The organism is Methanosarcina flavescens, assembly GCF_001304615.2.
GTDB classification, from domain to species: Archaea; Halobacteriota; Methanosarcinia; order Methanosarcinales; family Methanosarcinaceae; genus Methanosarcina; species Methanosarcina flavescens.
Window position 1 is genome coordinate 1,268,774 of record NZ_CP032683.1, and the last position, 230,686, is coordinate 1,499,459.

Annotated in this window: 201 protein-coding genes and 2 tRNA genes (1 of these 203 only partly in view); 120 read left to right on the forward strand and 83 right to left on the reverse strand. The window is 41.1% G+C overall.

Going from position 1 to position 230,686, the window contains the following annotated elements; translation table 11 throughout:
* Nucleotides 1-94, reverse strand: partial view of a type II toxin-antitoxin system HicB family antitoxin gene (locus AOB57_RS05710; RefSeq protein ID WP_082384029.1) — the 5' portion only. The gene continues 44 nt to the left of window position 1, outside the view; only the first 94 of its 138 coding nucleotides appear in the window; the start codon lies at nt 92-94; the stop codon falls past the left edge of the window.
* A 326-nt stretch (nt 95-420) separates the two neighbouring features.
* Here AOB57_RS05710 and AOB57_RS05715 point away from each other — a divergent pair, with 326 nt between their 5' ends.
* The 5 genes from AOB57_RS05715 (at nt 421) to AOB57_RS05735 (ending at nt 4,719) form a co-directional block, all read left to right on the forward strand.
* On the forward strand, nt 421-1,188 hold the full coding sequence (locus tag AOB57_RS05715; protein ID WP_054297629.1) for an SDR family oxidoreductase: 768 nt from the start codon (nt 421-423) through the stop codon (nt 1,186-1,188).
* Nucleotides 1,189-1,516: 328 nt separating this feature from the next.
* On the forward strand, nt 1,517-2,002 hold the full coding sequence (locus AOB57_RS05720) for a hypothetical protein (RefSeq protein WP_054297628.1): 486 nt from the start codon (nt 1,517-1,519) through the stop codon (nt 2,000-2,002).
* 29 nt (nt 2,003-2,031) lie between these two features.
* Nucleotides 2,032-2,703 (forward strand): hypothetical protein, encoded by a 672-nt coding sequence (locus AOB57_RS05725; RefSeq protein WP_054297627.1) that lies wholly within the window; start codon nt 2,032-2,034, stop codon nt 2,701-2,703.
* Nucleotides 2,684-3,328 carry a hypothetical protein gene (locus AOB57_RS05730; RefSeq protein ID WP_273076683.1) on the forward strand — a complete coding sequence of 215 codons (645 nt, stop codon included), beginning with the start codon at nt 2,684-2,686 and terminating at the stop codon, nt 3,326-3,328. The genes AOB57_RS05725 and AOB57_RS05730 overlap by 20 nt, the downstream gene beginning before the upstream one ends.
* Before the next feature lie 89 nt (nt 3,329-3,417).
* Nucleotides 3,418-4,719 (forward strand): hypothetical protein, encoded by a 1,302-nt coding sequence (locus tag AOB57_RS05735; protein WP_054297626.1) that lies wholly within the window; start codon nt 3,418-3,420, stop codon nt 4,717-4,719.
* 59 nt (nt 4,720-4,778) lie between these two features.
* Here the strand turns inward: AOB57_RS05735 and AOB57_RS05740 are convergent, their stop codons facing one another.
* Nucleotides 4,779-5,093, reverse strand: a complete 315-nt coding sequence (locus AOB57_RS05740) for a hypothetical protein (protein WP_054297625.1) — start codon at nt 5,091-5,093, stop codon at nt 4,779-4,781.
* Between the two features lie 483 nt (nt 5,094-5,576).
* Here AOB57_RS05740 and AOB57_RS05745 point away from each other — a divergent pair, with 483 nt between their 5' ends.
* On the forward strand, nt 5,577-6,035 hold the full coding sequence (locus AOB57_RS05745; RefSeq protein ID WP_054297624.1) for a 30S ribosomal protein S15: 459 nt from the start codon (nt 5,577-5,579) through the stop codon (nt 6,033-6,035).
* A 246-nt stretch (nt 6,036-6,281) separates the two neighbouring features.
* Here AOB57_RS05745 and AOB57_RS05750 read toward each other — a convergent pair whose 3' ends face one another.
* The 6 genes from AOB57_RS05750 to nadC form a co-directional block, all read right to left on the reverse strand.
* Nucleotides 6,282-7,064: an ABC transporter ATP-binding protein gene (locus tag AOB57_RS05750; RefSeq protein ID WP_054297623.1), complete on the reverse strand. Its 783-nt coding sequence runs from the start codon at nt 7,062-7,064 to the stop codon at nt 6,282-6,284.
* Nucleotides 7,061-8,143: a FecCD family ABC transporter permease gene (locus AOB57_RS05755; protein WP_054297622.1), complete on the reverse strand. Its 1,083-nt coding sequence runs from the start codon at nt 8,141-8,143 to the stop codon at nt 7,061-7,063. The genes AOB57_RS05750 and AOB57_RS05755 overlap by 4 nt, the downstream gene beginning before the upstream one ends.
* A gap of 20 nt (nt 8,144-8,163) precedes the next feature.
* Complete coding sequence (locus AOB57_RS05760) at nt 8,164-9,375, reverse strand: iron ABC transporter substrate-binding protein (RefSeq protein WP_054297621.1); 1,212 nt, start codon at nt 9,373-9,375, stop codon at nt 8,164-8,166.
* Nucleotides 9,376-9,778: 403 nt separating this feature from the next.
* Nucleotides 9,779-10,894: an FtsZ/tubulin family protein gene (locus AOB57_RS05765; protein WP_054297620.1), complete on the reverse strand. Its 1,116-nt coding sequence runs from the start codon at nt 10,892-10,894 to the stop codon at nt 9,779-9,781.
* Nucleotides 10,895-11,020: 126 nt separating this feature from the next.
* Nucleotides 11,021-12,280, reverse strand: coding sequence for a BatD family protein (locus AOB57_RS05770; RefSeq protein ID WP_054297619.1), 1,260 nt, complete (start codon nt 12,278-12,280; stop codon nt 11,021-11,023).
* Between the two features lie 333 nt (nt 12,281-12,613).
* Nucleotides 12,614-13,438, reverse strand: a complete 825-nt coding sequence (gene nadC, locus AOB57_RS05775) for a carboxylating nicotinate-nucleotide diphosphorylase (RefSeq protein WP_054297618.1) — start codon at nt 13,436-13,438, stop codon at nt 12,614-12,616.
* 256 nt (nt 13,439-13,694) lie between these two features.
* Between nadC and AOB57_RS05780 the strand changes: the two genes are divergently transcribed.
* Nucleotides 13,695-14,510 carry an aspartate dehydrogenase gene (locus AOB57_RS05780; protein ID WP_082384025.1) on the forward strand — a complete coding sequence of 272 codons (816 nt, stop codon included), beginning with the start codon at nt 13,695-13,697 and terminating at the stop codon, nt 14,508-14,510.
* Nucleotides 14,511-14,662: 152 nt separating this feature from the next.
* On the opposite strand, the gene AOB57_RS05785 is transcribed toward AOB57_RS05780, so the two are convergent.
* Nucleotides 14,663-14,821 carry a hypothetical protein gene (locus AOB57_RS05785; protein ID WP_167829557.1) on the reverse strand — a complete coding sequence of 53 codons (159 nt, stop codon included), beginning with the start codon at nt 14,819-14,821 and terminating at the stop codon, nt 14,663-14,665.
* A gap of 223 nt (nt 14,822-15,044) precedes the next feature.
* On the opposite strand from AOB57_RS05785, the gene nadA reads away from it, so the two are divergent.
* Complete coding sequence (gene nadA / locus AOB57_RS05790; RefSeq protein WP_054297617.1) at nt 15,045-15,959, forward strand: quinolinate synthase NadA; 915 nt, start codon at nt 15,045-15,047, stop codon at nt 15,957-15,959.
* Nucleotides 15,960-16,072: 113 nt separating this feature from the next.
* Here the strand turns inward: nadA and AOB57_RS05795 are convergent, their stop codons facing one another.
* Nucleotides 16,073-17,521, reverse strand: coding sequence for a PGF-pre-PGF domain-containing protein (locus AOB57_RS05795; RefSeq protein ID WP_167829558.1), 1,449 nt, complete (start codon nt 17,519-17,521; stop codon nt 16,073-16,075).
* Nucleotides 17,522-18,488: 967 nt separating this feature from the next.
* Between AOB57_RS05795 and AOB57_RS05800 the strand changes: the two genes are divergently transcribed.
* On the forward strand, nt 18,489-19,358 hold the full coding sequence (locus AOB57_RS05800) for a geranylgeranylglycerol-phosphate geranylgeranyltransferase (RefSeq protein WP_054297614.1): 870 nt from the start codon (nt 18,489-18,491) through the stop codon (nt 19,356-19,358).
* Between the two features lie 22 nt (nt 19,359-19,380).
* On the opposite strand, the gene AOB57_RS05805 is transcribed toward AOB57_RS05800, so the two are convergent.
* Together AOB57_RS05805 and AOB57_RS05810 are read right to left on the reverse strand one after the other, a co-directional pair.
* Nucleotides 19,381-20,613 carry a methionine adenosyltransferase gene (locus tag AOB57_RS05805; RefSeq protein WP_054297613.1) on the reverse strand — a complete coding sequence of 411 codons (1,233 nt, stop codon included), beginning with the start codon at nt 20,611-20,613 and terminating at the stop codon, nt 19,381-19,383.
* Between the two features lie 239 nt (nt 20,614-20,852).
* The gene (locus tag AOB57_RS05810; RefSeq protein WP_054297612.1) at nt 20,853-21,602 is read right to left on the reverse strand and encodes an RNA ligase partner protein; all 750 of its coding nucleotides are present in this window, start codon (nt 21,600-21,602) and stop codon (nt 20,853-20,855) included.
* 501 nt (nt 21,603-22,103) lie between these two features.
* Here AOB57_RS05810 and AOB57_RS05815 point away from each other — a divergent pair.
* The 4 genes from AOB57_RS05815 (at nt 22,104) to pyrF (ending at nt 25,291) form a co-directional block, all read left to right on the forward strand.
* Nucleotides 22,104-22,535, forward strand: a complete 432-nt coding sequence (locus tag AOB57_RS05815; protein WP_193726281.1) for a hypothetical protein — start codon at nt 22,104-22,106, stop codon at nt 22,533-22,535.
* A 421-nt stretch (nt 22,536-22,956) separates the two neighbouring features.
* Entirely contained in the window at nt 22,957-23,349 is a 393-nt protein-coding gene (locus tag AOB57_RS05820) for a thioredoxin family protein (protein WP_054297611.1), read from the forward strand.
* A 318-nt stretch (nt 23,350-23,667) separates the two neighbouring features.
* The gene (locus AOB57_RS05825; protein WP_054297610.1) at nt 23,668-24,621 is read left to right on the forward strand and encodes a deoxyhypusine synthase; all 954 of its coding nucleotides are present in this window, start codon (nt 23,668-23,670) and stop codon (nt 24,619-24,621) included.
* A 4-nt stretch (nt 24,622-24,625) separates the two neighbouring features.
* Nucleotides 24,626-25,291, forward strand: a complete 666-nt coding sequence (gene pyrF, locus AOB57_RS05830; RefSeq protein WP_054297609.1) for an orotidine-5'-phosphate decarboxylase — start codon at nt 24,626-24,628, stop codon at nt 25,289-25,291.
* A 284-nt stretch (nt 25,292-25,575) separates the two neighbouring features.
* Here the strand turns inward: pyrF and AOB57_RS05835 are convergent, their stop codons facing one another.
* Both AOB57_RS05835 and AOB57_RS05840 read right to left on the reverse strand, forming a co-directional pair.
* Nucleotides 25,576-26,124: a hypothetical protein gene (locus AOB57_RS05835; protein WP_054297608.1), complete on the reverse strand. Its 549-nt coding sequence runs from the start codon at nt 26,122-26,124 to the stop codon at nt 25,576-25,578.
* Nucleotides 26,125-26,254: 130 nt separating this feature from the next.
* Nucleotides 26,255-26,557: a hypothetical protein gene (locus AOB57_RS05840; protein ID WP_054297607.1), complete on the reverse strand. Its 303-nt coding sequence runs from the start codon at nt 26,555-26,557 to the stop codon at nt 26,255-26,257.
* 466 nt (nt 26,558-27,023) lie between these two features.
* Between AOB57_RS05840 and AOB57_RS05845 the strand changes: the two genes are divergently transcribed.
* Both AOB57_RS05845 and AOB57_RS05850 read left to right on the forward strand, forming a co-directional pair.
* Nucleotides 27,024-27,953: an NADP-dependent oxidoreductase gene (locus AOB57_RS05845; protein ID WP_054297606.1), complete on the forward strand. Its 930-nt coding sequence runs from the start codon at nt 27,024-27,026 to the stop codon at nt 27,951-27,953.
* A gap of 213 nt (nt 27,954-28,166) precedes the next feature.
* A complete protein-coding gene (locus AOB57_RS05850; protein ID WP_054297605.1) occupies nt 28,167-28,553 on the forward strand; it encodes a hypothetical protein in 387 nt (128 codons plus the stop codon).
* Nucleotides 28,554-28,580: 27 nt separating this feature from the next.
* On the opposite strand, the gene AOB57_RS05855 is transcribed toward AOB57_RS05850, so the two are convergent.
* The gene (locus tag AOB57_RS05855) at nt 28,581-29,051 is read right to left on the reverse strand and encodes a GNAT family N-acetyltransferase (RefSeq protein ID WP_054297604.1); all 471 of its coding nucleotides are present in this window, start codon (nt 29,049-29,051) and stop codon (nt 28,581-28,583) included.
* A gap of 275 nt (nt 29,052-29,326) precedes the next feature.
* Between AOB57_RS05855 and AOB57_RS05860 the strand changes: the two genes are divergently transcribed.
* Nucleotides 29,327-29,719, forward strand: a complete 393-nt coding sequence (locus AOB57_RS05860; RefSeq protein ID WP_054297603.1) for a YkvA family protein — start codon at nt 29,327-29,329, stop codon at nt 29,717-29,719.
* A 168-nt stretch (nt 29,720-29,887) separates the two neighbouring features.
* Here AOB57_RS05860 and AOB57_RS05865 read toward each other — a convergent pair whose 3' ends face one another.
* Nucleotides 29,888-30,400, reverse strand: a complete 513-nt coding sequence (locus AOB57_RS05865; protein ID WP_054297602.1) for a hypothetical protein — start codon at nt 30,398-30,400, stop codon at nt 29,888-29,890.
* 277 nt (nt 30,401-30,677) lie between these two features.
* On the opposite strand from AOB57_RS05865, the gene AOB57_RS05870 reads away from it, so the two are divergent.
* Nucleotides 30,678-30,881, forward strand: coding sequence for a hypothetical protein (locus tag AOB57_RS05870; RefSeq protein WP_054297601.1), 204 nt, complete (start codon nt 30,678-30,680; stop codon nt 30,879-30,881).
* Nucleotides 30,882-31,145 carry a type II toxin-antitoxin system RelE family toxin gene (locus AOB57_RS05875; protein ID WP_054297600.1) on the forward strand — a complete coding sequence of 88 codons (264 nt, stop codon included), beginning with the start codon at nt 30,882-30,884 and terminating at the stop codon, nt 31,143-31,145.
* Nucleotides 31,146-31,201: 56 nt separating this feature from the next.
* Here the strand turns inward: AOB57_RS05875 and AOB57_RS05880 are convergent, their stop codons facing one another.
* Both AOB57_RS05880 and AOB57_RS05885 read right to left on the reverse strand, forming a co-directional pair.
* Nucleotides 31,202-31,393, reverse strand: a complete 192-nt coding sequence (locus AOB57_RS05880; RefSeq protein ID WP_226999659.1) for a type II toxin-antitoxin system HicB family antitoxin — start codon at nt 31,391-31,393, stop codon at nt 31,202-31,204.
* Nucleotides 31,394-31,786: 393 nt separating this feature from the next.
* Nucleotides 31,787-35,965, reverse strand: coding sequence for an NACHT domain-containing protein (locus tag AOB57_RS05885; protein WP_054297599.1), 4,179 nt, complete (start codon nt 35,963-35,965; stop codon nt 31,787-31,789).
* 119 nt (nt 35,966-36,084) lie between these two features.
* Here AOB57_RS05885 and AOB57_RS05890 point away from each other — a divergent pair, with 119 nt between their 5' ends.
* Both AOB57_RS05890 and AOB57_RS05895 read left to right on the forward strand, forming a co-directional pair.
* Nucleotides 36,085-36,987 (forward strand): IS5 family transposase, encoded by a 903-nt coding sequence (locus tag AOB57_RS05890; protein WP_167829559.1) that lies wholly within the window; start codon nt 36,085-36,087, stop codon nt 36,985-36,987.
* A 91-nt stretch (nt 36,988-37,078) separates the two neighbouring features.
* Entirely contained in the window at nt 37,079-37,648 is a 570-nt protein-coding gene (locus AOB57_RS05895; protein WP_054298483.1) for a hypothetical protein, read from the forward strand.
* A gap of 750 nt (nt 37,649-38,398) precedes the next feature.
* Here the strand turns inward: AOB57_RS05895 and AOB57_RS05900 are convergent.
* The 3 genes from AOB57_RS05900 to AOB57_RS14475 form a co-directional block, all read right to left on the reverse strand.
* A complete protein-coding gene (locus AOB57_RS05900) occupies nt 38,399-39,304 on the reverse strand; it encodes a hypothetical protein (protein ID WP_054298482.1) in 906 nt (301 codons plus the stop codon).
* Nucleotides 39,305-39,603: 299 nt separating this feature from the next.
* Nucleotides 39,604-40,152 carry a YkgJ family cysteine cluster protein gene (locus tag AOB57_RS05905; protein WP_054298481.1) on the reverse strand — a complete coding sequence of 183 codons (549 nt, stop codon included), beginning with the start codon at nt 40,150-40,152 and terminating at the stop codon, nt 39,604-39,606.
* Nucleotides 40,153-40,960: 808 nt separating this feature from the next.
* Nucleotides 40,961-41,545, reverse strand: a complete 585-nt coding sequence (locus AOB57_RS14475; RefSeq protein ID WP_226999660.1) for a restriction endonuclease — start codon at nt 41,543-41,545, stop codon at nt 40,961-40,963.
* A gap of 840 nt (nt 41,546-42,385) precedes the next feature.
* On the opposite strand from AOB57_RS14475, the gene AOB57_RS05915 reads away from it, so the two are divergent.
* From AOB57_RS05915 to AOB57_RS05930, 4 genes are all read left to right on the forward strand, one after another.
* Entirely contained in the window at nt 42,386-42,847 is a 462-nt protein-coding gene (locus tag AOB57_RS05915) for a hypothetical protein (RefSeq protein ID WP_054298479.1), read from the forward strand.
* 356 nt (nt 42,848-43,203) lie between these two features.
* The gene (locus AOB57_RS05920; protein WP_082384164.1) at nt 43,204-44,457 is read left to right on the forward strand and encodes an acyltransferase family protein; all 1,254 of its coding nucleotides are present in this window, start codon (nt 43,204-43,206) and stop codon (nt 44,455-44,457) included.
* A gap of 109 nt (nt 44,458-44,566) precedes the next feature.
* Complete coding sequence (locus AOB57_RS05925; RefSeq protein WP_054298477.1) at nt 44,567-45,901, forward strand: DNA double-strand break repair nuclease NurA; 1,335 nt, start codon at nt 44,567-44,569, stop codon at nt 45,899-45,901.
* Nucleotides 45,891-48,059, forward strand: coding sequence for an ATP-binding protein (locus tag AOB57_RS05930; protein ID WP_054298476.1), 2,169 nt, complete (start codon nt 45,891-45,893; stop codon nt 48,057-48,059). The genes AOB57_RS05925 and AOB57_RS05930 overlap by 11 nt, the downstream gene beginning before the upstream one ends.
* A 583-nt stretch (nt 48,060-48,642) precedes the next feature.
* Here AOB57_RS05930 and AOB57_RS05935 read toward each other — a convergent pair.
* The 4 genes from AOB57_RS05935 to AOB57_RS05950 all read right to left on the reverse strand — a co-directional run bounded on the left by AOB57_RS05935 (nt 48,643) and on the right by AOB57_RS05950 (nt 51,245).
* A tRNA-Pro gene (locus AOB57_RS05935) sits at nt 48,643-48,717 on the reverse strand.
* Between the two features lie 148 nt (nt 48,718-48,865).
* A complete protein-coding gene (locus tag AOB57_RS05940) occupies nt 48,866-49,417 on the reverse strand; it encodes a UbiX family flavin prenyltransferase (RefSeq protein ID WP_054298485.1) in 552 nt (183 codons plus the stop codon).
* A gap of 84 nt (nt 49,418-49,501) precedes the next feature.
* The gene (lpdD, locus tag AOB57_RS05945; protein ID WP_054298474.1) at nt 49,502-49,885 is read right to left on the reverse strand and encodes a prenylated flavin chaperone LpdD; all 384 of its coding nucleotides are present in this window, start codon (nt 49,883-49,885) and stop codon (nt 49,502-49,504) included.
* A gap of 163 nt (nt 49,886-50,048) precedes the next feature.
* A complete protein-coding gene (locus AOB57_RS05950; RefSeq protein ID WP_054298473.1) occupies nt 50,049-51,245 on the reverse strand; it encodes an HD domain-containing protein in 1,197 nt (398 codons plus the stop codon).
* Nucleotides 51,246-51,358: 113 nt separating this feature from the next.
* Between AOB57_RS05950 and cofD the strand changes: the two genes are divergently transcribed.
* From cofD to pscS, 8 genes are all read left to right on the forward strand, one after another.
* Nucleotides 51,359-52,288: a 2-phospho-L-lactate transferase gene (cofD, locus tag AOB57_RS05955; RefSeq protein WP_054298472.1), complete on the forward strand. Its 930-nt coding sequence runs from the start codon at nt 51,359-51,361 to the stop codon at nt 52,286-52,288.
* A 473-nt stretch (nt 52,289-52,761) separates the two neighbouring features.
* The gene (locus tag AOB57_RS05960; protein ID WP_082384163.1) at nt 52,762-53,868 is read left to right on the forward strand and encodes an FmdE family protein; all 1,107 of its coding nucleotides are present in this window, start codon (nt 52,762-52,764) and stop codon (nt 53,866-53,868) included.
* Nucleotides 53,869-54,372: 504 nt separating this feature from the next.
* The gene (gene hpt / locus AOB57_RS05965; RefSeq protein WP_054298471.1) at nt 54,373-54,945 is read left to right on the forward strand and encodes a hypoxanthine/guanine phosphoribosyltransferase; all 573 of its coding nucleotides are present in this window, start codon (nt 54,373-54,375) and stop codon (nt 54,943-54,945) included.
* Nucleotides 54,926-55,933, forward strand: a complete 1,008-nt coding sequence (gene dph2 / locus AOB57_RS05970) for a diphthamide biosynthesis enzyme Dph2 (protein ID WP_054298470.1) — start codon at nt 54,926-54,928, stop codon at nt 55,931-55,933. The genes hpt and dph2 overlap by 20 nt, the downstream gene beginning before the upstream one ends.
* A gap of 99 nt (nt 55,934-56,032) precedes the next feature.
* A complete protein-coding gene (locus AOB57_RS05975; protein WP_054298469.1) occupies nt 56,033-56,626 on the forward strand; it encodes an METTL5 family protein in 594 nt (197 codons plus the stop codon).
* A gap of 309 nt (nt 56,627-56,935) precedes the next feature.
* On the forward strand, nt 56,936-57,847 hold the full coding sequence (locus AOB57_RS05980; RefSeq protein ID WP_054298468.1) for an exosome complex RNA-binding protein Csl4: 912 nt from the start codon (nt 56,936-56,938) through the stop codon (nt 57,845-57,847).
* A 70-nt stretch (nt 57,848-57,917) separates the two neighbouring features.
* A complete protein-coding gene (locus AOB57_RS05985) occupies nt 57,918-58,196 on the forward strand; it encodes a DNA-directed RNA polymerase subunit L (protein ID WP_054298467.1) in 279 nt (92 codons plus the stop codon).
* 330 nt (nt 58,197-58,526) lie between these two features.
* Nucleotides 58,527-59,687 carry an O-phospho-L-seryl-tRNA:Cys-tRNA synthase gene (pscS, locus tag AOB57_RS05990; RefSeq protein WP_054298466.1) on the forward strand — a complete coding sequence of 387 codons (1,161 nt, stop codon included), beginning with the start codon at nt 58,527-58,529 and terminating at the stop codon, nt 59,685-59,687.
* Nucleotides 59,688-59,758: 71 nt separating this feature from the next.
* Here the strand turns inward: pscS and AOB57_RS05995 are convergent, their stop codons facing one another.
* Nucleotides 59,759-60,097 (reverse strand): winged helix-turn-helix domain-containing protein, encoded by a 339-nt coding sequence (locus AOB57_RS05995; RefSeq protein ID WP_054298465.1) that lies wholly within the window; start codon nt 60,095-60,097, stop codon nt 59,759-59,761.
* Nucleotides 60,098-60,262: 165 nt separating this feature from the next.
* On the opposite strand from AOB57_RS05995, the gene AOB57_RS06000 reads away from it, so the two are divergent.
* Entirely contained in the window at nt 60,263-60,823 is a 561-nt protein-coding gene (locus AOB57_RS06000) for a ferredoxin domain-containing protein (protein ID WP_054298464.1), read from the forward strand.
* Nucleotides 60,824-60,973: 150 nt separating this feature from the next.
* Here the strand turns inward: AOB57_RS06000 and lysA are convergent, their stop codons facing one another.
* The 3 genes from lysA to AOB57_RS06015 form a co-directional block, all read right to left on the reverse strand.
* The gene (gene lysA, locus AOB57_RS06005) at nt 60,974-62,236 is read right to left on the reverse strand and encodes a diaminopimelate decarboxylase (protein WP_054298463.1); all 1,263 of its coding nucleotides are present in this window, start codon (nt 62,234-62,236) and stop codon (nt 60,974-60,976) included.
* Nucleotides 62,237-62,456: 220 nt separating this feature from the next.
* On the reverse strand, nt 62,457-64,211 hold the full coding sequence (polX, locus tag AOB57_RS06010; protein ID WP_054298462.1) for a DNA polymerase/3'-5' exonuclease PolX: 1,755 nt from the start codon (nt 64,209-64,211) through the stop codon (nt 62,457-62,459).
* Between the two features lie 148 nt (nt 64,212-64,359).
* Nucleotides 64,360-65,934, reverse strand: coding sequence for an ATP-dependent DNA ligase (locus AOB57_RS06015; RefSeq protein WP_226999678.1), 1,575 nt, complete (start codon nt 65,932-65,934; stop codon nt 64,360-64,362).
* Nucleotides 65,935-66,242: 308 nt separating this feature from the next.
* Between AOB57_RS06015 and AOB57_RS06020 the strand changes: the two genes are divergently transcribed.
* Nucleotides 66,243-66,314: transfer RNA gene (locus AOB57_RS06020), tRNA-Gly, on the forward strand.
* A 174-nt stretch (nt 66,315-66,488) separates the two neighbouring features.
* Here the strand turns inward: AOB57_RS06020 and AOB57_RS06025 are convergent.
* Nucleotides 66,489-66,899 (reverse strand): PaaI family thioesterase, encoded by a 411-nt coding sequence (locus tag AOB57_RS06025; protein WP_054298461.1) that lies wholly within the window; start codon nt 66,897-66,899, stop codon nt 66,489-66,491.
* A 563-nt stretch (nt 66,900-67,462) separates the two neighbouring features.
* On the opposite strand from AOB57_RS06025, the gene AOB57_RS06030 reads away from it, so the two are divergent.
* The 3 genes from AOB57_RS06030 to AOB57_RS06040 all read left to right on the forward strand — a co-directional run bounded on the left by AOB57_RS06030 (nt 67,463) and on the right by AOB57_RS06040 (nt 71,535).
* Nucleotides 67,463-68,608 carry a hypothetical protein gene (locus AOB57_RS06030; protein ID WP_054298460.1) on the forward strand — a complete coding sequence of 382 codons (1,146 nt, stop codon included), beginning with the start codon at nt 67,463-67,465 and terminating at the stop codon, nt 68,606-68,608.
* 609 nt (nt 68,609-69,217) lie between these two features.
* Nucleotides 69,218-70,498: a cupredoxin domain-containing protein gene (locus AOB57_RS14480; protein ID WP_054298459.1), complete on the forward strand. Its 1,281-nt coding sequence runs from the start codon at nt 69,218-69,220 to the stop codon at nt 70,496-70,498.
* A 272-nt stretch (nt 70,499-70,770) separates the two neighbouring features.
* On the forward strand, nt 70,771-71,535 hold the full coding sequence (locus AOB57_RS06040; RefSeq protein WP_054298458.1) for a potassium channel family protein: 765 nt from the start codon (nt 70,771-70,773) through the stop codon (nt 71,533-71,535).
* Between the two features lie 82 nt (nt 71,536-71,617).
* On the opposite strand, the gene AOB57_RS06045 is transcribed toward AOB57_RS06040, so the two are convergent.
* Entirely contained in the window at nt 71,618-72,268 is a 651-nt protein-coding gene (locus AOB57_RS06045) for a ferric reductase (protein WP_226999661.1), read from the reverse strand.
* Nucleotides 72,269-72,998: 730 nt separating this feature from the next.
* On the opposite strand from AOB57_RS06045, the gene AOB57_RS06050 reads away from it, so the two are divergent.
* The 17 genes from AOB57_RS06050 (at nt 72,999) to AOB57_RS06130 (ending at nt 98,134) form a co-directional block, all read left to right on the forward strand.
* Entirely contained in the window at nt 72,999-73,334 is a 336-nt protein-coding gene (locus AOB57_RS06050) for a hypothetical protein (protein WP_082086798.1), read from the forward strand.
* Between the two features lie 1,190 nt (nt 73,335-74,524).
* A complete protein-coding gene (locus AOB57_RS06055; RefSeq protein WP_149761579.1) occupies nt 74,525-74,710 on the forward strand; it encodes a hypothetical protein in 186 nt (61 codons plus the stop codon).
* 854 nt (nt 74,711-75,564) lie between these two features.
* Nucleotides 75,565-76,008, forward strand: coding sequence for a rhodanese-like domain-containing protein (locus AOB57_RS06060; protein ID WP_226999662.1), 444 nt, complete (start codon nt 75,565-75,567; stop codon nt 76,006-76,008).
* A 621-nt stretch (nt 76,009-76,629) separates the two neighbouring features.
* Complete coding sequence (locus AOB57_RS06065) at nt 76,630-76,899, forward strand: DUF2769 domain-containing protein (protein ID WP_082086797.1); 270 nt, start codon at nt 76,630-76,632, stop codon at nt 76,897-76,899.
* Between the two features lie 257 nt (nt 76,900-77,156).
* Nucleotides 77,157-77,546 carry a DUF2769 domain-containing protein gene (locus AOB57_RS06070; RefSeq protein ID WP_048167208.1) on the forward strand — a complete coding sequence of 130 codons (390 nt, stop codon included), beginning with the start codon at nt 77,157-77,159 and terminating at the stop codon, nt 77,544-77,546.
* A gap of 247 nt (nt 77,547-77,793) precedes the next feature.
* Nucleotides 77,794-78,492 carry a methyltransferase family protein gene (locus tag AOB57_RS06075; RefSeq protein WP_054298457.1) on the forward strand — a complete coding sequence of 233 codons (699 nt, stop codon included), beginning with the start codon at nt 77,794-77,796 and terminating at the stop codon, nt 78,490-78,492.
* 343 nt (nt 78,493-78,835) lie between these two features.
* On the forward strand, nt 78,836-80,854 hold the full coding sequence (locus tag AOB57_RS06080) for a cation:proton antiporter (RefSeq protein ID WP_054298456.1): 2,019 nt from the start codon (nt 78,836-78,838) through the stop codon (nt 80,852-80,854).
* Nucleotides 80,855-81,006: 152 nt separating this feature from the next.
* Complete coding sequence (locus AOB57_RS06085) at nt 81,007-81,600, forward strand: Maf family nucleotide pyrophosphatase (RefSeq protein WP_054298455.1); 594 nt, start codon at nt 81,007-81,009, stop codon at nt 81,598-81,600.
* Between the two features lie 295 nt (nt 81,601-81,895).
* Nucleotides 81,896-83,311, forward strand: coding sequence for a cysteine--tRNA ligase (gene cysS / locus AOB57_RS06090; protein ID WP_054298454.1), 1,416 nt, complete (start codon nt 81,896-81,898; stop codon nt 83,309-83,311).
* A 229-nt stretch (nt 83,312-83,540) separates the two neighbouring features.
* Entirely contained in the window at nt 83,541-83,921 is a 381-nt protein-coding gene (locus tag AOB57_RS06095) for a CU044_2847 family protein (RefSeq protein ID WP_167829560.1), read from the forward strand.
* Nucleotides 83,922-84,122: 201 nt separating this feature from the next.
* The gene (locus AOB57_RS06100; protein ID WP_054298452.1) at nt 84,123-85,049 is read left to right on the forward strand and encodes a S16 family serine protease; all 927 of its coding nucleotides are present in this window, start codon (nt 84,123-84,125) and stop codon (nt 85,047-85,049) included.
* 195 nt (nt 85,050-85,244) lie between these two features.
* The gene (locus AOB57_RS06105; RefSeq protein WP_054298451.1) at nt 85,245-86,102 is read left to right on the forward strand and encodes a metallophosphoesterase; all 858 of its coding nucleotides are present in this window, start codon (nt 85,245-85,247) and stop codon (nt 86,100-86,102) included.
* A 660-nt stretch (nt 86,103-86,762) separates the two neighbouring features.
* The gene (locus AOB57_RS06110; RefSeq protein WP_054298450.1) at nt 86,763-90,269 is read left to right on the forward strand and encodes a PAS domain S-box protein; all 3,507 of its coding nucleotides are present in this window, start codon (nt 86,763-86,765) and stop codon (nt 90,267-90,269) included.
* 321 nt (nt 90,270-90,590) lie between these two features.
* On the forward strand, nt 90,591-92,147 hold the full coding sequence (lysS, locus tag AOB57_RS06115) for a lysine--tRNA ligase (protein ID WP_054298449.1): 1,557 nt from the start codon (nt 90,591-90,593) through the stop codon (nt 92,145-92,147).
* 394 nt (nt 92,148-92,541) lie between these two features.
* Entirely contained in the window at nt 92,542-94,065 is a 1,524-nt protein-coding gene (locus AOB57_RS06120; protein ID WP_054298448.1) for a PAS domain-containing sensor histidine kinase, read from the forward strand.
* A gap of 341 nt (nt 94,066-94,406) precedes the next feature.
* Nucleotides 94,407-97,274 (forward strand): DEAD/DEAH box helicase, encoded by a 2,868-nt coding sequence (locus AOB57_RS06125; protein WP_054298447.1) that lies wholly within the window; start codon nt 94,407-94,409, stop codon nt 97,272-97,274.
* 212 nt (nt 97,275-97,486) lie between these two features.
* Nucleotides 97,487-98,134, forward strand: coding sequence for a dsDNA nuclease domain-containing protein (locus AOB57_RS06130; RefSeq protein ID WP_054298446.1), 648 nt, complete (start codon nt 97,487-97,489; stop codon nt 98,132-98,134).
* Here AOB57_RS06130 and AOB57_RS06135 read toward each other — a convergent pair.
* The 7 genes from AOB57_RS06135 to AOB57_RS06165 all read right to left on the reverse strand — a co-directional run bounded on the left by AOB57_RS06135 (nt 98,102) and on the right by AOB57_RS06165 (nt 105,614).
* A complete protein-coding gene (locus tag AOB57_RS06135; RefSeq protein ID WP_167829561.1) occupies nt 98,102-99,010 on the reverse strand; it encodes an IS5 family transposase in 909 nt (302 codons plus the stop codon). The genes AOB57_RS06130 and AOB57_RS06135 overlap by 33 nt on opposite strands.
* Before the next feature lie 165 nt (nt 99,011-99,175).
* The gene (locus AOB57_RS06140) at nt 99,176-100,042 is read right to left on the reverse strand and encodes a hypothetical protein (protein WP_167829562.1); all 867 of its coding nucleotides are present in this window, start codon (nt 100,040-100,042) and stop codon (nt 99,176-99,178) included.
* Nucleotides 100,043-100,510: 468 nt separating this feature from the next.
* Entirely contained in the window at nt 100,511-101,386 is an 876-nt protein-coding gene (gene frhB / locus AOB57_RS06145; protein ID WP_054299935.1) for a coenzyme F420 hydrogenase subunit beta, read from the reverse strand.
* Between the two features lie 9 nt (nt 101,387-101,395).
* The gene (gene frhG / locus AOB57_RS06150) at nt 101,396-102,229 is read right to left on the reverse strand and encodes a coenzyme F420 hydrogenase subunit gamma (protein ID WP_054299934.1); all 834 of its coding nucleotides are present in this window, start codon (nt 102,227-102,229) and stop codon (nt 101,396-101,398) included.
* Nucleotides 102,230-102,253: 24 nt separating this feature from the next.
* Nucleotides 102,254-102,724, reverse strand: a complete 471-nt coding sequence (gene frhD, locus AOB57_RS06155) for a coenzyme F420-reducing hydrogenase, FrhD protein (protein WP_193726282.1) — start codon at nt 102,722-102,724, stop codon at nt 102,254-102,256.
* Nucleotides 102,725-102,729: 5 nt separating this feature from the next.
* Complete coding sequence (gene frhA, locus AOB57_RS06160; RefSeq protein ID WP_054299932.1) at nt 102,730-104,100, reverse strand: coenzyme F420 hydrogenase subunit alpha; 1,371 nt, start codon at nt 104,098-104,100, stop codon at nt 102,730-102,732.
* A gap of 839 nt (nt 104,101-104,939) precedes the next feature.
* Nucleotides 104,940-105,614: a phosphoribosylanthranilate isomerase gene (locus tag AOB57_RS06165; protein WP_054299931.1), complete on the reverse strand. Its 675-nt coding sequence runs from the start codon at nt 105,612-105,614 to the stop codon at nt 104,940-104,942.
* Nucleotides 105,615-106,300: 686 nt separating this feature from the next.
* On the opposite strand from AOB57_RS06165, the gene AOB57_RS06170 reads away from it, so the two are divergent.
* From AOB57_RS06170 to ftsY, 9 genes are all read left to right on the forward strand, one after another.
* A complete protein-coding gene (locus AOB57_RS06170; RefSeq protein WP_054299929.1) occupies nt 106,301-106,750 on the forward strand; it encodes a 30S ribosomal protein S19e in 450 nt (149 codons plus the stop codon).
* A gap of 95 nt (nt 106,751-106,845) precedes the next feature.
* The gene (locus AOB57_RS06175; RefSeq protein ID WP_054299928.1) at nt 106,846-107,214 is read left to right on the forward strand and encodes a DNA-binding protein; all 369 of its coding nucleotides are present in this window, start codon (nt 106,846-106,848) and stop codon (nt 107,212-107,214) included.
* A gap of 5 nt (nt 107,215-107,219) precedes the next feature.
* Nucleotides 107,220-107,822 carry a DUF7411 family protein gene (locus AOB57_RS06180; protein ID WP_054299927.1) on the forward strand — a complete coding sequence of 201 codons (603 nt, stop codon included), beginning with the start codon at nt 107,220-107,222 and terminating at the stop codon, nt 107,820-107,822.
* 272 nt (nt 107,823-108,094) lie between these two features.
* On the forward strand, nt 108,095-108,250 hold the full coding sequence (locus AOB57_RS06185; RefSeq protein ID WP_082086800.1) for a 50S ribosomal protein L39e: 156 nt from the start codon (nt 108,095-108,097) through the stop codon (nt 108,248-108,250).
* An 18-nt stretch (nt 108,251-108,268) separates the two neighbouring features.
* On the forward strand, nt 108,269-108,538 hold the full coding sequence (locus AOB57_RS06190) for a 50S ribosomal protein L31e (RefSeq protein WP_054299926.1): 270 nt from the start codon (nt 108,269-108,271) through the stop codon (nt 108,536-108,538).
* Nucleotides 108,539-108,570: 32 nt separating this feature from the next.
* Nucleotides 108,571-109,230, forward strand: coding sequence for a translation initiation factor IF-6 (locus AOB57_RS06195; protein WP_054299925.1), 660 nt, complete (start codon nt 108,571-108,573; stop codon nt 109,228-109,230).
* Between the two features lie 52 nt (nt 109,231-109,282).
* On the forward strand, nt 109,283-109,459 hold the full coding sequence (gene rpl18a / locus AOB57_RS06200; RefSeq protein WP_054299924.1) for a 50S ribosomal protein L18Ae: 177 nt from the start codon (nt 109,283-109,285) through the stop codon (nt 109,457-109,459).
* Between the two features lie 5 nt (nt 109,460-109,464).
* Entirely contained in the window at nt 109,465-109,896 is a 432-nt protein-coding gene (gene pfdA, locus AOB57_RS06205) for a prefoldin subunit alpha (RefSeq protein ID WP_054299923.1), read from the forward strand.
* 112 nt (nt 109,897-110,008) lie between these two features.
* On the forward strand, nt 110,009-111,292 hold the full coding sequence (gene ftsY / locus AOB57_RS06210) for a signal recognition particle-docking protein FtsY (protein WP_054299922.1): 1,284 nt from the start codon (nt 110,009-110,011) through the stop codon (nt 111,290-111,292).
* A 154-nt stretch (nt 111,293-111,446) separates the two neighbouring features.
* Here ftsY and AOB57_RS06215 read toward each other — a convergent pair whose 3' ends face one another.
* From AOB57_RS06215 to AOB57_RS06230, 4 genes are all read right to left on the reverse strand, one after another.
* Nucleotides 111,447-111,632 (reverse strand): PspC domain-containing protein, encoded by a 186-nt coding sequence (locus AOB57_RS06215; protein WP_054299921.1) that lies wholly within the window; start codon nt 111,630-111,632, stop codon nt 111,447-111,449.
* Between the two features lie 254 nt (nt 111,633-111,886).
* Entirely contained in the window at nt 111,887-112,108 is a 222-nt protein-coding gene (locus tag AOB57_RS14485; protein WP_226999663.1) for a hypothetical protein, read from the reverse strand.
* Nucleotides 112,109-112,752: 644 nt separating this feature from the next.
* Nucleotides 112,753-113,847, reverse strand: a complete 1,095-nt coding sequence (locus tag AOB57_RS06225) for a hypothetical protein (RefSeq protein ID WP_054299920.1) — start codon at nt 113,845-113,847, stop codon at nt 112,753-112,755.
* A gap of 34 nt (nt 113,848-113,881) precedes the next feature.
* Nucleotides 113,882-114,529 (reverse strand): DUF1722 domain-containing protein, encoded by a 648-nt coding sequence (locus tag AOB57_RS06230; protein WP_054299919.1) that lies wholly within the window; start codon nt 114,527-114,529, stop codon nt 113,882-113,884.
* Nucleotides 114,530-115,069: 540 nt separating this feature from the next.
* Here AOB57_RS06230 and AOB57_RS06235 point away from each other — a divergent pair.
* Together AOB57_RS06235 and AOB57_RS06240 are read left to right on the forward strand one after the other, a co-directional pair.
* Nucleotides 115,070-115,759: a peroxiredoxin gene (locus AOB57_RS06235; RefSeq protein ID WP_082384325.1), complete on the forward strand. Its 690-nt coding sequence runs from the start codon at nt 115,070-115,072 to the stop codon at nt 115,757-115,759.
* A gap of 370 nt (nt 115,760-116,129) precedes the next feature.
* Nucleotides 116,130-116,828 carry a peroxiredoxin gene (locus AOB57_RS06240; protein WP_082384324.1) on the forward strand — a complete coding sequence of 233 codons (699 nt, stop codon included), beginning with the start codon at nt 116,130-116,132 and terminating at the stop codon, nt 116,826-116,828.
* 442 nt (nt 116,829-117,270) lie between these two features.
* Here AOB57_RS06240 and proC read toward each other — a convergent pair whose 3' ends face one another.
* The 3 genes from proC to AOB57_RS06255 form a co-directional block, all read right to left on the reverse strand.
* Complete coding sequence (proC, locus tag AOB57_RS06245) at nt 117,271-118,089, reverse strand: pyrroline-5-carboxylate reductase (RefSeq protein ID WP_054299918.1); 819 nt, start codon at nt 118,087-118,089, stop codon at nt 117,271-117,273.
* 312 nt (nt 118,090-118,401) lie between these two features.
* Nucleotides 118,402-119,559 (reverse strand): glutamate 5-kinase, encoded by a 1,158-nt coding sequence (proB, locus tag AOB57_RS06250; protein WP_054299917.1) that lies wholly within the window; start codon nt 119,557-119,559, stop codon nt 118,402-118,404.
* Nucleotides 119,560-119,696: 137 nt separating this feature from the next.
* Nucleotides 119,697-121,040, reverse strand: a complete 1,344-nt coding sequence (locus tag AOB57_RS06255; protein ID WP_054299916.1) for a glutamate-5-semialdehyde dehydrogenase — start codon at nt 121,038-121,040, stop codon at nt 119,697-119,699.
* A gap of 1,279 nt (nt 121,041-122,319) precedes the next feature.
* On the opposite strand from AOB57_RS06255, the gene AOB57_RS06260 reads away from it, so the two are divergent.
* Nucleotides 122,320-122,736, forward strand: coding sequence for a DUF356 domain-containing protein (locus tag AOB57_RS06260; RefSeq protein ID WP_054299915.1), 417 nt, complete (start codon nt 122,320-122,322; stop codon nt 122,734-122,736).
* Nucleotides 122,737-122,829: 93 nt separating this feature from the next.
* On the opposite strand, the gene AOB57_RS06265 is transcribed toward AOB57_RS06260, so the two are convergent.
* Nucleotides 122,830-123,261 carry a toprim domain-containing protein gene (locus AOB57_RS06265; RefSeq protein ID WP_054299914.1) on the reverse strand — a complete coding sequence of 144 codons (432 nt, stop codon included), beginning with the start codon at nt 123,259-123,261 and terminating at the stop codon, nt 122,830-122,832.
* Nucleotides 123,262-123,431: 170 nt separating this feature from the next.
* Complete coding sequence (locus AOB57_RS06270; RefSeq protein ID WP_054299913.1) at nt 123,432-123,749, reverse strand: DUF167 domain-containing protein; 318 nt, start codon at nt 123,747-123,749, stop codon at nt 123,432-123,434.
* Between the two features lie 604 nt (nt 123,750-124,353).
* Between AOB57_RS06270 and AOB57_RS06275 the strand changes: the two genes are divergently transcribed.
* The 6 genes from AOB57_RS06275 (at nt 124,354) to AOB57_RS06300 (ending at nt 130,596) form a co-directional block, all read left to right on the forward strand.
* A complete protein-coding gene (locus AOB57_RS06275) occupies nt 124,354-125,463 on the forward strand; it encodes an amidohydrolase family protein (protein ID WP_054299912.1) in 1,110 nt (369 codons plus the stop codon).
* A gap of 18 nt (nt 125,464-125,481) precedes the next feature.
* Nucleotides 125,482-125,934: a universal stress protein gene (locus AOB57_RS06280; protein WP_054299911.1), complete on the forward strand. Its 453-nt coding sequence runs from the start codon at nt 125,482-125,484 to the stop codon at nt 125,932-125,934.
* Nucleotides 125,935-126,019: 85 nt separating this feature from the next.
* Nucleotides 126,020-126,874: a CBS domain-containing protein gene (locus AOB57_RS06285; RefSeq protein ID WP_054299910.1), complete on the forward strand. Its 855-nt coding sequence runs from the start codon at nt 126,020-126,022 to the stop codon at nt 126,872-126,874.
* Nucleotides 126,875-127,026: 152 nt separating this feature from the next.
* Nucleotides 127,027-127,710: a 2,5-diamino-6-(ribosylamino)-4(3H)-pyrimidinone 5'-phosphate reductase gene (locus tag AOB57_RS06290; RefSeq protein ID WP_054299909.1), complete on the forward strand. Its 684-nt coding sequence runs from the start codon at nt 127,027-127,029 to the stop codon at nt 127,708-127,710.
* 321 nt (nt 127,711-128,031) lie between these two features.
* Nucleotides 128,032-128,988: an IS5 family transposase gene (locus tag AOB57_RS06295; protein WP_167829564.1), complete on the forward strand. Its 957-nt coding sequence runs from the start codon at nt 128,032-128,034 to the stop codon at nt 128,986-128,988.
* Between the two features lie 360 nt (nt 128,989-129,348).
* Complete coding sequence (locus AOB57_RS06300) at nt 129,349-130,596, forward strand: uracil-xanthine permease family protein (RefSeq protein WP_226999680.1); 1,248 nt, start codon at nt 129,349-129,351, stop codon at nt 130,594-130,596.
* Nucleotides 130,597-130,931: 335 nt separating this feature from the next.
* On the opposite strand, the gene AOB57_RS06305 is transcribed toward AOB57_RS06300, so the two are convergent.
* Complete coding sequence (locus AOB57_RS06305) at nt 130,932-131,582, reverse strand: YkgJ family cysteine cluster protein (protein ID WP_054300061.1); 651 nt, start codon at nt 131,580-131,582, stop codon at nt 130,932-130,934.
* 98 nt (nt 131,583-131,680) lie between these two features.
* Here AOB57_RS06305 and AOB57_RS06310 point away from each other — a divergent pair, with 98 nt between their 5' ends.
* Nucleotides 131,681-132,589 carry an IS5 family transposase gene (locus tag AOB57_RS06310; protein WP_167829565.1) on the forward strand — a complete coding sequence of 303 codons (909 nt, stop codon included), beginning with the start codon at nt 131,681-131,683 and terminating at the stop codon, nt 132,587-132,589.
* A 609-nt stretch (nt 132,590-133,198) separates the two neighbouring features.
* Nucleotides 133,199-133,372, forward strand: a complete 174-nt coding sequence (locus AOB57_RS06315) for a DUF5350 domain-containing protein (RefSeq protein WP_167829667.1) — start codon at nt 133,199-133,201, stop codon at nt 133,370-133,372.
* Between the two features lie 159 nt (nt 133,373-133,531).
* On the opposite strand, the gene AOB57_RS06320 is transcribed toward AOB57_RS06315, so the two are convergent.
* The gene (locus AOB57_RS06320; protein ID WP_054299577.1) at nt 133,532-134,725 is read right to left on the reverse strand and encodes a molybdopterin molybdotransferase MoeA; all 1,194 of its coding nucleotides are present in this window, start codon (nt 134,723-134,725) and stop codon (nt 133,532-133,534) included.
* A gap of 23 nt (nt 134,726-134,748) precedes the next feature.
* Complete coding sequence (locus AOB57_RS06325) at nt 134,749-135,042, reverse strand: ubiquitin-like small modifier protein 1 (RefSeq protein WP_054299576.1); 294 nt, start codon at nt 135,040-135,042, stop codon at nt 134,749-134,751.
* A gap of 78 nt (nt 135,043-135,120) precedes the next feature.
* Between AOB57_RS06325 and AOB57_RS06330 the strand changes: the two genes are divergently transcribed.
* Together AOB57_RS06330 and AOB57_RS06335 are read left to right on the forward strand one after the other, a co-directional pair.
* On the forward strand, nt 135,121-136,758 hold the full coding sequence (locus AOB57_RS06330; protein WP_054299575.1) for a flippase activity-associated protein Agl23: 1,638 nt from the start codon (nt 135,121-135,123) through the stop codon (nt 136,756-136,758).
* On the forward strand, nt 136,748-136,960 hold the full coding sequence (locus AOB57_RS06335) for a hypothetical protein (RefSeq protein WP_054299574.1): 213 nt from the start codon (nt 136,748-136,750) through the stop codon (nt 136,958-136,960). Before AOB57_RS06330 ends, AOB57_RS06335 begins: the two co-directional genes overlap by 11 nt.
* Before the next feature lie 167 nt (nt 136,961-137,127).
* On the opposite strand, the gene AOB57_RS06340 is transcribed toward AOB57_RS06335, so the two are convergent.
* On the reverse strand, nt 137,128-139,872 hold the full coding sequence (locus AOB57_RS06340) for a calcium-translocating P-type ATPase, SERCA-type (RefSeq protein WP_054299573.1): 2,745 nt from the start codon (nt 139,870-139,872) through the stop codon (nt 137,128-137,130).
* 281 nt (nt 139,873-140,153) lie between these two features.
* Here AOB57_RS06340 and AOB57_RS06345 point away from each other — a divergent pair, with 281 nt between their 5' ends.
* The gene (locus tag AOB57_RS06345; protein ID WP_054299572.1) at nt 140,154-141,488 is read left to right on the forward strand and encodes an NAD(P)/FAD-dependent oxidoreductase; all 1,335 of its coding nucleotides are present in this window, start codon (nt 140,154-140,156) and stop codon (nt 141,486-141,488) included.
* 422 nt (nt 141,489-141,910) lie between these two features.
* Nucleotides 141,911-142,186, forward strand: coding sequence for a DUF3303 domain-containing protein (locus tag AOB57_RS06350; protein WP_054299571.1), 276 nt, complete (start codon nt 141,911-141,913; stop codon nt 142,184-142,186).
* Between the two features lie 191 nt (nt 142,187-142,377).
* Here AOB57_RS06350 and AOB57_RS06355 read toward each other — a convergent pair whose 3' ends face one another.
* Nucleotides 142,378-143,808 (reverse strand): aldehyde dehydrogenase family protein, encoded by a 1,431-nt coding sequence (locus AOB57_RS06355; protein WP_193726283.1) that lies wholly within the window; start codon nt 143,806-143,808, stop codon nt 142,378-142,380.
* 255 nt (nt 143,809-144,063) lie between these two features.
* On the reverse strand, nt 144,064-145,266 hold the full coding sequence (locus tag AOB57_RS06360) for an MFS transporter (RefSeq protein WP_054299569.1): 1,203 nt from the start codon (nt 145,264-145,266) through the stop codon (nt 144,064-144,066).
* 773 nt (nt 145,267-146,039) lie between these two features.
* Between AOB57_RS06360 and AOB57_RS06365 the strand changes: the two genes are divergently transcribed.
* The 3 genes from AOB57_RS06365 to AOB57_RS06375 all read left to right on the forward strand — a co-directional run bounded on the left by AOB57_RS06365 (nt 146,040) and on the right by AOB57_RS06375 (nt 150,556).
* Entirely contained in the window at nt 146,040-148,211 is a 2,172-nt protein-coding gene (locus AOB57_RS06365; protein WP_054299568.1) for a DUF2298 domain-containing protein, read from the forward strand.
* A gap of 110 nt (nt 148,212-148,321) precedes the next feature.
* Nucleotides 148,322-150,061: a flippase-like domain-containing protein gene (locus tag AOB57_RS06370; protein WP_082384299.1), complete on the forward strand. Its 1,740-nt coding sequence runs from the start codon at nt 148,322-148,324 to the stop codon at nt 150,059-150,061.
* Between the two features lie 129 nt (nt 150,062-150,190).
* Nucleotides 150,191-150,556 (forward strand): ArsR/SmtB family transcription factor, encoded by a 366-nt coding sequence (locus AOB57_RS06375; protein ID WP_054299567.1) that lies wholly within the window; start codon nt 150,191-150,193, stop codon nt 150,554-150,556.
* A gap of 140 nt (nt 150,557-150,696) precedes the next feature.
* Here the strand turns inward: AOB57_RS06375 and nikR are convergent, their stop codons facing one another.
* Together nikR and ftsA are read right to left on the reverse strand one after the other, a co-directional pair.
* Nucleotides 150,697-151,119, reverse strand: a complete 423-nt coding sequence (gene nikR / locus AOB57_RS06380) for a nickel-responsive transcriptional regulator NikR (protein WP_054299566.1) — start codon at nt 151,117-151,119, stop codon at nt 150,697-150,699.
* Nucleotides 151,120-151,517: 398 nt separating this feature from the next.
* Entirely contained in the window at nt 151,518-152,876 is a 1,359-nt protein-coding gene (gene ftsA / locus AOB57_RS06385; RefSeq protein ID WP_054299565.1) for a coenzyme F390 synthetase, read from the reverse strand.
* Nucleotides 152,877-153,315: 439 nt separating this feature from the next.
* Here ftsA and AOB57_RS06390 point away from each other — a divergent pair, with 439 nt between their 5' ends.
* On the forward strand, nt 153,316-153,690 hold the full coding sequence (locus AOB57_RS06390; protein WP_054299564.1) for a NifB/NifX family molybdenum-iron cluster-binding protein: 375 nt from the start codon (nt 153,316-153,318) through the stop codon (nt 153,688-153,690).
* Nucleotides 153,691-153,723: 33 nt separating this feature from the next.
* Nucleotides 153,724-154,413, forward strand: coding sequence for a DUF169 domain-containing protein (locus AOB57_RS06395; protein ID WP_167829567.1), 690 nt, complete (start codon nt 153,724-153,726; stop codon nt 154,411-154,413).
* 705 nt (nt 154,414-155,118) lie between these two features.
* Here the strand turns inward: AOB57_RS06395 and AOB57_RS06400 are convergent.
* A complete protein-coding gene (locus AOB57_RS06400; RefSeq protein ID WP_054299871.1) occupies nt 155,119-155,448 on the reverse strand; it encodes a pyrimidine dimer DNA glycosylase/endonuclease V in 330 nt (109 codons plus the stop codon).
* 139 nt (nt 155,449-155,587) lie between these two features.
* Here AOB57_RS06400 and AOB57_RS06405 point away from each other — a divergent pair, with 139 nt between their 5' ends.
* Complete coding sequence (locus tag AOB57_RS06405) at nt 155,588-156,685, forward strand: hypothetical protein (protein WP_054299870.1); 1,098 nt, start codon at nt 155,588-155,590, stop codon at nt 156,683-156,685.
* Nucleotides 156,686-156,935: 250 nt separating this feature from the next.
* Here AOB57_RS06405 and AOB57_RS06410 read toward each other — a convergent pair whose 3' ends face one another.
* The 4 genes from AOB57_RS06410 to AOB57_RS06425 all read right to left on the reverse strand — a co-directional run bounded on the left by AOB57_RS06410 (nt 156,936) and on the right by AOB57_RS06425 (nt 160,606).
* Nucleotides 156,936-157,169 carry a DUF378 domain-containing protein gene (locus AOB57_RS06410; RefSeq protein ID WP_054299869.1) on the reverse strand — a complete coding sequence of 78 codons (234 nt, stop codon included), beginning with the start codon at nt 157,167-157,169 and terminating at the stop codon, nt 156,936-156,938.
* Between the two features lie 535 nt (nt 157,170-157,704).
* A complete protein-coding gene (locus AOB57_RS06415) occupies nt 157,705-158,034 on the reverse strand; it encodes a hypothetical protein (RefSeq protein WP_054299868.1) in 330 nt (109 codons plus the stop codon).
* 548 nt (nt 158,035-158,582) lie between these two features.
* Nucleotides 158,583-159,323: an MBL fold metallo-hydrolase gene (locus AOB57_RS06420; protein WP_054299866.1), complete on the reverse strand. Its 741-nt coding sequence runs from the start codon at nt 159,321-159,323 to the stop codon at nt 158,583-158,585.
* Nucleotides 159,324-159,325: 2 nt separating this feature from the next.
* Nucleotides 159,326-160,606, reverse strand: a complete 1,281-nt coding sequence (locus AOB57_RS06425) for an ATP-binding protein (RefSeq protein WP_054299865.1) — start codon at nt 160,604-160,606, stop codon at nt 159,326-159,328.
* A gap of 479 nt (nt 160,607-161,085) precedes the next feature.
* Between AOB57_RS06425 and purC the strand changes: the two genes are divergently transcribed.
* Nucleotides 161,086-161,799, forward strand: a complete 714-nt coding sequence (gene purC / locus AOB57_RS06430) for a phosphoribosylaminoimidazolesuccinocarboxamide synthase (protein WP_054299864.1) — start codon at nt 161,086-161,088, stop codon at nt 161,797-161,799.
* Between the two features lie 146 nt (nt 161,800-161,945).
* Here the strand turns inward: purC and AOB57_RS06435 are convergent, their stop codons facing one another.
* From AOB57_RS06435 to yciH, 3 genes are all read right to left on the reverse strand, one after another.
* Nucleotides 161,946-163,172: an Nre family DNA repair protein gene (locus AOB57_RS06435; RefSeq protein ID WP_054299863.1), complete on the reverse strand. Its 1,227-nt coding sequence runs from the start codon at nt 163,170-163,172 to the stop codon at nt 161,946-161,948.
* Nucleotides 163,169-163,534 (reverse strand): transcriptional regulator, encoded by a 366-nt coding sequence (locus AOB57_RS06440; protein WP_054299862.1) that lies wholly within the window; start codon nt 163,532-163,534, stop codon nt 163,169-163,171. Before AOB57_RS06440 ends, AOB57_RS06435 begins: the two co-directional genes overlap by 4 nt.
* Nucleotides 163,535-163,748: 214 nt before the next feature.
* Nucleotides 163,749-164,057, reverse strand: coding sequence for a stress response translation initiation inhibitor YciH (gene yciH, locus AOB57_RS06445; protein WP_011023951.1), 309 nt, complete (start codon nt 164,055-164,057; stop codon nt 163,749-163,751).
* Nucleotides 164,058-164,596: 539 nt separating this feature from the next.
* Between yciH and AOB57_RS06450 the strand changes: the two genes are divergently transcribed.
* The 6 genes from AOB57_RS06450 (at nt 164,597) to AOB57_RS06475 (ending at nt 173,427) form a co-directional block, all read left to right on the forward strand.
* Nucleotides 164,597-164,845 (forward strand): winged helix-turn-helix domain-containing protein, encoded by a 249-nt coding sequence (locus AOB57_RS06450; protein ID WP_226999664.1) that lies wholly within the window; start codon nt 164,597-164,599, stop codon nt 164,843-164,845.
* A gap of 769 nt (nt 164,846-165,614) precedes the next feature.
* Complete coding sequence (purL, locus tag AOB57_RS06455) at nt 165,615-167,777, forward strand: phosphoribosylformylglycinamidine synthase subunit PurL (RefSeq protein ID WP_226999682.1); 2,163 nt, start codon at nt 165,615-165,617, stop codon at nt 167,775-167,777.
* A 454-nt stretch (nt 167,778-168,231) separates the two neighbouring features.
* Nucleotides 168,232-169,368 (forward strand): glycoside hydrolase family 57 protein, encoded by a 1,137-nt coding sequence (locus AOB57_RS06460; protein WP_054299860.1) that lies wholly within the window; start codon nt 168,232-168,234, stop codon nt 169,366-169,368.
* A complete protein-coding gene (locus AOB57_RS06465) occupies nt 169,365-170,561 on the forward strand; it encodes a glycoside hydrolase family 57 protein (RefSeq protein ID WP_054299859.1) in 1,197 nt (398 codons plus the stop codon). Before AOB57_RS06460 ends, AOB57_RS06465 begins: the two co-directional genes overlap by 4 nt.
* A 38-nt stretch (nt 170,562-170,599) precedes the next feature.
* A complete protein-coding gene (locus AOB57_RS06470) occupies nt 170,600-171,409 on the forward strand; it encodes a V4R domain-containing protein (protein ID WP_054299858.1) in 810 nt (269 codons plus the stop codon).
* Nucleotides 171,406-173,427 carry a glycoside hydrolase family 15 protein gene (locus AOB57_RS06475; protein ID WP_054299857.1) on the forward strand — a complete coding sequence of 674 codons (2,022 nt, stop codon included), beginning with the start codon at nt 171,406-171,408 and terminating at the stop codon, nt 173,425-173,427. The genes AOB57_RS06470 and AOB57_RS06475 overlap by 4 nt, the downstream gene beginning before the upstream one ends.
* Before the next feature lie 127 nt (nt 173,428-173,554).
* On the opposite strand, the gene sppA is transcribed toward AOB57_RS06475, so the two are convergent.
* The gene (sppA, locus tag AOB57_RS06480; RefSeq protein ID WP_054299856.1) at nt 173,555-174,745 is read right to left on the reverse strand and encodes a signal peptide peptidase SppA; all 1,191 of its coding nucleotides are present in this window, start codon (nt 174,743-174,745) and stop codon (nt 173,555-173,557) included.
* 333 nt (nt 174,746-175,078) lie between these two features.
* Here sppA and metG point away from each other — a divergent pair, with 333 nt between their 5' ends.
* Nucleotides 175,079-177,193, forward strand: a complete 2,115-nt coding sequence (metG, locus tag AOB57_RS06485; protein ID WP_054299906.1) for a methionine--tRNA ligase — start codon at nt 175,079-175,081, stop codon at nt 177,191-177,193.
* 580 nt (nt 177,194-177,773) lie between these two features.
* The gene (locus AOB57_RS06490) at nt 177,774-178,217 is read left to right on the forward strand and encodes a PKD domain-containing protein (RefSeq protein ID WP_054299855.1); all 444 of its coding nucleotides are present in this window, start codon (nt 177,774-177,776) and stop codon (nt 178,215-178,217) included.
* 75 nt (nt 178,218-178,292) lie between these two features.
* On the opposite strand, the gene cyaB is transcribed toward AOB57_RS06490, so the two are convergent.
* The 5 genes from cyaB to AOB57_RS06515 all read right to left on the reverse strand — a co-directional run bounded on the left by cyaB (nt 178,293) and on the right by AOB57_RS06515 (nt 182,381).
* Nucleotides 178,293-178,826, reverse strand: a complete 534-nt coding sequence (gene cyaB / locus AOB57_RS06495) for a class IV adenylate cyclase (RefSeq protein WP_054299854.1) — start codon at nt 178,824-178,826, stop codon at nt 178,293-178,295.
* Nucleotides 178,827-178,948: 122 nt separating this feature from the next.
* A complete protein-coding gene (locus AOB57_RS06500; RefSeq protein WP_054299853.1) occupies nt 178,949-179,347 on the reverse strand; it encodes a Zn-ribbon domain-containing OB-fold protein in 399 nt (132 codons plus the stop codon).
* A gap of 5 nt (nt 179,348-179,352) precedes the next feature.
* Nucleotides 179,353-180,525, reverse strand: coding sequence for a thiolase domain-containing protein (locus tag AOB57_RS06505; RefSeq protein ID WP_054299852.1), 1,173 nt, complete (start codon nt 180,523-180,525; stop codon nt 179,353-179,355).
* Between the two features lie 17 nt (nt 180,526-180,542).
* The gene (locus tag AOB57_RS06510) at nt 180,543-181,592 is read right to left on the reverse strand and encodes a hydroxymethylglutaryl-CoA synthase (protein ID WP_054299851.1); all 1,050 of its coding nucleotides are present in this window, start codon (nt 181,590-181,592) and stop codon (nt 180,543-180,545) included.
* 48 nt (nt 181,593-181,640) lie between these two features.
* Nucleotides 181,641-182,381, reverse strand: a complete 741-nt coding sequence (locus AOB57_RS06515) for a helix-turn-helix domain-containing protein (RefSeq protein ID WP_054299850.1) — start codon at nt 182,379-182,381, stop codon at nt 181,641-181,643.
* Between the two features lie 139 nt (nt 182,382-182,520).
* Here AOB57_RS06515 and AOB57_RS06520 point away from each other — a divergent pair, with 139 nt between their 5' ends.
* The gene (locus AOB57_RS06520; protein ID WP_054299849.1) at nt 182,521-183,339 is read left to right on the forward strand and encodes a Dna2/Cas4 domain-containing protein; all 819 of its coding nucleotides are present in this window, start codon (nt 182,521-182,523) and stop codon (nt 183,337-183,339) included.
* 75 nt (nt 183,340-183,414) lie between these two features.
* Here AOB57_RS06520 and AOB57_RS06525 read toward each other — a convergent pair whose 3' ends face one another.
* A complete protein-coding gene (locus AOB57_RS06525; RefSeq protein ID WP_226999665.1) occupies nt 183,415-183,846 on the reverse strand; it encodes a serine O-acetyltransferase in 432 nt (143 codons plus the stop codon).
* A gap of 806 nt (nt 183,847-184,652) precedes the next feature.
* Here AOB57_RS06525 and AOB57_RS06530 point away from each other — a divergent pair.
* Nucleotides 184,653-186,557, forward strand: coding sequence for a phosphoadenosine phosphosulfate reductase domain-containing protein (locus AOB57_RS06530; protein WP_054299848.1), 1,905 nt, complete (start codon nt 184,653-184,655; stop codon nt 186,555-186,557).
* 229 nt (nt 186,558-186,786) lie between these two features.
* Here the strand turns inward: AOB57_RS06530 and AOB57_RS06535 are convergent, their stop codons facing one another.
* Both AOB57_RS06535 and dinB read right to left on the reverse strand, forming a co-directional pair.
* Nucleotides 186,787-187,041 (reverse strand): protease inhibitor I42 family protein, encoded by a 255-nt coding sequence (locus AOB57_RS06535; RefSeq protein WP_054299847.1) that lies wholly within the window; start codon nt 187,039-187,041, stop codon nt 186,787-186,789.
* A gap of 346 nt (nt 187,042-187,387) precedes the next feature.
* A complete protein-coding gene (gene dinB / locus AOB57_RS06540; RefSeq protein WP_054299846.1) occupies nt 187,388-188,485 on the reverse strand; it encodes a DNA polymerase IV in 1,098 nt (365 codons plus the stop codon).
* Between the two features lie 166 nt (nt 188,486-188,651).
* Between dinB and AOB57_RS06545 the strand changes: the two genes are divergently transcribed.
* The 4 genes from AOB57_RS06545 to AOB57_RS06560 all read left to right on the forward strand — a co-directional run bounded on the left by AOB57_RS06545 (nt 188,652) and on the right by AOB57_RS06560 (nt 191,958).
* Nucleotides 188,652-189,635, forward strand: a complete 984-nt coding sequence (locus AOB57_RS06545; protein WP_082384319.1) for an ATP-binding cassette domain-containing protein — start codon at nt 188,652-188,654, stop codon at nt 189,633-189,635.
* Nucleotides 189,636-189,672: 37 nt separating this feature from the next.
* A complete protein-coding gene (gene cbiQ, locus AOB57_RS06550) occupies nt 189,673-190,479 on the forward strand; it encodes a cobalt ECF transporter T component CbiQ (protein WP_054299845.1) in 807 nt (268 codons plus the stop codon).
* A 511-nt stretch (nt 190,480-190,990) separates the two neighbouring features.
* Nucleotides 190,991-191,656: a cobalt transporter CbiM gene (gene cbiM / locus AOB57_RS06555; RefSeq protein WP_054299844.1), complete on the forward strand. Its 666-nt coding sequence runs from the start codon at nt 190,991-190,993 to the stop codon at nt 191,654-191,656.
* On the forward strand, nt 191,653-191,958 hold the full coding sequence (locus AOB57_RS06560) for a PDGLE domain-containing protein (RefSeq protein ID WP_054299843.1): 306 nt from the start codon (nt 191,653-191,655) through the stop codon (nt 191,956-191,958). The genes cbiM and AOB57_RS06560 overlap by 4 nt, the downstream gene beginning before the upstream one ends.
* 236 nt (nt 191,959-192,194) lie before the next feature.
* Here the strand turns inward: AOB57_RS06560 and nth are convergent, their stop codons facing one another.
* Both nth and AOB57_RS06570 read right to left on the reverse strand, forming a co-directional pair.
* Nucleotides 192,195-192,908, reverse strand: coding sequence for an endonuclease III (gene nth / locus AOB57_RS06565; RefSeq protein ID WP_054299842.1), 714 nt, complete (start codon nt 192,906-192,908; stop codon nt 192,195-192,197).
* 130 nt (nt 192,909-193,038) lie between these two features.
* Nucleotides 193,039-194,391 (reverse strand): dihydrolipoyl dehydrogenase family protein, encoded by a 1,353-nt coding sequence (locus AOB57_RS06570; RefSeq protein WP_054299841.1) that lies wholly within the window; start codon nt 194,389-194,391, stop codon nt 193,039-193,041.
* Nucleotides 194,392-194,800: 409 nt separating this feature from the next.
* Here AOB57_RS06570 and purH point away from each other — a divergent pair, with 409 nt between their 5' ends.
* On the forward strand, nt 194,801-196,417 hold the full coding sequence (purH, locus tag AOB57_RS06575) for a bifunctional phosphoribosylaminoimidazolecarboxamide formyltransferase/IMP cyclohydrolase (RefSeq protein ID WP_054299839.1): 1,617 nt from the start codon (nt 194,801-194,803) through the stop codon (nt 196,415-196,417).
* Nucleotides 196,418-197,131: 714 nt separating this feature from the next.
* The gene (locus AOB57_RS06580; protein WP_054299904.1) at nt 197,132-197,917 is read left to right on the forward strand and encodes a helix-turn-helix transcriptional regulator; all 786 of its coding nucleotides are present in this window, start codon (nt 197,132-197,134) and stop codon (nt 197,915-197,917) included.
* Between the two features lie 180 nt (nt 197,918-198,097).
* On the opposite strand, the gene AOB57_RS06585 is transcribed toward AOB57_RS06580, so the two are convergent.
* Nucleotides 198,098-199,021, reverse strand: a complete 924-nt coding sequence (locus tag AOB57_RS06585; protein ID WP_054299838.1) for a UbiA family prenyltransferase — start codon at nt 199,019-199,021, stop codon at nt 198,098-198,100.
* 248 nt (nt 199,022-199,269) lie between these two features.
* Here AOB57_RS06585 and AOB57_RS06590 point away from each other — a divergent pair, with 248 nt between their 5' ends.
* Entirely contained in the window at nt 199,270-200,568 is a 1,299-nt protein-coding gene (locus AOB57_RS06590) for an NCS2 family permease (RefSeq protein ID WP_054299837.1), read from the forward strand.
* A gap of 165 nt (nt 200,569-200,733) precedes the next feature.
* Here AOB57_RS06590 and AOB57_RS06595 read toward each other — a convergent pair whose 3' ends face one another.
* From AOB57_RS06595 to AOB57_RS06605, 3 genes are all read right to left on the reverse strand, one after another.
* The gene (locus AOB57_RS06595) at nt 200,734-201,348 is read right to left on the reverse strand and encodes an acetate uptake transporter (RefSeq protein WP_054299836.1); all 615 of its coding nucleotides are present in this window, start codon (nt 201,346-201,348) and stop codon (nt 200,734-200,736) included.
* Nucleotides 201,349-202,233: 885 nt separating this feature from the next.
* Nucleotides 202,234-202,434 carry a DUF1059 domain-containing protein gene (locus AOB57_RS06600; protein WP_054299835.1) on the reverse strand — a complete coding sequence of 67 codons (201 nt, stop codon included), beginning with the start codon at nt 202,432-202,434 and terminating at the stop codon, nt 202,234-202,236.
* 194 nt (nt 202,435-202,628) lie between these two features.
* On the reverse strand, nt 202,629-203,963 hold the full coding sequence (locus tag AOB57_RS06605) for an L-lactate MFS transporter (RefSeq protein WP_054299834.1): 1,335 nt from the start codon (nt 203,961-203,963) through the stop codon (nt 202,629-202,631).
* A 660-nt stretch (nt 203,964-204,623) separates the two neighbouring features.
* On the opposite strand from AOB57_RS06605, the gene AOB57_RS06610 reads away from it, so the two are divergent.
* The 3 genes from AOB57_RS06610 (at nt 204,624) to AOB57_RS06620 (ending at nt 208,240) form a co-directional block, all read left to right on the forward strand.
* Nucleotides 204,624-205,199, forward strand: a complete 576-nt coding sequence (locus AOB57_RS06610) for a DapH/DapD/GlmU-related protein (protein ID WP_054299833.1) — start codon at nt 204,624-204,626, stop codon at nt 205,197-205,199.
* Nucleotides 205,200-205,491: 292 nt separating this feature from the next.
* A complete protein-coding gene (gene gpmI, locus AOB57_RS06615) occupies nt 205,492-207,039 on the forward strand; it encodes a 2,3-bisphosphoglycerate-independent phosphoglycerate mutase (RefSeq protein WP_054299832.1) in 1,548 nt (515 codons plus the stop codon).
* Between the two features lie 244 nt (nt 207,040-207,283).
* Nucleotides 207,284-208,240, forward strand: coding sequence for a beta-ribofuranosylaminobenzene 5'-phosphate synthase (locus AOB57_RS06620; protein WP_054299831.1), 957 nt, complete (start codon nt 207,284-207,286; stop codon nt 208,238-208,240).
* 11 nt (nt 208,241-208,251) lie between these two features.
* Here the strand turns inward: AOB57_RS06620 and AOB57_RS06625 are convergent, their stop codons facing one another.
* The 4 genes from AOB57_RS06625 to AOB57_RS06640 all read right to left on the reverse strand — a co-directional run bounded on the left by AOB57_RS06625 (nt 208,252) and on the right by AOB57_RS06640 (nt 212,054).
* Entirely contained in the window at nt 208,252-209,190 is a 939-nt protein-coding gene (locus AOB57_RS06625; RefSeq protein WP_319592648.1) for a cation diffusion facilitator family transporter, read from the reverse strand.
* A 147-nt stretch (nt 209,191-209,337) separates the two neighbouring features.
* Nucleotides 209,338-210,354, reverse strand: a complete 1,017-nt coding sequence (fen, locus tag AOB57_RS06630) for a flap endonuclease-1 (RefSeq protein WP_054299829.1) — start codon at nt 210,352-210,354, stop codon at nt 209,338-209,340.
* Nucleotides 210,355-210,926: 572 nt separating this feature from the next.
* Nucleotides 210,927-211,229 (reverse strand): hypothetical protein, encoded by a 303-nt coding sequence (locus AOB57_RS06635; protein WP_054299828.1) that lies wholly within the window; start codon nt 211,227-211,229, stop codon nt 210,927-210,929.
* A gap of 501 nt (nt 211,230-211,730) precedes the next feature.
* Entirely contained in the window at nt 211,731-212,054 is a 324-nt protein-coding gene (locus AOB57_RS06640) for a hypothetical protein (protein ID WP_054299827.1), read from the reverse strand.
* A gap of 435 nt (nt 212,055-212,489) precedes the next feature.
* Between AOB57_RS06640 and AOB57_RS06645 the strand changes: the two genes are divergently transcribed.
* From AOB57_RS06645 to AOB57_RS06695, 11 genes are all read left to right on the forward strand, one after another.
* The gene (locus AOB57_RS06645) at nt 212,490-213,386 is read left to right on the forward strand and encodes a presenilin family intramembrane aspartyl protease PSH (RefSeq protein ID WP_054299826.1); all 897 of its coding nucleotides are present in this window, start codon (nt 212,490-212,492) and stop codon (nt 213,384-213,386) included.
* 92 nt (nt 213,387-213,478) lie between these two features.
* Nucleotides 213,479-214,279 carry an HAD family hydrolase gene (locus tag AOB57_RS06650; RefSeq protein WP_054299825.1) on the forward strand — a complete coding sequence of 267 codons (801 nt, stop codon included), beginning with the start codon at nt 213,479-213,481 and terminating at the stop codon, nt 214,277-214,279.
* Between the two features lie 358 nt (nt 214,280-214,637).
* Nucleotides 214,638-216,251, forward strand: a complete 1,614-nt coding sequence (gene atwA, locus AOB57_RS06655; protein ID WP_054299824.1) for a methyl coenzyme M reductase system, component A2 — start codon at nt 214,638-214,640, stop codon at nt 216,249-216,251.
* 40 nt (nt 216,252-216,291) lie between these two features.
* A complete protein-coding gene (gene mmp3, locus AOB57_RS06660) occupies nt 216,292-217,854 on the forward strand; it encodes a methyl-coenzyme M reductase-associated protein Mmp3 (RefSeq protein ID WP_054299823.1) in 1,563 nt (520 codons plus the stop codon).
* A 311-nt stretch (nt 217,855-218,165) separates the two neighbouring features.
* Nucleotides 218,166-218,612: a methanogenesis marker 6 protein gene (locus AOB57_RS06665; protein WP_054299822.1), complete on the forward strand. Its 447-nt coding sequence runs from the start codon at nt 218,166-218,168 to the stop codon at nt 218,610-218,612.
* A 5-nt stretch (nt 218,613-218,617) separates the two neighbouring features.
* Entirely contained in the window at nt 218,618-219,121 is a 504-nt protein-coding gene (locus AOB57_RS06670) for a methanogenesis marker 5 protein (protein WP_054299903.1), read from the forward strand.
* Nucleotides 219,118-220,365, forward strand: coding sequence for a methanogenesis marker 15 protein (locus AOB57_RS06675; RefSeq protein ID WP_054299821.1), 1,248 nt, complete (start codon nt 219,118-219,120; stop codon nt 220,363-220,365). The genes AOB57_RS06670 and AOB57_RS06675 overlap by 4 nt, the downstream gene beginning before the upstream one ends.
* Nucleotides 220,366-220,372: 7 nt before the next feature.
* Nucleotides 220,373-220,972: a methanogenesis marker 17 protein gene (locus AOB57_RS06680; protein ID WP_054299820.1), complete on the forward strand. Its 600-nt coding sequence runs from the start codon at nt 220,373-220,375 to the stop codon at nt 220,970-220,972.
* A 1-nt stretch (nt 220,973) separates the two neighbouring features.
* Nucleotides 220,974-221,906, forward strand: coding sequence for a methanogenesis marker 7 protein (locus tag AOB57_RS06685; RefSeq protein WP_054299819.1), 933 nt, complete (start codon nt 220,974-220,976; stop codon nt 221,904-221,906).
* Between the two features lie 144 nt (nt 221,907-222,050).
* A complete protein-coding gene (locus AOB57_RS06690; protein WP_054299818.1) occupies nt 222,051-222,530 on the forward strand; it encodes a carboxymuconolactone decarboxylase family protein in 480 nt (159 codons plus the stop codon).
* A gap of 344 nt (nt 222,531-222,874) precedes the next feature.
* On the forward strand, nt 222,875-223,528 hold the full coding sequence (locus tag AOB57_RS06695; protein ID WP_054299817.1) for a matrixin family metalloprotease: 654 nt from the start codon (nt 222,875-222,877) through the stop codon (nt 223,526-223,528).
* 50 nt (nt 223,529-223,578) lie between these two features.
* On the opposite strand, the gene AOB57_RS06700 is transcribed toward AOB57_RS06695, so the two are convergent.
* The gene (locus AOB57_RS06700) at nt 223,579-224,016 is read right to left on the reverse strand and encodes an NUDIX hydrolase (RefSeq protein WP_054299816.1); all 438 of its coding nucleotides are present in this window, start codon (nt 224,014-224,016) and stop codon (nt 223,579-223,581) included.
* Between the two features lie 594 nt (nt 224,017-224,610).
* Here AOB57_RS06700 and AOB57_RS06705 point away from each other — a divergent pair.
* From AOB57_RS06705 to speB, 4 genes are all read left to right on the forward strand, one after another.
* Nucleotides 224,611-226,995 (forward strand): hypothetical protein, encoded by a 2,385-nt coding sequence (locus AOB57_RS06705; RefSeq protein WP_054299815.1) that lies wholly within the window; start codon nt 224,611-224,613, stop codon nt 226,993-226,995.
* Nucleotides 226,996-227,186: 191 nt separating this feature from the next.
* Nucleotides 227,187-228,905: an aldehyde ferredoxin oxidoreductase family protein gene (locus AOB57_RS06710; protein WP_054299814.1), complete on the forward strand. Its 1,719-nt coding sequence runs from the start codon at nt 227,187-227,189 to the stop codon at nt 228,903-228,905.
* Nucleotides 228,906-229,300: 395 nt separating this feature from the next.
* Nucleotides 229,301-229,687, forward strand: a complete 387-nt coding sequence (locus AOB57_RS06715) for a translation initiation factor IF-5A (RefSeq protein ID WP_054299813.1) — start codon at nt 229,301-229,303, stop codon at nt 229,685-229,687.
* 79 nt (nt 229,688-229,766) lie between these two features.
* Nucleotides 229,767-230,642 carry an agmatinase gene (speB, locus tag AOB57_RS06720; protein WP_054299812.1) on the forward strand — a complete coding sequence of 292 codons (876 nt, stop codon included), beginning with the start codon at nt 229,767-229,769 and terminating at the stop codon, nt 230,640-230,642.
* Nucleotides 230,643-230,686 lie beyond the last annotated feature (44 nt).

Genomic DNA, 230,686 nt, shown 5'->3' on the forward strand with positions numbered 1-230,686 from the left:
CTCCTTGGCTTGCTACGTCAAGCTCCGGGCACCAGGAGACATACCATTTATCTTCTTTGTGGATTACGGCTGAAAACTTATAGATCTCTTCCATATGTGAAACTAGGTTATATGCGCTGTTAGATTTTTCTTAAATCATATACATTATTAGAGTAATCGCATAAATGCTCACAGTTCATTGCACATAAATGCTCACAGCTCATTGCACATAAATGCTCACAGCTCATTGCAATTCAAATAAAACAAGAACAAGAAACTGATTTTGAATACAGATGAGCTCCTATAAAAATCTACTCTCAAAGTTTATATAGAGTCGATACTAAATTTTATAAAGACTCTGAATAAAATATAATTTCGGGGATTTATACAGAGCCTACTTTTAGTTATGTACTGAAACAACAATTAAAGGGGAGGATTATAATGAAGAATCTATTTGATTTAACCGGAAGAGTTGCTATTGTAACAGGGGCTTCTTCAGGGCTTGGAGTGGATTTTGCAAAAGCTCTGGCAAATCAGGGTGCAAATCTTGCTTTAGTCGCACGCAGGGAAGAAAAATTAAAGGAAGTACAGAAGGAAATTGAAAAACTCGGCGTAACCTGCCGCTATTACGTGTGTGATGTAACGAAAACCGATCAAATTAAAGATGTTGTAGAGCGGGTGGAAAAAGACTTCGGCAGAATTGATATTCTTGTAAATAATGCCGGGCTTGGGCTTGTTGATGCTGCTGAAAAAACAACAGATGAAATGTGGCGCACAATGGTTGATACCAACCTGAACGGGGTTTATTTCTTCGCCCGCGAGGTCGGAAAAGTAATGCTGAAGCAAAAATACGGAAGAATCATTAACATAGGGTCGATTCACTCAACCGTGTCAATGAAAGGATTACCTGTCACAGCTTATTGTGCAACAAAGGGCGGAGTATTAATGCTTACTAAGGCTTTGGCAACTGAATGGGCAAAAGAAGGCATTACGGTTAATGCAATCGGACCCGGATATTTTGCGCTTGGAATGGCCGAAGGAGTTGTTGCTGATCCGGAATTTGCGAAAATCATTGAATATATGTCTCCGATGGGACGTGCAGGAAGGTCCGGAGAGCTCGATACGACAGTTATTTACTTAGCATCCGATGCGTCGACATTTATCACAGGTCAGATAATTACAGTTGACGGCGGCTGGACTGCACTTTAACGCAAAAAAAATTCTGTTTTACAATATTTATTTCCTTGAGAAATAAAAGCTAAATACTCCCTTCAGATATTAATTTTCATATTTTTATCTATTTTTCAACAAAAACATAGCGAATGCTGATGCACCCATTAGCAAATTGAATAAAGCTGCGATTAAGAATACCTTAACCTCTGGATTTACGTCTTCACTCAGATTATTATTTCGTAGCCAGAAGAGTAGCAAATTTTTTATACTCTGGCAGACTAAATTCATTATTCTCTATTCTCGACACTCAGAATTTCAGGAGTTCTGGATGGGGGGCTAATTTACGGTTAATGAAGGTCCAGTTTTGCCTCGTCGGATTGGAACTGACGAATCTGCTGTTACTTCGCTTCCTTTCAGGCTTACGGTTTCAGGCATCCTTTTTGCTGTAATTTTACTTCTCTCCTCAGTTTACCTTTTTGATTTTCTTGAGGAGGCAAAAGAAAATGCAGCTCTGAACGAGATCTCAAAGCTTACGGCTGCTGCCGAGCAGCTCTCACTACATGGGGAAGGAAGTGAGATTTCCCTGGAACTCAGGCTTCCTGAAGGTGTGAGCGTGGATTTTGGGGCTCTGCCCGGCCGGGAAGACAAATGGCCTGCGGATGCAAATGATTACTGCGTCCGTACAGCAGAAAAGGTCACTTTCTACTATTCTGCCGCTTCATTTTCAAATCCTGAGCTTAATGGGTCCGTATCCCTTGCTTCAGGCAGGCACAGGCTCTTTCTCTCTACAAAGCTCGAACCAAAATCCGGAAGATTATTCGTACTTATTTCCGAAAAAGAAAGCCTTTAAAAAATCTGACACTCAGGAGAAGATTTGCTGTGAGAAATTTCGCTCACGATGACTCGGCATGGGCCGATTTTCTAATCTCAAAGGCAGCACTTATTCTTGCAAGCGTTATTTTGTTTGCAGCAATCTTTCATCTGGCTGCAAGCTTTAAAGAGCTTGAGATTCAGGAACAGCTTGATATTCTTGCCCGGGATTTTAAAACTGCGGTAGATATGGTTGGATCAAGTAACTCAGGATCGGATAGCCTAAGACCAGATAATTCAGGTTCAGATAATTCAGATCCAGGTAATTCAGGTTCAAATAATCTTCAGGCGGATGCTTACTATTGTTTTGAAGATGAGGAAATTTTCAGGAATTCGCCTTTTATGGAAGATATAAAAGTAAAAATTTCAGGAGAATACATCTGTCTTGAAACCGAGTATCGAGAACGGAGTTTCAGGGCTGTCAAACCCTTTACATTCAAAGTTTTACCATTTAATGAATCCGTCCTGCATGAAAAGCTCAGTACAAAATTCGGAGCTCGAGGCGATGAAGAAACTTCCCTTACAGCTGATTATGCCGAAATAGAAGCTTTCCTTCAGGCAATCGGGACAGAAGAAGCAGTTTTAGATCCAAATGAAAAAATTTCATTGAAAAAAAAGCTTATTTATGTAAAAGATGAGGAGGGAGTTTCTGCTTTTGGCTGTGTCCTTGCTTATCAATGATTGGCTCAAGGTTCATCTCAAAAGTCTTCTCAAAAATCCCATCGAGAAACTGCTGCCCAAAGGTCGGTTAGTGACTGTGTATCTACCCTGCACTGCCATAACGCCTGTAAAACAAACGTGCGCTGCAATGTTCACTGACGAACGAGCAATAATTGAACCCCACGCCGATTTGCTTTCCGTAGCCCTTGCTGTCACAGGTTTTATGGTTTTTGCAGCCCTGATTTCGCAGACCTACTTCGGCTATGAGGACCGTTCATTTGCCTTGGAGAATTATGAAAGCGCTTCCCTTCTTGCCGAAACCCTTGCTGACAATCCTATCCTGAAGACAGGAAGTTCAGGTTTGCTGTCGGCAACTGCCCTTGATTCTCTTTCAGGCCCAGATGGATTCAATGAAAGAGAAAGGCTTTTTGCAGCTTTTTCCGAGAACTACCGATTTCTGGTTGAAATCCGCACAGGGGACGCCCAGTGTTGCTGGCGGATTATGCCGGACAATGTTGAGCCTGAAGCTTTTGCCGACGGTAAGGAAAAGGTTGCAGCCTCTGTACCTGTTGTTATTGAGTTGAATCCTGCACAATCGGTGCCTGGGTTCCTTACTGTCGTGATTTATAAGACGGCATGGACGTAAGAAAACCAGTAATAAATGATAGATAAGTAAATTCGAAGCGAGAAATGAGGAACGAAAGTGTAAATATGGGTTGAGATGAGAGAGGTCGCATGAAAAGAAGAAAAACTGAAGAAATTATAAAAGAAAGCCAGAGATCCAAGCTCCGAAGGCAGGGTAAAGTAGCGCATTTAAGATCTTCTGAGACTTCCGGAAAGTACCGAAGGAAAAAAGCCGGGCTGGCTTCAGAGTGCTCAGGTTATTCCACTGTTTTTGATGCTATCTTTTTGCTTGTTCTGATTTCGCTTGCAGGTGTCGTGTTAATGCCCTCCATGAAGGCCGAAAATCAGTATTATGCAGCCGGGTACACTACTTCTTCAGAACTTGATGTTTATCTGCTTGAGTCGCTGCTTTCCTGTAAACTTGAGGATTTCGAATATGTAATTTCTCCTCTTGCAGCTCTTAATATCTCAGTACCTCAAAATTCATTTGTGGAAAATTCCTCTCATGCCCTCTTCGGGAAAGAGCAGAAACACAGGACTTTTGCTGACCTGGTTGCTGAATATCTTGCCCTTTCCCTGGCAGTTTCAAATAATGATTCTTCGGTTTTTCTAAACCCTCTTGCTGCGAACTACTTTTCCAGGGATGCGGAGGTCCTCTTAGCGTATCTGGATCAAAAGGCTGCAGGGAGATTCTCTTACAGGTTTGAAGCCTACTGGCATCCCGTAGAAGCTTTTCCCATTCAAAGCGAACTTATTATAGGGGAGGAACCTCCTGGAAATGCTATCCGGCAAAGTACAGAACTTTCAATGCCCCTCTATGCCAGCGCTATTTCAAAAACTTCTCTGCTTGCCTGTGTCAACGATTCCGTGCTTGAGACTTCTTTTAACTCCTCAGATGAAGAAGCCAGTAAGATACTCTTTGAGGCTTTTAATGCTTCACTTGACACCGCAGCTATTGAAAGAGCCGAAGCAGTTACCGGGTTGCTTTTCCCTTCGGATTATTTCGGGCCGGTTTTCGGAGAGGAAAATGAAGAATCTTTCCAGATCCTGCTCTACGGAGTTTCCGAACAGCCCGCTGGGGAAATATCCGGGGAAGAGGCTTTCACAGCATATTTTTCGAATCTGCTTAAAGCCGGGTTCCCGATAGATTCTGGGACTCTTCCTGAAAATATGTCGGCGGCTGATCTTCCTTTGCTTGAGGAACAGATGACCCAATATTTAAGGGATGAAATTAGAAACGCACTTGAAACTGAATTCTCAGGTGAAATCAATGAAACAGTTTCTTCCATTCTTGAGACTGAAGACCTCACGGAAGCCCGGACGCTTCGGGACAAGCAGGTTGAATCTATTTACAGGCAGATAAACCCGGGCGGAGCGCGTATAGTTTTGAGCTTCTGGAATCCCTCATCCTGAGCATAGAAAATTTACTTATCACTGAATTTTTCTATATATAAGGTTGAGTTTTTTTATTTTTACTCAGGCATATGTATAATAACTGTCAATTCCTTTCCTTCAAGTTCTTGCCCCACAGAAGAAAGTCGTCCATTGCTCCTAAAAGCACCAGTGAATACTCGATCTTCAGGAGTAACCACAAGGTAACTTCGTTCTTTGTGTCCTACAATTATAGTTGCTTCTCTATTGGCATATTCTGTTTTTTTCGGAGCTGGATATCCCTTAGAATCAACGGTGAAGTATTCAACTTCATCATTAAGGTTCGGGATTAATACCATATTACACAAAATTTTCATAGCAGTGGTCCTTGGTGGTTTTTTAGGTTCTCCAGTCATATTCCTTTCTTATAAGACTCAGATTATATATTCTTTAGGACTTTAGAAAAAGACTTAATCCTTCCTTCTATCAGGGATACAACTCAACGCATTCAGCCCTATAGATTCTAGTGCAGGAGTAGAATCCCAATCATTTTACCGCACAATACGAATCTGCCGGCTCATTGAATTATTAAAAGAGTGGCATTTTTAAGCCTTCTGAGCATTATCAAATTTGTTTATCATAGTGGTTTTCCAGCTTCAAAGGGAGCCCAATACCTCCTCTTCCCAACACAAAGTATATATGGTATGGTGCATTCTCTAGTGATGTTTTTACCGAAAAATTTACGCTTTTGCAGGGATTCCTGAAAAGCCACGCAGCAGTTTGCTGTGGCGGATTAAAATCTCCCGATCGATGTGTTGGTCCGTTATAGTCGGTAAAGATATAACTTCAGCCCGAAGAGCTTCTTCAGGCATCGATCAATTGATATCAGGAGAAATATTATGGCAAAAATGCATACCAAAAGAAAAGGCAAGTCCTCTTCCACCAGGCCCATCAGAACTGAGCCGCCTGAGTGGTGCAAGATCAGCGCAGACGAAGTTACTACAATTATTCTCGATCTCTGGAAGCAGGGAGTCTCCACAGCCGAAATTGGAATGACTTTAAGGGACCGCTACGGTGTCCCAGATGCCAAGCTTATCACAGGCAAGAAAATCACAAATATTCTTAAGGAGAACAATGTTGCTCCAAATGTCCCTGAAGACCTTACCAATCTGATTGTAAAGGCTCTCAGACTCAGAAAGCACCTTTCTATTAACAAGAAAGATATCCATAACAAACGTTCCCTTAACCTTACCGAATCCAAGATTAGAAGGCTTGTTAAGTACTACAAGCAGGAAAAGGTACTTCCGAAAGATTGGTTCTACAAGCCTGAAACTGCAGAGATGATGATTACCAGGTAAACACCTGGAAATCTTTTTTTCACTTTTATGTTATTGTTTTTCTCTGTCCTACTTTGTTTTTCCGTTTTTTCTGTTTTTCTCTGTTTTTCTCTGTTTTTCCGTTCTCTTCTATCTTTTCCACTTTTTCGATTTTTCCGACTTTTCCAACCGGCTTTGCTTCGCTGTACCAGTTATTTTCGTCCTTTTCTACTGCTTTTTAAGTTATTGCTGATTATTTCTTGAAGGAATTCCAGAATCCTACATTTTTTACAGGTTATTTACAAGTGCCACTTCAGGATTTCCGGGAACCACGCACCGCATACCTGCAATCTCTCCGATAACTACTGGCAAGCCGTATACCTCCTCGATTACCTGAGGTGTAATCACTTCAGCTCCTCCGTGTGCATGAACCTTTCCACCCTTCAGGAGAATAAACCTGTCTGCGTACCTGAGAGCCTGGTTAAGGTCGTGCATGGTCATAACGGCTGCAATCCCGTGTTCAAGGACAATCTGCCTGATAATGGCAAGGATCTCAACCTGATTTCTCAGATCAAGGCTGCTTGTGGGTTCGTCAAGGAGGAGGACTTTTGGCTCCTGTACGAGGGAACGAGCGATCGCGACTTTCTGGAGTTCCCCCCCGCTCATTTCGTCGATATAAGCCAGGCGCAGTTTTTCCATTGAGAGCAGCCTGAAGACAGAATCGACTATTCGAAGATCTTTTTCGGTTACATCCCATTTGATATGGGGCCGTCTTCCGAGCAGGACTGCATCAAAAGCGGTCAACCTTCCGGTTTCCACCCTCTGGGGAACATATCCTACAAGGCGTGCAATTTCCATTGTTCCAAGGTCAAAAAGGTTATTCCCATCAAGATGAACTGCTCCTCCTTTAGGACGGAGAATCCTATTAAGGCATTTTAAAAGTGTAGTTTTGCCAACTCCATTGGGTCCAAGTATCGCTACAATTTCTCCTTCATCAATAGAAAAAGCAATTTCGTGAAGGACTTTACGGTTTCGATATAGGAATTCAAGTTCTTCTACAGATAGAATCATCGTTTGTACCCCCTGAGAAGTAAGTAAATGAAAGCAGGTGCTCCCATGAAAGCCGTAAGGACAGAGACAGGAAGCACGTATGGTGATATTATAAGCCTGGCTGCGGTATCCGACACCAGAAGCAGGATTCCTCCAAATAGGGTGGAACCGGGTATCAGGTATTTCTGGTCGTCTCCTATTACTCTTCTAACCATATGAGGACAGATAAGCCCTACAAACCCAATAACCCCAAGGAAAGCAACAATCACTGCTGAGACCAGGGCTGCGATTACCATGCCTGTTAACCTTATCCTTTCCACATTGACACCAAGACCTTTTGCGGTCTCATCACCTGCGTCTATGGCATTGTAGTTCCAGCTGTTGACAATGAAGAATAGGATTGCAAGCAGCACAACGCCTGTCATTATCTCAAGTTCCAGCCAGTTCACCCTACCTACATCTCCAAAAGTCCAGAATACGACTGCTGCAAGTTGAGTATCATCAGCAAAGTACTGGAGAAACATCGTGCCTGCGGTGAAGAGAGACGAAAGTGCAACTCCTGCAAGCACCATTACCTCGGGTGAAGTTCCCCGGATTTTCGAGATTAACAGGATCACTCCGGTTGCAAGGAGGCAAAAGAGGAAAGCTACCATTGTCGTCATGTAAGGGTTATTGATTATGATAGCGTCTGCAACTGTGGATTGCACCTTGCCGGTGCCCAGAACTACCACAGACACTGCAGCTCCGAAAGCGCCGGCATTTGAAACGCCAAGCGTAAATGGAGACGCGATCGGATTACGCAGGATGGATTGCATCACAACCCCTGCAACTGAAAGTCCAGCTCCTGCAACTATTGCAGCCAGAGCTTGAGGGAGCCGGATATTCCAGACAATCCTCCATATGTTTTCATCAGATTTGGTTACAGGTTCCTGACCTAATAATGTCTGTATCACTTTATAAAAAGGGATCTCTACCGCTCCTACCGAGATTGAGTAAACAAGCATAAAGAAGAGGAGCAGTAGCCCCCCCATGATCCAGAAGTATTTTCTGCGCACATATGCGAGATAATCTTCCGGAACTGCTCCACTGGCAAAATGCACCTGTTTTTACCCTCCATCCATCATAGTGAAATCTGTTTGAACCCTAGATTGTCGTACTGTTCGTTAAGGTCCGAGAACACGGGTTTGCCAACAAAGAAAGTATATATCTCGTCAGCCTTTGCCTCAGGATCGACATCTTCAAACCTGTCCGGATAGAGCACTTTTCCAATAAAATAAGCGTTTGCCAGCACGGACTCATAGTTGGTGCTATAGAAGTTATAGGGGATTACTCCATACACTTTGCCGTTCTTTACTGCCGAAAGCCCTGTAAGGGACGCATCACTCTTGAGTTCTCCAATTGCGCCTTCATTACCGAGCTGGAGGGTACCGACATCAATAAATATATACTCTGGATCCCAGCCTACGAGAGCTTCTTTAGCAATATCCGCATGTTCTGTGCCCATGCCGGCTGCAACATTATCTGCATTTACCCAGAGGAACGGCGCGTAAGCCGGTTCTGTGGAGACTATTCCGTGAGCTCCTGACATACTTACCCCACCAACATAGACCGTCTTTCTTTCGGATTCTGGAATGTCCGCAGTCCTGCTTTCAAGATCCTGCATGGTAGCCTCGATATAAGCAATTACCTCTTCTGCTCTCTCCTGTTTGCCTACAGCCTCGCCCATAATCCTGAGAGAACTATACATTTCGGCTTTTTGCTCCTCATTGTTCAAAGACCCGTAAGGGAATGAGATAACAGGGATACCGGTTTTACTCTGAAGGGTGTCAGCTTCAGCAGCAGCCTGTGCCGATGCCTGGCCAATTGTGCTGCTTTTCAAGATAATCTGGGGGTTAACCTCAATGAGCTTCTCAGGATCATCCTTGCCTCTGAACTCACCAATAAGCGGATAATCTTTAAGTTGCGGGTTTGCAAGGAAATAGGGGCGGCCTTCAATCTCGTTTACCTTTTTCTCCATGCTATCGACTCCTACTACATAATCCTCAGCCTGGAGGTATACAAGGTAGCGCAGACAGCCGGATCCCGAGCAAACAAGCCTCTCGGCATTCCCGGGTATTGTGACTTTCCTACCGAAACCATCCGTGAGTGTAAGCTCTGCTGATTCAACTCCTTCATCGGCATCTGCAACTCCTGAAGCTTCCGCTGGAGCCGGTACTTCCGAATTATCAGCCGAAGTAGAATCCTCAGCACATCCCGAACTAATAACTAGGGCAGCAATGAGTATTCCAACTAGAATAATTTTATTTAATTTAATACCGTGGCCTACTTTCATATTACTTTCCTCTATAATTAGAGAGTGAAAGTATTACATAAAGCTAACTTAATTCACCTGTTTATTATTTAAACCTTAAAAGATTCCCGAAATTGGTGAGTTATTGTGACTTTTAAAGCCAGATGAAAATAAACTAACAGCACTACCTGAGTTCAGTCTGAGTTCAATCATTGAAATCGATATCCTGTGAATGCTTCTGTTTTTTCGTAGATTTAAGGTTGAAAAAAGGTTAACTTTATGAAAACTGATCGGGTAAACTTTGATTAAAGTTAGGTAAAGTCCTCAAAAGTAGATAAAGGTCTGATGAAAGTTAAAATAAGTGAAAAATAAATGAAAACTAAATAAATATAGGATGAAGTCGAATAATAATACTTACTTTGAGGTTATCCACAAAAAAGTTAATTCAGTATTCAGGTTCCAGTCCTTCGATCATGGAGAAAGTTTTGTCCAGTTCGGCTTCTTTTTCTACCCTCTGCTTTTTCTCCTTTTCCTGTTGAATCGCCTGGATGGCTACACTATACAGTTTTTCCATCTCATGAGCTGACTCCAGAGTGAGTACGGACAGAACCTGGGGAAACTCTCCACTGCGTACGATTATTCCCTTAAAAACATGCCCTATGGCTCTGGATAGTTTTTCGATTTCATCTGAGATATCATCTACGTTCAGGTACTTGCGGTCGCCTTTTATGATGACCATTGCACGGCTTGCTTCCTTATACACATCTGTGGAAAAGAGAAGCCCAGCTGGAGAGAGGGTACTCTGGATTGCAGTTTTTATGGATGTTTCCCTGTCAGATTTGAAAAAACCCATTGTTGCAAGACCTGCCCCCCCACTCATAACAGATTTAAAATCCCCGAGGTCAGTTACCATCATCATTTCACTATCAAGGGCATCGAGCAGGAAAAGAATGCGTTCGGCAATCATGTCGTTAATGCCATTATAGGCTTCCTGAATGCTTCCTCCGATGTTTTTAAGGTACTGGTTATCTGCAAGGATCATTCCATCTGCTCCGCTCTGGCGGATTTCCCGGATTGAAAAAGCGGTGTTCTGCAGATAAAGCGTTCCTTCCTCCCTGAAAGGAAGCACAACAAGGCAATAAACAGGATAGTTATACCGATTTTTCATTTCTTTTACGAGCAGAGGAGTAAAAGAAGAACCTGTCCCCCCCGATGCCGAGGTTATCAAGAAAGCAATATCAAAACTGCCCCTTTCCTCGATCTGCCGCATTATTCTCTCTTTTTTATCCTCAAAAACCTGTTTCCCGATATTCCGGTTTGCACCAACCCCATGCAGGTGCTCGATATGGATTCTATCCCTTGCTTTCGTAAATTTCATTTCCTTGAGATCGTTAACTGCGGTGTTCAATGCAAGAGTTTCAACACGACTCTTAAATCTCTGCCTGGAATAAAACCTGGCAAGCCTGCCGCAGCTTTTCCCCCCTCCCAGAGCATGCCGGTTAATAGAATCAAGAATTCTGTTCCCACACTGCCCATTTCCTATTATCAGTATATTAAGCAAAAAACTCCTCCGTTTCGAGGATAATCCGAAATCTTCCTGCTGGAGTTACTTCTCAGCTTTTATGATCTACGGTTACACTTCCCGGAGTTTTACCTCGAATTGCTTTTCTAATATTCCCACCCAATTCTAATATCGATATTCTTTATGCTTTTTATATATATGGATACTCACAGCTGCCAGAATAATGGTAGAAACTACAATATACAGCGGATTTTTAATGAGAAAATCGAACTTTCCTTCTTTCACATAAATATTCAGCGTGGTTGAATTATTACTCACCTTTTGATTCTGTGTCTCTATGCCGTTATTATATTCATAAGAAAGCTTGGAATTGATGTTATAGGTTCCCACTTCTTTTGCCTTTAAAGTGTATGTGAATTCTTTATCATTATTTGGTTCCAGGGTCTCAATGTATATCCTGGGGGTTCCGCCGACGGACTCGATGCCTTCTTCCCCTTCCACATATTCAAAGTTTTCTGGAAGAAGGATATCAACCCGGACAGCCTGTGCAGGAGCATTGCCTGTGTTTCTCAGGATAACGTTCGAGACTATTTTTTCATTCCTTTCTACGGATAAGCTGTCAACGTTCATTCTGGCTTCCACATTTGCATGCAATTTGTTTCCTTCACTCACGGTTATGGAAGGCATGTTAGAAGACGTCTGGTAGATCTGCCCGGCACTGTTGGTGTAGCTCGCATTAACAGCTTTGAGGTCAAAAGTTCCCGCATCGGTTGCCTTTAATTTATATATATAAACTAGCGTTTCAGGGACTGATTCCCCATATTCCATTTTAGGAATCGTACTTGAGACTTCATATACGGTCTCTTCAAGGACAAAGTGTTCCTGCTTCGGGTCCATAAACGTGACGTTATTTGCAGTATCATTTCCGGTATTCTTTGCCTTTACCGTAACAGTTACAGTTTCCCCGAGTTTGATTTTCGATTTATCTATGCTTTTTGTTATCACGACCTCAGGATCACCTGCAAAAACTGCTTCTGATCGCCCATTTTCAAGAAGTTTGTTTATATAAAGGTCTCCCGGATTGTAGTTTGACAGCATGATCACAACCGTGGCAACTCTCCCACCATGCACCGACTTAAGGCGCATCTCGACTTTGCCTTTTTTCTCAAAACTAAAATCGGCAGACTTGTTTACACCCAGCAAGCCGTCCTTTACTTCTCTATCTTTCTCATACACATAGTATGAGGCTGTATTGGCTTCCGGAAAAATATCAGTAAATTCGATTATGTAATTATTAAGCTGGTATGCCTGCCCTTCCTTAATGTTACCTTCATATACTGCAGTTTTTGCCGATGCTGTGCTGCCAGATTCCAGCAGAATGAAAAACGCAAGTAACAAAGTCATATGGATCTTTTTCAGTTTCACTTCTGCTACCCCAAAGACCTGATAAAAAAGCCTGTCTACAACAGTTACTACTTGAATGTTTTAGATAAGCTGCTTTAACAGTAATTTTACTCCCTTGACCCTAAATATCTTCAACAAAAACAAATATAAAGTTTGTGATCTTTTCTTTTTATTCTTTTCAAAAGAAAAATATGAAAATAAGCCCTTAAACCTGTGAGTTCGGTTTCTAAACGAACTTAAAGCTAACGGATTTTTTCCTGATCTATTAACAACATAAGTTTTATGATTTACCTGTCTCTCTTATCTCCGTTTTTACATTTTATATTCCTTCCTGTTGCTTCCTTAATAAGAGTTTTAACTTATTATTTCCAGGCTGAGATCTATCCATCTTGATTTATGGATAAGAGAACCCATAGATATTACATCCACTCCTGTTTTTGCATAATCTTCAAGGTTTTCCTGGGAAATCCCTCCGGATGCTTCCACAATAACCGAGTCTCTAAGCCCTTTTTCTTTAAGGATTTCCAGTGTTTCCCTGACGGCTTCGGGTTGCATGTTATCCAGCATTATAATATCAGCTCCGAGTTTTGCAGCGAGCACAGCATCTTCTGCAGACTCCACCTCAACTTCTATTTTTCGGATGAAGCTGGTTTTTTTCGCAGCATCAATCGCAGCTTCTATTCCCATCAGTTTGACATGGTTATCCTTAATCATAACCGAATCCGAAAGGTTGAACCTGTGGGTGTCTCCTCCGCCCGCAGCCACAGCCAGTTTTTCGAATTTCCTTATGCCTGGAGTGGTTTTTCTGGTGCATGCCACCCTTGTGGTCTCAGAATGCCTTCTTACTATATCCACACATGCTCGGGTAAGGGTTGCAATCCCGCTGAGGTGACCGAGGAAATTCAGGGCAAGCCTTTCTGCTCTAAGGATGGATACAGCTCCTCCCTTTAGCCTGAAAATCATATCGCTTTCATTGACATGGTCTCCATCTTTAAGCGTCGTCTCAGCCTGAACTCCAAGATAGCAAAGAATTGATTCGGCTTCTTTAATTCCGGCAATAACACAGGCTTCTTTTGTGAAAATAATGGCTTTTACAGGTCTGTCAGGTACAATAGTGCACGAAACATCATCGTATCCCAGATCTTCTTCTATAAATCTTTCAACTTCTTTAATAAGCATAATTTTACCCTGCTATGTTATGATCCCGTAATTAATAAGAGGTACGGTGTCCTTGCTGCCGGATTTTGTAAAAACAATAGAAAACGGTCTGTGCATACAAATAGAGAAAGGTAGGTCTTCTACTAAAGGAGCCCAGCAGAAGATTTAAAGATAGGAAACGGAATACAGTATCCCTGTCCTCAGGCTTATGAAGCCTGCTGCTAAAAGTAATAATAAAACGACGATAAATTTATTGGTTGTTTCTCAGGAGCCTGGAATGCTGAAAATAGGAATTATTGGTTGTGGATTTATTGGCAGACAGATTTGCAGAGCTATTGATAGTGGGGCTTTTAATGCGGAGCTGTATGCTCTTTTTGACTCTTCTCAGAGCAAAGCCCTTGAACTTGCAGCCTCCCTGAAAAGGTGCAGCCCTGCATATATGAGAATTGAGGAGTTACTGCAAAGCGTAGACCTTGTTATAGAAAGCGCCTCTCAAAACGCTGTCAGACTCATAGTACCTCAGGCTCTTGAAGCAGGGTGTGATGTAATGGTACTCAGTGTGGGTGCGCTTGCGGATGAAGAGCTCCGGGAAAAACTCTTCAGGCTTGCAGAACAGAACAATTGCAAGCTGTATTTCCCTTCAGGAGCAATCGTCGGTATAGATGGAATAAATTCCGCCTCAGCTTCCGAAATTTCCTCAGTTACCCTTACTACCCGAAAACCGCCTCTGAATCTTGCAGGAGCCCCACACATTGAAGCCCTTGGAATTGAGCTTGAGAAGATCGAAAAAGAAACCCTGCTTTTCGAAGGGCCTGCTTCAGAAGCGGTCAAAGCCTTCCCTGCAAACGTAAATGTTGCAGCTACGATAAGCCTTGCAGGTATAGGCTTTGACCGGACGAAAGTAAAAGTAATAGCCGACCCTTCCCTTTCCAGAAATGTGCATGAGATAACCGTAGAAGGCAAATTCGGCAAATTTTTCACCAGAGTCGAGAATGTTCCCTCCCCTGAGAACCCGAAAACAAGTTACCTTGCAGCCCTCTCTGCAATCTCAACCCTGAAGAAAATCCTGAACCCGGTCCAGATAGGAACCTGAGCTCGAAAAAAGCAAGAAATCAACTTGCCGCCTAGCTCTTTTTTCACAATCAGCAATCTAATGTTTCTTCTCTAGTTTACCTCAATTGAAGAAATTGTCAAATCATAACGAGACGGAACTTGGGAAGTGAAAAGGGCAGTGTGCTGTTGCGATTATATCGCAACTCCGAGAAAATCTCTGATTTTCTGCGATCCTGAAGCGCAATTCGGGGCGTACTCCTGAGGCGCAATTCGGGCGAGACGGAACTCGGGAAGTGAAATGGGCAGGGCACTCCCGATCGGGACTCGGGAAGCTACTCGGGCGAGACTCATAAATGTTATATAGTGCGGGGGAGTTAAGCACGTAAGTTCCCAGAAGCAAATGGTATATGTACAAAAAGAGCATACTGGATAAGGTTTCCTTTGTTTAACTCTTTTTTACATCCATTTGCCTGTTAAACTTCCGTTAAATTAAAATTGGTTATTTCAAGCTTGACCTTCAATCTCAGATCCGAATCTTACTTTTCGGATCTTGTTCCAAAAACCAGGTGGTCAAATGCAGCAAGCAGAGCTTATTGAAAGGATCAAAGAACTCAAATTAAAACGAAATGCAGTTATTCTTGCTCATTACTATGCCCGTCCTGAGGTTCAGGATATTGCAGATTTTGTTGGAGACTCTCTTGGTCTGAGCCAGGAGGCTGTCCGTCAGACTGCTGATATTATTGTTTTTTGCGGTGTTCATTTCATGGGAGAAAGCGCTGCAATTCTCTGTCCTGACAAAACTGTCCTTTTGCCGGAAATCGATGCCACCTGCCCTATGGCAGACATGGTGGATATTGAAGGTCTCAGGCGAGAAAAGGAAAAGCATCCCAATGCCCTGGTTGTCTGCTATGTTAATAGTTCGGCTGCCATCAAGGCTGAATCTTACATCTGCTGTACATCGGCCAATGCCGTTGAGGTGGTAAATTCACTGGATGTCGATGAAATTGTCTTTGTGCCTGATAAAAACCTGGCTGCCTACGTTGAAGCCAGGACTGACAAAAAAATCATTCCCTGGGAAGGACACTGCCCCACTCACCACCAGATCCTGAGAGAGGATGTCCTGAGAATGAAGGAAAAGCATCCTGAAGCTAAGTTTATTGCACATCCCGAGTGCCGCCCTGAGGTTCTGGAGCTTGCAGACCACATAGCAAGCACGCGGGGGATGATTATGTATGCAAAGAACTCTCCTGCAAAAGAGTTTATTATAGGTACGGAATGTGGACTTCTCCACGGTCTCTATAAAGCAGCCCCGGAAAAGAAATATTATTGCATTTCCGAATTCGCCTGCTGCCCGAGCATGAAAATGATCAATCTTGAGAAAGTCCTGATCTCCCTTGAGAAAATCCAGCATATGGTGACCGTTCCCTATGACATCAGGACCAGGGCAAAAAAAGCACTTGACCGTATGCTTGCAGTAAAAATCCGATAAGTTTCTGGTACTTTAAACCTTGCTGCCTGTAACAATTTATTCAATTGAAATTATAAAAATGATAAGGGACAGGTATAAAAAATCCACCTTCCCCATCTAATATAAATTCATTCTCAGATCTTTTTCTTTAATACGCAGTACCCGGCAATAATCATGAAAAGTGGTAAGGAAATTGCCATAAATATCCTGGCTGCCCCCATCGGATTCTTGATTCTACTATTTCCTCCCGCGTTTCCGCTCATAGCTATTCTTCCTTCGCTTCCAATGCTTCTCAGGGGTATCTTATTTGCGCCTCGGATTTCTCCATTTCCTTCATATTCCGTTATTGCAAAGAAAGAATAGCCAGGAGTTTCCGCTTCAAAATAAACGTAATTCTTGTCTTCTCTGACTTTTTCAGTATAAAGAGGATGCCAATCTTCGTCGTACCTTTGGAGAGTTATCAGAGTCTCATTAATATTCTCATCTTTAATCCACGATTTTTCAACCTTAAACCCTATAAGTCCGTTTCTAATGGAAGTGGGAAGTCCTGCTCCCTTATCTCCTACCCAGACATTTACATGTTTATAAACTGTGCCTTGAGGAGTTGCCGGGACAAGAGTAGATTTGCTTTTAAGTTCTTCTACAACTGTTGTCGTTCTCCTGAAGGTCTTCTTCGGATCAAATTTGATATAGGTAACGCATGTGACATTTTCTACAAAGTCAAATTTGACAGGATAACCACTTATAACGCTTCTGGTGACAAGTTCCTTGGCGGCAATATTGCTCGCATCCTCACTAGAAACAAGGTTCATTCCCCAACCGCTAGAGGACGAACTGCCAAAAGAGGATGAATTGTTAGTAGGGGATGAACTATCGGTAGAAGAATTGGAATTATTATCTTCTTTATTTTCCCTGTTATCTAAAGTTACAGTATTCGGATTTTTGGTGTTTGGATTTTGTTTATTTGGACTCTTTTTATTTGGACTTCTCTCATTTGGACTCTTTTTATTTGGACTTCTCTCATTTGGATTCTCCTCATTTGGGCTTTCCTCATTTGGATCCTCCTCATTTGGATTCTCCTCATTTGGATTCTCCTCATTTGGATTCTCCTCATTTGGATTCTCCTCATTTGGATTCTCCTCATTTGGATTCTCCTCATTTGGATCCTCCTCATTTGGATTCTCCTCATTTGGATTCTCCTCATTTGGATTCTCCTCATTTGGATTCTCCTCATTTGGATTCTCCTCATTTGGATTCTCCTCATTTGGATTCTCCTCATTTGGATTCTCCTCATTTGGATCCTCCTCATTTGGATTCTCCTCATTTGGATTCTCCTCATTTGGATTCTCCTCATTTGGATTCTCCTCATTTGGATTCTCCTCATTTGGATCCTCCTCATTTGGGCTTTCCTCATTCGAAGTTCCATCTCTCGGATTTTCCTCATTCAGATTGGGACCTGCTGTATCACTTCCATCATTTCCGGGATCCTGATCTATAGCAGATGCCATACTGGAGATTGTCCCGGGAATTATTAGTATTATAACTAATATATAAATCAAAGAGCTAAAAAAATCGGCTTTCATCTTATTGGCCTCCACCCATGCGTCAGTAAACAAAAATTTCCGGTTCTTTCCTAATTATTAACGGAATAGTATATAATTAGTATAAATAAAATTTAAGATCTTGATTATAGTAGATTTTTAATAGATCCTAAGTCAACACATTTCTTTGCTCCAGTTCAATATTTGAATCTGTTTAAGATTGAACAAATATTTATTTGAGTTTAGGGCATTTTTTGGGTTTGCCTGTTTCTGAAATTGGTAAACCTTTTATATATCAAAGGGAAGAACGGCAGGACATAAAACCGTCTTACTTAATATTAACTTTTTAATTAGTATGTTACTATAAATTTCCTTTGATTCAATATCCGCATATTTACTATATAGCTTCCTCTTACATCGCATAATTTTAAATAAATCGAAAAATAAAATATTTTAAGAAGCCCATATTATAATTCTTTTTATTCCCTTGTTAGTTGTATTCTTCCTCCCTGAAATCCTGTCCTTCATGTAACCTCTCGTAATAACCAGTAATTTACTCTCTAATGCAAATTTTATACCAGAACCATTGACTCGAAACCGTTGAACTGCGACCCTTTTACGAAAAGGCTTGACCGAAACCGTTGCACCGGTTTATCACCAAGCGTTGTGCCGCTTGACCACGCCGTCACGCCGTTTTCGATAAAACCTTCTCAAAAGGTTTTCGCTCAAGCCTTTTTTGAAAAGGCTTGTGATCAAACTTTTTCTTAAAAAGTTTGTGTTTATCACGCCAGATAGGGTTAGGGGATAAAGTTCTAAAATCCAAGATTATGCCGTTTTTGATCAAACATTATAGAAATTTGCGGAATTGGAGTGGAAATATTATAAATTCTGTCCAATAGATACGCTTCTTGAGCGAACGAGGTGAAAGAAAAAGGAGCCATCCTCCCAAGACGGGATTCGGGCGAGAAAATCCGATACCTTTAATACTTTATAATACTGCTTTGTACTGATGTCTGCAGGCATACGCACATATCTGGAACTTATGAGATACGAAAACTGCCTGATGGCGGGTTTTGCAGCCGTAATTGGAACATTGATCGCTTTTAATATCCTGATCTCTGATGCCTCAGGGTCTTATAGCCCTGAAAATTTTCCTTTGTTTTATTCTGGCCTTGTATTCCTAGTCGTATTATTAATCTCAGGTGCAGGAAATACTATTAATGATTATTTTGATGTAAGGATAGATTCGATAAATCGCCCTGATAGACCTATCCCCTCAGGACGGGCAACGTTAAAAGAAGCTCTCTATTTTTCTTACACTCTGTTTTCCCTTGGCACACTCCTGGCTTTCTGGATTAACTTAATCTGCGGATTTATTGCCCTGTTTAATTCCCTGCTGCTCATCTTCTATGCGAAAACTCTCAAAGGTACTCCTCTTTTAGGAAATCTGAGCATAGGCTATCTCACGGGCTCAACCTTTCTGTTCGGAGCCTCAGTTTTTGGGTTTGAAGGACTGGAAGTGCTTTTCGTACTCTTCCTGCTAGCGGCCCTCGCGATTACTGCCAGGGAAATCGTAAAGGATATTGAGGACATTGAAGGGGACAAGGTCGAAGGGGCAGACACCCTGCCTATCAGGGTCGGGGCAAAAAAGGCAGGTTACCTTGCAGTATTTATAGGACTCCTTGCCGTGCTTTTAAGCCCTCTTCCTTACTTTATGCAGATGCTTGGCGTACGTTATCTTTATCTTGTCCTTCTGGCAGATATGGGATTTTTCGCAGCCATCTACCAGTTACTTGTCAGGAACAATCCTACAAAGTCCTCAAGAATGTTCAAGATCGCTATGTTCTTTGCTCTCATTGCTTTTATTGCCGGGGTATAATCTCTTCCCAGCTAAGTGATTTTTAGCAAACAGGGCATTTTCCTGCGACCAGTTCCATTGAAAAAGCCTGTATATTCTCAAGCTCTTTTTCCATTACTTCGGCTGCCTCCTTTTCTACTTCGCTTGCAGATCCTTTCTCCATTATCAACTGGGCAGTGGCGATCTGGGGCTGATCAATTGGGGTCCCGATTTCACTCAAAAGCCAGACATAAACTTCGGAAACATCAGGCACTTCTCTATAGATCCGGGCTGCAATCCTGTGGGAAAGAAGGTTGTAAATTTTTCCTATATGGCTCACAGGATTTTTGCCTGCCGCGGCTTCACTGCTAACAGGACGGTTCAGGGGAATTACTCCGTTTACGCGGTTTCCGCGTCCAACCTGCCCGCCGTCCGCATCTTCTGCAGAAGTGCCAGTTACAGTGGTATAAATTCCCTGTAGCCCCCTGCCCGGAACATCCAGAGTGTTCAGGGAAGCTGTCGGCTTCAGGCACATACAGGCTTCAAATTCAGCCCTTGCTTCCTCTGCAAACTCGGCAGCAAACTCCTCTATCCGCTCGTGCAGTTCGATTTTTTTCTTAAAATACTCATTTTCGGATTCAACAAACCTGTCCACCAACGGCATTGCAACGGTCAGATGCATGTCTTCCCTGTGCCTGAGTCCCATAACTTTTACATCTTCTCCTGATTCCGGATACTCCTTTTTGAACTTCTTCGAGTTCAGGTATCTCTCACATTCAAAAACAAGCCTTTCAGTAGGGCTCAATGGTGCATATCCGACTGCTGCAGATGTGTCGTTTGCCCCGAGAATTTCCCCTCCTCTGCTAAATATATCCATAAGTTCTGCAGAACCTTTTTTTAACTCTACCTGATAGATAAGATTCTCAGGATCCACAAACCGGAGGTTATCCTGAATCCATTGCTGCGCTGTACTGACCGCAAGCTCGGGAACGTCAATCTCTATTCCCTGCGCTTCAAAAGTCGCCCTGTCCCCGATGATAAGCCTCATAGGGCTTAGTATTCTGCCTCCTCCTAATTTCCCTTCCACTTCTCCTGCAACAAGCATGCCCTTGTCAATGTTATAGTGCAGAATAGTCCCGAAAGTCTCAAGGTATTTCTGGCTCAAATTCACTGATATTTGTTCCATAACTGCATCGCAGATATAATCCGGATGCCCCAGCCCCTTTCTTTCAACAACTTCAACTCTCTGGCGGTAAACCTCAGACGCTTTTAATTCTTCTATGACTATATTTCTCAAACTCTCGTCCCCCAAATTCTAAAAGCACAGTTGCACTAAAGGCAGTTGCATTAAAGGCAATAATTCCCTTAAGGCTTGATAAAGATTAATGATACTACTTTTCACTGAGATTCATGTTTCAATAATATAGCCCGAAACCAACTTTCATAATAAATTTACAGATATTAATCTGTCGAATTCAAATCCTTTATCGATGAATCTCAAGAATCTTGTTGTTATTATTATTCAAGATTAACCTATTAAATGAATTCCAATTCTTCAGATGATCTTTTTTTGCTTTTGTCCCGGCTTCCGGGTTCGGGTTCATTTTCGATTTCCGGAAGATGTTTCAGGTACTCTTTCATCATCATGGGAAAAGTATTTGCAGGCACAAAACGGACTCCAAGCTGCTCGGCCCACTTCTCAATCCCATAATCGCTTGCAATAACTGCGGCGTCAAGCTCCTTGGCAAGGATGAGAACATCAATATCAGGAGCACTATCAAGAATCCCATATCTCAGGGCAGCACGATACTTATTCCGAAATTTGCCAATGATCCCCCCGATTACTTCCCTCTCAACTTCTTCCTTATACTCTTTTTTCTTATTTTGCGGATTTTCCATGAAGAGGCACTCAGTAGCGGCTTCCCATATCGCATCTTCTGCAACTCCCATGCCCCGGTTGATCCTTTCCCGCATATAAGCAACATATTCATGAAAAATCTGAGAAGTTACACTAACCCTATATCGGTCAGGAGATTTCTTCACAAGCCAGGTATCTATTTTTGCCATAACTTCCCTGTCACAGCCATTGTGACTTGCGAATTCATACATCTCTTTATACACTGACGGATAGGGCACATAACAGCTTATACCAAACTGCAGGCGAACATTGGCTATCAGATCAAGGATTGCCTTCATTCCCTCACAAAGGGAAGCATAGCCCATAACCTCACGCGTCTGCAGGTCCGTTAATGCTGTAGTATCCAGCACGAATCTCTGTTTGAGCATTTTTTAAACCTTTAAGAACAGTCTTCTTTACCCATTTTATGTATTGATCAAGGATCAATAAAATTCTTTGTTTTAACCTGATTATTTACTAACTTTTTATCTTTTTTCTGTTTTTATAGTCCTTCTTTATTTTATTATTCGTTTATTTTTTAATTAAAATCAATAACTGTATATAGTTTTAAGACATATATTTCCATAGGGAAGTTAAAACCAGAGGCTAGAAAGCTGTCTAAAACGCATTTTATAAAGTGTCTCCTAATGTTGTTTCGATTCAAATGCGAAAAGCATTTTTGAACCAACATTAGAATAAATATTGCACTGTTAATCCTTATTGTTTGCTTTTCAGCTCTGGACCGATCTTCTCGAGATCGATGTGCAAGTCGGGTAATACCGGCAGGTAGAACACAGCTCAATGTTGTGAAAGATTGAGCCGGATTGGACATCTCAAAATAGTCCGATTCGGTATAGTATGGGTAATAAGCTGAAAATGGGGTATATAATTTGAGTGCAAACACGGAGACATTGAAACCCTGTGGAGGCTCAGCACAGGGCGTGGTGAGAAACCCTCTGAGTAAGGGAGGCGACACAATGAAGGAGTATTGCAATATTTGTGGTCGAGAATTGCTGGAAGACGTACTGGTTGTGGACACTAGCCTGGATATGAAACCAATAAAGTTCAAAGAGGTCCACGGGGATAAGTCCGATCTGATCTGCATTGAGTGTGCAATTGATTCGATTGAAAATCCACCCTTTGTATGTTCAAGATGCGGGCAGCCAATCGAATTTAATGAAAAGTTCTATGTGTTCAAGGAGGCAACCACAAAACCTGGCGGTCCCAAAGTTGACTTTAAAGAGATATGCCTTGACGATAAATATATCTGCAGCACATGTTTTTCTGAGATAATGAATCCCGAGGGTGACGAAGAAGATTAAACGGAAATCCATGCGTAAACTTAATCCCTCTACCTGAATTTTTAATCAATAGACACGAATCGGGTACCAGTTTTTGTCTTTACTTTTTATCTTTCTTTGCTTCTTTTTCTTCTTAAGCTATCTAAGAATTCTTCATTTGAAAATTGATGGTTCATCGTATTTCCTATACAATTATTCGCGGATCCATGAAATTAGATTTTATAAAGCATAAATATTAATCTTATAAAAGTAGAGACTATTGATCTAATAAACAGGTCTGACAAACATAATCCAATAAACGGAGACTGACAAATAGAACCAGATAAATAGAATAAATAAAACAGATAAATAAAATCTTACAAATAGAACGACTGATATCTATAAGCATGGAATTCTGTTTGTTTCGTTCTATTAAACTATATAATCTCGCGGGGGTAATAGATTGAATGGAAGCAGTGTGATTGAAATTGGAGATATGAACTGGGGAGAAATAGTAGAGAGTTCTAAAAAACCGGTTATCGTAATGTTCTACAGCTCTACCTGCCCTTATTGCAAAGCTATGGAACCTTATTTTATAAACTATGCAAGAGAATTCGAGAACTCGGCAGTTTTTGCCCGCCTGAATATTGAAACAAATCCATGGACTGCAGAAAGGTACGGCGTTCTGGGCACGCCTACGTTTAAGTTTTTCTGCCAGGGAAGACCCGTGTGGGAGCAGGTAGGCCAGATCTATCCTTCCATACTGAAAAAGGCAGTTGAAGATATGATTAATTACGGAGAAGAGTGTATAAGGAAAAGCACTCCAATCGGTCAGGACATCACGGGATACGTTTGACCTGCAGGTCAGCACCCAGGTTCTTTTTTTCCTTTTCTTTCTGCCTGTAGATTCCTTTTTCACAAGCCCGAACTTCCCAAATGTAGCCTGAACTGCGGCCAGGATACTGACACGCCTGTCTTTCCTACGATATTCAACTTCAGCTTTTCTAAAATCTTTTACTATATTCTTAGAAAAGAAACTTATCAGAAGAGAAGGTTTATGTATACAGACATGCCCACATAAACTCTCTCAGATCAGTACTCCATTTGAGACATGAACCTGTAATTACTCTTACAATAATTTCTTAATTAATCCTGTAAATTTTGAGGAATAAAAATGGACTTTGAAGACTCTTCTAAGAACCTTACAACTCCGATCAGGGGTGCAAAGATAGTTGCGGATATGACCGTAGACGATCTTGTAAGGGAATATAGTGGCTGTGCCTTTGGAGCAGGCAGGCTGGCTGAAGCCGTGGATATCTATTATGATATGCTGGCTTCCGAGAAAACTACGAAATTCTTCGGGCTTGCAGGAGCTATGACTCCAGCAGGCATGAGAAATATTATCGCTGATTTGATACGCGACGGCCATATCGATGTGCTTGTTACTACTGGAGCGAATATGGTACATGATACTGTTGAGGCTCTGGGTCTTCACCATTATAAGGGTACAGCCTGTGCAAATGATATCCAGCTCAGGCACGACTGCATCGACAGGATATATGACGTCTACCTGCCAGACCACCATTTTACCGAACTTGAAGAATTTCTGCAGAGCACCTATGCCGGGCTTCCTAAGGAAAAGCTTTCTATCCGGCAGGTTCTCACTGAGATAGGGAAAAACCTTGATGACGATTCCTCTATCCTGAAAACCGCAGCAGATATGGGTGTGCCTGTGTACTGCCCTGCCCTTCAGGATTCTGTAATAGGGCTTCAAGCCTGGCTATATAAAGAAGGGAATCCTCTGCATGTGGATGCTTTTGCTGATATGCACGAGTTTATGGAAATCTGTTATGAGACCGAGAGTGCAGGCGCCCTGCTCCTTGGGGGTGGAGTTCCGAAAAACTATATTCTGCAGTCTATGCTTGTGACCCCCAGGTCATTTGATTATGCAATCCAGTTGACCATGGACCGCCCTGAGACCGGTGGTCTAAGCGGGGCAACACTTGACGAAGCCCAGTCCTGGGGAAAGGTCGGAGAAAATGCAAAAGCTGTAACTGTGTACGCTGATGCAACTATTACTCTTCCACTTATAGTTGCAGCTGTGCGGACACGCCTTTTAAAGAGATGAATTTATGGAAAGGAAAACCCGTATGATTCTTGCCCTGGATGTTTCTGACAGGGAAGAAGCACTTAAAATTGCAGAGGATGTTTCAGAATTCGTGGACGCCATAAAAGTAGGCTACCCCCTTGTACTCGCAACCGGGCTTGAGATAATCAGGGAACTTGCTGAATTTGCTCCAATAATCGCAGATTTCAAGGTTGCCGATATTCCCAATACCAACCGCCTTATCTGCAAACAGGTCTTTGAAGCAGGAGCCGATGCCGTGATTGTCCAGGGTTTCACAGGTCGTGACAGCCTTGATGCCTGCATTGAGGTTGCCTCTGAATACAGGAGAGATGTGTTCGTAGTAAGCGAGATGAGCCACCCAGGAGGAGCCGAATTCCTCCAGCCTGTCGGGGAAGCAATTGCGAGAATGGCATCTGAAGCAGGAGCCTTTGGCCTTGTTGCCCCTGCGACCAGGCCGGAAAGAGTAAAGAAAATAAGGAAGATTATCGGAGATAAACTCACTATTATCTCGCCCGGAGTCGGTGCCCAGGGAGGAAGAGCCTCTGATGTTATTGCCGCAGGTGCCGATTGGGTAATAGTAGGAAGGAGCATCTATAAAGCAGAATTACCGAAAGAGGCTGCCAGCGAGATTGCTGCCGAGATTGAGGCTGAACTCAGAGGAGAGGGCTGAAAAATATTTTTAGAATTTATTTCTTTTAAAAATATTTTCCGTTTCTTGAGAGATATTTATTATTTAACTATATATTATCTGATCAATTGAGTGCCTGTGATGAAAAACTTTGCTGATTTATGATGAGCCCTATGAGTTCTGAGGCACGAAAATTGAATATTTAGTATTAAATAAAAAGAAAAACCAGTTCCAGGTTTTACATGAAACAGGGAAGCCATTTATACAAATAGAATATGTTTTTTTGTCGCTGCCGGGTATGACAGGCTTAAGGAGGGTTGTCCAGTTTAAGAAACTACTGTTATCCGGCTATAACCAGGACAGTTTTTTACTACTTTTTTGAAAGAAAGCCTCCTGTCTTCCAGTTGCTTTTTTATCGCCAGGTCTACAGCTTTAATGAGCTCATCCTGGGGCACCAGGGTTACAGCAGAAAGTACCTTTACTCTGGACCGTGCGCTTTTCTCTTTTTTGAGAATTTCTATCTCCGGGATTCTATGGGCTGATGTCACACTTCCCTTTACAAAATTTCCTTTATGAGCAAATGAAAGCTTGATATGCCCTATAAACTCGGAATTAAGTTCTTTTACTTTATTTTTTATATTATTCAAGATCTGTTCCGAAATCGAAACTGCAGTCTCAAGAGAAATTTCCTGCGAAATAATTTCAAACTCGGATGAATAAGCCGAAACTCCGGACATTTGAACTGATTTTTTCCTGCCCTCAGTTATATCTCTCCTGCTGGTATCATTCAGCATCCCGAGAAATTTATCAAAATTTTCTCCTCCGGGTGCTGCCTCATTAATTAGTTGATATTTTGCTCTTCCTGTAATTAACAAACCTGTTAATGTCCATTTACGCTTAGTAATTCCAGCTTCTCATGCTGGTGTTTTTCTTTCTGAAATTCCATTTTGTTTTTCTTTAGCTAATCTCCTGTCATCTATACTTTGACCAAAGATAGCTCTTTTTTCAATATTCTGAAGCTTCCTTGTTTGTTTTTGATAACCTGAGCACATCTGAGATTCTCATCAGTACAATTGCCGGTTTTCTAGGTCTTCCTTTCTTACCTGTTTTAGGAAATTCTACCAATTTACCATATTTTTCTAAAAGAGCTTTAGCATAGAATTTTAATTCATCTGTAACAAAAAGAGATTTTAAATTTGAAAGGTGTCTATCTGTAATCTTTACTAATTCAGTTGCTACATAATGTTTTCTTGGTCCCAATACAAAATCACTTATTAATCTGAATTCAGGTGCAAAGCTTACCCACAACCATGCTCCATCATCTTCAATTTCTATTTTTGGCGTAACAAGCGCTCCTAATACTATGCCTACTATTTTTTCTAATCCTGAGCAGTCTACTTAAAAACTTTTAGTAATCTTGATTTTTAGCAGTCTTGATTAATACCACCTGTATTCTAACTCTTTTCCATATTTATCTGTATTTTGAAGAGCAGGAAGTAGCCAAAAACTTTCGTTTTCCACAAGAATCTCTTCGTCTTAAAATTTCAGAAAAAATCAATAAGAACCAATTTATAGAATTATAACTATATTAAAAAACAGGGTTGTAATCGGTAAAAGGATGCATAAACATGCTTAAGTAGGTTTTTTAAAGGAGTTCTCGAGCGATATACGCTGGCGCAGATGTCATACTGGGGAAAACTGGGGACGTTGAGAGAAAATTTGCTGAACGGAATTATCAGATATAACTTTTTAAAGAAGGATTTGGGGCGAAAATTTGAAAGCGATAAAGATTTATGAGTTTGGGGGACCAGATGTTCTCAGATATGAAGATATCCCGAAGCCTAAGCCAGGACCTGGGGAAATCTTGATTCGAATTATTGTAGCCGGAGTTAACCCTATAGATTGGAAAATTCGCAGCGGATATATACGTGAGTTGCCTCTGCCGACAATTATGGGGCTTGATGTCGCAGGTATCGTGGAAGCTGTAGGGCAGGGAGAAACTTCCTTCCAGCCTGGAGATGAAATTTTTGCTAAAGTTTCTATAGGGCAGGGAGGCTACGCCGAGTATACCGTTACCAGTTCTACGCAGGCGGCGAAAAAACCCAGAAGTATCGGGTTTGTTGAAAGTGCTGCCATTCCTACTGCCGGCCTTGCTGCCTGGCAGTCACTTTTTGATATTGCAGGCCTGGAGAGTGGACAGAGCGTACTCATTCACGGAGCTGCGGGTGGGGTAGGGACTTTTGCAGTCCAGTTCGCCAAATGGAAGGGAGCACATGTTATCGGCACAGCATCGAGTAAAAATGCCGAGTTCCTGAAGAGTATAGGCTCTGACGAAGTGATCGACTACAGGAACCAGCGGTTTGAGGAGATCGTCAATAATCTGGACGTAGTTCTGGATACCATAGGTGGAGATACATTCGAAAGGTCGTGGAAAGTACTGAAACCCGGCGGATTCCTGGTATCGACCGTAGCCAGCATTCCCGAAGGGATGCCGCAAAAGTATGGGGTACGTGCAAAAACTCTTATGACTCAGGCTGACGGAAGAGAACTTGCTCAGATAGCAGCCATAGTAGATGAACAAAAAATCAAGCCAATCGTAACGACTGTGCTTCCTCTAGCTGATGCTAAAAAAGCGCATGAAATGAGTGAAAGCCGTCATATCCGCGGAAAGATCGTACTGCGCGTTGCAGAGGATCCCAGATAAAACCTGAATCCGCCTGCAGGTATTGATAAGGTGCAGGAGACCTGCTCTAACATTGAAATGGAGATGATATCCAATCCTGTAACTTTTACCGGCTTGCCTGTAAAATTATGATTTTTCTGCGGTAAGGGAAAGGAGTCATCGAGAACAAACTTCAATGGGGACGATAAGTGCCAGTTATGTAAATACCCAGATTGCACGAAGGGAGAGAAAAAGGTGTCAGAAAAGCAAAAAAACTCCAGGAGCCTCATCCCGCTTTACATAATGATAGTATTATTTTATATAGTTACCTCATTTCAGGGAGGCGGAGATAATGTCCTTTCAAAATCTGTGTCTAAGGAGTCCGATTTTGAAGTCAACCTCACTCAAGGTGTGAATTACACCCTCTGGCTTGAGAGCCCTGATGGCCCCGAGAAAATGAATGTGACAATAAGCAAAGGTTCCTATGTTGCTTTTGAAAACACATTTGTTATGGCACACTCAGGAAAAGATTACCTCCCTTACCATCCGGAATTTACTGTGAAAGAAAATGGGATTTACCACGTGCATGTCAAACCACTGGATTCTGGAATTGTCAATTTGGAAATCAAGAAAATCAGATAAACGGGAGAACGCATCCTAGATCGATTTTCATTTAACGAGATACTTTTCCATTATAAAATTAATTAAAGTTTGACCTTTACGCTCAACGCTTTGCTGCTTAATTGTTTTGTAACCGCGCTTCTCAAAAAATGGTTTTGCAGTAATTGATGCCTCGGTGGTAATAATAATATCACGCCGCTGTGCGTATTTTTCTAATTCATCTGCGATTATGGTTGCTATTCCCTGCCCCTGGAAGTCTTTATGGACATAAAGCCGGTCAAGATATCCGGTTTTATCCAGATTTCCAAAACCGACAATTGAACCATTAATTTCAATTACAACCGTATAGGTACTGGAAAGTGACTTATTCCACATATCTACATTGTTCTCTTCCGGTGCCCAGGCATCAAGTTGTGCTGAACTGTAGTCCTTCGAATTAATTGTATGGACTGTATCGTAAAACAGCTTAACTATTTCTCTGCAATCCTGTGATCTATATAGTCTGACTATTTTCTTCATTTTAGTGGACCTTCTAGACCATTCATGTAATATGCATGAAAATTGTGAATACAAAGCTGAGAATTGTAAGTTAAAGAAAATAATATCGGCTCTAACCGTATAATGATCAGCCGACGAAGTTTTTATAAAACCTGTTTCAATAAACTTAATATACCTATTAATTCTATTTTTATTTAAATATAATTATTTTTATTACTCCTGCGAACCCTGGCCGATACAAGGCGAGAATTCAATTTAGTTTTGTGGGAAAAATCCGATAAAACTGGAGGGTTATTATGGATAAAACCGATAACATCAGAACGAAACATATTGAAGCAAATCTTGAACATTTCAACCCCATTCCAGACAAGGTTTCCGATACAAGTGTGGGTTTTCCAGAAGAAGTCAGAGACTATCGTTACAGTTCGACAGATTACAGAAATATCTGGGAGTATTTAGAATTATTGTTCTCTATGCTGGTAGATTCCTTTAAAGGAAAATATCCGCTCCCAAAGAGAACCGCAATAGTGTTAACACTCACATTTCTGTATCTTATAAATCCAGTTGACATCGTTCTGGATATTGTTCCTGTAATTGGATTTGTGGATGATGTCGCTGTGCTCGCTTTTGCATCCAGACTTATTAAAGGTGACCTGGAAAATTATAGAGCCTGGAAAATGAGTCACTGATAGCCACTTATTTAACCTGTAACCTCAATTCGCCTGACCATTCTTGCTCCATCATGACCGTAAAAATCAAACTCCTGCCTTATTTTTACCGGAACAGCAATCTTCTCCTGCTTACATTACATTGAAAGTTTTTTTCTATTCTTAAAACTATAAAGAGAGGAGACATATTTAAGTTATTCCTGCTAACTCCGATGCATTCATAAGATGACCTGTACCGGAATTCCTAAATGTTCTGGCTTTTTGAAAATTTTCAATCCCTCCAGTCCCATTTTTCGCTTCATTTGCTCCCTGCAACAAAAACTGACCTGCAGAGTTATAGTCCTGAAGAGCCGCTCTCCATTCTTTCTGTGCATCCTGGAGTTTGAGAGATACTGTATACTGGTCATTCTCCTGAATAGCAATCTGAGTATCATTTACTATATTCTGTGCATATATCGCGAGCATAATATAATCAGAATTGTTTGCAGCATCAGATACGCCTTCCAGATCGGCTTTAAGTATCTTCAAATGCTTCTGGACGTTAGCTCCCCATGTAATATCCTGGTAGGCTGACTTAAGGGGATTCTGCGATGAATCTTGTTGAGCCTGAGAGGCATTTCCATCGTTTTGTGATCCGGCAAAAACTCCGATAACGAGTGCAAATAGTAAAACAAAAAATGTGAAGTAGATGTATTTTTTCATATACACGCCCCTAAACTTCCTTTCTGACTATAGAAATTTAGAGGGGGTGTATTATAAGATTTCCGTGATAGATTCTATATAAATAGGGAAAAATCGTTTAAGAAAGAGTGTATATTGTGAGTTCTAAATCAGAAATAAGCTTTTATTGAACACTTTTTTATTATATCCATCCCAGCCTCCTCGAATAGTCAGACAAAGAAACTAACGTGATAGTACCTGAGAGAAACAGATCTAGAAAAAGAGCATGTATAAATAATATCCACAGCAATTTTCTATTATGGCTCAGGCGGATTTTGAAGAAAGAATATTCAAGGAACTAGATATTATTAAAAAACAACTTATCGAAATAAGAGAGAACATGATAGATATAGACTGTGTACTTACCGATGAAGAAAGAGACCTTGTAGACAAAAGTTATGAGCACAAAAAAGAAGGAAAATTGATACCTATCTCGGAAGTAAAGAAAGAACTGGGACTCTAAATGTTTGAAATTCTCTTTGAGAAAGCTGCGTTCAAGTTTCTTAGCAAGCTCGATACAAGCAACAGGCAACGGATATTCGAAGCTATCGAAAAACTCTCAGAAGATCCGATACCCCATGATGCCAAGAAAATCTACGGAACCCGAGAAAAGCTTTTTAGAATAAGAGTTGGGAATTTTAGAATTCTTTATCGGATCGAATATGAAGAAATTATCATAATCATCGTCAATATCGATTCGAGAAAGCGCATATATCGAGAGTTCTAAAACTAAAACTAACCGATTTTAAATCACTTTTTTATTATATTTCCTCCCAAGTACCATCAAAATCTTCCAATTGCGCCGCCCGTAACATCTTCAAGTTCCTCAGCTTCAAGACAGACCTGTATAGCTTCTCTTACACGTTCCATAGCCTGCTCAACTGTCTTTCCCTGAGTGTAACAACCCGGTATGTCAGGAACTTTTGCAATATATATCCCATCTTCATCTTGCTCGATCAGAACCGTATAGTTCAAGCTCTTGCCTTCCATCTTTACCAGAATAACATTTAATCTGTGAGTATTTAAAGTTGTTACAGCCAAAATTGAAGACTTTTGATTGTTCCTTCTTTTTCAAGGAATGAAGAAATTTTTTCGAACAATTCTTTGTGCCGGGCAGCGTTTTCCATGTCAGTATATTTTGTTTGTGATCATTTAAAGGTATGCTGGAGTAAAGTGACGACAAAAGAGGGAGAAAACAGATTTAGTAAATTAGAAATTTCGGAGCGATATTACCTTTTTATTATATTTCCGCCCTAGCCCCTCAAATCCTTCGATTGAAAATCAAAATGTTGCGCCTCTAATTTAAAATTTAGTTGGATTTTAAGAAAAAATGCATTTTTTAAAAAAATGAAGATACTGAAAAATATGTTATAGAATTACTCTTTTGTTTTCTATTCTTTTTAGAATTATCTCATGCATTAATGGATTCTCCTTTAACTTATCTATTCCTAACCTAGCCCCTTCTATTACAAACTCATTTGGATATTCGAATCTTTGTAGCAATAGATCTATTTTGTCAATGTCTCCACTGTCAGTCCATTTAATAGGTGAAAATTCGAGATCGCCCATTAAAAAATCGACAAAATTAACACTCGCATTAGTTATTTTTTCCATAGTCTTAAGTTCTTCAAAAATGGAAAAAAATTCTATTGAACGAGGAATGGGAACAAAAAAATTTTCTTTTCTTCCTAAAATATTAAAAGATCTCTTTATGCTTTCACTGTAAAATTCCATATATCTTTCAGGATAATACTTTTTTACAAAGTTACATTTTTCAATAAATTTTTCTCTGTCAGTTGTGTAAGTAAACCAATAGTTTTCTGCTTGAGCTAAACAAACATATTCAAAAGCCATACTACTATCGAATTCATATGTTAAAGGGAAGAGAATATCCAATACTCGATACGAGAGATTTTTTAATCCACGTTCACTTATATATTGGACAAGTACTTGGTAGATTTTACTCTTATCATAGTTTTGCTCATCTAACCACAAAGTAACGCAATCTGCTAAAATTGTATCCTTTTCCCAATCAGACTCAAGAGAGTCTAGATATTTAAAAGCCATATTGCTTTCGAATTCATATATTAAAGGGAAAAGAACATCTAAAACTCTATACGAGACACCTTTTATTCCATGCTCATCTATGTATCTGACAAATGTTCTATAAATCTTATTATTATCATACTTTTGCTCATCTAACCAATGTTTAAAACAATTTACTAAAAAATTATCTTTCTCCCAATCAGACTTAAGAGAGTTAACAAGTTCAACAAATGTATCAGGTTCTATCTCCGAGTAATCATGTGCTTGAGATTCCGAATAAATATTTGAAGGTTCATTTTTAGGATACTCTATCTTTCCTATAGAAATTTCAACAATTTCTAACACTCTTTTAACGTCAGTATTCTCTTCTGCCATAGACCTAAGTTCATCTAAAGAGTATTCATCTAAAGCCGTAAAAGCAAGTGCAAGATCTTCATCTTGATCAAAATTTAATGATCGAAGAATATACCTAAAAAGATAAGAGGCTAAAAACCAATTTTCCTTCTCTACAATACAGAAATAATATTTATAAAGTAGTCTAGGATCATGCTCCCACAAAATTTCTGCATAATCTATAGGAAAATAACGTGTATGATCTTGATCTGTATATTCGTTTATATGTTCAATAGCTGGAGATATTCTTTGAATCCAATTTTCTATACTCAGAGATCCAGCTTTTTGACATAGTTTAATCGAATCTAGGACTCTATCGAGATACATATCTTTATGGTAATGGTACCCCAATAAGTTAATTGCAGCTGATTTTAAAAAGTAATCTTGGTTTTCCTTATCCTTATGAATACCTGCAAGTTTTGCCAAATCAGAATAATGATCTGCCCTTTCTGAGAAATTTACTATTGTTTGTTTCCAGCGGTTTTTTTCATCGGAAACAAACTTAGTATATACTTCATTTGAAATTACTGGCTTATTGAAACTCAACAAGAATTGGAGTAAATCACTTTCATTATAGTAATTCCTTTCAAAAATTACATTATTCAGTTCAATATCGTCAAATAGAAAAGAGAAACCTAATTTGCATTTATAGATATAAATAACTTTTAAACAGTTGGACAGAGCTATTCGCAAGCACTCTTGAAGTTCATAAAGATCCCTATTATGAGGATAACTTAGTGAACCGACTTTAGCGATGTTTTCAAATAAACAGATAAAGCTTGGATTTCGATGATCTACGATATTTTTTGAAATTTCTAAAGAAGATGCGAAAATCTGTGACATTATCTCTAAAGGCCATCTTTTTTGAATGTCTTGAGTCCAGTATTTAATGTCCAGATCTTCGTTTAATATTCCATAGATTAATCCTAAAATAAAATTATTAGAAAAGATCTTTGATCTTTCAATTCTCTTTCCAGTCTCTAGCATTGGAACCTTATAAGGAAATTCTTCATAGGTAGGAAGAGGCGGAATATAACTGATTCTTTTACCGTTTAATAACAAGTATAGTAAACATAGGTTATCTAAATCCTCATGTTTAATACTATACACTATTTCTAAAAATTGCTGTCTATTTAGTTCAAGATCATTTTCTACACATTTATCCAAAATCTCCTGTCTATCTGCATTTTCAGTGGCGAGTTCAATTAATTCTTCTATTTTTAAAATTTGATCGGTCTTCAGTAAAGAACTTACATATATTCCAAAAAGTTCTGCTGACCAGCCAGAGTCAGAAAATTGCTTAATATAGGAATAAATTCTTTTCACATCGTGCTTGCGGTCAAGAGAAACAGTTTTGATTGTAGAAACAGCTAGCTGAGGGATTTCAGCATTCATGTTTTCTTTATTTAGAACTTTCAAATTACTATGGAATTCAGCGAGTTTATCTATCGACACAGAAATTAAATCGAAGTTTCCCTGTTTCTCAGACATCTCGGCAATCAATTGAATGTGCTTAGACGGTGAAGAAATGAAATCCATGTCTGTATCTCTATTTTGAGACCTAAACACCCTTTCCCAAGAAAGTTTATTAACATCAATATATGACAAATCTGGATTTCTTCTTTTAAATGACTCTTGCCAAATTTTGGAACTTTGGATTTCACGAAATCTGAAAGAGTCTACATAATATTCCATTAGAGTTCCTAATTCAAAAGCCTTATCAAATAAGTTATTTTCAAAAGCAGCCTTGACGGCTAATGAAAGTTGAGAAATAATTTTTTCACAACATCTTGGATAACATATAGCTTCAATAAGCCACTCCCTGTCAATTCCAAGAAGTTCTTTAGGATCACCGAGTTCATAAGCAAGTTTTTTCAGTTCAGCCCATTTTAAATCTTCATAGTCGGATTCTACTAGCCATTTCCGTATTGCCTTCTTTAAAAATAACTTCTGTTGTTCAAATTCAGGCTGACTTAACACAAAAAGTTCAAAGCTACTGTGATATATAGATAAGATTCTTTTATTTTTAAATAATAAATGTGATATGGAATTGTAATCGCTGGTTATTCCAAAAGGAGAACTCGTGATTGAAGATAGTAACTCAAAAAGTTCCTTTTCGTGAAAACTAAACTCTACACTCGAAATAACTAGAGCTATTGTTTTACTCACTTCTGGGAGTTGCTTCCATAAAGTAGTGTAGTATTTTTCAATATCCTTCTCATAAGGAATGATATTTTCACAATCATAAACTGTAACAAATCCGTTTTCACAATTTGTTTTCAATTGATAAAGGGTATATCTAAGGTGTAGTGGATTTCCTTCAGTTAATTCATAGATTCTTTCTGAAAGTGATTTAATATGAAGTTCGTGGATAGGCAGCTTTAGTTCAATAGTATTTTTGAGAATAATGTTTTTTACTGAGTATTCACTTAATCCCTTTATTTCAATCCATTGATCTTCAGGACATTTATCAAAGATTATTTGAGGAAGATAACTTTTAGAAATTTCTTGTGTCCCAAAAATGAGCCATAATCCTGATTGAGGAAAACAGATTTCTTTCAGAAAACTCGTTAATTCGGAAGAATCTGAATACCTTAAAACATGATCCAGTCCGTCAATAATTATCACGAAAGATTGGCCCTTTTCATAAAAATAATGGGCTAATTGCAAAATAAATTCTCTTAAAGATATATTTGTTGAGTTTTTATTTGCTAAGCATCCAAGCTCTTTTGAATATTCTTTAAATTGAGCTTTTATACCTTCAATAACACGTTGAGATACTAATCTCTCACTTTGGCTTGGGTCTTTAGAAGACAAATAGTAATGATGTCTAAAAACAATTACACCTTTTTCCGTTAAAACCTGATTAAGTTTTGAAAGATAAGTGCTCTTTCCACTTCCGGGCTTCCCACAAAATACTTTAATTCCACCCTCTGGATTTGCAAGGTCAGTTAATACTTTATCTTGAATATTAGCATCAAAAAATTCAAAGTCATCAGGAATCCCAAAGTTCTGTTCCAAAGTTCTAGGGGTATCAAATTCACACCATTTGAGTATACGTTCAATATCTAAAGATGTTGAATACTGTTTTCTGCATTCGTTATGCAAATTATTAGGCTCTGTAGAAATCCTCTAAATTCTGTTTTTACCCAAAAATTATAAAAATAAAATTGTAAAAATGCTCCTTAATTTTTTTGTCCACACAAAAAACAAAGGAGCAATTGCTATTGTCATCAAATAAGTATATTAAATTTATTGATCTCAGTCTTAAAACGGTTCAGTCTTCCAGACTGAACCTTTACTCCTGCAAATATTCCAAACGTGTTTATACTCAACATCAGCTTCTTGTTCTTGTTTTATTGAAGGAGTATATAAGTACAGACTACCGTGACTTTGTAGAACTTGTTGACCTCATGAACAGTATAAAGAAAAAACTTGACCTTGATAAGGTTCCTCATTACACTACTCTTCAAAAGTTTGTGTCCAGAATTCCCTCTTCATTGTTTAACCTAATTTTGTCAAAAACTCTAAAACTATTTTACTCACATGGAGAAAAAGTTCTCATTACGGCAATTGATGCAACAGGATTTACGAGTTCTTATGCAAGTCATTATTATTCTAAGAGAACAGGGAAGCTCCGAAGGAGCTTCCTTAAAACTTCAATATCAGTAGACACTATTAAAAAAGTAATATTAGGATGGAAAATTAGCCAAAAAACAGATCATGATGTCAAGCATGCAAAGACTCTGATAAGACAATCAAACAAGTCAAGAAAGTCTCAATGTTATGTGATGGATAAAGGATATGATTCCGAAGAAATTCATACTCTAATAAGAGAAGAGATAAAAGCAGATTCAATAGTACCTTTGAGAGAAAGAAAAAGAAAGAGAATAAACGGAAAATATAGAAAACAATTAAACAAAGACTTTGATAAGATCAAATACAATAGAAGGAATATAGTAGAGACAATAATATCTGTTGTAAAAAGAAAATTTGGAGAAACATTAAGAGCAAGAAAGGTTAGAAATCAAGTAAAAGAAGTAAAAGTTAAACTAATAGTCTATAATATAAACAAAAAAGTAATACAATTATTATGGATTAAATTAAGGATTTCTACAGAGCCTATATAATCTTATTTTTAAAAGAAAAGAAAGTAAAATTGAAGCTGTTTTCTGTCGTTTATATGCTTATTTTAAAGGCTGTTACTGGCCAAAACGCCGTTTGCTTGAGTATATACTAAGCTTAAAGACTGAAAATTGGAGCACTGTACTTGGAAGTAATTTCCCTAGTAATTTAGTCACTTTACTAGAGGCGTTTATTCATAAGAAAGTAGAAAAACATAGTTACTATTTTAGTGGAAATGAGGGTGAAAAATATTCAGACTCTTTTTACCTTTCTAACAGGGGAATAAAAAAATTATCAGAGATAGGATTAATAACCGAGAAATTTTATGAAAATATAAAGAGTTATCCTTATCCTCATGCAGATAATTTTTCATATAAAAAAGATACATATGAAGTAAAATGTACACCTAAGGGGAAAAAAGTTGCAAAAGAGATAATCGAAGAATTATTCCATAATAATTCAAATTTGAAGTCAATCTTGGCTAACTTGGAGATAGAAGATTTCCCAAAACAAGATTTTCCATATGAAAATCCATCATATTGGGGATTTCCCAGGCTAACTGCAGTTTTTGAAAAGAAAAAATGGGTTATGGAACGTGATTTAGAATTAACAACTGAGGATTGGTGGACTGACAATCTAGGTTATCTTAAAAAGGTAATTGATTGAAGTTTATTTTATTTGAATATCTCACAACTTGGCCTAGTTACAGCATAGCTGTCATGTGCTGAAAAGTCAATATGTTATAATCACATTTCATTAATAATGTTCATCGCATAAGTCATAAGCAGTCGAACGACTATGAATAACTATAATCAGCTTTATACAACGCGTTTACTATTGACACCACAATATAATGATTTAAGTATTCTGCCTCGAATAAGTTTTTGAGAATACTGTAATGCGTAAAATCCTGTTCGTAATACATGACAGCAATGCTGAAACTACTTCCTTCATGAAAATTTATAGTAAAATGAGTGGTTTTTTGCCTAAATCCGAACGTTCTATATGAGCTTGTTTCAAAACTACTTCCAAGTTCACTAAATCAGTATTTATTTTAGAGTCGATAAATAGAGATCGCAATTTCTTAGGATAGGCCTGTTACAGATTGGCTCTTATAGTTACTGTGGACAATAATATATAACATGCTTTTTATGGTGGCTGTATATTCCACTTCCTTTCTTTTTGCCAGTAACCGCCCGATATCTGCTCACTTCGTGAACATGCGGGCGTGGAGGGAAGTTTTCAGATAAATTTAAAAAAGAAATTTGATAACTCCTCCAGAGTTTATTCTTTGAAAGGCGTGTGGTAAACTGCAAAAATAAAACAACTCTTCAAGAGGAAGAGTTGTTTTTACGCCTGGATTCTAACTCCTGACAAAGCGTTTATGATAGAGGATGGTCAAGCTTTGGAATAAAATTAATTATCACCGCGTCCTTCTATGACATCAATGATACGCTGACCGATCAGTGGAGCAACGGAGGCGGCAAATTCTGGATTAGGGTGAGAATCCGAAGCTGATACGGCATTTTCCGGCAAGAGGTATAGTCCGCCTCCGGTTTCCAGTTCATGGAAATCCCAAACATAGATATTATCACCGGGCTCATCCCAGGTTGTCTTGACCCAGTTAGCAAATTCTCTTGCTCTTTCGGCTTCTGCGGGATTGGTTGCGCTTTCGACCAGAGCTGCACCTGTCCAAACGATGAAGCGTTTATTCGGAAATTCATGCATCTTTTCTTTAAGAGCGTTGTACTGCAGCTTATAATTCTCTAGGCTTTTGACACTGGAAGTTATATCCGGAGAACCTGTATCGGCAACTATGTTGCTAACCGGGAAACAGTGCTTCCAAACGATGACGTCATAAGTCTGAGTCAACATCTCTAAGGTCGGTTCTTCCATATAGGCAGAAGGACCTGCATGATTTACCCAGATGTTCCAATAATCATAAGGATAGTTATTCCATCCATAGGGGGATACCTTTGGAAATTCCAGGGGTGTTATACTATAGTCTGTGCCGTGATCAGCGTTATATTTTTCAATCGTATCCTGCACCCCACCGTCCCAGATAACTCCGCCGGTGCTGTGATGAAGATATATAACCTTTGCTGAGCTTGACATCGGTTCGGTACTCTCTAGAGGTATTATATTTTTATCTATGTGGGATATGTTTGTCGTTGTAACTGTGTCATCGGCTAACTGTGCATTTTCACTGGCACTTTGACTCTCCGTATCCGGGGCTGAACTGCAGCCCGATATAGAGATAAATAAAATAATAATTAGCAGCCCTGCTAATTTAATTCCAAAAAATTTACTGACAAGATTCATAATAATCTCCAGGCTTTATTTATTATTCTTTATAAAATATTTTATTTTACGAAAGGGCGAAGTATTTGCAGCTTAATTAAATTAATCGTTATGTTTATTATAATAAAAATATTGCTTTTTGTTCATCTATGCAGGAATAGTGAGAAATTTATCAGTAAAAAAAACAATAATATTTCTAAGAATTAAAAACCAATTTTTATATATGTCACTATTCACTACTTTTTCAGTTTTCCACGGCCTGCATATTGAAATTTCTGTACTTTAACACGAGCAGGCAAGAAAAAGAAAATTAATAATGATTACTTCCTTTCAAGAAATTCTATGAAAGAATCCAAATTACGTTCTTTCATTTCAATGCAAAAATCATTGTTTTTATCTATGTCTTTATAGTGTTCGTATAAGCTATTTAATTGGTTGTACATTGTTGAGTTTACTGATTTATACCACTGCGCATAATCTTGAATTATGTTGACAGACATCGGACACAATAACAACGTTAAACCAAATCCTATATCATCGTCAGGAAAAATTACAAAAGGAAAATTTCTACATGCTTCAGGCCTGTTATCGTATATCCTGCATTTTGTGTCTATCAATAATGGGCAGTGCCCGACGATTGCTTTATAACATCCTTCCAACTCTGACTTTACTGCATTAGATTTTAAGATTCTCGCACTTTCTTTGTCTACATTTTTTAAGATTTTCTCGTATTCTTTTCTACGAAAGTCAATAATGTGAGTTTTGCAGCAGCTTGCATTACATGATTCAGGACAAGTATAGTGTTTAAGTATGCTTTGAGTTTTTGAGACTAACCAATCGTGTTTTTCAGAACGTTGTCTTCTATCCATAGCATTCACCCGGTTGAATGAAAAAAGAGAGTTAAATATAATAGCTATCAATTGCTCTGCTCAACTAGTAATTTAGATATGGGCTACTTCCATCTGTTCTCTTACCAAACAATAAATTCTAATATTTTATTGAGGAAGAAAATCATCTGAATTATAAGGGAAGTAAAATCTGAATTTTTTATTTCAAATTCACTTGGTGGAATTTTGTCTAAATCTTTATCTTTTATGAGTTTGAGGTGCATTTTTAATTATGCACTATCTTGTTTTGCTTTTCAGGACTGTTTATGTTATTGATTTCAAAGTATAATTTGTTAATTTCTTTGTATAAGCCATTTACTCTGAATAAAATATCCTTTCTTACTGATTTGTTAAATTGATCAATTATTAAGATATAGCAAATATTAGTGGAATAGAAAGCTTTATTCGTGTCACCGACTTTAAGAAGATGTTCTAAAGCATAATTTATCCGTGCTACAATTTGCTTTTTGTCTTGCTTTCTCGCCAAATTCCAGTAAAAGTTAAATGATTCCAAGTTTTCAATTGCATCTTTTATAAATTATATTAGAACATCTGATGCGTATATCTTCATTTTCTCGTAGGGAATATACACTTAATAGTAATCGATAGAGATAATACGAGAATAATTACGAATATAATGTATCACGGGGATTCAAGGATGGGTTTGATGGAACTAACACAAAATCTGAAAAAAGAAATATTAATGATCAGTGACCAGATAAGCCGAATGGATTATCGGATAAGCCAGCTTAACGAGGTCACAAAAAAATAAACTGTCTTTATTCAGAGTTTAACTCAGAATAGTATTAATCATCTTCTCAAGTTCGTTTCTATCAACCAGGTCAATAAAGTTCGCTTTAGCTAATTGTCTGGCAGAATCGGTAAAGTAACTGTTTGTAACTACTATGCCCTCGGTGCACTTGTAGAAGCCTTTTGCAGCTACAACTTCCTGTACCGCACTGTTTGAAACCTTACCCGAGTACCTTTTGACCTGAACAGCGATTCTTTTTTTTTCTTTTGAGGTTAGAATAAGATCTGCACCCTGATCACCTGATTTCGGAGTATGATAAACTGAATATCCTAACTGTTCATAAACGTGTTTCATAAATTCTTCAAACTTGTATCCGCTCATCTTATCGATTTCAGCTAATGTAGATAGGGCTGGGTTTGATGGTTTTTTCTTAAATAGTCGTTTTATAAGACTATGCAGTAAACGCATCGAATAATTTGACAGCAACCATATAAACTTCAGTAAGTAAAATGAAAAACTCAATAATAGCTTAATTGGTTTTATCAAAAGATATAGCATCAACTTTAATAAATCATTACCAGAGCGACGCTGTTTTCTGCTCTTTCCTTTTTTCCTCTTTTTCATCAATGTACTTCCTTCTGTTTTTAAAACCTATCAACAAATCCGTATTGAAAAGTCCGTAATGCATATCAAAGACTACAATATTCTATAATTCTAGAGTATTCTTTCCGGCTTATGCCCTTCCAGCGAAAGACAATTCAAATCTGAGAGCAGCTTATCAATTAAAAGAATAATTTAATATAAATATACTGTTGGGTTAAGCGATTATTTTCTAAATTGGACTTAATTGTTCTATAGCAGGTAAGAATTGAATAGATAAAAGAGAAAAATCTACTCTTATTTGAGGAAAAAGCCGGAAAGAGGCTAGATAACTCAGCTAAATGAAATAGCACAAAAGTAAGTCTTTCATATTCAGGGGGTATATCCTGGGGTTAGCACGGAAGCTCAATGAAAATGATCAAGTGAGTTGTTTTTCTATCAGTTTGCTAGCTCTGGAGACAGCTCCGTTAACGAATCTTTACGAGAGACCTGCATAGAAGTTTATGGCCTGTGGAAGGATATATATTATCAGAAATTAGTTTAATGGATTTTCGTCAGAAAAAGTGACCGAACTGAGTTTAATTCTTCAATCAATGATCGAGGTTGCGATAAAGATATTTTTGAGTCGTAATGATACTACCATACTGGTAGACGCTGCTGAAAAAGTTTCTATTTTATAAAAAAATGAGTAACTTAAATATAAGTTAAAGTGACTTAAATATAAGTTAAAATAAACTAAAATAACTTAAATATCAGTTAAAAATAAACTGAAATAACTTAAAAATAAGTTAAATTAACTTAATTTTCATATGTTTTTATCCAATGTTTTATAGACCGGTCTATAAGCCTGCGGGGCTGAAATCTATGACAACTCATATCGAGATCAATGGAATCGTTGTACAGGTATACGAATCAGTATATGAATACGCATCTCGAAACGCAAACTTCTCTAACTATGCAGATGAGAATGTGGATGTGTCACATTTTTCAGATAAAGGCACGGAATCAAAGTTTCCGAAAGTGCTTATTCGACCGGTGTTACTATATAAGGACTTGAATTTTTCAGTCGGGAAACAGCTATTTGACGGCATAGAATTTCCTGAGACGATAGAAATAGAAGGCTCGGAATATACATTGGTAAATTTTGGTGAACATGAAATCAGTTACCTGAAAGCAGATGACATGGATAACCCTGTGTACACTCTTATATATAGAGGTGCGCAGGTTACAGATGGAATGTATCTATATTGTTATCCTGTGGACACCGAGATTTTCGAAACCGAGGAAGCAGCGCAGGCAAAAGCCAACGAGCTTAACAATACATGAGGATATAACGATGCTAATTGTGAATAGTGTTATGAACCTGTCCTACCTCAAACTTAAGTGTTAACTATTCTGCAAACATTGTAAAATTAATCCACTTTCATAGTTATTTCTGTAGTCATAGTTATTTCTGCAGCAGTATTAGTTACTAAGAACAAATGTATTAATATTAAAAATCCTCATTTTACCTTCATTTGGGAGATCCGGGGCCTTATAGCACATTTTTATTTAAAACATGTATGGCGCCACAAGCCAAACTTTTCGAATAACTATTAATACTTCAATCAATAATATTAGGTTACTCGTTATAATATTTTTAGAAAAGAATACTGATTTAAGCAATATAAGTTGAATAAGTTATGTCCCAAAAGATCGAAGCACTTGAAAGTCTGAGAGGAATAGGAGCATTCATGGTCTTGATAGGACATCTGTTCTGTACGTTCTATCCAGCTTTACTTTTCGGAGACGTTATGCTTCATTTTAGTTTTGAGGACACCATCCGAGACGGGCCCTTGCACTTACTATATAACGGTCCGTTTGCTGTTTGCCTGTTTTTCACACTGAGTGGGTATGTGTTGAGCTACAAATACTTTATCAGTAAAAATACTGAAACTTTAAGGAGCAGTGCATATAGACGATATTTCCGTCTTTTAGTACCAGTGTTTGCGACTGTAATGATCTCCTTCGTTGTAGGCTCCCTGGGACTTTATCGTCACATGGAGATAGTACCAATTACGGGTTCAGTTTTATGGCTAAACACTTTATTCCAGTTTCCTCATGGCGATATATTTGAAGCAATATATAATGGCCTATTTGGAGTATTTATCACCGGGGACAATAGATATAATGGTACCTTATGGACAATGGCCACTGAACTACGAGGCAGCTTTCTTGTCTATGGATTCCTATTGTTTTTTGGAGATCGGTGGGACCGCCTATTAGCCTACATTGCTGGATTCCTGTTGTTTAAGGATGGGTACATGATAAACTTCCTTGCAGGTGTGGCATTGTGTGACCTGAGAAACAATATGAATTATAGGTTGCCAGAACCTGTTTGCATCGGCATTACAGCCGTGGGATTATGGATGGCTGCGGTCACTTACAATGTGAACGGGTTACTCTCAATAATCGGATTACATACTGGTGTACAATATCCAGATCTAGCTTTTGGGGCGATATTTGTGTTGGCTGGTGTTGTCTTTAGCACCATTTTACAAAAACTTCTATCCAATAAGTTTTTGGTATGGATGGGCCGTATGTCTTTCAGCGTTTACGTAATCCAAATGATTATAATATGTAGTTATGGTTGCATAGTCTTCAGCCTGCTTAATCAGCTTTTCTCTTATAATATCGCAGCCATTGTCAGTATTGTGTCGACTATTATTCTGGTATACTTAGTTGCTCCATATTTTTATGAGTTGTTTGATCTAGGTGGTCAGCGGCTCTCAAACGCACTGTATAGGACATCTTATAACAAGGCCTCTCTGATGGTACAGAAGACTTATAACTTTTGTAAATCGGGTAAGTTACTTCCTGCTATGTATGAGATTATGAAAAATCCATTCACTGTGCACTCCTCAAGTGTGAAGGGAGAAACGAAAGAAGGAAAATAAGAGTAGAAAATACACACTAAATACTATTCTCATAGCAATATTTATCTTAAAATGCTGCTCCCCCATTCCACTCAATAAATATATAAACTCCTTAAAGTATCTTTTGTTTATGACCCTTGAGCCCGTGCATATGCGTAAGATCTCGGAGCTTGCGAGAAAGATTGACCGGTCGTTTGAGTTTGAGGAGGTGAATACGGCTGCAAATATCTATTCTCTGCTTGAGGAGTTGAGGCTAGATGGGAAGGTTATACTTAAGGCGATAGACAGGCTCTATCGAGGGATTGTAAGGACTGAACTCATGGCACAGGGCGAGGATCCGTATCCGGTTACTTATGCCTGCGACAGCGGGAGTACCAATCCCAGAACTTATGACAGCGGGCTTTTTGTGGATTTCTGTCACTGTGGGCTGGCTGCAACGCCTACTGACCTTGACATTCAGAGATTCAGGACGATCGTATGTGCGGCTTATTCTTCTTCCCAGAGGGTAGCCATACAGGCTACATTGGACTGGGAAACCTTTGATGAAGAATTTGGACGGGCAAAACTTGTCACAATCGCTCCTGATGAGTTAAAAAGAAAGGCTCCTGACATAGTTCACAGCTTTGCCATGTACCTGGCTGAATCCGAACATATTATTTTTATGAAGGATAAGATAGAACCTGAGAGCTTTTTCATAATGGACGGGCCGATTTATCCCAAACAGCTAATGTACTGGATGGTACTGGATGACGAGGACGTAAGAATTCGGCAGAACAGCGATGCCAGGAAGATCCTTCAGAACTATATCGATATTATGGACCATTTCTTGGAAAACCAGATGCCTGTAGTTGGGTTTGTAAAAAACCCTACTGATGTGCAGATTATGGACAGCGTCCGGAAGAAAAAGGAAGCTTTCGACTTGCCCTGGATGCTTGACTCCCAGTTTTTCAGGAATTTGCTCTCCCTTGAAAAAGTTGACATTTCATCAGGTAACAGCGGAAGGAATTCGAAAAATAACGGGAAAAATGGCAGGCACACCGATTTCAGGAATGCCTACATTACTTATACCAACTGGTTCCTGCAGCCCAACAGGTTTTACGAGAAAATGCTTAACGGAACTTCCCCCCTTGCAGCCGCAGATCCGTTCCAGCAGGAACTCAAGCACAATTTCCCGCCTGAGGATTATGCCCTTTGTTTTTTCATGCTTTATATGCCTTCCAAGGATTTTGTCTTTAAGGTAGAAGCCCCATACGGGCTTATTAAAGACGATTATCTCCGTATGCAAATTACCAAAAAAGTGCTCTTTGACCTTTCTTTGCATGGTTTTCCCCTAACTCTCACTAAGGCGGATCATCTTGCAAAAATCCGCAAAGTAGAAAAGGAAGAGATTGATAAATTCTTTGAAAATATGAATCCCGATATTACTTATAATGACATTCGGTGGGGTAAAATGAATGAAATATGAAAATACCGACATTTTTACCTTTAATTCTTACAAACCGAAAAAGGAATCAATCCCTGCAAGCTCAGGAATGGAAGAAAATGCAGGTTTAAAGGAAAGTCATGGCGAAATCAATCCTGAAGACCAGAATATGGGTGAAACCGCAAACTCCATCAAAGACATTTCTGATCTGGCTACTTCTGCGCTCACACCTGACACTGATGAAGAATTGCAGGCTCCCTTATCCGATACTCTCTTAAAAGACTGCCAGGAGGACATATCAGACCTTATTCCGGAAGCTGAATCTGATATTTTCTCAGATTCTACCGAAGCTATCTTTAAATCCACCTCTCTGTCTAAAGCTGCCCCTCTGTCTGAGACTGTTTCTTTACCTTCCCCGGATCTCTCTCTTGAATCCGAAGCTCTCGGGAGTTCTGTAAAGGAAACCCTTCCCTTTGAACCCTTTGTCGGGTACGACAATAATGCCCTTAAAGCTCTTCAGACCTCAGAAGCCTTCGGAATCATAACCACAGGCATAGAGCCCCTCGAATTAACCGCTTCAGGCGCTGTAATCACAGGTTACATTACATCTGCCAGGCGGCACGATATAAGGCTAGGAACATACGTTGTTGTGCCTTATGAAAATGGAGAAAAACTCTTTGCGAAGGTAGGAAAACTCCAGTACAGGCAGGAATTTGTCGTAGACGATGCAACCGAGATTCACTCGAGGCGTATGCTCAGCGCCCGCGGGAATCCAGTAAACGAAGCAGATTATAAGTTTCTTGCCTACTTGGATCCGCTCTGTATTCTGTACCTGAAGAACGGAGGCACACTTACAAGGCGCATGGCAGACCGGATTCCCCACCCTAACACTCCTATCCTGCCTGTTACTGATAGGCTTGAGGTCCAAACAGGACTTAATATTCCTGAAGAAGGAATCTTTCTCGGCCACCTGAGTGTGGGAGGCGAGCTTTTAAAAACCCACTCCGAACCCGAAACAGTTGCATACTATCTCAGAAACGACTATTCCATGGGCGACCCCCTTATTTTCAGACATATGCTTATCTGTGGAAGCACTGGAACAGGGAAAACCTTCCTCTCAAAAAATATCCTGCGCCAGTTCATGGCGGAAAATAACAGGTACAGGCTACGAAGTTCCCCTGATAAGGCACGGAAAAACCCCTGCCTGGTAATTATGGACCCTCAGGATGAGTATTCCCAGCTTTTCGAAGATAACGAAACTCTGAATGAGGATGACAAATTCCGCTTGGAGTCCGAAAACGTGATTTACGGCAGGGTCACCTCTACAAAAGCTTTCGTCGCAAAAGTTGATGGGCAAAGATATCCTGGCGACAAGTCAAGAGCGGAGCAGATTGAGTTTACAATTCCCTTTTCGCTTGTAGGGTATAATTCCTGGCTTATTGCAGCAGCCGGGATGTCCGAACTCCAGTACATAGGACTTGAGGTGCTTCTTGGGGATTTCTTCAGATCAAACGTACCGCACACTTACCTGAACTTTATCAACCATATTGATAATGAGGGTACCCGTTCTTACTATGTTGACAGCGGGAAGCTGCATGAATCCTCATATGACGGGATCGTGAGAAGAGTCAGGAGTCCTTTCTTCTCAAAGGTCTTTGATCGGGATGCTACCTCAATTACCGAGCTTCTGGATAAGATCTTCAAACCAGGGCAGATTTCGGTCTTCCCTACCGAGTATATAAGTGATCCCAGAATCCGCGACCTTATAGTGCTCACAATCATGAGCCTGATCGTGGACAATAAGTTAAATACAACAGGAGAGAAAGCTATTAAAGAGACCCCGATCATTCTGGCTCTGGACGAAGCTCACCGTTACCTCTCAAAGGCAAAAGGGGAACATTCTCGCCTTATAATCTCCCGCTTTGCAGATGCAGCGCGACAGGGCCGAAAAGAAGGACTTGGTCTTTTTTTAATCACCCAGGATCCCCAGGATATCGATGATACAGTTTTCAAGCAGGTAAATACAAAATTGATCCTTAACCTTAACAATGATGCAGCTATCACGTCCCTCAAAGTCCCGAAAGAATACGAGCGCAGAATTCCATATCTTAAAAAAGGACAGATGATAGTCCATTCCCCGGATAACAGCGACATTGTTGAGATAATCGGGCTCTCAAATTGTGTTGTCAGGCACCGATGAGGCCTCTCAGAATGCTTTAATGCTTGAAATTTAAGGCTTATTATAACAGGATTAAGGCTATTATAACAGGAGGAGAAATTCCTGAGCTCTGTATAAGTCATATGCGGGTCAATATAATCCATGTATAGGAAGTCGGGAACAGAAAAATTTCAATTTTTTCTGCCTCCGCTCCTGCACTTTTTTAACTTAAATTGCTCTTTGTTTTTAACTGCTTTTTAACTGTTTTATCTAGATATATTTCTGATATTGCTGCTTTAACATTTTTTACTTTCAGGATAACAGCATATTTTCCTGCCTCGAATATGGTTTACTTCCAGCTTGTGGGAAACAGGAGAATGACAGAAAAAAGGAGAGATGAGCGGAAAAAGACAGAAGGATGAACAGAAAAGAAGGATATTGACAGAATTAACAAGAAAATGAAGAGAAGAAATAAGAAAAAAGAAAATAGACAGAATAAACAAAAAAATAAACAGAAGAAGTAAGAAATAAACAGAAGAGGTATGAGAATAATAAGAAAAATAATCAGAAAAGATAGTAACACAAGATAAGAATGTTTCTAGAAAAATGTGGATAAAATGTGTGATGGGATAGCGCGGATTTGAACCGCAGTCCAAGCGTCCCAAACGCTCGAGGATGGACCAAGCTACCCTACTATCCCAAGGGGTACCTCCTCTCAAAGGAGATTATCCTTTAAATAGCTTTCGTTAGAACATGGGTCAGTCATGCTTTCATTGAAAAAGTCTTTCCTGGAAGCTGAAAATTTTTCTGCCTGTGATGTCAGAATTCCCAGGTTTTTTGAAATTCTTTCACTTCCAGCGGTGATAAAGCTCATTCTCTATCCCGAGCAGGTCGAGTGTCCTTCCTACCATTATATCTATGAGATCTTCGAGAATTCGGGGTCGTGAATAAAAGCCCGGACAGGCTGGCAGGATACTCGCTCCTGCTTTTTTAGCTTTCAGCATATTTTCGATGTGTACAAGGTTAAGCGGGGTTTCCCGGGTCATCAGGATAAGTTTTCTTTCCTCTTTAAGGCAGACATCTGCAGCTCTCGTAAGAAGGGTATCGGATACCCCGTTTGCCACGGCTGCAAGGGTTTTCATGCTGCAGGGAGCGATAACCATTCCTCCTATCCTGTAAGACCCGCTGGCTATCGGTGCTGAAAAATCTTTCTGGGCATAGCTCCAGGTTGCAAGTTTCTTCACTGCTTCAGGGGTATAGTCCGTTTCAATCCCTATTATCTGGCTTGCCGCATCTGTCAAAACCAGATGGGTTTTTATTCCTTTTTCCGCCAGTACTTCAAGAAGGCGAATTCCGTACTGGACCCCTGATGCTCCGCTTATCCCTACCGTTATCTCCATTTTATCCCTACCATTAATGTTCCTGCCGTTATTTCCATACTCATATCTCTGCCATATCCATTTTTTCATGTCTAGCCCGGTACTTCAGGCATTATCCTGCCCAGGCAGTTCGACTTCTTTTTCGCAAAAGGCAATGAAGCTTTCTACCATTTCCTCTGCTGCTGAAACTATATTCCTTATCTCCTCAGGGCTGATATCATCCTGATGTATTCCGACAACAAATACAGAAGTCCTTTTCGTTGCCCTGCTAACCTGTCTTGCTCCATGCAGGGCGAGATATTCTTCCCTGTGGCCGGGCATTGTTACAACCGATGAACTTGCTCTCTGGCTTCTCTCATCGAAAAATCCAGTGGCTACAGCTCCCACATGTTCCTCTCCACCTGTGAGAGTCAGCAGATAATCTTCTCCAATCTTTTTTGCGTCAAGTGCTATCTCGATTTTCCCCACTTTCCGTTTAATATGAAACAAATTCCTTCCTCTGCCCTTCAAACTTTTCAGCTTTTAGTTTCAAAACCTTATCAACTGTGTAATTGGCTTCAAGCCTATTAATGGTCTCAGGACTGTTATATTTAGCCCTTAAATCCCAAAGAGAGTCCTTTTTCCCCTAATTACTCCTTTTCCTTTATCTAATTCAAAGATCACTTAGTTTAAACTGCTTTAAGGATTTTTTTACATCAAAATAGTCTCTTGCGGCTTTTCCCACTGCTCCACAGTGTTCTTTTGGGCTGTATACGCCCATCCTCCAGTTGTCTATATGCGCTTCCTGCAGTATGGATACAAAGTGGGAAGCTTCGTTAAGGGGAATCAGTTCGTGGTCAGTTTTTATCATTGCCCTCATTTCCAGCATTTCAGGCATCTTTGGAATGTCCACAAGCACATACTCAGCTTCAACCCCTGCCATCTCTGCAATTTCTTTTTCCACTCTTCGAATTCGGTCGCGATGCCTGAGTACGGATTTTCCTGTGTCTGCCAGACCCACATATAATGCCCGCTTATAGAGCTTACGGGCATCCAGCAGCCTTGAAAGCTCTCCCGCATATCCTGTTGCGTTTCGCATTGCTGCAATAAGGTCTATATCATCCATCTGCCTGAGCCTGAGCGGGTCAAGCTCGTTATTTTCGATCATATACTCCACTGCCCTGGAACACATAGCTTCCGAAATCCTGGTTACATGATGATAATAAACTGATGTGTTCATCCAGAAACGTGAGACCAGAAGAGATTCGGCAGCTTTCAATCCACCATAGTCCACAACGAGCCTGTCCTCATAAAAATTCATCTGGTTTATCAGGCGGTTGTAATCCACGACCCCGAATGCCACACCTGTGTAATGGGCATCCCGTACAAGATAGTCCATCCGGTCTACATCAATCTCACTGCTAAGGATCTGCCCAAGGGAAGTTTCTCCTTTAATGTGCTTCACAAGGTTTCCGGGAGAAATTCCATGTTTGCCCAGGACTTCTTTTATCTCTCCTTTTCCGAGAATTTCCTTTACATCATCGTGTCTGCGCCGAGTGTATTTGTCAATAATGTTCTCGGTAACATGAGAAAAAGGTCCATGCCCTACATCGTGCAGAAGAGTAGCAGCTTTAACCTCAATTTTCCTGTCTTCCTCAATTGAATCGAGACTTCTTGTTAGCGTGGAGGCAAGGTGCATTGCTCCAAGCGAGTGTTCGAAACGTGTATGATTAGCTCCCGGATAGACGAGGTTTGAAAAACCAAGCTGTCTGACCCTCCTGAGGCGCTGCATCTGTGGTGTTGAAAGAAGGTCCTGAGCCAGATTATCCAGCTCGATGTAACCGTGTACAGGATCAAGGACAACTTTCATTATTCTTTAGACAGATTTCATTATATATTGCTGTTACTATTACTCTGATATTGTAGATTTGCAGAAATACTCTCTACCCGAAAGTTTAAAAGAAAGCTGGAATAGGTATTATCATGATTATTTTTTCAGGCGGCACTGGAACTCCAAAGCTCCTTGACGGACTCAAGGAAATCCTCCCTGCGGAGGAACTGACCGTTATTGTAAACACTGCCGAAGACCTCTGGGTTTCGGGAAACATGATTTGTCCCGACCTGGATACAGTGCTCTATCTGTTTTCAGACCAGATTGACAGAAAAAGGTGGTGGGGCATCAAAGACGACACCTTCCTTACTTATGAGCGTATGCAGGAACTTGGCGTCACAGAGAGTATGAAACTGGGAGACAAGGACCGGGCAACCCATATTATTCGCTCGAATTTTCTCAGACAGGGAATTTCCCTTACAGATGCAACTTTAGAGCTTGCATCAATCTTCGGAATTAACGCAAAAATTTTGCCTATGTCTGACGATCCAATTTTCACCTATATAGAAACTCCAGAAGGCATTATGCATTTTCAGGATTTCTGGATTGGAAAACATGGAGAACCCGACGTGCTGGGGGTTGACATAAAGGGAGTTTCCGAAGCTTCAATTTCTCCAAAGGTACTCGAAGCCCTGGAAAATGATGACAAAGTCCTTATAGGGCCAAGTAACCCGATTACGAGTATCGGTCCTATTATTTCCCTGCCAGGCATGAAAGATATTTTGAAAAAGAAAATGGTCGTGGCAGTCAGCCCGATTATTGGCAATGCCCCTGTAAGTGGGCCTGCCGGCAAACTGATGGAAGCATCAGGGCTTGAGGTCTCTTCAATGGGAGTTGCAGAATATTATCAGGATTTCCTGGATGTCTTTGTTTTCGATGAAAGGGATCAGGCAGATGAATTCGCTTTTGAGAGGGTTGGATGCCGTGCCATCCGCGCCGACACCATAATGACCTCAACGGAAAAGAGCAGGGAACTGGCAGAAATCATACTAGAGCTCTTTGACACTCTTGTCTGTCCTTAACTTCCCTGTTTTAATCCCTTATTCACCTTTTATTAGCTTTTTATTCATCTTTATTAGCTTTTTATTTACCTTTTATTAGCTTTCTATTAACTTTTTATTAACTTTTTATTAAATTTCCAATTTAGTTTTTTGATTAGTTTCGTAACTCTCAATTAACTACTTATTAACCTATTACTTGTCCTTTATTGAACAGTTAATAATTCAATCACTTCTAACTCTTTTTAGATTCATTCTCATTACACTTCTTTGCTCACCTGCCACCGCATATTTTTACGCCTCATTTATATTTCTCTAACTATTCTCAGTGTTAACAAAACTAGAAAGCTTTATGTATTATTTTTGTCATTTTTTGTAACACTAAAAAATACTAAATTAAATTTTTATCTTAAGCATTAAACTTTGCTTTCTGATATGTGTTATCTCTATTGTCAGACTGTAAAGAAATCGGGTCAATGAATAGTAGAGGAAAAAGCATGATAGGAGCAGGCATTATGAATATGAAGAATATCAAAGCAAGGATCATCTTCCTGGTTTTCCTGGCAGCCCTCGTTTTATCCCTCGGGTCTACTATAGGGGCGGCAACCGAAGATGATAATTCTGAGCTTATGGCTGAGGTCTTTAGTGCAACCGAAGCAAATCTTGGAGGTATAGGATCGGAAAAGACTCTTATTATTACGGATATAGGTTCTCCTGCGGAATCTTATGTTTTCTTGGACGATTTTTACTCGGAATTTTATGACAGAGATCTCCTGTATACACAGAATCTTCTTGTAGTCCAGAACGCAAGGAACAGCCCTCTATGGTTTGCGTTCTTCGATAAATGCAGCGGGAACTGTACTTATATCGAGGTCTCTTACGAAAACGAAAGTGAAATAAGCTATCAGGTAACGGAAAACATAGATTTCGATAAGCTTTCGAAAACACCGAAGTCGAAAGCTGCATGGGGCGAGAAGGTAAACTCAAAGATTTTTAACGGGCGCGAGTTTGCAATTCTTACGATTTGCAATGGCTGGGCTACCGGAAAACTCGATTATGAGCTTATGCAGTGCCTGGAGCTTCACAACCATTTCTGTCCAGGGATCTCCAGTGGTTTCGTACTTGCAAACTGGATGGAAGAAAACTACCCGCTTGAGGAAAATGTAAGCTATACGGTTTTTTCCTGCCCCAACTGGTGCAAAGAAGATGTTTTCGTAAAACGCTGGGACACAACTCCCGGAAAAGGAGGAATCTGGGTATCCTCACTGACCGATGATGAAAAAGAAGCTCTTGGAGGCTCTCCTGCAGGAATCTTCGTGGTTACGGATAAGAATGCCGGGACTATGAAGGCTGTGGTTCTTGGATTTAACTTTGATATTGTCAATGCCGAATGCGGGGCAAAAGCCGATGATCCTGCCTGGATTTCAAAGTATTTAGCGGATCTCTGGCTTATGGATAAAGAAAACTGGGATACCGAGGGACTTGTTTCGGTAATTTCAGTAACTGATATTGATGAAGCTACCCTGAACGAAATGAAGCAGGCAGGAAATAATCCTTATGTGGTTCTCGGGCTGCTTGATTCAGAAGAGAATGTCAATCCCTAAAAAAATGAGGTTTATGGATAAGCGACGGGAATAAAACGTGTCTAAGCCTATGTAGAAAGGATGATCTACTATGCCAGAGGTTTCTGTTAATCATTAAATTTTCCTTTTTCGCTTCCTTTTTATTTTTTAGTTTTTCTCTTCCTTTTTAATTTCTGGGCTTTTCACACCTGAGTTCTCTCAAACTGTTTGATTCTCGTTTTGACCCTCCGGACTACCTAAACTTAAATTCTTAAACCTGTCAATGCTGCATAATTACTTATATAAGCCCATATGATTTGTAGGCATACAGAGATTGGAAAATAAAATATAGCATTTTTAACCTTTCCTGATGTCAGTTTACTTTCCCCATGACATATTCAGGTCTTCGCTTTTGGCGAGGGGTGTATGCGTATAAATTAAGGATAAAGATACAGAATTCTTTATTAGTAGAAAATAATTCTTTATTAATACAATACAATTCTTTAATTACAGGAATATCGCAACAGCCAAAAAAGAGTTAAAACTATGCTTGAAAGACTGAAAAGCTCACTTATTAATTCTCCTGTAATCAAGCGGGGGGAATATAATTACTTTATCCATCCGATTTCCGATGGAGTGCCTTCTATAGACCCCCATCTGGTTGAGGAAATCGCGGATTATATCCTTACGATTACCGATATGGAAAAAGTTGATACTATTGTCACTGTGGAGGCTATGGGTATTCCTGTGGCAAACGCTCTTTCCCTCAAAACCGGAGTTCCTCTAACCATTATCCGGAAGCGGCCTTATTACCTTGAAGGAGAGGTGGAACTTTCTCAGAACACAGGATATTCGAAAGGAGTCCTTTACATAAACGGGCTCAAGAAAGGTGACCGGATAATTATCGTAGATGACGTAATCAGTACTGGTGGAACCCTGATAGCACTTGTAAAAGCCCTGAGAAACATGGGTGTAGAGGTTCTGGATGTTATTTCCGTTATCGGACGCGGGACAGGTTATTTACAGATAAAGGAACACGGGATTGAGCCTAAAATCCTGGTAACGATCGAAGTGGGCGAGAAAGGCGTGGAGATCAAGAATGTCTTTGGGGACAAGTGACGCGTTTGACTTAAGGCCTGACTACATTATCAGTGTAATAAAAAAACTGGAAGCAAAAACCGTAGGTTTCCAGTTTCCTGAAGGACTCAAAAGAAAAGGTCCAGAGCTCGCAAAAAAGGTTGAAGATGCCACTGGTGCCGAGATTATTATTTCAGGAGACCCCTGTTTTGGGGCGTGTGACCTGGATAGGACTTTGCTCGGGCAGGTTGACATCCTCTTCCATTTTGGACATGCCGAGCTTGAGGACACAAAACTTTCCGAAAAGGTCTATTTCATAGAAACACGCTCGGCAGTTAATATTCGACCTGTTGTTGAGAAGGCTGTCCCTGAACTTAAGGAGCAGGTTATAGGGCTGATTACTACTGTCCAGCATATCCATAAGCTCCCTGAAGCCTGCACTATCCTTAAGGCGAATGGGAAAACCTGTGTAATCGGGCGTGGGGACTCCAGGCTTGCGTATCCGGGTCAGGTACTGGGCTGCAATTTTTCGGCAGCAAGGGACGAGGTTTGTGATGAATACCTCTATATAGGAAGCGGTGACTTCCATCCTCTGGGTGTAGCCCTTTCCACAAAGAAGCGGGTTCTTGCAGCCGATCCTTTCTCCGGGGAAGTTCGTGAGGTTGATCCCTCAAGAATCCTTCGCCAACGGAGTGCGGTAATTGCAAAGTCTCTGGATGCGGAGGTTTTCGGAATAATCGTCTCAAGCAAAAACGGGCAGGAACGGATGGAACTGGCTCACTCTTTGAAAGCGCTCGCGAAAAATCATGGAAAAGAAGCACACCTTATCCTGATTGATCTTGTAACTCCGGATCAGCTTCTCCAGTTCAAAGTGGATGCTTTCGTAAACACCGCCTGCCCTAGGCTCGCAATCGATGAGGTAGGACGTTTTCCCTCTCCAATGCTTACGCCCCAGGAATTTGAAATTGTGCTTGGAGAACGTGAATGGGAAAACCTTGTGCTCGATGAAATAACCGAGGAACCTGTGTAATCTTACCCTCGATCCTGTAAGATAATTTAAGTGCTAAAATATATAAATAAAGAACTAAATACTGTATTAAAACGTAAATAGAAAATTAAAGTCGATGGAATGAAACAACGAAAGCTTGAGATACTGCTTGAAGAACTGGAAAATTTTTCCGATCCTGAACTTGAATTGGAACAGTACCAGACTCCTCCTCTTCTGGCTGCGGAGATTCTTCACTTTGCTTATATGAAGGGAGATATTGATGACTCGGTGCAAGATCTGGGCTGCGGTACCGGAATCCTTGCAATCGGGGCTAAACTTATGGGAGCAAAGAGGGTTATTGGGTATGATACGGATCAAAAGGCCCTTGAGATCGCAAAGAAGAATGCCGAAAAACTGGGAGTCGAAGTGGAGTTTGTATTATCGGACGTTAACGATATTACAGAACATGTAAAAACCACGGTCATGAACCCTCCTTTCGGGGCAAGAGTTAAAGGTAGGGACAGGCCTTTTCTTTCGTCAGCATTAAGAACAAGTGAAGTGATATACTCAATTCACAACCGTGGAAGCCTTGCTTTTATCCAAAAGTTCATTAAGCCTGCGGTCATTACACATTCTTACGTTGCAAAATTCCCTATAAAACGAACCTTTGACTTCCATAAAAAAGAAAGAGAGGTTATTGAGGTTGAGATCTACAGGATTAGGGTCTCTGGATGATCAAGGCGCAGTATCGTTTAAGGCATCGGATTTTATAGCGTCAGTGTCAGGGCTTTACCTCAAAAGGAGAGCGATAACACTGCTTATAACAGATATGCCTGTTCATTATCGAACTAGACAAGTACATCAATAGGGACAAAAAATGGCAGATATGCGGACGTGGTAATCTGTCCCCTCTCCTGATAGTTGATTATCTGTCGATTGAATGTTGCCGATATTCGATTGGACGGCTGCCAGTATTCTATGTCAATGACAATTACTGCAATTACTAATTATATTGACTATTAACGATAATTCAAATGAGGGATTATGATTAGAATCCGAAAAAGTAAAACTACGAGAAAGAAATTGACTGGCCCGAGCGCAGGAAAGTCAGTTGCTGAAAAAGCATCTCAAGTCGCTCCAGAAAGCAGGGACCAATTCAAAGGCCAGTCCAGAGATCAGTTTAAAAGTCAGCCCAGGGAACAACCCAGAGAGCAGTCCAGAGACCAGTTCAAAGGTCAACCGAGGAGCCAGCCCAGGGAACAGTCTAAAGACCATTTCAGGGGAGACCAGAGTAAAAAGAGAAGGTTCCCCTACCCGAAAAAAGCTCCCAGGGGAAGGACGGAAGCACCTGAGTCTAGAACCCCCTGTGAACCCGCGACCCCTGAAGAGGAGCTTGAAAAAGGAGATTTTGTTCTCCCTGGAGAGCTCATTGGAACCATAGAAGAGTTTAAACCCGGTGAAGGAACAACGGTATCTGTCGGTGATATTTACTCCTTAGCTACCGGAAATGTTGTTATTGACAGGAAAGCGAGAATAGTTTCGGTCAGGCCCAGTACACTTACTCCGAATATCCTTAAAGTGGGGGATGTTATTTATGGAAAGATAATTGACGTGCGTGAGTCCGGAGCAATGGTAGAAATTGCAGGAATTGAAGGCAAAGAGGATCGGGAAATCGTCAATGTGCGGACTGGAGACATTCACGTCTCAAATGTACGTGACTCCTATGTTAAGAGATTTTCAGATGAATTCAGACCCTCTGATATAATCCGCGCCAGGGTCATCGACGCTGAAAGGATGCGCTTGACAACAGCTGAAGATTCTCTCGGAGTTGTAAAAGCCTACTGCTCAAATTGCAGAGGGGAACTTGTGCTTGAAGGGAAAAAGCTTAAATGCCCGGCTTGCAATATGACTGAAACCCGCAAAATCTCAACCGAGTACGGGAAAGGGATCAAGTAATCTCTTTCTCCTTGCAGGTAGGGTTTCTGCACAATAAACCACACTACTCACCATTCACAGGTGATCACCAATGGAACTGAACATTCTTTCCAAAACAGACAATGAGCTTGAAGTCGAGCTCAAAGGCGAGACACATACTCTTCTCAATATGCTTAAGGACCTCCTTATAAGGGACAAAAGGGTTGAGGTTGCCTTTTACGATATGAAATACGTGAGCATTAGTGAGCCTATCCTTTACATCAGAACCGATGGTACGAACCCCATTGAGGTCTTAAAGGACGCTGCTTCAAAAATAATTGCTCAGTGCGACGAGTTTACCGAAGTCTTTAGCAAGGCAGCAAACGCCTGAAATTTCTTAAAAATGACTGCATGACGTCTTTCTAAAGGCGTTCTGCTCTCTTTTTCCGGCAGTCCGGAACCTTACTTGTAGGGGGCTTCCGATAGTATTTAATGAGCCTTTGCTATCTTCAGACCTGAAGAATCCCTGGAATACTTTTTTATGAACTCTATGCATATCCAGAATGAATAAAAAATCCGACAGAAATCCCAGGTTTGGCAATCTTTCCGGAAATATTGAACGGATAGAATATACCGATTCTTTTTAGTTTAAGGATCGCATCCTACATCTGCAGTTTAAAGACAATAATTAACCTGTAATTAATATGAGGTATGAAATAAAATGAAACTTGATGACTCATCCCTTCAGAAGTTCGGTTTTATAAAAAGAGAAACTCTGGGCAGCATAAATATTGACCCTCTTCAGACAGGCGGGCTGTTGACCGGGGCTGCAAAACAGGCGCTTGTAGAATGGGGAGACGGATATTCGGTATGTGATTTCTGTGGAGGGGTTCTGGACCAGATAAAAAAACCTCCAATTCATGATTTCGTACACAAGGCGCTTCCCGAGTTCCTTGGCTGTGACGAGGCAAGAGTTACAAATGGGGCACGGGAGTCCAAGTTTGCTGTCATGCATTCTATCGGGAAGCCGGGTGACTGGATTGTGCTTGACGGGCTTGCCCACTACTCTTCATATGTTGCAGCCGAAAGAGCTGGCCTGAATATCAAAACTGTACCGCACTCAGGCAGTCCTGATTACTACCTCGACCCCGAAGGCTATGCTACAGCAATCGAAGAGGTTACAAAGGAAAATGGAAAACCACCTGTTCTTGCACTTGTTACATATCCGGACGGAAGCTATGGAAACGTGCCAGATGCAGGAAAAATAGCCTCGATCTGCCATGAGTACAATGTCCCCCTCCTTCTGAACGGTGCATACGCCGTCGGAAGAATGCCTGTATCGGCAAAAAAGATCGGTGCCGACTTTATTGTAGGCAGCGGGCATAAATCGATGGCTGCATCAGGACCTGTCGGGGTACTCGGAGTAAGTGAAGAATATGCTCCTGTAGTGTTCAGGAAATCGAAACACAGCAAGGTAAAAGAGGTTGAGTTTCTTGGCTGCACGGCAAGGGGCGCTACGGTTATGACTCTCATTGCCTCCTTCCCGGATGTTGTAAAGCGTGTTAGGAACTGGGACAAGGAGGTCGAAAACGCCCGCTGGTTCTCGGCAAGGCTTGAGGAAATGGGCTTTATCCAGCGCGGTCAGAAACCCCATTCTCATGATCTGATGTTCTTCGAAACCCCACGTTTCTATGAGATCTCCGAGAAAGTCAAGAATGGAAGATACTTCCTCTACCGGGAACTCAAGGAACGCAATATCCACGGCATAAAATCAGGGCTCACTAAATATTTCAAACTCAGCACTTTCGGGCTTGGAAAGGAAAAACTGGAAGTTGTCGTGGACTCCTTTGAAGATATTTTGAAAAAATACGAAGATATTTAATGTCAGGAAATTAACGTCCGTTTAAACCGGACGACATCTGGTGCCAGGAAGATCTATTTCTCCTGACTTCTTTATTTTTTTAGCTCCACATTTTTCATATACCCTTCTCCCCTGGGAGTCAGGATATAATATGTAACTCCTTCGTTCTCCTCTTTTTCAATACAGAGAGTACTTTCCAGCGTATTGAGGTTGTAACTTGCCTGGGAATCCGTGAGTTTGAGCTCTGTCTTAATTTCTTCCAGTGACTTTTTCTGCTCAACCAGGGCTTTAAGAATGTTTCTGCGAACTGGGTTTTGCAGTGCATTAAGGCAGGCTTTATGATCTTCTGTCATATCCTCTTTCATCCTGCCTTCCTTTTTCATCTTTGCAACCCATTCTTCTTTTCTTTTTGCGGCTTCCTCAGGTGTCATATCTGATCATTAATATATCAGCCTGAGTATCTAAATAAGTTTGCAAAAAGCAAGAGTTATAAGCTAGAATTATAGTCGGAAATTACAAGCGAAAATTACAAAAGAAAACTGTAGAATCGCTCCGGCTGGTTCAGATATAAATAGTATTATTTTCAACTTCCTGCCATGAAACATAATCCCGAACTTGAGTCCATTGAACTGCTTGCAAAAATAATTCTTACTGCTGCCCGGACTGCCCCAAAAGGAAAAGGAATTGACGATATTGTAACCTACCTTCTTTCTCAGGAGGAAAAAGACGAGCTTGCTGACCGAATGGAAGAGTTAAGCGAAATCAAGGGACTGAAGTTCCTTCTTCGGGATGCCGGAAATGTCAGGGATGCTGATGCAATTACTCTTATAGGGTTGAAGGCTTCAGGCATTAGCAACCTCGACTGTGGAGCCTGCGGATTTGCAACCTGTAAGGAAATGCTTGAACACGGAAAGGTTCAGAAAGAATTTTCAGGCCCCCACTGTATGATCAAGTACCTTGACCTCGGAATTGCCGTGGGCTCGGCAGCAGCAAAAGCAAAGGATCTCTGTATCGACAACCGCGTTCTTTATTCTGCAGGCGCTGCGGCGTGTTACTTTAAAATTATAGATGCAGATGTGGCTATGGGGCTTCCGCTGAGTGTTAAAGGAAAAAACATCTTTTTTGATCGGGAATCCACAAGAAAAGTCAAAGGGTAATTTTTTTCGTTTTTATATGAAATCCTGTATAAAAAGGATAATTCAGGTACAGCAGTGAGATAAATCAATAAAATTTCTCTCCTGCTTACCTATGTCTAAGCCTTCAATAAATTTTTGAGACATTTCTTCCGTTTTAGCGGAGGCACTTTCTTACTTGAAGTCTTTCAGGGCTTCAAAATCGAGGGTTGCAAAGTAATCCTCAATAGTCTCGGCTCTCCTGATCTGTACAACGCTTCCGTCTTCCCTGAGAAGTAGTTCGGCAGAACGGAGCTTTCCGTTATAATTGAAGCCCATTGCATGCCCGTGAGCTCCTGTATCGTGGATTGCAAGGATATCCCCGATTTCGATTTCAGGAAGCGGGCGGTCGATTGCAAACTTATCATTGTTTTCACAGAGGGAGCCGGTTACGTCGTATTTGCGGGCAGGCGCCTCATTTTCTTTTCCGAGCACAGTTATATGGTGATAGGCTCCGTACATGCCAGGACGCATCAGGTTTGCCATACAGGAGTCCATGCCAACATAGTCCTTGTAGGTATGCTTGAGATGTCTTACCTGGGAAATCAGGTATCCGTAGGGGCCTGTAATCACGCGGCCGCATTCCATGAAGACTTTAAGCGGATGAAGCCCGTTAGCTGTAATAGTAGCCTCGTAAGCCTCTTTTACACCTTTTGCAATGGCTTCGAAAGAGACAGGCTCTTCTTCGGGCCTGTAGGGGATGCCTATGCCTCCGCCCAGGTTTACAAATTCGAAATTTATGTTGAGTTCCTTTGAGATTTCAACTATAAGTTCGAAAAGAATCCTTGCGGTTTCCACAAAGTAATCAGGATTCAATTCATTCGAGGCTACCATAGTGTGCATCCCGAAGCGCTTCAAGCCCTTGTCCCTGAGGATCCTGTACCCTTCAAACATCTGTTCTCGTGTAAATCCATACTTCGCCTCTTCCGGCTTTCCTATGATAGCATTTCCTTCTTTCAGGGATCCGGGATTGTACCTGAAGCAAATGATCTCCGGAAGCCCTGCAGATCTTTCCATGTAATCGATATGGCTGATATCGTCAAGGTTGATAAAGCCGCCAAGTTCCTTTGCTTTTATAAACTCCTCGGACGGCGTATCATTTGAGCTGAACATAATATCATCGCCGGTCATCCCTGCTTTCTCCGCAAGGATAAGTTCTGGAAGAGAACTGCAGTCTGCCCCGAAGCCCTCCTCTTTGAGGATCTTAAGGATAAAAGGGTTAGGAAGGGCTTTTACTGCAAAAAACTCCTTGAAGCCGGGAACATCTTTAAAGGCGGATTTCATCTTTCTGGCGTTTTCCCTAATAGCTTTCTCATCGTAAATATGAAAAGGAGTGGGATATTTTTCCATAATTTTAAGGATATCTTCTTTTGTAAAAGGGAGATTTTTTGAAACCATTATTGTGACCTTTTGCCTGATTTTTGTTTAATGGGTTTTACATCAATTTGAACTTTTACTCCTTTATTACTGTTTCGCAAACTTTTTAGAAAAAAGTTTGATCGCAAGACTTTTGAAAAAACTGCTTGACCGAAACCGTTGCGCCGGTTTATCACGCCAACCACGCCTACCAGTCTTTTTCGCTCAAGCCTTTTTTGAAAAGGCTTGCGGCACAGACTGATTATTCTTTGGATTTTTTTAGAATTTCTTTAAGCCTGGAGTAGGGGTAAGTGTTTACAACATCTTCTTTTTCTATCCAGCCGCGCCGTGCCTGTCCTATTCCGTATCGCATGAAGGAAAGGTCGGTAGCGGAATGGCTGTCAGTGGAGATGCAAAATTTAATGCCAAAGGTTTTTGCCCGAAGGATGAGCTCGTCGTTAAGGTCAAGCCTTGAAGGCTGGCTGTTGATCTCGATCAATTTTCCGTTTGCAGCCGCAGCCTCAAAAACCCTTTCATAATTAACGGCATAAGGCTCCCTTTTCCCAAGCAGCCTGCCTGAAGGGTGGGCAAGGATATCAAGATACCTGTTCTCCAGAGCCATGACAATTCTTTCGGTCATTTCTTTCTCAGGCAAGGCAAAACCGGAATGTATGGACCCTAAGACAACATCGAGTTCTTTGAGGATTTCATCCGGGTAATCAAGGTTCCCATCTTTCAGGATGTCAACCTCGGAGCCTTTAAGAATTTTTATCCGGAAGCGCTTTGAAAGTTTGTCTATCTCTTCCCACTGAGCTTTTAATTTCTCAATTTCCAGGCCCCTGGCAATCTTCTGGGAGCGGGAATGGTCGGTTATTGCGATATATTCATAGCCAAGAGCTTCTGCTCTTTCAATCATGGTTTTAAGGCTATCCTTTCCTTCGCTGTAGTTTGTGTGCACATGGAGATCTCCCCTGAGATCGCTTTGTTCTATCAGTTTTGGGAGGGCATTTTTTGCAGCGGCTTTAATCTCTCCCCTGTTTTCACGAAGTTCGGGCGGGATGTAGGCAAGACCAAGTGTTTTATAAATCTCTTCTTCACTACTGCCTGCAATCTGTTTTCCGGACTCCTTTAAATACAGCCCGTACTCCGAAAGTTTGTAACCTTTCTTTATGGCAATGTTCCTGAGTTCTATGTTGTGTTCCTTTGAGCCCGTGAAATACTGAAGAGCTGCCCCGTAGCTTTCAGGTGGAACTACTCTCAGGTCAATAGCAGTTCCTTCTTTTAGAATCACACTGCTTTTTGTGATACCTTTTAAGATAACTTGATCAACATCAGGAAGGGAGACAAAACAATTCATTACCTTTAAAGCTTCTCCTTTTTTGGCTTCTGCCAGGATGTCAATATCACCGATCGTCTCTTTTAACCTGCGAAGTGAGCCGGTGTAGATTATCTTTGAAAGATCAACTTTAGAGGTCGTATCCTTACACCTGGCTTTTAAAGCGGATATTATCTCGTCTGCGATTGGAAGCGCTTTCCCGAGAGCTATTCGGGCATGACTTTTCTCATACTGCTCAATTGCTTTTGCCAGGTTTTCTTCAGTTTTTTCTCCGAAGCCTTCGAGCCTCCTGAGCCTGTGGGCAGCGATCGCATTTTTAAGATCTGAGAGCGTCCTTATCCCCAGGGCGTCGGCAAGCTTTTTCATTTTTTTTGCGCCAAGCCCGCGGATTTCCATGAGTTCCGCAGCACCTGAAGGGGCTTTCCCTTTGAGTTTCTCGAATTTTTCAACTCTGCCTGTTTTGAGATACTCAGCAATGTGGTCGGCAATGGACCCCCCAACACCTGGAATTCTGGTCAAGCCGGCTTTTCCTTCTCTGGCATAAATAGTTTCTATGTCTTTCCCGAGGTTTTCTATCATCTGGGCTGCTTTCCGATAAGCTCGCGGTTTCCACTCAACCTGCTGGTACTCAAGAATATCAGCAACTTCATAAAATAACTCAGCTACTTCGCGATTTCTCAACTGCTTCCCCCTTTCCCCTCTATTTTGCTTTTCTGTTCTTTCTGTACTTCTTTCTTACTTTCCTGCCTGAATCTTTAAACGCCTATTCCTTCCTTCAAATTCATGATCTCTTTAACTGTATTGACATCAGCAGGTCCTTTATCGTATCTTATACGCAAAAATCGAGGAAAGAGCAGAGCAAGCCCTGTATCTCTTTCTCCCTGTCCTGCAGTGTGGCCGGGACTTTTCGTGATTTCCGCACCAAGAACCCGATAACCACAGCGGGTTCTACAAAAATATCTGGCAGCATCCTACTTTTTATGAGCACGTTTTTAGGGATTTCATTCACTATATGCTCTGAAAGCAGGCTGTCGATTTCCCTTGCATCCCTTTCCGTAAATCCTGTACCTACTTTCGTAAAAGTCTCATAACGCTGCTCTTCTTCGTTGAGAATAGCGTAGAGGAGGGCTCCAAATGAGCCTTTCCTCTTTCCTCGCCCGTAATATTTCCCTACAATTACAAGGTCAAAGGTCTCTCGCATTCCCTCGGCATATTCTTCTTTCCACTTGAGCCAGAACCAGCTCCTTTTTCCGGCTTCGTAAACCGCATTGCTGCTCATGGATTTGATTATAATTCCTTCAAGCTTCTTTTCTAGAGTCTTGTTGAAAAAGTCCTCGATCTCCTCAAGATTGTCCGTAACAATTCTTCCAGCCAGGCGAAGAACCTCCGATTGTTTTACATTTTCCTCGAGAAGAGTTCTTCTCCTGGGGTGCGGTTCTTTCAGGAGGGAATTTCCTTCCAGGTACAGGATATCGAAAAAGAATACTGCAACAGGAAAGATTTCAGCATATTTTTGAACCTCATATTTCCTGCGCCTCTGCATCAGTCTCTGGAATGAATAAAATTCTTGGGTAGAGTCATCGGCTTTACTGCCTTCAACGTATGCAATGATTTCCCCATCAAGCACGATTCTCTCTGCGTTAATGCCTCTCCTGACTGCTTCCACAAGATCAGGATATTGGGCAGTTATATCCTCGAGCCTTCGAGAGAAGGCTTTGATCTCGTTTCCGTTTTTATGGATCTGCACTCTTTCCCCATCATACTTTTCTTCAGCTGCCTTTTTTCCGGGAATCCTTTTTTCAAGCTCTTCGAAAGATTCTACTCGATGAGCAAGCATTGACCTGACAGGCCGTCCCAGTTTTATGGAAAAGCGCCCAAGAGCTCTGAGACCATGCTCTGAAAGGGATTCTGCAAGCTCTCCAATATCGGTGCAAACATTGTAGCTTTCCTTAATCTTTGCAGCATATTTCTTATCCCCTGTAAAAGCAATAGAAAACGCTTCAAGCAGAAACTGGTCTCCAAACCCCAGCCTTAGCTTTCCCAGCACAATCCTGACTATATATTTCCCTTCTTCCGGGCTGGCTCGTTGCAGAATACTGGAAAGTAGCCTGACCTTTTCTTCCTGGCTCCCTTTTCCTGAGGTTTCCTTTATTTCCCTGAGCTTTCCGAATACTTCATCAATTGTAAGCGACTTTTTTTCTCCCCTGCTTAACTCAAACGCCACATCCCCAAGGTCCCCTGTCGTTGAATATCTCTTTTTAACCTCCTCTTCTGAAACTCTGTATGCAGACGCAATTGCTTTTAAAGCAATCTTATCCCCTACTCCCAGTGTCGTGTTTTCAAACGCAGGTCCTATGCTTCCGAGAAAAAGGTATGCACTGTCCTTTACTTCCTTTCCTTCCAGTTCCTAGAAAAAGTTAGCAATCTTCCTGACAATCTCTTTATGAGATGTTATCTTCTCAAGTTTTTCAAAAAGCTCTGCAAGCTCTATAAACCGAGCCATTGCCCTCTCCCCGAAAAAACGCTTTGAAATTTTTCTCTTATATTATTCCACCCTCAGGTCTTTATGCTTTGCACCCTCAAATTTCAGAAATAGAGTTTTCCCTCTTTTGCCAATAAAACAGCTTTCCTCGCCGCTCCGTCCCTTCACCGAAACCTTTAATATCTAAAAGATGCATGAGAAGAATACACAGCACTTCTTTACATCCTTATGCGACTGTGGTTTAGTGGCTATGACCTGAGCTTCCCAAGCTTAGAACCCGGGTTCGAATCCCGGCAGTCGCATTGAAAATTCTTCTTAGCTCTTTTTAAAACTAGTTTCTTTTCTAAGCTTAAATTATGTTTTAAAGCAATATATTTTATATTTTCTCCAGTTAACCTTCAGAACACCTTAAAAGGGTTTTAGCAGGAAATCTTCTGGTGACTCCTGCCTATCTGTTTTAGATTAATCCGGCTAATTCAAATGCGGGATAGATCAGCAAGTGAAGTCTTTTTCCTGTAACCCATGCCCTGAAAAATCGCCACCAGGTCTCCTCTATCATCAGTTATGTTTACGGTATACGTTGAAATTTTGGAGTTAATAGATGTTTCTTTTGCCTCGGCTGTAAGAGTTTTCCCTGTTGCGGCTTTCACGAAAGAGATATTTGCATTGATAGCAACAGCAACATTGCCGTGTGCATTTGAGGCTGCAGCAAAAGTAAGATCTGCAAGGGTAAACAATGCTCCTCCCTGAACGGTTTTCAGGGCATTGAGGTGTTTTTCTTCTATATTCATGACAGCTTTTGCATACCCTGGAGAGACTTCAAGAATTTCGATTCCTGACATTGCAGCAAAATTATCATTCTTAAAAAATTCTTTAATATTTTCCATATAACAACTCCGGTTATTGTCAGTAAAGTCGTGCTCTATTCTTCGTGTTTTTAATTAAAGTTATGTTTTTTGTTGCGCCTGTAAGCACGCTTTTTCTGCTCTTTCCCCTTGAAACTGACCGTGTTGCTACCCTGAACACTTCCAATAATGTGATCTTAAAGCTTTAATAAGAATTTCAAGGCCTTACTGTGGCTCTTTTGCCATGTTCCCAAATAATTTTGCGTAGCCGTAAGTGCCTAATAAGGAAGGGTTTTAGATTACATCTATACAGAGTATAAAGAAGGCTGAGATTAGGAACTGGAGTATGGACAATCTAAAATAAACGTTAAACGTGATTTTCCTAAGCTTTTCAAATGATATTGCTTAATATCTGTTATGTCAAACATAATAAATATGTGACAAATATCTACTTTTAAAATGCCGGTTGACACCTATAACTCGACTAATCTCTATAGTTCATAGAGATTAATTATTTATAATCTGATCCTTTATTATTAAGATAATTGTATTAAATTATTTTTTATTTTATTCAAAAACTTAATAATCAACCCGGGGGGTAGAGAATGAAATTGAAATTGATACTTCCTCTGATGCTAGCGCTATGCCTGGCTCTTTCTATAGTACCCGTGCAGGCACAGGGTAATCCGATCGGAGACATGGATGAAATAAATGTAATCATAGCTGGAAATATTACTGAAACCGTTACATGCAACATAACCGGAAATGCGGTTATAGTCGAAAAAGCGGATAACATGACGGGTAATAATATGACCGATAACATGACCGGTAATATGACCGACAACATGACCGATTACATGACTGAAGACATGGACAACATGACTGAAGGCATGAATAATGTCTCCCAAAGCATGGAACTTGATGTGACTGGAAAGATAATTTTAATCAAAGACTTGGGTAACATGACAGAAAAAGCGGTTATGGTCGGAAGAATGGATAATATGCCCGGAAGCGTAGTTATCTTCGGAAGGACAGAAATCATGACTGGCATGGGTAACACGACCGACAACATGACCAATAACATGACCAGTAATATGACCGACAACATGACCGGTAATATGACCGACAACATGACCGGTAATATGACCGACAACATGACTGAAGACATGGACGATATGATTGAAACCATGATTGAAGCCATGAATGATACGACTGTAGTCCTGATCGGAGATATGACTGGAACCATCACGGTCAACCCGAGCGATGATATGGGCAGCACAACCGAAAGCATTGGCAACATGACTGTACTTATGGCTGGAAGTATGACCGGAAATGTAACAGGTGATATGACCAGACAGATAATTGTGATTAAAGACATCGATGACATCGATGAGATGTCCGAAATAATGGGTAATATGACCGGAATGGTTGGAGATACAGGCAATCAACCCGTGGAGTGTAATCTTGATGGAAAGATGGCTATAATTAGCAATGTAGATTACATGATCGGAACGGCCGAGAAAATAGACAAGCATCTGGCTGACCTTACCACAATGGATGGAAACAAGACTATAGTTGGGGATATTACTGATATATCCGATGACGAAGGTATGGATGAGGACACGTATAACATAACTGGAAAGGTGGCTGTAATCAGGAGCATTGGAGACACGATTTCAATCGTGACCAAGAACGCCACCTGTGATGTAAATCAGACTACAACTTTTGCTGAAGTAGAAAGCATGGACTGAGATAAGGAACATGACCTGAAGCATGTTGTAGTCAATGATCGATGAAGATGTACATATAAGGCCAGGATAAGAAATGAACGATCGACTGTCCTGGTTACAGAAGCCAGCTTGAAAATAGAGGCTGCAAACCTGTATATGGTTTGCAGTTCTCATTTCTTTACTTTATCTGTCAACTCATTTCTTTACTTTATCTGTCAACTCATTTCTTTATTTTATCTGCCAATTCATTTCTTTGTTTTATCTGATAATTCTCTTTTTATCTGATCTCTGATTATTTAAGATCAGGTCTCAATATATTCTGATTCCACTTTTACTGAACATTCAGAGTTAAGTAACTCTCCAATCAAAAAAATAATTTTGAAGGATTAATGCTCTAAGGAAGAATCTGGCAATTTATGAGTCAGATTTTACTAATGTAATAAAATGTGATAGATCTACTTCTTAAAAGACCCTTGATTACGAAAACCTGACTAGTTGCTGTAGTTAATATAGATTAAATATTTATAAATCGATCATTATTGTTTAATAGATTTATATTAAATTAATTTTTATTTTATTAAATATATTTAATTGGGTTAGTTGATCAAATTCGCATACGGGGGGTAAAGAATGAAAATAAAGTTAATAGTTTCTCTGTTAATACTTTGCCTGGCTTTCTTTTTTGGATTGGCACAGGCGCAGATGGGAGGGGATATTACATCTAATAATGCATCTCAGCAGAGAAACTTAACCACAACAGGTGAAATATGCACACTTGCAACTGTAGATAAAACTATTAATGTTAGCCAGCAAGCCGGTGAGGATGTTAAATGGATTTTTCCAGGCCCGAGAAGACTCGATCCTCAGATTTTCGGAACTCCGGATGTGCCAATTGGATATGAGCCAGAGATTGGTGTGCCGTTAGCTAACAGGTCTGTGAGTGGGAACGAATTTACCACAACATCGGTGCCTACACCGTACTCTGATAATTTTACGCGTATTAATGGTTCCTTCAACATGAATTTGACAGACAATACTCCTGTAGATGTGAATGAATCCGAAGATATGGCTGAAGCCGAATTTAATTTCACGGATCCGACAGGAGAAATCAGATATAGGGTTGTTCTGACAAATGTTACTCGCGTTGGGCAGATCCATCCGGTTTTTGGCGGGGTTATTGTTGATGGAATTGCTCATGGGAAAACTGGAATAGGCACACGCCTGGAGCCAACCTCTTACTTATATGGAGCTTTCTGGGGTGTAGGTTCGCTTTACGTAAATGATACTCTTGTCAGCAATAACAGGGTCATACACGCTATGGCAACCGAGCGCATCAGGAGTCCTGACCAGCAGGGTTATAGACTGCTCCTTGATAACGAACTGCCTCACAGGGGTATACAGGCTCATCTCTTATTGCCTGAGAAGGTGATGGCTGACAATGGAACAATGCAGGAACAGCCAGTGCCTACCAACTATACTCTGCCAGGTGGCGAGAACCAGACTTTTATCCATATAATATTCGACGATCCCCAGCTCGAAGGTCTTGAGATCCTTGATTTCGACAACGCAACCGCAGCTATGGCTGAGAACGTGACTGGCATGGAAAACATAACAGGCATGGAAAACATGACTGGTATGAATGAAGTGGTGGCTGCGGGTAGAAAGAATGTTGAGGTGTCAATCAACAATTTTGCCTTTAATCCCGAATCAGTTACAATATCAACAGGTGATACTGTCAGATGGACGAACCTTGATTCAGCTAATCATACAGCTACAGGTTCTACTTTCGACTCCGGCATACTGCAAGAAGGAGAATCGTATGAGTTCCAGTTTACTGACGCAGGCACGTATGAATATTCTTGCTTGATTCATCCTTCCATGCGGGGGTCTGTAATAGTTGAGGAGAAATGAGTTTGGTTTTAGAGTGAACTGAATGAAGGAAATATTCAATCTACTTAAATATTTTATTTTACATAATCCTTCGTTTGTATAACTGAAGAATTTTTTAAAACGGTTATCCTTTTTTGAGTCATTTTGAGTTGTTTTCTTCCTTAACCCGAAATTGGATTTAACAAAGATATCTATAAGTGCTCAAAAATCTAATAATATTTATCTAACCTCTCTTTTAAAAGCAGGTCCACACTCACCTGACAACCTGATAAATTTCGGTGAGACATAAAGACATGGATAAAAAGCAACTAAAAGACGAAAGAAAAGAGCTTCTTTATCAGATTAACGATCTTTTTGATCTCCCTTTAACTTTGCTGTCACTATTATGGCTTGTTCTCATTATTGTCGATTTTGTTTATGGTCTCTCTTCTTCTTTGCAAAAATTAAGTCTGGTTATCTGGGGAATATTTATAGTCGATTTTCTTATTGAATTGTACATTTCTCCGTTAAAGAAAGATTATTTAAAGAGTAACTGGCTTGTTACCTTTTCCCTATTTTTGCCTGCGTTGAGGGTTTTAAGACTATTTAAAGGATTCAGGCTTGTCAGGTTTGCAAATTCTGTCCGATCTCTTAACCTGGCTCGGATTCTTTCTTCTTTTAATCGGAGCTTAAGAACAGTCCGACAGGTAATCAGGCAGCGGGGCTTGAGATACGTTCTATTGCTTACGGTTTTAATTACCTTTCTTGGAGCAGCGGGAATGTACAATTTTGAGCACCCGGGGATTACTTCATATTGGGATGCATTATGGTGGACAGCCATGATTATGACTACAATAGGAAGCGCTTACTGGCCAGTTACCCCCGAGGGGAGAATACTGGCTTTTTCATTATCGGTTTATGCTTTTTCAATTTTTGGGTACATAACTGCAGCCCTGGCAAGCATGCTTGTCGGAAAAGATAAAGAAGAACTTTCCTCAAAAGAAATTGCAGAGATGCGCAGCGAGGTACAGAAACTCTCCAGTGAAATTAACAGGCTTTTGGGAAAGGAAAAAAAGTAAATTTTCTAAAATTTTATGCCGTGTATCTGGTGTCAATATTTATTCAGTTTAAATTGCAGGTTCTGTCCCGAGTTTCAGTTGTTCATTTCCTTTTTCGCCCTGACGCCGATCTTTTATGTATGAAGATAACTATCACAGTAATCGCCATTGCAATCGCAAGTATTCTCATTATAGCTAATTCAAAGTCGTCACCTAACATCAGGGCATGTACTGTGACGAGTGAGAAAGCCAGGTAACTGAGGTAGTGGACTTTCCTCCAATCTTTGTATTTCTTCCTGTACAATGCAATACCTGCAGCCAGAAAGAAGAGATAAAAAGCCGGACGTCCTGCCAATGCAATAAAAATGTTTGTCGGAGAAATCGGCGAAAAGATTCCTATTCCTCTCCCCTGTAAAACAAAAGTAAGTGGGTGAATAAGGATTAGCAATAGTCCAATTCTCGCCAGATTATGGTGAGCTTTCATAAAAGGAAGTCCTGATATTTTTTTCATTTTAGCCATATATTCGGATGTAACTATTGCAAGGAACACGGTCAGGTAGCCGAAAGTCCCTGCAAACCTGCGTATAGTCCTAATAGGTTCTTCAGTGTTTTGAAGAATAATATACGTTATAAATATGGTTACGAGTAGAAGTATGCCGTAGATCGGGTAAAAATATTTATTTGAGGATCCTTTGCCCGAACTTTCCCTACCTTTGCTGTGACCTGTGTATTTTCCCGCCTTCTCTTTATCCAAAATGTTTCCCCCGAAAGTAATGCTGTTATTCTTTCCCAATGACATCAGTGCTTTTAATAAAGTAGTCTACTGGCTTTCTCAAAAAATCGGCTAAGACCAGATTAAATCCTTATGTGTCGAGAATTAACCTTTGTTACTATTACTAGATTAATTTTAGTCACATTAAAGGCGAATCCAGTTAACAAAATTGAATCTTATTGTTAAATTGTGTTTATCTGCCATTTTCGGGTGTTACGCAGGCATGGTTACAAGCTATGTCAGGGTTTAATTTTGTCTTTTTAAATTTATCTTCTGAATTAATTATAGAATTTATACAGAAATTCTCCTTGAGGCTGTTAAGTCAAGCTGAAATAGGATCTCATATGGAAATTTTCTAAAAAATAAGAATTTCTATAATTTTCTTATTAAAAATTATTGTCCGGGATGCTCAGAACGCACTTGTAAAATATATATTATTAAATATATCTCTTTAATTGATTATTGTTCCTTATTTATATTTCTGTATATATTATATCCTTCAAATGATAATCTCCTTTATGTCTCAATTGTTGGCGTGATTTGTATCCATTTCATCGTTAGAGCATTTTCAGCAGTAAAAGATGATTAATTAGCCAGTATTCATGGATATATGATTAACTGGTAAAAATCATTTCCAAGCGCCCCATCTGACGATGAAAATGTGTTACAAAGCCGACATTTAGAAACATAGCAATTTAGGGAGTGTACACAAATGGGTATATTTAAAAAGACAATGAGTATTTTGGTGATGGTCCTCTTTGTACTGTCACTGACAGCTGCGTCAGCCAGTGCATGTGACGGGAAAGATTGTAAATGTAAAGACAAGTGCGACTGGAAAGGCAAGTGTGACTGGAAAGGCAAGTGTGACTGGAAAGGCAAGTGTGACTGGAAAGGCAAGTGTGATTGGAAAGATAAGTGTGACTGGAAAGGCAAGTGCAACTTCAGCCAGTGCAAGTATATCTTCAGCCAGTTTTGCTTCAAGTTTGTAGGGTTCTTTAATTTCTCTGGCTTCTTTGGAAGCGGCTGTAACTGGTGCGGATGGTGTTAACAGTTAAACTTGCATGAATGTAAGTATAAAGAATAAACAGACTAATACTCATTCGATAGCTCTGCGTCGAATTTCTGGGACAGCAAAATCTTCAGCTTCCTAGTATCTAAAAGTATCTAAAATACCGATGGAGGCATTCTCCTTACAGGATTTACGTGCTTGATGGATAAAAAAGATATTAATAAGTTTGCGACAGATGTTATGAATTAAATAGTTGAAGCCGCATGCGATTAATCTTTTTTATCGAATTGCGTAAATTCTTTGCCTTGCTTACCAGCAATTACCGAAGCAAGCTTACGAATGAGTTCATTAATTTTTTTATAATTATACGTCTGAAAAGTTAACGTTATTTTTATAATTTTTAAATTTTTCTTATTATTGTGATTTCTCTTGTTATTGCGATTTTTCTTGTCTCGAATATCAGGAGATTTATCTGTTATGCTAATCAGGGTAACCCGTTACTGAAAATTTCAAACAGTCAAGGAAATTGTTTAACATCCATTTCTTTTTAATGAACAGAAATTTACTTAGATAATTATGTTGTGCAGTATGGGATTTCTCCCGATTGTGAAATAGCTTCCAGTGTAAAATTGACTGGATGTTCACTTTTCCTGAAATTCATCGATAAATATTGATTTTTGTATGAATTCCTTTAATGTATATACAAGACTGAGCTTTTAACCATATTAAAAAATTAGTTATATGAAGCTGAAAATAGATCCTAAGTTTGGATCTTAAATTATTATAATCCCGAGCTTAAAGACTGGGTAATGCTGTTAATATAAAATTATTGTCATAATAACAATTTTGAGATGATTTCTCCTTAAACCGGACTGGATAATGCCTATTTCCAATTATTATAGGCTCCTGATTATTATTTCTTTAAATATTATGTTCTATAAACTATAATCACGTACTAATATAATTAGGGATTTACTTTTCATCGGCTTTCTGTATATTATATGGGGATAATACAGGATTTTTATAACTGGTATACTTATCCATGATAGGTGCTGGATGACGAATTGATGGAAATAATTCATTAAATACTACGTCGATGAAAAAACAGAATTTGTAATTAACCCTAGATTGCATCTTACCTACTGAATCTAAATGAAAAGATAAAATTTAAAAGTATAACAAAAATTTGTGGAGTGTGGTAAATGGTAAAGCTTAAGAAAGCATTGTGTATGCCCATGCTTATCTCTTTCATGGCTGCAATCTCAGCTACTACAGTGAGCGCAGCAAAGGATGGATACGGCAGATTCGACTCGATAGATTCGACAGATTCGATAAGAAATTCGACAGATTTGATACGAAATAAGAAATTCGATAGATTTGACAAATTTGACAGATGTAAATGTTGGGACAAATAAAAGTTTGGTTTTGGAGGCAAATGTAATTTCTTTGGTTTTGATTCCTTCGGAAAGAACAAATGCTGGTGCTAAACTGATCAGTTATAAAGTATAACTGGATTAACCTGCTGCAAAACATGCAAATTCGTAAGCCCATTAGTACAGTCCCACGTTAGATTTCAGGGGTGAAAGACCCTGCTAGATTTTAAAACATATAAGGAAATAAGGAAATAAGGAAATATTTGTAAGGGGATCTTCCAATCCTTCACTTACCTGTAGACTCAAAATAGATCGGCGGATGAACCTTATTTGATGTCTCTGCAGGTATACTTTGCTTCTTACTCTGAAGATTTGCGGCGGTTTTTAATTTTTAAATCTGTTTTTTTTTAATTCCTGCTTTTTCTGCATTTATCCTGTTTTTCTTGCATTTATCCTGTTTTCATCCATAAAACTATCCCAAGATCTGAATAATTGTTTTTATTTTTTATCCGACGGTCAACTTTCCGTTTTTTTCTTGCTGGTTATTTTTCAGATAATCTTTCTTCTCCAGAGTCTCAGTTTACTTTTCGATCTGCTTAATTTTTATTTTTATTTCTGGATTTGCCTGATAAATTGCCGGAATGGAGCCAACCTGGACTAAGAATAAAAAGCTCAATTTTTAAGAGTTATTACTCTTCTTTCGAGGAAAGATAGTTATATCATGAGATAGTTTTTACAGTTAAAAATAATTTATATAGAATGCCTGTTCATACTGGCAAAAAAGTAAATGCGTCCATTTACCTCGAGTTTTAAATTTATTCGAGTTTTAAATTTATAATGCTGGAGGAATCTGATCGAACAAACGGAGTTTGATATGTCTCAGTGTTCTTATTCTCTTGTTTTTAGCAACATTCCTGATCTTTACAGAACAGGGAAAAGAAAAGGAAATAGAAAATCCTTCAGGGTTTGAGAATGTAAGCGTACATGAGGCAGAAGGGATGATTGAAGAAGGCAATGTATTCATACTTGATGTGCGCACGCCTGACGAGTTTAACTCCTCGCATATCAAAGGGGCAACCCTTATTCCCGTAAGCAACGTCTCAGGATCGAATTTAAGCTCAGAACGTTTGCTCGAAGCTCGCATAGATGAAGTTCCTAGGAAGAAAGTACTGGTTTATTGCAAATCAGGGCGCAGAAGTGTGTCGGCAAGTACAATGCTTGTAGATGCAGGATATTCCGAGGTATATAATATGGAAGGAGGTATCAATGCCTGGATAGATGCAGGATATCCGGTTGTAAGCTCGGAAGATATAGAAACTGATGACGGCTCTCGTGGTTGAAACTTTAAACATGGGAGGTTACAAATAAACAAGAGAACTGTATCCTGTCAGTGAAATTTAAGAACAACCCAAATTTATCCTGAAGCTCCATGACAATATTATCCTTTTTCAGCGTGGATCTGCTAATCCTTAATTGTGCTCCATTGATATGGTAAACGAGAAAAAAGCAATCATTCGAGGACTCAGCTGGATATGTTTCTTCACTTCTTTCAGGTGGAATATTTTTTCCCTGCTTATTCTCAATTAAAACTGGTTTAATTAAGTTGATTTAATCTCAATTAAACCAGTTTGGCTTTAATTAATTAGATTAATCCAGATAATACTGATTGACTTTCATGTAGAGTTAGATAAGCTCTAAGAACATTTGTTTGATTTTAAATAAAATAACTTAATTTCAAGTGCAGTAGCTTCTAAATATCTACAGTTTATCCGTTCTATAACTGAAAAGGCTTTTAAACTTCAAAAACAAAGCCTAAGACCGAGTACTAGCCGAGTACTAATTTGGGAGAATATTATGAATAAAGGCAAAATACATCAACCAGGGAAGGGGGTTCTATAATATCCAACGAGAGTGGTAAAGATTCTAAGGTTCCTTATATAAAATCAAATATTGAGAGATGCATGTGTTCAATGTGCCCTGTGCAGGCTGACAGTAAATGTGTGAAGGAAAAACTTCAGAGCGCAAAAGAATTAATGGAAAGCATGCCCGCAGGGGGAGTTCCAGATCCGGAAGAGGTTCCAGGGATATACTGCTCCACAGGCAAAGCTACCTGTGAGGATCTCAAGTTTGACAGAGAATGTATCTGCGGTACATGTGAGGTCTGGAAAGAGTACGGTCTTGAGAAAGTAGATCCAAATAATCACTTCTGCCTTCACGGCAGAGCAACCTGATTTGCTCACTAAGGTTAAGACAAATATCATTTAATTTTTCCTGTAAGCATAAATTTCGTCGTTTTTCAACTTTTTTTCATTCCTTATTTTTCTCGCTGGATAGCTTATCTAAGCTGCAGATCTCGTCTCAGGATCATGTTTTATATTTGCTCTCTCACTAGCGTATATTCTTTCGGCTACTGAAAATGCTTTTATGCCCTAAAGCCGAAACCTGAAATAGAAAAACCAGTGGAGTATTAAGTTTGGGGTAACAGAGTATGGGAAGAAATATATCTACTGAAGAGGGGAGTCCTATTCCACCCAGGGATAGAGATATAACTTTTGAAAGGAGTACGAATTTCCTGGTTCCCTATAATCGGGCAAATGTTAACAGGTGCAGGTGTCCACAGTGTCCAGTGCAGGATGACAGTCAGTGTGCACAGGATAAATTTAAAAGTTCAAAACAATTAATGGAAAATCTTCCAGAAGGCGAGGTTCCGGACCCTGAGGATTTTCCGGGGGTATACTGCTCGGAAGGTGAGGCAACCTGTTCGGATCTTGACCCTGATAGAAAATGCATCTGCGGCTCATGTGAGGTCTGGAAGGAGTATGACCTCAAAGATGCAAATCCAAACAATCACTTCTGTCACAACGGCAGAGCAACCTGAGTTTCTGCCTTCAGACGGTAGTTTTCTCGCTTACTCACTGCCGTTTTTGTTTTCTTACATGTTTTTTCAAAAACTTTCCTAATTTTTGCGCCAGTGAACTGTTTTCAGCTTAAAGACACATTGTTCTCAACTTAAAGACCAATTTTTTGAGTTCAAAGATTGTTTTTTACGCATTCACCGCTTTTTCTGCCTGCAGTTTGTAACCACCTGGAAAAATAGAAAAACAATTAATTTAATTAAAGAAGCAATGGTAGAGTTTGAGAACTGGAAAGCATCAGAAAGTAAGGGAGAATGGATAAACCGGGCTATAAACATAGTTATGCTTTTATTTGCTGCCGAAACATGGAAGCTTCTGGTTGAGAGTTGGGGTTTCCTAAACCATAGGCTAATTTACATCTATATCGGGATCCTGTTATTTTATTTACTGGCAGAAAAAGCTGCATACAGGGGATCAGGTCTTGAAGGACGGCAATCACAAAGATGGATTCGAAGTCTGCTCTTATTTTTCTGGTGGCTTCTTCTGATTGCTCCCATTCTTGAGTATATCTTTTACCTGCGACTTAAATTCGACTTTTTCCCACAGCACAATATAACAGTTACAGCTGCAGGAGCATCACTTGCATTGATAGGCACAGGACTCAGAGTCTGGGGCATGCGGACTCTGGGTCAATATTTCTCTGTCCATATTGAGATAAAAAATAACCATCAGTTAGTTGAAAAAGGTCCCTATAAATTCATAAGGCATCCGGCTTATGCAGGAAACATATTACAGGCAGTCGGAGTCCCACTAATCCTGAATGCTTATCTCACCCTGAGCATATCGGCAGTGTTAGTTTTCCTGTTCTTATACAGGTTGAAACGCGAAGAAGAAGTCCTTGTTCGGGAGGTCAAAGGTTATGAGAACTACACAAAGAGAACATACAGGCTAATTCCTAAAATATGGTGAATACAGGTACAGTACTCAAACACAGGGCTCAGTACTTTGTCGTATAATTCTGTTAAAACTACTTATTCAACATAATTAATTTCTTCATTAACTTTTGGCTAGTTTTTCGTTTTGGTTATTAATTATTTTTCTAATTATTATTTTGAGGCGGATTAATTAAATGGATTTTTAAACCCCCTACCTACCGAAAATGATATATCTTCGTAAATATTCTTATCTTACAGCCAAAATATTTGAGATATGTATATATAAATGGTGGCAGTGTTCAATGCGGGGTTTATCTTGGTTCTCTGAGATTTCAGGAAGCCCAGAAACTTATTTCACTTCTGGAGGAACAAAATAAATGGCACTCTCGTTACTGGCAAATGTTGATGTAATACTGGGCTTTGCCATTCTAATTCTTACAATATTCTACAGATTTGAGTTCCCTCCTGTGCTGGGTTTTCTTGTAATCGGAATGCTGATAGGACCTTATGGGCTCGAGATTGTTAATGGAGGAGAGATTGTAGACCTGAGTACCGAACTCGGTGTAATCTTTTTGCTTTTCACGATAGGAATTGAACTCTCCCTAAATGAGCTCAAGAAAATGAAAAAAGCTTTATTATTAGGGGGGACTCTCCATTTCCTTTTCACAACAATTTTATTTTTTATTTTATGCTCAGTTCTGGGTTTCAGTCCTGTTACCTCTATTTTCATATGTTTTTTGGTTTCACATAGCAGTACTGCAGTAACACTAAAAATTTTTCAGGATAGAAATGAGCTTTTTACCCCTCATGGAAAAACCTCGCTTGCAGTTCTGATATTTCAGGACCTTGCTATCGTACCTCAGATCCTGATTGTTCCAATGCTTACAGGGAGCTCTGTAAATTTTGAGGGAGCGCTTCCTGATGTCTTCATAAAAGGCTCTCTGATTATCCTGGTTTTTATCCTGAGTGCTAAATTTATTGTTCCCTGGATATTTTACCATGTGGGCAGAACTGGAAATAAGGAATTATTCCTTGTCAGTGTTGTGTTCATCTGTTTATCAGCATCTGTCTTTACCTCCAGTATAGGATTATCTCTTGCACTGGGGGCTTTTCTGGCAGGGATAGTTATCTCTGGATCTCAGTACAGCCAGCAGGCAATGGGGAATGTTTCACCCTTGAAAGACATGTTTATGAGTTTCTTTTTTGTGTCTGTAGGCATGCTGCTCGATATAAACTATGTAATTGATAACCTCCCCGTCTTTACTCTTGCAACAATTGGTATTATTGTCCTGAAATCAATTGCAGGAATGATGGGAACTTTTCTTCTTGGGTCCTCTCTACGCACTACTGTATTGACGGGGGTTGCACTTTCACAGATAGGAGAATTCTCCTTTGTTCTTGCTACGTTGGGAGTTGAATATTCTCTCCTGACGCGGGAATTTTATCAAGAATTTATGGCGGTTTCAATTCTTAGTATGGCAATTACACCTTTTTTGATCAATGCCTCTTATAAGTCTGCTGATACCCTTATTAGAAAGGTTTCAGGTATGCCTCATGGAATGAAATTGGTACACGGGTTATATTCAGAACCCATCAAAGAAGAGGAACAGGCTGAACCTGAGGTGAAAGATCATTTAATAATCGTAGGTTTCGGTTTTTCCGGAAGAACAGTCTCAAAGGCTGCAAAAGCCGCAGGTATCCCTTATCTCATTGTAGAAGCGAACCCTGAAACCGTTAAACAAGAGAAACAGAAAGGGGAAAATATTCACTATGGAGATGCAACACTTGAGGCTGTACTGGAACACGCAGGCGTCAAGAATGCGAGAGTGCTTATTATCGGGATTTCAGATGCAGCCGCTACAGGGAAAATAGTGGAGATCTCAAAACAACTAAATCCGAATATTTGCATTATCGCAAAAGTACGGGATTTACAGGAAATGAAACACCTCAATGCCCTTGGCGCGGATGAAATCATTCCCGTGCAATATGAAACCTCTGTGGAAATTTTTGTCCGCCTGCTGGAAAAGTATCTGGTTCCACGAGAGGATATTGAAAAGCTGGTAAATGAAGTGCGGGCTAACGGCTACAGGATGCTGAGAAAATTGTCAGTTAATACAGGTGTTGATGATAAATTCGATATAAAGGATGGGCTTCCAGGAGTTGAGATTCAGGTCCTTAAAGTTGGGCATGGTTCAAGTCTCGATGGAAAGACCTTGGCAGACCTGGACTTCAGGAAAAAGCATGGGGTAACTGTACTCTCGGTCAGCAGGGGCTCTGACCTTATCTATACTCCAGAAGGCAATTTCCTTCTTCAGGCAAAGGATGCCTGTATTCTTCTTGGAAAACCTGAGGATCTTTGCAGTATCAGAAGGTTCTTTGAAAGTGTTCAAGGATGAGGATAGTTTTGCCTGCTAATTTCTTTAATTAATTTCCCAAATAATTTTCTTAATCTATTCTTTCAATTAATTTCCCTAATTAGCTCCTTAGTCTATTTCCGTTTCCACTGTATATGCATACAAATATATCCCATGCATCCTGACTTTTTCCCATGCGTCAGATCATTCTTGCGTCTGCATCTCCGAGGCGAAAGGAGTTACTCAAACAGTTGATAGGAAATAATTTCCTGGTTCATGCCAGTTCATATAGAGAATACCCCTATCCTGACCTGCGCCCTGAAGAACTACTCACAAAACACTCTATCGAAAAAGCCAGGGAAGTGGCTAAACATTTCGATTCCGGGCTTGTAATTTCTGCTGATACCTCGGTACTTTTTAATAGGGAACTTCTTGGAAAGCCAGGCACTCCCGAAAAGGCAGAGAAAATGCTGGAAATGTTAAGTGGTCAGAAATTCAGGGTTATAACCGCTCTTACGGTTCTTGACCTTAACAGCGGGAAGGAAACCAGTGAACTGGAATCCACGACAGTCTGGATGGATAAGATGAGCAAAGAACAGATCTCAGCTTATGTCAGAACTGGAGAGCCTCTTGATAAAGCAGGAGCTTTTGCTGCTCAGGGTAAAGGTGCAGCCCTTGTGGAAAAAATCGAGGGCGATTTCTTTAATATCGTGGGGCTTCCCCTCTTCCGGTTGGGAAAAATACTGCAAAGAGCCGGAGTTTGCATATTTGAGAAAGATTTATCCTGAAACGGTCGACCCGCTGCCGTTTCATCGAAACCGCTGCGCCGGTTTATCACGCCGACCACGCATATCAGCCGTTTTCGCTCAAGCCTTTTTTGAAAAGGCTTGTGATCAAACTTTTTTCTAAAAAGTTTGCGATCAAGCAGTTTTTTCAAAAGGCTTGTGGCAAAAGTAATAAAGTATCTTTGACCAATTAGATAACAACGAATTAACCGATACTCTTAACTCGGGTGAATCTAAAGAAAATAAGTCTAATTTTTGCTAAGTATTTCAGGTGCTTAAATTTCCAGAGGCGTTCCGGATGCTCCAGGTTTACAATACCCTTACAAGACGGAAAGAAATTTTCAAACCTTTAAAGGAAGGCGAAGTATCGATTTATGCCTGTGGGCCTACAGTTTACAGTATGCCGCATATAGGCAATTATCGTACTTTCCTGATGACCGATAATATTGTGAGAACTCTTGAGTACCTTAGATATAAAGTAAAACTTGTAATGAACATTACCGACATAGATGACAAAACTATCAGGGATTCAAAAGCAGCCGGAGTGTCACTTAAGGATTTTACGGATAAATACACGGCAGAGTTCTTTAAAGGCCTTGATATGCTGAACATAAAAAGAGCTTCAGCCTATCCGAGAGCCACGGAAAACATTGGCAGCATGATTGAGCTAGCACAAAAGCTGATAGACAAAGGACTAGCTTACGAAAAAGGCGGGTCGGTTTATTACAGAATCTCATCATTTCCTGATTACGGTAAACTCTCAAAGCTTGACTTCAATAAAATAAAGGTTGGCGCATCAGTGGATGTGGACGAATATGATAAGGATAACCCACGTGATTTTGCTCTCCTGAAAGCCTCAACCCCGGAAGAGATCGAGAGGGGAATTTACTATGAAAGCCCGTGGGGTAAAATCCGCCCGGGCTGGCATATCGAATGCTCGGCAATGGCTATGAACTATTTTGGACCCACATTGGATATGCATCTAGGAGGAGTAGACCTTATTTTCCCTCATCACGAAAACGAAATAGCGCAATCGGAAGGGGCAACAGGTGAACCTTTTGCATGCAACTGGATTCACGGCGAACACCTGATAGTCGAAGGGGAGAAGATGAGCAAGTCCAAAGGAAACATCTTCACATTGCCCGAGATTGTAGGGAAGTATGGCGGGGAAGTTGTACGCTTTATGTTTCTCTCAGTACATTACCGTAAAAAACTGGATTACTCTGACGCCTTTGCAGAAAATGCTAAAAACAACTATTTGAAACTCAAAGAAACGCTCGAAAACCTTGAATTTGCCCTGGCAAACGCAGAAAATAAAGCTTATCCTGAAGACGATGAAGTCCTTAAAGCCCTTCCCGAACTTGAGATTCAGTTCAGGGAAGCTCTTGAAGACGATTTCAATACTCCTAAAGCCATAACTGTTTTCAGGGAACTCTCCCGTACAGCCAATAAATATCTTGAGTCCGGAAAAAACCAGCAGGTTCTCAATAAGCTCCATTCCCTTTACAGGCAGTTTTCGGATGTTCTGGGTCTTTTTGCCGAATCCAGAAAAAAGGAAATTCCCGAAGAAATCATGGAACTGGTTAAAGAGCGTGAAAACGCTAGAAAAAAGAAAGATTGGGCAGTTTCGGATGCTATCCGGGAAAAAATAAAATCTCTGGGCTATATCGTGCAGGATACAAAAGAAGGACCAAATGTAAAGGAAGCTGAATAAAGTTAATTAAATTCCTGTATAAGCTTCCTTAACTCTAAGGCAGGAGGTTCCCTTCCTCACTTTTATCAGAGAGCAGGGAAGGTAGTTCACCTGAAATCCTTAAGACGTCAATAATTATTTATGCAAATATATATATCTTATTTGCGTTAATCTATTCTTATTCTGGGTCGCATTCTCCTTTTCTATTATGCGTGCCCTATCGCCTATAGGGGGGCAATTTCTGGATAAAGTGATTATTGATGAAGAAGTTATTGATGTCTCCAGTAAGAATGCCTTGAAAGCAGGGCATATTTTAGCCGAACTGGGGCATGCTCCAGGCACAGTAAAAGCCTTGAGGCTCGTATCTTCTAAAGCCCTGGAAGAAAAATCCATAGAGTCTATTGACGATGCAATGCTTATGATCAAGGAAATCTCTAAAAAAGTTGTAGACAATATGGAGGAAACCCCTGCTGAGTTCAGACCATCTCAGGTGGAGCTAACTTTTAATCTGCTTCTGACTATGAATGGGAGAGCAGTTATAACCAAATCAGAGGAGGAGAAAAACCTTAAAGTAGTGCTAAGGTGGAAAGACAAAGGAGATGAGATTGAGAAGGAAGTTCCAGAGGAGTAAGGCTGAAACTCTGCTTATAATCACATAATTTTTTTAATGCAAATATACGAATACGTTAGAAGATTTTCTGAATCAATATTCACTTAGTTGCTCTCAAATTAAATCCGCAGTTCTATCTATAATGGTTCTTGTTGTTTTTCTTCTTTGTCCCTGAAGGAAGAAATAAGTATGATTTAAAACAAATTGAAAGTGGTAGGTGGTATGAAGTCCAAACTTCTTGCTTTTTTACTTGCCGTTTCGCTTATTGCAAACGCTTACTTTGTCCTGTTTGAGGAACAGCCTTCCTTTGATGAAGAGCAAATCCAGGAAATGCAGGATCGCATAAATTTCCTTGAGACTGAAAATGAAAACCTTGAGGCGCAGCTAAATCAGAGTAATCAGTCGCTTCAGTCTTATGCTTCTCAGTTGGAATCCTATCGTGGGAGAATCTTTGAGCTTGAGAACAGTTCTCAAATGTGTCCTGCAGGAATTGAAGGTTTTGCTATCCTTCAGGGACCTGCGGTTTTCCAGAAAGTTGAACTGGAGAGGTCTGGCCCCTTTATCAGGGAAAGTATTTCTGAGGAAGGTGCTTTACTTGATATATCGGTTGAGATTAGACCAGGAAAAGGCCGCGTACTTGTTCAAACAGTTCCTCTAACCGGTGTAGGCTTCCAGGATGCGGCAAACACTGCTGTCTTCGTAGCCGAGAGTCAAACCGGACATCAGCTTTCAAGCAGTGATGTTATTTTTAGTGTAACTGCTGAAGAAGATATTCCCGGAGGGGTCGATGGTCCAAGTGCAGGCGCTCTAATGACCCTCCTTGCAATTTCCGCAGTCGATAATAATACCAGGCTAAATGATAGCATTACTCTAACAGGTACCATTGATAGTGAAGGCAATATAGGAGAGGTCGGTGGCATTCTCGAAAAAGCCAAGGCTGCAGAAGCAGGAGGCAAAACACTCTTCCTCATTCCCAGGGAAAATAGTCAACTTGTTATTTACAAGCTGGTAGAAAGAAACTTTGGCGGCTTTATAATTACTGAAAGGGAGGCAGAGATCGTAGACGCCGAGGAGTATATAGAAGAAAAGGTGGGAATCGATGTCGAATACGTAGATACGATAGATGATGTACTGAGGTATCAGAGATAAAATCCGGATCTGAATTTTTACTGTAACCCAAGTACATTTTTCACCGGAATTATCTCTTCTTTACTATCTTCAATTTTATACCCTCTATTTATTTATATAGCGCAAAGTATATATTTATACGCGTGAGATTGAACCTGTTTCAGGTTGCCATCTGATATGCAATTTTAAGTTCTGAAAAACAATCTTTCATCAACTATGTCACCAGAAATCATACCTATTATTGAAGAGCCTGCTCTCATTGTATCCAATACCGAAACTTCACTGGTAGTTGCCGACATCCACCTGGGGATAGAATGGGACCTTTACAGGAGCGGGATCAATTTGCCCAGCCAGATGGAAGGACGGCTGGACAGGATTCTGAGCTATATTCATGCAAATTCCCCCGACCGGATAATACTTCTTGGGGATATAAAGCACAATGTTCCTCAAGTTTCCTGGCAGGAGAAAGATGAAATTCCTCGCTTTCTTGAGACGCTTGCAAAACATACACATGTGGATATCTTCCCTGGAAACCATGACGGAGGGATCGAACTTCTTTTTAACAGACAAAAGGATATCAGGGTTCATTCCGCACGCGGGGCGGTTCTCGACGGAGTAGGATATTTTCACGGGCATACCTGGCCTGATCCTGAACTGCTAAGTGCCTCTCATATAATTGTCGCCCATAACCATCCTACAGTTCGCTTTACGGATGCTTTCGGCTATTCCATAACTGAGCCTGCCTGGATCAGGACAAAATTCAATGCAGATGTTCTGACGAGTCGATTCGGAAACCTCGATTTTGAAGACACTGCACAATGGGGCGACCCTGAACTATTCATAATGCCGGCTTTTAATGAATTATGTGGAGGCGTGCCTTTTAACGAATCCACTCTGGAAGATCTCCTGGGCCCTGCTTTTTCCTCAGGCGGGATCGAACTTGAGGCTTCAGAAGTGTATTTGCTTGATGGGACAAGACTAGGACTGCTCAGGAATATTCGGAAACTGCAACATACAAGGGTTCGAACCAGGACGCCGGGCAGGAGCTATAAGAACTCTAAAAAACCCGTCTGAGCTGATCAGAAGATAATCAGGGGATAAAATTTTAAGTGTTAGAACAACCCTTACAAAATTGCTCATCGTTTTGAGCTCTGTACCAGATCTTAAAACTTTTAAAGGAAAAGTGCTGCATTCTGAAAGAAATTCTCAGATATCAACTAGAAACAACATTGTGTCCAGTTTTCTGCATCTTTTCTCTTGAGATTTCCCTCATAATTCTAATTTTTTTACGCCATATCCAAATCTTTTTATGAAATTGATGTTTTATAATTGCTATTAATCTTTGAATATTTTAGAGAAAATTTGATGAGTAGCAATAATAAAGAATCCTGATGAATTAACATACAGTTTATTCAGACTGAATAATCGATATAATAAGATTGTTAGGCAGATGATCCCTTATTTTACTGAAAAGCAATCACAGAATTTACTCTGGCTGGTGAGACCGTAACTCCAGAAAAGTTCCCAGGTGCCAAAATGGTTACCAGCAGGTAATTCATAAAAGCTTTTAAATTTTTTATTCGGAATTTAGGAGGCTTGGAACGGAAGAATAACCGAGAAATTTTGGTGTCGATTTTATGGAATCTTTCCCATATCCCATCATGTAAATTCCATCAGATAAAGGAATTTCAACTGCAATACTGAAAACCCTAATTAAAGCAGGGTTGGAGAACTATGACTACTTTTGATCGCCTGAATGCTGACGAATCGGACAATACAAATAAAGAGTTGCATACCGGGATTTTCGACTGCAAGCGTTCGGAGAATGAGCTGATTGAACCCAGGGGCAAACTTGGAGTAGAGACTAGAGACATTAGTATTCTCCATAAACTCAGCAAGCGGTATCTCGGAGACAGTGATTTATTTTCGATTTTTCAGGAAATGGTTGAGGCTGCAATTGCAATTACCAGAGCGGATAAAGGAAATATACAGATTCTCGATTCATCAACAGGAAAACTGAAGCTCGCAGCCCAGAAGGGGTTTAGCCTTCGTTTTTTAGAATTCTTCGAGCTTGTGGATGCAGGGAAAGCAGCGACATGTGGGGCTGCAATAGAAAGAATGGAACGCGTGGTCGTTGAGGACATCACCTGCAGTCCGGGCTTACTCGAAAGTGAAGCCCTTGATGTACTGCTGGATGAAGGAGTAAGAGCTATTCAGTCAACGCCTCTGGTGAGCCTGTCGGGCAAACTGCTTGGTGTTATCTCTACTTATTTCAGCCAGGCTCACTTTCCGGATGAGCGTGAGCTGATGCTGATTGATATCCTTGCCCGGCAGGCTGCAGATATTATCGAGCGTCAGCAGGCTGAAGAAAAGCTGCGGCAAAGCGAGCAATGTCCAAGACTTAGGCTAGAAAATATTCTCTCACCAGACCGGGAAATGGCTAACCTGGAGCTTGCCGAGATTATTGATGTCCAGGCGGTCCAGTCCCTCATGGAGGATTTCCATAAGCTTGTTCACATGACTGTGGGCTTGAATGATCTAAAAGGTAATGTTCTGGTAGGTGTCGGATGGCAGGACATCTGCACGAAATTCCACAGGGTTCATCCTGAAACCTGCAAGCACTGTATAGAGAATGACATCGAGCTTTCTACGGTTACCCCGCCTGGAGAGTTTAAGCTGCATAAGTGCAAGAACAATATGTGGAGTGTCGCAACTCCTGTTATGGTAGGAGGCAAGCAAGTTGGCAGTATCCTCTCAGGGCAGTTCTTTTTTGAGGATGAGCTTCTTAACTACGAGCTTTTCCGAGCTCAGGCCAGGAAATATGGTTTCAATGAAGAGGAATATATAGCTGCACTTGAAAAAGTCCCGAGGTTGAGCAGGGAAGCCGTGGATACAGGCATGGCTTTCTTAATGGCGTTTGCCAATATGGTCTCACAGTTAAGCTACAGCAATATCAAGTTGAGCCAGCTGCTAAATGAACGTGACGCTCTGGTAGATGCGCTGAGGGAGAGTGAGGAGCGGTTCAGGTGGGTTATTGAGAACTCGCTCGATGCTGCGTACCGGCGAAACCTTCAGACTGACCGCTATGATTACATGAGCCCTGTAATAAAGCAGCTCACAGGTTTCTCTGCCAGGGAAATAAGTGAGATGACTACCAGTAAAACCCTTGATCGTATTCATCCAGAAGACCGCCAGATGGTTACTGAAAAACTGACTCGGGCATCTGACTCAGGTTTTGGAACTGTTGAGTACAGGTTCAGGTGCAAGGACGGCAAATACCTGTGGCTTGCCGACCACTTTAGGGTTACTAAAGATCAAAATAGGAAGCCTTCTTTTATCGGAGGCATCGTCCGTGATATCACCAAGCGTAAGCTAGCTGAACAGGAGCTGGTGGAAAGTGAAAAGCGATTCCGTACTCTGGCCGAGAACTCTCCTGATGTAATTACCCGCTTTGATAAACAAAACCGCCATATGTATGCAAATCCTGCAGCTGCAAAGGCTTACGGTCTATCTCAAGCCAGAATAATTGGAAAAACGCATGGTGAACTTGGAATGGATCCTGTACTTGTAAATTTCTGGGAAGAGTGCCACCAGAAGGTTTTTGCTACAGGAGAACCCGAGACAATGGAATTCAAGTACATATCACCTCAGGGAAAAGAATACTATTTTAATACACGGATAGTACCGGAGTTCACCAATGGTAAAGTATGCTCTATTCTTGCTATTTCGCGTGATATTAAAGATAAAAAAGAAGCGGAAGCCAGGTTAAAAGATACCCTCGATAACCTGGAAGAGCTGGTTAAAGCGCGTACAGCAGAGCTTGAGAAGACTTATAAATCCCTGGAAGAAAGCAAAAGAGGTCTAGCTGAAGCTCAAAAAATGGCTAATATTGGAAGCTGGTATTGGGACTTTTTAACTGGTGAGGTTAACTGGTCTGAGGAGATGTATCGTATATTCGGGCGAGATCCTAAAAAACTGGCACCGTCTTATAATGAGTATCTAAGCTATATACATCCCGATGATCGAGACTATGTGGATAATACCCTTAGAGAAGCCGTAAGTTCAAGATTTTCCAGTGTTGATCACAGGATTGTTCTGGATAATGGAGAAGTACGCACAATCCATGTACGATTTGAAGTTATTTTTAACGAGGAAAATCTTCCGGTTCGGGCAAGAGGAATAGTTCAGGATATTACCGAGCGTAAAAAAGCTGAAGAAAAAATTAAGACCCTGGTGAATGCTGTAGAATCATCAAACGATGCAATTATAACCACATCCCTTGAGGGTGTTGTTACCAGCTGGAATAAGGGCGCAGAGCAGGTTTATGGCTATTCGGCTGAAGAAATTCTGGGAAAAAATATTTCAGTAATTGAACCTCCAGGATTAAAAGGGGAAATAGGACAGCTAATCGAGAAAATTAAAAATAACGACAAAGTCCAGTACTACGAAACTTTGCAGCTAAAAAAGGACGGTACACCAATAAATGTCTCAGTAAGTCTCTCCCAGATTTTTAACTCGTCCGGAGATTTTGTAGCTGTCTCGGCTATTTCCAGGGATATTACTGAACGCAAGAAGGCAGAAAAAATCCTGGCAAAAATCGAAGAAACTAGAAAAAAAGAGATTCATCACCGAATCAAGAACAATTTACAGGTAATCTCTTCTCTGCTGGATTTGCAGGCTGAGAAGTTTTTTGATAACGAGGTACTTGAAGCCTTTAGAGAAAGCCAGGACCGGGTATTTTCGATGTCCCTTATCCATGAGGAACTTTATAAAGGGGAAGGAACCGATACACTGGACTTTTCCGCATATCTCCAGAAACTAGCTGAGAATCTTTTCCAGACTTACAGCCTTAGAAGTAAAAATCTCAACCTGCTAATGGATCTCGAGGAGAATGCCTTCTTTAACATGGACATTGCCGTCCCGCTGGGAATAATTGTTAATGAACTTGTTTCCAATTCTCTCAAACATGCATTTACTGAAGAGGAAAAAGGGGAAATTCGAATCAAACTGTGCAGGGAAGAAAAAAATAACGAAATACAGGAATCATGTTTCAGTCTGACAATCTCAGACAACGGGAAAGGGATTCCCGAAAACTTGGAGTTTGAACGCCTTGATTCTCTTGGGCTGCAGTTAGTGAGCACCCTCGTTGACCAGCTGGATGGAAAAATAGAGATTAAGCGAGATCAGGGGACTGAGTTCAGAATTACTTTCAACCTGATAGAAAAATTCGATGTCCTGTAAAGTCTAACCTATGAGATATTTTCTCTTCAAGAAGTGAGATTGATCTAATAAGAATATTGATACTTCTTCTCAATTTTTATATAAAATGCATGGATCTATGGAAAAAAATAAATGCGAGGAACAAGGCTAATAAGCAGTCATTATTCCTGAGAATTCCTGAGAATTCTATCTTTGACTATTTATGATTAGTGTAACCATCTAATCGATTTAATTATCGATCTTTTGATTAATTACTGACTGACTGGTTGGTAACAATTGATCTACCGGTTTGTCACTGATTGAGATTTATTTTCATTCACCTGAATAGGATGTACTGATTCAATGAGCACAGAACTTAATAACACGGAACTGTCGGATGAAATTATCCAGTCAGACAGCAATGCTACTCTTTCTGATAACAATAACCTATTAAAATGCAGGGTTTTTGATGATTCAAAGATTGCAAAATTAAACGATATTAGAAGCCAGGGACTTAACCCTTACCCCTATAGGTTTGAAAAGAATGGGGATATTTGTGAAATCCTGAAGAAATTTGATGATTTTGAAAAAAACGAAGGTCTAAAGGTACGAACCGCAGGAAGGCTTTATAATATTCGCAAACTTGGAAAAATGATATTTGCCGATCTTGGAGACCAGGGAGGCAGAATTCAGGTTATCTTAAGGAAAGGAGATCTTCCTGATGAGGATTTCGAGATTTTCAAAAATCTGGTCGACTCGGGAGATATAATAGGCATTCAGGGTGAACTTTTCAGGACAAAAAGGGGCGAGAATTCCATCAATGTATTGGAATTCTCCCTGCTCTCAAAATCCCTCTGTTCCCTTCCTGAAAAATTCCATGGATTAAAAGACGTAGAAACCAGGTACAGAAAAAGATATCTTGACCTTATAGTCAATGCCGAGAAGCGAGAGATTTTCGTCATGAGGAGCAAACTCATTTCCGAGATCAGGCAATACCTTACTGACAGGGGATTTTTGGAGTTTGAGACCCCTGTGCTCCAGACTGTGTACGGGGGCGCAAATGCAAGGCCTTTCACGACTTTCCATAACTGCCTCGGGCAAAATCTCTTCATGAGAATAGCCCCTGAGCTCTACCTTAAAAGGCTTGTTGTTGGCGGGTACGAGAAGGTCTTTGAGATCGCCAAGAACTTCAGGAACGAGGATATTGACACGACCCATAATCCAGAATTTACCATGATAGAGGTCTATGAGGCTTACAGGGATTACAATGACATGATGGACTTAACCGAGGGCCTTATCTCGGAACTCGTATTCAAACTGACTGGCGGATATGAAATCAAAATGGGCGAAAACACAATCAATCTACGCTCTCCCTGGAAAAGGATATCCATGGAAGATGCCTTAAAAGAGTATGCCGGACTTGACGTCTTTGCACACTCGCTTGAAGAATTGAGGCAAATCGCAATTGAAAACAGGATCGAAGATTACGAGAAGGCAAAGACGTATGGGGAATTCCTTGCCCTGCTCTTTGAAGACCTGGTAGAGGACAAGCTGATTAATCCTACTTTCATATACGATTTCCCTGTGGAAAATTCCCCGCTTGCCAAAAACCACAGGTCAAAAGAAGGTTTTGTCGAGAGATTCGAGCTCTTCCTGAACGGCTGGGAACTGGCAAACGGTTATTCCGAACTAAACGACCCTATTGAACAGGAAAAAAGGTTCGAGGAACAGGATAAGAAAAGAATGCTCGGAGACCTTGAAGCACAAACCATTGATTACGATTTCATAAACGCCCTCGGATACGGCTTGCCCCCTACAGGCGGCATGGGGCTTGGAATTGACCGCCTTACTATGATCCTTGCGGGTCTGGAATCCATCAAGGAAGTAATCCTCTTCCCACAGATGAAAAGAGAAGACTGATTGATTTCAGATTTAGTTTTGTTTTGCAGGTCCATGTTTATCCTGCTAAACGGACAGGGCAGTAGGGGAGAAAATCCCCTTCATTTTTATTCCGGAGAAACTTGAATAGCTTCTTCCTCGGGCAGCATAGAATTTCATTAGGCTCTCCGCATTTTTGTATTGTCATTACTTTATTATCCTACAAATTATTTTTAATTCTATTTTTCCCAGATCTTGTCTTCAACAATAAATCTTTATAATAAAAAGTAATAAGTAGTTCTACAGTATAATTTTTTATGTCATGATATTTCCTGATTTAAATTCTTTCAACCCCAGAAGAGTGCTTTTATATGCTAAACTGAGACAAAAATGAGAAGACGATCAATTTTTAAGTAAACTGGCCGAGGACAATCTTATGGCTGAAGAAGAAATATATAGGGCTCTATTTGAGCAGTCCAATGATGCAATTTTCATAACAGAGGAGGAGTGCATTCTGGAAGTCAACCCTCAAGGCTGTAAACTTCTCGGATATGATAGGGATCATCTTGAAAAAATTTCCCTCCTCTCTATATTTACTGAAGAATCCCTTCCCGGCTTCCAGAATGCAATGAGAGTAACACTGGAGAATAGATCGGCGGTTTTTGAGGCAAAGTTCAAAAGGTCAGACAATAGTGTCCTCGACGTAGAAATTAATTCCTTAGCCATGGATAACCGAAGAAAAACTATCTTGATAACTGCCCGGGATATAACTTTACGTAAAGAATCAGAACGTCTGATACAGAAAGAGAGAGAGATATTAAGTGCTTTACTGGAAAAAAGTCTTTGTGGAATATTGTTAATCGAAGCCTCAAGCCACAAAATAGTTGATGTAAATCCTGTTGCAATCAAAGCGATCGGGAAATCAAAACAGGAGATTGTCGGAAATATATGTCACAAATTTATCTGTCCTACAGAAATAGGAAAATGTCCTATCAGTGATCTTGGACTGACTGTGGATAATTCAGAAAAAAAGATGATCAATGCTCGAAAGGAAATCATTCCAATCCTTAAAAGTGTGGTTCCGGTAACTATAGAGGGCAAAGATTACTTTGTTGAATGTTTCATTGACCTGTCCGAGAGTAAAAGAACTGAACAGAAACTGCTTCAGGCAAAACTGGACGCTGAAGCTGCCAGCCGAGCAAAGAGTGAGTTCCTTGCCAATATAAGTCACGAATTAAGGACGCCACTTAACTCCATTATTGGTTTTTCGGATATCCTGTATGAAAGACTTTTTGGGGATCTTAATGAAAAACAGCTGAAATATGTAAGTAACATTTCTGTCAGCGGAAAACATCTCCTTGGGCTTATAAACAATATCCTTGACCTTTCTAAGGTAGAAGCCGGTAAAATGGAACTTAACTACAGTGAGTTTTCTATTGGCTCGATTTTCGATGAGGTTAAATCCACAATTTCTCCCCTTGCTCAGGCTAAAAATCTCGAAATGGAATTCAGGATAGATACGGATTTAGAATATATACAGGCAGATAAAAGCCGCCTTATTCAGATCCTCTATAATCTCACAAGCAATGCTGTCAAGTTTACTCCGGACAGGGGCAAAATCTCTATCTACTGTAAAAAAAGCGGAAACAGAGCTATATTTTCGGTCACAGATACAGGAATAGGTATATCTTCCGAGAACCAGAAATATCTCTTTGAACCGTTCAAACAGATTGATTCGGGCATGAACCGGCAGTATGGAGGTACTGGTCTTGGGCTTGCTCTGGTAAAACAGTTTGTTGATATGCATAAGGGCAGAATATGGTTTACAAGTGTTCAGGGAAAAGGTTCAACCTTTATATTTGAGCTTCCTGTAAACGGTCCGGACGAAACGAAAAATCCGGATAATGCATTTAAAGATAGTGCCACCAAAGTTGGGGTATCAGCTAACTTCTCAGGATGAATAATTCCAGATTTTAGTGCGGCATAGCTTCAGGAAGGCTTTATTTTCCAATATTTTATAAATATTACATACTTCCAAAAGAATCTTTACAACCTTTACTTGATTCCGTCCAGGTTTTAAGTTTCCATACCTTTACTTTTTATTTTAATATGGATTAATTTATATATCTTAATACCCATATCAATTCTTACATTTTTCTTATACTCTTCTTCTTATATTTTCTATTTATCTCACTCGCTTTATTTCCACGCTTGCATAGAAATATTTATACTGGGACTACCAGCATAACAATTGGACATCTTAACTAAAAACCGATTACAAAAATATGACATTTCATAAATATGACATTTCATAACAGCTTTAATTCCTTTCACCCAAAGATTCAGGAAGCCCTTAAGACCCTTGGTTTTACAAAACCCACAGAGCCGCAGGAAAGGGCATTTCCACATATAATGGATGGCAAGCATACTCTTCTGATAGCTCCTACTGGGTCGGGGAAGACAGAATCTGCAGTGCTTCCTGTTTTTAACAGTATTCTTAAAAAGAAACCCGAAGCCAGAAGGGGAATTTCTGCCCTTTATATAACCCCGTTGAGGGCACTTAACAGGGATATGCTTTCTCGCATAGAAATTCTCGGGAAATTGCTCGATATCAAAGTCCAGGTCCGGCATGGGGATACTCCGCAGAGTGAAAGGCAGCGCCAGTCAAGAAATCCTCCTGACGTGCTGATCACGACCCCTGAGACCCTGCAGGCTATGTTTACTGGCTCCCGCCTGCGGCAGAACCTTGAGACCGTGACTCACGTTGTGATAGACGAAATCCATGAGCTTGCAGGCTCGAAACGAGGAACTCAGCTGGCTGTAGGTCTTGAGAGGCTTGTGGAAATTTCCGGGGAGTTCCAGAGAATCGGACTTTCCGCTACAGTCGGGAACCCCTGGGAAATTGCTAAATTTCTGGCAGGCAATGGAAGAGATTTTACTGTGATTGAGGTAGCCCTGCTGAAATTGCTTGAGTTTGATGTTGTCAATCCTCAGATCTCAGAAGGCGGGAAGATGCGGGAAAAAGAAGTCCTGGAAATTGCAAATACGGTAGGTTGCGAGCCCGAATTTGCCTCTCACCTGCTCTGCATCAGGAAAATTGTCGAAAATAGTCAGTCCACCTTGATTTTTGTAAATACGCGGCAGAGTGCCGAGGCGCTCGCTGCCAGTTTTCGGAAGCTTGGAGCATCCATAGGGGTGCATCACGGGTCGCTCTCTTTTGAAGCCCGTGTTGAAGCCGAAGAGGCTTTCAAATCCGGAGCTCTGAAAGGACTTATCTGCACTTCATCAATGGAACTGGGTATAGATATCGGCAATGTTGACCGTGTGGTTCAGTACGGGTCTCCGCGCCAGGTTTCAAGGTTGCTCCAGAGAGTGGGAAGAGCAGGGCATAAGCTGCATGCGATTTCACGGGGTACTATTATCTCAATGGAGACGGATGATACTGCAGAAAGTATGGCAATAACAAAAGCTGCACTTGAAAGCAGGGTTGAAGAAGTCTCCCCGCACGTAAAATCCCTTGATGTCGTAGCAAACCAGCTTGCAGGCATGGCTATGGATTTTGGGGAGGTCGGAATCGATAAGATTCTTAAAATTCTCAGGCGGACCTACCCATTCCGGGATTTGCAAACTGAAGAGTTACGGAGGGTTGTGGACCAGATAGGGGATTACAAACTGGTCTGGTATGAAAAAGGCTCTAGCGTGCTTAAAAGGCGCAGGAAAAGCTGGGAATACTATTACGACAATCTTTCCATGATCCCGGACGAGAAGAAGTACGAGATTTACGACATTGTGAGCGGAAAATCGGTCGGCGTGCTGGATGAAGCTTTTGTCGTGAACTTTGCAGAGCCTGGCGCCGTTTTCATAACAAAAGGTTACATGTGGCGGGTTGTTGAAATGCCTGACCGGGAACAGGGAAAAGACAGGATCAAAGTAGAGCCTGTGGAAGGCATGGGTGAGGTTCCGAGCTGGTCTGGCGAAGAAATTCCTGTGCCTTTTGAAGTAGCCCAGGACGTAGGAAAGCTCAGGGAAGAAATTGCAGCCTTTATTCGTGATGGCCTTGACGATGAAGCCATTGCAGGACAGCTCCAGACAAAATACCCCGTGGTAAAGAATGCCGCGCTTGATGTGATCCGCCTTGTGCGCGAACATATAGAAGGAGGCTTTCCCCTTCCCGATGCAAATACAATCGTGATCGAAGACGAAGGCGATGCTGTAACCCTGAACGCCTGTTTCGGCCATAACACAAACGGCACTCTTGCCCGAGTTTTGGCTTCACTTCTTTCAGCCCGCTTCGGCAGCAGTGTCGCTCAGGAAGTCGACCCCTACAGGATAAGGCTAACTCTTCCGCGGCGGATAGGTTCTGTCCAGATCCGGGACATGCTGCTTTCCCTCCGCCCTGAACACGTCGAGCCGATCATAGAAATGACCCTGAAAAACACAACCCTGATGAAATGGAAAATGGTCCACATCGCCCGGAAATTCGGAGCCCTCTCACGCGACATCGACTACGACCGGATCAGCATGAAAAAACTCCTTGAGATCTATCAGGGCTCTTCAATGTACGATGAGGTTATCAGGGAGATCTTCCACGACCTCCTGGACGTCCAGCGGGCAAAAAAAGTCCTTACAATGCTCGCTTCCGGCGAGATCTCAGTCGAAGTTTCTCGCCCTACCCCGATCGGATCAGCCGGTTTCGCCATGAAAAAAGACCTTGTCGCCCCGGAGAAAGCCGACCGCTCAATTGTCCTCGCCCTTAAGGAACGCATTATGAACGACCGGATCATTTTATTCTGCACGAACTGCAAGAAATGGACTTCCCGCCGCCAGGTAAAAAACGTTCCCGAAGAAATCCTCTGCCCGGTCTGCAGCTCACAGATGATTGCAGCCCTCAAGCCCTGGGAAGAGGAGGAAATCAACCTCGTCAAAAAACAGGCAAAAAACGTCAAAGTCACCCCCGAAGAAAAGAAACGAATACAGCGCGTCTACAGAAACGCAAGCATAATCCGCTCCCAGGGGAAAAAAGCAGTTATTGCACTTGCCAGCCGGGGAATAGGACCTGAAACAGCGTCAAGGGTGATTGAGAAGATGAGAGTGGACGAAGAAATGTTTTACAGGGATATTCTGGTTGCGGAAAGGAATTATGTGAAGACGAAGAAGTTTTGGGAATAAGAGAATTGGTGCAAATAGACACGGAATAAGACAGAATCAGTTGAGTCGAAGGAAATTAAATACTTATTTTTGGAGTATTTAATTGACTCTGATTTTTTTCTATTTTTGTGGATCCTTGTTTAAGTAATATTATGTAACAAATTATAGTTTGTTATATACTATAATCTCTATAAGAGTATCATTTTAAAACTTACAACTTTTGGGCAATTATTATGGTCAGAAAAAATCGAACAAGCCCACTGAGACAGGGATTTGACTTTCAGGATTTATGGATTCTAAAATTGTTTATGGATTGGATCAGAGATCCTTCCAAATATAAATGGATCAAATTCGAGACTAAACCTGAGGAGATAGAAGGTTACTTTGCTTTTGATGATATTGTATTATGCGACAAAAACGATAGTTATTATTTGTATCAACTAAAACATAAACAGAATCCAGCTACTGAGTATTGGACATGGGATGAGTTTTTAAAACAGGAAAAAGGAAAAAAAGGTCCAAGAAGGTCACTCTTTCAAAAGTGGTTCGAATCATATATTGGCAATTCTGAAAAGATATCTCTCATAGAATTTATTACAAATGGATTTCCAGAGACTGAACTTAAGGAATGTATTTTAGATAATAAGATTGATATAAATAAAGTAAAAAGCACCTTTCCTGAAGTTTATGAAAAAATAAAGTCTCAACTTAATGATGAAGATGCAATTCATGACTTTTTTTCAAATCTAAATTTCCTTTTTGGCCAGAAAGATCTTGAAGAACTTGAAATGGAGATAAAAAAATACTTCTTTGACGAACTCAGAGCTACTGATCTTGGAGTTTATAAACTACTTAATAATTGGCTCTGTAGAAATCCTTAATTTAATCCATAATAATTGTATTACTTTTTTGTTTATATTATAGACTATTAGTTTAACTTTTACTTCTTTTACTTGATTTCTAACCTTTCTTGCTCTTAATGTTTCTCCAAATTTCCTTTTTACAACAGATATTATTGTCTCTACTATATTCCTTCTATTGTATTTGATCTTATCAAAGTCTTTGTTTAATTGTTTTCTATATTTTCCGTTTATTCTCTTTCTTTTTCTTTCTCTCAAAGGTACTATTGAATCTGCTTTTATCTCTTCTCTTATTAGAGTATGAATTTCTTCGGAATCATATCCTTTATCCATCACATAACATTGAGACTTTCTTGACTTGTTTGATTGTCTTATCAGAGTCTTTGCATGCTTGACATCATGATCTGTTTTTTGGCTAATTTTCCATCCTAATATTACTTTTTTAATAGTGTCTACTGATATTGAAGTTTTAAGGAAGCTCCTTCGGAGCTTCCCTGTTCTCTTAGAATAATAATGACTTGCATAAGAACTCGTAAATCCTGTTGCATCAATTGCCGTAATGAGAACTTTTTCTCCATGTGAGTAAAATAGTTTTAGAGTTTTTGACAAAATTAGGTTAAACAATGAAGAGGGAATTCTGGACACAAACTTTTGAAGAGTAGTGTAATGAGGAACCTTATCAAGGTCAAGTTTTTCCTTTATATTGTTCATGAGGTCAACAAGTTCTACAAAGTCACGGTAGTCTGTACTTATATACTCCTTCAATAAAACAAGAACAAGAAGCTGATGTTGAGTATAAACACGTTTGGAATATTTGCAGGAGTAAAGGTTCAGTCTGGAAGACTGAACCGTTTTAAGACTGAGATCAATAAATTTAATATACTTATTTGATGACAATAGCAATTGCTCCTTTGTTTTTTGTGGGGACAAAAAAATTAAGGAGCATTTTTACAATTTTATTTTTATAATTTTTGGGTAAAAACAGAATTTAGAGGATTTCTACAGAGCCGATTATATAAATTATTTATATACTCATCAATTCCAGAAATATCGGTATTAAACTTATTTTTCCCTGAAGAAAGCGCATTTTTGATATTTTCCATAATCTTTTACTCTAATTCTGTGATCTGTAAGATCAAGAGACACTAATCTATGTTTAAATATCAAGTCAATTAGTTTATCTACATCTTCATTATCAAAGTGGAATCCAAACTCATTAAATAATGAATAAAGAATCTTTTTATTGATTTCTAACGGATTCGCCTTGAGATCAAAACCAAGGCTACTAAAATTTTTATCTATGTCATATAATTTATTGCTGAGACAAATTAGCTGTTTTTGTTCATCATTCTCAAGATAAGGATTTTCTTTATAAATATCGTCGTGTGAAAAAGTTGCCCAGTAATGCTGAGCGATAGTCCGTAGTTGAATTTTACCTTTTAGTCCTGGATTTGATAAGATGTTTTCTTTTGCTGAAAAAATAAGATGTATTCCACGATACCCATCTACCGGTTTTTCTATCCGTACAATATTAGGATCAAACTTACTAAAATCAATTTCAGGATAACCGTCTGCTGAGTCTTCCAGTCTTATGCCTATCTCGTAAAATTTTAGAGATTCTGAAAAATATAGTTTTCTCCAAACTTCATCCAAACTTGATAAATTACTACAAATTACACGAATCCCTAACAAATCGTTCATTTTAACTGTAAAATTTTTACAGTTAAGTTCTTCTTTTTTTGAGATTTTGTTGCATATGCTTTCTAGGCTCTTTATTCTGCATGTCGGTCTTTCAACAATAGGTTTCTTTATACCACTATTTATGTATTTTAGTTCTACTAGAGCTATTTTCAACAATTTCATTAAATCTTCATTAATTCTATTCAATTCACCTTCAACTGTTATAATATCTAAATTTTGATTTTTCATAATAACCATGTCTATATAATTTCAACAGCACAGTCGCTACAAAAGTTTACTTCTTTAAACATGTTAAATGATTTAAACAAACGTTTTAAGTTTTCCGAAAAATTTGTAATTTGCTTACTTTTCTGTAGGATTTGCTCCAATTTATCCATATATTTTGTGATAGAACCTGTGAATTTTCGTAAAAATCTAACTTTGAAAGATCTTTGAAATATGAGTCTTTCACCATAGAAGGCTCGTATTTTAAGCAAAAATCACTTATTTTTCTATCATTATTTTGAATATTTTTCAATAAACGCGAGCTTTTTAATATTTTATTCATATCTGTTTCTCATTGTGTATGCCACAATTTTTGAATTTACGAAATAATATTATGATAAAACGATAAAACCAAAAATCAGGGATGAGAACCAATCCCATCCCTTTATTCGCTGTAAACAACGCGAATAATTCTTATTAAAAAAAGAAAATTTAGGCGTAAGGGTTCCGCAGCGCCTTGTTGACACCGAAGTTCTTACGCTCTTCAACTGTCTTCCGGTTTTTATCGATCTTTTCCTTTGCAAGCTTTTTGACAAGCTCAAGACCAGGTTTGACTTCTTCTATGGGTTTTGTCTCGAACATGCCCGCGGCAACAGCTTTGGACCAGATTTCATTACCTTTCTTGGTGCGGATGAAGACCGTGGACCAGCCGTCTGGGCTTCCGACCGAGCCGGTTGAAATATCGGCAAGGTTGGAGACATAGTCGAGACAGACGTGGCAGCCTGGTTGCTCGTATTTGTGGGTAGCCTTTAGGGGCAGGCTGGCGACGTTCCCCCGGTTAGTGTAAACCCAGAACTTGCCCTTCCCAATATCCATTTTACTCACAGAGTTGAGGCTCTGCGCCGCATGGTCCTCGACAATGGTTTGCAGAGACTTGTATGGGAAGTTCTCCATACAGAAGAGACCAACTGTGAAAGCAACTTTGTCAGGGACGTCCCGCATGTTAATCGGGTAGAGCTGAGCCTTCCTGACTGCCTGCATCTGGCAGCAGACACCGGTTACACCTACCTTATCGAGGCCGAAAGACCGGGTTGCTTCCTTGAGCCAGGAGATCTGAGGGCTGATGCTGTACTTCGTCCCTCGTGCCTTGAGAATTTCCTCGCGGCTCATAGCAACGAGCGGTCTGGGCTCCCATGGCCGGTCGCCCTCGCCTGCCACAATAGTCCCGTCAATTATCCCCTGTTCGAGGGCATAGACCATGAGGGTAGTGGCAATGCCGCCGTCCTGTGCTTTCTGGAGAATCTCCTTGTCCGTGCTCCTTGCCGAGACGCAAGTTATGTATTTGCCGAGATATGGATCTTCAATCACTCTCTCACCTCACTTAAGCGCTCCAGCAATTATCTCATTGATGTTCTCGAATTCTTCAATCACATCGGAGTTGAAGAACGATCTAGGACAGGCGCCGTAGCAGGAGCCACACTTGATGCAGAGGTCACGCTCCCCCTGCGGCTTCCCGAACTCCATGGTTATCGCCCGTACTGGGCAAGAGGCAGCGCAGGTGCCGCAGCCCATGCAGAGACCCTGGTTAATTACATCAACCATCAAGTCACAGAAGCATCCTGACGTGCCGCGCTTCGCAAGGTCCATGAGGGGCTTTAAGTATTTGCCTGCAAGAGCTTTCTGATCCTCGTTCCCCTCCAGGAGCAGGTACGCCATGATAGCAACATTCCTTATGAGCTCTGGGCTCGGAGGGCATCCTGGGATGTAGATATCTACGTCGATGAGATCCCCTATGGGGAGGAAGGATTCATGCTGGGGCTGATTGTGCTGCCCGCCGCGGCTGAACCTTGTGATGTTCCCGTAACTCGCGCAGGAACCAAGAGCCACCACGATCTTTGACTTCTTCCGTGTCTCTTTGATATCCTCCACCGATTCATGATCCTGGATGCAGACCGATCCTTCAACAAGCGCGACGTCCATCTCAGGGATATGCCTGACGTCGGCGAGTGTAAGGCTGTAGACAAGGTCAGCGTAGTCGTCCAGGATTTTGATGAGTCCTAAGTTATTGTCGGCCACGGACACGAGGCAGCCGGTGCAGCCGCTCAAGTGTACATGCCCGAGCTTGATCTTATTTGCCACTGGTTTTGTCTCCTTTTTAGCTTCCACCTTTTTCTCCATCGAGATCTGAGCAGATTTTGCTTCTCCGCCCATAGTTCCCCTGATGGAGTTAAGCGTTCAATTGTTCATCCCGATTTCCTTCAGTATCTCAGATACGGCTTCTGGAATGGATCTCTGTACCTCGTCTGTAATCCCGATGACCATCTCAGGGGCAGACACATACTTCTTCTGGCATGCAAGAATCCGGATCTTAATATCGTCCTTGATGACTTGAAGCGGCTCTGTCAGGTCCCATGAATGGGCGTCCCGATAGCTTCCTACAGGAAGCTCGTCAACTGAGAGCCACCTGAGCTCGCCTGGTTCCCCCCTGAAATCCGCGATGTCCACGATAATAAGAGTCTTTGTAGACTCGGGATTGAGAAGGGTAAAGATGAAATGGGGTCCCCCGAGTCCCGCGTCAACGACCGTGACATTCTCTGGAAGCTCGAGTTCCTTGAGCCTCTCCACAACTGCAGGTCCGAACCCATCATCCGCAAAGAGAGGGTTGCCGCAGCCTGCCACCACGATCTCGGAGTACAGCGATTCCATTCGTCTCACCACTGGAGGAGTTTCTCGGCGACTACTTTATCCTCCTCATTCACCACAATCATGTGGGTTGCACATGATACACACGGATCATAAGCCCGGACAACCATTTCGGCTATCTGCCAGGGTGCTCCCGTCAGAGCGCGACTGCAGGTCGGAAGGTTCCAGGTGGTGGGCACAAGCATCTCATACCACAGCACCTTTCCGTCCTTAACCCGTGCGAGGTGGATATCGGTCCCGCGTGGAGCCTCATTTGCAGCCCAGCCCATAGACCCATCTCCCTGTGGAATATGGTCGGCAACAACCTTGCCTGAGGTATTCAGGGAATCAAGGCACTTAAGGATGGTATAAAGGCAATCAGGATACTCCATCTGCCTGGCGATGTGCTGGGCGAAGGTGCCCTTCTCGGTGAAATTCTTAAAGGTGGCGAGCCTGGCCCTCGGACCGACCTCAACAGGCTGACCATCATATGTCGGAACGCTGTTACAGGCATCCATCTGGGGATTGGCCTTGGTGCCGACCTTTGTTGTGCCTCCTATTGGATAACTCGGATCCTCAAGATCGATGGTTACCTCGCCCATGTACCATTCCCATGGCCGAGTCTCTTTCCATCGGAAGGGGTCCCATGTGGGGTTTTCGTCAAGACTGGATGAACCGTACATCGGGGATGTGGCCATGACCCCCTGGTTGTGGTACCCGAGCGTCTTGGGGATCGGGATTTGCTTGCCTGCGACGTCTATGTATTCCAAGCTCTGCATATTCCTTATGACATCGAGCATGAACTCCATCTGCTCATGAGCAAGGACAAGCCCTTCCTTCGCCAGGTCTGCCATCTTCTGCTTTGCAAGAGGGCTCACGTTGCGGTACATTCCACCAATTCTCGGGTTGGAGGGGTGGATTGCCTCGCCACCCGCGATGGCTCCAATGGTCTGCCCGATCTCACGAAGGCGGATAATCCTTGCCGCAACGCTTCTGACAGGTTCCTCCTTGGCGAAAACGTTGAATTTCTTTTCCGTCCCAGGGATGTAAAAATCCGGAAGGATCAGGATGTTGTGCAGGGCGATGCTATGAAGGCGGTTCGCGGCGTGGAGAATTACCCGCAGGAGTTTAGCATCCGTGGGGATCTCGCAGCCAATCGAGGCCTCCATAGCCTCGATGCCTGCCAGGGTGTGGGCTATGGGACAGATACCGCAGACCCTAGAAGCGATCTTCGGGACCTGTTCCATCGTCTTACCTATGGCGAGTTTCTCAATACCCCTGACCGGGGTGATGGAGAGCCAGTCTCCTCGCTCGACAATACCCTCATCATTCACCTTCATGGTAAGCTTTGAATGGCCTTCATGTCTCGTGGTTGGAGAGATTTCTACAACTTTCGTCAATTGTATGCCTCGTTTTCGATTCAATGTTATTCAGGCGGTACCGTAGATAAGGCACTCCCTGTGTGATTATTCTAAGATAGTTACCCGTACATCAGGTACGTTAACCCCTTACTTTCTCCAGTGCTTATTACCTCAGTATATTAATATTTAACTTACAATTAAAAAGAGTCGAAAACACAATATTACATAAATCCTTCCCTCTATAAAGAAAGCAAAAAATAAGAAAATGCACATTTATATTTTATAGATATATTTTTATATTATTTTTGGTGATTTCTATGATGAAGAGAATCTGAAAATTATCAAAGAACACAACTGATAAATATATGTAATAATTACTTATTGCGTTTCAGGGATTAATTGATTGGTTAAGAGACCGCTTAAGTACCAGAATTAAATGATGTGGGGAAATTGCTGGTAATAACTTATTTTAAAGAAATGTATAACGGCTCTGTAGAAAACCTACTTAATCGTCATCAATAGACTTAAAGTTCTTCAGCAAAATGAATCAGGCAATTTAGTTTTAATTTGTTAAGATTGGCTATTTAAGAGGATTTCTACGGAGCCTAAAAACTGTTGCTTTTTTAATCATAGAACCTCTAATGCTGTTATTTTTGCGGTCACTTTTGTCAATATCACTTTTGTCTATTTTTGTATTTTCCCCATTTCTGCTCTGCCTTCTTTCCTCCCTGTGTTGTCTTCTTTTCTGGTTCCTGCGTTTTCCTACCTCTTTATTCGGAGTGTGTGAAGCTCTTTCGCCCTCGCAGCTTGCTTTTTTTCTATTATCTGGCTTTACGTTCTCCCCTTATGTGTTTGTCTCTAAAAACCCGGGTTCAGTTCTATAGAGGTAGATTTCTGATATTGAAGAATTCGCGTTTTGCGCGAGATATGAAATTAACCACTTTCATTTTATCTTTGAAACCATCAGAATCTTTAAGCCCGGAGCTGGCGTCCACACCATATGGCTTTACAAACCGTATAGCCTCTCTAACATTTTCAGGAGTCAGACCACCTGCTAAGATAACTGGTTTTGATATCTCTTTAACAATGTTTCTGCTAATATTCCAATCATGGACCAAACCTGTCCCACCTACTTTATCATTGGCTAAATCAAGAGTATCCAGGATGAAAGCATCTACCACAGATTCAAAAGGTTTCATAGCTTGAATAACTTCTAACCCATTAACATGAAAATTTTTAATTATTTTTATATAGGGGAAGGCTTTGCGCAGTGATATGATACTATCAACTGTACAATCAGAATGCAACTGGATAGAAGTAACACCTATCTCATTCGCTAGATTAGAGATCTCCTCAGCGTCATCCAGTTCTGTAACTAAAACTGGAGAAATATAAGGTGGGCACTCTTTCACGATTTTTTGAGCTAAATGTTTGTCAATAAAGTCATCTGAATTATGTTTTTGTCCCACTACTAATCCAACCGCATCAGCTCCACAATATGCAGCCATAATAGCGTCTTCGACCCTTTTAATACCACAAATTTTTATTCTCATTATTATATCCTAGAAAACCTTTAAGAGGTTTAAATGTTTTACCGGTTGTTATAATGATTGAAATATCAAAGAGAACATATCAAAGAGAGCATATCAAAGAGAACATATCAAAGAGAATATTATAGTTCCTTAATCAATTGCATGATGAAATTGGTTATCGGATTAAGGAAAAGTCCTGCCAAAACAGAAACTTCTTGAAACCAATAAGATATATTTGGTTCATATCGATTTCATCAACAAACTGGATTTATCTTCATATTAGCTTTCAAAATATGTTCATTAAGCATTTATATATGAACTCGCACAATGCTTTTATAGCTTGAAGGTAATTACGCTGGATGTTGGCACTTGCGTCAATTGACAGGAGCCAATCTATACAATTAGATCGTTTTTCAGTTTGAAGTTTTACATACAAAACCACCTGATCGATTGTATATGAATATCCATACACAGTAATATATAAATGCATCAACCTCGTTCCAGTTTAAACTAAAATCACGCTTACCGGCTTATCGGGCTGAAAGCCCAAACCATAGAGTCCACAAAATCCAGCTACAAAGAATGGAAAGAATCTCCCGAAAGAGAAGAGTTACCTCACTTCGGGAAAAATATTTCTGGCAGCCAGGGAGAGGAATCGGCGCTTCTTCCCGGCACAAAGATAACCTGATTTAGAAAAGGTGGCGAGCATGACAACAGTATTTGATGTTCCTGCAACGGAGCTTATTGAGAAGGTTGCAGCTATCCTTAAAGAAAACGACAATATCGTTCCCCCTGAGTGGGCAAAGAACGTAAAGACTGGAGTTCACAAGGAACTCCCTCCGAACAACGACGACTGGTGGTATATCAGAACCGCCGCAATCCTGAGAAAAATCTATACTGACGGACCTATAGGAATCGAAAGGCTCAGATCAGTATACGGTGGAAAGAAAGACAACGGATCAAAGCCGGGTCACAAAGTAAAAGGTAGCGGTTCGATAGCCAGAAAAGCAGTACAGCAGCTTGAGGCTGCAGGTTACCTGCAAAAAGTAAAGGACGGAAGAACAGTATCTGCAAAGGGACGTTCCATGCTTGACAATGCAGCAAATGAGCTCAAGCAGGAACTTCTTGAGAAGATCCCTGAACTTGCAAAATACTGAGAACATCCCATACAGAAGGATCCTGAAAATTTCTAGGGATTCTCTTACAGATAACTAAGTTTAATCCAGATTGCTCCGGAAAACCGGTTTTTTGGGTGATTGCCATGTCTACAATGGATGATGAACTCAATGAAATCCGAAAAAGGCGGCTAGCAGAGATCCAGAGGCAGCAGGCGCAAAACCAGCAGTCTGACATTCAGGCAGCTTACCAGCAGGAACAGGCCAGAGCTGAAATGGAAGCTCAGAAGCAGGCTATCCTGAGGCAAATCCTGACTCCTGAAGCCAGAGAACGCCTTACCGCCCTAAAAATGTCAAGACCGGCTCTTGGAGAACAGCTAGAGATGCAGCTGATCTCGCTTGCTCAGACTGGAAGGCTACCGTCTCAAATCGACGATGAACAACTAAAAAAGCTACTTATGAGGATGCAGCCGAAAAAACGTAAGACATCCATAACCCGGATTTAAAAACAATGAAAATTTCGGTCCTCTTTAGCGGAGGCAAGGACAGTTCGCTCTCTGCCCTTTTGATGGAACCGTTTTTTGAGATAGAACTCATAACCTGCAGCTTTGGCCTGCTCTCAAATGGCGAGCTGGCAGCAAAAACTGCAAAAGAATTAGGATTTCCGCACAGGGTTCTTACTCTGGAGCGGGAAATCCTTGAAAAGGCTTACGAGAAAATAATGCAAGACGGTTTCCCGAAAAACGCCATTAACTACATTCACGAGAAAGCCGTAGAAACTCTTGCTTCGGACCCTGAAGTAAAATTCATTGCAGACGGAACCCGAAGGGATGATAGAGTTCCTGTGCTCTCGATCTCACAGATACGAAGTATCGAAGACCGGCTGGGAGTTCAGTATATCTGCCCTTTGAAGGGATATGGCAGAAAAACCGTGAGTATTCTTGTAGAGCGCTATCTGAGGATTGAAGAGGGACCGAGTGAGAGTACTCCGAAAGCGGACTACGAAACCGAGCTCAGGGAGTTAATCAGGCAGAGAGACGGTGAAGAGAAAATAAAGGAACTGTTTCCTGCCCATATCCAGTCCCACGTGCTTTCCAGAAAAGAACTGCCCTGAAGAAGAAATTCCCCGAAATCGGGAAGTCTTCCGGAAGGGAAAATCCTGGAATAAAGATTTATACGATAATCGAGTTATATTCAACCCTTATACTGCTGCAGATCAACCAAGACCCTCATAGAATTTACCGGATATGGTTTTAAAAACTGCCATTAAAGCTAGCAGGGTAAAACCTCAATTATGCAAGGGTTACAATCACAATCAGCTAATTATCGGATATAACCAGAAGTTAATAGAATTAAATTATTTACAGGTCAACAGGTGTGATCCACTTGAGTCATAACATGAAAGGACAGAAGAGGCGCCTGGCAAAGGCACACAAGCAGAACACACGCGTTCCAGTGTGGGTTATTGTAAAAACTAACCGGAAGGTCGTGAGTCATCCCAGACGCAGGCACTGGAGAAGAAGAAGCCTTGATGTGAAGTAAGCAAGGAAGGTGGGAAAAATGGCAGACGACATGGTAAAAGAACAGATATATACCATCCCTCTCAGGGACGTAAAGAGAGTACCTGCCTGGAAAAGAGCCAACAGGGCAGTTACTGAAGTAAGAGGTTTTCTTATGAGGCACATGAAGGTTGATTCTGTACAGGTCAAACTGGATAAATCAATTAACGAGCGTCTCTGGGAAAAAGGCTGTAAGAAGCCTCCTCTCTCCATCCGGGTCAGAGCTGTAAAATTCGCAGATGGCGAGGTACATGCAGAACTCGCCCAGTAAAATATACAAGAAAACGCGAAGCTTCAAAGAATATGATTCGAACAGTGGATATCTACGAAACCCCGGTTATCGGGGTCTTTGCAACCTGCACGGAAGATTTTGTTCTTGTCCCTCGCGGCACAAAGCCCGAAACCTGTGCCATACTTGAGGATTCGCTTGACGTAAAGGCTATTGAGACTCTTGTTAATGGAAGCGTTGTGATCGGAGCCCTTTCCAGAGGAAACTCAAACGGCTTCCTTTTTTCATACGGGACCGATACCAGAGAGGTCCAAAAACTGACAGGAGTTAAGGCTGAAATTCTCCCGGGCAGGCTGAATGCAGTCGGAAACATTGTACTTGCAAACGACTCTGCAGCACTTGTCCACCCTGAGCTGTCGGACAGAGCTATTGAGACAATTGCCAGTGTCCTTGAGGTAGAAGTTTACAGGGGAACGATTGCCGGGATAAAGAATGTAGGGATGGCAGGAGTTGTCACAAACAAAGGACTTCTGGTACACCCGAAAGTTACATCCTCAGAAAGGGAGATACTGGAAAATATCTTCAAGCTTCCGGTATATATAGGAACTACGAACTATGGAACTCAGATGCTCGGCTCAGGCCTGCTTGCGAACTCAAAGAGCTATCTGGCAGGTTCGGATACTACAGGACCCGAACTCGGTAGAATTGAAGAAGCTCTGGGATTCGTAGAGTGAGACAAATCATCCATCTGTTACGGAATAAAGCTACAGCAAGAGTGTGACCAAGATGAAGAATTATATTGTTAAAGGCAAATTTAAAGCAGGAAATTCCTGGGAAAAATTCACAAAAAAGATCGAAAGTCAGAATGAAAAGAACGCAACGGATAAGGTTTATTCTATCTTCGGAAGCAAGCACGGTATTAAGAGAAACCAGATCCAGATCGAAAGCATTGCTGAGGAGTGAAGGATATGGCAGAAGTCAGTGAAGATGTCAGAAATCTGGCAGCCAGATATCAGGAATTCCAGAGACAGGCTGAGGCCTTAAGGCAGCAGATGAACATGGTTCAGGCTTCCATTACAAGCTGTGACCAGACAATGGTAACCATCAACGAGCTTAAGACCGCTTCAGTGGAGGGGAAGATTACCGAAACAATGGTCCCTATAGGATTTGGCTCATTCGTTCATGCCGAAATAAAAAATACAGATAGGGTTATTGTAGACCTTGGATCAGGCTTCAGTGCAGAGAAAACAGCAGATGAAGCCATTGAGACTCTTAACCGCCGCAAAGAGCAGCTTACGAAAATTCTCCAACAGATGAATGCTTCACTGACTAACTATATACAGGGTATGCAAGCCTTAGAATCCGAGGCTGCAAGGCTTCAGCAACCCGACCAGGCCTGATAAAACCTGGCCCGGATAAAAAGGATAAAACTCAAAACCCCATTTGAGAACAAAATCTTTTATTTTTAATTAATTATCTATTTTTTATTGAATTCCTTTGGGATGGGATCTTGTGTTCAGCAAATTCAAAGAAAAGCTTGGGAATTTTAAGAAGGCACTCAGCAGAACTATTGATGATAAAGCTGTAGAAATCGAACCGGTAATAGAACCTGTGCCTGAGTCCGAAGAGGGCTTTGAAGAGGAGATCGAGCCCATTCCAGAGGAAGAAGCTCCTGAGACACTCCTAGAAGAGGAAAGTTATGAGGTCAAACCTGAAGAAGTCAAACCTGAAGAAGTCAAACCTGTAACGAGTGCCCCTTCAAAGGTCGGGATTGAAGACTGGAAAAAGGCCGAATACGGGAAAAAACTTGAAGAGAGAAAGAAGGCTGCAGAGATCAAACCTGTGGAAGAAGAAAAAGTACCTGAGGAAAAAAAATCCTTCTTTAAAAAATTTTCCTCGAAGGTCGGGTTTGCACAGAAAGCGAAAGCTCTTGTATTCAATAGGGAGGTCTATCTGGATAGTAAAGACTTGGAAGAGCCTCTCTGGGAACTTGAGATGGGGCTTCTTGAGAGTGACCTCGCTCTTTCAGTTTCCGAAGCAATTGTGGAGTCCGTGAAAAAACAGCTTACAGGTACTACAAAGCGGATTGGGAGCAATACCGGAGATATTGTAGAGGCAGCCCTTAGAAAAGCCATCTACGATGTGGTCTCTGCCAATACCTTCGACTTTGACGAGTATGTGAGGAACAGGGAAAAACCGGTCCATATTGTCTTTGTTGGAATCAATGGGACAGGGAAAACAACGTCCATTGCAAAAATGGCGCACAGATTGCTGAAATCGGATTATTCTGTGGTTCTTGCTGCAGGAGATACTTTCAGGGCGGGTGCCATTGATCAGCTCGGGATTCATGCCGACAGACTCGGAGTAAAAATGATTAAGCATCAACCCGGAGCCGATCCTGCGGCAGTTATTTACGATGCAGTGCAATATGCAAAAGCCCATAAGATAGATTTCGTGCTTTCCGATACTGCAGGCCGTATGCATACTAACCTTAACCTTATGTCACAAATGGAAAAGATCTGCAGGGTAAGCACTCCAGATCTTATAATTTTTGTAGATGAAGCCGTCGCAGGGAATGATGCAGTTGAAAGGGCTGCACAGTTCAATGAAGCTGTGCCAATTGATGGTTCAATTCTGACAAAAATAGATGCTGATGCCAAAGGAGGAGCTGCGATATCCATTGCCTATATCACAGGCAAGCCAATTCTCTTTTTCGGGATAGGACAGGGTTATGAGGACTTAAAAAAGTTCGATCCCGAATGGTTCATAGACCAGCTTTTTAACCAGGCCGCTTAAGCTTTGAGCTAGCATAGAATAGTGAGTCAATCAAAGCGTTTTGGGAGACCCACTATTTTATGAATTCTACTAAAGGACTAATCTGAAAGAAAATATTAGCTTTTTTAAATTTCTGGTTTTCCAGAGGAGAGATTTAGATTTTTATCGGAGAAGCTCAGGGCTCCTCAGGAATTATAATCCATGCTATTATATAGGCAACTATACCTGTTCCTGCACCCATTATAGTGATAAGCAGCCATAGGAGCCGTATAAGCGTAGGATCAACTTTAAAGTATTCACCTATCCCGCCACATACCCCTGCAATAATCCTGTTCTTCTTTGATCTGTACAACCTATTCATTTGACCACCCCTAATTACAAAATGCTTTAAGCTTTATAAAAGCTACATAATAGATTGCTGAGATTCAATTTATAAGTAACTCTGAAATAAGTAACTCTGAAAACAGGAGATTTTATCGAGAATCTCTATATGTTTGCAAGTGAGTTGATTTTAGCTGGTTTTTTAATAGCTTTGTAGAAAACCGATCTAAATCAGTGTCAAGGGCTAAGGCTAACTACTGAAAATCCTCACATATAACAAACCAATCATGAAATCTACTGAGATTTTCTTAAAATTTCTGTAGCTTTAAAATAGCATTTATCAAATCCTTCATTGCTAACTTTTCTTGCTGGAACTCCTGCTATTGTAATTCCCTTTTCTTTAAAGGATTTGTTTACTACTGAATTTGCACCTATTGCTATATCATCTGCAATTTCAATATCTCCAAAAATTTTAGCACCAGGACCGATATACACATTATTCCCTATTTTTGGCACGGGCAATACAAAATCTGGTCTGGATTTGTAGTCCCTACTAAAGACGTTTGTTGCAATACTTACGCCGGTATGAATGCGACAATTCTCGCCAACTTTTGCATTACTATTTACAATTATAGTACCTTTATGAGCAATAGATAATCCAGGACCAAATACATTCGGAGGGATAGTAAATCCTAATTTCGTACTTAGTCTTTGGAATTTGAAAAAAGATACAGACTATATGGTTTATATAATACTTTTTTTACAATTTATATAGTACTCTCTTTTTCTTAGTAATCTCTCAAATCTCCAGATATCATCCAGAAAGTAATCTATATAATACTGGATTGTACCTCTTTTTTTCCTGAGTGCAATCTCATCTGCTTTTAAATAGAACAAATAATCCTTTTTTGATTTAATCATAAAGGGTCAACTAACGAGTATCAAATTAGTCATCGAATAGTGCTAAGATAGAAAATGAGTTTTTCTAAATATCTTGGCACATTCCTCATAAGTTCTTAGATAAACATGTAGAATTTAAACCCTTAGAAGCCAATCCGTTTTATTTAGAAAGTTAACAATTATTGATTTTTACGACGGTTTTAAGTTAGAATTTTACACATAATTCTTTTTTGAAGGATCTTTCAGAGGTTCATGTTTTTTTAGATTCTAGCCCAATCGCTGGTTACATCTTCAGATACAAAGTTCTCCCCGAACGCCTGCACATATATCCTGAATTCCTCCCCTGCAGGAATCTTAAGCCCTTTTGCGGTATAGTTGTAAACCCCTTCCGGCTCAATTACAACTGGAGAACTTTCAATCTCGTCCCAGAAAGAGAGCTGATCTTTAGCCTGAAGGGCAACGTAAAAGGTTATGTTTTCAGCTTTTTCTGAACCCACATTGATTGCGGTGACACTGACATCGACAATTCCCTCTGTTCTTGAGTACTTGCATTGAGCTTTGAAATCAAGATTAATCTTGGGTCTTCTGGAAACAGGGACAACACGTACAGGTTGGCCTTCATATTCTTCGGGAATTTCCCCTATATGCCAATCAGTACCTGTGGTCTCCAGATAATAATAATAATTGTGGCTTTCGTACTCAAAACTCCTGCCCTTCTGCTCAGGATTGCATTTTACTCCCAGAGCCATATGTTCAGGGAGTTCAAGAAGGACAACATCACAACCTATTTCCTGAAGAAGCGCTACAGAGAGAATTGCGGTATCTTCACAGTCCCCGCCTCCCTCATAAAGAGTCTCATAAGGAAAACGAGGGTACTGCTCGTAACCTGAACTCTGGAGATCCGAGGTATAGTTCAAGGACTGAACAAAAGAAACACAAAAACCCGGTATTTCACTTTCCTCAAGCCCACAAGCTTTTGAGAGGGAGATCAAACTGTCTGCAATCTCCTTAATTAACCAGTCATCATACGGGTCCGAAGCAAATAGATCATAGTCCCTGTTTCGAGTCCTGGCTTTATATGATTCATAAAGTTCATCGTCAAGAGGCAGGGTAAGCTGCCAGCTATGGCTTTTGTATTCCCACGAGTAAGTTCGGGACGATGTTCCTGAACTGATGGATTCCTCTGTAACCCAGGCACTGCAAGGCTCACTATTTACTATATTTACTCCTACCAGATTCTCCATGGTATCGCCTATACAGGAACCCGTGGAAGTTTCAGGGCAGGGCGATACCAGGATGAAGTCGACCAGATAAATGAACAGGAAGAAGCAAAAAAGAGTGGCTGCTCTTTTCACAAATTAGCCCCCATCTAGATTGCAGTCTGTGATTTCATTTCCAAAGATCTTCCCTGTGGTGGGAATCTACATGGTCCACTTCCAGCAGACCCTCCAGAAAGGGGTCAAAAAAAGTCTGATTCATAAGATACTGATCTTCAAAGCGCACAGCCCACGCCCTGATAGTGTTAATTGCAGAGCAAAGAGAGGTTTTTCCGTCCTTGTATTTCTGAATCGGATCAAAAAATAATGATTTCTCCTGAGTAGATATTCCCTCTGAGAAATATCCGAAAGCATGTACGAGTATATTAATGTTAGAAGTGTACCTCGAAGGTCTAGAGAAGACACTGTAAAGATGCCTCTCGTACTTAATGCCGCAGGAAGGAGACCGATATTTCAGAATAAAACCGTCAATGTTTCCTGTAGAATTGAGAAAATCAGTGCAAAATGTTTCCATAACTTCAGTTACATTCCTGCCGCTTGCGGACTGCACAAGCCGCTGTTCCCCGTTCTCAAGGACTATCCTTACCGGATCCCTGGGAATGCCAAGCCCTAACTCCACCTCCGGGCAAACTGGCAGGAAATCAACATACTCCATGAGATTTGCCACTATGGGGCTGCTTATCATATCCCCATTATATCGGCAGTGATCAAACTCAAGGCATCCACTAACCACAACCTTTGGCCTAACAAACTCCCTCATTTAACCCCCATATAAGAAAGGATTTGCAGCATAAATTACTTTCTAGAAGAAAGCCGCAAAAGACTCCTTTTTTAAAAATATAGAGTCAGAAAGTAGAAGACTCCTAAAAAAGGCTTTAAAGCACTTGTTAGAGAAAAATACTAAGTCCGACTGAATAAATGGTTTAAACTTAATCAGAAACTTACTAAAAATCGCTATACAACAGATTTTATAAGACAGAAATCTCGAAGAAGGCAGTTTATTAAAAAGTTTTTTAGTCAAAGGTAATTTCTTTCTTTTTTCGGGAACAGCTTTATAGCAACAAAAATAATTATAGGATATGACTTATGGAGGAGGAGTTTATTAAAAAGTTTTTTAGTCAAAGGTAATTTCTTTCTTTTTTCGGGAACAGCTTTATAGCAACAAAAATAATTATAGGATATGACTTATGGAGGAGGTCAGGGGGAAGGGCAGTGTTTTTAGGGGTTAAGTTCCCGGAACTAGAAGTCAGTCTCCAGATCCCAAATAAAACGGTATACTCTTAAAAATATAGGTGAAAACATGATACAGGCCGAGTATGAACAGATACATATGCCGCTAATAGGAGACGATGCACCTGCATTTAAAGCTGTGACAACCGAAGGGCCAATTAATTTTCCAGATGACTACAAAGGCAAATGGGTTATTCTTTTCAGCCACCCTGCGGATTTTACACCCGTATGCACTACCGAATTCATGACTTTTGCCAGCATGCAAGAAGATTTCAGAAAAATAAACACCGAACTTATAGGGCTCTCCATAGACAGTGTCTATGCCCATATTGCATGGCTCAAGAGGATAGAAGAGAAAATTGAGTATAAAGGGATGAAAAATCTTGAGGTCAAGTTCCCGGTAATAGAAGACCTGAAGATGGATGTTGCGAAAAAATACGGTATGATCCAGCCAAATGCCTCAACTACGCAGGCTGTAAGAGCCGTATTTATCATAGATCCTGAGGCAAAAATCAGGACAATACTTTACTATCCGCAGTCAACCGGAAGGAATATGCAGGAAATCAAGAGGATAGTTATGGCCCTTCAGAAGAATGCAGCTGAAAAAGTTGCAACGCCGGCTAACTGGCAGCCAGGAGATGATGTCATTATTCCAGCCCCCAGTTCAATGGTAGCCGTAAAAGAAAGAGCCGGTAATTCAGAGGAGAACATGTACTGTCTTGACTGGTTTTTGTGCCTGAAAAAAGATAGTAAAAAGTAACGTAGAGCATAAAATTCTTTAAACATTATTTTATCAACCTTTTTTTTATTTTATTAATAGAGAATAGCTCTATGAAAAAAATTTCTGGAAAAACTTACTTCAGAAATCCCTTTTTTAACAGAAATCAGCACTTAGCTTTTCAGTATCAGACTCTGTTTGATTAAAATATTTAAAGAATAAAAATTTTCAGCAGAAAAATATTTTATTGCTGTTTGAGAAGAGATTTATAAGAATGAAAATATACATAAAATTACTTATGGAGGACGTGGGAAGAGCAATGCTTTTAGTGTTCTTTTTAGTGCTCACTCCCGGTAACTCGAAGTCAGTTTCCATATACAGGAACTTCTGAAACAAAAGTGCAGGTGAGAGTATGGTAGAAGCCGAGTATGAGAAAATATGTATACCGCTAATTGGAGAAGATGCACCCTCATTTGAAGCCGTGACAACTCAGGGACCAATAAACTTCCCTGAAGATTATAAAGGCAAATGGGTAATTCTTTTCAGCCATCCTGCAGATTTCACACCCGTATGCACTACTGAATTTATGACTTTTGCCAGTATGCAGGAAGAATTCAGAGAAATGAATACTGAGCTCATTGGGGTCTCTATAGACAGCGTTTTCTCCCACATTGCGTGGCTTAAGAGAATTGAGGAGAAAATCGAGTACAAAGGGATGAAAAATGTAAAGATAGGATTTCCGGTGATCGCTGACCTAAGAATGGATGTTGCCAAAAAATATGGTATGGTTCAGTTAAAGGGTTCAAGAATCCAGACTGCAAGAGCAACGTTTGTTATAGATCCCGAGTCAAAAATCAGGGCAATGGTCTACTATCCTATAAATAACGGCAGGAACATTCAGGAATTCAAGAGGCTCATCAGCGCCATGCAGAAGAATTATGCTGAAGGTGTATCAACTCCAGCAAACTGGCAGCCAGGCGATGATGTTATAATTCGTACTCCTCGTTCAATGAATGAGGTAGAGGAAAGGCTAGAGAAAGTCCAGGATGAAGTTTACTGCCTTGACTGGTTTATTTGCCTGAAGAAAGACAGTAAAAATAATTTGGAGTGATTGAATTAAAAATCTCAAGGGCCTGGAAGTAAGGCACAGGTAAATTGGTGGAGTTAGTTTAAGAGTTGCGTAAGTATAGAAGAATCTCTTACCCCCCAATAAGAGATCCTCCTGGTGAACCGAAGAAGGTCTAAGACTCCGTTTCACCAGAGTTCATCGCAAACAGGGTGCAAAAGTTCAAAAGCTGAAATAAAATCTGAAAAGACGAAATATGACCTTCTTGAATCTCCAATTTTGTGTGGTTGGTCTAATATATCCGAAATATTATACGAAGAACTGCTATATAAAATTTACTCCAATTTATAACAAATAATCATTAAAGTATATTGATTCTGGATAAAACTGAGATGAAGAAGAGAAATTTAATAAAAACCGGAATTGAGGGCGAGAGTCGATAAGGGAGAAAAGAATAAAATGGTAAGTAAAAAAATGAAAAAAGGAATTACTTCTTTCCGAGCTCCTTTGAACGCTCGCTTGCTTTTATAACCGCATTCATGAATGCAGCCCTGATTCCTGCCTCTTCAAGGATACGAACGCCCTGAATGGTAGTTCCAGCAGGAGAGGTAACCATATCCTTGAGTTCTCCGGGATGCAGGCCTGTTTCAAGTGCCATTTTTGCAGCCCCAAGTACAGTCTGGGCTGCTAGAGTGAGGGCACTTTTCCTATCCATTCCTTCAAGTACAGCGCCATCAGCCATTGCTTCAATTACAGGAAAGATAAATGCAGGCCCACTGCCTGAAAGGCCTGTAACGGCATCCATCAGGGATTCAGGCACCTGTACCGCAGTGCCGACTGCAGAAAAGATCTCAAGCGCGGTTTTCAGGTCTTCGGAGGTGGCATTTTTGCCCGGGGAAATTCCTGAGGCGGCTTCGGAAACTGTAGCTGCAATATTTGGCATCACCCGGACGACTCTTGTGCCTTCAGGAAGGGCATTTTCGTAAGTGGCAAGAGGCACACCGGCTGCAATTGAGATGATAAGTTTATCGGCATTTATGTAAGGTTTAAGATCTTCTAGTACCGAGCCTAGAATCTGGGGCTTCACCGCAAGAACAAGAATATCGGATGCCTGAGCAATAACAGCATTATCAGTTGATACATTGATGCCAAGCTGAGAATTCAGCTCATTCAAAAAAGGTTCATATACGTCACTTGCACCAAGATTTTCAGGTTTTACAATTCCGGCCTTTATAATTCCCTGCATAAGAGCAGAGCCCATTTTTCCTGCTCCGATAAATCCTATTTTTCGGTTCTGAACTGTCATATATTACTTCTCCTATTATTGAGATAAAAGCAAATAAAGAGGCACTTGCCTTTTAAAACTTATCTACAGTTAATATTGAGTAATCTCAAGAAATTTAGTAGTTTAAATCAGTTTAGTAATTTAAAGGAACTAAGTAATCTAAAGGAACTAAGTAATTTTTAAAGCAGCTTAGAATTTAAAGCAGCTTAGAATTTAAAGGAATCGAAGGTTTAAAAGAATTTGACAGATTGATAAAAGGTCCGGACAAGAAGAAATTAATTCAAATCCCAGGTCCGAAAAATCAAGATTGATTCTTCAGGCCTGCGAATTGATTCAATACAACTCTTCCAGTATGCCGATATTCTCTTTTTTTATAACATTACTGTAATTATTATAGCCGAGGATACCCTCAATTTCGTCGGTATGAGCTCCTTTAATTTTGGCAAGTTCCTCAGAAGTGTAATCTGTAATTCCTTTTGCAAAGACTCTACCTTCACATTCGAGTCTTACCACATCTCCCCGGTCAAAATTTCCCTCAACCTCTATAATCCCTGCAGGAAGAAGGCTGTTTTTCCCCAGAACTGCGGCTTTTGCCCCTGCATCCACACGGACAGTACCTGAAGCCTTTGCAAGAATGATCCAGCGGGCGCGGTTCTTCCGAATGTGCCTTTCAGCCAGGAAAAAGGTACCTATCTCTTCTCCGGAAAGAGCTTTCAGAAGCACGTTATCAATTTCACTATTTGTTATCAGGACATAACAGCCTGCCATGCTGCAGATCTTTGCAGCTTTTATTTTTGTTCTCATTCCTCCTACACCCTTGAAACTCGTAGGGTCACCCCCATAACTTTCGATCTCAGGTGTTATTTTTTCAACGAGAGAGATGAGCCTGGCGTCGCTGTGTGTTTTGGGGTTCTTATCGAAAAGACCATCGATATCCGAAAGGATAATCAGGAGGTCAGCATCGATTTTACTTGCGACCATTGCAGAGAGTTTGTCATTGTCTCCGAAGATAGCTTCAATCTCATTCGTACACGTACAGTCGTTTTCATTTATTATGGGAACTACCCCATATTCCAGAAGGGTGGAGATACTGTTCCTCAGGTTCAGGTAAGATATCCTGTCAGAATAGAAATCATAAGTGAGGAGGATCTGAGCAACTTTTATCCCATATTTTGCGAAGGCTTCGCTCCAGTACTGCATCAAGATACTTTGCCCCACAGCTGCTGCTGCCTGCCGGATAGGTATTTCCCGAGGTTTAGGAGCAATGCCCAGTTCATAGAGCCCGACACCTATCGCCCCTGAACTTACCACAATTACTTCTTTTCCGCTCCTTCGAAGCTCAAAGACTTGGGCTGCAATATTTTCCATAAAGTCAGGATCAATACTGCAATTTTCTTTTGTACTATCACAGTTCTTTTTTGTAATTGAGGATGTACCGATTTTGACAACGACTTTATTAACTTCATTGAGAAATTTTTTTCTGTCTATCAATCACAAGGCCTCATAAGGTATTTTGGAGGTGCGGCTGAAATATAATGCAACCGCAGTCCGAATTCCATCGCTTGAATTCAATTTGCGCTGGTATTTGAGTTCAGATATATAAATATATCACAAACATTCGACAGGTCTCAGTTTATATCTTCGAATTTAAGATCAAGTTTTCTGTGCGTGTAGGGCTTTGCATTTTCTCCAGCATAATCTGCAACAATCTGCCCCTTCCCGAGCAAGATGTATTTATAAATCAGCAGTCCTTCCATGCCCACGGGTCCACGGGAGTGAATTTTATTTGTGCTAATTCCAACTTCAGCTCCTTTCCCGTAACGATAGCCGTCAGCAAAACGGGTTGAAGCATTTACCATAACACTAGAAGAATCAACAAGCCCTGTAAATTCATTTCTTCTGGTGGCGTCCTCGGTTATTATTCCATCGGTGTGATGGGAGCCGAAAGTGTTTATGTGGTCAATTGCTTCCTTGATAGTATCAACGTACTTTATTGAAAGAATGAGATCATTGTATTCAAGGCTCCAGTCTTCCTCAGTAGCCTTTGAAAGTGGGGAAAATCCTTTATTCTCAAGCAGAGCATAAGTGTCAGGATCGCAGCGCAGCTCAACTCCTGCCCCAAGGTACATTTCTGCCATCCTGGGCAGGAAAGCATCCGCGATTTTACGGTTAACCAGAAGGGTTTCAATGGCATTGCATACTGCAGGATATTGAACTTTGGCATCAAAGCAGACCTTCCAGGCTATATCGAGGTCCGCATATTCGTCCACGTAGATATGGCAAATTCCGCTTGTGTGCCCAAGCACCGGAATTTTCGTATTTTCCTGGATAAATTTGACAAATTCGTTTGAGCCCCTGGGGATAAGAAGATCTACATAGGCATCAAGGCTTAAAAGATCCATAATCTCCTCTCTGGTTTCCATAAGCTGGAAAGCTCCAGTTGGCATGCCGTCGGTGGATTCTATGGCTTTTACAAGAATCTGGAAAATAGTGCGATTGGACTCTTTTGCTTCACTTCCGCCCTTGAAAATGGTCGCATTTCCGCTCTTCAGGCAAAGAGACATAACCTGAGGTACCACATCAGGTCGAGATTCAAAGATTACCCCTATAAGGCCGATTGGACAGCTCACCTGGTAGAGAACGAGGTCTTTGTCCAGTTCAAGAGTAGAGAGGGTATCTCCTACAGGGTCATCGAGCTTAATTACATCTCTGATTCCTGCGATCATCCCATCAATCTTCGAATCGTTCACTTTAAGTCTGTCTACAAGGGCCTGAGTAAGCTTTCCCTTATTTTTCAGTTCAGCTGCGTATTCAAGGTCTTTTGAATTTGCATCCAGAATAGCTTTCCTTTCCTTATCCAGAGCCTGAGCCATGGCCTCAAGCGCTCGATTTTTTATTTCTGTGTTTACACTGGAAAGTTCAATTGATGCTCTTTTTGCCTGAATTACTTTGGTTTTGATATCTTCAGCCATATGATCACACCGTTTGATATGATGACTTCTGAGTGCCCACATCGATAATCGGGCAGCCAAATTGTAATCATGTTAATGAATTTACTGAAGGTTCAGTATTGAATCTGGAGGTTAGGTATTTTCGATACGCTATATAATTATCAAGCTTGTTATTTAATTATAGATAATTGATCTTACTATTAAATTATAATAAGTTTACTATAGAATTATAACGGTGATCTTACTATTAAATAAGAATCCTGCCATCAGATTTGGCCTGCTATTGAACCAATGATAAGATCAAACTGAATATTGAAATTATTATATTGAGTACTGAGTTAAATTGAATGTTGAAATTAAACTAAGTATTGAGTTAAATTGAATATTGAAATTATTATACAGAGTACTGAGTTAAATTGAGTGTCTTTTTCTTTAAGTGAGGGTATTTTCTTTAAATGTCGGTATATTCATAATTCTAAGATATATTAAATCTTCCCGCCACATCTAGAAAGTAGGCATGGAAGAAAAGAAGTGAAGACATTTACTGTAATACTTTCGATACCTTTTATACACTGTTGCAGTAAATGATACAGTGAAGTTCTGGACAAAAGATAACAGCTTATCAAGTAGCTTTTTACTTGCAGTGCTGATAACTCGGAGGGCTTAACTCCATATATTTTTATCTGAGGTCTTTATGCCTGAAGTAAAATTTGCTGAGTTCTTCTTTATTTTAAATTCATATGAAATATAGCTTTATCTTAATAAAGTTTATTTTCAATTTCGTTAAATAGAAAGCTAATCTTTAATAGTTCTATATACAGGATAAAATCAACAGGATAAAATCAATTTCACTTTAATTTGTTGAGACAGTATATTAATGACACTGTCTTATAAGGTAAGATCCCACAGTTTATATTATAAAAGGAAATATAACTTATTAAAAATTCGACAAGAATAAGTAAAACAGCTTTCTTAATGATCGATATTATTTCAAAACGAATATATATACGATGAATATAACTATGTTTACACGACTCCATTACCTAGGAGCGTGCTACATCTGAAAAAGGAAATTGCAAGGCACCCTTATAATTTTTTAGTTTTTCTTGCAGCAGAGAGACAAAGTTTTGCAGCCGGGGGCCAAGACCATATATAGCGTATAAAAGTGATTAAAAGGTCATAAGAGGCTAGAAATGCCAAAACCCCTGCCTGTTCAACATCTCTCATACACAAAGATTATTATAGGGGTACATCCATATCGAAATGGGGATAACTTCAGTATATTGGTGGTGTGTAAAAAATGAAATCATTTGCATTAGTCCGGGCAGACGATTCGGACAAAGTAAAAATAGCCTTACATGATCTGGAACGATACGGACATATTCAATTTTCAGCTACTCCAAAACGCATAGAACCGACCTATGCTGATGAGCTTCTTGTTAGTGTAATGGGCGTATCCCTCAAATCAAAATGTAACTCTGCCGCATTGGTAGAATTGAATAATCATGCAGGTGCAGCAATTAGCAGGCTGAAGAAAATCCATCCTCCTGCTCATATAATCATTATCAGTCCAAGACACAAAATGTTTGAAGAACTGGCTGGCAAGTTTTCAAAATATCCAGAATTTGACCGAACATTTAACCATCAGAAGAGTCCACAAAATATGGAGGTCATTCAGGAGAAAGGAGAGACCTCCAATCCGATGCAAAGAGAATAAAATAACTTCGCCAATTAATAACATTAACTTTATAAATTTTAATTTAGTTTAAAGTTAACTTTATAAATTAACTTTATATTTTTTTAAATCGATTTATTGAAAATCCTGCTTTGAGCAGTACCCGGTCTTCAACCTAAGCCTGGAAACATAGGTATAAAGACTTTCTATATCTTTAATTTCTTTCTGGGAGATGAGTCTGAGTTTGTTTCGAATTTCAAGCTCAGGTTTCAGGCCAAAGCTCTCGAAATATCCTGAAAGCTTTATAGCCAGCAGGTCACCCCGTCTGTCCCAATCAGTTAATATGACCACCTCATTGCCAAGCTGGGCAATCCTTTCTGAAAAATTAAAGAGGGAGTGCCGGGTCGCAAGTTCGAAATTGCCCTCAATTCCAAGCTTTTTCAATGAGAGAACATCTCTTTTTCCTTCAACTATGATAATTGCTCCCCGTGAAGAATATTCAGAGATTTCGGAGAGTAACTCTTCAATCCTTTCAAGCCTTTTTCTGTAAATATCAAGATCAGCCACTTTGTCTGCAACCTGTTATTATACGAACTTTTAAAATTACGCTTTTTTAAAATCTATAAGATACTTTTCAGAGGAGGAAAAACTTACTCTTAAAACTTGAAGACTTACTCTAAACTTAGTTACTACCTAAATTCTGTTATTAGAGCTCTAGTTTTCCCTAAATTTCTATTTTATTTCCTTAAACAAGCTCCAAAAATAGAAATCGCCCGTTGGTATGAAACTCCTTTTAATAATAATGATTTCTTACTGCTTGTTGCTCCACTATTTATAAGAATATCTGAACTGCTAATTTTGAAGAGATCAGCAAGGCATTCAACTAGCTGTTCATTTGCCTTTCCTTTCTGGGCGCTTTTGGTCAGTTTTACTTCAATCCGTTTGCGCCATTCATTGTAGCCGCTCGGAACCAAGACTGACTTGGAACCAGGAGTAACTTCGATATCAACAATTATATCGGAACCCAGATCTGTGATTGCCTCTTCAAAAGACATATGTTTTACCTTTCTGGAAGTATTCTATAAATACCTGTCAAAGCAAAGAATTGGAAATGATAAGTTTCTAAGTTAGAAGAAAGTCTCCAATCGGATTTAAGATAAGATATAGATCCATAATTCAAAAATTATAGTTAAGTGTTTTAAAATCAGCAGAGAATAGTGCTGTAGCCCGAGCGCACTAACTCCGAAAGCTCATCCTCTGGTTCTCCGCAGTCACTTTCAGTTACCCTCGTGCCGGGCAGTGTCACACTATAGATGTACCGCATTGGGGTTGTCTATACACTCACAGTCAGGATTTTCCATTATCTCGTGCAAGGACCTATACAATGCGACGAAGCCATATTATATACATACTGATATATAAAAATGTCGGCGAGCGGCGGGTATGTTACATTGCATATACTTATGGGAGATATTTATAATAAAAATCAATTTTCTCTTAAAAGAGTGACCTCAATTGTAAACGGCATTATAATAGCTACATTCTCAAAAAGATTGCTATAATAGTAAAAATTTGAAGGAAAACTTATTATACTATGTATATGTTTGCTTTTCCACAAATTGGGCGCAGATGCTCAATGAATAGCAGAGGTGCGTATATATGTACGGCACTGAAAAGATAATTCCCGGGACAATTATTGCAGGTCCTGAGCTGGAACCTATCGAAGGATATGTTTGCATACATAGAGGAGTAATTACAGAGGTTGAAGAGGAACGTACACACTCTAACAACATAATAGCTCCCTGTTTTGTCAATGCTCATACTCACCTTGGAGATTCGGTATTCAAGGACCCTCCTCTGGGAAAAGTTTCAGGATACCGGACTCAAAGAGACCTAGATGCTCTTGTAAAACCTCCTGACGGATTAAAACACAGGATTCTAAGAGAAACGCCATACAAAACCCTTATCGAGTACATGAGAAAGTCTCTACTGGATATGATAGAAACCGGAACCTGTGCTTTTGCGGATTTCAGGGAAGGAGGGGTTGTGGGGGTAGCAGCCCTGAATAAAGCTCTCGAAGGACTTAAACTTCATCCCATGGTACTGGGTAGACCTGCTGAACCAGAATTGCCTCTTCAGGTTGTAATGGCTGAAGTAAGAAGGATTCTTTTGCATTCTTCCGGAATTGGTATGAGCGGGACAAACGACCTTGATCTCGGACTGCTTGAGAGTATTGCTGCCAGCACACGGCAGTACAAAAAATTCTTTGCAATCCATGCAGGAGAGAAAGATACGAGCGATATAGAAGAAGCGTTATCACTCGAACCGGATCTTCTGATTCATTTAACAAATGCTACAAAAAGAGATCTTGAATACGTGGCTGATGCGAAGATTCCGGTCGTTGTCTGTCCCAGATCTAACCTCATTACAGGAGCCGGAATGCCACCTATTGCCGAGATGCTGGAAGCTGGAATAAGAGTAGCTGCGGGCACGGATAATGTAATGTTAAATTCTGTAAATATGTTTGCTGAAATGGAATTTATGTCTAAGATTTTTTCTATTGATGATAGGCAAGTATTTAAAATTTGCACACTTAATGGTTCTTTTGTAATGGGGCCTGATTCTACGGGTTCGATACAAAAGGGGAATAAAGCTAATCTCATGATCCTGAATGGAAGTTCAAATAATCTTGCAGGGATAAAGAACCCCATAAGTGGAATCACAAGGCGGGCAAGACCCGATGATATACTATCGGTACTTCATTCGTAAAGCAATTGGAGAACAAATATGGTGAGCGAATTTTACCGGAATATAGTGATTGCAACAGATGGATCCGAGAACAACCAGAGAGCTGTTTCTTACGGTATTGAGATTGCAAAACTTAGCGGAGCCACAGTTCACGCTCTTTACGTAGTAGATACAACTTCTTTTTCCTCGATACCTATGGACGCGGGCTGGGAAGCAATGTATGAGGCCCTGAGAAGAGAAGGGGAAAAAGCGATATATGAGGTTAAGAAACGCGGAGAAGTCTCAGGGGTTGAAGTGAGAGAAGTTCTGCTGGAAGGTCATCCGAGCAATGAGATTACAGATTTTGCAGAGAACAATAATGCTGACCTGATAGTTGTAGGTACCCTCGGTAAAACCGGGCTCGATAGATTTCTGATGGGAAGCGTTGCAGAGAAAGTAGTAAGAGGCTCAAAAGTCCCGGTCCTGGTAGTCCGGAGTGAAAAGCAGAGTTAAGATTTTCTGTCAACTGGAAGCCTTTTGAGAACAGATATACAAGAAAAGAAAACCAGGATTAAGCATATACAAAGGTGTAGATCACATGCCAAAAAACATCTTCATTGAGGATATCATGGTAAGGGACGTAGCAAGCGCAACCCTTCCAGGTTCAAGGGATGAGGTTCTTAAAATTCTTAAGAACAAACACATTTCGGGAGTACCAGTACTTAAAGACTCCAAAGTTGTGGGAATTGTAACCAGAACAAACCTTTTACAGAACCCTGAAGAAGAGCAACTGGCCCTTCTTATGACACGGGATCCGATAACAATATCCCCTGGATCAGATCTGCAGACTGCTGCACGCTTGCTTCTGAAGCATGGCATAAGAAGACTTCCGGTAGTGGATAATGGTAAGCTTGTAGGACTCGTTACCGTAGCAGATGTCGTAGGCACAATTGCAGACATGAACATCGATATTCCAATTAAGGACTATGTGGAGAAGGAAGTCGTTGCGATTTACAGTGAGACTCCCCTGCCTGTTGCTGCCAGGATTATGGAGCTTGCAGCCGTCAAAGCTGTCCCTGTGCTGGATGCAAACCTAGAGCTCGTAGGAATAATCTCGGACAGGGATATTATTGCTGCCAGCGTAATTGAAGATAGTGTAGAGATGTCAGATATGTCTTCAGGTCTGGACGATGATGCCTGGACCTGGGAATCAATGCGAGATACCTTGAGCATTTATTACAGCGTATCAAGGATTAAGGTCCCCAACCTGATTGGACGCGATATAATGATCAAGGAGCCGATTACAGCTACATATATTGCATCTGTCAGTGACTGTGCACGAAAAATGAAACGCAACCGGATTGACCAGATTCCAATTATTAATTCTAACCGCAAGCTTCAGGGGCTTTTGAGAGACCATGACCTTTTGAAGCCACTGATAGAAATGGAGTAAACTTAAACAAAGACTTGTTCCTAAAAATCGTTAAATCCTTTAACGTGAGGTAAAGAAAAAGCCAGGAAACATTAAATTACTCAATATTCTCCACTCAGGAAGCACTCTGATGAAAGATACTTCCGATAAAACTTTTTTCAGGAGCCAGAAAAATGGAAAAACCTTTTATTTTCATTAATTCTGCTATGTCAGCCGACGGCAAACTTTCAACAAAGGAAAGGAAACAGGTCAGGATCTCCGGAAAACTTGATTTTGAGAGAGTGGACGAACTACGAGCTCAGGCAGATGCAATTATGGTAGGAATAGGAACTGTCCTTTCAGACGACCCAAGCCTGACCGTAAAATCTCAAGAAAGAAGGGCAGCTAGGAAAGTCGCCGGAAAAGACGAGAACCCAGCAAGAATTATTGTAGACAGCTCGGCAAGAACTCCACTGGATGCCGACATTTTCAAAAAAGGGGAAGGAACAAGAATTATTGCTGTTTCAAACTCTGCGCCTGCCGAAAAAGTAAGAAAGCTGGAAGAAAAAGCTGTTGTTATCAGAACAGGTACCGAGAAAGTTGACCTTGAGAAGCTTGTAAGAAAATTAAAGGAAATGGGCATAAACACACTTATGGTAGAGGGAGGGGCAACCCTGAACTGGGGCATGCTCTCCGCAGGTCTTGTTGATGAAATATATACTTTCGTTGGAAATCTGATAATAGGAGGGAAAACAGCTCCAACCTTTACGGACGGGGAAGGTTTCACGGAAGCCGAACTTCTCGGACTTGAACTGCTTTCAGCTAAAAAAATCGAAAACGGTATACTCCTTAAATGGAAGGTTAAAAAAAGGAATTGAATTTTTCCTTCCTTTTATTTCCTTCCTTTTATTTTTTCTTTCTTTTATTTCCTTCCTTTTATTTCCTTCCTTTTATTTTTTCTTTCTTTTATTTCCTTCCTTTTATTTTCCTCTCTTTTATTTTCCTCTCATTTATTTTCTCCCTCATTTATTTTTCTTTTTTCTTGCCTTATGACTTAAACAAATGGTTTCCTTTTTATCAAAAAATAGGCTCTGTAGAAATCCTCTAAATTCTGTTTTTACCCAAAAATTATAAAAATAAAATTGTAAAAATGCTCCTTAATTTTTTTGTCCCCACAAAAAACAAAGGAGCAATTGCTATTGTCATCAAATAAGTATATTAAATTTATTGATCTCAGTCTTAAAACGGTTCAGTCTTCCAGACTGAACCTTTACTCCTGCAAATATTCCAAACGTGTTTATACTCAACATCAGCTTCTTGTTCTTGTTTTATTGAAGGAGTATATAAGTACAGACTACCGTGACTTTGTAGAACTTGTTGACCTCATGAACAGTATAAAGAAAAAACTTGACCTTGATAAGGTTCCTCATTACACTACTCTTCAAAAGTTTGTGTCCAGAATTCCCTCTTCATTGTTTAACCTAATTTTGTCAAAAACTCTAAAACTATTTTACTCACATGGAGAAAAAGTTCTCATTACGGCAATTGATGCAACAGGATTTACGAGTTCTTATGCAAGTCATTATTATTCTAAGAGAACAGGGAAGCTCCGAAGGAGCTTCCTTAAAACTTCAATATCAGTAGACACTATTAAAAAAGTAATATTAGGATGGAAAATTAGCCAAAAAACAGATCATGATGTCAAGCATGCAAAGACTCTGATAAGACAATCAAACAAGTCAAGAAAGTCTCAATGTTATGTGATGGATAAAGGATATGATTCCGAAGAAATTCATACTCTAATAAGAGAAGAGATAAAAGCAGATTCAATAGTACCTTTGAGAGAAAGAAAAAGAAAGAGAATAAACGGAAAATATAGAAAACAATTAAACAAAGACTTTGATAAGATCAAATACAATAGAAGGAATATAGTAGAGACAATAATATCTGTTGTAAAAAGGAAATTTGGAGAAACATTAAGAGCAAGAAAGGTTAGAAATCAAGTAAAAGAAGTAAAAGTTAAACTAATAGTCTATAATATAAACAAAAAAGTAATACAATTATTATGGATTAAATTAAGGATTTCTACAGAGCCAAAAAATAAACTTCTTAAGAGCCTCGAAGTTAATCCCCGTCGTTTTAATGGTGGGGTATAGCCGTCATATTATATTTTTGATTTAAGAGGAGGTGCCAGTAATCAACTCCATACAGAATTTTAATCATACAATCTGGTTTTGAAATAGGAATCCCTTCCTGAGTGGCCAAAAACTCTAAGCGTTCAATCGAATTTATCATCGATTTTTATACGACATTATATTATTTCAGCATGAATATATAACTCCGAGGTCTTTTTCTTTATAATCTAATTATTTAGTGGATATGAGGACACAGTACCAAAGTTCGTAATAAATATAAATTGAAAATTACTGGATTTTGGAACAGAGTCTATATGATGGAGACCTGAAAAAGAAATGCAGTTTAAATATGGATTAGATGACAAACCTAAAGGATTGGAAATGATAATATACGGTTTGCAATGGTTTGTAGTGAGCATCCCGGCTTTGTTAATTATAGGAAAGCTAATTGCCACAATGCAATATGATGATCTTAGTCAGCAGATAATATATATACAAAAACTTATTTTTGTCACTTCCATTGTACTTATTGCTCAGGTATTGTGGGGGCACCGTTTGCCTCTGGTATTAGGGCCTGCAACCGTCCTGTTGATAGGAATTATAGCTTCTCAAAGCACCAGACCTGAATTCATATCAACCTCTATTTTTATAGGGGGTCTAGTACTGGCTTTGGTTGCTTTTTCCGGGCTTTTTGCTCATGTGCAGAAACTTTTTACGGTGAGAGTAGTTTCCGTAATCCTTATCCTTATAGCCTTTACCTTATCTCCCGTAATTCTTAACCTTATCTTTTCTCCTGAATCAGCCATCTCCCCTCTTTTCAACCTATCTTTTGCCATGTTGCTTTGTCTTGGTATGTTCACTGCTAATAAATTGCTAAATGGGGTCTGGAAAGCAACTGTAGTAATTGGTGGGATTCTTTTCGGAAGCATTACTCATGCTTTGTTACAAACAGTTTTAGTCCCTGCGTCTTCTGTCTCCGTTCAAGAACTCCCCATGTTCGGCCTTTTCTTTGGAGATCTTTCGTTTAAATTTGCCCTTGATCTGGGAATCCTGCTCTCGTTCTTGTTCTGTTATCTTGCACTTTCCATAAACGACCTGGGTTCGATACAATCCGTAGGAGGTCTCTTAAACGCCAGCTCAATGGAAGAACGTGTCTGCAAAGGAGTTGGGATTACAGGGCTTGGAAATGTCACAGCAGGTCTTTTCGGAGTTGTCGGACCTGTTAATTTCTCTTTCAGCCCAGGGCTGATCACAGCCACGGGTTGCGCTTCACGCTATTCTTTGCTCCCGGCCGGTGTCGGATTGCTTATCCTGTCCTTTTTCCCCGCAGCAGTCAATTTTATCAGTAATATTCCTCCGGTAGTGATAGGAAGTGTTCTGGTCTATCTGATGAGTGCTCAGATAGCTTCAGGGTTGCTCATGCTTACAGAAAGAAGTGCCATCAGTGGGTTTAATGAAGGATTGATAGTCGGTTTTCCCATCCTGATCGCAACGATTCTGGCTTTTATTCCTTCTGGGCTCCTGACAACCTTTCCTCCCGTACTGAGACCAGTTGTAGGGAATGGGTTTGTTATGGGGGTAATTACTGTAATCTTGCTTGAACGCCTGATATTGAAGATTCAGGGTTAATACCAGAATAGGCATGCATTTGTGGATAAAATGTGAGTGCTGCAAGTGCCCAGTCTTACTGACAAAATCAAAATGCTGCAATAGCCTGCTGGATCTTCCTCAACTTCCTGAGACCCAAGGAAGGAGATATCTCAAAAAGCATCCTTAAAATCATCGACATGGGCAATTACCGGACAGAAGAATAGAACGCAGTTAAAGTCCAGTTACTGGATTAGGCCCAAAATCGAGCCTTTTCCACAAATGCAGGCGTTCAGCCATTTTAATTTATTTTTGAAGTTTATTATCTTGATTAGTCGTGCCCTTGCATCGGGCAATTCTGCTGATCATATGTCCGATCAAGGCTTGAGTTTTTGCTTTTCAAACCCGCCTTTGCAATATACAAAAACTTCCAGTCCACATTCGCCTTTAAGAAACTCCCTCATTTTGCGGTCATAAATCCTCTGGACATTCTTTAAATTGTTTTTCCTGAAATGAGTTATCACAGCTCCGAAAAAGTCAATCATCTGTTTAAGATAAGCTTCTTCATAAGCCCTGGTTTCCCGTACAATTGCCTCACATTCCGAATCCTCAATTTTGGAATTATATCTCCCATGCTCATTTAAGCCGCTAATCTGCCTCCAGTCCACTTTTCCAAATTCATCAGCTTCCTGATGGAGCATATAAGGATAGACCCTGCAGATTGTGGGACGGTTGTCATAAATCTTGCATCTTTTATTCTCAAGGAAAACACAGGAGCCGTCAGGCTTTGTTCTCAGCGCATAGCCCGACACATAAAAATTCCCCTTCTGGTCACAAAATTCAGGAGTTGGAGCAGGAGTAACGGCATCAGGATCTATTTGCCTTATTAGTTCCAGGTCTGCATCAAGCAGAAAAACATGGTCATTAAACTCTTTAGTGCAGCAGCGTGCACAGAACTCACATCTGAACCCCAGTTCTTTGATTATCCCAACAAATTCAGAGTTAGGAAACTTCGGCTCTGTAGAAATCCTCTAAATTCTGTTTTTACCCAAAAATTATAAAAATAAAATTGTAAAAATGCTCCTTAATTTTTTTGTCCACACAAAAAACAAAGGAGCAATTGCTATTGTCATCAAATAAGTATATTAAATTTATTGATCTCAGTCTTAAAACGGTTCAGTCTTCCAGACTGAACCTTTACTCCTGCAAATATTCCAAACGTGTTTATACTCAACATCAGCTTCTTGTTCTTGTTTTATTGAAGGAGTATATAAGTACAGACTACCGTGACTTTGTAGAACTTGTTGACCTCATGAACAATATAAAGGAAAAACTTGACCTTGATAAGGTTCCTCATTACACTACTCTTCAAAAGTTTGTGTCCAGAATTCCCTCTTCATTGTTTAACCTAATTTTGTCAAAAACTCTAAAACTATTTTACTCACATGGAGAAAAAGTTCTCATTACGGCAATTGATGCAACAGGATTTACGAGTTCTTATGCAAGTCATTATTATTCTAAGAGAACAGGGAAGCTCCGAAGGAGCTTCCTTAAAACTTCAATATCAGTAGACACTATTAAAAAAGTAATATTAGGATGGAAAATTAGCCAAAAAACAGATCATGATGTCAAGCATGCAAAGACTCTGATAAGACAATCAAACAAGTCAAGAAAGTCTCAATGTTATGTGATGGATAAAGGATATGATTCCGAAGAAATTCATACTCTAATAAGAGAAGAGATAAAAGCAGATTCAATAGTACCTTTGAGAGAAAGAAAAAGAAAGAGAATAAACGGAAAATATAGAAAACAATTAAACAAAGACTTTGATAAGATCAAATACAATAGAAGGAATATAGTAGAGACAATAATATCTGTTGTAAAAAGAAAATTTGGAGAAACATTAAGAGCAAGAAAGGTTAGAAATCAAGTAAAAGAAGTAAAAGTTAAACTAATAGTCTATAATATAAACAAAAAAGTAATACAATTATTATGGATTAAATTAAGGATTTCTACAGAGCCGAAACTTCTTTAAGCCTGCAAGTTCTTCTCGCGCATCTTCAAGCCTTGATTCAATATTATCCTTTTTAACGTTAATCACCTTTTAAGAAACAAGTTTTTTCACAAAATTTTTCACAAGACTTTTCAAAAAAGGCTTGAGCGAAACCGTTGCGCCGGTTTATCACGCCATCATGCCGGTTTTTGATCAAACTTTTTTCTAAAAAGTTTGCGGTCAAGCCTTTTCGTAAAAGGGTTGCAGTGCAACGGTTTTGGTCAAGCGATGCCACACTTGCAGTTCAACGGTTTAATTACAACTTTTAGTCATATTCTAACCTAATATCCGTAACATTTAATTACTAGCATTTCTCTTTATGATAAACCCAAGGCTTGATGACATTTATAATTTTGCACCTTCAGGCCTCAAGGAATATCAAATATCTTCAAGTATCATTGAGAATTATCAATTTAACGTTATCGAGTCAGGAAATACCTGTTTGAATACTTGCTTATTGGGACTTGCCGGATAGAAGAAAAAATCCGCGGCAACCGGCAGTATCCAGCAACAAGCAAATACTTGTTACAATGTGATAAATTACAAATAATTCAGAGAAAATTAAGATAAAAATTTTAGCGAGGAATGATAATGGGCAAAACCGGCAGCATTGAATGGGTAAAGGTAAAAGGCAGAAAAGGCAGAGTAATTAAGGTCCCGAAATCAAATGCTCAAAAAGCACACCCAGGACCTGCACAGCGATTTACTTCTTCTGGTCATAAGAGGCGCTTTATCAGAAGATCTCCAAAAGCCCTTGTAAAGTGATTTTAAGGGCTTTTAATTTTAACTTTTTTAATTTTCTTTTAAGCGTTCAGAAGTATTTTTAATATTTTTAAGGAATTCTAAATATTTTCTTCAGAAAATAGGTTTTTTCCTTTAAATAGCAGGGTTTGAAAAGGAGAAATTTTGAAAAATACAGGGCTTTTATTCTATCAAAAAGACATCCACTTCTTCTCCCTCATCATACCCTTCAATATCTTCGGGCACAAGCACGTACCCATCAGCCTTTGCAACCGAACTAAGGATCCCTGCTCCAGCCCCTGTAAGGGGGCGAACCTTATCCCCCTCAAAGACAACGCGGATAAAATTAACGTATCCTATTTTAGAACTGATTTTTGCAGCCAGGCGCCTTTTAAGAATAAGTTCGGGAACTTCTGGAATTGCTGCCAGTTTCCTAATTCCGGGACGAACAAAGAAGTAGAGAGCAACGAGTCCGGCGACAGGATAACCGGGAAGGCAGACAACAGGGACACTATTTATAATCCCAAGCGCTGCAGGTTTTCCTGGACTGGCTCCTATGCCGTGTACGAGTAATTCCCCGAGGGCTGCCAAAATCTCAGGGGCATGATCCCTTTTCCCTACCGAGGTTCCGCCCGAAAGAAGGATCATATCGGCGTCCAGGTTTGCTTCTACAGCCCTTTTTATACTATCCGGATTATCAGGCACGATCTCAGTACATCGAGGAATTCCACCCCATTTCTTCACATAAAGGGCCGACATCAACCCATTGGTTTCAATCATCTTGCCGAGTGGAGGAACATCCACACTCTTCTTACGGCTTACAAGCTCATCCCCTGTCGGAATGATTGCAACGACAGGCTTTTTGAAGACTTTCACTCTGTCAAATCCAAGCGATGCCAGTACGGCTACGTCACACGGACGAAGGAGATGCCCTTCTTCAAAAACCCTGTCTCCTTTTTTTATATCTTCCCCGATCTGTCCTACATTCCTATTCGGGTAGACCTGTGCCCTGATCTCAACAAGGTTTCCTGCAGTAGCAGTATCTTCAACCATGACGACAGCATCAGCTTCTTCAGGCACTGCTGCTCCGGTATGTACCCAGGTCGAGCCTCCTTCCTCTATTTGATCAGAGAGCTGCAGCAGAACAGGGTTTGCAGGAGAAGCCCCCAGAGTATTGACAGCCTTTACCGCGTACCCATCCATAGCAGCACGTCTGTAGTGAGGCACATCCCTCTCAGAAATTATGGCTTCTGCAAGCACCCTGCCTGCGCAGTCTTCGAGTGAAACTTCTTCTGTTTTTCTCAGAGTGGAAATATTTTCAAGGAAAAGTCTTAAAGCTTCATTAACCGGGGTTCGCTCTTTGAATATCCTGCCCATAGTCTCCCTTCCTGAAAAGAGAATTAGCCTCCAGAGACAGGAGGCAGGACTGCAAGCTCATCGCCATCTGAAAGAAGCGTATCAAGTCCGTCAAGATGCCTGACATTGTTTCCATTTATAAGGACATTAATTGAACCGCACATGACAGGAGTTTCGCGTTCCTCTTCGGATTGTTCAAAAATAAGAGATTCTAATTCGGGATATTTTTCAGTAAGGGATAAAAGGACATCAATAACTTTTTCTCCTGAGATCTGCAGTTCCGATGTGCCTGCCTTTTCACGCAAATTTGCAAATAACTTGATTTTTACCTCAGCCATGAGAGACTATTTTATCCTATTCCTTAAATATACCTATGCCTTATTAAGAAGCAGCTATGCTGGAAGGTTTGGGGAATAATGCAACAGGGTCAGGATTACAATATAGAGAACTCATCAGGGCTTTCTGAGAAAAAATATAAAGCATCAGGAATTCTGATCATTCTTTTTGCCCTGTTAATAAGACTGTTTGACCTGGGAGAACGAGTTTTTCATCATGATGAAAGCGTACATGCCAGTTTCACTCTTAAACTTCTGGATGCCGGGCAATACAGTTATAATCCGGCTTATCACGGTCCCTTTCTTTTCCACTCTACCGCTGCAGTCTTCTATTTTCTAGGAATCAGTGATACAACCGCACGCCTGATTCCTGTTTTCTTTGGAGTAGCGGCAATTCTGCTGGTCTTTTTGCTCAAGAAGGAACTTGGGAAAAGAGGTGTACTCTGGGCGGCTTTTTTGCTTGCTTTTTCTCCGAGTATGGTGTATTTTTCAAGATTTTTCAGGAACGACCTGATCATTGTTTTCTGTACCCTTGCTGCGGTTATAGGGGGGATTCGCTACCTTGAAAACCTCCACAGCCAGAAGAGATATCCTTATCTTATCCTTACAGCTTTTTCCCTTGCCCTTGCCGTATCCTCAAAAGAAAACGCCTATCTTGTCATTGTGATGTTCGGAGCCTACGCAGGGATTTATTCCTTATACAGGTTTTATTCCGACTGGGAAAGAGGGGGAATTAATCTTAAAAAGGTTTTTTCTCTCAATATCACTGCTATTTCTCCATTTCTTCCCGATATCCTGCTATCTGGCGTATTCTTTATTTTTACGGTAATGTTATTCTATACAAGCCTTTTCAGGGTCCATGAGACCCTTTTCTCAATTGTGGGGAGAGCTTTCTCCCACTGGATGGAGATGCACAAAATTGAACGCATAGGAGGTCCTTTTTACTTTTACATTCCTATTCTTTTCGTGTATGAAAGCCCTATTCTGATTTTTGGGACTGCAGGTATTGTCCATTTCCTGAAAAAGAAAGGTAAAAACTTCTCTTTTTTCCTGTTTGTCTCCTACTGGGCAATTGCAAGTTTGCTGCTCTATTCCTATCTCCAAGAAAAGGTTCCCTGGCTTGTTGTGCATATTGTCTTGCCCTTCGGAATTCTGGCAGGAGCTTATCTGGGTGACCTTTTTTCCAGGACTTCTGGCAGAGAACAGGTAAGTTCATCAGGAGCAGAAAACATTAGCTTCGGAGCAGACAAAACCCCTGCGTCCAGAATGAGATATTCCAGTACCTACAATCTCGTAGTGGGAATTCTAGCACTTACCCTGATAATGTCCCTGTTTCAGTGCATTTCTGTAAACTTTTACAGGAGTATGGAACATGACGAATTGATGACTTATTCACAAGCGCCTCAGGATATCAGGGAACTTATGGGGAAAATCGAAGGATTCAATAAAGGGCCTGAAAACCTAAGGATAGCTGTTGTAGATCCATATAATCTTTACTGGCCCCTGCCCTGGTACTTCAGGGACTATGAAAAAGCAGAGTATTATACAGCTCCTCCTGGGAACGAAAAATACGATGCAATAATCGTGCCTGCGGCGTACCGGATGTATGAGGAAATACCCGAAGAAAGGTATGCCTCATATAACTTCTCCCTGCGCCCAGGAAAGCAGCTTACCCTTTACTATGACAAAAACTTGAAAATAGTGAGCGATGATCTTTGAAAAGGGAATCCTCGTTAAATACCAGGGAAAGAGTAGTGAGTGCTTCCAGCTACTGTTTTTGATATTCAGTGTTAAGATTTTCGGGGAAGCTGCAGAACGAATCAGTGTCCCCTCAGTTATGGGGGAAATCCTGGCTGGAGCCTCACTTGGAGTGTTTTTCCATAATGTAGAGATTGACACAATTATTTTTTTGCTGAGCTGAGTCAACCTTCCTGCTATTCACTGCCGAATACAAAGATGTGAGCTTCAAAATTACCTGCATGTATGAAATGGGCTATCCATGCCAGGCAACGAAAAGTTGAGCAGCAGTGACAGGTCTCAGAGTTAAAAATAAATTAAAAACTTAAACTAAGTCTTGAAAATCTTAACTCAGTCAGACTTTGTTTTTTCATATTTATTCTCCTTATGACCTCTTCCGGAGAAGTACTTTACAAGTTCCATAGCGATAAACGTAGTAGAAGCAAGCGGCAGTATTACTTCCCAGTCAGAGAGAGAGAGTGGAACAGTCCCGAAAGCATTCTGGAAGAAAGGAACATAAATTACTATCAGTTGCAGGATTATTGTTGTCATGACTGCATAAACCAGGGGCTTGTTTGTAAAAAGCCCCAGGGAAAAGACCGAGTATCGATCAGAACGCCAGTTGAAGGCATTGAACATCTCTGAGAAGACCACAAGTGTAAAGATCAGAGTCTGGAGTTTTTCAATGGGGAAGCCTCTATCAAGAGCCCAGGTTAAAACGATGAGACCCTGAAGAGCAATCAACCCTCCTATTCCAAGCCCGGCTATGATTTCCCTGCGGGTGACAACCCCTTCCTTAACATTTCTTGGCTTTTGTCTCATGATGTTGAGGTCCGGAGGCTCAACTGAAAGAGCCATTGGAGGAAGCCCATCTGTAATCAGGTTAATCCAGAGGATCTGAACTGCAAGAAGAGGCAGGATTTGCCATCCCAGAATCGCAATAAGGACTATGAGAACCTCGCCAGTATGAGTTGAGATCCCGTAAGTAATAAAATTCCTAATATTTTTGAATATGTTGCGCCCTTCTTCAACCGCTGCAACAATGGATGCAAAATTATCATCTGTGAGAATCATACTTGAAGCTTCTTTGCTGACATCCGTGCCTGTGATTCCCATAGCTATTCCCATATCTGCAGCTTTGAGGGCAGGGGCATCATTCACCCCGTCCCCTGTCATTGCCACAACATAACCCTTTTTCTTAAAAGCGTCTATTACCCTCAATTTATGGGCAGGATAGACCCTTGCATAAACTGAAATCCTCTCAACCTTCTCTTCGAACTCGGCATCCCCAAGACTATCAAGCTCTGATCCTGTAAGAGTGAGATCGTTTTCCTTTAAAATCCCGAGTTCCTTTGCAATTGCAGACGCCGTAATTTTATGATCTCCTGTTATCATTACAGTTTTAATACCTGCGTCTGCACACTTCTGGATTGCAACCTTTACTTCCTCTCTAGGGGGATCTCTCATGCCCATTAAGCCTGAGAAAATCATATCCTCCTCAATTTCCTCTGCAGTGCGTTCTCCAGAGGAAACTTTCTCAGGAGAGATATCCTCAGCCAGGGGGCGGAATGAGAAAGCCATAACCCTTAGGGCCTGGTCAGCCATTTCCCTGATTTTCCCTGAGATCAATTGTTTTACCTCAGGAGATAAAGCTTTTATTTCACCATCATGAAAAATTTTCGTACATGATTCAAGGATTACTTCAGGAGCTCCCTTTGAGAAAGCAACCAATCCATTTACAGGAAAACTGACTGAGTTAGCTTCCACTCTATTGAGGGTAGCCATTCTTTTTCTTTCAGAGGAAAAGGGGATTTCCCCAAGCCGTGGATATTCCTGATCAAGCTCGGTTTTATGGAGTCCTCCCTTTGCGGCTGCAACCACAAGAGCCGCCTCCGTAGGGTCCCCTTTAATCTCCCATATCCCATCCTTTTTAAAAAGACCAGCATCATTGCAAAGCACAGCCCCCAGAAAGAGAGCCTGAAGATGGGGATCTTCTGCAGGAAATTCCTGATTTTCTTTAAAGAACTCTCCTTCAGGAGAGTATCCAACTCCTGTAACCTTTAAAAGCTGTTCGTTGACACAAATTATCTCAACCGTCATTTTATTCTGTGTAAGTGTGCCTGTTTTGTCCGAGCAGATAACGTCTGTAGCTCCAAGAGTTTCTACAGATGGCAATTTTCTTACGAGGGCATGTCTTTTGATCATTCTCCGAACTCCAAGCCCAAGCCCTACTGTAACAACTGCAGGAAGAGCCTCAGGAATGGCAGCGACTGCAAGGGCGACTCCCCAGAGAAACATATCGAAAAGGGGGAAGCCATAAAGAACCCCAAGTATTGCAACAAAAGCCACAATTATGAGAGTTGCGATACCAATCAATCGACCAAATTTATCAAGACTATCCTGCAGAGGAGTTCTGGATCTCTCTATTGTTCCTAAAAGCCCTGCCAGTTCTCCAAAAGCCGTATTCATTCCAGTTGCCGTGACAACGGCACAGCCTCTTCCGTAAGCAACTGACGTTCCTGTATAGACCATGTTTGTTCTGTCAGCCTCTGGAGTCTCTGAAGGCAAAGCTTCAGTACTTTTCTTAACTGGGACAGATTCTCCCGTAAGAGAAGACTCATCAGTTTTTAGATTGAATTCTTTAACTACCCTAGCATCCGCGGGAATGCGATCCCCTGTCTGGAGAATAATAAGATCTCCCGGGACAAGCTTTTTTGAGGGAATTTTTTTCTCGACCCCGTCCCTTATAACAGTGGCTTCCGGAGATGTGAGGGATCTCAGGAGTTCAATTGCTTTTTCAGCCCGGTACTCCTGCGCAAAACTCAAGGTACCTGCAAGAAAGACCGTGAAAATGATTACTATTGCATCAATTAACTCCCCAAGCAGGGCTGAGATAATAGAGGCAGTTATCAAAATGATAATCAGTACACTTTTAAACTGTGAGATAAAGAGTCGCAGGACTGAAACTTTTTCCTCTTCTTTAAGTTCATTTTCGCCATATTTTTCAAGTCTTTTTTCGGCTTCCTCTGAACTTAAACCTTCTTCTGATACCCCAAGCTCTTCAAAAACGGAATTTATTTCTTGGTCGTAATACACTCCCCTACCTCTCAAGCCTTTGGATTAACAGGATAATATCCCTCAACTAATATATTCGCTCCTAATATATTCGTTCCTTCAATATAAGTTAGTTCAAAGCATATATAATGATTAAGCGTGTCGATATATTACAAGATTTGTAAAGGAATACAGATATGTAGTGAACCTTTGTGGAAAAGAAATATAAGACATTAGCTTTTTTGATATCAAGATCGGGTTTGAAATCTTAAGGGGTATTTAGATTTCGATTAAAAGCTAAAACAGGTAAAGGAAAATTGGGTATGAAAATTATAATAATCGGAAGTGGGGTTGCAGGACTTACAGCCGGATACAGGCTCTGCAAATCAAATGAGATCATTATTTTTGAAAAAGATGCGGAAATAGGGGGGATGGCTGCAAGTTACTGCCAGGACTGTGCAGGAAAAAGTTATTTTATAGAGAAGTATTACCACCACATATTCAGGAGTGATTCGGAACTTCTTGATCTGATAAGGGAACTGGGTCTTGAAGATCAAATGCTGTGGCTTAAGGGGAAAAATGCCTATTTTGTAGAAGGTAAAAGCTATCCTATGAATACTCCTGTTGAGATTCTAAGATTTGACCCGCTTTCATTTACAGATCTGGTAAAACTTGGCCTGTTGGTGCTCAGGATTAAGTTAATAAGAGATACTACCCCCTATGACAGTATAAAGGCGAAAGACTGGATTCTTGAGACCACGGGAAATTCCGTATATGAAAACTTTTTTGCTCCTCTCTTGAAAAGCAAGTTCGGGGATAACGCCGAGAATGTTTCTGCAGCCTGGCTTATAGGGCGCGTTAAAATAAGGTCGGATAGAGGAAAAGATGGGGAGAAACTGGGGTACCTGAGAGGAGGATTCAACTCCCTGATAGAAGCTCTTGCAAGAGAAATCACTGCACAGGGAGGCAAGATTCTGCAAAATAAAGCTGTAGAGGAAATTGTTATCAAAGATAATGCTGTGCAGGGTGTGGTCGCTGACGGAGAATTCATACCCTGTGATGCCGTGATTTCAACTGTTGAACCCAGAGTACTTGATATTCTCACAAAAGGCAAGCTTGGAGCTCTTCACGAAACCCTGCGAAGTATTCGTTACCAGGGCACAGCATGCGCCCTGATAGGGCTTAAGAAAAGGCTTATGGAAGATGGGAATTACTGGCTGAATATAAAGGCTGACGTGCCTTTTGGAGCCGTGATAGAGCACACCAATTTTATGCCTTTTGAGGATTATGGAGAGCACCTTCTCTATGTAACTTCTTATTTCCAGAATGAGAACGATGCTCTCTGGGTTAAAAAGGAAGAAGAAGTCCTGGATGCTTATCTAAAAGGTCTGGAGAGGATGTTTCCAGATTTTAAAAGGACTGATATTAAATGGGCAAAAATCTTCCGCAGAATGGATACTGCACCTGTGTATGAACAGGGATATCTTCAAAAAGTTTTACCATTTGCTCCAGGTCCATCGGGACTTTACCTGGCAGGAATGTTCTCATCAACCAATTACCCTGAAAGAAGCATGAACGGCTCTGTAAAAGCCGGGTTGGAGGCTGCAAATTTCTTCACGAAAAAAGATAAAAAATGTGAGGTTTGCTGGCTTGACTGAGAACTGAGAAAGTGGCATCCTGTATTTTAATTAAGAGTTTTGCATACCTGAAGAAGCCACCTGACTTAATATAATCTTTCAGGACGAACTATTATATAGCCTAAGGGATGATAATATACTGTCTGTAGCTACATGCAGAAAGAAGTTCTGCATGATTACCTGTCCTTCCAGATTTATCATTCATGGGGACTTTAGCGATGATGAAGAAGGAAAAGACAGTTAAATCTAAAAATTTGGATTTCTGCCGTAATCGGCATTCTGGGGGCATGCTGGTCAAACCCGCATTAGCGGAGATGGCACAGGAGAATAAACTTGTTTTTCCCTGAGGCTTGGCTCTCAAAGAGCCCGGATGCTGTAAAGATGCTGCCCTGGCTTCCGGGAAGGGGTTTTGGCAGCGTAGAAATAAAGAGGAGTGGTAAAAGATGTTATTCATGGACGTTAGTACCTGGGACCCTTCGAACCGCGATAAGATCCTAGAACATTTTAAGAAACTGGAGATTCCAGAAGGAATTGATGTCATTAACCAGTGGATTGACCTTTCTGGAAATAGATATTATATTCTTTACGAAGCTGAAAGTGCAGAGGCTTATGGAGCGTTCAATCTGCCCTGGTCGGATATCTGCGTAATTGACAGCGTGCCGGTTATGGAAGCTTCCGAATTCATGCAGCTTCTGCCGAAATATCAAAAGAAAGCCTGAACTGTCAGCAAGGCTCTATAAAAACTGCCGATGAGCTGCAAACTAACAGCCTCATCGAAAAATCTTTATTTTATTATTCTCGATTACAGGGCTTTTTATAGCTTTTTAAATTACTCCAGGCTCATATCCGATTTTAATCATTACATCAGGTTTTCAGCATTGCTGTTTTAAGTTCAAGATTAATCATTACATCAGGTTTTCAGCATTACCGTTTTCAGGTCAAGATATTCGGAAAGAGCATCAGGCCCGTTTTCTTTTCCTATCCCACTCTCTCTGGTGCCTCCGAAAGGAACCTCAGGAGCGACCTTAAGGTGCTGATTTAGCCAGATAATTCCTGCATTCAGCCTTTCGCATCCTATACGTGCTCTATCAATATTCTTTGTCCAGATGGATGCTCCAAGGCCGTAGCATGTATTGTTTGCTTTCTCAATTGCTTCATCAAGGTCTTTTACCCGGACTACAGGTAACACCGGGCCAAACACTTCCTCATTTAAAAGTCTGGATTCCTCTGACACATCTGCAACAAGTGTGGGCTCAAAGAAATATCCCTTACTATAATCGCTGCCCTCTGGAACCCTGCCCCCTGTAAGTATCCTTCCTTCCTCCTTTTCTTTTAATTCTGCGACAAGTTCTTTTATATACTCCCATTGCCTGCGGTTGTTAAGGGGTCCCATATCAACATCTTCGTGCAGTCCATTCCCAACTCTTAAATTCCGGATACCAGCCTCAAGCTTTTTTATGAATTCTTCAGCCACGGATTCAAAAACAAACAGCCTTTTTACGGCAGTACAGATCTGTCCGCAATTGTAAAACCTTCCTCGAAGGGCTCCTGCAACTGCAGCCTCAAGGTTTGCATCATCACAGACAAGCATAGGGTCGCTTCCTCCAAGCTCAAGTGTTACTCTTTTCATTCCACTGGCTGCAAGTTCAGCTACACGCTTCCCGGTTCCGGTTTCTCCGGTAAAAGAAATTCTTTTCACTTTACGGTTCTTAACCAGGGATTCTCCTACAACCTCACCAGGACCTGTAACGATATTGAGCACACCCGCAGGCAAACCTGCTTCACTAAGGATAGAAGACAGGGTGAGGTTAGTAAGGGGAGTGCTGCTTGCAGGTTTCAGAACAAGCGTATTCCCGGAGATCAGGGCAGGACTTATCTTCCACGCCATAATAAGGGCAGGCATATTCCAGGGAATTATAGCGGAACAGACTCCAAGAGGTTTCTTCACGGTAAAAGCATATCCGCTTTGGTGGATCGGGATAAAATCTCCGTGGAAACTGCTCGCAAGCCCGCAATAATATTCAAGGACATTTGCAAAACCTTCTATCTCGTTTTTAGCTTCGGTAAGAGGTTTTCCCTGCTCCCTGGTGAGCAGGACGGCAAGTTCATCCTTTCTTTCTCTTACAATTCCCGCAGCCCTGTAAAGTATTCCAGCTCTTTGCTGCGGGGATGTGGAAGCCCAATCACTAAAGGCTGACCATGCAGCTTCAACAGCCATTGCCGCATCTTCTTCAGTGCCTCTTGGAACCCGATCAATAAACTCACCTGTTGCCGGGTTTATAATATCAGAAAACTCACAACCGCATGCTTCCACAGCTTTTCCGCCAATCTGCATTTTCATATTTATCACTATCTGCAAAGCTCTATTTTAAGATAACAAGAGGGATCGGGAACGCTAAACCGGAGAAAATCACAAGTTGTAAAGCGTCTCAGGTACAATCTCACGATCATATATTCCACTTTGGATTTTTTCACCTGAGGTAAGCGGGGCTAGAGCCTGTATGACTTGTCTCCAATGGGAGGAAGGATGACTCAGGAATCCACTAAATTTTTAGTTTAGCGCTAGTTCACGTTTATATCTTCTTTCGGGCACTATTTAGAAATGTCCAACACCTTTGCTGCACATAGCTTTTTTCCCATGTAACAAATAATACAATAGTAAGCACACTACCGCAAAAACTGCCATGAGCATGTATATCCCTCTATAACCAGTAAAAGGAATGATAAATCCAACCGCCAAAGGTCCAATTCCCATTCCTATATCTGAAAACACAAAATATGTTGAGTTTGCCAATCCCATACGGTGTTGTGGGGTTATTTTAACAGAAATGGCTTGAGTACTGGACTGTATAGCTCCAAATCCAAGCCCTATCAAAGCTGCGGCTAACAAAAGTGTATAGCCGTGATGAGTTTGGCTAAATAATACCATTCCAGCCGTAAATATCAGAATTGCCGGGTACATGATTGCATTTTCACCTTTGGAGTCAAACAGTCGACCAATAATAGGCCTCGAAACTAAAATTACTGTGGCATATACTATGAAAAAGAAGCTGGCTGCATCCACGAGATGAATTTCCTTGGAGTACACTTCAAGGAAGGACACAACACTCGAATAACAGCTGAAAATAAACATACCAACAACTGAAATTGGAATTACCCTGGGTTCAAAGAAGTTGTTAAATTTGAATTCCTTCATTTTCTCCAGCTGTTCTTTTGTTAATTTTATTTCATGTAAGGATGATAAAAATGGCAGAATCACAAGACTGATTGCTGAGGCAACTGCACAGGTAGCAAAAATTATGACGAAACTGCCATGTTGGCTAATTAACATACCCAAAAAGGGGCCGATAGCGGTTGCGAGTATCTGACTTAATCCGAAATAGGCAATCCCTTCACCCTTCCTCTCCATAGGAATAATATTTGCAACGATTGTAGCCGCTGCTGTAGTAGTAATGCCAAATCCCATGCCATGGAGAAAGCGGACAGCAAACAGAAGACGAATATTATTAACCCTAAAATATAATAGCGTCATAATTAAGTTTAAAATAACTCCAACATAAAGGGTCTTCTTATGACCGATTTGTCCAATCCATTTTCCGACAAACAGACGTGCGATAAGTCCACCAATTATGAATATGCTGGCAGAAAAGCCCGCTTCACCTGGGGATGAATTAAATTTACTCATCGCATATCCAGACATAACTATCATTAATAAGTAAAAATTTAAGGCAGCTATAAAATTTTCAACGAAAACGACTACAAAATCGTTAGTCCATAATCTTGTTTTTTTTGGATTCATGTATTATGTCTCATTATGTCTCCTTTTTCTTATGAGGAACTCTTAAGATTAGTGAAACGTGCCACTTTTATGTATTTAAAAAGCCATAATTGAATTCGGAGAGCTAGCATGCAGGTTTACCGTATATGTTTGGAGGCAAAATAGACCAGAAGCTGTTTCGATCTAGCCTTTTTTCATATGTTGAACTATTCTTGGATAGCTGTTCTCGGATAACTGTTCTAAAAGTACTATGTTTGAATTAGTTACATTATGAAACTAATTTGATCTTTATACATTTTTAGCGTATATAGTAGTTACTAATGTTAAGTAGTTACTAATGAAATCAAATCAGGATACGAATTAGCGAGATAAGAATTAGCAAAGCCGAACACAAAGTAACAAAAACCTGAATACAGAGGAATAGTGAATAATGAAGGCTTGCTACAAGCCTCAAGAGAGAATTCAATCATGTAAAATTTAAAAAAGATAAAATCGGAAGAAAAAGGAAATTTATTCCATACGATAAAAATATAAACCTATTTACAAAATACATAAAATAAATATTATCGGCACTTATGTCAGGTAAATAAAAGTTGGGGAAATAGGAATACCGACTGCAAAAGTAGTTGGAAGATCTCAATAATCTCTCGGAAACGGCATAACCTTTAGTGGTCTTTCCGAGCTAATAAAAGGCTTAGATTTTGGATACAGGTTTTATTTATAGAAAGTGCACCTCAAGAAAGTGGGGCTTTAGAAGTGCACGTTAAACGACCGATTTTAAAGGGAAGAGAGCAGTGCTAGAGTATTTTAACGTGATTTTGTGGTTTGTATTTATAGAAATACTGGGCTTGATTTCCATTCCTCTTGCCGGAATAGTTGGGAACAGGCTTGCTGACAGAGGATATTCTGCAGCCAGAACTCTGGGAATAATGCTTGTTACTTACATGACCTGGTTTTTTTCGTATAGATGGGGCTTTAACCGGAGTACGATCCTGATTTCAGTTCTTTTGCTTTGCCTTATTTCGGGAATAGTTTATAGAAAACGAAGTATTTTACCGGAAAAGAAGGTAATGCTGTCAAACGAGCTTGTATTCACAGCAGGATTTTTTTTCTTCCTGTTTGTACGCATGCATCTCCCTGAGATTTACAGGCACGAAAAATTTATGGACTTTGCCTTTCTGAACGCAGTGATGAGAACTGCTTCTTTTCCCCCGGCAGATCCTTGGTTTGCAGGTGGCTTCCTCGACTTTTATTACTACTTGGGATACCTTTCAGTAGGAGTTCCGGGAAAATTACTTTCTGTCGAGCCTTCAATGCTTTTCAATCTGGCTATTGCACTCACTTTCGCTCTATCTTTCAACCTCCTTTTCGGTTTCGGATATAATATTTCTCATGGAAAAGCCAGGTACGGAGTCCTGACCGCCTTATCTGTGATTCTGCTCGGAAACCTGCAGGGACTTAAAGAGTTCCTTACCCTGTATATTGTCAAACAGCCAATCTCAATGGGATACTACTGGAGCAGTTCGAGAGTTATTCCCTATACGATAAATGAATTTCCTTACTTCAGTTTCATACACGGGGACCTGCATTCCCATGTACTTGCAATTCCCTTCCAGCTGGTGGTACTTACTTTCCTTTTGAATATATATTTAAGAGAAGACAGTAAATGGGTCTTTGAAAACGTGCTAGCACTCCTGATTTTTTCAGTATCTCTTGGCTTCTTATTCCCTTCCAATTCCTGGGATTTCCCAGTATATTTCAGCCTGACGCTTGCAGTTATTTTTGCTTTTTACTGCGGGTGTTATATTCGCAATAAAAACTTACCCGGCTCCTTTACAGGCTTTTTGGGAACAATTTTTCTGGTTTCCGTTCTCAGCCTTCTTCCTTATTTGCCCTTTTACCTGACATTTAAACCCCAAGCTGCAGGTGGATTTGACTTTGTTCCGCCGGAACTTCGAACAACAATTAAAGAGTTTCTGATCCTGTTCAGCCTTTTCCTCTTTCTGACTTTCTCGTTCCTTATGACCAAGCTGGAATCCAGACAAAAAGTACAATATTTCATTCTGTGGATAGGAATTACTGCAATTCTCGCCAGAGAATTATCTATTCCTCTGCTTGTAATTCTTCTCCCCTTGTTTGCCCTCTCGCTGTATTCATTCCTTAAAGATCTTCCGGAAAGGAGCAGTGCAGGATTTGTATTCCTTCTTATAGCAGCAGCTGCATTTGTAGCACTTCTCTGTGAAGTTATTTTCCTTGATGACCCTATTCCAGGGAAATTTGCTCGTATGAATACAGTTTTCAAATTTTATATGCATTTATGGATTTTTCTGGCTATTGCAGCTTCCTATTCGTACTCTCAACTCTATCTTCGTTACAGGGCATTATCACCCGGAAATATCTTTTTTTCGACTAAGCGAGGTTATGGAAAAAAAGTCTGGATGATCTCGCTTGTGCTCCTTGTTCTCTCATGTAGCGTTTTTCCTGTGGTAGCAACCGTCACAAGAATTGAAGATATGAATGCAAAACCTACTCTTGATGGCATGGAATATATGAAAAAACTGGACAGGGGAGATTACGACGCCATAAGATGGATGCAGGAAAATATCAAAGGAACTCCTGTAATTCTTGAGGCTTCCGATGTTAACAGCAGTTATCAGTATACATCACGTGTCTCGGCAAATACCGGGCTTCCAACAGTTATCGGTTGGACAAGGCATGAGCGGTTCTGGGGAAGAGACCATGAAGAAATCAGGACAAGACTTGAAGATGTAAATACCACTTACAGTACAGTCAGTGAAAAAAAAACTCTTGAGCTTATGAATAAATATAACGTAAGCTATGTGTATATCGGTAAACTTGAAAGGCAAATGTATGACATAAAGACGGATAAGTTCGAGGATGAAACTTATTTTGAACCGGTTTACCAGGGCTCAGTCCGGATTTATAAAGTAAAAAACAAGTTCTGAGAGTTTTCGGTTTTTAGGGGGGACCTTAAACTCGGACTCATATAAAAATCAGGATATACAAACCGTAAATTCGCTCCTAATACTGGAATGAAAATAGAGAGGTTTTATCCATTACCAGCGTTTCGGTAGTTTTACCAGCTTATAACGAGGCAGCGAATATCGAAAAGGCTGTCTTTGCTACAGCGGAAACACTTTTTAAAATAACTGATCATTTTGAGATCATTATAGCAGAGGACGGCAGCACAGATGGTACGGACAGAATAGCTTCCGAGCTCTCGGAAGAGTACGCTTATGTTGTCCACCTGCATTCGGATAAGCGGCAGGGCAGAGGAAAAGCCCTGAGCAGGGCATTTAAAATCGCTTCAGGAGAAGTCCTCTGCTATATTGATGTGGATCTTGCAACGGATATGAAATATCTGGAAAAATTGGTCAGGGCTGTGAGTAAGGATGGCTATGATTTTGCCACAGGCTCGAGAATGATGCGTGAAAGCGATGCAAAAAGGCCTTTTAAACGGGAGTTCGCAAGCAGGGGATATAATTTTCTGGTGAGGATCTTTTTGCATTCAAAGCTTTGTGATCATCAGTGCGGATTTAAGGCTTTCAGAAGAGAAGCTCTTTTTGAACTTCTCGATGATATCGAGAATGAACACTGGTTTTGGGATACAGAAGTACTCGTAAGAGCCCAGCACAGAGGATACAGGGTAATAGAGTTTCCTGTTTACTGGAGGCATGGAGGATCAAGTAAGGTTAATCTGGCAAAAGATGTCAAAGGAATGGGATCAGAGATATTCCGGCTCTGGCGGGAACTCTCATTCCCACTTATCGTTTCAGGAAAAAGGAAGGTCTTTCTTGCAACTTGCCTTGCGATTCTGATCCTTGCATTTGTTGCGACTTTCTTGGGCGCGTCCGATATTCTGGAAAATGTGAGAGCTGCCTCTTTCAGGACTCTGGCGTTCGCTTCTCTGGTGTACTGCATCTCCTGGCCTTTAAGGGGAGTGCGTTTTCAGCAGATCCTTAAAAGACTCGGAAGCGAGTACGGACTTGGTTTCCTTATAGGCAGCATTTTTATCAGCCAATCAGCAAACGTAGTTCTCCCCGCACGCATAGGAGATCTAAGCAGAATGTATATCCTGAAAAAAAGCAAGAATCTTGCCTTTACAACAAGTTTCTCCTCACTGACCGTAGAAAGGGTCTTTGATATAGTTGCAATTACTTCCATAGCAATACTTGCATCTTCAGGTGCAGCGTCCCGTTTTGAGCTTGCTTCATGGATGAGCTCCCTGATAAAGCTATCCGGGCTTGCAGTAGTGCTTTTCTTCTCAATTCTTTTTATTGCATCTTTTAGGGAAAGCCACGCTAAAACAACACTGGAAAGAGAAAACTTCCAGAACGGGCTCTCTGGCAAGATAAAGGGTTTTGCATCAACTTTTCTCCACCAGATGAGCGTTGTTGCAGTACGACCTGGCTCATTTCTGGCCGTAACCGCATCCTCTCTTCTTATATGGGGAATAGATATATTCACCTGCCTTCTGGTGCTTAAAGCTTTTCCGATAGCAGGAGTAGATGTTTCCTCAACGTACATGATATCTCTTATTTTCCTGGCTGTAGCTCTCGGAAATATAGCAAAAACCTTCCCAATAACACCTGGTGCTATAGGAACATACGAAGTTGCTCTTACTGCAGTTTTTGCTCTTGGGGGAATCGAGCCGAAAATAGGGTTTACGGTTGCCGTGCTTGATCATATTATAAAAAATTCAATTACTCTTATTGGAGGCGGCTTTGCCCTCTCGGGGCTCGGATTGAGGTGGAAAGAAGTACTTTGCACGGATAAGGATATTTTGAAAGGATAAAGCAGGATAAATTCAGGATAGCGTGAACTGAGTCTGACAGTCTTAAAGATGAAGTTCGGAGAGGCAATTGTAAACTTAACACAAAGAATTAAAGCAATAACCACATGTTTTATTCGAACTGGTGGTCAAGTGGAAGAAGTATCTGAGGAAAAAATAATAAAAGTAAAGGATGCATATTGTCTTCCGGAAGACGTTTTTAGTGCCGTGCATACAGCAATCAATGAAGAAATGGAAGAAATTGTCAGCCTGTTTAAGGTGCTTGCAGACCCGACGCGCCTCAGGATTCTCAGGGCTCTTGAAGTCCAGAGCCTCTGTGTCTGTGTCCTTGTAGAGTGCACGGATCAAAAGCATTCAGCACTTTCCTATCATCTTAAGCTGTTAAAAGAAGCAGGCCTGGTAGACTCTCGAAGAGAACGCAGTTTCCAGATCTACTACCTCACGGAGTTCGGGTGCTTACTCCTGAAACACATTGAAAAATATTTTGAAAAAACTTGAATTGGAAAAATGGGGAGGAATTATCTCTCTTTGGAATTTTCCTCCATTTAGGGGGCACAATTCTCTCTGGAACGCTTTCCTCTTCTCTTGTCTGATTCTCTTTACTGCTTAGAGTGTTAGTCCTGCCCTGCCAAGTAAGGTCAGATTTTTTCGTTTGACGCTACCGTTGTAAGCTTTGAGAACTTTACCCCTTTGAGGGCCATTATAGCTTCAGCAAGCTCCTTAATCTCTTCACCGTCTCCATCCAGGACGATTACTTCAAAGCAATTATCGTGATCAAGGTGGATATGCACTGAGGATTTTATCAGGTGAGAGTAGTTGTGCTGGATGTCTGCAAGGGCATTTGAAAGCCCTCTTTTGGTGTGATCGTAAATAACCGCAACCGTTCCGACACGGTGGCCTTTAATATCACCCATCCATTCGTAATAGGAAATATAACTCCTGATAGCGTCCCTTATGCCTTCCGAACGGGAAGAATAACCTCTTTTTTCGATAATCTCATCAAATTTATTCAGAAGGGTACCGGGAAGGGAAACCCCTATCCTCATCAATTCTGTTTCCATCGTATCACCGGGTAATCTTGGATTCGTCTACAAGATAATACTTTAGAATATTGTAAGTATTACTATATATGTTTTTTTCACTTGGATACTAATATAAAAGAGTTGATTAAAAGATAATTATTCTTCAGTAATATTAATCTTTGGGAACGATTTACATTTGCCATCAGGAAAACGGAGGGCTCTTTCATTAAGAAGAAATAATATAAAAATGCAAAAAAAAGTGAAAGAAAGTCTTAATCAGCTTTTTGTTAAACAAGACTTTCAGAAAATTATATTGAACATACATTCCCGCATGAGTATATCTGGCAGTGCAGATGTGATTTTCCGGCTTAAACACAATTTCCTTCTGAACGTAATTGTCTGTATGAAAAGAACCTGCCACTCATGCAGTTGCGCTGTTATCGTCTATCAACAAGCCTTTTAGGTCTGCCCTTTATCCTGTGTAACTCAAGCCCCATAGGGTCTGTGAAGTTGAACACTATTTTGAAAGTGCCTTCAGTATAAGCCCTGGAAAGCGAAGGCTTATACCTTAGAAAAGCCCTGATAAAATTTTCTTCTATAAGGTCCCGATCGCATATATCAGGATTTTCACACTCTATACTGACCCTGAGTATGGTCTCTCCCTCGTCCTCATCACCATAAAGGAAAGCCTCATATTCTCCTGTCAGATAGTCCATGTTCTCACGCTGGAAAACACCCTTTTCCACATCTACGCGGTTAAAGGGAGCTCCTCCTACCCACACAGTTTCAGCCTCCCTCTGGGGAGTCATAATTTTCATATGAGTTCTTCCGCAGGGACATTGTTTACGAGTGAGCACCACAGTTGTGTCTTCAGTATCATAGTTTAAAAGAAGGTTTCCTGCTTTTGCCCCAACAGGCAGCAATGTGCTCAGAATTACCCTTCCACATTCTCCTTCAGGTACGTAATTCCCTATATGGGGATCGTAAATGTCAAGGTGAACAAAATCCTCAGGCACATGCAGCCCGAAGACCTCACTGCACTCTCCGCACATTGTGCCTTCTGTGCTCCCATACGTGTTGTACACAGGACAACCCCAAATCTCGGAAAGGTAGTTCCTGGATTCTTCAGCAAAGGCTTCTCCTCCCACGACCAGTTTATCTACACCTGATTCCTGAGGATCAATGCCTTCTATCCGCATTCTTCTGGCAAGATTCAGGAGTTTGAAGACACTGCCTACTATGCCTGTAGGCCTGTAGGACTCGATAACGCGAAGGGGAAATGTGCATTTCCCCTCAGGAATAATGCTCATGCCAAGCTGCCTGGCTGCAAGGGTCATGGTGTTTGCGCCTACGTTCATTCCGTAAGAAGCACAGACAACAACCCTGTCTCCAGGGCCGAAACCCTGTGACCTGAAAATCCGGGCATATTTTTCCGAGTATCGTTCCCAGTCCTCCCATGTAAGAAAAAAGCTTTTAGGAGTTCCGCTAGTTCCGCTGGTTTCGTGAACTGTAAAAACATCTTCCCAGGGCACGCTCTTGAACATAAATTCCTTCATCTCGGGAGGCTGGTTCTCACGGATAGTTTTGCCAGAGATTATAGGTAGATCCAGAAGATCTTCATGGGTTTTAATTTCAGCTGGGTCTATACTCTGTTTCTCAAACCATTTTTTGTAAAAAGGGGAATTTTCTGCCGCATATTTTGCCGTGTACCGCACCCGCTCCTCGATAAGAGCATCAAGTTCTCCTCTGTCCAGAGTTTCGATTTCTGGGTTAAAATAAGGTTCTGAGCTGTCCATACCAAACACCAATACCAGGTAAATTAACTATTTAGCGCATATAAAAACCTGTTATTTATTGGTTCTAAACATGAAACATTTGTGAGTAAATTAAGAGTTTTAACCTTTTTTCGGGTTTGACAAAAGCAGTTTAGTATTCCATATCTTAAATCAAAGCAGCTGTCAGGGACTTAAACAGAGTGACGTAAAAAATTCCAAAAATGACCGATGAAATTGAGAAGTTATTTATAATATATCCCATATGTGGGAATTGGTGGTAAATAGAGTTAAGCGCAGGATATCGTGCCTTCAAAAGCCACATATATATCCGATGTACGATGCTGATACTATTTACCGAATTGGCAGCAAAAACAGAGGGAAGAGGTTAATTTAGAACAATTACTGCTGCCCAAAAAGCAAAGGAAAAAGGGCAGTAAACGCTAAACCAGAGTGTGATGGAATGACAAAAATTGCTGTACCATCGATAAGTGACAAGGGATTGGAATCGGATGTGTGTGCCCATTATGGCTCATGTGAATATTTTACTATTGTAAATGTCGAGAACGGCACAATTACAGGCATTGACACTATAATTAATAGCTCTCCTGATGGAGTGCATAACTGCGCCGCTCCCTCAGTAATCCTGAAATCACACAATGTCGATACCGTACTTGTCTCGGGTATTGGCGGAAGACCTCTAATGTCACTGAAGGAAAAGAAGATAAAAGTATTTGCAGGAGCTGCAGGCAAAGTATCTGATGCAGTTCAGGATTACAACAACGGATTGCTGCAAGAGTTATTTATGAATGGAACTTGCAGTTGTTCTCATCACTAAAATGAAAGGTTATTGAGAACTGGAGTTGAGAATATGGATGTAGGAGAGATAAACAGATATGGACAGGAAATGGTAGAGTGCCTGAAACTCACAACTTCCCCGGTTGCAGTAAAACTGATTCCTAAAGGAGGAGAAATCCCGAAAGGGATTACCAGAGTAGATGAAGCTATGAGACACTGCCAGCTGGTTGACAGGGTAAGAAGGACCGGCGAGAAATTCTATACCCTGGTCGAAGACCAGATGTGTAAAGGCGGAGCCGGTGCAATGGGTCTTGGGGAAATGCCCCCGAAAGTCGCAAGCGGAGAATTCTATTTTAAAGGGTTAAAACAATTCAGCACCCAGGGTGCAGCAAGGCGTACCCTTGAGATGGTTTCCAAACTTCCCGCAAACTCAACAGAAGCTATCCTGTATTCTCCCCTGGAAAACACTTCATTTACACCGGATGTTGTTGTGGTTATCTGCACTCCCAGACAGGTTATGCTGCTTACGCAGGCTATGATGTATAAAACAGGTGGCAGAATTAAATCAAGTTTCGCAGGGAAACAAAGCCTGTGTTCGGACGGGGTTGTAAAAGTCTACAAAGAAGGCAAAATAGGAGTTACAGTCGGCTGCAGTGGAAGCAGGAACTATACCAAAATCGCAGATGAAGAAATGATTATGGGAATCCCGATCGAACTCCTGGCTGATGTCGCCTCAGGGCTCAAAGCAATCTGCCCCAGGTAAAATGCAGTAAACATACTGCTCCTTCAAATAAAACTCCTTCATGTTCAGACCCTTTCATAAACCGTTTCTGGAAAAATAAAATGAAAGAGTCCATCAAAATATATCTCTTCAGACCTATTTAGCTTGCCGAAAATTAGTCTGTCGGAAAATTAAGTTATTTACATTAATTTTGAAACCTGAGAAATATAAGAATCTTCTTTCTGAAGATTAAGTGAACAGGTTCGGAACAAAAACAAAGTAGTCTCAGAGCTTATTTAAGCATCAAAGGGTACAAGGTATACACCATCTGCCCTCTTCTGACCTTTTACCAGCTCGCAATGTCTGAGGAGAGCAAACTGGTTCTCGGTTTCCAGCAGAGATATTCCGAATTTTTTTGCAATTTCTTCTTTTTTACCCCTCCACTAGAAACAATAAACTCATAAATGGCTTTTTGCAGTTCGGTCAGGCCATCTATACCCTCTAAGCCATGCATTTTTCTAAAAAGTTTTATAGAGCGCACAGCCACAGGATCTGCAAACTTGATTCTCTATTACTCTTCCAGATAACAGTCCTCGCATATCATCCTCCCGTTCACTTTAATGTATTCAACTCCAGGAATTTCTTTTCTACATGCCGGGCAGGTTACAAAATAAGAAATATTTTTATGAGTCGCGATTGCCGGATTTATTCGTTTTTACCAGGCCGTAAAATTCAAGATAACAGGATTCAAACCCTGCAATCACACCCTCTTTCCTTTAGGAGCCGGATCTGTTCTTCATAAGAATCCACAAGCTCGTCCTGAACTGCTTCTCCTATCGCAAAGGTAGGGTCGAGAGGAGTGTGGTGCTTATAACCGCGTTTTGTCATTTCCTCAACCAGGGCTTCATGCCTCAGGTACAGAGCTTTGAGTTTTCCCCTCCAGCGCATGGTCTCGGGATGATGTGCATAACCCTTCTTGTTATTGATAATTATTGACCATAAAGCATGGAGCTCACGGTGTTCCCCAAGCAGGTGATTTCTGCATAATCTCTCAGGAGGTACATCCCAGATCCTCATAAGATGAATTCAGAGCGCATTTAAGAAAGGGTTTTCGGAAGGAGGAGAGCTTTACTTAACACAAAAATTAAGTCTCATGTTCTGCGTCTGATTCTTTGTTCTTATACATATTTACATACTGCCTGAGAAAACATAGTCCATGAGACCACGGGTATTCCAGCATTCTGGCTTCTTTCTGCTTCTTCTGGCTGTCACATGCTTTATACTAACTCCTACACTTGCTCATGTGCCGGTTTTTGGAGGGGAGGGTAAAAGTCCTGAGACCGCAATCCAGATTGAAGATCCTGCGAAATCAAGAGTTTTTTACGGGCAGCTTGCATTCGGAGACATCAGGTATTACAGTTTTAATATGGAAAAGGGAGAGAGAATTATACTAGGTCTTATTGTTCCCGTTGAACAGGGAAACCAGGATTTTACCCCAGGTCTTATTCTTATCGGGCCTGGATTTGAGAATGGAGGGCAGTCCCCCGAGAGATTGGAAGTGCCCGAAGGATATGGGGCAAAAGTGCTTTCCTACAACCTTCCAGAGAGTCCTGTGTATGAAGGGTTTACCCCGAGTACTTTTTATTCGCTTTCCCGGCTCGATATGGAAGCTCCTGAAAGCGGGACATATTACGTTGCAGTAAGTGCGGTACAGGGAACAGGCGTAGCAAGGGAAGAAGACTCAGTACAGGAAGAAAATACACAGGGGAGGGAAACTCCAGAAAAAGGAAATTACGGAGTAGTTCTGGGATACAGAGAAACTTTCACTCTGAAGGAATGGATCACCACACCTCTTAGCCAGATAAAGGTTTATCGCTGGGAGGGTCAGAGTTTGCTTTTGATCTTTACTCCGCTTGCGCTTACTCTTGCAGCAGGGTTTGTGGCAATTTATTTAAAAAGGGAAACCGTAGCCGGGCTCAGTCTTGCAAGCATCTCAGGAACGCTTGCAGGTATCTTCTTTCTGGGCACAGGAGCGTCCTATATCTTCCAGATGCTCCTGTCACTGAGTAAAAGTTCGTATTCCCCAGAGATATTTATTACTTTTATCCTGATCCTTGCCAGCACAGGACTTGGAGTTGCTGCAATTGCCTTAAGCCTTAAAGATAAAAGGTACGGTACAGGATCGATAAGAAAACGGCTTTATTTCTTTGCTCTGGGAATAGCCGGACTTTTATTATGGGCAGGATTGCTCATAGGACCGTTCCTGGCGTTTGAAGCTGCACTCCTTCCCGGGAACGTAAAGAATAATGTATGAAATTTAAAAACAATAGTAACTAAATAATATAATTCAAGTTATATGAGTAGACTTATGGTATTCAAATATTAAGGAAAAAGAAATAAAATGAATGAATAAAAATAAAGAAACAAGATAAGAAATAAAAATATGTCCCTAAAAATGAGAAACGCTTTGTTTTAATTTTATACCCAGCCTTCTGAAAAATAACAGCTGGTTAAGACCCTTTCATAGTATTACACCTGAAAGGAGCTCTTCTAATCTTTTTTAATTAGTGACGAACAGCGGCCTCATGAGTTTGATACGTATCAGCTCTAACAGTGAAATAAATCATGTAAAGCGCTGCAAGTCCGACTAATATATATATAATCCTCGAGAGAGTACTTCCTGCCCCGAAGATAGCGTCTACAAGGTTAAAATCTAAGAGCCCTACAAGCCCCCAGTTTAATCCGCCTATTATAACAAGTATAAGTGCAATTAAGTCTACCGGATTTCTAACTGCCATAGATATCACTCCCTTTTTGTTTTATTCCCCTATATTTCATAATAGGGAGAAATATAATAAACCCAATATTAAAATTGGATGTACTTGTATTTATATATGACTAATAGAAAAAAATTGGAACTTATTAGAGGAAAAAATAGAAAATAAAACTAAATTATTATTTAGGTGCAGGAATCTTTTATTTCTCAGGTACTTTTCTAACCGGATATTTTGAGATAACTCAGATAATCTGTAGGAATTTTACATATTTTTGAAAGAGTTGTTTTAATCTGTAGAGAATTAATAAAATTTCCTTTATTTCAACCAACTGTCAGAAGCATTAGAGAATATACCAGCCTTAAACTTTCTACTCTAAATTTTTGGATGAAACTTCTAAACGCTATATGGGAATTAAGTGTCTGTTTTTAGAAAGGGTATCCAAAAAGATAATACTCTGGCACTTAAGATAAAAAATTTTCAGGCATAAAGCTTGGTGAGCTATATTTTCGTTGGGTCTGGTGGGCGAGTCTCTTATCTCCCGCCCCTTATCTCCGTATTAGAGAGCACCAGATATTCCAGATAGCACTAAATATAGAGAGACTACATAGAAAATTAAATTTATAAATATCTTACCCGCTTTATAATCAGATTTAGCTTGATGCTCATTTTCATATAACTCAACATATAATCTGTAATCTATTGATTTTCGATTCCAGTTGTCAATTAATATACAAAATCCTCCTACTAGCATAATTAAAAAGCTAGCTTTTGTTGCTAAATTAACAACAACTGGATAACTCTTTATTATTAAAAAAGTAAGTATAATGCCATCAAGTCCTATGAAATATCTATAATAATTATCTAAAGAAGAGGAATGCTGATTCATAATTATACACCGTATAAAGTCTTTTAGTTATATTAAAACATTAAGATAAATATTAATTTAATGCTCTATGCAAATTTTGTTTATCTGCTGTTTGGCAGATTTGAAGGCCAGTCTATCTAAAGAAATAGATCCATTTTTAGCTATATTTCAGGAAGCAGGCGAAACACCTTAATTATCCGGAAAAAGCGCAAATTTAAGCTTTAATAAGCCTGCATACATATCGATAAAAGCTAAGATTTTGGAATACAACTTAAACAGAAAATATGTATAAGTTGCCTGGGTGAAATTTAAGATTTCTACAGAACGCGAGATTTTGCAGTATATGATTAAAAATCTGATTTCTTTTACAGCGCTCATAACCCATGTACCTGGTATTTCTAAAATTTCTCTACTCTGCCAGGCATGATAACAAACTCCTTCAATGCTCTGACAATTCCGTTAAATAACTGGTTCATTATCCGGCACCTTAGCATAAAAATCTGAATATCTATAGGACTCATAAACTATCTGAATCTCGATATATAATGTAGTCAAAAACGTAGAAATTTTTAGAGCTCAAAAACCTGTCCGTCATATCCAAGGGGCAAAAATAATGCCTCAACATGGTGAGGACGAAACAGATGACTGAGATGGGTCAAAACCACCTCTTTTGCATTGAGCCGCTCTGCAAGTGCCATAGCTTCTTCTGAATTCATGTGCTTTTCTATATGAATATGGGGCGGAACTATAGCGTCGGCAACAAGAAGGTCAGGATCCTGCATCAGCTCAAGGCTCGCTTCGGGAATCTCCGAGTTTGTGTCTCCTGTAATCACTATTTTTTTGTCGCCTTCGAGGATTATAACCCCTATAGGAACCTCCACTGGGGGGTGATTTACCTTAAAAAAAGTAAATTGCAGCCCTATTAGTTCGAACGGCTCATAAAGCTTTACGTAGTGATACCTTGGTTTAAGAAAGGAGACATACTGATCTATGTATTCGAGAGTTTCACGAATCCCATAGACATCAACATTATTTTGAACCCTGTAGAACTCGCCGAACCCAGAATAGTGGTCGTAATGCCCGTGTGTCCAGATAACTCCATCTACACAGGAAAGATTTTGCTTGAGGAACTGCTGCCTGAGATCAGGGCTTGTGTCAATAAGGATTTTACCTTCCCCGGATTCCACTAGGATGGAAGAACGAAGACGCTGGCTCTTTCCACCTTCTCGGGCGTCTTCACAGGCAGGGCAATAACATCCGATTTTAGGAGTACCGACGGCATCACCAGTCCCAAGCAGTGTTAACCTCATCTTTACTTCTTCCTTTCGTACTCCTCGGATTTGAGATCAGACCTCTCATCAAAGGATCTTACAGCTTCCAGCAGATCCTCCTGGGTAAGTATTTTACGTTCCTCAAGAAGAGCACTCAGGACAGCTTCTCTTATAACCATGCGCAGGTCCGAACCCGAATAGCCTTTAGTTAATTCAGCAATTTCCCCTGTATCGAAATCCCCTTCAATGTGCCGGGTCACAATGTCCAGGATATTTTTACGCATATCAATATCAGGAAGAGGGAAATGCACGATCTCATCAAAACGCCTCCATGCCGCACTGTCAAGCATGCGGGGGTGATTGGTTGCAGCAATAAGAAGAACCCCATGCTCTACAAGGCTAATCTCGTCTATGGCTTTAAGGAGAGTGTTGACTGCTCGCTTGATGGCAGCATTTTCGTCCGAAGTCCTTGCCTTTGCTACGAAATCCAGCTCATCTATGAAAAGAATGCAGGGATTCAGTTTCTTTGCAAGCAGAAAGACTCTATCAATGTTCTTTGCAGTCTCACCAAGATACTGATCCGTTATCATGGAGAGCTTGACCTCAACAAACGGAATTGAGAGCCGCTCAGAGAGCGCGCGAGCAACCGAGGTCTTTCCGGTGCCAGGAGGACCGACAAACAGGAGTTTTCCGATATCATGAAGTCCGATTTCCCGCAAGTATTCCCTATGCTGAATGGCTTTCATGATTTTTTCGACTTCATTTTTCTGTTCTTCGGTAAGTACAAGGTCGCGGATTTTTTGCTTCACATCTTCAGGGGCAATAATAACCACGAGTTTAAGCATCTCTTCGCTTTTGTCCTCTTTTTTGATCTCTGCTATCAGGGACTCTATCCATTCCCTGTCGACTTCCTTGGGTCTTATTTTTGCCTTTGCAAGTGCGTAGTTTGCAGCCTCAACCTTTCTTATCTCTCCAAAGTAATAAGCCAGGACAGGGTTATTTTCAATCCGCTCCTGGGAGCCTTCCTGCTTTTCAAACCATTCCGCAGCAAGTTCGAAAGCACTGAGATGAAGTTCAAAATGAGACTTATCAGTATTTATGAAGGGGATATTTCTTACAAATTTTTCGATATCCTTAATCCCATACAGTTTTTCAATTTGTATAAACGTGGCTCTAATAGGTTTGGGAACTGTTTTTTCTGTGCTATTCCAGTAATTTTTCCGAATGTTTTTTGGTAGGTCGTTTACATCCAGTTCTGGGTAGCGTTTATAGATCTCTGCAGTCAGCAGTAGTTCTACTATATCTAATATAGTGCCTGACATGTTTTTACCTGTTGCGTGCTTGGATTAATCCACTATCAAGTGTTGGGCACTCAAATGCGGTAAGTTCTTAAATCTTTGTTTAAGTTGCTAAACCTAGTAATTGATTTTCTTCAATGATAAAATTTACGAAGCCATCGGCGGTAAGAGGAAAGACCGGCTGGAGATGATAGCTTTATCTAGCAGAAGACGTTATCATCTACTCTATCTCTTTCGAGATTTAAGGCATATTTCGGGAAAGGCCTTTGCCGTGTCCAGAAAATGTCTCACACCCGGAGAGTAATCGTGAATTCTGGAAATAACCGAATTGTCTCCGTGAGAATACTCGCGTTTTAGAGAGAATTCGATCTATATAGCTTATCTCTGGAATACCACGGCACCATCAAAACTCCTTCATTATCAGAACTAGTATATTAAAACTATCATTCCTAAGATCTCTCTATCTAAGGAAACCCAGAATTATCCCTAGAGAGGACCATTGCATGATAAGAGAACAGCTCTATTCAGGGAAAGCAAAAACTATCTACAAGACGGATGATCCTGACACCCTTATTGCCGAATTCCGAAACAGTCTGACTGCATTTAACGGAGAGAAGAGAGGGGAAATGGAAAAGAAAGGGTATTACAACGCCCAGATCTCAAAGAAACTTTTTGAGATGCTTGAAGCAGAGGGGATAAAAACCCACTTTATCGAAATGCTTTCTGACATCGATATGCTTGTGAAGAAAGTCGATATCATAAAAATTGAGGTCATTGTCAGGAATATTGCCACAGGCTCGATTACAAAGAAATACCCCTTGAAAGAAGGTACTGTTTTCAAGTCACCAGTACTTGTTTTTGACTTCAAGAGCGATGAATATGGGGACCCTATGCTGAATGATGACATTGCTCTAGCGCTTGGGCTGGCGACAGAGGAAGAACTTGCCACACTCCGAAAACTCGCTCTGAGAATCAATGAATTGCTTGTGCCCTATCTGGACGAAAGAGATATTGTACTTCCGGACTTCAAGCTGGAATTCGGAAGAAGAGACGGAGAAATTATTCTTGCAGACGAAATTTCCTGCGATACCTGTCGGTTCTGGGACAAGAGCACCGGACAGTCCATGGATAAGGATGTCTTCAGGTTTGACAAAGGGGACATTTCCAAAGCCTACGAAGAAGTTGCGCGGCGTATAGTGCCCGAGATCTTCAAATAAATCTGATAACGGTAGAAAGCTCGAAAAGCCTCTTGAAAAGCTTCAAGGCTTCCTACCCATTACCTTAATTTAGTTAGTATTTTTATTCAAGCCATTTCTGCTACTTAGACTCTCTATCATTTACGTTACTCCCGCTTTTAACCCAATTATCCTTTAAAAAAGAAATCGAGAGTCGTTTGAAAACGGAAGTCTGAAAGCAGCTTTGCCTGTTGTATCCATTCGGCTTTTGGTGTGCTTACTCTGCCTGCAAGATCTGAAACTGCGGCTTCGAGAGAATCGAACTTCTTTGGAGGGTTCTGGAGAGCCTTTCTCATGCCTTCCCTGACAACCCATACACCCAGGGGAGCCCAGTAGTCCGGAGTTATTTCCCTGAGTACGAAGATCGAAGCCTGCCTTTTAATTTTCTTAAGGTATTCAAGTACAGGCAGTCTTGCAGCATAATAGCCCCCAGCAAGGGGAGAATATCCTTTCTTACCGTCATAACCTTCACTGTCTTCGGCAATCCAGCTTGACTCTCCAGACCAGACTGTTTTTGGGAGCCAGATTTCAATGAGCTCAAAGGAATAAGCCCGTGGGAGGATAAGGACCTCAAAATGATTTCCGAAATGAGTCCCGCTAAAAAGCTGGATTTCTGAAATCCAGGGAAAATCCTTTATACGGTCTGCAAATTCCTTTCCAGCCATATCATCAACAGCTGTAATTGACCAGCGTGTTGGCACGATTTTTCGTGCTTTTCCGAGCAGGCCAATGGAAAGCAAGCGCGTGATATGTTCAGCCGGGATATCTCCTTTATAGAGTTCAAGCACAGCGTCTTTCGCCAGCGCATCAGTGTCGTAGACAAGGTAATCAACTTTTTTAGGGACTTTTGGGTTTTCGGCAATCTCAAAGTTTTTTACAAGCCCTGAGGGTCCCATAGGTGTGAGCACTGCATCGAATTTGAGTTCCTGTTTAGGGGCTTTGAAAAACCAGGCTTCGGTATCTACGGGCTTTCTGGAGAGGGCAAGTTCCTGAGCCTTTACAAGGAGAGGATTTTCTTTGCCTAGAGCTTCTTTTACGTGGAAGTTTGTGTTTGCCCTGATCATGCGGGAACGAAGGGAAATAATGTCTTCAATCTGCATGTTTGCCCAGGTTGAGGGTTCTTCAAAAATAGAAGCTTCACTCTCCTTTGCCAGGGGGGGAATGAGCGGGCCTGCCGATACCCTGGGGTAACCATAGCTTCCAACAAAAATAGCTGGGGGAGATGCTCCAAAAACCGAGTTTCCTGAGATTACAGGAGAAATCGATTGTAAGGATTTAAACTTCTCAAGAATTGGGCAGCGGGGACGCCCACAAAGTCCTTTTCCTTTACATTTAATACACAGTGTATCATTCACTTTGGATCCATGTCCTCGCATATGATACAGGGTTTAGCTTCGGGAGCGTTCCTGTATAGCCAGCCGGATTTCTGAACAAAACTGCAAATTTCGCACATGCCTTTTGCTTTCTCCTGAGAGGATAGACCTCGACTTAGAAGCACTGATGCAAACTTCCGGATTTCACTCTGGGTCTCCTCGGAAAAACCAACTTCAGCACCGCGTTTCTCACTAACGTACTGGGATACCGCAGCCCTTGAGAGTTCCAGGATATCCGCTACGTCCTGCTGCGTGCACCCGTACTCAAAAATCATTGTTCTGGAGAGCTCTGCCCGAATTGCAGGCAAGACTTTCTGTACCATAACTTCACATGTTGTTTTCATGGGAGACCGACACCGGATAAGTCAGGTAAATTTTAAGATATTATATCTCTTATAACCTTTCATATATCTGTATATTTTTATTTTTCGGGTAGAGCATGTCTCCCTTAATTATAGAAAATGCATGCTATCGAAAAATATGTGAAAATATATTAGTTCCGAGCCTGAAAATCCTTTCTATTCTGCAGACCCGGTTTATCCTTAGAAGCGTCAGAGTTTAGTTTTTAATCTGTTCAGCAGAGAAACCCTTTTCCATGAGGACTTCTTTCATGCGGGCCAGGTGATTACCCTGAAGTTCCACAGTATTTCCTTTTACCGTACCGCCGCATGCAAACTTTGATTTAAGATAAGTGGACAGTTCGTGAAGGTCAATTTCACTTGCGTCGAAACCTTCTACAACGGTAACTTCTTTTCCGTATCTTCTTCTGTTGACTTTTACAGTAATTCTCTGTTGCTCTTTTGCAACCTCTTCGCAAATGCAAAGTTCTTTTGGAAGCCCGCATACCGGGCACATTCCGCTACTCATTTGTTGGTATGTCCTCCGAATTTGTAATCATAGTATATGTGCATCAAAAAATAACTGAATAGATATAAAGTACTTATCAATGATGGTATTAAAGCCTAATGGTATTTTTAAGGCACTTTACGCTGAATTTCAGTAAATAACAAGGATTCACGAAAGCGTGAAAAAACAGCCAGAGCTTTTATAATTTTATATAACATTGTGTTCGTATGTAAGTAGAATTTAACAATAAATTTATTATTGAATAGTATATATCGTAAGCGAAAAAGCTGGAGTTATAGGAGAGTTCCATATGTTAGGGACGAATCCAGGCTGAAAAAGTTTAAAGGTCGAAGAAGCTAAAAAGGTTAAAAAGCCTAAAAAGCTGGAGAATCCTGAAATTCTGTCTTTGCTGGGAAGAACTTCTATTTCCTGGCAAGAAGTTAAATATATCTTGAACCCCATCTCTTTCTCTATTCTGTAAACACATGTATGTACTTCTATTATATAAATATGATCACATAAAAACGTTGAATAACCTGATTCACTTTTGGGGGCTTTAAATGAATGATTTGAACGAGTTAATAGGTTTTGTGAACGGAAACAGTATAAGGCAAAAAGTACTCTCTTTACTCTCCTCAAAAGGAGAAATGGAAGGGAAAAGAATATCAAAAACTATGCGAGTTGCACATCCCACCGTCGCAAAAACACTAGAAGAACTTGAGCAGAAAGAATTAATCACAAAAAAAGGTGAAACATACTCCCTGACCGAATCAGGAGTAAAAGTAGAAAAAATAATCCAGCAAATTTAATAAAAATCCGCTAATAGAACCAGTTAATCTGTCACCAGTAAAGCAGTAGTATTTTTATCTTTTCCTTTTATATTAAATACTGAATTTTTTTACTCAGGAGCTATCCAGTATCTTCCCACAACTAATTTTTGAATTACTTCTTACATATTTACATTCATTAATTCAGATTTCATTGAAAGTCCGGGAGCCTGAAAGCTCATCATAATTTACAACTGAAGGAAATTATAAGGATCGGAAAGTTTCTGTTTCATAAATTATCCCCTTAAGCCGCAATCGCTATGCAGAAACCGTTGCGCCGAAACCCTTTTACGAAAAGGCTTGACCGCAAACTTTTTAGAAAAAAGTTTGATCAAAAACCGGCATGATGGCGTGATAAACCGGCGCAACGGTTTCGCTCAAGCCTTTTTTGAAAAGGCTTGTGATCAAAATTTTTCTTAAAAAGTTTGTGTTTATCACGCCAGATAGGGTTAGGGGATAAGGTTATCAAATCCAAAAGTTCGCTGTTTTCGCTCAAGCCTTTTTTGAAAAGGCTTGTGATCAAACTTTTTCTCAAAAAATTTGCGCTCAAGCCTTTTTGAAAATGGCTTGTGAAAAGGGCACCATCCTCCCGAGACAGGACTCTGGCGAGATAGGACTCAGGAGTCAGAAATATTTATCTAATCCTTATCCCTTTATGTCGCCATAGGCTGTTAGCGCTAATACTAAAGATTCTGGATTTAAAAAAAATAACCTATTAAAAACAAGATTTCAGTATCCAAAAAGGATTAGCATCAGAGGCAAGGCAATGTTACCTGAAGAAGATCTTAAGATTATTAAAAAAGAACTCGGGCGAGAGCCCACCCTGGTAGAACAGGGCTGCTTTTTAAACTTATGGAGCGAACACTGTTCTTACCGCTCAAGCGCTCCTCTCCTGAAAACTTTTACTACGACTGGCAAGAACGTAATTATCGGTCCAGGAGACGATGCTGCAGTTATTAGATTCGAGGATGGATACGTACTTGCCATAGGCATGGAAAGCCATAATCACCCCTCATATGTCGATCCCTATAATGGGGCTGCTACCGGTATTGGAGGTATTGTAAGGGACATAATCTCTATGGGAGCCCGCCCTATCGCTCTCATGGATCCTCTCTATTTTGGGCCTCTTGACACTCCGAAAAATCTATTCCTTTTCGAGCAGATAATTAAGGGAACTGCAAGCTATGGAAACTGCATAGGAGTGCCTGTGGTCAATGGTGAGACTTTCTTTGACAGAAAATACAGTGGAAACCCTCTTGTAAATGTGGTTGCAGTAGGGCTCTGCAAGGAAGAAGAAATTATAACTGGACGCTCCCAGAAAGCCGGAAACAAACTCGTGCTCGTAGGTTCAAGCACAGGAAGAGACGGGCTTGGAGGAGCTTCCTTTGCCTCCAGGGATCTTTCCGAATCAGCCGAAGCTGAGGATCGACCAAGTGTCCAGGTAGGAGATCCCTATACTGAGAAGCTTGTAATTGAAATGACGCTGGAAGCTATGAAGGAGGGATATATAAAATCCTGCAAGGACCTTGGAGCTGCCGGCTTAGGAGGGGCGAGCTCGGAACTGGCTGCAAAAGGTGGACTTGGAGCCCGGATCATTACAGACGCCGTGCCGCAACGCGAACCCAATATGAATGCTTATGAAATCCTGCTTGCGGAATCTCAGGAACGCATGCTCTTTGAGGTAGCTCCTGAAGACGTCGAAGCCGTACTTGCTCTGGTAGCAAAATACGACCTTAACGGAGCTGTAGTAGGACACCTGACAGAAGAACCAAACTATACAGTTGAGTTTAAAGGGGAAATTGTTGCCGATATACCAATAGCTTTACTGACAGGCGGCGCTCCGACCTGCGAGAAACCCTCAGTAATTCCTATTTCCCAGGTTGAGGAGAGTAAAGCACCAGAAACTCCGAAAGACCTGAAAGCAGCTTTCCTAAAAGTCCTATCTTCCTATAATATTGCCTCAAAAGAATGGATTTACAGGCAGTATGACCATGAGGTTCAGTTGAGAACAATTGCCAAACCCGGAGAAGATTCTGGTGTGCTCAGGATTACAGATAAAAAAGGAATTGCACTTTCCTGCGGCTGCCAGCCAAGAGCTACCCTTCTTGACCCCTACAACGGAGGAAAGACCGCAATTGTGGAAAACGCCATGAACCTTGCAGTAAAAGGTGCAGATGGGCTTGCAATTGTAAACTGCCTGAACTTCGGAAACCCCGACCGTCCGGAAATCTACTGGCAATTTAAAAACGCCGTGCTCGGTCTTGGGGATGGAGCCAGGGAACTCTCGATCCCTGTCGTTGGGGGAAATGTCTCTCTATATAATGAAAGCGATGAGTTCAGGACTGCAATTCTCCCAACTCCCTCGATTGGAATGATAGGTAAAGTTGACCTTGAAACTCCACTTCCTTCAGGCTTCTTTGCGGCATCCGGAGACACCATTATCCTGGTAGGAGAAACAACTGCCGACATGGGAGGTTCCGAATATTATGCTTGTTTTGGAGCCCAGAATGCCGGAAAAGTTCCCCCTGTCCCGATAAACTCCCCGGAGATAATAAAAGCCATAATTGAAGCTGTAAAGAGTGGAAAACTAAACTCGGCACATGACCTTTCCCTTGGAGGAATTGCTGCAGGGCTTGCAAGGATGTGCAGAGACCTCGGCGCAGAAGTAGACCTGAGTGAGGTTGCAGAAGTTAAAGCTGATGAACTGCTATTCTCAGAAGCTCCTGCACGGGCTTTGCTTGCTACAAACGAGCCGGAAGCTGTACTGGAGATCCTCAAAGATGTGCCCCACATCATAATCGGTAAGGTAGGAGGCAATTCACTTAGGATTAAAGGAAAAGATTTTGAGATTTCCTTTTCCTTCAAAGAGATCTCCGATGCTTACGGCAGCCTTACAAGATTTATGATGGGCTGATCCTCCCGAGTCTTGTCTCGCCCGAGTTCCGCTTCGGGATCACAGAAAATCGAAGATTTTCTGGGAGTTGCACTACAAGTGCAACAGCACGGCCCGAGTCCCGTCTCGGGAGGACGGTCCGAACTATACTCTAAAACTATAGCTCGAGTCCCGAAGAGGGCAGATTTATAGACTATAATCAAGTTCTGCTCAAACGGAGTGACTTATAAGACTGTGATTCCTTTGTGCGGTCTTGTTTTGGAGGTATAAGACTTTCTTTGCTCCAATTAGATGGGATAACATCCCTTCTTATTTTTTAAACTGTTTTTAATCTAAGCTGATCTTATTTAGCCTTTGTATCATCTTATCTTTAGCTCTTTTTGATACTTTGCAAGTTTAGATTTAACATGAAAAGTAGTTTAGAAGTAAATTAAACAATAGTTTTTAGTAGGTCTCCGCACTAGATTACTTTGTTATGAAAGCCGTATGCATCTGTATGGGAGTGCATTTGCCTTACAGTCCCAAGTGGTACTGGCCTGTAGAGGGTTTTTTGGGGATGCCTGAAATGGATAGATATTTTGACCAGAATAGTATTTTTTCAAAATTTTTAAAAACGAGCAGGCAACTATTACGCCTTAATGATTTGATTATGGAATCTATTGAAAGGGGAGGAAAATATTCCTTTGATCTGTCCGGGCCCTTCCTTGAACAGTGTAGATGGGACCCTGAACTTCTCGAATCATTCTACGAACTTGGGGAAACCGGTAGTGTAGAGTTTACAGGGAGCTGTAATTATCACTCCCTGAGTTCACTATATCCCGATCTATCCTGGTTCAATGAAGAAGTGCTAATGTACATGAAAACACTTAGGGAATTACTTGGCATTACACCCGAAACATTTGTAAATACCGAACTTCTATATACTGAGAGAGCAGGGAGAATTCTTACCGATCTGGGTTTTAAGTGTCTTATCGCAGAAGGGTCGAGAAATCTTATGAATGGGTACGACCCTGTACATGTTTTTGAAAACCACGTTCCGACCCTTCTAAGACATATAAACCTTAGCGAGGATCTTGAACTGCGTTTTTCGGAGAAAAACTGGCAAGGCTACCCTCTTATTCCGGAAAAGTTTGTGGATTGGATTGACAGTATGGATGGTGACGTCCTGACCCTTTATATTAATTATGAGAATATCTGCTTCCATTATAGAAATAAAAGTATGATAGCTGATTTTATCCGGTTGCTTCCCGAAATACTCAAATCCAGGGGAATTGAGATGTTGACACCAGCTGAAGCTGTAAAGAGATTCAAGCCTCTGAAACTTCCGACGCTGGCAACTGAACAGACAATACGTTATGGGATGCATAATGCATTAGGAAACCATGCTCAACAGCTTTACCTGCGAGAACTGGTAAGAGTTGGCGAGGAACTCTCAGGACTTAAGGGAAAAAAAGATTATAGTAAACTTAGAGATGTATACGGTTATCTCCAGCAAAGTGAAATATTTTTTTCAATGAACCCTGGAAATATAAGAGAAGGGTATGAAAGAGCTGTAAACTATTTTTCCATTCTGTCAGATTTCAGAAGAGCTGTGCTGGAGGAGGGAGCATGACCTCGGTTTGTATCTACTTCCAAGCGCATCAACCGTTCAGACTACGAAGGTTTTGGCCGGATGACAGATCAGGGTTTTTCCGCTATTTCGACGAGAGAAGCAACAGGGAAATCTTTGAAAGAGTAGCCCGGAAATGCTACATTCCTGCAAACAGAGTACTTCTGGACTTGCTTGAGAGGTATAAAGGAGAATTCAGGTTTTCTCTTTCAGTCACCGGAACCCTGCTCGAGCAATGCGAACTTTGGGGAAAAGATGTACTCGAGAGTTTCCGACAGATGGCGGAAACCGGATCAGTGGAGTACCTAGACGAAACCTTCTATCATTCTCTCTCAAGCCTTTTTGACGACAAAACCGAATTTGTTGAGGAGATAAGAGAGCACAGAGAAAGTATGTCTGATCTTCTGGGAGTTAAACCTGAGGTATTTCGGAATACCGAACTGCTTTACAATAACACGATAGCAAAGCTTGTTTCTGACCTCGGGTATAGGGCTATCCTTACTGAGGGTGCGGATCATATACTTGATGGAAGGTCTCCCAACGTGCTTTACAAGGCAAAAGGCTCGGGACTTCCAGTTATACTCAGGAATTATAAACTGAGTGACGATATAGGATACAGATTTTCGGCAAGGTGGTGGGAAGGATACCCTCTGACTGCAGAAAAATGGGCCTCATGGGCATCTGGGATTAATGAGGATTGTATTAATATCTTTATGGACTATGAGACCTTCGGAGAGCATCAATGGGAAGAAACCGGGATATTTTCCTTTCTGGAAAAGCTGCCAGAGGAAGTTCTCAAGACTCGCCTGAATTTCAGCACTCCCCTTGAGCTTACCGAAAAATACTCACCCGTTACCGAGATTGATATAGGGGATTTTTCTACAATCTCCTGGGCTGATATGGAACGCGACACCAGCGCATGGCTTGGCAACGACATGCAAAGGCGCTGCTTTGAAGAGATAAAGCTGCTTGAGCCATTTGTAAGGAAAACAGAGGATCCTGAAATCCTGCGCATTTGGAAGCACCTTCTAACTTCGGATCACTATTACTACATGTGTACTAAGTGGCTCGGGGATGGGGATGTCCACTCATATTTCAGCGTCCACTCCACGCCCTTCGATGCCGCTGTTAATTTCATGGCTGTACTTATGGATTTCAAAGCGCAGGTATTCAGGAAACTTAGCGCAATAGCTTAATTAAATGTGCACATACTAATTCATGGGAGTCGAGTCACATGGTAAGGGACTTATTCATGTTTGCAGGCCTCAATGAGAGGTCGCAGATTGTATGGTTTAAAATTATTTATTCAAAGGAACCCGGATCTTTATCCTCAATAATCAATTTTCTGGAAAAAGAGAACGCATTCATTATGTTTGGTCATCTGGATAACATAACACAAAAAACAGGAGAATATTCAGTATTTATCGAGCTTGATAAAAATATCGATCCAGAAGACTTTGCCAGGAAGATAAAGGAGCTTGACGTTGTAAGTGAGGTAGAATATGGAATTTCAAAGTACAGAATGATCTATTCTGCGGACTTTCCCCTTAATGTCGTAGGAGTCAGAGGAGTTGCGGCAAGAGCACTCACAATTGTCGATATCATTAAGACTCTCAACCAGAATGTGCCACATGCCGAGGGACTTCTCACAATGTCAGGACTTAAGGGAGGGATTCACTCAGCAAAATATTTTAAGAGTATTTTGAACCTTAATGATAGTAATTTCGCAGATGTGCTTGCAGAACTCTACAGGGCTGTAGGCTGGGGAATCCTTGAGATCGAATGCGATCCAAAGACGTATCAAGGAAAAATTATTGTTAAAGATTCGTTTATAGCTGACGTTTACGGAGGATCGGACCAGCCAGTTTGTGCCTTTATGAGCGGCTATTTTGCAGGTTACCTGACCGATTATTTTGGGAAAAACATTAGTGTGAGGGAGGTAAGCTGTAAAGCTACAGGAAAGAATGTCTGCGAACATATAATCTCACCGGCACCGTCGGGCGGCACAGGTCAGGAATACCAGCTGAGAGGGGAGACGCGGTGATAAGGCTACCCAATGCCGTTTTAGGAAATGATGAGCTGCTTGTAACAATGGGGAGAAAAGGAGAAATCCTGGGCTTTTTTTATCCCCGACGAGACCACGCTCAGCACGTCGAAGAATCCGTCGCCTGTATCCATACAGGCGAAAAGCTTCTCTGGACCAACGATAACGATTGGCACTGCATCCAGAATTATATAGAGGATACCAATATAGTATCCACAAAACTCTATCATGATTCGGGAATCCGAATTTCCATTCTTGATCTTGTACATCCCGATGTGCCTGTTCTTATCCGCAGGTTTAAGGTTCAGTCCCAGAGAAAAATTTCGGGAAAATTCTTTTATTATTCTAATTTTAATGTAGGGGAAACCTCTAAGAAAAACTCAGGTTTTTGCGATACCGATACTCATTTGCTCGCACAGTACTGGCAAAACCACTATATAGGGATTTATTCCCTACCAGAGTTTACCGAATGGCAGATAGGAAAGGCAATGGATACTATTTGGTGGACTAATTCCAAGTATGATATGGAAGATGGGAAACTCCAGAGAAATAAGGAAGATATAGGAAATATTAATAACGCAGCTGGCTGGGACCTTGAACTGGAGGCTGGCGGAGCAAACGAATTTGTTATCCTGATAGGAGCTGCATCTTCCAGACACCTCCTGTATAAGAGGATATACGAACTCTCAAAACTGCCCCTTGAATACATTTTCGAAAAGACAAGAGAACACTGGGTCATGTGGCTTTCAAGAAAGCAGGTGCTCAGGATGCCTGGAATAGAGGGATACGATAGCCTGCGGCAGGAGCTATTCAGTGCTTATAATCGAGCTCTCCTTGTGCTTTATCTCCTTAATGACCGCGAGTACGGGTCTTTTGTGGCTGCTCCGGAGTTTGATTCCAACTTTGAGAAATGCGGAGGTTACGGCTTCTGCTGGAACCGAGACACTTCAGAAATCGTGCTTGCACTAAAACGTTCCGGCTATCCAGAGTATTGTGATACGTTTTTCAAATGGTGTATCCGTACCCAACTTCCTGATGGATCTTGGTTTCAACGCTACTGGCTCAACGGGGACATAGCTCCTTCCTGGGGCAATTTTGATTACTCAACTCAGATAGATGAAACCGGATCCACGCTTCATGCTATGGATGTTTATTACAGGGTTCTCGAGGGTCTGAAAAAAGCTGAGTTTCTCGAAGAAGTCTGGGTTTCCATACTCAGGGCTGCGGAATACCTGATGAAACGAACCAAGTCAGGAATCCACGAAAGCTGTATGGATCTCTGGGAAACTTATTACGGAATTTTCACTTATACAAACGCTTCAATCTACGCCGGGCTTATGGGTGCTTCCCACCTTGCTGAAGAGAACGGGGAAACTGGTATGGCAAGACGCTGGAAGAAGAGGGCGGAGTTCATCAAACAGGCTACGATTGATCGTTTCTGGCTTCAGGAAGGTTATTTTGCAAAAGGAGTTATTAACGGAAAACTGGACAAAACCGCTGATGCAAGCATTCTTGGAACCTATGTTCCTTTTGGAATGCTCTCCCCGAAAGATCCCATAGAGAGGGATATGATCCAGTTTATGATAGAGAATATTCAGAAAAAGCTCTCAGTACCTATCAATCTCAATTATGGCATCAAAAGGTATGAGAATGACAGTTACATAAACGGAAATCCGTGGGTAGTGACCACTCTATGGCTTTCAAAAGCTATGTTTGCATTTGCCCTTGATCTTCCCTATGAAAAAGCAATATCTTCCCCCATACAGGAGACCCACTATGAAAAAGAAGACAGATATGATGAGAACGTAAAAAGGTTTACCAGTGAAGGGATTAAATGCCTTAAGTGGGCTCTTGCCGGGGCAACCAGCACAGGACTTCTCCCGGAGCAAGTAGATCAGTCTACAGGCAAGCCTGCCTGGGCAATTCCCCTCGGATGGAGCGGAGCCCTGATGCTTGATAACATTCTGCTGCTGGACAAAATATGCAGGAGAAAAGCCGGGAGTAAAAATGAAAGTTAAAGAGAAAGAGAATCAAAAGGAAATTATAAAAATAAAGAAAGAATCGGAGACTCCTGAATTTTCTATAATTTGAGTTATCTATCTGCTTCAGTATTCCCTTTTAAAATTTATGTGCTTTTGAGCACTTTCATGCGAGGATTCTTCCATATGGACTTTCTTCAAAGTAACTGACAAACTGCCCGACAGTTTCATTAGATCCTCCAGAACCCGAACCCAGAAGCAGTCTTGAGATACTTACCCTGTTCATGTATTCAACTCTAGGTTCCCCTTCAATTCCTCCGAGTTCCGCAGCTTTGTCAATTGCATCATAAAGGTTTCCGAGTCCATCTACAAGCCCAAGTTCCTTTGCTCTGGCTCCGGTGTATATTCGGCCATCGGCAATCTTTTTTACTTCACTCCGGGATATGTTGCGTCCTTCTGAAACCTCGGTTATGAAATCTTCATAACTTTCCATTACCACGGCGTCAGCATATTCCTTTTCCTCATCAGTAAGCCCTCTCCAGTTGCTTCCCATGTCCTTTAATTCTCCGGACTTTGCAATGTAATGATCTATACCTCCTTCTTCATAAGAGGCAGACTTATTCTGGAAGACCCAGATCACCCCAATAGACCCGGTATTCGTTGAAGGGTTTGCAATAATATAATCAGTCGGCGCAGAGATGTAATATGCAGCACTGGTTGCAAGATCTCCCATTGACACAACGACAGGGATTCCCTTTTCCCTGGCTTTCTCAATTTCTCCCGCAATTTCCTGTGCTGCTGCAGGAGATCCCCCTGGACTGTTAATCCGGAGCACAATTGCCTTGACTCCACTGTCTGCAACAGCCCTGCGAATATTTTCGGAAATCTCTTCAGAAGTAGCATAGCCAAGCCCTGTAGGAACGTTTCCGGAAAGTATGGTACCCTGGACGTAGATAACAGCCACTTTTTCAGAACTCCGCAGATCTCCTCCAGCACCGAGACTGAAGGAAATAACCGCAATACTTACCATTATAACAGCAATCAGAGCCAGTACTACCAGCACGTAGGGCATCAAATTATGTTTTTTTCTCTGTGGAGATGGATCGGAATTCATACTTAAACTCTTATTTTCAATTTCTTTATTTTGAGGAGAATCTTTAAAGGAAGCTTCATGATTACCTGTTTTTCTTGGAGTGCCTGAAGCAAAGCCTAAGCCTGAGGAGTCCTCGTTAGTGCTGTAAGCTCCTTTATCAGAGATGAGATCCTCTCTTCCATTGTGAGGACTGTTTTGTAAGTTGCCTTCTCCAGATTGCTTTTCTGAGTTCGTACCTTCAGGGTTTGAGCTTTTATCGTTCATATATAATAATACTGTATATATTGAGCTCGTAACCTTAATCTGCGATCTTAATTGTAGTTGAAACTTAATTAAGATAACAAATATATTAAGTTAGCCAGAATGCAGGAAGGAGAACTTGCAAAGCCTCAAGGCAAGAGAATTGTTAAGAGCCTCAATTATCTGAGCTCTTAGTTATCTGTATCTACATTCCACTCTTCTTTATATAGGATAATTAACTATCCCTCAAATAGGTTACCTTGTAAGCAAACTTTTTCAAAAAGCATAAACGAAATATATTTTAGAATTACAATCATCGAAGAGGAATATATTTACAAAAAATGTATGGAGATAAAAATGCCAAAATCATCCAGTAAACCCGTACTTGTCACATGCGGCCTGCCTTATGCTAACGGCAAAGCTCATATCGGGCACCTCCGGACCTATGTGCCGGCTGATATTTTTGTCCGTTCCCTTAGAAAGGAAGGGAGGGACGTTACCTTTGTCTGCGGCTCAGACACTCACGGCACCCCAATTGTCGTAAATGCCGAAGAACTCAGGATCACTCCCAAAGAACTTGTAGAGATATATCACAAACATTTTGACGAGACCTTCAAGCAGCTGGGAGTTTACTTTGATGCCTTTGGGACAACGGATGATCCTGAGAATCACAATAGAACCCTGGATATTGTCAACAGGCTGATTGAAAAAGGTTACGTGTACCCAAAGACTATTGAGATTGCCTACTGCCCGAGTTGCAATCGTTTTCTTCCTGACCGCTATGTTGAAGGCTCCTGCCCTCACTGCGGTGAAACCGCAAGAGGAGATGAGTGCGACCAGGGATGCGGAAAACACCTTGAGCCCGGAGAACTTCAAAACCCTGTTTGCACTATCTGCGGGGGACCTGCCGAGTACAGACAGCAGGAACACTTCTTTTTCAAGCTTTCTGATTTCAGCGATTACCTCATGAACTACCTCTCAAACGATCTTGGAGGAACAGCAAATGCCCGGAATTATGCACTGGGCTGGGTAAAGCAGGGGCTTACAGACTGGTGCATTACCCGGAACCTTGAATGGGGAGTAAAATTCCCTGGACATGATGACCTTGTGGTCTATGTCTGGGTAGATGCCCCTATAGGATATATTGCCTTTACCGAGCAGTGGGCTGCAAAAGCCGGGGATTCATGGGAGAAATACTGGAAAAATGATGGGGAAATTGTCCATTTCATAGGAGGGGACATTACCTATCACCACTGCATTTTCTGGCCGGCAATGCTTAAAGGTGCGGATTATTCGGTGCCTACGGCTGTCGTAGCTTCAGGCATGGTCAAAATCGAGGAGAAGAAGTTTTCCAAGACCAGGGGTTATGTGGTCTGGGTAGGAGAGGACTACCTTGATCACGGTTTCCATCCCGACCTTCTGAGGTACTATCTCGCGAGCTACACCTCCCACACGAGAGAACTGAACTTCTCCTGGCACGTGCTCCAAGAAAAAGTCAACACCGAACTTGTTGCCGTGCTAGGGAATTTCCTGTACCGGACAATGCTTTTCGCTTTCAAGAATTACGGGGAAGTTCCAGCCGGAGAACTCGAACCTGCCATAAAGGAAGAGATCGAAAAAACTTTAAAAGAAGTAAAAGCAGCAATGGCTGAATACGAGTTCAAAAGAGCTGTTGATTCTGCAATGGCTCTTGCGTCTTTCGGAAACACTTACTTCCAGTCTCACGAGCCATGGAACCTGATAAAACAGGACAAAGCAGCCTGCGGACATGTGATCTATAACTGCCTCCACTTGGCAAAAGCTCTCAGCCTTATATTTGAGCCTGTAATTCCGGAAACCATAGAAACCGCCTGGAAAGAACTCGGACAGGAAGAAGACCTGCATACTGCCCTGTATTATGAGGCTCTTGTGCCAATAAAAGCAGGCACAAAGCTTGCAAAACCCCAGATTCTCTTCACCAAACTCGAAGACGACAGGATAAGGGAGATGGAAGAAATCGCAAGCCAGAGGGTAAAAGCTGCCAACGCGAAAGCAGCGGGAAGGGTGGAAGAAAAAGAACCCTCGAAATCCGAAGGAATGGGCACTGCCAGAGATGTCGCAGAAGCGAAAAAAGCAGCCGCTGAGAAAGGAGAAATCCTTCCCACGATCGAGTACAGAGACTTTGCGAAACTCGATATCCGTGTAGGAAAGGTTTTACTTGCCGAACCCGTAAAAAAGTCCAGAAAGCTTCTCAGAGTTGAAGTGGATATCGGCGAAGAAAAGCCAAGGCAGCTTGTTGCAGGCATGGCTCCTTATTACACTCCCGAGGAACTAGTAGGTAAATATGTAATCGTACTCGCCAACCTGAAACCTGCGAAACTCTGCGGAGTTAAATCAAACGGCATGATGCTTGCAGCCGACGATTGTGCAAATGATATCGTAGCAGCCCTGACGCCGGACAAAGAGATAAAGCCCGGTTCGAGAATAAGGTGAAAAACAAGAGAACCTAATTTAATTGTGGGCAGCTCCCTTACCATAAAGAGGCTGCCTAACAATTAATTTCTAATAAGTTAACTTCTTCTTTTTTAATTTAAAAGCTTTAAACTTTTTGCTATTTTCTCACTATGAAATTGATTGCCTCTCAGCCTGAGAAACCAGAGTATTCATGGTCTTCTACACTCCCTGTGAAAAATTATCCGTTAGCAGCATTCAGTTTAAAAAGTTGTTTTCAGATCTTTCAAATTATAGAGAGTAACTTTATTGAATAAAACAGGAAATAATATAAAAATTTGTAAATAGATGGTGGAATATCATTTTTTATTTGGTATTATCAACTAAATATGGCTAAATCTTTATTTTTATATTTCATTATTAGAAGAAACGAGTACTTTAGCATCTCATCAGAATATCTAACTCTATTTAATTACCAAAGCCTTTTATTTTTAGTATTTTACTAGTTAAAATTATTCATATATTCTATTCATAAGCTTTTAATGTTTTTTAATGTTTTTTTAATGTTTTTTTACGTGTCTTAGAAAATATTGAAATCTAAGAAAATAAAGAAGTAGGATAAATGAAAAATAAGGAAAAACTTTGTTCAATAGCCAAAGCTTCAGCAGCTGTGGTCTTATTTTTAATTCTTGTTTCGTCTGCAGCTTCGGCATCTATTACCGAAAAGTGGATAACCACAAACCCATCCATTTCACAGAATCCTGCTATTTATGGTAATAAAATAGTATGGCAGGATTACCGCAATGGAAACCCGGACATCTACATGGGAACTATCAGTTCTGCTTTTACCGCATCTCCGACCTCTGGAAAGGCACCTTTAACAGTAAAATTTGCAGATAAGAGTACGGATGTATATTACTGGACCTGGAACTTTGGCGACGGAACCACTTCAACTGACCAGAGTCCCACGCATAAATACATGAAAGCAGGAAAGTACACTGTTACCCTGACTGTAAAGAATGCAGCAGGAAGTAGCACTGCAAAAAAGACTCTAACTGTATCGTAAATTAATTGAATATTATAAATAGAAACCTAATAAAAATGCTAAATTTGAAAGGAGTAGGGTTTTATTAATCAACTATTAACTTTTACTTTTCTCCAGCACCATCTCAAGATAGGAAGTCCTGATCGAATCCTCTTCACCGGCACCGAACTGATTTAGCAATTTGAATAACTTCGCTCTTGAAGCTTCGAATTCATTTTCACTTTCAGCCATGATTTCGACCTCAAGGAATTCTCCGAGCTCTTCAACAGCATCGAGGCAGACGGTTATTTCTCCTGCGCTGAAAACTTCTCTTTTTTTGCGGACTACTCCGGCTTCCGAGAAGCCGAGAGCATGCAGGATTTCTATTGTGGCAGCCTCGTCTACAGGAGTTTCGAATTCTTTCCGGGTTTTGGAAACGCTATCGAGTTTAGGGCCTTTGTAGGTCAGTACAGCCTTGCCATCTAAGGAACGGATTCGGAGTGCTTCATCGGTTTTCGCAAAATCCCTGTAAGGAACCGCAAAATAAATGTCAGATTGGCTTTCAACGCCGATTTTTATTGCCCCAATTTTATCCAGAATGGGACGGGCTTTTGAATGATCTGCTCTGACCTTGACCTCGATTTCGATCATAGTTTCCAGATATCTCCAGTTAATTCCGATTAAAACTGGCTAAACGCAATATTAGATGCCTGCTTTGCTAAAAATTTACTTAAATAAGCTGGAAAAATAGAATCCGGAAGATCCGGATCTTTTTATGCATCTATGGGGACGAATTTAGTGCCGTAGTAAATCATACCGCGTTCGCCATCTTCCCCGAGCTTGCGGAAAACGGATCTTACTCTCATTCCAATATGAATCTCTCCCGGATCGCCAACTACCTGGGAGGTTAATCTGGGCCCTTCATCCAGCTGGATTATGGCGAGGGTGTAAGGAGCCTGAATCTCAAAACCTTCCGCAGCTGTGTGAATAAATGTATATGTTACTATTTCGCCAGTGCCTTTGAACATATAAGGCTCAATCTCTCCTTCACGCCTGCAGTTCACACAGACATTGCGTGGGGGATAGAAATGCTCCCCGCATTCACTACAGCGAGTACCTTCAAGATTGTACCGGCTGCCGAGATTTCTCCAAAATCTAGGAACGGAAGACATCTATATCACCTCTCCCTCGAAAAAATATGCACTACTGCTGTTGCACCTGACCCTCCGACATTGTGGGTCATGCCGTATTCTGCACCTTCTACCTGGCGCTTTCCTGCTTCTCCGCGCAGCTGAGTTACAATTTCTACAGCCTGTTTTATGCCTGTTGCTCCCACCGGGTGTCCACAGGCTTTAAGACCGCCGGATGTGTTGACAGGAATCCTGCCTCCAATTGCAGTTTCTCCATTTTCAGTAACAATCCCACCTTTTCCTTTCTCTGCAAACCCGAGATCTTCAATTGCGCAGATTTCGGCAATTGTGAAGCAGTCGTGCACTTCCACAAGGTCGATATCCTCAGGCCTTAGCTTTGCCATGGAATATGCCCGCTGTCCAGCGATTACAGTGGCATCCAGGGTTGTCAGATCACGCCTGTCATGGAGCGCAATGGTATCGCTTGCCTGGGAAGTTGCTTTGATATAAATGGGAGTATCAGTATATTTGTGTGCAACATCCGCAGGGGCAAGCACAAGAGCTGAAGCTCCGTCCGTTATTGGGGAACAGTCAAAAATATGCAGAGGGTCGGCCACCATAGTTGAATTCAGCACATTATCAACAGTAATTATGTTTTTGTACTGGGCAATCGGGTTCAGGCTTCCGTTTCTATGATTCTTTACGGCAACCTCAGCAAGTTGCTCGCTTGTAGTCCCGTACCTGTGCATGTGCAGCCTTGCAATCATTGCATAAAGTCCAGGAAAGGTGGCTCCTGCCATGCCTTCCCACTCCCTGTCAGCTGCTGCCGCAAGAGCTGAAGATGCTTCCTCAGACCCGACATCTGTCATCTTCTCGGCTCCCGCTGCAATCACGATCTCGCTATAACCGGATGCTACAGACATGATAGCCTGCCGCAGAGCAAGCCCCCCCGAGGCACAGGCAGCCTCCACTCGTGTGGCGGGAACGTGAAGGTTCTTGGAAAGCCCAGAATAATCCGCAATAAGAGCTCCTATATGTTCCTGCTCAATAAAACGGCCTCCGCTCATGTTTCCTACATAAAGAGCATCGATTTCTTTTCCGCTAACACCTGCATCTTCGATTGCTCCTATTCCGGCCTCTACCACAATGTCCCTCAGGGAACGTTCCCAGAGTTCTCCGAACTTAGTATTTTTCACTCCGACAATTGCTACATCTCTCATTTATACTCACTCCGTTCTCAGGCCAGGCGAATCTTGCCTTTATGCCTGGCATACCTTGCATAGTCAATATATATTGGGTTTTTAATCAGTTCGGAAACCGTCGGAGCTTTGTTTCGGATTTCCTCGATTCTATCTGTAACTGTGATACTAAAAGCGTCAGACCCTGCGCCTGACCCGAAGGCAGTTGCAAAAATCCGATCTCCTGGTTTCGCCTGATCCAGAGTCGCAGCAATTCCCATAAGGCAAGAGCCTGAATAAGTGTTCCCGATTTTTGAAACTATAAGCCCTGGAGCAATCTGGGCTTTGTTGAAACCAAGGATTTTTGCAACTTTGCTTGGGAACTTCCCGTTTGGCTGGTGGAAAACAGCATAGTCGTAATCTTCCGGCTTCGTTCCGAGTTTTTCCATAAGACCTCTGGCGCCATTAGTTACATGCTTAAAGTAACCTGGCTCTCCTGTAAAACGGCCCCCGTGTTCAGGATAGGGCATTCCTTCCCTTCTCCAGAAGTCAGGGGTGTCAGTTGTAAAAGAATAAGTGTCTTCAATTATTGCGGCAAGCTCAGACTCTTTTCTCCCTATGAGGCAGGCAACTCCGCCTGCTGCCGCAGTGTACTCAAGTGCGTCACCTGGAGCTCCCTGGGAAACATCTGCCCCTATAGCCATTCCCAGGTCTATCATCCTTGAACCCACCAAACCCATACAGGCCTGAATTGCGGCTGTACCTGCCTTACATGCAAATTCAAAGTCTGCTGCAGTCATATTTGGAGCCGCTCCAATAGCCTGGGCAACAATTGTGCTTGTCGGTTTAACAGCATAGGGATGGCTCTCAGAACCAGTGTATATTGCCCCAATTCTGCCTGGATCGATACCACTTCTTGCCATTGCGTGTCTTGCCGCTTCCACAGCTATAGTAGCTGCATCTTCGTCTATATCAGGCACGGATTTCTCATGTACCATTAGACCGTTTTTAAGAGCCTCTGCGTTATCACCCCAGAGCCGGGCAATTTCTTCAATTTTTATACGGTAACGGGGAACATAAGCACCGTAAGATACAATTCCAATAGTCATTATTTCCACCTGTTTTTGGGTTTTTCAGGGCATCAGTAATCAGGGAGTTTATTCCCTGGCATAATATTGACTGTATTTTTTCAGTAACTGGACAATCTGGTCAAGATCCATTGTAGTTGCGATGAGAGGTATGCGGTCGACCTCCGCCATTTTGATTGCAACGGGTTCTACCTCTTCCTTTCGAAGCCCGTGAAGTACCACCGCGCCTGGCTTAAGGTTAGTAACCCGGATGGCTACCATAGGGGATTTCCCGGTACTGACCTTGGTAAAGACCATAGCCCTGTCCGTACTCCAACCGTAGAGTTTCTGGAACTCATGGGAGGAAAGCTCCAGGATTGCCCTCTGGCTGTCAACAACAGAGAAACCATAAAGAGGCTTCTCAACTCCTTTGTAGACAATGTCTCCCTCGATAAGGTTGACTAATTTCGCAAGCTGTATAGGGAGGGTATATTCGTATGTTGAGTAAATGGACTTTATACTGCTTTCGGCGTTAAGTATTGATTCATAAGCGTGAATCTTTTTGCCTCCCCTATCAGCATCAATCTCAAGAAGAGACTCCACAATTTTCTTGATAATCAGTGTCCCCGGAGACTTACGTCTCCCGCTTTCATAATCGCTAATAACAGAAGGGGAAACCTTAAGATAATTTGAAATATCGGTCTGGGATATCTCGAAATTCGACCTCCATTTTTTGAGTGACTCTCCTGGCTTTTCTGAAAGAGTGATATCTCCAGCCATTTTTTCCGCCAAACGGTTGCGCAGATTTTCTGAGGATTCATTAGATGTCATGACTCACGTACTCTAAGAGGAAACATTACCATATATATCTAACGAATAGGAGTTCGGCAATTGTCGCAGGTGTTTTGTATCGAATTACGGCAAATACTTTCAAAAAAATATATAACACTTGTGAAAGAATTATTATCTAATGCCAGCCGAATCACCCAATCAAGAGACAAATGTTTCAGATCTTCTTCTATATGTCAACTGCCCACGAAAGGTATACTTTATCAACCGGGGGTATGAATTGTTCCCAGAAATGAATGGGCAAAGGCTCGAAAGGATGATCCTGAAAGAACTGTCCCTTACTTATCCTGAAATTTTGAGAAAGTGTTCGTTAAACGCCGATACCCTCCGTAAAGAGCTTGAAGCTTCTCTGACACAGACATGTACAGATTTACCGCTCCTGTTTCCACGAGAACTTGCCGATGTCACGAGGGAGATTCTAGAGGAAGGAGAAGCGCGGGCAAGAGCCAAAATTCCCGAAATTGCAGCCAATCTTGTAGGAGCACTTGAGGAATATGGGAAAGAGCCCATGCTTGCGGCACTCACACCTGTTAAAACCGAGCCATTTCTTTCTTCAAAAAAACTCAACCTTAAAGGTGTTCCCTCCAAACTGGTTTGCTTTGAGGGCGCACAAGTCCCGTCGATTTTAAAGCCTGGAAGCTGCCCTGAACAGGGAGTATGGGCTTCTGACAGGATACATGCCGCAGCTCTCGCCATGCTTCTTGAAGCTGGGAGTGAGAAAGAAGTTCCCTTTTCCTTTGTTGAATATGTGAGTTACGGCCTGCTCAGACGTGTAGTTGTCCGAAGCTCAGACAGGCGGGAAGTACTCAAAATCTCCAGGGAAGTTGAGAAAATTAAAGCAGGACTTATGCCCGAGAGAAAAGAAGGAAAATTCTGCAAAGAATGTAGCTTTTTGGAACATTGCGCTCCAGATTCGTCCCTTATGTCAAAATTTTTCTGAATTAGAAATGGATGGAAAAAGGTTACTGCACAATAAAAAAGATTATAGAATATGCACTTCTATCACGAGAATTATTTATTTAGTAATGGGTACTGGAGAGCGTTCCATCTTTGCAGCAATTTCAGAAGTGTTAGAATGGAATAGTTCATTATTTGAGACTGTGGTTCCGCCTGTTCCTTTATTATTTATTTTTCTAGCAGGAACTCCTGCAATTGAAATCCCTTTTTCATAAAATGATTTGTTTACAACGGAGTTTGCTCCAATTGCGATATTATCAGCAATTGTAATATCTCCAAAAATTTTAGCGCCTGGTCCAATATAGACATTATTACCTATTTGCGGCGCCGAAACACCATCTATGTTAGATCCTATATTAGTACAGGCGTGTATTCTGCAATTCTTTCCAACTTTAGCATTTTTATTTACAACAATAGTTCCTCTATGAGCGATACATAATCCAGGTCCGAAAACGTTTAGTGGGATAGTAAACCCTAGACGGATGCTCATCTTGTGATATCTGTACAATATATATTTTAGATATAATTTAGAAAGAAGGGACTTCTTACAATTAGTATAATATTCAGCCTGTCTTAATAGTCTCTGAAATTTCCATATATCATCGCCAATTAGCTTAGGTCTTCTATATTTTTTCCCAGAAGCTAACTTATCTGCTCTAAGATAAAAATCATAATCTGCTTTTGATCTGATAATGAATAATCCCCCTTACTAAGTTTTTAAATTTTGGAAATTTCCGATATACCCCAACTAGAGTTACAGACGCATTCAATTAATCTGGTCCGTTTTTATATAAAAATATGCATATTATATAAATTAACTATACATATATTATATAAATGAATGAATTTACATAAATTTTTTCCGAACAATTTAGAGGGACTTATAATTTTACTTTCGAATGATAGAAACTATATTTACTGAAAGTAAATGCTGGTTTTCAAGATTCAAATTATTGAAAGAATTAGATTGTAAGAACGGCATATGCTTAAAATCTGCGTACTGAAATCCTTAGTTTCTGATTAGATCATCAATATTTAACATCAAATGTCCGTTTAAAAGATTGTAATCTCATATTATAAAAGATTACAATCTAATTTTCAGAATTATTCGGAAAAAAGTAACTGTCTACCCTGCAAATTTCAGTCTACTTGTTACTAGAAGATCCGACCCAAAGGCAATACGATATTAAAAACATCCAGTGAATAAATACGCAGATATTTTTGATCAAGCTTTTTTAAAACGCTTGCGAAAAAGCCAAAACCTTTTAAAGGGGAACTTATCTCAATCTGCATGTCATGTCCAGACCAGCATATCTTGGTAAAATGCTTCTGCACTGGTGCGAGGCCTGCAATGTGCCTGTACTGGGAAAACGGTGCGGATGCGGCAAAAGTACAAAAAAAGTCGAGGTAACCCCTCCTGCGGATATCCGTCCAGCTTTTGATTACGATATTAAACGCATAAACTCGGTTTCTAAAAAACAATTCAATGCGCCCCTTATACCTGAAGGGCACCTGGTAGTGTTGAATAAAGCCCCGTATGAAGACCGCATGGATGAGATTATAGTCGATGGAGAAGTGCTTGCATCTATCAGATTTGAGATTGAAAGCTGTGAATGGGTTTTGCTTCCAAGGCTCGAAGGGGCAAGAAGACTTTTCCAGGGCAGGGATAGAAAAGCCCTGAAGAAATGGGTCATTATTGAGCAGTCCGTTGTACCTTTTATTCTGAAAAAGGGCGCAAGTGTCCTTGCTCCTGGAGTTCTTGATGCTGATCCTGATATCAAGAAAGAAGATGAGGTTGTTGTATTGAACCCTGTGGGAGAGGTAATCTGCTGTGGGCGTGCCCGAATGTCAGGGAAAGAAATGTGTGAGGAAAACCGCGGACATGCTGTAAAACCACGCTGGAGTGGAGAGCCAGCACCTCAAAAAACAAATTTTGCAGGTCAGAACTGGGAAGATGCCGTAAAAGCCAACGAGAAAATTCTGGACAGCATGATAGAAAAATCCCATGCTTTCATCAAAAACGTAGCAGACAGCATGGATATGAAAGTAAGCGTATCTTACTCCGGGGGAAAAGACAGCCTTGCCGTGCTCCAGCTAGTTGATGAGTGCCTTGAAGATTATGAGATCATGTTTGCAGATACAGGGCTTGAGTTTCCGGAGACTCTCGATAATGTCAAACAGGTTGCTGAGCACTATGGGAAAGAGCTCAGGACTGCAAGTGCAGGAGATTCTTTCTGGGATTCGATAAGTGTCTTTGGCCCTCCTACAATGGATACCCGCTGGTGCTGCAAGATCTGCAAACTCGGGCCAATTACCAGGCTAATTGATGAGAACTACGAAGGCGGATGCCTGAGCTTTATAGGGCAGCGGCAGTATGAGTCCCACGCCCGTTCAATCAGCAAGAAAGTATGGAAAAATCCCTGGGTTGGAAACCAGGTCGGAGCTTCCCCTATACAGGAATGGACTGCCCTTCATATCTGGCTTTATCTTTTCAGGGTAAAAACCCCATATAATCCGGCTTATGAAAAAGGATATGACAGGATGGGTTGCTGGCTCTGTCCGTCTTCCTCGCTTGCCGACTTTTTCCAGCTTGAAGAAAGCCATCCCGAGCTTGCAAAAAAGCTCAATTCCCATCTCCTCGCCTATGCCGAGAAAATGGGACTCTCTGCTGAATGGGTAAAGTACGGTTTATGGCGCTACAAGCGGTATCCCAGGGTTCTCCAGACACTTGCGGAAAAAAAAGGAATTCGCCTTCTTCCGTCACAGGAAACCCCAAAAGAGCTACATTTTGAAGTAGCAACAGGATACAGACCCTGCAAAGCAGGAGGAATATCTGCGGATGGAAGTTTTGGGCAGGCAATCGACATAGAGACCCTGGAAGAAAGCGGAATGCTATCCCCGATCGGAAAGGCTTTTTTTATAGAGGGTGCGGCGTCGGTCACCTTCGGAGAATCCAGAGCGCAAGTTTTTGCCTCGGGGAATGTTAACGGAAGAAGTGACAATGAAAAGACTCTGAAGAGGCTTATGAGATTTATTGAGTTTTCGGTAAGAAGAGCTTTGCTCTGCCAGGGATGTGGAGTTTGCGTGGGCCATTGTGAGTATAACGCGATTGAGATAAAGGAAAAGAAGGCCAAGATTAAAGAAAACTGTGCTCACTGCGGGGCATGTATTGAAGTCTGCCCGCTTGTTAAATTTATTTAATTGCCACAAGTCAAAACAAAAGCGGCTTGCAAAAAGGAGAGTTTCAAGAGATAGGGCTGGAGCAGCTTACAAAAACGAGAAATGAGAGGAAAGAATAGATGAGAGATGAGGTAGTAAAGATCTGAAAAAATCTGAAAAGTAATAAAATGACCTCCAGCAAAGCCGGGCAAATCTGGCTTTGCCGGAGAAGGCGTTTCTGGCAGGGTGTAGGAACTTGGGGACCAGGGCGTTACTCTGCATCAATAGTAATCTCAAAGCAACTTACTATTTGCTTACCCTTGCGGTATGTACCTTTAAGTTTTTGACTACCCTGGGACGTTACCTGAATATCCCATACGTGGTACCCCCCGCCACCAACATTTCCCTCCTCTTCAGGGACGAAACTGTCCCTCATTACCTGCAGTCCACTACTGGTTGCAATGTCCCAGCTAAACCCACTGATAGGGTTTTCTGGAAACTGGATGGTAAACGGTTTTTTAATCATACAAACCTCTCCTAACCGTCACTGTCTGCAGCCGTCCTTTCATGTCCCAATTTACACATTCCGACAAAAAATCCAAATAGAAAATAGCCACCATTGAGAATATGGGAGTAGAAATTCAGGTTATGGATGCAATTCTGAAATATATCTCATATTATTATTACATTTCTTGTGTGATAAATTTTATGAAAAAAGCACATTGGAATTGATAGAAAGGAAAAATGTAATATTATATTCCCTTAATTGGGGCAGGACATATGAAAAGGCAGTCTGGGAGTGTATTACTGTAAGGGACCAACACGGTTTTGCTCCCAGATTGAGGTAAACGTAAATCTCAAAAAGGCAAAACTCAATAATCAAAAAGGCTTTTCTGACCCATTCTTTTCTTGAGTCCCCCTACCCTGATGCCCACACGCCTGAACTCGGTCTGACTTTCCAAGAGGAATTCACCCAGGATTTCCCGAGCGACTTCAAGAAGGGCTTCCTTTGAATAGGCTGGATGGTTTAGTGTGCGACTTTTTGTATACATTTTGAACTTTGAGTTTATGACCGTAATGGTTACAGTCTTGAAGGAAAGCTCTCTTGAATCAAGTTTTGAGATTACATCCCCTGCCAGCCTGTTAAGTAACTGAGAAATAAGGTTAATTTCTAAGGTATCCTCAGGCAGGGTTGCAATCCTTCCAATCTGTTCAGAGCCATCCCTCTCTTTCACAGGAGAATCATCGATTCCTGCCGCTACCTGTTTAAGCCAGATTCCCCGCGTTTTCCCAAAGGTGGAGATCAGATCAATAACATCGTGTTCAGCAAGATCTTTTAGTGTAACTACACCCATTTCCTGCAGCTTTCCTGCGGTTACATTCCCTATCCCCCAGAGTTCAGACACCTTAAGGGGCTGGAGAAAGCTCGCGAGGTTATCCGGGCTTATAACAGTAATCCCTTCTGGTTTCTGTACTGAGGAAGCCATCTTGGCAATAAGCTTATTTGGGCCTATACCTACTGAGCAGGTCAGTTTCTCCTTATCTTTTATTTCGTTTTTAATCTGGGACCCTATTTCAAGAGCTGCACTGAAATCCCCACCTGTCTTCTCGGTAATTTCCAGAAATGCCTCATCTATGCTGATCTGCTCAAACGCTGCCCCGACATCCGTAGCATCCGCATAATTTCTGAGAATTTCCATAACCCTGTCCGAAACCGAAATGTAAAAATCCTTTCTGACAGGCAAAAAGACAGCCTCAGGATTCAGCTTTTTTGCCTTTGAACAGGACATACCTGCCCTGATCCCGGACTCTCGCGCAGTATAATTACAGGTACTTACAGCCCCACTCAGTCCACCTCTTCCAGAGAGCATGCAGACAACAACGGCTTTTCCCTGAAGCTCGGGATTTTCCCGTTCTTCAATGGCTGCAAAAAAATAGTCCATATCCACATGTAGAACGACGCGCTGCATTGGAAAAAATATGCCGGGAAGATTTGTATAATTATCTCTTAAACTTCAGAAGCAGAAAAGTATAAACCATAACGCATAAAAAAGATAAATTCATTAATAGTAGCACTATTTTGAAAAAAGTTAGTTTCCGCAGTTAGACGCGATTTTCATTCAGGATGCTTTCAGTATGAACACTCCGAATTCCCCACATAACCCCGATAAAGCAGCAACTTTCCAGGAAGAAACGACAGCCGGGAGAAGGCATAAATCCGGAACAGGTCCCGAGATAAAGAGTCAGGTCTCCGAAAGAAACATTGTTCCTATCCTTGAAACCAGAGATCTCTGTCACAGGTATCCTCATCTTGATTCAAATTCCCTTGATAAAATCAACCTTAAAGTGTTTAAAGGGGAGAGAGTTGCAGTGCTTGGGGCTAATGGGGCTGGAAAATCGACTTTATTTAAGCACCTTAATGGAATCCTGCGCCCCCTTTCAGGGGAAGTCTTGATAAAAGGGGAAAAGTTGACCAGGAAAAATGTTCGGGCCTGCAGGGAAACAGTAGGGATTGTCTTTCAGAATCCTGACGACCAGGTGCTTGCGCCGAGTGTCGAGGAAGATATAGCGTTTGGTCCGATTAATATGGGTCTGTCGAGAAGCGAGGTCGAAGTGAGAGTTAAAGAAGCCCTCAAAATGGTAGGACTCACAGGTTTTGAGGAGAGAGCCCCACATCATCTTAGTGGAGGGCAGAAAAAGCTTGTGGCAATTGCAGGCATTCTTGCCATGCGCCCTGAAGTTATAGTCCTTGATGAGCCTACAGCCAACCTCGATCCTCTCAGTTCTGCCCGCATTCTTGATCTGATCATGAAAATGAACCGAGAGCTTGGAATCACCCTGCTCCTTTCCACCCATGATGTGGACGTCGTGCCTTATTTTGCAGAGAGGGTTTTTGTCCTTCATCATGGAAGACTTGAAGCTGACGGAAGCCCGAATGAGATCTTCAGCAATCCCGAACTCCTCAAGAAAGCCCATCTGAGGCTTCCGAGAGTGGCTGAGGTTTTTGAGATGCTCCAGCATGAGGGACTGGATGTCAATATACAAATTACAGCCGAGACAGCCAGGGATGAAATCCTCAGGGTTATCGGGCTCAGAGACCAGAAGGCAGAGATAAAATAACAGCCAGAGAAAAAACTTCTGCGCAGGAGAACTTTTAATGGTAACCCTTACGGATATTGAACGTGAATCATATAAAGACAGTCCAGTACACAGGCTTGATCCAAGGATAAAACTGATTTTTGCACTTGCAATAATCGTATATGCAGTCAGCCTGCCCCGAATTCACGAAAAAAATACAATCCGTCTTCTTGCCATGGAAGTCTATTTGATGCTTCTTGTGCTTGTCGCAGGGTTGGATTTAAAATATTTTTTCCTTCGAATCCTTGCAATCTTACCTTTCGGGCTTGGGGTTGCCATTATACAGCCTTTTCTGAGACCTTCCTTTGTGGAGAATTACACACCATATCCTCTTGACCTGCCTCTCGGGCTCAGCATCACCTATGAAGGACTGGCCTTCGGGAGTATGTTGCTCATGAAATTCCTGGTATGTGTAACAGCCGTAGTCCTTCTTTCTTCCACCACACGGCTCAAGGATATGGTTGTAGCCGCAGACAGGATGGGCGTTCCAAGGGAATTTACCCAGCTCATCAGTATGATGGTACGTTATCTTTTCCTTTTCTTGGCCGTCCTGAAACGAATAAAAATTGCACAGGAAACCCGTCTTTTCGATATATGGAATAATGCTGTGCCCAGAAAATGGATTCTTAAGCAGATCGGATACAGTATCAGTGCAATTTTCGTGCGTTCTTATGAGCAGGGAGAAAGGACATATATCAGCATGCTCTGCAGAGGTTATGGAAGCGGCCATGAAAAAGCATATTACAGAGCAAAGATTCGGACCAGGGATATACTCTTTTTGCTTCTCAGTACTGCAAGTATAGCATGTATTCATTTTTTTGTCTGAAGGGTTATGTCGCTGTTATTCTTATTTTTCAAAATCCTTTTTTGTTCTTTTTCGTACTTTTTTTAAGCGGTTTTCAATCCGGAAAATAGAAAAAAAGAGCGTCTAATATAACAGATTATAAATTATAAAATATAATACTAAATGGTTATTCTCGGATACTCGGTTATATATATATATATATATATACAGCCGGATAGAATACATAATTTGACGTATATATAAATAAAGAGATACTGAATCCGATGAAAGTGAAAAGTTGTCAAACAAAGTAATATCAAAACGTATATATGTAATACTGGACAATCAGTTATTGTCAAGAATATTCATCTAAAACGACAGTCCGAAACAGCGTAAAAGGATCTCAAATATTGAGATCTTCCCTGAGAAAGGATTTCAGGCTTAATTTTAGAACATTTTCTAGTCTTCGTTTCAGGAATATTCGCCAACGTAAAAAAAGATTCCTGTTTGAGTTGACAGGAAATAAGAGATAGGGGTAAAAGAGGGAAAATAAATGCATATACCTGATTCGTTCATACCGCCTGACCAAGCGTTAATCTACTGGGCTCTTGCCCTTCCATTTATTATAATGTCAGTTAAGTGGGCAAAAAACGAGCTTGATGAGATGAAAGTGCCGATCCTTGCGGCTCTTGCAGCCGGTATCTTTGCAATCCAGGCCATGAATATACCAATTGGGATGGGGACAAGCGGACACATGATCGGGGCAGCCCTTGTAGCCATAGTTTTCGGGAGTCCCTGGGCAGGAGTGCTTGTACTGACACTGGTGCTGCTAGTTCAGGGTTTTGCCTTTGCTGATGGAGGAATTACTACAATGGGCGCAAACATCCTGAACATGGGCGTTGTGTCTGGATTTATCGGGTATTACACTTACAGTATCCTTCGTAGAGGTCTGAGCGTAAATATTGCAGCTTTCGTAGGCGCCTGGCTTGGCCTTTTTATCTCGGCAATTACCTGTACTATCCAGTTATGGCTGGCTGGCACTTTTCCCCTAGTTCCAGGACTTATAGCTATGGGAACTTTTCACCTTATCATCGGCTTCATAGGAGAGGGGCTTATTACCTCGGTTGCAATTGCAGCCATTGCAAAATCCAGGCCTGATCTTCTTGAAGATGATCTCAATACCAGAACCGACAGAGCTGAAACGGAGGCTATGGCATGAGCGGGAAAGCTAATAAGAAATTTTTTTATCTTGGGGTTGTAGTCGCACTCTTGATTGCAGTACTTGCCCCCTTCCTTGCCTCCCCGGACCCAGACGGACTGGAAAGTGCAGCAGCAGGCGTGGTTGAAGAATCAAAACTTTCCGAGCTGGAAGAAAGTGGACCAGTTGTAAGTTCTCCGATGCCTGATTACTCAATTGAAGGCATGGGCAAAAGCGGAGAAGTAGCAGCAATAGTAGCCGGGACGCTCGCAGTGCTGGCAATCAGTTTTGGGTTTGGAAAAGTGTTCAAAAAGAAAGCCTGAAGTTTTAATACTGGTTCACAAATTTGGCTGCTCAAAAACCGTTGCACCACAACCCTTTTATGAAAAGGCTTGACCGAAACCGTTGCGCTACAACCCTTTTCAAAAAAGGCTTGACCGAAAATGCTGTTTTTGATCAAACTTTTTCTTAAAAAGTTTGTGTTTATCACCAACCGTGGCGCCGCTTGACCACGCCGTCGCGCCGGTTTTTGATCAAACTTTTTTCTAAAAAGTTTGGTTTACAAATAATCTCGCGTCATAAAGATTATACTCGAAGGGCAGAGCTGATTAACAACGCAGGAAGGGCATTTTGGCTTTCTTGCCTGGCAGATTTTCCTCCCGTGATAAATGAGGGTCATGGAGATCGAGTCAAGGTCTTCCTTTCGAGCAAGCGCGATAAGATCCTTTTCAATTTTAACAGGATCGGAGTTCCTGGTGAGTCCCAGCCTTCTTGAAACCCTTTTTACGTGGGTATCTACAGCAATTCCCTCAATTATCCCAAATCCCCTGGCAAGCACTATATTGGCTGTTTTTCTTCCGACGCCTGGCAAAGTAATCAGCTCTTCCATAGTTTTTGGAACCTCTCCATTATATTTCTCAATAATTATCTGGGCAGCGGCTTTGATGTTCTTTGCCTTGCTTTTGTAAAAGCCTGTGGAATAGAGGTCATTCTCAAGCTCCCTCAGATCTGCACTGGCATAGTCTTCTACAGTCCTGTACTTTTTGAACAATTTCTCAGTCACTTTATTAATCTGGACATCAGTTGACTGGGCTGAAAGTATTGTTGCCACAAGTAATTCAAGAGGATTGGAATAATTGAGAGAAGGTTTTACATCAGGATACTCTTCCTTTAGAAGAGCCCAGATTTTGTCGAAGTTATGTGTATTGTCAGGAATATCGTATTCAGAGACTAGATCCTGTGTATTCGATTGTTCTGGCTTTTTTTCAGGCATAATAGCTCCATTTTCAGATTGCTTTCAGGTATTAGGTATTAGTCAGAATGATATGTTTGCAGAAGCTGTATTTGAAACTGTGTTTTTTGAGAAAATTAAGGTTTTTCAGTTCCTGTATCCAATCCTCAAGTTATAGCATATAAGGGATATCTGAGCACGTAGTCGGATAGGAGAAGATCAGCTTTTTTATATCCGAGGCTCTGAGTCCGAGCCGCATTACTGCAGCAAAGATATTGATAGCTTCTCCGGCATGCGGACCCAGAATATGAGCTCCCATTATACGGTCGTTTGCTTCATCAATAATAACTTTTGAAGCCGCAAACTTTATTCCTGCTCTCCGAGTTGTATTCCAACTGCTTCTGTCCTGAAAAATTACTTTATATTTATCGCTATCTTTAGGCGCACTGATTCCTACGGAAGCCATAACAGGAATGGTAAAGACTGCACTTGGAATGCCCGTATAGTCTGCCTCGATGCTGTCACCCTCAAGGACATTAATCGCAGCAATTATTCCCTGAAGGGTTGCTACAGGAGTAAGCTGCACGCCCTCCAGTGCACAATCTCCACCTGCATAGATCCGAGGGTTTGAGGTTTTCATAAATTTATCAACTACAATAGCTCCTTTTTCAATTTTAACTCCGGCTTTCTCGAGCTGCAAATCTTCTATATCTGCAACACGACCTGCTCCGTGCACTACCATATCAGCGCGGAAAGTCTGAGTTTCGGACCCGGTTTCAGTTTTCGACTTGACCCTGACCAGAAGACCATTGTTTTCTTTTTCTACCGAAATAACGGGTTTGTTTGTAAGAATTTTGATTCCTGCGGCTTCGGATGCTTTTATAAGCATATCCACTATATCAGGATCAAAATTTTTCAATATTTTTTCACTTCTGTGAAGGATTATTACTTCGGCTCCAGCTCTTCGCACAACATGAGCAAATTCCATGGATATATAACCGCCTCCGATGAAAATAATCCTCTCAGGAAGTTTTTTGGTTTCCATTAACCCTTCACTTGTGGTAATGTACTCTTCGCCTGGAATATTGAGTTTTCTGGGCTTTGCGCCTGTAGCAAGGAAAATATACTCTCCTTTAAGTTTATCTTCTCCGACAACGATTGTGTTCTGATTCTCAAAATAAGCTCTTCCGTGATATGTATCAATTCCCATCTCAACCAGACGTTTCTCTATTTTGGTGGGATATTCTTCTGTAAACGTCCTTTTAAACTCGATAAGTGAAGCCCAGTCGATAGTCAGGGAAGTATCTGTCCCTACACCTTTCCCTACAAACCGATTGCTCGAGTCAACGACCTCAGTGATATCAATTAATACCTTTTTCGGATCGCATCCCCTTAGAGGGCAAGTGCCCCCATATTTCCTTGAGTCAATAATAGCAATTTTTAATCCTGAATGTGAAACTTTACCCGCGAAGGTTCTGCCTGCAGTACCTGTCCCTATAATTATGATATCATATTTATTTTCCATTAAACTCCCCTACCTGTTGAGATTATTTTTGAAAATAAATTAAAAAGAAATCCGAAGGCATATTTTCCATACATTCTTTATCCACTGTGATTCCAAAGAATAAGTATTTCAGCTGAATTCGAATTTCAAAGAAGAGGTACTTCACTTGAGTTCTGGTTTTAGAAAAGAAGTATTTCACCTTACTATTATCCCTCTGAGGAACAAAATTACAGTTCTTTGGGGTTATGCGTAAAAAGTACCAAAAACTTAAAGAACTATATTCCCAGAAGATTTCTGACAGAATACTGACAGAATACTGGGTTTGCAAAATGAAGTCCAGCATTCAAAAAAAGCCTCTTTTCAATATAATAACATCTAGACCATAAGTTTTATAGCTAAGAATTTTTAAAGCAAGTATATTGGTGATTTTTTGGTAAAAAGGGCACTGCTCAGCGTCTCAGACAAAACAGGAATTACAGAATTCGCACGCGGGCTTCAATCACTTGGCGTGAAGATTATCTCAACAGGCGGAACCGCGAAAATTCTTCGCGATGCCGGCATAGAAGTTACTGATGTCTCAGAGATCACGGGTTTTCCGGAAATGATGGGAGGAAGGGTTAAAACTCTCCATCCGAGAATTCACGGCGGGATCTTATGCTTGCGGGAAAGCAGGGAACAGATGGCTGAAGCTATAAAAGAAGATATCTCACTCATCGATATGGTGGCTGTAAACCTCTATCCTTTTGAAGAAACTGTCTCAAAGGAAGGTGTGAAACTTGAGGAGGCCATCGAAAATATAGACATCGGAGGCCCAACCCTTCTTCGCTCAGCAGCGAAAAACTACCGTTCTGTTACAGTGCTTTCCGACCCGTCGGACTACGAGCATGTACTGGAAGAACTGCGTTCAACCGGGGTAATTTCGGAGTCAACCCGGGCTGCCCTTGCAATTAAGGCTTTCAGGCATACTGCGGATTACGATGCAGCCATTGATGTCTATTTAAGCAAAACCCTGCTCGGAGAAAACATACTTCGTCTGAATTTTACTGACGGCGTAAAACTCCGCTATGGAGAGAACTGGCACCAGGAAGCCTTTTTCTATAAAGATCCCGAAATAGAAGGTCCTACCCTTGCAAAAGCTGTCCAGCTTCATGGAAAAGAACTCTCATATAATAATTATGTGGACGCCGACAATGCCCTTCAGACAGTCAAAGAAATCGGGAATGCTTCTCCTGCAGTTGCAATCGTTAAACATAATAACCCATGCGGGCTTGCTACAGGAAGTACGCTCCTGCAAGCCCTTCAAGCTGCCTGGGACGGAGACCCTGTTTCAGCTTACGGAAGCATAATCTGCACCAATGAAATCTTTGACCTGGAGGCTGCAACTTTTCTGAATGGAAAATTTGTAGAAATTATCCTTGCTCCTGACTTCAAGCCTGATGCCCTTGAGTACCTGAAAAAGAAAAGCGAGAATCTCAGACTCCTTAAACTGCCTGAACTTAGAGAAGCTTTCGGGACAGACTACACATATAAGTATATAATCGGAGGTATGCTAAAGCAAAGCCGCGACATCGGCATCTACGAAAAATGGGAGTCTGTGACCGACATACCGTATCCTGAAGAAAAACGTCCGCTCTCAGAGTTCTGCCTGAAAGCCTGCAAAACAACCAAATCCAACGCAGTAATTCTTGCTCGCGAATACGAACCAGGATTCTTCATGGTGCTTGCCATGGGCGCAGGACAGCCTAACAGAGTAGATTCAATTCGCAAACTGGCAGCCACAAAAGCCGTCGAAAACCTCAGGATAATTTATGAGAGAGAACAGCCTGCAATCTCTTTTGAGGCATACAGACAGGAAATTATTTCGGAATGCGTAATGGCCTCGGATGCCTTCTTCCCCTTCGATGACAGCATAGTTTATGCCGCACAGAATAATATCCGCTACATAGTCTCTCCAGGAGGATCAATTCGTGACAGTGAGGTCATTGCTACTGCAAACCGGCTCGGAGTTTCCATGATTTTTACAGGCATGCGCCACTTCCTCCACTGAGACCTCCTTATTTATCAATAAATAAAACGAAGCCCAAGTCCGAACAACCCTGCCGCCTAGGGCAGGGGAAAACTTAATTCAAATTTGATCCCCTCAAATTTGATCCTGGAAAGCCCAGATACTCTCCTCTAGCACCTGTTTTGAGTATTAAAAGAAGTTCCGGACGTTTATTAATAATAGTGCTGTTAATAAATTAAAATATAAACAGATATAATTTATTTATTCTCATATTGAACATATTTTTTCGTACAAATATTCATATACTTTTTTTAAATTATTGGATTATTTCTCAATTTTGAATATTAATTTTTTAATAATCAATTGATTATGTTTCTAAGCAAATTAGTTCCGAATTTTATATTAGTAAGATAATCTGATACTATTGACATATAAATTTTTTTTGGTTTTGAGAAAAAATTATTCAAAAAGATTAATTGCATTTTCGGGAGGCAGACACATATAGTCTGGGAATAGGATAGAAAAATTACCAATAACCAAATAAACTGTAGAAAAAGAAATATATGTTGAAATCGTATAGCATTCTAGCATTAGTATATCATCCTATTATAACTCTCACCTTAATTTAATATAAAAAATTAAAAAATATAAAATTTAAATTTTTATTTATTGTAAAATGAAAGCAAATAGAATGTTTATAGATATTAAACTCCAATTAGCCCCCGAAACATATGGTAAAAATATGAGTTGATAGAAGTGAAATCCAGCGGATTGTTAAGCGTTCTGACTTTCTCAGAGAAAAGAAAGGAGATTTTGTTTTTACTTCAGGAGAATCCAAGAACTCTCTCCGAGATCAAAGATTATTTTGATGTAAGATCACCTGAGATCCTTCCTCGTCTTAAAGAAATGGAAGCTGCAAATTTGATTGTTAGGCAGGAGGGAATGTACAAATTAACATCTTTGGGGAGAGTTTCAGCCACATATTACAAGCCTTTCCTGGATACTCTTACAGCTATAGAGACAAACGAAGAATTCTGGAGAGATCATGACCTTACTGCAATCCCTGAGGTATTGTTAAACAGAATTCAAGAACTTAAAGAATGCAGAGTCATAAGAGATGAACATGAGCATATTTATGATACTCATAAGGCATTTAGTGAGAATGTAATGTCTGCTACCCACTTCGTAGGCTTTTCATCAATTTTCCTTCCAAGCCATCCCTCAATGTTTTTGGAGTTAGCCCGCAGGAATATTCCTGTTTCCATAATCCTTACACCCAATGTATTTTTCAAAATAAAAAGTGAACACAGCGCCGAGATTGAAGAGTTCCTTAAATACAAGCACACGAGCTTCCATGTGTACGACAATGCAAAGATAGCCTTTGTAATAACAGACCGTTTTCTATCCCTTTCGCTCTTTTTCAAAAACGGAACTTTTGATCCCCGAAACGATCTGATAGGCTTCGACTCATCCTCAATCAAATGGGGAGAGGATCTTTTTAAGTATTACAAAGAGAACTCGATCGAGATAAAGAGTTTATGAAACTGTTGAAGCTTTAGTAAGTCTGTTAAAGATTTCAGAAAAGAAACCTTAAAACTAATAGAGAAATAGGGTTTTGGATTTTTTTCCCGTAAGTTTCCGGGGAATTGGATCGCTTTTTCTGACAATTTGACTGTGTTATTGTTTTTGCATTTGAGCATAGACCTCATTTCAGGAATACGTTTATGCCAGGAAGGCATTTGAAATTGTTCTCAGTCCGACAATTGAAGCAGATTCTCCATCCACAAGGATGGTTCTTTCGAAATTCAGGAAAGAAGTCTCTTCTTCGTCAGTTATAGTATAGTTCTGGATGCATATCAACCCGCATATGAAACTGTAGAGAACAATGAGAGGCTCGAAACCAAGAACTCCATTAATCAAAGCAATACCGAGCATCAGGTGTGAGAGCAGGTGCAATCCGAGAAGGAAATTACGGGTATTTCGTGCCCCGAGAGTTACAGGGAGAGTTTTGATACCTGCAAGAGTATCTCCTTTGATATCCTTGAAATCATATATGGCAGAGTTGATAAAAAGTTTGATTCCAAAGAAAGTAAAAACTAGAACTATGGGTAGCATGCTATTACAGGCACTGCCTGCAAGTCCTGAAATAAAAGCACCCCAGGTGAGACCTACAACAAAGTTTTTGACTCCAAGTCCACCTTTGAGTTTCAAAGTGAATTTTCCGATTGTAATGCCTTTACTGTAAAGGAAACCAATTATGAAAGGTAAAAATGCAAGTGCAAGCATTCCTTCTTTTGCGAGTACATAACTTCCTATTACAAAGGTTAGCATAGAAACTGCAAGTCCTATTTCCTTTCTTGAGCCGCTTAACTCCTTCCGGTTTACAATATCTTCTTCAGAGCCGAGGCCCCTATCAAGTGTATATACACTGTAGATTACGAGTCCTCCCGCAATGCAGGTAAATATACTTGAATCGGTCTGAAGCAAGAGGAAAGCAATGTGAATTCTTAGTGCGCCTGAAAACGCAACTAAAATAGAACTTTTTAAGAGTTCAAGTGTAGCATTTTTCTGCTTAAATTCGGGGGTATTATTTCGTCTGTACCTGAGAAATCGTTCAAATCTTCCGAAAAATACATTGGAGCTCATAAAATTAATACTGGGCGACTTCCAAATATTATTTATTCGATATAAGATTTTATAATGTGTGTAAGATATGAGGAATCAACTATGTTTTAGAGGAATGGACTAATATTAGTCGAATAAACTAACCGTTATTTTAATGAAATTGTTTTCTTATTATTCCATAAAAAGATATTAACATACGCTGTATAAGTAATCGTAATACTTGCAAATTCAGAATCAGTAAGATCAAATAAATTTACCGAGTGGCTCCAATGGAAATCCTGGAAAAGTTATTCAAATTACACCAGAATAAAACCGACCCTAAAACCGAGATTCTCGCCGGGCTGACTACTTTTGTAACAATGGCTTACATAATTTTTGTAAACCCCACTATCCTCAGCAGCACAGGGATGGATTTCGGAGCTTTGATGGTTGCAACCTGTCTCTCAGCAGCAATCGGGACTCTCATTATGGGGCTGTGGGCCAATTACCCATTTGCCCTGGCTCCTGGAATGGGATTGAACGCCTTTTTTGCATTTACTGTAGTCCTCGGCATGAATGTCAGCTGGCAGGCTGCCCTTACTGCGGTTCTTATCGAGGGAATTATCTTCATCCTGCTAACTCTGACAAAATTCAGAGAGACCGTAGTTAATGAAATTCCGAAAAATCTTAAAATTTCAATAAGCGCAGGAATAGGATTCTTTATTGCTTTTATCGGGTTTACAGGATCAAAGATTATTATTCAGGATCCTACCACCTTTTTAACTCTGGGAAACCTGAGGGAAACAACGGTGCTTCTTTCTATACTTGGCTTCACTATCATGATAGTGTTGCAGGCTTACAGAGTAAGGGGGGCAATTCTATGGGGAATACTTGCAGTGACCGTTCTGGGAATGGTTCTTGGTATTGCAGAATTTCCTGACAGATTATTTTCAATGCCTCCTTCTCTTGCTCCCATAGCTTTCAAGTTTGATTTCTCAATCCTTACCGATCCCGACTTCTATATTATTATGTTCACCTTCCTCTTTACGGATTTCTTTGATACAGTGGGCACTCTGGTTGGAGTTTCTTCGAGGGCGGATTTCCTGGACGAGGAGGGAAAACTTCCCAGAGCCAGAGAAGCTCTTATGGCTGATGCCATAGCCACATGTGCCGGTGCAGCTATGGGAACGTCTACAGTTACTACCTATGTTGAGAGTGCATCAGGGGTTGAGGAAGGAGGAAGGACAGGACTTACTTCAGTTGTAGTAGCAGGATTATTTTTGCTTGCGATTTTCATATCACCAATAGCAGCTGTTATTCCAGAGTATGCTACCTCTCCTGCCCTTATTATGGTAGGAATTTTTATGATTCAGAGCTTAAGAGACCTCGATTTTGAGACCTGGACCGAGGTTGTCCCTGCAGTAATTACCATTCTGGTGATGACATTCAGCTATTCAATTGCAGAAGGAATTGTCTGGGGCATAATTTCCTACACCGTGATAAAAATTGGAAGTGGAAAATTCAAAGATATAAGCTTAATCATGATTTTCCTATCTCTGATTTTCCTGTTAAAGGAAATATATCTTTAAGAAAATTCAAGAAAATGCTCCCTCTGAAAGTTTTTTATCCTGGGAAAATAGTCTTTAAACAAGAAACAGTCCAATAATAAAAATAAGGGATTAAGAGAAGTCCCAGCAGGCAACTACCAAAAAATAACAATAGAGGGCAAAAAGCCCGGAAATAACAGAGTATAATTATAAAGGAACAATTTTCCTTCCATACGCTTCATTTAATACCTGACCAAGACCTGTGTAGATTGCAGCGAGACCTGTAAAGATTCCTTCATAGCCAGCTATTCTCAGTATTCCAGCACCTGCCCCCTCGGCACCCAGATAGTTACCAGCTGCAAGCAGGAAAAACAGAATTGCGAGAGCCAGAAAAACTACAGAAAGAGCCTTTGAGCCTTTGAGCGTACCTATGAACATGACAAGGGTAAAAAGCCCCCACATAAACAGGTATATAGCAAAAGGAAGTGACTCTGTAAGAAATACCGCATATTCCTCAGTCTTAGGGATCATAATAATTCCTACAAGAGTAAGCCAGAAAAGCCCATATGAGGTAAAAGCTGTAGTTCCAAAAGTATTACCTTTCTTCCATTCCATTATTCCGGCAATGATCTGAGCTATTCCACCATAGAAGAAACCCATAGAAAGGATCATAGCGTTTATCGGATAGAAGCCTGCATTGTGTACATTCAACAGTACAGTCGTCATCCCGAAACCCATCAAGCCCAGAGGAGCAGGGTTTGCGGATAAATCCGTTATTTTTACATCACGAATGTTCATAACATCTTTAATATCTTGACTCATTGATTCAGATCCTCCTTCCCGTTAACCGGTGATTTAGCCTGAACTCCTAATGAAAAACATATTTAGAGATATTAGACTGTTTTTAGGATCTGTTTTTTACCTCTTGAAAATATGTCATTGTTAATAGTTATAGAGTTTACGATACAGTCAAGAGAAAAAAAGCAAAGACCAGTCATTTGTTTGACATATTAGACAAATGAATAATAAAATGTTTGTTTTAAGCCATAGTTTGCTCTGTAACTAACAGTATACAAATTGAAAAAAGTGGCGGAAAGAGTTAATTTTACATCTTTGTCTGTTAACTGTTGAGTACTTGAAGATGATTGCTAAGGCGGCTTCAGCAGCACAAAGACCACAATTAAACCTGATACCGAAGTGTCACTGCGTACTTAAAGGCATTAATATATCCTCTCAGGGCATTTTTTGCCGCGTCTGCCATCAGGTTTCCTGAGATAGTACCTGCACCACAGACTGTGAAGATCAGGCTATAGTTGCCGCAAAGTCCATGGTGCTGAAGTAGCTAACTGCAACTCAGGTGCAAGGATATAAGGGTAAACATTTGTACAAGGAGATCAGATGAGTATCTGATCTAGACAAATTATTCCAATATCAGACTTAGGATTAACACTGGTTATGGTTAACTATCCAGTAATCAGGCGTAAGCCACGATAAGAAGATGAAACTGACTGCATAGACTATTTTCGTTGAAGCGCTTATCAACGTTAATTGCCTGGTTAATCAGCTATGAGGGTGTTGTCCGACTATTTGTGTACCTGAAAACTACCTTTTAAAGCACTGTGTTACTGGCTTTACTCCAGAAAATTCAAAATGAGTAATTCATAGCTCCAGAAATAAACTGAAAAAATATAAAACTAGCCTTTGGCTTCATTCTTCGACCTTCACAGGTTTTATCTTTTCTTCAATCTTGCGTTCTGTCTCCTCGGATATTTCTTTCATACCGTGCTCACTAGCCATGTGGGCTTTAGCATGTTCCATAGCTTCTTCCTTTGTCTTTGCCTGGACACGGAAGCCACACTGCTGCTCTAGATCTCTGCAACAAAATAGCATATATTCAACATCTGGCATAAATATCCCCCAAATATTTATTTTAATAAATAATTTCTATGAATAATGTTTTCGATCAGCCCTTGCTAAATAAATCCCGAAAATTCTCGGATTTATCTAGCAATAAAGGTATATAATTTAACTTTACACTTTTATATTCTAAGCCTTTTTAACAGATATAACGTCCGAAATTATAAAAAATAAAAAAGTGAAAATTAAGTAGCAGACTCCTTTTTCTCACTCGCTGGAGCAGTCTTTGGGGCAGCCATTGCAGGTGGTCTCATCAGTACAAATGCTACGATAATGCCAAGTACTGACAGCACAGCGACATACGGAAAGACATTGACGTATCCACCCAGGATGTCTTTTGCTGCACCCGCCATCAGATTTCCGATAATAGCACCTACACCATAAGCTGTGAAGATTAAGCCATAGTTACGTGCATAATCTTTGGTGCCGAAATAACTGGCTGTGGCTGCGGGAGCAATAGCCAGCCATCCACCAAGACAGAGCCAGAGCAGGGAGAATGCAATAGTATACATATTGACCGATGCCGGATTGAGATATACCAACAGAGATGCGATTATAATAAGGACATATGATAAAATTGCGGCTCTTGATGGAGTAAGCTTATCCGTTAACGTGCCGAAGAGAGGTCTTCCACCTGCGTTACAAATTGCAAACGGAAGAATGAGGTTAGTCATCAGCACACCTGCAGCTAGTTCATCTATGCCTGCATTGCCAGCAACTTCCATACCCGCGGGCTTCGCAACACCAATAGCCATGAGTCCTGCAAGAGCACCTATAGTGTAACAGACCCAGAGACCGATAAAGGTCTTGGTCCTTATCATTTCTTCTCTGGTAAAATCAACTTTAGAGATACCTCCTACCGGTGCAGGTTGAGTCCAGCCTCTCGGGCACCATCCTGCTGGTGGGAAGACAAGGAACATTGAAAGAATCACAATCAATGCAAGGAAACCGATGCCCAGGAGACGAAAAGTATTAAATATCCCGAAGTTTACGGTCAATATATCCGCTACCTTCCCGGTAACAAACGCAGAGAAACCGAATCCCAGCAGTGTAAGTCCTACTGCAAGACCTCTCTTGTCCGGGAACCACCTTGCAGAAGTTGTAATCGGGCAGCCGTAAGCAATGCCAACACCCACACCTGCAACAAAACCATATAGAAGAGCCAGAGTTATCGGCGAAGTCGCAAAGGATGCCAGAATCCAGCCCAATCCTACAATAACACCACCGATCATTCCCACCTTTCTGGGCCCCAGGCTTTCTATGTATCTGCCGACCAGTGGCATGGTTACCGCAAACATGGCCAGGGACACGATATACGGTAGCTGCATCTCAATTGCACTGACCGTTAAACCAAAGCCTCCAGATGATACAGGATCTGTAAAGATTTTCTTTAATGGTACACTGAGTATACTATAAGCATAAACGGCACCCAGACAGAGTTCAATAATGGTACCGATGATAACTAATATCCATCGCCCCGATTCTGCGGGCATACCTAATACCTTGACATCATCTGCCATAAGTTTAACACCTCTGAAAGAAAATTATCTACTTTTTTCGATGCAGGCAATAAATGTCAAAGACTTACGCAGTTGAAACAAAGAATGAACGGCATTAAACTTTTTAGCTGTCTAAAACGTAAACTGAACTGCAATTTTTTTGTGTTTATCTTTGGATCTCATGCGTAAGTCCTGTATTAACCTGATTAGCAAATACTCAGCCTGCTCAAAAACGGCTTGTGAATGGCGTTTTTGATGGAACATGTTAGCATAACACTAACCGATAAAATGAAAAACACAATCAGTAACCAGTAATTAAAATCCAGTTCATAAGAATTTCATAAATCCAAAGAAATGGTTACCGGTATTTTACCCAGGCCGAATAGTTACCTCTATTTAACAAAGACCTGTGCAATTTAGTTTTACCAATCCCCCATTATTCTACTCGGCTCCTCCCATATTTAAACTTGGTGGCGATTTATCAGGATTATTCATTATAGTATTAAGAGTTGCCTCTAAGGGCTTACAGTATAAGCTTAACTCTCCAATTAATAAAAAAGCGTAGCAAAAGAAATATTACTGCCCTTCGCATCGATTATTTAAGAGGCATTTTCTACAGGGAACTGGTCCTGATAGTGGTTTCTTTTAAAGAGACCAGAAACGAAAAGGGGTGGTGTTAATATGCTGAAGAGCAATCCAAAGACTTCGTGGAATAGCACAGAGCGCATGCCGACAGTATCGGCAACTGCTTATGTGGATGATTCAGCTACACTCATAGGGGATGTGAGGATTGGCAATAATGTATATGTCGCGCCTGCGGTCTCACTCCGGGCGGATGAAGCCTACCCTATTATTATAGGTGACGAGTGTAATATTCAGGACGGCGTAATTTTTCACGGCCTTGAGGGTAGCTCAATTGAACTTGGAAAACGCGTCTCAATAGCCCATGGAGCCGTAATTCACGGTCCCATTAGAATCGGCAATGATAGCTTTGTGGGTTTTAACGCAGTGGTGCATGCATCTACTCTAGGAGAGAAGTGCTTTGTAGCCCACGGGGCAGTAGTCATAGGCGTAAAGCTCGCAGATGGAAAGTTTGTACCACCTGCTACTTTAGTTGATACACAGTATAAAGCCGATGCACTTGGATATATCCCGGACGACCTTAAACACTTCAATGAAGAGGTAATCAAGATAAATAAGGAGTTTGCTGCCAGCTACGGTCTGAAGTCCAGAATGAGGAGAGTAGGGGTAAGATAGAGGTCTTTTATTTCACTTGCTGGAATGATTTGCAGGCAGCTGTTGCTGGCCCCAAAATCATGAGAGCAACCATATACAGTTATAGATAGCGTAGTCATAGAAGGAAATTATATAAGTGTCCTATAGCTGGTGAGAATGGGTTTATGATCGACAAATTACAAATATATTACATAGTATAAGATATTATATAATAGAAATTATAATATCTTATAAATATACAATGTACGATATTTTGCAACTATACAGGATTTCATAATAAGATATTTATGAACATGTGTGGAATTTGCTTCATATGACTCAGGCAAAAAGACCTCTTATGCTCATTATTCTTGATGGTTGGGGCTACAGGGAAGCCAGAGAAGGAAATGCTATTCTGGCAGCCAGAACTTCAAACCTTGACCGCCTGATAGAAGAATATCCCTCGTGCTTTCTGGAATGCTCAGGTGAAGCAGTCGGTCTTCCGGAAGGTCAGATGGGAAATTCTGAGGTAGGGCACCTGAATATAGGAGCAGGGCGAATTGTTTACCAGGATCTTACCCGCATAAACCTCGCTATTAGGAATGGAGATTTCTTTGAAAATCCGGCTTTTTTGAATGCTATCTCAAACGCCAGGGAGAATGACTCAAGCCTGCATCTCATGGGGCTTGTTTCTTATGGAGGCGTTCATAGTTATATAACCCATCTTTATGCCCTTATCAAACTTGCAAAGGAGAGGGGGTTAAAAAAAGTATATATACATGCATTTCTGGATGGCAGAGACGTGCCTCCCAAGGCTGCACTCAATGATATAAAGGAGCTTGATTCTTTTTGTAAGGAGAATGGGGATGCTAAGATTGCGACAGTATCAGGGCGCTATTATGCAATGGATAGAGATAAACGCTGGGACAGGACAAAACTTGCCTATGATGCCCTGACTCTGGGGGTTGCCCCATATAAAGCTTCGGATGCAGAGACTGCGGTTTCTGAGGCTTACAGCAGAGGAGAAACTGACGAGTTTGTGAAACCGACTATAATCACGGATTCAGAAGGAAAACCCGAAACAGTCATACACGATAATGATTCTGTGATTTTCTTTAATTTTAGACCAGATAGGGCACGGCAGCTGACCTGGGCCTTTGTAAATAAAGATTTTGAAGGCTTCCCCAGGGAAAAACATCCGAAGTTGTACTATGTCTGTATGGCTCAGTACGATGAGACTCTGGATTTGCCCATAGCTTTTCCACCGGAAAAACTGGAAAATGTACTTGGTGAGGTTTTGAGCAAGCAGGGGTTAACCCAGCTTCGGATTGCCGAAACCGAGAAGTATGCCCATGTAACTTTTTTCCTGAATGGAGGGCAGGAGAGATGCTATGAAGGAGAAGACCGCTGCCTCATCCCGTCCCCAAAGATCTCTACTTATGATCTCAAACCTGAAATGAGTGCATACGAGGTTACGGACGAAGTGATAAGAAGAATTAAATCAGGAAAATATGACGTGATAATCCTTAATTTCGCAAATATGGATATGGTAGGACATACCGGAGTTTTTGACGCCGCAGTAAAGGCTGTAGAAGCTGTGGATAACTGTGTGGGTAGAATTTCAGCGGTTCTGAGAGAAGTGGGAGGTGTAGCTCTTATAACTGCGGACCATGGGAACGCCGAACAGATGGAAAATTCATCTACCAGAGAACCTCACACTGCACATACCTCAAATCTGGTAAGATGTGTTTACGCTGGAAATCGTGAAGTGAAGGCTCTTAAGAATGGAAAACTGTGTGATCTTGCACCAACTCTTCTGGAAATTCTCAAGATCAAAAAACCTGAAGATATGAAAGGGGAGTCCCTTATTATAAAAGAATAATTAGACAAAAAAAGAGTGTAGATATAGAATTAAGCAGAAAAAAGGCATATGAGTCCTCAGACATCTATATTCTCTTCTTCCCTGCTCTCCTCTTGCCTTTGTCTTACTCTTTTATATCATTTTCACTAAAATTAAGTTTTGATGAAGATAATTATTAAAAGATTAAATATCAGCAGTTATAATAAAAGAGCACAAATAGTTCGCAAGTCATGAGATTTAAATCCAGTATTGGAGCTTAACACTAATGATCGAAATAACCACCCCTTGCCGAATTCACATGACTCTTATTGATATGAATGGGGAGATCGGAAGAGTTGATGGAGGAGCTGGACTGACCCTTTCCTCTCCCAATATAAAGATTACGGCAGAAGAAGCCGAAGGAGTCAGTATAGAAGGTCTGCAGGATTTTGCCGATCGAATGAAAAGAGCTGCAGAATCTCTGCTCCCTGAAGGGAAAGGAATAAGAATCAACGTACAGGAAGTGTACCCAGCCCATGTGGGTTTTGGATCAGGAACTCAGTCTTCACTGGCCGCAGCAGCAGCTGTGAATGAGCTTTATGGGCTTAATAAAAGTGTTAGAGAACTTGCAGTTGCGGTAGGTAGGGGCGGCACTTCCGGAATCGGAGTCGCAGCTTTTGAGAACGGCGGATTCATAGTTGACGGAGGCCATAGATTTAAGGATAAAGGTGGTTTTATGCCGTCGGCTGCCTGTCCCGCGCCCCCAGGACCCGTACTTTTTAGGGAGGACTTTCCTGAATGGGATATGGTAGTAGCAATTCCTAAAGATAAGGGAATGCATGACCAGGAGGAAATTGACACTTTCAAAAAATTCTGCCCTATCCCTATAGAGGAAGTCAGGGAAATCTCCCATGTCGTACTCATGCAGATGGTGCCTGCCGTAATAGAGAAAGATATCGTAAGTTTCGGAGCCGCAGTAAATCATGTCCAAACTGTCGGGTTCAATAAAAGGGAGAATCTTATCTGGCCTGAGTTTGTAAAGAATATTGCTTCTTTCATGCGCAGCAGGAGTTATGGAGCCGGGGTAAGTTCCTTTGGACCTGTAGTATATTCCTTTGTAGACAATAAATCCGAAGGCAGGAGGCTCCAGGCAGAAGTCCAGAAAATGCTCAACGAATCCGTTGGCGGGACTGTCATCCTTACAAAGGCAAAAAATAGTGGTGCAGAGATATCCAGAGTCTAAAACCTTAAGATTCAGTGCGAGTGAGAAGGGAGATTGTCGTGCTCATGCTCAGACAGTCTGTGAAATGATTCCCCTGCTGAACCGAGTGGGTCCACGTGCACGACTACGTTGGAGAGATAATCCAGGCTGTGCATCATCCTGTGCCGTACCTCCACGGCAATTGCGTGCCCTTCTTCAACCGAAAGCACTGGGTCTACAGCAATGTTTACTTCTGCGTATAACCTGTGTCCTAGCCAGCGAACCCTTACCTCGGTCACATCTCTTACCTCTTCTACTTTTTTGACTATCAGGTAGATTTCGTCAACAATATCCGGTTCCACACCATCAAGCATGCGGGAAAACACGGATTTGCCAGCATCCCAGACGATTTTAAGAATTGCAATTGTGATGAGAAATCCTGCTAGAGGATCAGCAACTGGATAACCCAGCCAGATCCCAAGTGCCCCTAAAAGCACGGCAAGGCTTGTAAAACCATCTGCCCGAGCATGGTAACCATCAGCCACAAGAGCCGCACTTCCAATCTCCTTTCCTATTTTGATTCGGAATTTCGCAACCAGCTCATTTCCAAGAAACCCAACAATAGAAGCTGCCATTACTCCTCCAAGAAACTCCACGGGCTGCGGGAAGAAAAATCTGGAAATTGACTCATAGGCTGCAACAACTGCGCTAAGAAAGATTAAAAAGACAATTATCAGGCCTGCAAGGTCTTCCACTCTGCCGTAGCCGTAAGTGAAACGCTTATTGGGCTTTTTCCTGGAAAGAAAAAAGGCGAGACCCAGAGGAACCGCAGTTGCGGCATCACCGAAATTATGGAGCGTGTCAGCCAGAAGGGCTACACTTCCCGAGACCCAGACAATGGAAACCTGAAAAAGAGCTGTAGCTATCAGCCCGGCAAAGGACCATTTGACTGCATAAAGCCCTTTGGATGTGGAGAGAAGCTCAGGGTCCACAACTCCATGAGTATGAGCACGCGAGTGCTCTTTCCGGGAAGTGTTCGGGCCTGTTTTTATCTGCCTCAGACCTCCTTGACTGAAAATTTGAGATAAGATTTTATAAAAGAAAATTTTGGGATAAGGATATTTCTGAATAAACCCCCTTCAAATCCACTGGTCAAGGGTCCTCTGTCTGGCTCCTGAGGCTGCTTTAAGCCGTTCTGCAGCTTTTTCCACCCTGTCAATCGAGAAGTCGTGATCTTCGCAAAGGAATTTGAGGAGCTTTTCGGAGTCAGGCTTACCCCACTTTATTTCGTAGTTCTCCGTTACATCAGGATGGAGAAAAATTTCCCTGATCCTGTCCACAGCTTCGATCTCTGCCCCTTTTTCACGGAGCACGGCGTAAATATCTCCATGCTTTTTAATAAGTTTGAGTGCTGTTTTAGGACCTACTTTTTCCAGTCCTTTGTTATAATCCGTTCCCACACATATTGCTATATCTATGAGCTGCTCCCTAGTAATTTCCAGGGCTTTGAGAGTCTCTTCCAGCTCAATTATTTCGGGCTCGACATCAATGTAAGCGTTTTTTCCGGGAAGCTTGCGTTTTCCCGTGATTGCCAGATTCCGGACGACAACCGGAGCTCCGAAAAGGAATGAATCATAATCCTGTGATGCAACACAGTTCGCATCTCCTTTAAGAACAATATGTGCAGCCTGCGCTTCTCCCTCACAGGGAGCCTGAACAAAAGGAATTCCCATAATATCAAGCAGGTACTTGGAATCTTCAATGATCTCCTGATTTACCTTTGAAGAAGCCTGAGCATACTTATAAGCCGATTTTAAATCTCCTGCAGCCTTTGCGCTTTCCCATTTTTCCCATGAAGACTCCCTTACTTCTTTCCTTTTACTCAGAGTTTTGGACTTGAGGTCAGGAGGCTTGCCGTCAAAAACAAAAAGAGGCTTGATCCCGGCTTCAACAAGGCTTGCTGTCCGGTAGAGCAGGCCTGAGAGATGAGAGGTTACCCTCCCTGTGGAATCGATCAGAGGGCTTCCATCCCGCTGGCGAATAATGCTCAAAAACTGGTGCAGCGTGTTAAAACCGTCAATTGCAACCACCTGGTTTGTAAAATCCGAGAGCTTAGCTTTTCTTTTCTGGAGCAGGCTGCCTATATCTGTACCCATGTTTTCCCTCGAGTATCTGAAGTTTCCCTGAAGCTTAGAGCTTCCTTTACTTTTTTTCTTAGTCCGTCTTTAATCTATGGCTTTCAACTTTTCTTTAGAAAGCCAAGGTCAGGATGTAGATCAAGATTTTTACTGCTGGCCGATATCAAATAACTTTACCGCAATGCAGCGCCCAATATTTTAGATGAGTTTTATTTTTATCACAGTTATTTTATTTGTTGATCTATACGTCTTATAGATGCTATGGCTTTATATTTACCGCGTACTCATGGTTATCCTGAACCTATTGAAAGATAGATACTATTAGAAATAGCAATTGCTAAGGAGGAAAAGTGAAGCAATCAGATTTATGGAGTTTCAGTTCAATTCACGGAATGTTACCTAAATTAATGGAAATACAGTCAAATTAACAGGATCTTTTAGTCAAATTCATGAAGTTCAGACCAAGGATGGAACTTCAACCAGGTTATAGAGTTTATATCCACCAAGCCTTCCTGAGAGCTAATCAAAGCTATCCAGTATGGAAAAAGAAAAAAATATAAGATTTTAAGCCTTTACATGTACCTCAAAAGTCAGGCAGTAAGGTCAAGTCGAACATCGATCACTGAGTCTTCGTTTGCTTCTATTTTGGATATTGTCAGCAAATTACCATTTCTCTCCAGTAAGGTCGCTTTCGTTACCTGTACCTGGTGGCCATCCATCTGTTTTATATTGTTGTTTTTATGGATGACCAGGAGCTTCTGTCCCCTCTCAGCTCCTTCCTCTATTTTCGACACAATATTTTTTATGACCTGTTCAAAATCAGAATAAATCAAAATTTCCGATTTATTTGCAACCTTCTTGATAATGCCAATCGGTTCCAGATTAAGGTGCATATTAGCTTTCCTTCTTTACCTGCTTACACAAGTAATCAAATAATACTAACTATGAGTAATAATAACTTACGATGCGCAATATCTGAATTATTATTTTTTGATGATCATAATTTCAGATATTCCCCTTTACTACAGAAGAACCCGTATATATACTTTACTAAACTATGGAGCTTGCGCACGAAATTCCCTAATTAGAAGCAAAGTAGATTGAAAATTAGTGGATATTACGGTTAAAACGAAGATTGTTAGTAACAAATTTATGCTCAAAATCAAATGAAACTCGAAAATCTGTTTTAAAAATCTTAAAGTTACTGTTCCTTTAAATTAATATCTCTATTTGGAAAAACCCCGCAATATAGAATGTATACTGAAAGATTGTTAAATAAATCTAAATAAAAAATTATACTTGCATTTTAGCAAAATTTGAATATACAATTATAATCTTTTTAAAAATCAAAAATTAAAATCAGAGCCTTATGAAAAAATAATTATAAGTAAAGTTTAGTGGTACTTTCTGCGGTTGAATTCATAGATTGCGTTATCAACTTTGCTTGAGAGCTCATTCATTCTTTCTTCGATCTTTATTCCCGTGCTCTCCATATTGACCTTGAGAGTGCGGTCCTTAGCTTCCATTTTGTCTCCGAGCTCCTGAAGCGTGTTGTTGATAGAGATGAGCATAACAGCCAGCGTTCCAACCAGGACCATAACAGAGAGAATAATCAGGGGGTTTGTGGGTCTGTATGCAAACCTTCTAAGCCACTCAAAGGATAGAAGAAAGGCTGACAGAACCATCACAACAAGAAATACTGTATCTCTAGTTTCCATCGTATACCTCTAACATACCTGTAATATTTTTCCACATACACAAGTGTTCTGTGATAGCATATTTCAAAATTATTAAGCGGAGATACTTTCGTTTAAGTATTTACTGCTTTTCTATCTTTACTATTTTCTATTTTTACTATTTTCCATTTTCGTTTATTTTTTAAACAGATATAATATATAGTTTTTTTTACAAGCTACTTATCTATAGTCCTATCCTGTCACTTTTATTATTGTCTCTGCGAAAAAAGCCAGTGCCTCAGGGATATATACCGAAAGTATCATTGAGGGAAACTTCAGTGCTGAGATACATAAAAAGAAAAATGCTTTCCAGGTAAAATCATTATATAAATACTTCAGAAGAATCGAAGATAAATATACAGTAAATATATAAAGTAATAGATGAGGGATACTGTTAAGAATTAAGGAGTTTAACACTTGAGTTCCAGCGAACAATCAGTTAAAGATTATTTACCTATTCTCTCCATGGGAGGATTAATCCTGATAGTGCAGATTCTTGCACTTTTTTTGTCCATGCCCATGAAAGCTAACGAGATGCAAGCTTTTGAAGACCCAACCCAGGTGTCCTATTCCATATATTATATTGTAATGATCCTGGTTTTTACCCTGTTTGTCCTGATAGCACTAAAGAGAAATATGAAGTGGGCAATCAGCTTTTTTATTTACCTAGCTATAATAAGCACACTTTACTATGTGTTCTTCGCCCTATTTACTCTCATTCCGGATCTATCGGGATTTGAAGTCAAAGCAGCTTCAGCTGTGCTATCTATGGGAATAACAGTGTTGCTCTATAAATATCCAGAGTGGTACATAGTTGACATCGTAGGCGTTTGTATTGCAGCCGGGGTCAGTGCCCTGATAGGAATTTCCCTTTCAGTAATCCCTATAATAGTACTTCTGCTACTTCTTGCAATCTATGATGCCATTTCGGTATATAAGACAAAACATATGATCGTTATGGCTGAGGGAATAATGGATCTGAAGCTTCCAATCCTGTTCGTAATACCAAAACACTTGAGTTACTCCTTCCTGGAGGAAAATTTTAAACCTGGAGAAACGCGTGAAGCTTTTTTCATGGGTCTTGGAGATGCGGTTATGCCTACCCTGCTGGTAGTCTCGGCAAACGTCTTTATGGAGAACAACGGGATTTCGTATCCAGTTCTCGGGGCTATCCTGGGTACTCTTGTAGGGCATGCAGTACTCTCCATTCTGGTAATGAAAGGAAAACCCCAGGCAGGACTTCCCTTCTTGAATTCCGGGGTAATTCTGGGGTTTTTTGCTGGTGTTCTGATCTCAGGGGCTTCAATAATGTGAAGTTAACTTTTCTTCAAACTTATTTTTATGAAATCATGCTGGATTTCCGAATTTTTGCAAAGATTTTTTTATTTATAGGGTAATCACTTGGTATGCCCAAAAGAATTGCAGTGGTCTTTGATAGCGCCGGAACCCTTCTACAAATGTACAGAGTAGCAAAGGAAGCCAGCACCGGGAACATCCTTGAAAATATAGAGAGTACTGCTATTGTCGCACAAAAAAACGGATGTGGGCTTGTAGTCCTGAACGCCGAAAGTGATATAATTCTGGGTTCAAGAAAAGACATGCCTCTATTTGAGTTTATAAAGGAATACAGGATTTCAATAGGTATAAGCTATTCAAAAGGAAAATTTACCCCGGAAATTGCATGTGAAATTATAAGAGGAACAGCACCTAGAATGGGTGATGTACATGATGTGCTGGAGGCAGTCTCAGCCCGCTGCCCGAATATTTTTTACCTTGCAGCTGGCCTGATAGTTGACTCTGAGGCCAGAAGCGTACCTTATATACTGAGCACAGGCGGACACGTATTCAATACCACGCTACAAACGGTTCAGACTCTCCATACCATGAAAGTAGATACGTATATAGCATCCGGGGATAGTCTGTTCGCTCTCACACAACTTGCTGAGTTCATAAACATTCCACAGGAGAGGGTCTTTGCCTTTTCAGACACCCTGATGAAGGAAAAAATTGTGCTTGAGCTAAAAAGCAAGTATGAAAAAGTAGTCATGGTAGGGGATGGAATCAATGACATACTGGCGTTCAGGGCAGCGGATGTGGGAGTTATGACAACGCAGCAGGGTGACAAAAGGCCCAAAGAACTCAGAGAGGCAGCAGACGTGATAATTGACAACATAATAAAAGTTGTGGATGTGGTAAAAGCATTGTAACCAGTATAAAAACATTTTTTATATAAAACGAACCGATATATTACGACGGGTCAATATAGTAAGAGGAATCAATAATAACACAACGAGTCAATATAATAGAGCGAAATTAACACTGATTATAAGCAAACTCGCCAGATGAATCGCTTTAAGTACTGCTTTAAATGTTAACAGTGAAAAAATAATGCGTTATGTTTATGTAATCTTTACTCTTATGTAGTTGTTGCCCAAATGTGCGAAATTCATTGTTTATATTATTGTGTTATTCACCTGTAATAATTGCTTTTCGCTCTTGAGCTATATGCCCAGGCAGGCAAGAGCCACCAGAAAGTTTTGCAGCTCATAATGCGGAGGAAAATCCATGCCAGTATTTATTGAAGTAAAAAACTTAACCGTAGATTTCAACGGTCACAAAGCCCTGAAAAACGTAAATTTAAGCATTAACGAAGGAGAAGTCGTTGGAATTCTGGGAAAAAGCGGGTCCGGGAAAACAATCCTGATGCACGTACTGCGCGGTACAGAATCTTTTGAAAACGTCTCAGGTGAAGTGATTTATCATCTTGCCCGCTGCCCGAAGTGCGGATATATAGATCGTCCCAGCAAAACAGGTCAGAGATGTCCTGTATGTGGAGAAACCCTGGAAGCTTTCGATGCGGATTTCGTGAAACTTTCCCTTTACGACCCAATAAGGAAAGACGTTACCAAGCGTATAGCTATCATGCTTCAGCGTACCTTTGCCCTTTATGGAGACGAGAGAGTTCTTGTAAACGTTATAAACTCTCTGAATGAAATTGGATACTCTGGAAAGGACTCTATGAGAAAAGCAGTCGAACTGCTGGAAGAAGTAAACCTGAGTCACCGCATGATGCATGTTGCAAGAGAACTTTCGGGTGGAGAAAAACAGAGGGTTGTGCTCGCAAGGCAACTTGTGAGGAATCCCCTGCTTCTGTTAGCTGACGAGCCCACAGGCACCCTTGACCCCATGACCGCAAGACTGGTCCATGATGCTATGACCGGGGCGGTAAAGAACTATAATATGAGCATGATCCTGACTTCTCACTGGCCTGAAGTTATAGAACAGATGGCAGATAAGGCCATCCTGCTTGAAAATGGAGAGGTAGTCCAGGAAGGTGACCCGCTTGAGGTTTCTGCAATCTTTATGCAGAGCGTGTCCGTGGTAAAACAGGAAAGAAATGTCATGGTCGGGGAACCTATAATCAGGGTAAGAAACCTCTCCAAACGTTATATCTCAGTTGACCGTGGCGTAGTAAAAGCTGTAGATGATATATCCTTTGATGTAAAAGAAGGAGAAATCTTCGGACTTGTCGGGGTGAGCGGAGCAGGCAAAACCACAACTTCAAAGATTCTTATGGGAATCTTACCACCCACATCCGGGGAAGTTGAGGTTCGCGTGGGAGATGAATGGGTTGATATGACAAAGCTCGGAGTGGAAAACAAAGGAAGGGCGACCAAGTACATGGGATTCCTGCATCAGGAGTATGGCCTTTACACTCACAGCTCCGTAATTGACAATCTCACTGAATCTATTAGCCTTGACCTGCCTTTTGAACTCGGAGTCAGGAAAGCCGTAATGACTCTCAAAGCTGCAGGCTTTGAGGAAAACAAGGCAAAAGCTATTTTACCCAAAATGACCGATGAACTAAGTGAAGGGGAGCGGCATAGAATTGCACTTGCACAGGTCCTGATCAAGGAGCCCAGAATCGTCATTATGGATGAGCCGACAGGCACTATGGATCCTATTACCAAGGTATCAGTAACTAATTCCATCCTGAAAGCCAGGGAAGAGATAGGAGAGACATTTGTTATCGTTTCTCATGATATCGATTTTGTAAACGAGGTCTGTGACCGTGTTGCACTTATGCGTAATGGTAAGATTGTAGACATAGGTAAGCCGAAGAGCGTACTATCTCAGCTCACTGAGGAAGAAAGGATCAAAGCTACAGAAGAAATATAAATATGCTGCCACCTCTTAGTATGGAAAATACTGAAATGAGGTGCCGATTACGAGTAATGAGATAAGCGTAGAGGTGAACGGGCAAAAATATACCTTACCTGCAGGTTCTACTCTTGGAGACTCCCTTAAAGTTTCCGGAGCCCCTTACGTGGAGGGTACAGCGATCGGAATTCTGAAAGAGACCGCTGAAGAAAAGACAGAGATAACCACCGAGTACGCTATCAATACTTCCAGAGGAGAATTCAGGATAGAAGTAAGAGACCCTGAGTCACCTTCAGGAAACTTATGGGCTAAACATTTTAAAGAATATCAAGGGAAGCCTGTACACTGGGCAAGCCCTGAAGCTCTAGCTTTTGGGCCCTTTGAAGCCGCTATTAAACCTTCGCATGAGACAGGTAATTTTGAAGCGTTTGAAGTGATGTTTGGAGCAGGTGGGTTTGACCCCCGTAACACTCATCTTATCCTTTCACTGAAAAGACATGCTGCGGAGTATGGGACTGCTGAAGACGGAGTCTTTGCAGAAGTTGTGTCTGGAAGAAAAATTTTGTCCAGGCTTTCCAGAGAGGATACTATTCTTAATATTGAGCCAATTATAGAGTGGGAGCAAATCTCAGAGAAGGTCTGTACAACTGATCTCTCTACTCCACTTGAAGATGGAGATAGCATATTTACTTATTTTGAGGTAGAACTTTCCAGAAATGCTCCCAACGGGGCAGAGCATTTCTATGCCCTGACCCGTGAAGGAACCTTTGCTGTAGATGTTACTACCAGTTCATTTATTTCAGACGATGGCCTGAAAGGAGAATCTGCCCCTTACGAAAATTTCGAGCCGAGGAAAGAAGGTGCAATCTCTGCCCGAACAGTAGGATACGGATTGGGCAGGATATATATTTCTAAAGAAGATCGACCTTCAAGCCTCGTACATTCGGTTGTAGGGCAGGTAACGAAAGGTATCGAACTGATCAAGCTAGCAGAAGAAGGACAGAAACTCTCAGTTGAAAGCCTTCCTCCCCAGATAGTTCTTCTGGGGCACACCTTTGAGGAAGTTGAGCCCGTACTTTCTTTAATAGGAGTTGAACTGGTAAGGGACGGATATACCGAAGAGGATGGAATAATTGTCAGTCAGGATCCGCCAACAACTCTGGAGATTCTTGGAGAAGCAAAGGTGACTGCATATGCAGTATCCAAAGAAAAATTGATTGAAATTGAACTTTATCCTGAAAAAGCCCCCAAATCTGTGGATTTTTTCCGGCATGCTCTTGAACTTAAGACAAAAACCGTAGGAAAATTGCCTGTTTATATGATATACGACGACACCTATCTTTTTAAAACTGAAAAAGAAGTCGTCAAATATAAAGAAATCCTTCCGGAAAACACACCAACTGATAAAGTACTCGGAGGAGAAATAGGAATTACAAATCAGGCGGCAAAGAGAATGGGAACTATTGGAGTAAGAATTGGCGACGACGAGCTCTTTGGCCCTACCGGAGAAAGATTCTCCTCAACCAATATTGTCGGTCGGATAATAAATCCTGAAAAACTCCTCGGTGTCAAAGAAGGAGAAACTATATATGTAACTGAAATTGTGCGCAAGCAAACTTAAAAACTCAGACAATAAAAAACTGGATAAATATTGAGCGCACATAATAATATATAAAAGAAGTAATATATATTAGCACAAACAGATAAAATAGCCATAATAAGTACCAGGCTAATAAACAACTGAGCAAAATATCGGCTTGCCAGTATAAGGTTAAACTTGGCTGATAAGCAGATCAACCAGTTATAATTTGGTTAATTTAACAAATTCAAACGTTTGAACGGATTCACATTGATTTAATAAATTCAAACGTTTGAACGAATTCACATTGATTTATAGAGGCTAAGTCTCCCGGGGCTAAGGAGAGACGAAAGATGACGGAAACTAAAAAAGAAGAGATTACAACAAAGTACATTGTAATCAGTTCGGATAAAGTGCTGCCTTCAGATGCAGCTATGAAGATTTACGAATCAGAGTCTCCAGTTACGGTAAAGGAGACATGTTTTGGACTTATCGTATCAGGAGCTAAAAACGATGTCCAGACAGTGGTCGAAGAGATCCGACAGCTGGACAAAAATCATATTTTTGTAAAGGATAGGGGATTCCCTCCAGGAGATGAGAGACGCTGCCGCGCAAGCAGGGGTGGAGGCCCGCGGCCTGGATTCCATTTTTTGAGGGAAGAAGTGGAAATGCTTCCGGCTATAGGAGCTGCACTTGACGAACTTGAAGCAAAGGAACATGTAAAAGAGAAATGCAAAACGAAATGCAGGCTTAAAACTTCGGACCTTGAAAAAGTTATTGAAAAGGAGCTTGCGAGGTGAGTTTTTTGGCAAAAGTTTTCATTTACCCTCTAAACAGTCTTATTCTGGCTGACCTAGTTGAACGTTTCGGGCACAAACCCTTAACCATTATGAGCCAGGTCCGAGAAAAAGTTACAAGTCTCAGCCTGGATTCTCCTCCTATAAATATAACTCCGGAAGACCCTAAACTGGGTCTTAAATATGCTGCAATTGAAGTCCCGGCTGGAGTAAGAGGAAGAATGTCCCTTATGGGTCCCCTTATAGAACAGGCAGAAGCTGCAATTATAGTTGAGAACCCGCCCACAGACTTCGGCTGTGTGGGCTGTAACCGTACAAACGAACTGATAAAATATCTGATTCGCTCAAAAGGTGTCCCTGTTCTTGAGGTAAAGTATCCGGAGTCCGACGAAGAAGCCCGCGATTTTGTAAACAAAATTGCAGAATTCCTTAAAATGCTGCCCGAGGAAAAACCTGAAGAAGAGGAAAAGGCGGGAGAGAAAGAATCATCAGAAGAGGAGGGAAAGGAATGAGCGCTCAAAAATCCGGGGTTGTAAAGATTGCGCTGGTTTCCTGTGGCTCTGAGTATGCTGGAGTTCAGCCCGAGTTTGAAGAAGCTGCAGCTAAAGTGAATGCAAAATTTGTTTTCCCTGAGGTTGATATTGCATCTATAGATACTATAGGCAGGGATTTCGGGCTTGAGGTTGCAAGCGGGGACCTAAGGCTTATGATGGCCAGGGCAAAGGCTGTCGTCGAAGGCACAACCAATGTGGATGGAGTTTTTATTACTACCTGCTTCCGCTGTGCCGAAGGGGCTATTGTACGAAATGAGATCAGAAGGTACATCTTCAGGCACTCCAGAATCCCGGTAATCAGTTACTCATTTACTGAAAGCACAAAGGCAGGTACCCTGCTCACGCGTCTGGAAGCCCTGACCACGATTGTCAGACGCAGGCACCTCCTTACAAGGGAGGTTCAGACAGGACTGACTGCGGGAATAGATTCTGGGTCGACAACTACAAAAGCCGTGATAATGAGGGATAACAAAATAATAGGCAAGGGATGGGTACCCACAACAAAAGTCCTTGAAAGCGCCGAAGAGGCGTACTCTATTGCCCTGAAAGAAGCCGGGGTCTCCAGGGAAGAAATCCAGGCTCTGGGTACTACCGGATACGGACGCTTCCTTATAGGGAACCATTTTAAAGCTCAGCTTATCCAGGAAGAAATTACCGTCAATTCGAAAGGAGCAGTCTATCTTGCAGACAAGCAGAAAGGCCCTGCAACCGTTATTGATATAGGTGGTATGGACAACAAGGCAATCTCGGTTGAAGACGGAATACCCGGAATGTTTACAATGGGCGGGATCTGTGCAGGTGCCTCAGGACGTTTCTTTGAAATGATCTCAAAACGGCTTGGGGTAGACATCACCGAACTCGGAGCCCTGGCAGTCAAAGGGATGCACGAAAGGGTATCCATGAACAGCTACTGTATAGTCTTCGGAATCCAGTCCCTTGTAACTTCCCTTGCTAAAGGATCTACACCTGAAGACGTGGCGGCTGCGGCTTGTTACAGCGTGGTGGAACAGATCTACGAGCAGCAGTTGCAGGAAGTGGATGTAAGAGAACCGTTGATTCTTGTGGGCGGCTCATCCCTGATTGAAGGAGTTCCAAAAGCCCTGGGAAGGCTCCTCAAGATCGATGTCCTCGTGCCCAAAGATTCTCACCTTATAGGAGCAGTAGGAGCAGCTTTGCTTGCTTCAGGATATGTAGAGGAGTGAGGAAAAGATGGATTCGCTTGAGGTTTTTGCTGTCGAGTCCGCAATCGCTTCTGAGCAGGAATTTTACAGGAAAATAATCGAAGACAACATGGCAAGTCTCAGGCTTGCCCCGGCAATAGGGAGAATAAAGGTTGTACTGAGACCTGAAGACTCCCTCTTTCAAATGGCAATCATCCTTAGGGACGTAGGAACCAGAGATACAACAATTGATATTGCCGATGTAGAAGCAAAACCGGTTGCAGGCGAGATAATAATCTCAATAAAGAAAGAGCAATATATCCCGGAGCTACTGGGAAAACTCTGGGAACGTTACGGGAGAGCTAATATCAGCCAGCCTGATCGCTGGACTGTGGCCATAAGTACGGACAGGCCAGAGGAAGAAGCGAGTTTTCTTAAAGATATGATTGTCACAGACCCCAGGCACAGACTTCATGAGAATCTTGTTGATTTTGCAATCCGCATTACTCCCGAGGGCTTCAGAGTTCGTTATCACCTGTATAAAGGCAACAAGTTTATTTTCGTAGCGTCCGAGGAAGCATTAAAACATGAATGGATCGAAGAAACAAAAACAATGCTCGAGAAATTGATGGAAGGAGGGAAAACGTAAGATGGCTGTATTCAAACCCTACCTTTACACAGGTGGTGTCCACAAGCATGGGCTTTTAATCGAGCTGCTGGAAGATTTGGGAGGCTACATAATCCAGAAAGTGGTCACAGGGACTGAAGTAAATCTCATAATGCTTATCCCTGAAAAAGATATCCCAGTAGTAAAAAAGCTATCTGACGAACTGTTAGGGATAATGGTAGAAGCTCCCCTGACCGGAGTTGAGATTGCAGTTGTTTCCCCTACCCTTGCCTCTCATCACCTTCCGCACTCAGCCTGTGACGTAGCCGAGTACCTCCGCCACCCTGGAGCCAACACGAACATGATAGGCCTTGCAAGGGGGATGGGGCGCAGAGTGTCTCTGTCTATGGATTATGAAAGAAAACTGATAAATGAGCACGATATTGCAGTTTTCACATTCGGGTCTTTCAGTGACTGTATAATAAACAAGAAGCCAAAACTCTTTGAAGGCATAGAAATCCCGATCGTGGTAACAGGTGGGCCTGACCTGAAAACCGAGGAAGTTGCCGGAGCAGATCTCTATGTTGGGAATATCGGAAGGACTTCCCACAGACTAAGGAAAGCAGAAGAAATTAACGCCCTTGAAAAACTCAATGAAGGGGTTGGGAAAATTGCTGACAATATCCGTAAGCAACAAGCAAAAGATCCCCTCGCAGTGCTTCCTGCCAGAGTTATGAAAGAGATTGAAAACCAGGTTCCTGAAATCCGAACTGTACTTTCGCCAGCCCCACTTACCCTTCAGCTCAATGGGTTAAGAGTCAAACTGCCTTATGATGAATTCCATGAAAGGATTGAGAAACTTGAATTTGATGAAGGGGTCACACTTTCCGAACTCGCAAGTATTTCAAAATCAAAAATGAAAAATTATATATTGATAAAAATCAAATCTAAGTCTGACGTTGGTTTTGCAATTTGATCCGAATTCTGTTGTGTTAAGAGTTATCAACTTTGCATTTTTATTGGATTCGTGTATTTTCACTTATCCTTTAAACTGTAAAGCCTGACCCGGAAAACGGTGACTGAACCCTTTTTCCACGTTGATCTATGCTGGTGGTTTCGTATGGAGCTTGAGGATATTGTGGAAATTTTGAAAGAGGACCCTGAGAGAGCCGTTCCTGAACTCCTTGAGGATGTCCGGAATCAGTATGGCGAAGTTCCTTACATCATGAACTTCATGAAGGACCTTCCGGAGATTTTTATTCCAAAAACGCTTTATGATAACTCCATAATGAGGGAATTTAAGAATCTTGACCCGGAGACGGTGGAACTTATTTCCATAGGTGTGGCTTCTGCTCTTCGCTGTGAGCATTGCCTGAAAATGCACATTAGAATTGCAAAAAGAAGAGGGATAAAAAAAGAAAAGATATTTTACGCCATTATGATAGGAGCATCCATTTCCAATGCTGCCGTGCTTGCCGAAAGTACAAGGGCGCTTGCATCAGAATTCCCGGGTGATGGATGTGAGGAAGAGGAAGAAGAAAAACACTGTCCTGATCCCAACTGTGAGATATGTGACATCTCCAGAGCAACTCTTAAATGAATAGGAAGATCCAGTAATATATCAATCATATCAGTCAGATTTTTATAAATTTTTACAAAATTTATAAAAAATTTCTAATTTTTATAGAATAGTTCTCTGAAGAGAAGCTACTGCCGGGAGTATCTCCGTAAACAATTAAAATAATATTATCCGCCAATCAGACCACGCTTTTGCATAAGACTTATGCGAATATATGCGAGAGACCTGTGGGATATGTAGATATATTCAGGAGATCGATACATTTACGTCAAGTTTTCGGGGTCAGATAGCATTTAGTACGGAGGCTGATTCGTATAAATCGAAACAGTATTTACGGAATTAAATTGTTTTTTGTGCTGTTACTGATGGTACCTATTTTACCCGCTGTTTCGGCTGCATCCAATGCAAATCAAGAAAGGATTCTGGACTATCCGTGGGACCATTCCCCTATTACTGTATATATAGATAACACCAATGTTCCCGAACACTATAGCCCTACCTATTATACACAGATAGAAAAGGCTATGGAATACTGGGAGAAAGGAGGAAATGGAAACCTGAAATACAAACCTGTTTTCGAATTTGTTGATTCGAAAGATGCTGATATCAGGATAAAATGGGTAGAAAACCTGGAAAGTGTTGAAGGAGCTCCCTCAGGCGTAGCCGGTTATGCAAGCCCCACGGTATCTGATGGGCGATTTGTACGGGTGGATATAGTTCTTGAGGTCGGAAACTACAAGGGGAAAGCCTGGCGTCAGTACGGGGATGCTACAATGCTCTCTATTGCAAAACACGAATTTGGACATGCCCTCGGCCTGGGTCACAGCAGCAACAGGCGAGATATAATGTATCCCGAGTATGAGCTGAGAGATAACATAAATCCTCTCCTCCTGAGCAAGTACGGCAATGTACTGCGTCTAGCAAGTTTTGCAGCTCTGGCAGTTCTCCTCTATCTCGGAGTAAGCTGGCTGCACAGCAGGAAAAAAAGGAAAACACTTGAGGAGAAATATTTCAAGTAAATTTGATTTCAAGTAAATTTTTCTTAAAGTGACCTCAAAGTAAATCTGGATTAAATAGGCAGTTCTGGAGGTTCTTTATTTTCCGTGGCGAATCTCTTAAAGAATTCTTTGAAATGGTCAGGAAGAGTATCCATTCCCAGGATGTTATTAAGAGAACTCCATGTATATTCCACATGCTCGTGACTCAATTTTACATCAGCAATAACATATCCTCCATTATATATTATAGCAATTACCTTTTTTTCCGGAAGCTCAAAGGTGGCATATCCTGCGATATCTCCAGGCACGATTGAAATCCCGGTCTCTTCCCAGACTTCCCGCACAACAGCTTCTTCAAGGGGTTCCCCACGGACCAGCTTTCCCCCTGGCAGATCCCATTTTCCCGGATTGCTGTGAGAGTTTTCCGACCGCCTGAGAAGCAGGAATTCGCCTTTCTCATTCCGGAGAATGGCATATATAGAAACGATGTAAGGTTTCTCCAGATTCATACAATAATATTTGAGATTACCTGTCTTAAAGACTAGCTCTTTCAGGATTTTCAGGATATGATCCTAAAATCGGTAAATTCTGGGAGAATGGATAATAAATTTATTTTTTCAAATTAGTAAAAAAAGCATATCTGCCCTTTTAAAAAACATCCAGGAAAAAATAAGAATTTTATTTATTATTTTAAATTATTAATTATTAATTTAAAATATTAGGTGTTAGCTTAAATCGAAAAATATATATTCTGTACTGCATATAATTTTTTTAGAATTGAAAGGGTAAAATCCATTCTTTCAACCTGGTCTCCTGGAACCAGCGAAAAAGCTGAGACTTTTTTTGATCTGTTTTTTTGAATGTCACAGTCACAATTAGGCTCCAGAACTCAGTGCCTTTAGTAGATTAAAAGACTAAGTTTGAAGATTGTGATTGAAGTTCTAAAAGGTTTTCAGAGTGGAAGCTGAAGGTCTCGTACACCTGAATAGTTGTAAAGAAAATTCTTCCTGCAAATTAGAACTCAATGTGCAAAAATGAAAACCGGATTCTGGAACACTTCAAACCAGGGGTAGAAATCCTTTATGGATTAAGGGGTAAGTTAAATGAAAATTGATAACAGAACTGTAATTTTCTCTGGAATATTCTTTGTTCTATTTTTGATGACCATAGGGAATGCAACTGCAGGTTCGGAAAGAAACTCAGTTATTTACGAAGACCGGATAGTCTGGCAGGATGATAGTAATGGAAATTGGGATATTCAAATGTACAATATTTCCACTTCCGCTAAAATTCAGATCACAAACGATGAGGCAGAGCAGCAAAATCCTGATATCTACGGCGACAGGATAGTCTGGCAGGATTCCCGCAACGGAGGAAGCGAAAATTACTGGGATCCTCCTGGAAACTGGGATATCTACATGTATGATATATCCACACAGAAAGAAATTCAAATCACAACCAACGAATCACATCAGATCAACCCAGCTATTTACGGCGATAAGATCGTATGGCAGGATTCCCGTAATGGAAACCAGGATATTTACCTGTACGATCTCTCCACTTCCACGGAAATCCGGATAACAAATAATTCGTACGATCAAATTGAGCCTGATATCTACGAAGATCGGATAGTCTGGGTTGAGGACGGAACAATTTACATGTACAATATCTCTACTTCCACAGAAACTCGGGTCACACCATATTTCTGGGGCGCGGATAGAGGATCTGGCGAGACTGGGGACTTGAACTATGACGCGTTCATTTACGGAGATAGGATTGTTTCTTCGGCTGAAACAATTGGATCAAACTACATTGTCAAACTGTATGATGTCTCTACATCTACTGAAAGAATTATCGGCGAAGCTGGTTATTCAGGCTCGCCGGCTATCTATGAAGATAAGATAGTGTGGAAAGATGGGCGTAATATATTTGACGTTAGCCGACCAAACGGCGACATTTTCATGTACGATTTATCCACCTCAAAGGAAACCCAGATCACAACCAATACATCAAATCAGGAGCAACCTGCTATCTATGGGGACAGGATAGTATGGGCGGATGAAAGGAATGCTGAGACTTACGATGACATGTCGGACATCTATATGTACGACCTCTCAACTTCAAAAGAGACCCGGATTACCACTGTTGCAGAAGAGAAGCTGGCGACAGGTACGGAAACCCGGATTACAACCAATGAAGGAGATCAGGAGCTTCCTTCTATCTACGGGGACAGGATAGTATGGAGGGATTGGCGTAATGGAAACCAGCATGACTTTGAAAACGGAGATATCTACATGTATAGTATCTCGACCTCCACGGAGACCCAGGTAACTCCTAATAAATCGTGCCAGATGAATCCGAATATCTATGGGGATAGAGTGGTATGGGCAGATGATCGCAATGGAAACTGGGACATTTACATGTATGAGCCTTCCACATCCAGAGAGACTCAGATTACTACCAATAAGTCAGACCAGTGGGACCCTGCTATCTATGGAGATAGGATAGTATGGATGGATCAGCGCAACGAAGGATATGTTGATATTTACATGTATGATCTCAACACCAAAAAGGAAACTCAAATTAGTACCAGCGGATCAGCGTCCAGTCCCGAGATCTACGAAGATAAGATAGTTTGGGCAGACGGACGCAACGGATCCAATGTCTACATGTATAACCTTTCTACTCAGAAAGAAACTCAGATCTCCAGCAGTGGATTCGCAGAGCAACCCGCCGTCTACGAGGACAGGATAGTATGGAAAGATCATCGCAGCGGGTACTGGGATATTTACATGTATGACCTCTCTACTGCGACTGAAACTCGAATAACTACCAGAGGAGAAGAGACAGAGGGCCCAGCCATCTACGGGGACAGGATAGTGTGGCGTGAGAACAGAAAGCTTGATAAAGAAAAGTGGGGACCGGGAGATATTTACATGTACAATATCTCCACTGCCACTGAAAGTAAAATCAGCAGCACTGGATCAGCAAATTATCCTGCTATCTATGAGAACAGGATAGTTTGGCAGGACTCCCGCAATGGAAACGAGGATATCTACATGTTTACCCTTGCTTTGGATGAAGTGCCGCCTGTGAATGGAAACGAGACAGAAAATGATACAGACAATTGTACTGAGTTTCCAGACAATGAATCCGATGCGGGAACAGATGACGGGACAGACGACGAAACTCAGACTCCAGACAACTGTTCTTCTGAGTTAACGCCCCTCTACAGGACACTGGCTCTTAAGGAATATGTAGAATGTACATATAAATGCCAGGTCAAAACAAAAACAGAGTTGGCTACCCTTCTGGATACCTCGATGTGCCACTATGAAAATTGTGACAACGCAAAAGCCGTTTCAATGCTTAAATCCTTCATTCATCTCGCTGAAAAAATGAAGGCATGCAAGCAGATTTCGGCTGATGAAGCGGATTATATGGTAAGGGAAGCAAAGAAAATAATAGATCAGATCGAGGCAAATTAAGAGTTAAAATCGAATCTATAACCAGCAAGAAGGGATAAAAAACTCTAAAACATGTTATATAAAGAGAACTAACCTGGAAAAGATATAAGGAAGCATTAGAAAAGTAAGATCAGAAATAAGGAAGCATTAGAGAAGTAAGATCAGAAATCAGGATTAAAGAGCAAACCGGGAAAGAGAATAGAGGAATCAATATGGATGGCTGGGCAGGAAAAACAGTATATGTAGACCTTAGTTCAGGATCGGTGAAGACCTTCAGGACTGAAGAAAGTTTAATTAGAAAATATCTGGGCGGCAGAGGACTTGGGGTAAAACTGCTTACTGAACTTACAGATCCTGATAATGATCCTCTTGGCCCGGAGAATCCATTAATTTTTACTTCCGGACCTCTTTCTGGTCTTGCTCCAATGGCTTCTGGAGCAGTCCTGACATCGAAGTCGCCGCTGACAGGTACAATATTTAGCTGGAATGTGAGTGGGGGCTTCGGGAGAGAACTCCGGAAAGCCGGAATTGACGCCCTGATCATTTCCGGAAAGGCAGAAAGACCTTCATATATAGAGATTGGGGAGGAAAATGTTGAAATCTTGTCGGCAGGACAGCTCTGGGGAAAGAATGTCAGGGCATGTACTGAAGCTCTTAAGGAAAAAGGCAGCGTAGCCTGTATAGGCAGGGCAGGAGAGAAACAGGTTCTTATTTCTTCATTTGTTGTAGACTTTCTTAACAGCGGAAGAGGGGGTCTTGGTGCGGTTGCAGGCTCAAAGATGCTCAAAGCCGTGGTCGTGAGAGGAGAAACCGAACTTTTACCTTCCGATCCATATAGATTCCGGGAGCTTGAGACAAAAGTATTGAAACTTTTTGATGCGAGCCCCGTGTTATCTAAAGGACTTGCAAATTACGGCACATGCGCTCTTGTAAAATTACTGGATTATATGGATCTCATCCCAACAAGAAACTTTTCCAAGAGAGGAACTTCTTTTGCAGATGCGTTTTCAGGAGAGAGTATCAAATCCGCTTTTGAGCTTGAAAAAGAGAGCTGCCCTGGCTGTCCCCTGGGCTGCAAGAAAAAGATTAAAGGAACGGGGCAGATTGTGCCTGATTATGATTCCCTCTGGGCATTCGGGTTTAACCTTGAAAACCCTGACCTGATTTCGGTGCTGAGAGCGGACAGGATATGCAAGGATTACGGGCTTGATCCGGTCTCGGTAGGTTCCGTGCTCGGTGCGTGCTCAGAACTCAAGCCTGGAATAATAGAATCTAAAGGATTGGAATCCCTGCTCCTGGAAATCGGGGAAGGGAGAAAAATGGGGAGCGGAGCCAAAAGATATCTTTCAGGCATTGAGAGAGAGGATTTAAGCATGGATGTGAAGGGGCTTGAACTCGGAGGCTTTGATCCACGAGGAGTAAAGGGACAGGCACTGGCTTATGCCACATCCAGCCACGGTGGAGACTACCTGACTGCTTTCATGGTAGGACCCGAGGTGCTTGGAAAACCTGTGAATCTTGACCGCCTGAGCCTCAAAGGAAAAACAGGTATCCTTCAGGTATTTGAAAACCTGACTGCTGTGCTTGACTCTTTTGTATTCTGTCCCTTCTCAGGTCTTGCCCTTACTGAAGAACTCGGTTCATCTCTCCTGCTTTCGGGAACAGGTATAGAAATATCACCTGCAGAACTCCTGAAGGTTGGAGAAAGAATCTATAATCTTGAAAGAATTTATAACCTTAAAGCAGGGTTTACCTGCGAAGATGACACCCTTCCTAAGAGGTTGTTTGAAAACGGGGGAGAGAATGAAGGATATAGACTTTCCAGGCAGGAGTTTAAAGCTACGCTTCAGGAGTACTACCATTACCGCGGCTGGGATGATGAAGGAGTACCCAGGTTGGAGAAATTAAAAGAGCTTGGACTCAATTTTTGAAGAGAGAACCGGAAGGACAATGTTCTTTGAGATACAGTATTTCCTTCAGTCTGGTGTTATCCTTAACCACGATTTTTTGGGATATTCAGGGCAGTTTTACCCGAAAGTTGGCTCAAAGGCGCAAAATCTCGCATAAGCGTTATATAGTCATGGATAATTAATCGTATTAGTTCTCGATCTATGGATGAATTCTGCAGGCACCCCCAAGCTCGGAATATTTTCCAGTTTTTCCATGCAGGTCTAAGCGATGCATGGATAGAGTAAGAGGCAGGCTTAAAAATCAAGAAAGCCTTCTTATATTATTTCACCAGATCGCGGAATTTTTATCAAGGGAACCCGGAACTGTGTTTTACAGCTTATTTATAAATATCCTAAAAACGTAAGGGAGAATCGTTATGAAACAGCAGGTAGAAGTAAAAGATCTCAAAGAAGGGAAATACGTAATTATTGATGACGAAACATGCGTCATAAAGAGCATTACAAAATCCAAACCGGGAAAGCATGGAGCTGCAAAGGCAAGGGTAGAGGCTATCGGCCTCTTTGATGGCCAGAAGCGTTCCTACATAGGTTCCGTTGCAAACAAAATCTATGTCCCGATCGTGGAAAGAAAAACCGCGCAGGTAATCTCGATTACTGGTGACATTGCCCAGCTCATGGACATGGGAGACTTCTCAACCTTTGAGATTGTAATCCCCGATGAGTACAAGGATAAGGTCAAAGAGGGTGAGGAAGTTTCTTACATCACAGCCCTCGGCAAGATCAAACTCGACATAAGGACTTAAACTACTAGAATCAATTGAAAACTCAGGTTAAAAAACCTGAACCATTCTTTTTTAAACGAATAATTATACAGGTTACATTATGTTTTTACCCAATTCCTTTATAGATGCTCTTGCAGACTATGAGTCTGCTCGTTATGTTATCTTCGGTGTGCCTTTTGACAACACCTCTTCTTACAGGGCAGGCAGCCGTTGGGCTCCAGATGCAATGCGGCAGGTTTCTGCAAATTTTGAGAGTTATAACCCGACTTTCGACATAGATCTTGTGGACCTACCTATCTATGATGCCGGAAACCTGGAAACCTCAGCCTCGGTTGACGAGACCCTGGAAAACCTCTACGAAGCTACAAAAGACCTCCTGAAAGATGGAAAGCTTCCCATTATGCTTGGAGGAGAGCATTCCCTGACCTTTGCTATGGCAAAGGCCTGTGCCGAAATTGCAGGAGAGGATTTCGGAATACTCATTCTGGATGCTCATTTCGACCTGAGGGAAGAGTACAGGGGTTTTAAGCATAACCATGCCTGCGTGTCCAGAAATATTCTCAATGAGGTTACAGAGAACCTGGTCTCTATAGGCATAAGAAGCGGTCCTGAAGAAGAGTGGGTTTTTGCCAGGGAAAATAACCTGAAATACTATACAGCCGATGATGTGGAATCCACAGGTATGGTAGAGATCCTTAAAGAAGCTCTCGAATGGCTTGACTGCAGCCAGCTATATCTTTCCCTTGACATGGATGCAATAGATCCGGCTTATGCCCCCGGTTTGGGCACGCCTGAACCTTTCGGCCTGAGTGCAAGGGACGTAAGGACTGCAATAAGGACGCTTGCTCCTTTCTCAATGGCTTTTGATGTTGTAGAAATTGCCCCTGAATATGATTCCGGTCAAACCGCCATGCTCGGGGCGAAACTGATGAGGGAGTTTATTGCTTCCCATGCGAAAAGCCGTATAAAAGCATAAGCTACGAAAATAAAAAAGTGACAACATATACAAAAATTTTAAGC

What these genes read in the sequence shown, in the direction of transcription:
- nth (WP_054299842.1), bottom strand. Translation starts at nt 192,908, where the DNA reads ATGCCTGAAAAAAAGCCAGAACAATCGAATACACAGGATCTAGTCTCT.
- AOB57_RS06070 (WP_048167208.1), top strand. Translation starts at nt 77,157, where the DNA reads ATGGGAAGAAATATATCTACTGAAGAGGGGAGTCCTATTCCACCCAGG.
- AOB57_RS06545 (WP_082384319.1), top strand. Translation starts at nt 188,652, where the DNA reads ATGAACACTCCGAATTCCCCACATAACCCCGATAAAGCAGCAACTTTC.
- AOB57_RS06510 (WP_054299851.1), bottom strand. Translation starts at nt 181,592, where the DNA reads ATGACTATTGGAATTGTATCTTACGGTGCTTATGTTCCCCGTTACCGT.
- AOB57_RS06700 (WP_054299816.1), bottom strand. Translation starts at nt 224,016, where the DNA reads ATGAATCTGGAGAAACCTTACATCGTTTCTATATATGCCATTCTCCGG.
- AOB57_RS05780 (WP_082384025.1), top strand. Translation starts at nt 13,695, where the DNA reads ATGCTGAAAATAGGAATTATTGGTTGTGGATTTATTGGCAGACAGATT.
- AOB57_RS06335 (WP_054299574.1), top strand. Translation starts at nt 136,748, where the DNA reads ATGATCTTTGAAAAGGGAATCCTCGTTAAATACCAGGGAAAGAGTAGT.
- pfdA (WP_054299923.1), top strand. Translation starts at nt 109,465, where the DNA reads ATGGCAGAAGTCAGTGAAGATGTCAGAAATCTGGCAGCCAGATATCAG.
- AOB57_RS06230 (WP_054299919.1), bottom strand. Translation starts at nt 114,529, where the DNA reads ATGAGGGAGTTTGTTAGGCCAAAGGTTGTGGTTAGTGGATGCCTTGAG.
- AOB57_RS06125 (WP_054298447.1), top strand. Translation starts at nt 94,407, where the DNA reads ATGACATTTCATAACAGCTTTAATTCCTTTCACCCAAAGATTCAGGAA.
- AOB57_RS06330 (WP_054299575.1), top strand. Translation starts at nt 135,121, where the DNA reads ATGCAACAGGGTCAGGATTACAATATAGAGAACTCATCAGGGCTTTCT.
- AOB57_RS06400 (WP_054299871.1), bottom strand. Translation starts at nt 155,448, where the DNA reads ATGAGGATCTGGGATGTACCTCCTGAGAGATTATGCAGAAATCACCTG.
- gpmI (WP_054299832.1), top strand. Translation starts at nt 205,492, where the DNA reads ATGACTCAGGCAAAAAGACCTCTTATGCTCATTATTCTTGATGGTTGG.
- AOB57_RS05825 (WP_054297610.1), top strand. Translation starts at nt 23,668, where the DNA reads ATGGACTTTGAAGACTCTTCTAAGAACCTTACAACTCCGATCAGGGGT.
- AOB57_RS06705 (WP_054299815.1), top strand. Translation starts at nt 224,611, where the DNA reads ATGAAAATTGATAACAGAACTGTAATTTTCTCTGGAATATTCTTTGTT.
- cbiQ (WP_054299845.1), top strand. Translation starts at nt 189,673, where the DNA reads ATGGTAACCCTTACGGATATTGAACGTGAATCATATAAAGACAGTCCA.
- rpl18a (WP_054299924.1), top strand. Translation starts at nt 109,283, where the DNA reads ATGAAGAATTATATTGTTAAAGGCAAATTTAAAGCAGGAAATTCCTGG.
- AOB57_RS06105 (WP_054298451.1), top strand. Translation starts at nt 85,245, where the DNA reads ATGTCACCAGAAATCATACCTATTATTGAAGAGCCTGCTCTCATTGTA.
- AOB57_RS06085 (WP_054298455.1), top strand. Translation starts at nt 81,007, where the DNA reads ATGCGTCAGATCATTCTTGCGTCTGCATCTCCGAGGCGAAAGGAGTTA.
- AOB57_RS06470 (WP_054299858.1), top strand. Translation starts at nt 170,600, where the DNA reads ATGGTAAGGGACTTATTCATGTTTGCAGGCCTCAATGAGAGGTCGCAG.
- AOB57_RS06415 (WP_054299868.1), bottom strand. Translation starts at nt 158,034, where the DNA reads ATGAATCAGCATTCCTCTTCTTTAGATAATTATTATAGATATTTCATA.
- AOB57_RS05870 (WP_054297601.1), top strand. Translation starts at nt 30,678, where the DNA reads ATGGCTCAGGCGGATTTTGAAGAAAGAATATTCAAGGAACTAGATATT.
- AOB57_RS06255 (WP_054299916.1), bottom strand. Translation starts at nt 121,040, where the DNA reads ATGGCTGAAGATATCAAAACCAAAGTAATTCAGGCAAAAAGAGCATCA.
- AOB57_RS06595 (WP_054299836.1), bottom strand. Translation starts at nt 201,348, where the DNA reads ATGAGTCAAGATATTAAAGATGTTATGAACATTCGTGATGTAAAAATA.
- AOB57_RS05735 (WP_054297626.1), top strand. Translation starts at nt 3,418, where the DNA reads ATGAAAAGAAGAAAAACTGAAGAAATTATAAAAGAAAGCCAGAGATCC.
- AOB57_RS06530 (WP_054299848.1), top strand. Translation starts at nt 184,653, where the DNA reads ATGTCCAGACCAGCATATCTTGGTAAAATGCTTCTGCACTGGTGCGAG.
- metG (WP_054299906.1), top strand. Translation starts at nt 175,079, where the DNA reads ATGCCAAAATCATCCAGTAAACCCGTACTTGTCACATGCGGCCTGCCT.
- cbiM (WP_054299844.1), top strand. Translation starts at nt 190,991, where the DNA reads ATGCATATACCTGATTCGTTCATACCGCCTGACCAAGCGTTAATCTAC.
- frhG (WP_054299934.1), bottom strand. Translation starts at nt 102,229, where the DNA reads ATGGGCGGAGAAGCAAAATCTGCTCAGATCTCGATGGAGAAAAAGGTG.
- lysA (WP_054298463.1), bottom strand. Translation starts at nt 62,236, where the DNA reads ATGGTTTCAAAAAATCTCCCTTTTACAAAAGAAGATATCCTTAAAATT.
- AOB57_RS06395 (WP_167829567.1), top strand. Translation starts at nt 153,724, where the DNA reads ATGGATGTAGGAGAGATAAACAGATATGGACAGGAAATGGTAGAGTGC.
- AOB57_RS14480 (WP_054298459.1), top strand. Translation starts at nt 69,218, where the DNA reads ATGAAAATAAAGTTAATAGTTTCTCTGTTAATACTTTGCCTGGCTTTC.
- speB (WP_054299812.1), top strand. Translation starts at nt 229,767, where the DNA reads ATGTTTTTACCCAATTCCTTTATAGATGCTCTTGCAGACTATGAGTCT.
- AOB57_RS06600 (WP_054299835.1), bottom strand. Translation starts at nt 202,434, where the DNA reads ATGCCAGATGTTGAATATATGCTATTTTGTTGCAGAGATCTAGAGCAG.
- dph2 (WP_054298470.1), top strand. Translation starts at nt 54,926, where the DNA reads ATGTCTTTGGGGACAAGTGACGCGTTTGACTTAAGGCCTGACTACATT.
- AOB57_RS06405 (WP_054299870.1), top strand. Translation starts at nt 155,588, where the DNA reads ATGAGACCACGGGTATTCCAGCATTCTGGCTTCTTTCTGCTTCTTCTG.
- pscS (WP_054298466.1), top strand. Translation starts at nt 58,527, where the DNA reads ATGAAACTTGATGACTCATCCCTTCAGAAGTTCGGTTTTATAAAAAGA.
- AOB57_RS06240 (WP_082384324.1), top strand. Translation starts at nt 116,130, where the DNA reads ATGGTAGAAGCCGAGTATGAGAAAATATGTATACCGCTAATTGGAGAA.
- AOB57_RS06165 (WP_054299931.1), bottom strand. Translation starts at nt 105,614, where the DNA reads ATGAGAATAAAAATTTGTGGTATTAAAAGGGTCGAAGACGCTATTATG.
- atwA (WP_054299824.1), top strand. Translation starts at nt 214,638, where the DNA reads ATGCCAGTATTTATTGAAGTAAAAAACTTAACCGTAGATTTCAACGGT.
- AOB57_RS05930 (WP_054298476.1), top strand. Translation starts at nt 45,891, where the DNA reads ATGAAATATGAAAATACCGACATTTTTACCTTTAATTCTTACAAACCG.
- AOB57_RS06360 (WP_054299569.1), bottom strand. Translation starts at nt 145,266, where the DNA reads ATGAATCCAAAAAAAACAAGATTATGGACTAACGATTTTGTAGTCGTT.
- AOB57_RS06260 (WP_054299915.1), top strand. Translation starts at nt 122,320, where the DNA reads ATGAAATCATTTGCATTAGTCCGGGCAGACGATTCGGACAAAGTAAAA.
- AOB57_RS06140 (WP_167829562.1), bottom strand. Translation starts at nt 100,042, where the DNA reads ATGAAAAATCAAAATTTAGATATTATAACAGTTGAAGGTGAATTGAAT.
- nadC (WP_054297618.1), bottom strand. Translation starts at nt 13,438, where the DNA reads ATGCTTATTAAAGAAGTTGAAAGATTTATAGAAGAAGATCTGGGATAC.
- AOB57_RS06100 (WP_054298452.1), top strand. Translation starts at nt 84,123, where the DNA reads ATGAAGTCCAAACTTCTTGCTTTTTTACTTGCCGTTTCGCTTATTGCA.
- AOB57_RS06620 (WP_054299831.1), top strand. Translation starts at nt 207,284, where the DNA reads ATGATCGAAATAACCACCCCTTGCCGAATTCACATGACTCTTATTGAT.
- AOB57_RS05940 (WP_054298485.1), bottom strand. Translation starts at nt 49,417, where the DNA reads ATGGAGATAACGGTAGGGATAAGCGGAGCATCAGGGGTCCAGTACGGA.
- AOB57_RS06300 (WP_226999680.1), top strand. Translation starts at nt 129,349, where the DNA reads ATGATAATATACGGTTTGCAATGGTTTGTAGTGAGCATCCCGGCTTTG.
- AOB57_RS06605 (WP_054299834.1), bottom strand. Translation starts at nt 203,963, where the DNA reads ATGGCAGATGATGTCAAGGTATTAGGTATGCCCGCAGAATCGGGGCGA.
- AOB57_RS05750 (WP_054297623.1), bottom strand. Translation starts at nt 7,064, where the DNA reads ATGATTCTATCTGTAGAAGAACTTGAATTCCTATATCGAAACCGTAAA.
- AOB57_RS06590 (WP_054299837.1), top strand. Translation starts at nt 199,270, where the DNA reads ATGGAAATCCTGGAAAAGTTATTCAAATTACACCAGAATAAAACCGAC.
- AOB57_RS05980 (WP_054298468.1), top strand. Translation starts at nt 56,936, where the DNA reads ATGATTAGAATCCGAAAAAGTAAAACTACGAGAAAGAAATTGACTGGC.
- AOB57_RS06515 (WP_054299850.1), bottom strand. Translation starts at nt 182,381, where the DNA reads ATGACATCTAATGAATCCTCAGAAAATCTGCGCAACCGTTTGGCGGAA.
- AOB57_RS06050 (WP_082086798.1), top strand. Translation starts at nt 72,999, where the DNA reads ATGGGTATATTTAAAAAGACAATGAGTATTTTGGTGATGGTCCTCTTT.
- AOB57_RS05715 (WP_054297629.1), top strand. Translation starts at nt 421, where the DNA reads ATGAAGAATCTATTTGATTTAACCGGAAGAGTTGCTATTGTAACAGGG.
- AOB57_RS06055 (WP_149761579.1), top strand. Translation starts at nt 74,525, where the DNA reads ATGCCCATGCTTATCTCTTTCATGGCTGCAATCTCAGCTACTACAGTG.
- AOB57_RS06180 (WP_054299927.1), top strand. Translation starts at nt 107,220, where the DNA reads ATGAAAATTTCGGTCCTCTTTAGCGGAGGCAAGGACAGTTCGCTCTCT.
- AOB57_RS06235 (WP_082384325.1), top strand. Translation starts at nt 115,070, where the DNA reads ATGATACAGGCCGAGTATGAACAGATACATATGCCGCTAATAGGAGAC.
- AOB57_RS06000 (WP_054298464.1), top strand. Translation starts at nt 60,263, where the DNA reads ATGAAACATAATCCCGAACTTGAGTCCATTGAACTGCTTGCAAAAATA.
- AOB57_RS06665 (WP_054299822.1), top strand. Translation starts at nt 218,166, where the DNA reads ATGACGGAAACTAAAAAAGAAGAGATTACAACAAAGTACATTGTAATC.
- AOB57_RS06715 (WP_054299813.1), top strand. Translation starts at nt 229,301, where the DNA reads ATGAAACAGCAGGTAGAAGTAAAAGATCTCAAAGAAGGGAAATACGTA.
- AOB57_RS05925 (WP_054298477.1), top strand. Translation starts at nt 44,567, where the DNA reads ATGACCCTTGAGCCCGTGCATATGCGTAAGATCTCGGAGCTTGCGAGA.
- AOB57_RS06450 (WP_226999664.1), top strand. Translation starts at nt 164,597, where the DNA reads ATGAATGATTTGAACGAGTTAATAGGTTTTGTGAACGGAAACAGTATA.
- AOB57_RS06525 (WP_226999665.1), bottom strand. Translation starts at nt 183,846, where the DNA reads ATGAGCATCCGTCTAGGGTTTACTATCCCACTAAACGTTTTCGGACCT.
- AOB57_RS06355 (WP_193726283.1), bottom strand. Translation starts at nt 143,808, where the DNA reads ATGAAAATGCAGATTGGCGGAAAAGCTGTGGAAGCATGCGGTTGTGAG.
- AOB57_RS06490 (WP_054299855.1), top strand. Translation starts at nt 177,774, where the DNA reads ATGAAAAATAAGGAAAAACTTTGTTCAATAGCCAAAGCTTCAGCAGCT.
- AOB57_RS05800 (WP_054297614.1), top strand. Translation starts at nt 18,489, where the DNA reads ATGTCTGCAGGCATACGCACATATCTGGAACTTATGAGATACGAAAAC.
- AOB57_RS06560 (WP_054299843.1), top strand. Translation starts at nt 191,653, where the DNA reads ATGAGCGGGAAAGCTAATAAGAAATTTTTTTATCTTGGGGTTGTAGTC.
- hpt (WP_054298471.1), top strand. Translation starts at nt 54,373, where the DNA reads ATGCTTGAAAGACTGAAAAGCTCACTTATTAATTCTCCTGTAATCAAG.
- AOB57_RS06640 (WP_054299827.1), bottom strand. Translation starts at nt 212,054, where the DNA reads ATGGAAACTAGAGATACAGTATTTCTTGTTGTGATGGTTCTGTCAGCC.
- AOB57_RS06195 (WP_054299925.1), top strand. Translation starts at nt 108,571, where the DNA reads ATGATTCGAACAGTGGATATCTACGAAACCCCGGTTATCGGGGTCTTT.
- AOB57_RS06690 (WP_054299818.1), top strand. Translation starts at nt 222,051, where the DNA reads ATGGAGCTTGAGGATATTGTGGAAATTTTGAAAGAGGACCCTGAGAGA.
- yciH (WP_011023951.1), bottom strand. Translation starts at nt 164,057, where the DNA reads ATGAGTAGCGGAATGTGCCCGGTATGCGGGCTTCCAAAAGAACTTTGC.
- AOB57_RS05985 (WP_054298467.1), top strand. Translation starts at nt 57,918, where the DNA reads ATGGAACTGAACATTCTTTCCAAAACAGACAATGAGCTTGAAGTCGAG.
- AOB57_RS06425 (WP_054299865.1), bottom strand. Translation starts at nt 160,606, where the DNA reads ATGTCAGGCACTATATTAGATATAGTAGAACTACTGCTGACTGCAGAG.
- AOB57_RS06500 (WP_054299853.1), bottom strand. Translation starts at nt 179,347, where the DNA reads ATGTCTTCCGTTCCTAGATTTTGGAGAAATCTCGGCAGCCGGTACAAT.
- ftsA (WP_054299565.1), bottom strand. Translation starts at nt 152,876, where the DNA reads ATGGACAGCTCAGAACCTTATTTTAACCCAGAAATCGAAACTCTGGAC.
- AOB57_RS06465 (WP_054299859.1), top strand. Translation starts at nt 169,365, where the DNA reads ATGACCTCGGTTTGTATCTACTTCCAAGCGCATCAACCGTTCAGACTA.
- AOB57_RS05900 (WP_054298482.1), bottom strand. Translation starts at nt 39,304, where the DNA reads ATGAATCTTGTCAGTAAATTTTTTGGAATTAAATTAGCAGGGCTGCTA.
- AOB57_RS06270 (WP_054299913.1), bottom strand. Translation starts at nt 123,749, where the DNA reads ATGTCTTTTGAAGAGGCAATCACAGATCTGGGTTCCGATATAATTGTT.
- AOB57_RS05975 (WP_054298469.1), top strand. Translation starts at nt 56,033, where the DNA reads ATGAAACAACGAAAGCTTGAGATACTGCTTGAAGAACTGGAAAATTTT.
- AOB57_RS06190 (WP_054299926.1), top strand. Translation starts at nt 108,269, where the DNA reads ATGGCAGACGACATGGTAAAAGAACAGATATATACCATCCCTCTCAGG.
- AOB57_RS05745 (WP_054297624.1), top strand. Translation starts at nt 5,577, where the DNA reads ATGGCAAAAATGCATACCAAAAGAAAAGGCAAGTCCTCTTCCACCAGG.
- AOB57_RS05795 (WP_167829558.1), bottom strand. Translation starts at nt 17,521, where the DNA reads ATGAAAGCCGATTTTTTTAGCTCTTTGATTTATATATTAGTTATAATA.
- AOB57_RS06420 (WP_054299866.1), bottom strand. Translation starts at nt 159,323, where the DNA reads ATGAGGTTAACACTGCTTGGGACTGGTGATGCCGTCGGTACTCCTAAA.
- AOB57_RS06345 (WP_054299572.1), top strand. Translation starts at nt 140,154, where the DNA reads ATGAAAATTATAATAATCGGAAGTGGGGTTGCAGGACTTACAGCCGGA.
- purC (WP_054299864.1), top strand. Translation starts at nt 161,086, where the DNA reads ATGATAAGAGAACAGCTCTATTCAGGGAAAGCAAAAACTATCTACAAG.
- nadA (WP_054297617.1), top strand. Translation starts at nt 15,045, where the DNA reads ATGCAGCAAGCAGAGCTTATTGAAAGGATCAAAGAACTCAAATTAAAA.
- cyaB (WP_054299854.1), bottom strand. Translation starts at nt 178,826, where the DNA reads ATGATCGAAATCGAGGTCAAGGTCAGAGCAGATCATTCAAAAGCCCGT.
- AOB57_RS06610 (WP_054299833.1), top strand. Translation starts at nt 204,624, where the DNA reads ATGCTGAAGAGCAATCCAAAGACTTCGTGGAATAGCACAGAGCGCATG.
- AOB57_RS06680 (WP_054299820.1), top strand. Translation starts at nt 220,373, where the DNA reads ATGGATTCGCTTGAGGTTTTTGCTGTCGAGTCCGCAATCGCTTCTGAG.
- AOB57_RS05905 (WP_054298481.1), bottom strand. Translation starts at nt 40,152, where the DNA reads ATGGATAGAAGACAACGTTCTGAAAAACACGATTGGTTAGTCTCAAAA.
- AOB57_RS06320 (WP_054299577.1), bottom strand. Translation starts at nt 134,725, where the DNA reads ATGGGCAGGATATTCAAAGAGCGAACCCCGGTTAATGAAGCTTTAAGA.
- AOB57_RS06440 (WP_054299862.1), bottom strand. Translation starts at nt 163,534, where the DNA reads ATGAAAACAACATGTGAAGTTATGGTACAGAAAGTCTTGCCTGCAATT.
- AOB57_RS06315 (WP_167829667.1), top strand. Translation starts at nt 133,199, where the DNA reads ATGGGCAAAACCGGCAGCATTGAATGGGTAAAGGTAAAAGGCAGAAAA.
- AOB57_RS06410 (WP_054299869.1), bottom strand. Translation starts at nt 157,169, where the DNA reads ATGGCAGTTAGAAATCCGGTAGACTTAATTGCACTTATACTTGTTATA.
- AOB57_RS05960 (WP_082384163.1), top strand. Translation starts at nt 52,762, where the DNA reads ATGATAGGAGCAGGCATTATGAATATGAAGAATATCAAAGCAAGGATC.
- AOB57_RS14475 (WP_226999660.1), bottom strand. Translation starts at nt 41,545, where the DNA reads ATGAAAAAGAGGAAAAAAGGAAAGAGCAGAAAACAGCGTCGCTCTGGT.
- AOB57_RS06075 (WP_054298457.1), top strand. Translation starts at nt 77,794, where the DNA reads ATGGTAGAGTTTGAGAACTGGAAAGCATCAGAAAGTAAGGGAGAATGG.
- AOB57_RS05920 (WP_082384164.1), top strand. Translation starts at nt 43,204, where the DNA reads ATGTCCCAAAAGATCGAAGCACTTGAAAGTCTGAGAGGAATAGGAGCA.
- AOB57_RS06065 (WP_082086797.1), top strand. Translation starts at nt 76,630, where the DNA reads ATGTGTTCAATGTGCCCTGTGCAGGCTGACAGTAAATGTGTGAAGGAA.
- proC (WP_054299918.1), bottom strand. Translation starts at nt 118,089, where the DNA reads ATGACAGTTCAGAACCGAAAAATAGGATTTATCGGAGCAGGAAAAATG.
- AOB57_RS06635 (WP_054299828.1), bottom strand. Translation starts at nt 211,229, where the DNA reads ATGCACCTTAATCTGGAACCGATTGGCATTATCAAGAAGGTTGCAAAT.
- cofD (WP_054298472.1), top strand. Translation starts at nt 51,359, where the DNA reads ATGATTATTTTTTCAGGCGGCACTGGAACTCCAAAGCTCCTTGACGGA.
- AOB57_RS05865 (WP_054297602.1), bottom strand. Translation starts at nt 30,400, where the DNA reads ATGAAAAAATACATCTACTTCACATTTTTTGTTTTACTATTTGCACTC.
- AOB57_RS06650 (WP_054299825.1), top strand. Translation starts at nt 213,479, where the DNA reads ATGCCCAAAAGAATTGCAGTGGTCTTTGATAGCGCCGGAACCCTTCTA.
- AOB57_RS05875 (WP_054297600.1), top strand. Translation starts at nt 30,882, where the DNA reads ATGTTTGAAATTCTCTTTGAGAAAGCTGCGTTCAAGTTTCTTAGCAAG.
- AOB57_RS05860 (WP_054297603.1), top strand. Translation starts at nt 29,327, where the DNA reads ATGGATAAAACCGATAACATCAGAACGAAACATATTGAAGCAAATCTT.
- AOB57_RS05785 (WP_167829557.1), bottom strand. Translation starts at nt 14,821, where the DNA reads ATGAGTCTCGCCCGAGTAGCTTCCCGAGTCCCGATCGGGAGTGCCCTG.
- nikR (WP_054299566.1), bottom strand. Translation starts at nt 151,119, where the DNA reads ATGGAAACAGAATTGATGAGGATAGGGGTTTCCCTTCCCGGTACCCTT.
- AOB57_RS06080 (WP_054298456.1), top strand. Translation starts at nt 78,836, where the DNA reads ATGGCACTCTCGTTACTGGCAAATGTTGATGTAATACTGGGCTTTGCC.
- AOB57_RS06040 (WP_054298458.1), top strand. Translation starts at nt 70,771, where the DNA reads ATGGATAAAAAGCAACTAAAAGACGAAAGAAAAGAGCTTCTTTATCAG.
- AOB57_RS06570 (WP_054299841.1), bottom strand. Translation starts at nt 194,391, where the DNA reads ATGGAAAATAAATATGATATCATAATTATAGGGACAGGTACTGCAGGC.
- AOB57_RS06025 (WP_054298461.1), bottom strand. Translation starts at nt 66,899, where the DNA reads ATGGAAAATATTAAAGAATTTTTTAAGAATGATAATTTTGCTGCAATG.
- dinB (WP_054299846.1), bottom strand. Translation starts at nt 188,485, where the DNA reads ATGCAGCGCGTCGTTCTACATGTGGATATGGACTATTTTTTTGCAGCC.
- AOB57_RS05950 (WP_054298473.1), bottom strand. Translation starts at nt 51,245, where the DNA reads ATGAAAGTTGTCCTTGATCCTGTACACGGTTACATCGAGCTGGATAAT.
- AOB57_RS06685 (WP_054299819.1), top strand. Translation starts at nt 220,974, where the DNA reads ATGGCTGTATTCAAACCCTACCTTTACACAGGTGGTGTCCACAAGCAT.
- AOB57_RS06215 (WP_054299921.1), bottom strand. Translation starts at nt 111,632, where the DNA reads ATGAATAGGTTGTACAGATCAAAGAAGAACAGGATTATTGCAGGGGTA.
- AOB57_RS06350 (WP_054299571.1), top strand. Translation starts at nt 141,911, where the DNA reads ATGTTATTCATGGACGTTAGTACCTGGGACCCTTCGAACCGCGATAAG.
- AOB57_RS06275 (WP_054299912.1), top strand. Translation starts at nt 124,354, where the DNA reads ATGTACGGCACTGAAAAGATAATTCCCGGGACAATTATTGCAGGTCCT.
- pyrF (WP_054297609.1), top strand. Translation starts at nt 24,626, where the DNA reads ATGGAAAGGAAAACCCGTATGATTCTTGCCCTGGATGTTTCTGACAGG.
- AOB57_RS06535 (WP_054299847.1), bottom strand. Translation starts at nt 187,041, where the DNA reads ATGATTAAAAAACCGTTTACCATCCAGTTTCCAGAAAACCCTATCAGT.
- AOB57_RS06585 (WP_054299838.1), bottom strand. Translation starts at nt 199,021, where the DNA reads ATGAGCTCCAATGTATTTTTCGGAAGATTTGAACGATTTCTCAGGTAC.
- AOB57_RS05740 (WP_054297625.1), bottom strand. Translation starts at nt 5,093, where the DNA reads ATGACTGGAGAACCTAAAAAACCACCAAGGACCACTGCTATGAAAATT.
- AOB57_RS06390 (WP_054299564.1), top strand. Translation starts at nt 153,316, where the DNA reads ATGACAAAAATTGCTGTACCATCGATAAGTGACAAGGGATTGGAATCG.
- AOB57_RS06170 (WP_054299929.1), top strand. Translation starts at nt 106,301, where the DNA reads ATGACAACAGTATTTGATGTTCCTGCAACGGAGCTTATTGAGAAGGTT.
- cysS (WP_054298454.1), top strand. Translation starts at nt 81,896, where the DNA reads ATGCTCCAGGTTTACAATACCCTTACAAGACGGAAAGAAATTTTCAAA.
- AOB57_RS06460 (WP_054299860.1), top strand. Translation starts at nt 168,232, where the DNA reads ATGAAAGCCGTATGCATCTGTATGGGAGTGCATTTGCCTTACAGTCCC.
- lysS (WP_054298449.1), top strand. Translation starts at nt 90,591, where the DNA reads ATGAGCACAGAACTTAATAACACGGAACTGTCGGATGAAATTATCCAG.
- sppA (WP_054299856.1), bottom strand. Translation starts at nt 174,745, where the DNA reads ATGAACGATAAAAGCTCAAACCCTGAAGGTACGAACTCAGAAAAGCAA.
- AOB57_RS05915 (WP_054298479.1), top strand. Translation starts at nt 42,386, where the DNA reads ATGACAACTCATATCGAGATCAATGGAATCGTTGTACAGGTATACGAA.
- AOB57_RS06110 (WP_054298450.1), top strand. Translation starts at nt 86,763, where the DNA reads ATGACTACTTTTGATCGCCTGAATGCTGACGAATCGGACAATACAAAT.
- frhD (WP_193726282.1), bottom strand. Translation starts at nt 102,724, where the DNA reads ATGGAATCGCTGTACTCCGAGATCGTGGTGGCAGGCTGCGGCAACCCT.
- AOB57_RS06325 (WP_054299576.1), bottom strand. Translation starts at nt 135,042, where the DNA reads ATGGCTGAGGTAAAAATCAAGTTATTTGCAAATTTGCGTGAAAAGGCA.
- AOB57_RS05760 (WP_054297621.1), bottom strand. Translation starts at nt 9,375, where the DNA reads ATGAAAGTAGGCCACGGTATTAAATTAAATAAAATTATTCTAGTTGGA.
- fen (WP_054299829.1), bottom strand. Translation starts at nt 210,354, where the DNA reads ATGGGTACAGATATAGGCAGCCTGCTCCAGAAAAGAAAAGCTAAGCTC.
- AOB57_RS06030 (WP_054298460.1), top strand. Translation starts at nt 67,463, where the DNA reads ATGAAATTGAAATTGATACTTCCTCTGATGCTAGCGCTATGCCTGGCT.
- AOB57_RS06505 (WP_054299852.1), bottom strand. Translation starts at nt 180,525, where the DNA reads ATGAGAGATGTAGCAATTGTCGGAGTGAAAAATACTAAGTTCGGAGAA.
- AOB57_RS06120 (WP_054298448.1), top strand. Translation starts at nt 92,542, where the DNA reads ATGGCTGAAGAAGAAATATATAGGGCTCTATTTGAGCAGTCCAATGAT.
- AOB57_RS05855 (WP_054297604.1), bottom strand. Translation starts at nt 29,051, where the DNA reads ATGAAGAAAATAGTCAGACTATATAGATCACAGGATTGCAGAGAAATA.
- AOB57_RS05810 (WP_054297612.1), bottom strand. Translation starts at nt 21,602, where the DNA reads ATGCTCAAACAGAGATTCGTGCTGGATACTACAGCATTAACGGACCTG.
- AOB57_RS06710 (WP_054299814.1), top strand. Translation starts at nt 227,187, where the DNA reads ATGGATGGCTGGGCAGGAAAAACAGTATATGTAGACCTTAGTTCAGGA.
- AOB57_RS06520 (WP_054299849.1), top strand. Translation starts at nt 182,521, where the DNA reads ATGCCAGCCGAATCACCCAATCAAGAGACAAATGTTTCAGATCTTCTT.
- AOB57_RS06695 (WP_054299817.1), top strand. Translation starts at nt 222,875, where the DNA reads ATGGTACCTATTTTACCCGCTGTTTCGGCTGCATCCAATGCAAATCAA.
- AOB57_RS06675 (WP_054299821.1), top strand. Translation starts at nt 219,118, where the DNA reads ATGAGCGCTCAAAAATCCGGGGTTGTAAAGATTGCGCTGGTTTCCTGT.
- AOB57_RS06280 (WP_054299911.1), top strand. Translation starts at nt 125,482, where the DNA reads ATGGTGAGCGAATTTTACCGGAATATAGTGATTGCAACAGATGGATCC.
- AOB57_RS06130 (WP_054298446.1), top strand. Translation starts at nt 97,487, where the DNA reads ATGGTCAGAAAAAATCGAACAAGCCCACTGAGACAGGGATTTGACTTT.
- AOB57_RS06290 (WP_054299909.1), top strand. Translation starts at nt 127,027, where the DNA reads ATGGAAAAACCTTTTATTTTCATTAATTCTGCTATGTCAGCCGACGGC.
- AOB57_RS06285 (WP_054299910.1), top strand. Translation starts at nt 126,020, where the DNA reads ATGCCAAAAAACATCTTCATTGAGGATATCATGGTAAGGGACGTAGCA.
- AOB57_RS05995 (WP_054298465.1), bottom strand. Translation starts at nt 60,097, where the DNA reads ATGACACCTGAGGAAGCCGCAAAAAGAAAAGAAGAATGGGTTGCAAAG.